This is a genomic window from Rhodococcus sp. As11, assembly GCF_048957735.1.
GTDB classification, from domain to species: Bacteria; Actinomycetota; Actinomycetes; order Mycobacteriales; family Mycobacteriaceae; genus Rhodococcus; species Rhodococcus gordoniae.
The window spans coordinates 57672-288357 of sequence record NZ_JARDJE010000002.1; the positions used below are offsets into that span (position 1 = coordinate 57672).

The window sequence follows — 230686 nt, forward strand, 5'->3', positions numbered from 1 at the left end:
GCGGGCGGTGAGATCGTCGGTTATCTGATGGCAGTGGACGCCGCCCCCGAGGATCCCGCGATCGACGCCGTGATCACGGCGCGGCCGGCGATCGAGATCAGCAAGCTGTATGTGATGCCGGGTCATCACGGCGCCGGAGTGTCCACGGCGCTCATGGAGGCGATCGTCGCGCGAGCTCGTGCGCTCGGGCGGGCCGGACTGTGGCTCGGAGTCAATCAGGAGAACACGCGCGCCCGTCGATTCTACGAGAAACAGGGATTCGTGGCGGTGGGCACGCGCACGTTCGTGGTGGGCGCACGGACACACGACGATTTCGTCATGCAGCGCGCCCTGTGACGGGCGAGGGACCCCGGCGAGCGGGTGCGCGCCGGGTTCCCGATCAGCCCGCGGCGACCTCGAAGCGGGACAGTGCCAGCAGACGGGACGTCGCGCGCAGGTACTTCTTGCGGTAACCACCGGCGAGCATCTCGGGCGTGAAGATCTCGTCGAGCTTGGCTCCGGAGACCGTCACCGGGATGCTCGCGTCGTACATCCGGTCGGCGAGGACCACCAGACGCAGAGCCACCGACTGGTCCTTCGCGGGGTGGACGCCTTCGAGGAAGACCGCGGGGACACCCTCGACGAGTTTGCCGTAGCGGGAGGGATGCAGGGTGCTCAGGTGCGCGCACAGTTCGTCGAAATCGTCGAGCGTGGCACCCGGAATCGTGTCGGCGCGCTCCACCAGCTCGGCCGAATCGACCGGGTCGGGCGCGGGCGGCAGGTCGCGGTGACGGTAATCGGGACCGTCGACGCGGAGCGTCTCGAAGATGGACGCGAGCTTCTTGATCTCGCGAAGGAAGTCCTGGGCCGCGAACCGGCCCTCGCCGAGCTGGCCGGGCAGCGTGTTGGAGGTCGCGACGATCGAGACCCCGCGGGCCGACAGTTCGGTCAGCAGACGGGAGACGAGCATGGTGTCGCCCGGATCGTCGAGCTCGAACTCGTCGATGCACAGCACGCTGTGGTTCGACAGTTCTTCGACGGCCTTGTTGAACCCGAGGGCACCGACCACGTGGGTGAGTTCGACGAAGGTGCCGAAGGCCTTGGGTGCGGGTGCGCTGTGGAAGATCGAGGCGAGCAGGTGGGTCTTGCCCACGCCGAAGCCGCCGTCGAGATAGAGACCGGCACCCTGCGGCTGGGAGCGGCGACCGAACAGTCCCCGCTTGCCGCCGCGGATCTTCCCGATCTTGCCGACGAACTCCGCGGCGGTCGTCACCGCGGCCGCCTGGCTCGGTTCGTTGGGATCCGGAATGTACGACTCGAAGCTCACCTCGTCGAACATCGCGGGGGGCACCATCTGCGCCACCAACTGGTCTGCAGGCACCACCGGATTGCGATCGACGAGACGTTCGTGCATCAGCCCAGGGTACGACCGCATCATGCTCGAATCCTCACCCGAATCCGGAATGCGACCTACTTCACACGGCGTTCACCCCGCCGTCACGCTGCGGGAGGATACTTCCGGTCGGGCCGTCCACCACCGGTTGCACGCCGTCGTGGCCGAACCTGGCAGGCTGTGCGCATGCGCAGATCGGGAGTGATCGCCGCGATGTGGATCACGGTTGCCGTGGTGTCGACCGCGTGCGGAGCAGGCCCGTCGATACGTCCCGACGTCGCCGTCGTACGGGACGATCCCGGTGTCGCCGTGGATCGGCCCTCGCAGGACGAGGCCACGGTGCCCGAACTTCCGGTGCCGTCGGCCGAACCGGCCTGGCGGGACTGCACCGGAGAGACCCTGTCCGCCTTCGATGCACCCCCGGGTCCTGCGGGTCTCGTCCTCGAGTGCGCGGAGGTCGTCGCACCGATCGATGTGGCCGGAACCGTGACGGGCACCTTCCCCTTGGCCGTCATGCGTGCGCGACTGGCGGACACTCCCACCGACGCCGCTCCCCTGGTGCTCACGACCGGCGCCGACACGGCGTCGACACGCGCACTCACCGGCATGGCGACCGGTCCGATGTCCGGTGCACTGGCGATGCGTCCGATCGTCGCGGTGGATCGTCGTGGAATCGGCAGCTCGCTCGCGATCGACTGCATCTTTCCCGCTGATCGCCGCGGTCTCGGCGACCTCGGCCAATTCGGCCGCACCGGCGATGCACCCGATCGGGTCGCCGACCTCGGCCGTCAGGCGACCGTCTCGTGCACCGACTATCTGCAGCCTCAGCAACTGATGTTCGGCGCCTCGCACGCCGCCGACGACATCGAGCGTCTCCGCCAGGCGTGGGGGGTGGACCGGATCGGTCTGCTCGGAGTGGGGAACGGTGCGACCGTCGCACTCGCCTACGCTGCGGCGTATCCCGGTGCGGTCGGTCGGCTCGTCCTCGACTCCCCCGCCGCGGCCACCGCGGACGCGGAGCTCATGGCCGAGTCGCAGGCCCGTGGCGCGGAGGCCGCCGTCGACGCCTTCGCCCGTCGGTGCGCCGCCCTCGACTGCGCGCTCGGAGACGATCCCCGCGCGGCGATCGAGGAACTGCACGAGCAGGCGGCCGCGGGCGAGCTCGCGCCGGTCTCGGCCAACTCCTTCCTCACCGCCCTGACGGGGGTCCTCGGCACTCCACGCGCCGATCTGCAGGCCCGCGTCCGCGAAGTCGCGGACGTCCTCGCAGCGGCGCGGGGCGGTGACGTCATGCCGCTCATCGAGCTGGTCGGCGCGGCCGAGGCGGCGCTCTCGACGGACGGCCAGTTCGTCGCGCGGTGCAGCGACGGGCAGCGGTGGCCGACCCCGACCCACGCGGGCGATCTCGCGAAGAGCTGGTCCACGCTGTACCCGCTGTACGGAGCGGACCTCGCGACGGGCCTGACGGCGTGCGCGGCCTGGCCGAGCCTGCCGGCGCCCCCGCTTCCTGCCGCGCTCGACGTGCCCGTGCTCGTCTCCTCGGGCGCCGCCGACCCGATCGTGGGTAACGCCGGGGTGGAATCGGTGACCGGTGTACTCACCGCGGGTGGCATCGCCTGGGCGTCACTGTCGTGGCAGGGCGCCGGCTACTCGGCGGTCCTGCACTCGGGATGCGTGCAGGCGCGGGTGGAGACCTATCTGTCCGACGGAGAACTTCCACCCAACGGGAGCCTGTGCCCCGCGTGACATCGCGGGGCACCGGCCAGGGCGTGTGCGCAGGCCCGCATTCGCTCGGGGTACCGTGCCGTAGTGTTCCTCAGAAGTCTCGAACCCCGTACCGCACGCACGACCGCCGAGGTGGTCAAGGCTGTGGTGTGGCCCCTCGCCGTCCTGACGGTTCTGCACCGGGTCGTGATCAAAGCGGTCAACGGGTTTCGAACGGACGACTTCACCCCGGTCTACAACGCGGCGCTGGCCTTCCTCAACCGCCGGCCCGTGTACACCGCCGAGTTCCAGTGGGTCGACCCCCACTATCTCTACCCACCTTCCGGGACCCTGTTGATCGCACCGATCGCGGTGATCGACCCGGAACGGTCGCGGTGGCTGTTCATCCTGGCCAATGCGATCGCGATCCTCATCGCGCTGTACCTGCTGCTGCGCATGTTCGGTCTGCGACTCGATTCGCCGATCGCGCCGGTGCTGGTCTTCGCCGCGTTCGCGTCCGAGACCGTGACCAACACACTCGTCTTCACGAACATCAACGGTCTCGTCCTCCTCGGCGAGATCGCGTTCTTGACGCTGCTGCTCAAACGGCGTGACCTGTGGGCCGGAGCGGCGCTCGGCCTGACCTTCGCCGTCAAACCGATCCTGGCGCCCCTGCTGTTGTTGCCGCTCGTCCGCGGGCAGTGGAAGGTCTTCGTCACCGCTGCCGCCGTCCCGATCGCGTTGACGATCATCGCCTGGCCCCTGTCGGTCGACGCCTGGCAGTTCGTCGAGCACACCGTGCCCTATCTGCTCGAGTCCCGCGACTACTTCAACAGCGCGATCGTCGGCAACGGCATGTACTACGGGCTTCCGGGGTGGCTGATCCTCGGTCTGCGGGCGGTGCTCGCGGTGATGGTGGCGGTCTCGGTGTGGCTGCTCTACCGCTACTGCCGCCACGACGAGGTGTTCTTCGTGTGCACCGCCGGCGGTGTGCTGCTCGCGGCGTCGTTCCTGCTCGGGTCGCTCGGGCAGATGTACTACTCGATGATGCTGTTCCCGCTGCTGATGACGGTGCTGCTGCCGAACTCCGTGATGCGGAACTGGCCCGCCTGGCTCGCCGTCTACGGCTTCCTGAGCTACGACTCGTGGCTGTCGAACCGGTGGGTGGAGGCCGGACGGGCAGCGGAGTACATGAAAACCACCTTCGGGTGGTCGCTGCTGCTCATCGTGGTGTTCGCCGTCCTGGTCGACCGGTACCTCGCGGCGAAGCGCGAAGGACGCCTGGCGGACGGCATCGAACCGTCGCACCTGCTCCAGGAGAAGCAACCGGCCCGCACGTGATCCGTCCGTTCCGGTGCAGACGTGACGGGCGCCCCGGCCGCGGTTAGCGTGGAGATCATGACGTCTGCTCCTCGATCCGAACCCGCACCCAAGGTCGTCCACAGCGACGAGGAATGGCGCGCGAAACTCACTCCCGCCGAATTCGCCGTGCTACGGCAGGCCGGCACCGAACGTCCCTTCGTCGGCGAGTACACCGACACCGACACCGAGGGCCTCTACGAATGCCGGGCGTGCGGTGCCGAACTGTTCCGCAGCACCGAGAAGTTCCACTCGCACTGCGGGTGGCCGTCGTTCTTCGATCCCACCGACTCCGACGCCGTGATCCTGCGCGAGGACGACTCGCTGGGGATGCGGCGTGTCGAGGTGATGTGCGCGACGTGCCACAGCCATCTCGGGCACGTCTTCGAGGGCGAGGGCTACCCGACGCCCACCGACAAGCGGTACTGCATCAACTCGATCTCCCTGCGCCTGGTTCCGTCGGAGTGATCCCGGCCGCGGCCAGCGCGGTCCACAGCGCGTCGTGCCGCTCGGCGGTCGGTGACGGTTCGACGAGTTCGAACGCACATCCGATCGACCGTGCGGCCCCGTCCGCCTTTTCGCTGTCGCCGATCATCAGCGTGCGCCGCGGGTCGACGCCCAGCGCGTCGACGGCGTAACGGAAGATCTCCGGTTCGGGTTTGACGGCGCCCACCTCGAAGGACAACGCGAACACCGACACGAGGTCGTCGATGCCGAGCCGCGCGAAGGCGGGCCGCAGGTCGAACGCGATGTTGCTCACCACGCCGACGGCGATCCCGTCACCGGCGAGCGCCTCGATCACGGGGACCGTGTCGGGATAGACCGTCCAGCAACCGGGGTCGGTCACCTTCCGGTACAGCGCCTGTGCCTGTTCGGGATCGGCGACTCCCGACTTCCTCAGCACCGTCAGATAGGCCTCGCGGTGCCAACGGGGTTCGCGGTCGCGATTGGTCCAGGCGTGGTGCTCGTCGGCGTCCATCTCGACGGGCTGGCCGGTGGGCGCGGTCAACCGCCGCATGAGTTCGGCCTGCCGGTGCACGTCGAAGGGTTCACCCGCGTCGTCGGTGACGTCGGCGAGCCAGCTCTCGTCCTCCTCGAGCCGGAACAACGTGCCGGAGAAGTCGAACAGGACGGCGTCGAAAGGTGTCGTGGCCATGCAGTCGAGGCTAGAGCCCGCACCGCCCGTCGGTCGGGCAACCGCCGCGTCCCGTGCCGGCCGCTCCGCTCGCGCTCGTCCGTCAGGTGGGCGAGAATCTGTCCATGGCCGCGACTCGCACGAGTGCCGGAAGCAGTACGAAACTGTCCGTCGTCGGTGCCGGCAGCGTCGGTACCGCAGTGGCCTACGCATGCCTGCTGCGGGGGTCGGCCGACGCGATCGCATTGTTCGACACGAATCCCGCGAAGGTGCGCGCCGAGGTCCTCGACCTGAACCACGGCACCCAGTTCGCGCCGTCGTGCCGGATCGAGGGCGGCGACGACGTCGCGGTCACCGCCGGTTCGGATCTGATCGTCGTCACGGCGGGCGCCAAGCAGCATCCCGGCCAGTCGCGCCTCGAGCTCGCCGCTGCGAACGTCGCGCTGGCACGGGATCTGACGCCCCGCCTGCTGTCCGCCTCCCCCGATGCGGTGATCGTGTTCGTCAGCAATCCCGTCGACATCGTGACCCGTGCCGCGGTCGCGGCGACCGGAATCGCGGACGGTCGGATCTTCGGATCGGGAACGGTGCTCGATTCCGGTCGGCTGCGGTACCTGCTCGCGCACCGCGCCGATGTGGCCGTCGAGAACGTCCACGCGTTCGTCGTCGGGGAGCACGGCGACTCGGAGGTCGCTCTGTGGTCCGGTGCGACGATCGGCGGCGTGCCGGTGGACTCCTTCACCGTCGACGGACGACCGGTCTTCGGTGCCGCCACCCGCGCCGAACTCTTCGACGAGGTGGTACGCAGCGCCTACGAGATCATCCGCGGCAAGGGTGCCACGAATCTCGCGATCGGCCTGTCGAGTGCCCGCATCGTGGAGGCGGTCCTGCGCAACCAGCGCCGGGTGCTGGCGGTCTCGACGCTGCAGACCGGCCTGCACGGCTTGCAGGACGTCTGCCTGTCGCTCCCCACCATCGTCGACGCGCGCGGCGCGCACACCGTGCTCGAGGTGCCGCTGTCGTCGGAGGAGAAATCGGGGCTGGCCGCTTCCGCGGCCACCCTGCACGACGTACAGTCGTCCCTCGGCCTGTGACGGCCCTGTACCGGAGAACTCAGCGCTGTCGGACGACCGGCGGGTCGTAGGCCCGGATGGGCGGCAGCTCACCGTCGAACCGCTCGACGTCGACGAGCACGTGCTGCCCCGTGCATCCGTGGGACAGCGACGACGTCCCGACATCGGGGGTGAGCACGTTCGCATTCCCGTGCACGCACATCGACCCCGGATCGGACGGGTCCAGCGGGTCGTACCACGCACCCGTCGCGAGCTGGACGACGCTCGGGAGCAGTCCGTCGTCCACGACGACCCCCGCGAGGCAGGATCCGCGATCGTTGAACACGCGGACGATGTCTCCGGATTCCAGACCTCGCGCGGCGGCGTCGTCGGGATGCATCCGGATCGGTTCACGGCCGCGGATCTTCGACGCCTGGCTCACGGACCCGTGGTCGAGTTGGCCGTGCAGGCGCGTGGCGGGTTGGTTGGCGATCAGGTGCAGCGGGAACCGTTCGGCCCGAGGGGAACCGAGCCATTCGTCCGGCTCGTACCAGGTGGGGTGACCGGCGCAGTCGTCGTACCCGAACGAGTCGATGTCGGCGGAGAAGATCTCGAGACGTCCGCTGGGGGTTCGCAGCGGATGTCCGTCGGGATCGGAGCGGAAGTCCTCGAACAGGGTCAGATCGTCCTCGGTCCGCATCCGGACCGGTCCGCCGTACCAGAAGTCCTCGAAGGGCGGTGGATCCTCGACCCGCCGGTCGTCGGCGAGGACGAAACCGCGCCACTGCTCGTAGAGGTGTTCGAGCCACTGCCGGGAAGTCCGGCCCTCGGTGAACGTCTCGCCGAAACCGAGCCGGTGGGCCAGAGCGGTGAAGGTGTCGTAGTCGTCGCGGGCGTCGGCGAAGCGCGGTACGGCGGCCTGCATCGCGACGAGCAGCGGATCGTTGCGTGTGCACGTGAGGTCGTCGCGTTCGAGCGCCGTGGTCGACGGCACGACGATGTCGGCGTGCTTGGCCATCGCCGTCCAGTACGGGTCGTGGACGACGATCGTGTCCGGTCGCCGCAGCGCGCGACGGAGCCGCCCGATGTCCTGGTGGTGATGGAAGGGATTGCCGCCCGCCCAGTACACGAGCCGGATGTCGGGGAAGGTCGGACGTTGCCCGTCGTAGTCGAACTGTTCCCCCGGCCGCAACAGCAGGTCGGAGATCGCGGCGACGGGGATGAAGTCCGCGACGTCGTTGTTGCCCTGGAACAGGGTGGGCAACGGATACGGGACGGGCGCGAGACCGGGTTCGTTCATCGAGCCGTAGCCGTGACCGAAACCGCCGCCGGGAACCCCGAGTCGACCGAGCATCGCGGCGAGGGTCACGCCCGCCCAGGGAGCCTGCTCGCCGTGCCGGACACGTTGCAGCGACCAGGTCACGGACACCAGGGTGCGACCGCGGGCCATGCGCCGCGCGAGGTCGACGAAGGTTCCGGCGGGCAGCCCCGAGAGCGTGGCCGCCCACTGCGGGGTCTTGGGAACGCCGTCGGTGCGGCCGAGCAGATACTCCTCGAACCGGTCGTAGCCGGTGCAGTAGCGGTCGAGGAACTCGCGGTCGGCGAGACCTTCGGTGGCCAGGACGTACGCGAGGGCGAGCATGATCGCGACGTCGGTGCCCGGCCGGGGAGCGAGCCACTCGTGCTCGCCGTGCATGTCGCTGCGGATCGGGCTGAACGAGACGATCCGGCCGCCGCGGGCCCGCATCCGGTCGAGGGCGTCGCGGGTGGGGTGGTCGCTCGTGCCGCCGTCGTTGACAGCGGTGTTCTTGAGCGGGATGCCGCCGAAGCACACCATCAGATCGGTCTCGCGGGCGATGACCTCCCAGGAGGTGGAGCGCGCGAACAGTTTCCAGTGGGTGCCCAGCACGCGTGGCATGATCACGCCGGTCGCGCCGAGCGAGTAGGAGTGCACCGAGCGGGTGTAGCCACCGAACATCTTGAGGAAGCGGTGCACCTGGCTCTGCGCGTGGTGGAACCGGCCGGGCGCCGACCAGCCGTAGGAGCCGCCGAAGATCGCCCGGTTGCCGTGCCGGTCCTTCACGCGCTGCAGTTCGCCCGCGAGGATCTCGGTGAGTTCGTCCCACGAGACCGCGACGTACTCGTCGTCGCCGCGTCGCGTGCTCGGTCCCGGGCCGTTCTCGAGCCAGCCGCGGCGGACGGCCGGTCCGGCGATGCGAGCACGGTGCCGCACCGATCCGGGGATGTTCCCCAGGATCGGTGAGGGGTCGCGGTCCCCGGCGTAGGGCTGCACGGCGACGACCTCGCCGTCGCGTGCCTGCGCCGAGAACATCCCCCAGTGCGCCATCTGGGAGAACAGCCGAGCGTCTCCCTCCGGTGGCACCGCGCTCGTCGGGGTCACGTCAGGGCAGCGACGCGACCAGCGCTGCGACGTCGACCCGCGGCCCGGTGAAGAAGGGGGTCTCCTCCCGGACGTGCAGGCGCGCGTCGGTGGCACGCAGGTCGCGCATGAGATCGACGATGCGGTCGAGCTTCGGAGCCTCGAAGGCGAGGATCCACTCGTAGTCGCCGAGCGCGAAGGCCGGGACGGTGTTGGCACGCACGTCGGGGTAGCCGCGAGCCGCCATACCGTGGTCGGCGAGCATCTTCCGGCGCTGCTCGTCGGGCAGCAGGTACCACTCGTAGGACCGCACGAAGGGGTACACGCAGACGTAGTCGCCCGGCTCCTCCCCCGCGATGAAGGCGGGCAGGTGGCTCTTGTTGAACTCCGCGGGCCGGTGCAGCGCGGTGTTGGACCAGACCGGGGTGCTCGCCCGGCCCAGGAGCGTGGTGCGCCGGAAGTCGGCGTACAGCTTCTGCAGGTCCTCGATGTGCTCGGCGTGGCTCCAGATCATGAAGTCGGCGTCGGCGCGGGTGCCGGCCACGTCGTAGATGCCGCGCACGATCACGTCGGTGTCGTCGAGGCGGGCGAAGAACGCCTTCGCGTCCTCGATCGCGGCGGTGCGGTCGTCGCCGAGAACACCGGGCCGGACCTGGAAGACCGACCACATGGTGTAGCGGAGGGTGGAATTGAGTTTGTCGTAGTCGAGACGTGCCATGACGTTCATCCTTCCATTCGTGCAGCCAGGCGTGCGGCCGCGGCCGTGCCTGATGCGACACATGCGGGTACGCCCACTCCGTGCAGCATCGCGCCTGCGACCTCGAGTCCGTCGATCCCGGCGATCTCGGCCTCGAGGGCGGCGACGATCTCGCCGTGGTGTTCGCGGTACTGCGGCAGCCCGCCGTGCCATCGCTGCACGATGGCGGCCACCGGTTCGGTGTCGACTCCGGTGACGGTGGCGAGATCCGCGCGGGCGAGTGCGATCAGCTCGGCCTCCGAGGCGTCGACGAGCGCGTCGTCGCCGAACCGTCCGAACGACGCGCGGGCGAGTGCGACGGGTCGTTCCGCGAGGTGCGGCCACTTCCGGCTCGACAGCGTGAACGCCTTCGCCGACAGCTCCTCCCCCGTCGCGACGAGGATCCCGGAGTTCTGCGGCAGGCCGGTGTCGTGCGGGAACGCGAGCGCGACCACCACCGACGAGGCGAGTGGGATCTGCGCGGCGCACTGCGCGGCAGATCTCACGCTGTCGGCGAGCAGCCGGGCGGCGTCCGGCGCGGGCACGGCGAGTATCACTCCGTCGACCTCACCGAGCGGCTCGATCGACCACCGGTCGCCGTCCCGCTTCAGCCCGGAGGCCGCGGTGCCGTAGAGGAATTCCGCGTCGGCCTCGCGCACGAGGGCCTCGAGCAGGACTCCGTAGCCCTCGCGCAGCGTCCCGAAGACCGGAGCGTCCGACGGCGGGGGCAGGGCGCGGGAAACGGCATCGCTCAGGCTCGTCGCACCGGCGTCGAGGGCGGCGGCGAGCGTCGGGACGGTGGCCCGGACACCGGCGGTGTCGGACAGCCCCGAGTACACCCCGCCGAGCAGCGGGTCGACGCTGCGCCGCACCACCTGCTCCCCGAAGCGTGAACGGACGAGTTCGGCGACGGAGACATCGGAGCTGCGGTTCCACTCCAGCGGCACGGTGGGCTCGGCGGCGATACGGGCCAGGGTCTCGTCGTCGACGAGTCCCTCGACGGACTGCGCGGACGCCGGGATGCCCATCAGCGTGCCCGTGGGCAGCGGATGCAACCGTGCGCCGGCGTACAGGAGCGGTCGCGCGCCCGAGGGGTGGACGATGTGGTCGCTCAGCGCCAGTTCCTCGGCGAGTGCGAGCACCTCGGGACGGCGTGCGATGAACGCCTCGGCCCCGACGTCGACCGGGTCTCCGGCGAACGGCACGGTGCGGAGCTTGCCGCCGAGCCGCGACGATCGTTCGAGCACGACGATCCGCGCGGCGGCGCCGAGCGAACGACGCAGCCGGTATGCGGCGACGAGACCGCTGATCCCACCGCCGACGACCGCGACCGTCGGCGGGGTCACAGCGAATGCACCAGCTCGACCACTCGGGTGATGACGTCGGGATCGGTGTCGGGCAGGACCCCGTGACCGAGGTTGAAGATGTGGCCGGTGGCGCCGGCGGCCAGCGCACGATCGGCTTCGGCGGCGATGCGGCGCACCTCGCGTTCGACGACCTCCGGGCCGGCGAACAGGATGGCGGGGTCGAGGTTGCCCTGCAGGGCCTTGCCGGCGCCGACGCGCGTCGCGGCGACGTCGAGCGGGATGCGCCAGTCGACGCCGACGACGTCCGCACCGGCCTCACCCATGGCGCCGAGGAGCTCGCCGGTACCGACGCCGAAGTGGATGCGCGGTACTCCCGCATCGGCGATCTCGGCGAAGACACGCTCGGAGTGCGGCAGGACGTACTCGCGGTAGTCGGCGAGCGACAGGGCGCCCGCCCACGAGTCGAAGAGCTGGACGGCGTCGACACCGGCGCCGATCTGCGCGCGCAGGAAGCCGATGGCGACATCGGTGAGCTTGCCGAGGAGCGCGTGCCAGGTCTTCGGGTCGGCGTGCATGAGCGCCTTGGTGTGCTCGTGGTTGCGGCTGGGTCCGCCCTCGACGAGGTAGGACGCCAAGGTGAAGGGCGCCCCCGCGAAGCCGATGAGCGGGGTGTCGCCGAGCTCGCGGGTCAGCAGCCCGACGGCGCGGGCGACCGCTCCGACCTCCTCGGCCTCGAGGGACGGCAGCGCGGCGACATCGGCGGCGGTGCGGACGGGGGTCGCGACGACCGGGCCCGTCCCGGCGACGATGTCGAGGTCGATACCTGCCGCCTTGAGCGGGACGACGATGTCGGAGAACAGGATGGCGGCGTCGACCTTGTGGCGCCGCACCGGCTGCATCGTGATCTCGCAGACGAGCTCGGGGTCGAAGCACGATTCGAGCATGCCGACGCCGGCGCGGATCTCCCGGTATTCGGGGAGGGAGCGGCCGGCCTGGCGCATGAACCACACGGGCCGGTGGACGGGCCGCTCACCGCGTGCGGCCGCCAGCAGGGGCGCATGCGGCAGGATCCTCCGCGCGGGGTACTCCGCGGGCACCGCAGAGCCGACGTTCGTGTTCTCCAAGCCGGTCATCGATCCTCGTTCTTCGGGCACTGCGCGCCGTCGCGCAGGGCAGCGTCTGTCGGGTCCCGGACCGAGACGTGTGGTGCGGACCCGTTGCCCCATGCTGCCACGACCGCGCCGCCCACCGGAATCGGCGCGCCTCCCGCGTGCGGTGGGTCACCGGCACTAACGTCCGCTCGGTGACCACCTCGCCCGCCGAGCCGGCCCGCTTCCGTTCCGCAGTCGATGCGATGAACGCGGCTACCGTGCGCCCGGAGATCGAGGTCGGACCGATTCGACCACCGCAACGGCTCGCTCCCTACAGCTATGCACTGAGCGCCGAGGTTTTGCACGACGAGACGGAGAGGGTGCCCGAGCAGTCGGAGGGCGACGCGTTCGGCCGTCTCATCCTGCTCTACGACCCCGACGGCGACGAGGCGTGGCACGGCACCACCCGGCTCGTCTCGTACATCCAGGCCGACGTCGACGAGAGCCTGGCGGCCGACTCCCTGTTGCCGGAGGTGGCGTGGAGCTGGCTCGTCGATGCACTGGCCGCGCACGGCGAACCCCTCACGGCCCTGGGCGGCACGGTGACCTCGACGACCTCCGTGCGGTTCGGCGACATCGCGGGCCCGGGCCGCGCACACCAGCTGGAACTGCGCGCCTCGTGGACTCCGCAGTCGGACGTGCTGGCCCCGCACGTCGAGGCCTTCTGCGACGTCCTCGCCTATGCCGCCGGTCTGCCTCCCGCGGGGGTCGCACGACTGCAGCGGTGAAAACCGACGCAATCCGACCAGATTTCTAGAACCTGTTCTACCCTGGTTCCATGCAGCGTCTCAGCGGACTCGACGCGGGTTTCCTCTACCTCGAGACTCCCAGCCAGCTCCTCCACATCTGCGGGCTGATCGTGCTGGATCCGACCACTGTCCCGGGTCGCCACGACTATCCGAGCCTCCGCAACGAACTCGGGGCACGACTCGCCGCCGTGCCCCAGTTCCGGATGAAACTGGCCGACAGCAAGTTCAACCTCGACCATCCGGTCTGGGTCGACGACCACGATTTCGACCTCGACCGGCACGTCCACCACGTCGGCGTGCCCGCCCCGGGAAGCCGGGTCGAACTCGCCGAACTGTGCGGCCACATCGCCTCGCAGCCCCTGGATCGCTCCCGGCCCCTGTGGGAGATGTGGTTCGTCGACGGGCTCGACGACGGCCGGGTCGCCGTCGTCGTGAAGATGCACCACGCCGGAGTGGACGGGGTGTCCGGCGCCGCCCTCGTCTCACAGTTGTGCAGCCTCGACCCGGCCGATCCCCGGCCGGAACCGGTCAAGCGGGGCGCCGGCGACGCGAACGATCTCGCCATCGCCCTCGCCGGCGCCCTCAACGTCGCCCGGCGACCCCTCCATTTGCTGCGGATCCTGCCGGCCGCCGTGACGTCGGTGACCTCGTGGATCGCCCGCGCACGACGCGGCGACGCGATGCCGGCGCCGTTCACGGCTCCGCGCACACCGTTCAACTCCACCATCACCGGACGCCGCAACGTCGGCTTCGCCGAGCTGGACCTCGACGATGTGAAACTGGTGAAGAACATCTTCGGCGTCACCGTCAACGACGTGGTGATGGCCGTGTGCGCCGGCGCGCTGCGCCGATATCTGGAGCGTCGTGGGGAACTTCCCGATTCCCCGCTCATCGGGATGATCCCGGTCTCGGTCCACGGCAGGTCGGATCGGCCGGGACGCAACCAGGTCTCGGCGATGTTCGCCGACCTCCACACCCACATCGCGGATCCGGCCGAGCGCCTGCGTGCCCTTGCGGAAGCGAATGCGGTGGCCAAGGACCACAACGCCGATCTCGGTGTGAACCTGCTGCAGGACTGGTCGCAGTTCCTCGACGCGGCGGTGTTCGCGCCCGCGATGCGCGCCTATGCCGGACTCCGCCTCGCCGACCGGCATCCGGTGATCCACAACCTCGTGGTCTCCAACGTGCCCGGACCGCCCGTCCCGCTGTACTTCATGGGTGCGCGTATGACGGCCATGTACCCCTTCGGACCGATCTTCCACGGGGCGGCACTCAACGTGACGGTGCTCTCCCTCGACGGCAGGCTCGACATCGGCCTGATCTCGTGCCCCGATCTCGTTCCCGACCTGTGGGAGCTCGTCGACGACTTCTCCCCCGCCCTCGACGACCTGATCCTCGCGGCCGGCGCGGAGGGCGACGAGGCCGTGCCGCAGGAGGGGTGAGCGAGGTCCGGCGAGCCCGCGCGGTCCCGCCGATCGCACGATCCGGACACGAACGGAATTGCGCACGGGAGGGACACGGCTAGAGTCACGCCCATGCCGGCACAGAACGACGAGGACGGGCAGAACAGCGCGAGCGTGACGACGGTGCCGCTCCTCGAACCCCGTGACGGCGTCCCCGAGGTCGTCACCACGGCGCGCGGGGTCGCCGACGCGGCAGCGATGCTCGCGCAGGGACACGGCCCGCTGGCCGTCGACGCCGAACGCGCGTCGGGCTACCGCTACTCCGCGCGCGCCTATCTCGTACAGTTGCGCCGCGAGGGCGCCGGCACGGTGCTGCTCGATCCCATCCCGACGCGGGACGATCTCGCGCCCCTGGCCGAGGTGATCAACGACCTCGAATGGGTGCTGCACTCCGCCGACCAGGACCTCCCCGGCCTTGCCGAACTCGGTCTCCGGCCGGCGACGTTGTACGACACCGAACTCGCCGGTCGCCTCGCCGGTTTTCCTCGCGTCGGTCTCGCTGCGATCGTGGCCGAGACCCTCGGCCTGGAACTGCGCAAGGGTCACGGTGCCGCGGACTGGTCGACCCGGCCGTTGCCGGAGTCGTGGCTCAACTACGCCGCGCTCGACGTCGAACCGCTCGTCGAGCTCCGCGAGGCGATGGCGCGTGAACTCGAGCGGCAGAACAAGACCGAGTGGGCCGCCCAGGAATTCGAGCACATCCGCCTCGCCGGGCCTCCGGCGCCGAAGCCCGACCGGTGGCGACGTACGTCGAAGATCCACGCGATCAAGGACCGGCGCCGCCTCGCGATCGTCCGCGAACTGTGGACCACGCGCGACGAGATCGCTGCCCGTCGTGACATCGCCCCCGGGCGCATCCTGCCCGACTCCGCGATCATCGCCGCCGCGGAGGCGAGCCCCGCTACCGTCGAACAGCTGCAGGCACTTCCGGTCTTCGGTGGACCCCGTCAGCGTCGTTCCTCGCGTGCCTGGTTGAACGCGATCGAGCGGGCCCGGGCGCTGCCCGAGGACCGGCTCCCACCCCTCACGCCGCCGCTGACCGGGCCTCCCCCGGCCGGTCGCTGGTCGCGCCACCACCCGGCGGAGGCGGAGCGTCTCGCCGTGGCGCGCGGCGAACTCACCGCTCTGAGCGAGGAGGTCGCCGTTCCGGTCGAGAATCTGGTGAGCCCGGAACTCGTGCGGCGCCTGTGCTGGGACTGGGACGTCGCGGCCGGGGACGACGTCGAGGAGTACATCGGCGGTCGTTTCGCCGAGGGCGGGGCACGGCCGTGGCAATGCGAGTTGACCGTGCCGCGACTGGCGAAGGCGCTCACTGCGGAGAAGTGATCTCGGGGGATCGCCCGAGCGAGGTGCGGACCGGGGACGAGTTCTCGCCGGAAACGTCGAGTCGGCAGTTCGGCGCGGCGTAATGTTCCCTGAAGAAAACACAGTGTGTCCAGCCCTTTTCGTGCCCTCGCGGCCTGTCCCATCCAGGAGTTCCACGGTGACCCAACCATCGACCGCACACGCCGCGAAAGTCATCGCCGTGACCGTCGCAGCGGCCGTAGGCGGTTTCCTGTTCGGCTTCGACAGTTCGGTCGTCAACGGCGCCGTCGACTCCATTCAGGAGAACTTCGCGCTCAGCTCCTTCGTGACCGGCTTCGCCGTCGCCATCGCCCTGCTCGGTTGTGCCGTCGGTGCGTGGTTCGCCGGACGCCTCGCCGACAGCTGGGGCCGCAAACGCGTGATGCTCCTCGGCTCGGTCCTGTTCGTGATCTCCTCGATCGGATCCGGCCTGGCCTTCAGCGTTCCCGACCTGATGTTGTGGCGCATACTCGGCGGCCTCGGTATCGGTATCGCCTCGGTCATCGCGCCGACCTACATCTCCGAGATCGCGCCTGCGCGCTACCGCGGTGCCCTCGCGTCGCTGCAGCAGCTCGCCATCACCCTCGGCATCTTCGCGGCTCTTCTGTCGGATGCGATCCTCCAGAACGCCGCCGGTGGCGCGTCGAACGAGTTGTGGTGGAATCTCGAGGCCTGGCGGTGGATGTTCCTCGTCGGTGTGGCCCCCGCAGTCCTCTACGGTGTACTGGCGCTGACCATTCCGGAGTCGCCCCGGTATCTCGTGGGCAAGGACATGGACGAAGAGGCCGCGGCCGTGCTGGCGAGCGTCACCGGCGAGCTTCGGCCCGACGAGCGTGTCCGCGAGATCCGTCTCACGCTGCGCCGGGAATCGAAGGCCTCCTTCGGCGACATCCGCGGCCCGGTCTTCGGTCTGCAGCCGCTGGTGTGGGTCGGCATCACGATGGCGGTGTTCCAGCAGTTCGTCGGTATCAATGCGATCTTCTACTACTCGACGACGCTGTGGAAGTCCGTGGGCTTCTCGGAGAACCAGTCGTTCACGACGTCGGTGATCACGGCCGTGATCAACGTGCTCATGACGTTCGTCGCGATCCTGTTCGTCGACAAGATCGGTCGCCGCCCGTTGCTGATGACCGGCTCCATCGGCATGTTCGTCAGCCTCCTGCTGGCAGCGATCGCCTTCTCGCAGGCGGTCGGCAGCGGTGAGGATGTCGAACTGCCGGCACCGTGGGGTGCACTCGCGCTCGTCGGAGCGAACGCCTTCGTGATCTTCTTCGCCGCCACCTGGGGTCCGATCATGTGGGTGATGCTCGGCGAGATGTTCCCGAACCGCATGCGCGCGGTGGCCCTCGGCATCAGCACCGCGGCCAACTGGATCGCGAACTTCACGGTCACGCTCGCATTCCCGCCACTCACCTCCGCGGTCGGACTGTGGTTCCTGTACGGGCTGTTCGCGTTCTTCGCCCTGCTGTCGTTCTTCTTCGTCAAGGCGAAGATCCCTGAGACCAAGGGCATGGAACTCGAGGAGATGCAGAGCTAGTCGACATGCGTGAGGGGCGGTATCCGGACCACCGGATACCGCCCCTCACGCGTATGCCCTCGTGTCGGCCGGCTCAGCCCGCTTCGCGGTCGGACTGTTCGACCGCCGAGGGGCGCGACCGCTCCTCGGGTTCGCTGTCGAGGCCGGCGACCCAGCCGGTGACCTGGCGTGCCACGTCCTGGGCCGTCAGACCGAGTTCGGCGTGGATCTCGTTGCGGGAGGCGTGATCGAGGAACCTCTGCGGCACCCCGACATCGCGCGTGGGAACGTCGACATCGTTGCGGCGCAGGGCAGCGGAGACCGCCGAGCCGACACCACCGTGCAGACCGCTGTCCTCGACCGTGACGACGATCCGGAAACCGCGCGCGAGGTCGACCACCGCGTCGGGCACGGGAAACACCCACCGGGGATCGACGACCGCGGCATCGATCCCCTGCCGGGAGAGACGATCGGCGACGTCGAGCGCGAGACCCGCGAACGCTCCGACCGCGACGATCAGTGCGTCGCCGCGCCGCGCCGGCGGCATCCGCAGCACGTCGACCGTGCCGTCGATCCGTTCGACCGCGGGAATGTCTTCTCCCACCGAACCTTTGGGGAATCGGAGGACGGTCGGTCCGTCCGAGACGCCGAGCGCCTCGCCCAGTTCCTCGCGCAGCGTCGCCCCGTCGCGCGGAGCGGCGACCCGGATACCCGGCACGATGCCCAGCAGGGACAGATCCCACATGCCGTTGTGGCTGGCACCGTCCGAGCCCGTCACGCCCGCGCGGTCGAGGACCACGGTGACCGGCTGCCGGAGCAGCGCGACATCCATGAGCAACTGGTCGAAGGCCCGGTTCAAGAAGGTCGAGTACACCGCGACGACGGGGTGCATCCCGCCGAGCGCCAGACCCGCCGCCGACGTCAGCGCGTGCTGTTCGGCGATGCCCACGTCGAAAGTACGTTCGGGGAACCGTTCGCCGAACTTGGCGAGGCCGGTCGGTCCGGGCATCGCGGCGGTGATCGCCACGACATCCTCTCGCTGCTCCCCCAGCGCGATGAGCTCGTCGGAGAAGACCGACGTCCAGTCGGGTGCGGAAGCCGCCTTCGCGCGGCCCGTGCGCGGATCCATGACGCCCGTGGCGTGCATCTGATCGGCGAGGTGATTCTCGGCGGGCGCGTACCCGGCGCCCTTGCGGGTCACGGCGTGGACGAGGACCGGACCGCCGTACGCCTTCGCGCGACGCAAGGCGGATTCCATCGCCTGCTCGTCGTGCCCGTCGACCGGACCGAGGTACTTGATCCCCAGGTCGGTGAAGAGCACCTGCGGGCTGACCGCGTCCTTCACGCCGGACTTCATGCCGTGCAGCACGGAGTAGGCCGCCGAGCCGATCCACGGAATTCGCTTGACGATGCGCCTGCTGTTGTCGAGCACCTTCTCGTAGCCCGGCTTGAGGCGCAGCGCCGCGAGATGGTCGGCGAGACCGCCGATGGTGGGTGCGTAGGACCGGCCGTTGTCGTTGACCACGATCACCATCGAGCGGTCCTGCCCGGCGGCGATGTTGTTGAGCGCTTCCCAGCACATGCCGCCGGTCAGCGCACCGTCGCCCACGACCGCGACGACGGTCCGATCGGACTGCCCGGACAGCGAATAGGCCTTGGCGAGCCCGTCGGCATAGGACAGCGCAGCCGACGCGTGCGACGACTCGATCCAGTCGTGTTCGCTCTCCGCGCGGCACGGGTAGCCGGACAACCCGCCCTTCTGCCGGAGGCTGTCGAACGCGTCGCGACGACCGGTGAGAATCTTGTGTACGTAGGCCTGGTGACCGGTGTCGAAGAGGATCGGGTCGCGCGGCGAATCGAACACCCGGTGCAGAGCGATGGTCAGCTCCACGACGCCGAGATTGGGCCCGAGGTGACCGCCGGTCGCCGCGACCTTCTCGACCAGGAATTCCCGGATCTCCCCTGCGAGCTCGGTGAGCTCCACAGGGGAGAGTCGACGTAGATCGTCGGGCGACTGGATGCGGGACAGAACACCCAACTGGAACAGCTCCCTCCGGCTCGTGCCTCGCGCTCGTCGCGCGAGTGATTCCCTCAGTCTACGGAGCACGGGAACGGAGCGTCTCCCGCCACCGCCTCGGTTCCGCGTGATCTGCTGGTCACCGGTGGGCGGATCGCCCGGTCGTGATCGAGGTCACCCTTGCGGGGAGATGTCGGCGCGATCGGCCGGCGACTTCTCCTCCACGAGATCGATGGTGGTGCGCAACGCCCGGTTCGGGATCAGCACCACTGCTACCAGAGTAACGACTGCGAACGCCGCCGCCACGAGGAAGAGAGTCGCCGTCGCATCGCCGTAGGCAGCGCGGATGACCTCCGCCACCGGCGCAGGCAGCCGGGAGAAGTCGAGACTTCCGCCGGAACCGCCACCGGAGGTGTCCACACCGAGCTTCGCGAGGCCGTCGGCGGAGAGCGTCGCGACACGGGAGGCGAGGATCGAACCGAGCACCGACACACCGATCGCGCCACCGAAGGTGCGGAAGAAGGCCACGGAGCTACTCGCGGCGCCGATGTTGCGAACGCTGACGGTGTTCTGCACGGCGAGGACGAGGTTCTGCATCAGCATGCCCGTGCCCAGACCCACGATCGCGATGTACACGCTGATCAGCGTCAGCGACGTGAGGTGATCGACCGTGCCGAGCAGGCCGAAACCGACCATCTGCAGGAGCGCACCGCCGATGAGGAATCCCTTCCACTTGCCGAAGCGCGTGATGAGCTGACCCGAGAGCATCGACGAGACGAGCGTGCCGGCAACCATCGGGATGGTGAGCAGACCGGCGACCGTCGGGCTGTAGGCACGCGAGGTCTGGAAGTACTGGCCGAGGAAGGTGGTGGCACCGAACAGGCCGATACCGACTGCCACGGACGCGATGATGGCGAGGGCGGTGGTGCGTTCGGTGACGATCTTGAGCGGGATGATCGGATCGGCGACCTTCGACTCGACGATGAGCGTCGCGGCGAGCAGGACGAGGCCGGCTCCGACGTACAGGGCGGACTCGACCGAGAACCACTCGTAGTAGCCGGCCTTTCCGGCGAAGGAGACCCAGATGAGCAGGACGCTCACGGCGGCGGTGATGAGCGTGGCACCGAACCAGTCGATGCTCACGTTCTCCTTGCGGACGGTCGTGACGTGCAGCGTGCGCTGCAGCAGGACCAGCGCGACCATGGCGATCGGCACACAGACGTAGAAGCACCAGCGCCAGCCGAGGAGGTCGACGATGACGCCACCGAGCACGGGACCGCCCGACATGGCGACGGCCATGACGGCGCCCATGTAGCCGGAGTACCGACCGCGTTCACGGGGCGGGATGATGCTGCCGATGATCGCGACGACCAGAGCCGTCAGACCGCCCATGCCGATGCCCTGGATCACGCGGGCGGCGAGCAGGACCGGCACGTTGTGTGCGAGGCCGGCCAGCACCGATCCGACGACGAAGACCAGGATCCCGAGCTGGACGAGCAGTTTCTTGTTGAACAGGTCGGCGAACTTGCCCCAGATGGGGGTCGACGCGGCGTTGGCGAGCAGCGCCGTGGTGATGACCCAGGCGTACTGGGTCTGGGTGCCGTTCAGGTCGGCGATGATCGTCGGCAGGGCGGTCGAGACGATGGTGCTGCTCAGCAGCGCGGTGAAGAGAGCGGCAAGGAGGCCCGACAGCACGACGAGGATCTCGCGGTGCGTCATCTGCTCCTCGGCTGCGGGAGCAGCCGGGTGCGCTCCCGATCCGGAGACTGTGGTCATGGATTGGTCCTTCGTGTATCGATAACGAGCGGCGCCAGGGATGAGGTGAGGCGCTCGAGCGTCGTGATGGCGCCCGCGATCTCGTCCTCGTGCCAGTCCGCGAGTTCTGCGGAGAGACGTTCGGTCCGGCGTTTCTTCACGAGTTCGAGGATCTCGATTCCCGCGACCGAACAACTCACCCGGTGAGCGCGGCGGTCGTCGGGATCGGGATGTCGATCCACGAGGCCACGCTCGACGAGTTCGGCGATCTGTCTGCTCAACGACGACTGGCTGACGCACATTTCGACGGCGAGCTCGCTGGGACGGCACTCCCCCATCCGTGCGAGCACGAACAGCACCGCGACGAGTGCGGAGGGAAGCACGTCGGTGTCGTGGTGGACGAGTGCACCGCGCAGCGTGCGACCGAAGAGGAAGATGGCGTCGGCGAGTTCGTGGGTTTGGGCCTTGTCCGACACAGCGAACCTCCGTCGGGTGGATCAGTTGATTACGTCATGCAACTGTACAGATTAGTTGCATACTACAAGCAATCTCTTACCGACATCACACCACCACTCCGACGTGTTTCCCGTCACACCACATCTCCGGGAGGGTGACGGGAAACACGCTCAACGGGTGAACAGACCGATGCACTCCACATGATGAGTAGACGGGAACGCCGCGAAGGCCCGGACGTCCGCCAACTCGAACCCGTGATCGCGATACAGCCCCACATCACGGCCGAACGAGGCGGGATCGCACCCCACGTGGACGATCCGGCGCGGACCCGCCTCGGCCACGGCCGCCACCACGTCCCTGCCGGCTCCCGCCCGCGGTGGATCGAGCACGACCACCTCGGGTGCCGGTAGCTCGGGGATCATCCGCTCCACCCGACCGTGACGGAAGGACACCTGCCCGAGATCGGCGAGCGCCTCGGTCCCGTCGTCGACGGCGGTCTTCGACGACTCGACCGACACCACATGCCCGGACGGACCCACCTGCTCGGCGAGCACCGCGGCGAACACCCCCACCCCGCCGTAGAGATCCCACGCCGTCGCACCCACGGAGGCCTGCGCCCATTCACCCACCACCGTCGAATAGGTGGTCGCGGCACCGCGGTGGGCCTGCCAGAAGCCGGTCGGCACCAGCCGCCACTCTCGCTCACCGACCCGCTCGAGCACACGACCCGAACCCTCGATCACCTTCTCCGGACGGGGTGCGTTCGCCGCCGCCCGCCGCGACGCCGCGCCGCGCCGACCCTGCCGCCGCGCACCACCCGCGACGGCGGGCGGCGCGATCTCCACCACGTGCCGACCACCGTCCGCGTCGAGCACCACCTGCAACTCGGCTCCCGGTTGCCACACCCGGTCGGCGAGACCGACATAGGCGTGCGGATCGATCTGCGGACAGGCCAGCTCGGGCACGACCTCGTTGCTGCGATAGCGCCGGTATCCCGGATTCCCGACCACGTCCACCGCGAGCCGCACCCGGGTTCGCCACAAGGTCCCGTTCGAGGCACCGCCCGGCACCTCCTCGACCGTCACCTCGCGGTCCACACCGCCCAGCCGGCGCAGCTGTTCGACCACCACGGCGCCCGTGAAACGACGTTGCGCCGCGACGGTCATGTGCGACAGATCGCAACAGCCCGCTCCCCCCGGACCGGAGATCGGACAGACCCGCTCGACGCGATCCTCGGACGCCTCGAGTACGTCCTCCACGTCGGCGAAACAGAACGACCCGCCCCGATCCTCGGTGACGCGAGCGAAGACCCGCTCCCCCGGCAGTCCGTGCCGCACGAAGACGACCCGACCCTCGAACCGCGCGACACACGCACCGCCGTGGGCGGGATTCCCGAGGATCACCTCGATCCGCCGGCCGGACCAATCCGTACGCGGGTGTGCCTGACGATTCACCGGGGTTCCTCCTCGTTGTCGAACTGTCGTTCCTGTCCGTCCGGGACGGCCCGCCCCATCGCGCCCGCCTCCGCGGACGAGCGCAGCTGCCACGGCACACTCGTCACCATCACCCCCGGCTGGAAGAGGAGCCTGCTCTTGAGCCTCAACGCACTCTGGTTGTGGAGAAGCTGCTCCCACCAGTGGCCCACCACGTACTCGGGGATGAACACGGTCACCACGTCCCGGGGAGAATCGCGCCGAACCCGCCGCACGTAGTCGAGGACGGGCCGCGTGATCTCCCGGTAGGGCGACTCGACGACCTTCAGCGGAACCGTCAGATCGCTCTTCTCCCATTCGACGACGAGACGCCGGGTGCTCTCGTCGTCGACGTTGACGGTGATCGCCTCGAGCGTGTCCGGGCGGGTCGCCCGCGCATAGGCGAGCGCACGCATGGTGGGCATGTGCAAGGTCGAGACCAGCACGATGGAATGCGTGCGGCTGGGCAGCACTCCGTCCCAGTCCACGCTCTCGAGTTCCGCGGCGACCGTGTCGTAGTGACGCCGGATCGCCTTCATCAGCACGAACGCGACCACCATGGTCACCACCGCGATCCATGCCCCGGCCGCGAACTTGCCGGTCAGCACGACCAGCAGCACCAGCGTGGTGGACACGCACCCGACCCCGTTGATCAACCGCGACCGCGTCATGCGACCCCGGGCGGCGGGATCCGACTCGGTGCGCAGCTCCCGGGTCCAGTGACGCACCATGCCGGCCTGTCCCAGGCTGAACGCGACGAACACCCCCACGATGTACAGCTGGATGAGCCGGGTGACCTCGGCTTCGAAGACCCACACGAAGACGACGGCGATACCGGCAAGGAAGAGGATGCCGTTGCTGAACGCGAGGCGGTCACCACGCGTGTGGAACTGGCGCGGCAGGTAGCGGTTCTGCGCGAGAACCGAGCCGAGCACGGGGAATCCGTTGAACGCGGTGTTGGCGGCGAGCACGAGGATCACGGCGGTGACGATCGTGATCAGGACGAACGCAGCCGGTATCCCGTCGAAGACGGTATGGGCCAGCTGGGCGAGCAGCGTCTTCTGCTCGTAGCCCTCGGGCGCACCCCGCAGTTGGGTCTCGGGGTGCTCGGCCACCACGACCCCGAGTCGTCGGGCGAGGAAGACCACCCCGAGGAACAGCGTGACGGCGATGGCTCCGAGCACCAGCAACGTCGTCGCGGCGTTGCGTGCCTTCGGCTTCCGGAAGGACGGCACACCCGTGCTGATCGCCTCGACGCCCGTCAGCGCGGCGCACCCCGACGAGAATGCGCGCGCGACCAGGAGGACGAATGCGAGCGCCGTCAGGTCGGTCTGCTCGGCGACGAGTTCGAGATCGGCCGACTCGGCGCGCAGCTCGTCGCCCAGGACGAAGATCCGGAACAGGCCGGCCCCGAGCATCACCAGCATGCAGCCCACGAAGGTATAGGTGAGAACGGCGAAGGCGCGTCCGGCCCGCCGGAGACCGCGCAGGTTCACCGCGGTCAGCAACACGATCGCGAGGATGACGAAGAGAACCTTGTGCCGGGCCACGAACGGGACCGCCGATCCGACCGTCGCCGCCGCGGACGACAGCGACACCGCGACCGTCAGCACGTAGTCGACGAGCAGCGCGCTGCCCACGGTCAGTCCGGCCGTGGGGCCGAGATTCTTCGTGGCCACCTCGTAGTCGCCGCCGCCCGATGGGTAGGCGCGCACCGTCTGGCGGTAACCGGCGATCACGATCACGAGCACGAAGGCGACCGCGAGACCGATCCACGGAGAGAACGCGTAGGCCGACAGTCCCGCAACGGAGAGGACGAGGAAGATCTCCTCGGGCGCGTAGGCGACCGACGAGAGGGCATCGGAGGCGAACACCGGCAGCGCGGTGCGTTTGGGCAGCAACTCGTGCCCGAGAGTGTCGCTGCGGAACGGCCGACCCAGCACGAGCCGCTTCGCCGCGGTGGAAAGCTTGGACACGCGCAAAGCCTATGCGGTTCGGGTCCGGAAGTACCCCTCGGCCGGGTCACGACTGCTCGGGGATCGTCACGCGGTACCGTTCGGTTCGGCGGTCCGATGCGGTCCGTCTCGGAAGGATCGACCGGAACGGAGTCCACGGTGTACGTGGTGGTGATGGGGTGTGGTCGGGTCGGCTCGGCGGTGGCCACCGCTCTCGTCCGGCTCGGTCACGAGGTCGCGGTCATCGACCGCGACGAGAGTGCGTTCGGGCGACTGGGCGACGACTTCCCCGGACACACGGTGCTCGGTATGGGCTTCGACCGGCACGTGCTGATCTCCGCCGGTATCGAACGCGCCGATGCCTTCGCGGCGGTCTCCTCCGGCGACAATTCGAACATCATCTCGACACGGGTGGCCCGCGAGACCTTCGGTGTCGAACGTGTCGTCGCGAGGATCTACGACGCCAAGCGGGCCGCGGCGTACGAGCGGCTGGGCATCCCCACGGTGGCGACCGTGCCGTGGACCACCGATCGCTTGCTCCACGCGCTGACGCACGACAGCGAGACCGCCCGCTGGCGCGATCCCACCGGATCCGTCGCCATCGCCGAGGTGAACCTGCACGAGGGATGGGTCGGACGACGCGTCACCGACCTCGAGGAGGCCACGGGATCGCGCGTGGCGTTCCTGATCCGGTTCGGCACCGGGCTGCTGCCCGACCGCAGGACAGTGCTGCAGGCCGACGACTCCGTCTACATCGCGGCCGTGTCGGGTTCCGTCTCGGAGGCGATCACCCACGCCGAGAACCCGCCGGTCGACGAGAACTGACCCACCCACCCGAGAGGAAGCTCACATGAAGGTGGCGATCGCCGGTGCCGGCGCGGTGGGACGCTCGATAGCGCGTGAACTGCTGCGCAACGCCCACGAGGTGATGCTCATCGAACGCAAGCTCGAGCATGTCGAACCGGACGCCGTTCCGGAGGCGACCTGGGTCCACGCCGACGCCTGCGAACTCAGCTCGCTCGAATCCACCGGACTCGAACGGTACGACGTGGTGATCGCGGCAACGGGCGACGACAAGGCCAACCTGGTCCTCAGCCTGCTCGCGACCACCGAGTTCGGTGTCCCGCGGGTGGTGGCCCGCGTCAACGATCCGCGCAACGAGTGGCTGTTCGACGAATCGTGGGGTGTCGACGTCGCGGTGTCCACGCCGCGCATGCTCGCCGCGCTGGTCGAGGAGGCCGTCACGGTCGGCGATCTGGTGCGGTTGATGACGCTCCGCAAAGGCGCGAACCTGGTGGAGGTCACCCTGCGGGACACCACCGCCCTGGCCGGGAAGCCGGTTCGGAAACTGGAACTGCCCCGCGACACGGCGCTCGTGGCGATCCTGCGCGGCGGACGCGTGATCGTCCCGCAGCCGGACGATCCGCTCGAAGGCGGGGACGAACTGCTGTTCGTCACGGCGGAGGACGTCGAGGACGATCTCCGGCAGGCGGTGAACCGCTAGTCGCGCGAACCGTGCCGGTCGCGGAGACGGTGCCGGCCGTCGAGTCCGTGCCGGTCCTCGGGGCCCGGCTCGTCGTGGGAACCCGACCCCTCGTGGGACCCCCCGGCCGAAGCGTCCTCGATGGTCTCGGCCGGCGGGGGTTCGACGACCCGGTCCGCGCGCCGGACCGCCCAGAGGGTGACCAGCAGCGCCAGCGCGGTCAGCGGCCAGCCCATTCCGATCCGTGCGACCGCGAGCCACCCGGTGCGGTCCTGGTCGTAGAGCTGGTTCTGCACGAGATAGCGACCGAGGAAGACCAGGGTCCATGCGAGGGTGGCGACGTCGTAGGCGCGCACCGCGGTGGGATGTGACCGCCACTGCGAGCCCTGGCCGTTGAGCATCCCCCAGATCACGCCGACCAGCGGCCTACGGACGAGCACGGACAACAGGAAGGCGCCCCCGTAGACCAGGCTCGCGTAGATCCCGAAGAGGAAGTATCCCTTCGCGTCGCCGGTGCGATGAGCGATGAAGGCGCACAAGGCGACTCCGAAGAAGCCGGAGATCGCGGGCTGGATCGGCGTGCGCTGGATCAGGCGCCACACGAGCACCGCCAGTGCCACACCCAACGCGGTCCAGATGGCCGCCGTGAGCCCCCACACGCTGTTGACCGGCACGAACACCAGCACCGGCAGCGTCGAATAGATCAACCCGCTGATCCCGCCGAGTTGTTCGAGCATCGTCTGCTGGTTGGTGTCGCTCACTCCTACGAGGGTGCCACATCGGGCACAGCGGTACGACCCCGCGTATCGACGGGGAACCACTCCGCGTACGCAGGGGCCGGCAGTCCCCGGCGCGCCGGTCAGGCCGGTTCGCGCAGCTCGTAGTACGGGTTGTAGATCACCTTGCGTCCGTCGCGTTCTCCCACGCGACCGCGGACCGTCAACGTACGCCCGGGTTCGATCCCGGGGATGCGCCGACGGCCGATCCATACGAGCTGGATCGAATCGGTCCCGTCGAAGAACTCCGCCTCGACGACGGCAGCAGCGGCACGCGAACACGACTCGACACTGCGGAGGCGTCCGTACATGGTCACTTCCTGACCACGGGCGCATTCGACGACGGGTAGGGCGCCCGTGGAGTGCGACGATTCGGCCATCTCCTCGGCATCGAGTTCTTCGATGTCCTCGGTGAGCCGCCGTGTGAGCCGACGCAGGTAGCCGGCCGGGGAAGCCATAACACGCTCCTGTACGGAAGGGGCACGGATCGCGTGCCACCGGACTCTTCTTCGATCGCCACTGTAGACGCATTCTGGCCGGATACAAGTTGCACGGTGCACACCGTCGTGCAGGCACCGTCGACCTGCTGTGCAGGCACTGTCGGCACGACCGTGTGCGCAGGTGAGCGTCGTTGCCGGGGACCGATGGTGCAGGATCGTCCGCATGTCCCGCAGCGAATCCCCGGCCTCCCCGGACACCGGCCCGTCCCGGCCGGTCACCCGCACCGCGGTCGTGCTTCCCGGCACGGGTTCGGACGCATGCTTCGCCGAGAAGGCGTTCGGCCCCGAACTCCGGCGCCGCGGCATCACGCCGATCGCCGTCGACCCGGACCCTCGCGGTGTGGTGGCGAGCTACGTCGCGGCGCTCGACGATGCCGCCGAGAACGGGCCGCTCCTCGTCGGTGGTGTGTCGATCGGTGCGGCTGTTGCGTTGAGATGGGCGTTCGACAATCCCGACCGGGCCGTCGGCATCCTCGCCGCCCTACCGGCGTGGACCGGCGATCCACTGGAGTCCCCTGCCGCTGGGAGCGCGCGGTGGACGGCGTCCGAGCTACGCGCTCACGGACTCGAGGCGGTCACCGCGACGATGACCGCCTCGAGTCCGTCCTGGCTCGCGCGGGAACTGACCCGCTCGTGGAGCGCCCAATGGCCCGACCTCCCGTCCGCGCTGGACGAAGCCGCGTGCTACCGAGCGCTCGACGTCGACGAACTCCGGGCCGTGGGTACGCCGGTCGGCATCGCCGCCGCGGTGGACGATGCGGTCCATCCGCTGGAGGTGGGGCGCCGATGGGCGCGGGAGATCCCTCGCGCGCAACTCGCGACGGTGACGCTCGAGCAGATCGGGGACGATCCCTCCGTGCTCGGGAGACTGTGCCTCACCGCGCTCGACAGGATCGTCCCCGTCCCGAATCGATGATCGGGATATCGACCTAGAAGCCGAGTTGCTGCATCGCCGAACCGGATTCGCCCCGGCGCGGCGGAGGGGTCTGCTGAGTGGGCGGGGTCTGCTGGGGAGGCGGAGTCTGCTGGGGAGGCGGGGTCTGCCGGGTGGGCTGCGTCGGCGAGGTCGTCCGCGGAGCGGGTTGTGCCGGAGCAGATCCCTGCCGGGGCGCGACCTGCGGCTGCGCCGCCTGCTGCTGCTGTTGTTGTTGCGCTGCGACGAGCTGACGGGTGAGCGCCTCGGGGAGCACGATCGGCAGCGGCGTACGGACCGGATGGGGGTCGGCTCCTCGCCGGACGACCGTTCCGGAGATCACCGAGCGTGCGATCCCGACGAGTTCGGAGTCGGCTCCCGCATTCCCGGCGGGCGCCGCCACGACACAGCGGATCATCCAGCGGAAACCGTCGACACCGATGAACCGCAGATCGGCGTTCGCGGCCCTGCCGTGAAGTTCACGACCCCACGGGCCCGACTCGATGCTGACCTCCGCATTGTCGTTGCGCAGGGTCTCCGCGAGTTCGGCAGCGACCTCGCGCCACTGTCCCGGCGACTTCGGCGCGGCGTACGCGGAGACGGTGATGCGCCCGAACTGGGTCACCAGGTGGACGTTCTGAGGCGTCCCGTTCGGTGCCATCTCGACCTGGATCTGGCCGCCGGCCGGCAGCGGTACGAGCACGGATCCGAGATCCAGACGGGAGGCGGCCACCGTCTCCTCGTCGACCTCGTCGATGTCGTACGGGCCGGAATCGGCCGTACTGCCGGTGGCGTATTCGTCGGAAGGCTCGTCGTAGGCACCGAGGTCGTCGCCGGGTGCAGCGGCGTCGCTCGTCTCGACGCTCGACCCGCGGTCCTTGCGGCGTCGTCCGAACATGTCAGGAACCCTCCTTCACGAGGCCGCCGTGCCCGCCGCTCGATCCGTATCCGCCGCTGCCCCGCGCCGTGTCGTCGAGTTCGTCCACTTCGACGAAGTCGACGAGTTCGACGCGCTGGACGAGCAACTGCGCGATGCGGTCGCCTCGGCGGAGTTCGACGGCGCGCTCGGTGTCGTGGTTGATCAGGCACACCTTGATCTCCCCACGGTAGCCCGCGTCGACCGTGCCGGGTGTGTTGACGACGGACAGGCCGAACTTGGCGGCGAGGCCGGAACGCGGGTGGATCAATCCGACCGTTCCCACGGGCAGTGCCACGGCGATACCGGTACCGACGAGCGCTCGCTCCCCCGGACCGAGGGTCACGTCGGCCGAGGTGCACAAGTCCACGCCGGCGTCACCGGGGTGGGCGCGAGTGGGCACGGGGAGCTCCGGATCGAGCCGGCGCAGCGGTATCGGGGGAAGATCGGTCACGTGGATCGAGACTACTCGCGTGCCGGGCTGCTCCACCGAGGCGACTATCCTTACGGTGTGTCCCGATCCTCGCGCACCTCAGCGACAACACCTCCGACGGCCGACGCCCCGACCTTCTCCGAGCGGATGTGGGTGCCGTGGTGGTGGTGGCCGATCGGGCTCGGTGTGGCCGCTCTGCTCGCGGCGGAACTGCACATGGGCGCGCCCGGAATGTATGCGTGGCTGCCCTACGTCCTTCTGCTTCCCATGCCGATCTGGGTCCTCACCTGGCTCTCACGCAGCAGGGTCGAGGTGGTGGGCGGCGAGCTCGTCGTCGGTCGCGCACATCTACCCCTCGATGTGATCTCGCGGGGGGTGGTGGTTCCGCCGTCGGCCAAGAGCGCCGCGATGGGACGCCAGCTCGATCCGGCGGCGTTCGTCCAGCACCGCCCCTGGGTGCGGACCATGGCGCTCGTGGTGCTCGACGACCCGGAGGATCCGACGCCGTACTGGCTGGTCAGCACGCGGCGGCCGGCCGAACTGCTCGCGGCACTGGGGTGCGACGAGTCGGGTCGCCGGTAGAGGCACGAAAGCCGGGGCACAGAAAGAGAGCCCGGACGCAGAGTGCAGCGGGAGCCGCCACAGCGCCGGGGCATGTGCGAGAGAGACGCGGGTGACCACGGCGCACCGTCGTCACCCGGTCTCGTATCGCACACCTATGTCCTCACGCCGCGCAATCCCGGCAGATCATGACTCCGTTCTCCTCGCTCGCGAGTCTGCTCCGGTGGTGCACCAGGAAACAGCTCGAACAGGTGAACTCGTCGGCCTGCTTCGGAACGACCCGCACCGACAGTTCTTCTCCGGACAGGTCCGCCCCGGGCAGCTCGAAGGACTCGGCGGTGTCCGATTCGTCGACGTCCACCACTGCGGACTGGGCCTCGTTACGCCGGGCCTTCAATTCCTCGAGTGAATCCTCCGACACATCGTCGCTGTCGGTCCGCCGGGGTGCGTCGTAGTCAGTCGCCATTTCCTCTTACCTTCTAGTACTCGTACCGGTAGCCGGCCGGGACACGGACGGTGCTCCCGGCCAAGGCAACGCACGACCGTCCGTTGGAGTTCCCGACGGGTATGTCACCGGGGTGACATACCCGAATTCACTCTGTTTCCACGCCGAACCGTTCGTTCTTGGACGGTTCGGCCGCCGAACAATAGCCGACCTTGCGCACGAATATGCAATCGATGCGCGAAAACGCGGGAAATTGTCCGGCAATCGTCATCAACAACACAACGACTCGTGACATTTCCTCGGGTCGGCGGTTCCGCCCACGCAGTCCCCGCCCTCTACAGTGAGTGCGACGATCCCGGCAGAAGACGAGAGGCAGGGCCGCGTGGTTTCCCTGATCACCGAAGGAAGCGCAACCGATCGCCGCGGCCGCCCGTTCCGCCGGCGCCGGGTGGTCCCGGCTGCCGTGGCCGGCGCCGTCCTCGCCGCAGCCACCATCGTCGTGTGGACCTCGGCGATCAGTTCGTCGGAACCCGTCACGACCACCGTGGCGTGCAACGCTCCCCCGACCGAGGCGGCCGATCCCGAAGGCCCGCAACCCGCTCCGCTCGGCGAGGTCGTGGACCGGTCGACGCTGCTCGAGGTCGAACCCGCTCCCCTGGCGGCAACCCGGGTGCGCGTGTTCAACGCCAACGGAGAACGCGGTCAGGCGACGCATGTGGCCGCGCAACTGAGCGATTACGGTTTCTCGAGTCCGCCCGACGTACAGGCCGGCAACGATCCGGTCTATGTCGACCAGAACCTGCAGTGCCAGGGGCAGATCCGGTTCGGTGAAGCCGGTCGCGCAGCTGCGTCATCGGTGTGGTTGCTCGCTCCGTGCGCCGAGTTGGTGCAGGACACACGTGAGGACGACACGGTGGACCTCGCGCTCGGCACCTACTTCCGCGAGGTCTCTCCCGGGGCTGATGCGGAGGAGGTTCTGCGGGCGCTGCGCGAGGTTCCGGCGGGCGAACAGACGGCTCCCCTCGATCTCGATCTGCTCACGGCCGCCCGCACTGCGCGATGCTGAAACTATTTTCAGAGACCGTGCATGCTGTTTTTCGTCACCGTCGCAGTAAAACGTGACCGACGACAATTTCCGATGTGACAAAACGGTCAATTCGGAATTGCGTGGAACGCTCCGATTTCGGTGAGGAGAGTTTCGAAATCGGCGGCGAGTCCCGGCGCGACCGCCACGGTGAGTTCGCCGTCGTCCCCGGTGCCTGTCGGGACACGCACCACCGCACCGGCTTCCGCGGCGACCAGAGCCCCCGCCGCCCAGTCCCACGGGCCGAGCCCATGTTCGTAGTGGGCATCGACCCGCCCCGCCGCGACCATACACAGGTCGAGCGCAGCCGCTCCGACACGCCGGATGTCGCGCACCCTGGGCAATAGTGCCGCCACCAACTCCCCCTGACGCGCACGCCGTTGCGGGGAATACGAGAAGCCCGTCGCCACGAGCGCCATCCGCGGATCGGTCACCGGATTGCAGCGCAACCGGACCCGTGTGCCACCCGTATCCAGATACGCCCCGAGACCCTCCGCCGCGAAGAACGTCTCCCCGGAGGCGATGTCGACGACAGCTCCGGCCACCGAACGTCCGTCGACCTGCGCGGCCACCGAGACCGCCGACGCCGGGAGTCCGTACACGAAGTTCACGGTGCCGTCGATGGGATCGACCACCCACACCACCCCGCTCGCGGTCGTCGCCCTCGCACCGTCGCCACTGGTCTCCTCTCCCAGGAAGGCGTCCTCGGGCCGCAGTTCGGCGAGTCTGCGCCGGATGAGCTCCTCGCTTTCGGTGTCGGCGGCGGTGACGGGATCGGTCGCCGTCGACTTCGTCCCGACACGGGCGGCCTCCCCCGATCCCGGAGGGCCGAACAGCTCGGCTCTGCGTACACGAACATAGGCTGCGGCCTCACGCGCGACGGTCACGGCGACGTCCCTCAACGCGGACGACTCGGATTCGGAGAGCGTTCTCTGTACATGCACGAACCGATCCGAACACAGCGCCGAAGGTTTCGCCACCGAGCGCCGCACCGGGCGGCACCGGGCATTATCGTTGCCACACGAGCGGAGCAGCCGGCCCCACCCAGCGAGAGGAAGTACACGATGGCACAGGACGTCCCCACGGACCGATCGAATCCGGGCAACCACGGATTCGGTGTCGACATCGGGGGAAGTGGCGTCAAGGGTGCCGTGGTGGACCTCGATACCGGCCGCCTGGTCGGCGACCGGATCAAGCTCCTCACTCCGCAACCGTCCACCCCGGAGGCCGTGGCGAAGACGGTGGCACAGATCGTCGAGCAGGCGGGCTGGTCCGGTCCCGTCGGCGTGACCCTGCCGAGCGTGGTCACCGGAGGTGTCGCCCGGACCGCCGCCAACATCGACAAGTCGTGGATCGGCACCGACGCCCGTTCTCTCTTCTCCCACGCGCTCGACGGCCGGGACGTCTCGGTGCTCAACGACGCGGATGCCGCCGGCATCGCGGAGGACCGCTTCGGTGCCGCCAAGGACACCGACGGTGTGGTGATCCTCCTGACCTTCGGAACCGGGATCGGCTCGGCCGTCCTGCACAACGGTGTCCTGCTGCCCAACACCGAGTTCGGGCACATGGAGGTCGACGGCAAGGAGGCCGAGCACCGCGCCGCCTCCTCCGTCAAGGAACGCGGCGACCTGTCGTACAAGCAGTGGGCCAAGGAGGTCTCCCGCGTCCTCACACGTTTCGAGGATCTGCTCTGGCCCGATCTGTTCATCGCCGGTGGTGGGATCAGCCGCAAGCACGAGAAGTGGATCCCGCTCCTGACCAACCGCACGCCGGTGGTCCCTGCCGAACTGCGCAACGCGGCGGGAATCGTCGGGGCTGCTCATGCTGCGAAAACAGGTGTCACTCCCTGAGTCCGGCGCATCGACCGCCCGGAGGATCGTTACAATGGTCCCCAGCAGGCCGGAACCGGCCCTCATCCCGACAGACCTCTCCGCCGGAACACCTCTGGCGCGACGCCGCACTACCTCGTCACGAAAGGGCGTACGTGGCAGCCACCGACATCCACACCGCTGATTCCGCCAACGAATCGGCACCCGTTGCGGACGCTTCCAGCGTCGCAGGCGCTGCGGACTCCCCGGAGGGCACCGCACCCGGTGCGACACCGCCGGCGAAGAAGGCAGCCGCCAAGAAGGCTCCCGCGAAGAAGGCAGCCGCCAAGAAGGCTCCCGCGAAGAAGGCAGCCGCCAAGAAGACCACCGCGAAGAAGGCAGCCGCCAAGAAGACCACCAAGGCTGCGGGTGAAGAGGACTTCGACGGCGCCGAGGAAGCAGATCTCGCCGACCTCGAGGTCTCGGAGGGTGATCTCGCCGGCGCCGAGGATGTCGTGGTCGACGACGACGAGCCCAGCGAGAAGGACAAGGCCTCGGGCGACTTCGTCTGGGACGAAGAGGAGTCCGAAGCGCTGCGCCAGGCACGCAAGGATGCCGAGCTCACCGCGTCGGCCGACTCCGTGCGCGCCTACCTCAAGCAGATCGGCAAGGTCGCCCTCCTCAACGCCGAGGAAGAGGTCGAACTGGCCAAGCGCATCGAGGCCGGCCTCTACGCGACCCACATGCTGCAGCAGCTGGCGGAGAAGGGCGAGAAGCTGCCCGTCGCCCAGCGCCGCGACCTGAACTGGATCTGCCGCGACGGCAACCGCGCCAAGAACCACCTGCTCGAGGCGAACCTCCGCCTCGTCGTGTCGCTGGCGAAGCGTTACACCGGCCGTGGCATGGCGTTCCTGGACCTCATCCAGGAAGGCAACCTCGGTCTGATCCGTGCGGTCGAGAAGTTCGACTACACCAAGGGTTACAAGTTCTCCACCTACGCGACGTGGTGGATCCGTCAGGCCATCACCCGCGCCATGGCCGACCAGGCCCGCACCATCCGTATCCCTGTGCACATGGTCGAGGTCATCAACAAGCTCGGCCGTATCCAGCGCGAGTTGCTCCAGGACCTGGGCCGCGAGCCCACACCCGAAGAGCTTGCCAAGGAAATGGACATCACGCCGGAGAAGGTGCTGGAGATCCAGCAGTACGCGCGTGAGCCCATCTCCCTCGACCAGACGATCGGCGACGAGGGCGACAGCCAGCTCGGCGACTTCATCGAGGACTCGGAGGCGGTCGTCGCCGTCGACGCGGTGTCCTTCACACTGCTGCAGGATCAGCTGCAATCGGTGCTCGAGACCCTGTCCGAGCGCGAAGCGGGCGTCGTGCGTCTGCGCTTCGGTCTCACCGACGGCCAGCCGCGCACCCTCGACGAGATCGGTCAGGTCTACGGCGTGACGCGCGAGCGCATCCGCCAGATCGAGTCGAAGACCATGTCGAAGCTGCGCCACCCCTCGCGGTCGCAGGTGCTGCGCGACTATCTCGACTGACATCCGTCACAGCAACGAGGGCCACCCGATCGGGTGGCCCTCGTTCGCCGTTCCGGACCACCGCTGCTAGAGAAGCTCCGGTTCGTCCCCGGGAAGACGCTGCCGGCCGTCGCGTCCCGGGAGTCGTGCGGAGGCGAACCGCATCACGGGTTCGACGACTCGTGCGGCGACCGGACCGAGGACCGCGGTGATCATCACGTATGCGGAGGCGATCGCCGCGAGACGACTGTCGACGTGCCCCGAGGCGACAGCCAGTCCGGCGATCACGATGGAGAACTCGCCCCGAGCGATGAGTGCCGCACCGGCGCGGGCCCGGCCCATCACGGCGATGTGGTGTTGCGCCGCCGCGATCCATCCGGTGGCGAGCTTCGTCAGCGTGGTCAGCACGGCCAGCAGGATCGCCCAGCCGAGCACCGGCGGTATCTCCGTCGGGTCGGTGTTCAGTCCGAAGAAGACGAAGAAGATGGCGGCGAACAGATCACGGAGCGGTTCGAGGACACGTACCGCGTTGTGTGCCGTGGAACCGGAGATGGCGATACCCAGCAGGAAGGCGCCGACGGCCGCAGACACCTGGAGGGCGGACGCGATGCCCGCCACCAGCAGCGCCGCGCCGAGCAGCTTGAGCAACAGTGTTTCCCTGTCGGGACTGTCGAGCACGACCGAGATGTAGCGTCCGTATCGCACCACCAGCACCAGCACCAGGGTGACGAGACCGAGCGAGATCGCGACGGCTTCGAGGCCGCCGAGCAGACTCACGCCTCCGAGGATCGCGGTGAGGATCGGGAGGTACACGGCCATCGTGAGGTCTTCGAAGACGAGAATCGACAGGACCACCGGCGTCTCACGGTTGCCGAGGCGCCCGAGATCGGCGAGGACCTTCGCTACGATCCCCGACGAGGAGATGTAGGTCACGCCTGCGAGCGCAAGTGCGCCGACAGGGCCGAGACCCAGGATCAACGCGACCGCGGCCCCGGGTGCCGCGTTCAGGGCGAGATCGAGCAGACCCGCCATCCGGGAGCGTCGCAATCCGCTGATCAGCTCGTTCGCGGTGTACTCGAGCCCGAGCAGCAACAACAGCAGTACCACGCCGATCTCGCTGGCGATATGACTGAACGCGCCGATGTCGCCGAGCTGGATGAGTCCACCGTTGCCGAAGCACAGGCCGCCGACCAGATAGAACGGGATCGGCGACATGCCGATCCGCGCCGCCAGCCGCCCGAGGACACCGAGCCCGAAGAACACCGCACCCAGTTCGATGAGTGCGAGTGTCGTAGTGTCCATACCGCCGGATCAGCCGTTGCGCAGGATCCTGGCGGCAGCGTCGAGGCCGTCCGCCGTACCGACCGCCACCAGGATGTCCCCGCCCGTGAGGACGAAGTCCGGTGCCGGAGAAGGCATGACCTGGCCCGCACGCATCACGGCCACGACCGACACGCCGGTGCGGGTGCGCAGCGCGGTATCGCCCAGCGCCGCTCCGTCGAACCGGGAATCCTCGTGGACGTGGAGCTGGCGGGTGACGATTCCGGGCATGTCCCGGTGGTCCTCACTCAACTGGGCGACGAGCTGGGGGGCACCGAGCAGGTTGCTGAGCGTCGCCGCCTCCTCGACGGTGAGGGGGAGGGAGGCGGCACACGCATCGGGGTCGCCGGCCTTCGAGATGATGAGGTCGCTGTGACCGTCCCGATGGGTGATCACCCCGATGCGGCGTCCGGACGCCAGTTCGAAGTCCTTGCGTACACCGATCCCGGGGAGCGGAGTCACGTCGACGATCATGCCGAAAGACTAGTCCTCCGGACCGACGGCGTCCGCTCCCCCGGCCCCGAGGGGCGCGAATCGGCCGTCCGGTCCGGGGAGGAACGGCGCGACCTCCACCACGGCGTCCACGGGCAACGGCCCGTACAGGTGCGGGAACCGCATCGACTCGGGGTCCTCCGGCACGCCGGGTTCGAAACGGAGAGGGTCGTCGAGCCGTGTCGGGTCGACGTGCAGCAGCACCAGATCCTCGCGTCCGGAGTACAGCCGGTCGGCGGGAAGATGCACCTGCTGCGGCGTGGACAGGTGGACGAAACCCTGGGAGGCGAGAGATGCCGGAACGACGGCCCCGAGAGGTCCGGCGCGGTCCCAGTCGTCCCGGGAGATGATGTGCAGGAGGGTCTCGGTCATGTCGTCATTGTGCGTCGGAAAGCCGATCCGAGGCGTCCGCAGCGTCCCGCCCTCTGCGCTGTGAGCGAACACCTGCACGGAAAACCGGCATGTCGCAGCGTTTTCGCTGCTCGATGCGTGAAACGCGCCACGATTGGGCACCCAAGGGAACAACACGTGAACACAAATCGTCTGTCAGAGTAGATCCACCGCGCCGGCCGGTGCGGCGGACCAGACCCCGGCACCCGATATGAGCGGTGGCCAGTTTGGAGGAGTCATGCCCGGTACGTTGACCAGCCCGAAGTTGACCGCTGCAGATCGCTGCGATCGGTGCAATGCTGCCGCTCGTGTCCGCGCCGTCCTTCCCACCGGCGGAGAACTGTTGTTCTGCGGGCACCACGCCAACGAGCACACCGACCGTCTCCGTGAACTCGGAGCGACGATCGTGAGCGAGTCCGACGCCACCGTGTGAATCCGCCGTCCGGAACCGACGTTCTGTCACACGAACGAACCGTCGGTTCCGAGACCCGACCGAATGAACGGGCGACCACCTCGAGGTGGTCGCCCGTTCTCGTCGCCGGGGGCTCGGTGTGGGGCTCACCAGCTCCGCAGGATGGCGATGCGGTCGCGCAGCTGCTCGGCGGTCGCCATCGCCGTCGGCGGACCACCGCACTGGCGACGCAACTCACCGTGGATCACCCCGTGTGGCTTCCTGGTCCGATGGTGCACGACCGCGACGAGGGAATTGAGTTCGCGGCGCAGCTGCGCCAGGGTGTCTGCGGTCTCGACGCGCTCGGTGACCTGGGGCGGCGGGGTGGGCGCAGGCTCGGCCTTCGGCTTGTTCAGCTGCTGTTCCTGACGCTGACGCAGCAGCGCCCGCATCTGGTCGGCGTCCAGCAGACCCGGAAGCCCCAGATAATCGGCTTCCTCGTCGGAACCGGCGAATGTGGCGGTGCCGAACGAGGATCCGTCGTAGATGACCTGGTCGAGTTCGGCGTCCGCACCGAGCGAATGGAAGGCCTTCTCGTCCTCGCCGGGCTCGTCCTTACGCCGGTTCGCGTCGGCGAGCAGCTCGTCGTCGAAGCCTTCCTTGACCCGGTGCGGCTTGCCGAGCACGTGGTCGCGTTGCGCCTCGAGCTGGCTGGCGAGTTCGAGCAGCACCGGCACGGACGGCAGGAAGACGCTGGCGGTCTCCCCCGTGCGCCGCGACCGCACGAAGCGGCCGATAGCCTGCGCGAAGAACAACGGGGTCGAGGCGCTGGTCGCGTACACGCCGACCGCGAGTCGCGGAACGTCGACGCCTTCGGACACCATGCGCACGGCGACCATCCACCGCTGGTTGCCCTCGCTGAACTGTGAGATCCGCTCGGACGCCGTGGGGTCGTCCGAGAGCACGACGGTGGGCATCTCGCCGGTCACCGCCTCGAGGATCCTCGCGTAGGCCCGGGCCGTGGTCTGGTCGGTCGCGATCACGAGGCCGCCGGCGTCCGGCATCCCGCCGGCACGCAGCTGCTGCAGACGGGTGTTCGCCGCGCCCAGCACCGCAGGAATCCAGTCGCCCTCGGGATCGAGGGCGGTCCGCCATGCCCGGGCCGTCTGCTCGGCGCTGAGTGGCTCACCCAGACGGGCCGTGAACTCCTCCCCCGCGCTCGTGCGCCAGCGTGCCTCACCCGAGTACGCGAGGAACACGACGGGCCGCACGACGCCGTCTGCGAGGGCGTCGGCATAGCCGTAGGCATGGTCCGCCTTGGACTGCAGCAGACCGTCTCCGTTCGGCTCGTAGGTCACGAACGGGATCGCGCTGTCGTCGCTGCGGAAGGGCGTACCGGTCAGCGCCAGACGGCGGGTCGCGTCGCCGAACGCCTCGAGGATGCCCTCACCCCAGCTCTTCGCGTCGCCGCCGTGGTGGATCTCGTCGAGGATCACGAGGGTGCGGCGCGCCTCCGTGCGTACGCGGTGCTTGAACGGGTGCGAGGCGATCTGCGCGTAGGTGACCACGACGCCCTGATAGTCGCTCGACGTCTGCCCGGTCGAATTCGTGAAGTTCGAGTCCAGGGCGATGCCGATCCGGGCCGCCGCGCCCGCCCACTGGTGCTTGAGGTGCTCGGTGGGGGCGACGACGGTGATCTGGTCGACCGTCCGGTCGCGCAGCAGCTCCGACGCCACCCGCAGGGCGAAGGTCGTCTTACCGGCGCCGGGGGTGGCGACCGCGAGGAAGTCGCGCGGTTTCGTCGCGAGGTACTTGGTGAGGGCGCGGCGCTGCCAGGCGCGCAGCTGGGCCACAGGGGCGGAGGTCGTAGCTTGTCCGACGGTTTCGGTGCTCACCGGTTTCTCGTGCTCCTTGTCCGCTTCGCTCGGGCCGGTCCCACCGCACTCGTCCGGGTCCCGACCGTCATGCAGCCTATCGTCTCGGACGTCGCGGACCCGCCGAAGCCGCGGCGTCGGCGGGTCCGACGAGGGCTGCGTGGCAGAATTCGATGCACCCTCACCTGCCTGAGCGCGCACGCGAGCGTGTCATCAGGAATTCTGGAAGTAGATGAACGACACACCACGACCCCACGCACAGGCACCCCGCGGCCGCATACGGCACGCGGTGGGTAAAGGGTGGGAGGTGGTCACACACACCATGTCCTCGGCATGGGACCATTCGATCTTCAGCAAGGCCGCGACCGCGGCTTTCTGGCAGACCCTGTCGCTGCCACCGCTGGTGCTCGGTCTGCTCGGCAGCCTGGGGTACGTGGGCGGCTGGTTCGGTCCGGACACGGTCGAGATCATCACGTCCAAGACCGTCACCTTCCTCCGCTCGGTCTTCAGCGACAGCGTGGTCGACCAGATCATCGAACCCACCGTCGCGGACGTCCTCGGCCGCGGACGCGCCGACCTGATGTCGCTCGGCTTCGTGCTGTCGCTGTGGGCCGGCTCGTCGGCGATCTCGACGTTCGTGGACTCGATCGTCGAAGCGCACCATCAGCAGGACCACCGCCATCCGGTGTGGCAGCGGATCTTCGGTCTGCTGCTCTACGTGGTCTTCCTGATCCTCGCGGTCTTCACGCTGCCGCTCGTCGCGCTCGGACCCACGCTGATCGGCCGGCTGCTTCCCGATGCGTGGTTCGATCTGGGTTCGCAGATCATCGACACCTTCTATTTCCCCGCCGTGGGTCTGCTGCTGCTGATCGGCCTGACGACCCTGTACAAGGTGGCGCTGCCCAAGTCGCTGCCGTGGCACCGACTGCTCGGCGGGGCGGTGCTGGCGGGCGTGTTCTTCCTCACTTCCAGCGTGATCCTGCGGTGGTATCTGACGTGGATCGCCGCTACGGGCTACACCTACGGGGCGCTCGCCGCTCCGATCGCCTTTCTGCTGTTCACGTTCTTCCTGGGTTTCGCGGTGGTCCTCGGAGCCGAGTTCAACGCCACGGTGCAGCAGTTCTGGCCCGCACGCGCCACGCGTCTGGAGCAGTGGCGGGTATGGCTGGCGGAGCAGGCGGCGCGCGAGCCGTCGCCGGACAGTGGGCCCGTGACGAACCTCACCCGCCGACTGACGGGCACCACCACGATCCGGCTGTCCGACCTGATCCGGCCCGGGGAACGCGAACCCGAGTCGTGGCCGATCGACGGGAGACCTGCCGAGTCGGGGCCGGCATCCCACGACGACCCTTCCGGCCACGACGACAAGGCATCCCACGACGACAAGGCCGGGGGATGCGAAGTTCCCCCGGCCGAGACCGATCTTCCGCCGGGAGAGAGGCTCTCGCCGGGATCACCCGACGCCACGGTGGACGACGAGCCGTTCCACCCGGTGCCTCAGTCGCCCTTGCGCAAACCGTCGTAGACTTTCTTGCATTCGGGGCACACCGGCGAGCCGGGCTTCGGCGACCGGGTCACCGGAAAGACCTCACCGCACAGCGCAACCACGTGGGTACCCATTACCGCACTCTCGGCGATCTTGTTCTTCTTCACGTAATGGAAGAACTTGGGGGTGTCGTCGTCGGTCGTCTCGTCGGTGGTGGTATCCGGCCGTTCCTTGATATCCGTGCTCACGTGTCCATGATGCCGCACGGAGAGGCCGGATGCGTATGTGCGTGCGACGGTTCGTCGTGGGAAGGTGGAAGACATGGCGAGAACTCACGGTTTCGGCGGATCCCCCGAGAACGGATCGCCCGACAACCCGGTTCTGATCACAGCGGCGGAGACGTCGCTCGAGGATCAGCACCGAGCACGGGTTCGCAAGTACCTCACGATCATGTCGTTCCGCATACCGGCACTGCTCCTGGCGGCGATCGCGTACGGCATCTGGGAGAATCCCTGGATTTCGATGGCGATCATCGGGGTGTCGATTCCGTTGCCGTGGATCGCGGTTCTCATCGCCAACGACCGGCCGCCGCGCCGGAAGGACGAACCGAGTCGCTGGGACGGTCGCTTCGAGGACGCTCCGGCGATCGAGGCGTCGACCCACCGCGTGATCGACGGCTGACGGAGAGAGCGAGCGGGGAGCTTGCGAGAATGTCGTGGTGGACCGCGACCTTCTCCTGTCTCTCTGCCCGGCTCTTCGCACCGCATTGATCCGGTGCCGCTACGACCTCGACACCGTGCGGGATCTGCTCGGCCCCGAGGCGCACGCCGCACTCGGGCGCAGCGAACCTGTCCCCGCCCGGCGCGTCGCGCGGAGCGCCGGTGATCTCGGCGTGCTCGTCCGGCTGTTCCTCCTCCAGGACACCTGCGCCGAGACGGAGGTGGCGCACGCTCTCGAACCGGTGACGCCGGAGCAGGCCGTACGAGCGGGCCTGCTCGAACGCGACGGCGACGGCCTGCGCGCCGCACTCGATCTGAGACCCCTCGACGCCGGTACCGGAAGTCGCTGGGTGTTGTCGGATCTCGACGGTTCGATCCGGCCCGTCCCGACCCGTCCCGATCACGTTCTCGGCGTCGGGCAGGCCTCTCTGTCGTTGTTGCAGGCGACCCCCAGCGATCGGGTCGGCACGGTGCTCGACCTGGGTACCGGCTGCGGAGTGCAGGCGATCCGGGCCGCGGACCACGCGGAGAAGGTCACCGCGACCGACATCAATCCCCGGTGCCTGGCCCTGGCCGCCGCGAGCGCGGCGCTCAACGGGATCGACCTCGATCTTCTCGAGGGCTCCTGGTTCGATCCGGTCGCCGGCCGCACCTTCGATCGGATCGTCGCGAATCCGCCGTTCGTGGTGAGCGCGGGACGTGTCGAGCACAGCTACCGCGACTCCGGTCTCGACCTCGACGGTGCCAGCAGGCTCATGATCTCGCAGGCGGCCGAGCACCTGAATCCCGGCGGGACCGCCGCGATGCTCGCCTCGTGGGTGCACGTCGAGGGTGAGGACTGGCGGACCCGGGTCGCGTCGTGGTTGCCGTCGCAGGGCGTGGACGCCTGGATCGTGCAGCGCGACGTCGCCGATCCCGCCCTGTACGTCGGCACGTGGCTGAGGGACGGTGACGCCGACCAGCGCGAGCCGGAGGTCGCGGTGCGTGCCGAGCAGTGGCTCGACCACTTCGCCGAGCACGGTGTCGAAGGAGTCGGGTTCGGATTCGTCTACCTGCGTCGCACCGATCTGCCGTCCGACGTGATGGCCGAGGATCTGCGGCACGCCTTCACCGATGCCCTGGGCGACGAGGCGATCGACTACTTCCGCCGCCTCGACTGGCTGCGTACGCACGAGGTTCCGGACGCCCGGTTCGTGGTACGCCCCGACACGGCGCTCGAGCGGGTGCACCTGCCCGGCGCGGAGGGCTGGGAACAGGTGGTCGCGCGGGTGCACCGCGGCGGAGGTCCGGCCTGGCAGCACGAGGTGGACGATCTCGCTGCCGCCCTGCTCGGAGGGATGCGCGCCGACGGCCTGCCCCTCGGGGATCTCGTGTCGCTGCTCGCGGCCGCGCACGGTGAGGACGAGGACGATCTGCTCACCCGGGCGGTGGGTCTCGTGCACGGGCTCGTGCGTCACGGGCTGATCGAGCCCGCCTGACGCTCGCCGGGGTGCGTCTGAGGTTCCACCCTTCGGTTCTCTCAGCAACTTCTCAGGAGCTCACCGGGTTAGTGCAGGTCAGCGCGGTGGTATTCGAAGACCGACGGGAACTCCACGGCTTCGCCGCTCGTTGAACCCTGTGAGACACCACCGATGAGGAGGCACGTCATGGCACGCCCCGAAACCACCGCTCGCTTCGATTCCGACCTCGACGGTCAGAGCCCCGCCGCCGATCTCGTTCGCGTCTACCTGAACGGCATCGGACGGACCGCTCTGCTCACCGCAGCCGACGAGGTGGAACTGGCAAAGCGGATCGAGGCCGGCCTGTATGCCAAGCACCTGCTCGAGACGAAGAAGCGCCTGTCCGCCGCGAAGAAGCGCGACCTCGCGGTCATCGTCCGTGAAGGACAGGCCGCCCGCAGCCACCTGCTCGAGGCCAACCTGCGTCTCGTCGTCTCGCTGGCGAAGCGCTACACCGGACGCGGAATGCCCCTGCTGGACCTCATCCAGGAGGGCAACCTCGGCCTGATCCGTGCGATGGAGAAGTTCGACTACGCGAAGGGCTTCAAGTTCTCGACCTACGCGACGTGGTGGATCCGTCAGGCCATCACCCGCGGCATGGCCGACCAGAGCCGCACGATCCGGCTCCCCGTCCACCTGGTCGAACAGGTCAACAAGCTCGCCCGCATCAAGCGCGAACTGCATCAGCAGCTCGGCCGCGAGGCGACCGACGAGGAACTTGCCGACGAGTCCGGCATCCCCGTCGAGAAGATCGCCGATCTGCTCGATCACAGCCGCGACCCGGTGAGCCTCGACATGCCCGTCGGCAACGACGAGGAGGCCCCGCTGGGCGACTTCATCGAGGATGCCGAGGCGACATCCGCCGAGACCGCCGTCATCGCCGGCCTCCTGCACAGCGACGTCCGCAGCGTCCTCGCGACGCTCGACGAGCGCGAACAGCAGGTCATCCGCTTGCGCTACGGCCTCGACGACGGTCAGCCGCGCACCCTCGATCAGATCGGCAAGCTCTTCGGGCTCTCCCGTGAGCGTGTCCGCCAGATCGAGCGCGAGGTGATGTCCAAGCTCCGCGAAGGAGATCGCGCCGAGCGCCTTCGCGCCTACGCCAGCTGACCGGGCGCGTCAGCGGTATCCGATCCCCGAGAACCGGGCTGGGTTCTCGGGGATCGTTGCTGTCCGGGATCGTGTCCGACGAGTCGTCCCGTCCGGCTCCCGTCAGCGCAGCCGGCGCGGTCCGAGGTCGAGCGGATGCGGTTCGGGCCCGATCCGCACATGCGCGTCGGTGAGCTCGGCCCCCACCACCGAGGCCAGCACCGGCTCGCACACCAGCTCGCGCACCTCGGGGAGGTCGTCGGCGAGTGCCGAGATCCGCTGGACGAAATCGACCAGCGCCGGCTTGTTCACCGGTGCCGCGTTCCGGTAACCCGAGAGCAGCGGGGCGGCCTTCGGCGCATCGATCAACTCGACCGCCTCGTCCTCCGTGAGAGGAAGCACACGATAGGCGCGGTCGCCGAGCAGGTCGGAGATCACACCGGCGAGACCGAAGGAGATCAGCGAACCGAAGGACGGGTCGTCCTGCACACGGATCGCGCAGCCGATGCCCTTGTGTGCCATACGTTGCACGTGCATCAACGGCTCCCCCGACACTGCGGCCAGGTCGCAGTACGCGATCCGCACCGAGTCGGCGTCCACGAGATCGAGCCGGACACCGCTCAGGTCCGGCCGGTGCCGCCACTGCGCGCCGGTGGCCTTGACCGCCACCGGGAATCCGATCTCCTCCGCCGCCGCCACCGCCTCGTCCTCGGTGGTCACCGCACGGAAGTCCGCGACCTCCACGCCGTAGCAGGACAGCAGCAGGGCCGCTTCGGTGTCCGACAGGTACCGGCCTTCGGGTGTCGTCCCGAGCCAGCCGTCCACGAGCGCACGGGCGCGTTCGGGATCGATTCCGGCCGGCCGCACGACCTGCGAGGGCGGCCGGCTCCGCCACTTCGCATACCGCCACGCCCGTCCCAGCGCCAGCGCAGCCCGTTCCGGACCGGGATAGGACGGCACGGATCCACGGGTCGGACTGCCGTCCGGTCCGCGCACGGCCAGAACGTCGGGGATGCCCTCGGTTGCCAGGAAGGTGGTCACCACGGGCTTCTCCGACCCGGCCACGGCGTCGCGCAGGGCCTGGGCGTAGGGCTGGACGTCGACGGCGACCGGCGGGACGAAGACCGCGATCACCGAGTCGACGTCGGATGATTCGAGTGCCCGCGCGACCGCCTCGGCGAACTCCTCCGGTGACGCCTGCGCGCCGAGATCCACCGCGTCCGGGGCCTGCAGTCCCTGTCCGCGTGCGGCATCGACGGCGAGCACTCCGAGAGCGGTGGAGTTGCCCACCACCGCGACCCGCGGTCCTGCCGGCAACGGCTGATAGCCGAACAGCAGTGCCGAGTCGAAGAGCTGGCCGATCGACTCGACCTGCACCACGCCCGCCTGCTCGAACAGGTAGCGCACGATGGTGTCGTCCATCTCGCCGGTCCGCGCGGCGAGTGCGGGCGGAACCGCGTGCCGGCCGCTCTTGACCGCGACGATCGGTTTGCTGCGCGCCACCCGGCGGGCGATGCGCGAGAACTTGCGTGGATTCCCGAAACTCTCGAGGTAGAGCAGCACCACCTCGGTCGCGGGGTCGGTGTCCCAGTACTGCAGCAGGTCGTTGCCCGACAGGTCGGCGCGGTTGCCCGCCGAGACGAAGGACGACAGTCCGACCCCGGTCTTGGCCGCCTCGTCCAGAATCGCGATGCCGAGCGCACCGGACTGGCAGAAGAAGCCCACGTTGCCGGCGGCCGGGAGCACGGGCGCGAGAGTCGCGTTGAGGCGGATCGCCGGGTCGTTGTTGGCCACCCCGAGTGCGTTCGGGCCGATGAGCCGCATGCCGTGCGACCGTGCGGCGAGGGCGAGGCGGCGCTCGGCGTCGCGGCCCTCCGGTCCGGTCTCACCGAAACCCGACGACACGACGAGCAGCGCCTTGACGCCCTTCGCGAGACAGTCGTCGAGCACCGAGTCGATGGATTCGGCCGGCACGGCGGCGATGGCGAGGTCGATCTCGTCCGGGATGTCGCGGACGGTGGGGTACGCGCGGACACCCCGGACCGACCGGTTCTCGGCGTTGACCGGGTAGACCGGTCCGGTGAATCCGCTGCGCAGCATGTTCACCAGCACGGCGTTGCCCACCTTGCGGCTGTCGGTGGAGGCGCCGATGACAGCGACGCTGGCGGGGCTCAGGATGTTGCGCACGCTGCGCGCCTCGGCGGCGCGTTCGCGGGCGTTGCGCACCGACACGAGTGCCTCGGTCGGGTCGATCGCGAACTCGAGGCGGACCACTCCCCCTTCGAAGCTGCGGCTGACCTGGTAGCCGGCCTCCCGAAAGACGGTGATCATGTGCCGGTTCTCGGCGAGGACCTCGGCGACGAAGGTGTGCAGTCCGTTCTCGGCGGCCGCGCCGGCGAGATGTTCGAGCAGGATCGGGCCGAGGCCGCGTCCCTGGTGGGCGTCGGCGACGGTGAAGGCCACCTCCGCGGAAAGTCCGTCGCCTTCGTTCGACAGTCCTTCGTATCGGCCGACGGCGATGATCTCGTCGCCGAGCACCGCGACGAACGCCACTCGGGAGCGGTGGTCGACGACCGTGAAGTTGAACAGGTCCTTCTTCGAGATGGTCGGGTACGGACCGAAATACCGCAGATAGCGGGTGCGTTCGGAGAGTTTGCTGTGGAAGGCGACGATCCCCTCGGCGTCCTCGGGGACGATCGGCCGCAGGTGCACGACGCCGCCGTCCGAGGCCAGCACGTCGGCGACCCAGTGCCGCGGATAGGCGCGTGCCCGGGCGAGGGCGCGTTCGCGAGCCGGGTCGGTCTCTCTCGCCGTCGCGACAGACTTCGCGGGATCGGTGCTCGATCCCGCCGCGGGATTCTGCTGATCAGTCACGCGGATCCTCCGGGTCCAGGCCGAGCAGCGGGAACGCCGCCCGCCTCGTGGCGATGATCGCGGAATCGACGCGGGTCAGCGCACGGTCCAGAGATGCGATGCCCGTTTCCGGGGTGCCTCCGGGACCGTCCCACGGCATATACGAGACGTCGGAGTCCTCCCCCATGCCGGTGGGCAGTTCGACGCCGGGAGCGAGAGCGCCGACGCGTTCGCTCCAGTCCGCCGGGATCGGCGTGCTCGGGTCGATCTCGCGGTCCAGCGCCGCCGCGATCAGGTGCGTCCATGCGCGAGGAACCACCCGCACGAGGCCGTACCCGCCACCGCCGACGGCGAGCCAGCGGCCTTCGCAGTAGCGATCGGCGAGATCCCGCATCGCGAGATACGACGCGCGTTGACCGTCGACGGTGAGCGAGAGGTCGGCGAGCGGATCCTCGCGGTGGCTGTCGGCTCCGCACTGACTGATGAGGATCTGCGGGCGGAACGCCGCGACAGCACCCGGCACGACGGCGTGGAAGGCGCGCAACCACAACGCGTCCACGGTGCCCGGCAGGACGGGAAGGTTGATCGCGGTGCCCTCGGCCGGGCCTGCGCCGACCTCGCTGGACCATCCGGTGTTGGGCCACAGGGTCGCGGGATGCTGGTGCAGCGAGATGGTGAGGACCCGGGGGTCGCCGAGGAATGCGTGCTGCACGCCGTCACCGTGGTGGGCGTCGACGTCGATGTAGGCGATGCGGTCGTAGCCGTGGTCGAGCAACCACGAGATCGCGATGGCGGCATCGTTGTAGACGCAGAATCCGGCGGCCCAGTCGGCCATCGCATGGTGCATGCCGCCACCGATGCTCACCGCGCGCCGGGCCCGGCCGCTCGCGATCTCGCGCGCGGCCGCCAGCGTGCCTCCGGCGAGGGTCGCGCTGGCCTCGTGCATGCGGGGGAAGATCGGGTTGTCCTCGGTTCCGAGACCGTGCGGGGCGTCGGCCGGAGGTGCCGCTCCCTCCGGGGCGGAACCCGCGCGCTTGACTGCGTCGACGTAGGACGCGGTGTGGATGCGCAACAGATCGGTGTCGTCCGCAGGGGACGGACGGACCGTCTCGACGCCTTCGAGGAGACCGAGACTGCGGGACAGCGCCATCGTGAGATCGAGACGCGTGGGGTTCATCGGATGCGTCGGACCCCACCGGTAGTCGAGGTAGTCGGGGCTCCACACCACTATCCGATCGCCGCTCAGCTGTGTCGTACCGCCCGCCGCGGTGGAGCTCGTGGTCATGGACACAGACGCTACTGCGCCGCCCACGGACATGCGAGCCTCGGAGCGCGCCCCCACCGTCCTGTTCGCACGGTTAGAATCGGCCCGGACGAAGGGGTGTGAGAGTGAAGGACCTGGTCGATACAACGGAGATGTATCTCCGGACCATCTACGACTTGGAAGAGGAAGGCGTGGTGCCGCTGCGCGCGCGCATCGCCGAACGCCTCGAGCAGAGCGGACCGACGGTCAGCCAGACCGTGGCCCGCATGGAACGCGACGGCCTGCTCCGTGTCGCCGGCGACCGGCACCTGCAGCTCACCGAGAAGGGCCGCGATCTCGCGGTATCCGTGATGCGCAAGCACCGGCTCGCGGAACGGCTTCTCGTGGACGTGATCGGTCTCGACTGGGAGAACGTGCATGCCGAGGCGTGCCGTTGGGAGCACGTGATGAGCGAGGAGGTCGAACGCCGCCTCGTCGAGGTGCTCAACAACCCGACCACCTCGCCCTACGGCAACCCGATCCCGGGGCTGGCGCAGCTGGGTCTCGACCGTACGGCGGCCCTCGACGAGAAGCTGGTGCGGCTGACGGAGATCCCCCACGGCAAGCCGACCGCCGTCGTGGTGCGGCGGCTCGCCGAGTACGTCCAGTCCGATCCGGAGGTCATCGCCCGGCTGCGTGAGGCCGGTGTCGTCCCGGACGCGCGGGTTACAGTCGAGACGCGACCGGGCTCGGTGTCCATCACCGTGGCCGGTCACGACAGCTTCGAGCTTTCCGACGAGATGGCCCATGCCGTGCAGGTGAAGCAGGTCTGACACAGACCCCTTTTCGCATGTCCGGTACGGGCATGCGAAAAGGGGATGTACAGCGTGAGACTTCTGGTGACCGGCGGCGCCGGCTATGTGGGCAGCGTGTGCACGACCGTGCTGCTCGAACAGGGCCACGACGTCGTGGTCGTCGACGATCTGTCCACCGGGAATGCCGAAGCGGTACCGGCGGGCGCCGAGTTCGTCGAGGGCGACATCGCGGCCGTCGCCGACGATCTGCTCTCCGGACCCGGTCCCCGCTTCGACGGCGTCCTCCACTTCGGAGCGCAATCACTGGTCGGCGAGTCGGTGGAGTGCCCCGAGAAGTACTGGCAGGGCAACGTGGTGACCACCCTCGCCCTGCTCGAGGCCATCCGCCGCTCGGGTACGCCGCGACTGGTCTTCTCCTCGACCGCCGCGACCTACGGCGAGCCCGAGAGCGTGCCGATCACCGAGGACGCGCCCACCCGTCCCACCAACCCGTACGGGGCGTCGAAGCTCGCCATCGATCACGCGATCTCGTCCTACGCGCACGCGCACGGTCTCGCCGCGACGAGCCTGCGGTACTTCAACGTCGCCGGCGCCTACGGCGGCGCCGGCGAGAACCGGGTCGTCGAGACGCATCTGATTCCGCTGGTGCTGCAGGTCGCTCTCGGTGTCCGCGATCGCATCTCCGTGTTCGGCACCGACTGGCCGACCAAGGACGGCACCGCGGTGCGCGACTACATCCACGTCAAGGATCTCGCCGACGCCCACGTGCTGGCATTGACGAAGTCCGAACCCGGCCGGCACGGCATCTACAACCTCGGCAGCGGAGAAGGTTTCACCGTCCGCGAGGTCGTCTCGGCCTGCGAGCGGGTCACGGGACTTTCGATCGCAGCGGTCGACGCACCGCGCCGCGCCGGTGATCCGGCCGTTCTCATCGCCTCCAGCAGCCGCGCGATGTCCGAACTCGGGTGGAACCCTCAGCACACCGATCTCGACGAGATCGTCTCCGACGCGTGGGAGTTCACCCGGTCCCTCGGCGACCGACTGCACGCCGTTCGGCGCGGCTGAGCGCTGCGCGGTGTGAACCGCGTGCGCGATAGCCGTCAGGACGACTCGTCGTCGCGCGGCAGCCCGAGTCCCAATCTCATGGCGATCTCGTGGCCTGTCTCGGCGAGGCCGCGGATCGCATCGGGCCGCAGCCCCGCCTGCAACGCCTGGTCCAGCAGATCCGAAAGCCTGTGGCGGGGGTCGGATTCGAGGGCAGCAGTGAGCGCGACCCCGGCGAGCGGCCCGTCGCCGCGCACGTAGGCACCGAAGCCGACGAGTGCCGCGGCGTCCGCCCGTTCGGGATCCGGCAGTGCGCGTGCGAGTTCGCTCCACAGCCGCTCCGCCGCGCGTGCGAGCGGACCGGTCGCGAGCCCCATCGCGGCGTCCCGCACCGTGCGATTCGCGAGCAGCACCGCAAGTTCTGCGACGTCCGACGCACTCGGATCCGTTCCGGCGGCGTACGCCTCGACGTGCGCGAGCACGGCCTGCAGTTCGACGCGGTCGGCACGTTCGCCGCCACCTTCGCGGGCACAACGCTCGTACTCGCGGTCGCGGGTCTCGACGACCTCGTCGATGCAGCGCGCAACTTCCTGCCGCACCGCCGGCGGGTACGGGGCGAGCAGCGCTTCGAGTTCGTTGCGGGAGCCCCGGATCGGGCTGCCCTCGAACACCCGCGCGGCCGCGACCACCGAGGATCCGGGGTCGGCCACAGCGCCGACGATGTCCTGGCCGGGCACGAACCAGGTTGCCCCGCCGGATATCTCGGGTAGCGCGTACACACCTGCCAGATCGATTCCGACGGCGTCGAGGTGATCCGCGAAATCGTCGACGAGCCGGCACACCTCGGCGACGGCCGGGTCGTGCCGGTCGGTGAGCTCGTCGTCCACGAGGACTGCGACCACGGATTCCGCACCCTCACGGGCACAGACGGCGCAGAAACGCCGGAACGCCGCGCGCATGAGTTCGGGAACGGGTTCCCCGGCCCCGGGCAGGACGAGGTCGTGTCGCATCACGGCACCGATGGTCGCGACCTTCCCGTTCGGGCGGGTCGGGGCGTCCCCGGTCGGGGTCAGGCACATCACGACGATCGAGCGGGCCGGCGGGAATCCCATCAGCGCGGGCAGGGCCGCGATCACGTCACCGACGTCGGTGAGCCGGAGGGGATGCGAGGACGAGGGCGTGGAAGTTGTCATGCTCGGACCGTGGCCTACGGGTCCGAGCGGAGAGCCGCCCACGAGGGCGATCCGCGGCCTGCTGGGGATGAAGCGGCCGGCTGTGGACAACTTCCGCGGCCGACGGGGGTCTCCGGCGTCCACCGGCCGATCCCGTCGCCGTGCGCTGCTAGGGTGCGGGGCCGGCCGTCAGGGCCGACGGGGGTGCGGGGCGGCCGTCAGGGCCGGGCAGCGAACTCGACGGCGTCCCGGAACACACGGTCGAGACTCGCGGTGTCGGACCGGGCCGAGTCGAACGACATGTAGGTGACCGTTACGCGCACATCCCCGAGCTGGGCGATGCGCGTGGCCATCGACTGCGTCATGCCGCCCGATCCCCTGCCGGAATCGACCGTGCGGCTCAGGGCCAGGGTCTCGGCGCCGTCGACGGGCGCGGCGGGATCGTCGTCCAGGACGGTCGCGACGGTCGAGGTGACTCCCCGCACGGTCGCGTCCACCCGTGAGCACTCGGTCAGATGGGTCCGGTACTCGCTCAGGGAGGGGGCGGACCGGGCGACCTCGACGCTGATCGTCGCGCGACTCGCGTTGTCGGTACCCACCACCATGGCTGTGGTGCCCGGACCGTAATCCTGGGTGGGTGGCAGACATCCGCCCGGATCGACCTTCGAACCGGGCTGGATCCCGGTCAGGTCCGGTGCCGCCTGTGCCACCGCTTCCGGCGGAAGGACCACCGCGAGGTACGGCGCGGGGAATCGTTCCGGTGGCAGCACCAGCTCGCCCGGGGCGCGGACGGTCCCCGGCGCGGGCGCCGTCCCTGTCAGGGCTGCCGGTTCCGGACCGGGATCGCCGGCGACGGTCTCGGAACAGGCCGGTACGAACACCAGGCACGCGGCCAGCATCACGGTCCGGGCGACCGCTGCGCGGCGCCTCGGACGAACTTCGCGTCGGGTCACCCGAACCTCCCTCGGTCGTCGACGTCGGGCAGGGTGTGCGCCCCGGAATCGGTCGTCGTGGCGTCAATTAGACTCGAACACCACCATGCCACGTCGGGTGACCCCGGCGGAGAGCCGAGACGAAGTGTGATCGGAGTGGTTCGCAGATGGACGAGCAGTCCCGCATGTACGAGCTGGAGTTCCCGGCTCCGCAGCTCACGTCATCGGACGGTGAGGGGCCGGTGCTCGTGCACGGCCTCGAAGGGTTCGCCGATGCCGGACACGCGGTGCGTCTGGCGACCACCCACCTGCGCGAGAATCTGGAGACCGAACTCGTCGCGTCGTTCGCCGTCGACGAACTGATCGACTACCGGTCGCGGCGCCCGCTCATGACCTTCAAGGCCGATCACTTCTCCGACTACGCGGAACCCGAGCTGAACCTGTACGCGCTCATCGACGAGGCAGGCACCCCGTTCCTGCTGCTGGCGGGTGCCGAACCCGACCTGAGGTGGGAACGCTTCATCACTGCGGTCCGGTTGCTCGCGGAGCAGTTCGGGGTGCGGCGGACCATCGGGCTCAACGCGATCCCGATGGCGATCCCCCACACGCGGCCGCTGGCGGTCACCGCGCATTCGACGAACAAGGATCTCATCGCCGGGCACCACCGCTGGTCGGGCGAACTGCAGGTGCCCGCCGGGGTGTCGTCCCTGCTCGAATACCGGATGGGTCAGCACGGGCACGAGTCCGTGGGGTTCTCGGTACACGTGCCGCATTACCTGGCGCAGACGGACTATCCCGCGGCTGCCGAGACGCTGCTGACGAATGTCGCCGAGGTCGGGGGTCTCGAACTGCCGGTGCAAGCGCTCGGTGAGGCCGCCGCGCGGGTGCGCGAGCAGATCGACGAGCACATCGAGGACAACGCCGAGGTCCTCGGGGTGGTGCACGCGCTCGAGCGGCAGTACGACAGCTATGTGGCCGCACAGGAGCAGCAGACCTCTCCCCTGCCGACCGACGAGAGTCTGCCGACGGGTGAGGAGATCGGAGCGGAGTTCGAGCGGTTCCTCGCCGAATACGATCGGCGCGGCGCCGATGCCGGTGACGATCTCCCCGATCTGCGTGACGTGGAGGGCGACGGCGGGGCGGATGAGCCCGATTCGGACGACGGAGACGATTCCGCGACGCGTTGACCCCACGACGGGTCCGCCGGATGTTTCATGATCGTCACAATCGTCGTTGTCGACGTCACATACAGGCGGTACGCTTCGGCGACATGCCACAGTGGTAGTTGTGTCCGGTATCGGCGACAGCCCGGACAACCCGGCTACCACCACGCGATCACCGACGTCGCAGGAGACGCTCATGGTTCCACCGCGCGCCCGGACACTTCGCCCGGTTCCGGACAACGAACCCCGCATGGTGTTCCGCACGATCCACGGTTACCGACGCGCGTTCCGCATGGCCGGAGGCGGTCCTGCCCTGTTGCTCGTGCACGGTATCGGTGACGACTCGTCGACCTGGCAGGACGTCATTCCACACCTGGCGGAGAAGTACACCGTGATCGCCCCCGATCTGCTCGGGCACGGCCGCTCCGACAAGCCGCGCGCCGACTACTCGGTGGCCGCCTACGCGAACGGCATGCGCGACCTGCTGTCGGTCCTGGGGATCGAGTCCGTCACGGTGATCGGCCACTCCCTCGGTGGTGGGGTGGCGATGCAGTTCGCCTACCAGTTCCCCCACATGGTCGACCGCCTGGTGCTCGTCGCGTCGGGCGGTGTCACCAAGGATGTTCATCCCGCCCTGCGCCTGATCTCGGTGCCGATCGTCAGCGAAGCGCTGAGGGTCCTGCGACTGCCGGGGGCGATGCCGATCCTGCGGGCGGCCGGCGCCGTGCTGAACCGGATCAATGCGTCGCCGCTGCGGCCGGGCGCGATGCTGCACGACACCTCGGATCTGGTGCGTGTACTGGGGAACCTTCCGGATCCCCCGGCCTCCGAGGCGTATCTGCGCACGCTGCGTGCCGTGGTCGACTGGCGCGGTCAGGTGGTCACGATGCTCGACCGCTGCTACCTGACGGAGAACCTTCCCGTCCAGCTCATCTGGGGCGACCACGACGGCGTCATCCCGATCGCCCACGCCTATCTCGCCCATTCGGCCATGCCCGGCTCCCGTCTCGAGATCTTCCGGGGCGCCGGTCATTTCCCGTTCCGCGACGATCCGCTCCGCTTCCTGCGGGTGGTCGAGAGCTTCATGGAGAGCACCTCCCCCCTCGAGTTCGATCTGGACCGCTGGCGCAGGCTGCTCGTGTCGGGCGTGAGCGAATCGCAGATCACCGGTGGCCCGGAGACCCGGATGGCGGTGCTGGGCGCGATGGGTTCGGACGAGCGCAGCGCCACGTGACCGGCCCCGCACGGCCCACGCAGGCGAGTCCCGCGCTTCCGACTAGCCTGGAGAAGTGCTGCTTCCGGATCTGATACCCGACCCCGTCGACGACGACGCGTTGTTCGACGCGTTCACCACCTGGACGACCGATCGGGGCATCACACTCTATCCGGCGCAGGAGGAAGCGCTCATGGAACTGGTCGCCGGATCCAACGTCATCCTCGCCACGCCGACCGGCTCCGGGAAGTCGATGGTCGCGCTCGGTGCGCATTTCTTCGCCATGGCGACGGGCAAGCGCACCTTCTACACCGCCCCGATCAAGGCCCTCGTGAGCGAGAAGTTCTTCGCCCTGTGCGACGTCTTCGGTGCCGACAAGGTCGGCATGATGACCGGCGACGCGTCGGTGAACTCCGGAGCCCCGATCATCTGCGCGACGGCCGAGATCGTTGCGAATCTCGCGCTGCGCGAAGGACCGGATTCCGACATCGGCCAGGTCGTGATGGACGAGTTCCACTTCTACTCCGAACCCGATCGCGGCTGGGCATGGCAGGTTCCGCTCATCGAGTTGCCGCACGCGCAGTTCCTGCTCATGTCGGCGACGCTCGGCGACGTGACGTTCCTGCAGAAGGATCTGACCCGGCGCACCGGACGGCCCACGGTCGAGGTCTCGGGCTCCGAACGTCCGGTGCCGTTGACGTTCTCGTATTCGCAGGCGCCCATCGGTGAGGCCATCGAGGAACTCGTGACGACGCATCAGGCGCCCGTCTACGTCGTGCACTTCACCCAGGCCGCAGCTCTCGAGCGCGCCCAGGCACTGACCAGCGTGAACATGTGCACCAAGGCCGAGAAGGAGGCGATCGCCGCGGCACTGGGCGACTTCCGGTTCTCGACCGGTTTCGGCAAGACCCTCTCGCGTCTCGTCCGGCACGGCATCGGCGTGCACCACGCGGGCATGCTGCCGAAGTACCGGCGCCTGATCGAGAAGCTCGCACAGGACGGGCTGCTCAAGGTCATCTGCGGCACCGACACGCTCGGCGTCGGCATCAACGTGCCGATCCGCACCGTGTTGCTCACCGGTCTGACGAAGTTCGACGGCACCCGCACCCGGCAGCTCAAGGCACGCGAGTTCCACCAGATCGCCGGCCGCGCCGGTCGCGCGGGGTACGACACGATGGGCACGGTCGTCGTGCAGGCACCCGAGCACGAGATCGAGAACGTGCGGGCGCTCGCGAAGGCCGGGGACGATCCGAAGAAGCGACGGAAGGTGCAGCGCAAGAAGGCGCCCGAGGGGTTCGTCTCGTGGGGTGAGGGCACTTTCGACAAGCTGATCGCGGCGTCGCCCGAGCCCCTGCAGTCGCGGTTCTCGGTGAGCAACTCGCTGCTCCTCAACGTCATTGCGCGACCGGGCAACTGCTTCGACGCGATGCGTCATCTGCTCGAGGACAACCACGAACCGCGTCCGGCGCAGCGCAAGCACATCCTCAAGGCGATCTCGCTGTACCGGGGGTTGCTGCAGGCCGGTGTCGTCCAGCAGCTCGACCAGCCGGACGAGTTCGGGCGCAGGGCCCGGCTCACCGTCGATCTGCAACGCGACTTCGCGCTCAACCAGCCGCTGTCGCCGTTCGCCCTGGCAGCCATCGAACTGCTCGACGTCGACTCCCCCACCTACGCCCTCGACGTGGTGTCGGTGATCGAATCGACGCTCGACGATCCGCGTCAGATCCTCATGGCGCAACAGCACGCCGCTCGGGGTGAAGCGGTCGGGCAGATGAAGGCCGACGGCATCGAATACGACGAGCGCATGGAACTGCTCGAGGAGATCACCTGGCCCAAGCCGCTGGTGGAGCTGCTCGAGCCGGCCTTCGAGACCTACCGGGGCGGGCATCCCTGGGTCGCGGAGTTCCCACTGTCCCCGAAGTCGGTGGTGCGCGACATGATCGAGCGCAGCATGACCTTCACCGAACTGGTCTCGCACTACGGCCTGGCCCGCTCCGAGGGGCTGGTCCTGCGCTATCTCGCCGACGCCTACCGCGCCCTGCGGCAGACGGTGCCCGACTCCGCGCGGACGGAAGACCTCGAGGACATCATCGAATGGCTCGGCGAACTCATCCGCCAGGTCGACTCGTCGCTGCTCGACGAGTGGGAATCGCTCACCCATCCCGGCGTGGAAGGCGACGAGCAACAGATCGCGTTCGGTGCCGACTCGCCTCGCCCGTTGTCGGCGAACACCCGCGCGTTCAAGGTCATGGTCCGCAACGCGATGTTCAAGCGGGTCGAGCTGGCGTCGCGCCGGCGTTGGGACGATCTCGCGGCGCTCGGCGACGGTCTCGAAGCCGAGGACTGGGAGGATCTGCTCGAGCTGTATTTCGAGGAGTACGACGAGATCGGCACCGGTCCCGACGCCCGCGGGCCGTTGCTGTTCACCGTGGAGATGGGCCCCGAGCTGTGGCGGGTGCGCCAGACCCTGCACGATCCGCAGGGTGATCACGGCTGGGCGCTGATCGGCGAGGTGAATCTCACCGAGTCCGATGCCGCCGGTGAAGTGGTGTTCGACGAGTTCGAGATCGTCGAGGGCTGATTCGCCGCCGGGTGCCCGTCCGGGGAGCGGTAGCCTGACTCGGTGAGCGAACCGACCGTGGAACCCTTCCGCTTGGCCTACGTCCCGGGTGTCACCCCCGCGAAGTGGGTGCGGGTGTGGAGCGAGCGGATGCCGGACGTACCGATCGAGCTGGTCCCCGTCGAGCCGACGGCCGGCGCGGATCCGCTGCGCGAGGACGTCGCCGACATTGCGTTGCTGCGCCTGCCGCTGCAGCGGGACGGCCTGTCGGTCATCCCGCTCTACACCGAGGTTTCCGTCGTGGTGGTCCCCAAGGAGCACGTGTTCGCGGCGGTCGACGAGGTGTCGGTGGCCGACCTCGCCGAGGAGACGGTGCTGCATCCGCTCGACGACGTCCTGGACTGGGCGGCGCTGCCCGGCGAGGAGGCCTTCGAGCGGCCCGCGACGACCGAGGACGCGATCTCCCATGTCGCCTCCGAGGTGGGTGTGCTGGTGACACCCCAGTCGCTCGCCCGCCTGCACCACCGGCGCGACCTCACCTATCGCCCGGTCGTCGACGCACCGGCATCGCAGGTGGGACTCGTCTGGATCACCGACCGGACGACCGACCTCGTCGACGAGTTCGTGGGGATCGTCCGGGGACGCACGGCCAACAGTTCCCGGGGCCGCCGCAGCGATTCCGAGACGGAGTCCGGGTCCGGCGGCACCTCACGTCGCGGCGAACGCACGGGCTCGACCCCGAAGCGGCGCGCACCGGAGCCCACGACGTCCCGCCGGGCGGGAGCGTCCGCGCGGAAGCGCCCCGGGAAACCCCGGCGTGGGCGCCGTTAGCGGCACGCCGATCGCGGCCTGTCAGGGGACGGGGCGGCAGACCGACGGGACGCACCCGCGGATGGTCTCGGCGAGGATGCGGTAGTCCACTCCGCGCGGTGACGACGAGCGGAACACGAGACCGATCCGCCGTCCGGGTGCCGGGTCGGCGAAGTGCGCGACCTCGAGATCTCCCCGGGCGGTTTCGACGGCAACTGCGGAGGCCGGAACGAGGGTGATGCCCAATCGTCCTGCGACGCAGCGCACTACGGTGGACAGGGAGGTCGCACGGGTGTCACCGAGCGCAGGTCGCGCGTCGACGGACCGGCACAGGTCGAGTGTCTGGTCGCGCAGGCAGTGGCCTTCGTCGAGCAGCAACAGTTGCGCGTCGTCGAGTGCGGAGACGGACAGGTCGGTGCGTCCGGCGAGTTCGTGTCCGGTCGGCAGGACGAGGACGAAATCTTCGTCGTAGAGCGGAACTTCGATCACCCCCGAGACGTCGGCGGGCAGGGCGAGGACGGCCACGTCGAGGGTTCCGGCGCGCAATGCGTCGAGGAGCCGCGCGGTCTGGTCCTCGACGACCTGCAACGACAGGGTCGGCATCGCTGCGTCGAGTGCAGGCAGGATCTCGGGCAGCACGTACGGCGCGACGGTGGGGATCAATCCCACGCGCAGCGGACCCGAGAGCCCGTCGGACACTCCCGCCGCCGCGTCGACGAAGCCGTCGGCGGCGTCGAGCACCATCTCGGCGTAGGGAAGCAGACGTGCCCCCGCCGGCGTCACGAGCACACGGCGGGTGCTGCGCTCGATGAGCTGGACGCCGAGGCCGTTCTCGAGAGCTGCCAGACCTTGGGAGAGGGTGGGTTGGCTGACCTCGAGTCGCGCCGCGGCCGTGCCGAAGTGCCGGTAGGTGGCCACCGCCACGAAGGCACGCAGCTGCGACAGGGTGGGCTGGTAACTCTGATCGGTCACGCCTATCAGTGTAGAGCGACCTATCGTGTTTACCTTTTGCAACTGTCGGAACTCACTGCGTCGACGTGGCGCCCGCAGCCCTGCCCGCCGCCAGGTCGGCCTCGCCGAGCACGACCTCGATCTCGCCACCGAACTCCACACCCGGAGCGAGCGGCAGCCGATCCCCGCTCCAGAACCGGCCGGGGTCGTACCAGTTGCTCCCCCGATGCCGTTGCTGCAGCAGACCCATCTCCTCCAGCGTCAACCCGACCACCTCGGCGCAGTACGCGCTCTCGAGCCCGCCCGACGGGACGGATGCCCTGCGTCGACGCGGGAGCCGGCCGGAGAACCAGCGCCCGGTGAGTTTCGTCGTCGACGGGAACGGTGTGCCGTCGAGCCGCGCGACGGTGCGCAGCAACTGGTCCTCCTGATCCGGCGTGACGGCCACCGAGATCTGCCGCAACCAGCCGCGCTGGCCGTAACGCGCACCCCATACCTGCACCGCGCTGCGGAGGTCGTGCAACTGCACGCCCCGCTGATGCCGCCCCGTCCACATGTCCGGGAGGCTGCGCCCGAGTTCGGCATGCCACATCAACGGCGGCAGATCGTCGAGCGCGACCGTCATCCCCACATGGTTCACGGGCGCATTGGTCAGCGTCTGGATCGCGCGGTCCGCCGGTGTGGCGCCACGGAAGATCCACAGGTCGCCCGTGCGGGTCGCCGCCACGGCCTCGTCGAGCGTGAGACGCGAACGCGCACCGGCGGGCCGGGCTGCCGACGAAGTGTCCATGCCGCCAGCCTGCCATGCCCGGCGGCCGCTAGGGTCGTCCGCATGGCGCTGCGCGGTGGCAAGTGGTGGAAGCTCGTCGGACTCGCCGGACTGGTGGGTGTGGCGGCGACGGGCGCCGTCGCCGCCCGCAACGAGCGACAGCGGCGGAACTACAGCCCCGACGAGGTGCGCTCGGTGCTGCACGAGCGCTACGCGCGATCGCTCGCCGCCCGCGACGGCAGCGCCGAACTCCCCCTCGCCGAGGTTCCCCTCGGGCCGAAGGACCGGGTCAGCCGAGTGCTGCGGCGATTCCGTCGGCGAGATCGGCGATCTGCCCGTCGGTCATGACGAACGACGGCGAGATCTGCATCGCGCCCTGACCGGCGGCGCGTCCCGAGATCCCGTGCCGGCGCAGCGTCGTGACGAAGCCGAGCGCCTCGGCCGGGTCGGCGAGCTGCACGGCCGCCACCGCACCGACACCGCTGCGCACCTCGGCCACCCGCGGATGCTCCGCCAGCGGTGCGAGCTTCTCGTGCAGTGTCCGCTCGATCCGCGCCGCTTCGGCGAGCAGATCCTCGCGCTCGATGATGTCGAGATTGGCGAGGGCGGCAGCCGCGGCAGCGGCGTGTCCGCCGTAGGTGTACCCGTGGCGCCACCACACGCCGCCGGCGAAGAACGGTTCGGCGACCCGCGGAGCGACGAACAACGCTCCCATCGGCAGATAGCCGGAGGTGAGCCCCTTGGCGGTGGTGATCATGTCGGGACTCAGGTCGAATCGCGACGACGCGAACCACGAACCGCCGATCCGCCCGAAGCCGGTGACCACTTCGTCGACGACGAACAGGATGTCGTGGTCGCGGCAGATGTCGCGGACCTCGGCGAGATAACCGTCCGGCGGCAGGTACACCCCGCCCGCACCGATGACGGGTTCGCAGAAGAAGGCCGCGATCGAATCGGCGCCGACCGAATCGACGAGCTCGAGCAGCGCCTTGGCGTCGTCCCACGCGACCTGCGCTGTGTCCTCCCACAGGCGCCCGTAGCCCTCGCCGTTGACCGGGATGCCGGCGAGCGAGGTGCCACCGACGTGCATGCCGTGGTACGCCTTCTCGCGCGAGACCAGCAGCCGCTTGCCGGGCTTGCCGACCTCCTGCCAGTACCGGCGCGCGAGTTTGGCCGCCGAGTCGACCGAGTCGGATCCACCGGAGGTGAAGATCTTGCTGCCCGGGACCGGGGCGATCGCCGCGAGCCGCTCGGCGAGTTCGACGGCGGGCTCGGACGTCAGATCGCCGAAATTCGAGTAGTGGGCGAGCTCGGCGACCTGTGCGGCGATCGCGTCTCCGATTTCGGTGCGGCCGTGACCGACGTTGGTGAACCACAGTCCGGCGGTGGCATCGAGATAGCGGGTTCCGGCGTCGTCCCAGATGTACGCACCTTCCCCGCGCGTGACGACGAATGCGCCGTCCCGTTCGATCGCGCCCATATCGGCGAATCCGTGCCACAACGCACCCACGACCCACTCCCCTCTACGACGATCACGACACAGGTCATCGTATGCGGAGGAAACAACCCTGGCGCCCGGGACCCGCACCCGTCACGCTGATGGCGTGACCGAGTTCCGCTTCTCCGTCAACATCTTCGAGATCGGGTCGCCCCCTGTGTTCGCTCGCCGGTGCCGCGCCGTCGAGGACGCCGGCTACGACGCGGTGTACGCGGCCGACCATCTCGGTGTCCCTGCCCCGTTCCCCGTCCTGGTCGCCGCCGCCGCGGCCACCGAACGTCTGCGGGTCGGGACGCTGGTGCTCAACGCCGGGTTCTGGAATCCGGCACTGCTCGCCCGCGAGATCGCGACCACCGATGCGCTCACCGGCGGCCGGCTCGAGGTCGGCCTGGGTGCGGGACACATGAAATGGGAATTCGAGGCCACCGGGATCGACTGGGAACGGTTCGACGAACGCGCCGACCGCCTCGAGACCACCGTGCTGGAGCTGCAGCGATCGTTCGCCGAACCCGGTTTCGCCGAGCAGGCCGCGCTGCGCGAGGCGTTCGGTCTCCCGGTGCTCCGGCCGGTGCAGCGTCGCGGATTCGGCGGGCACGGCCCGCCCCTGATCATCGGGGGCACCGGGGACCGGGTCCTCCGGATCGCCGCGGCCCACGCCGACATCGTGAGTGTCGCGGGCGCCGTCCAGCTACCGGGGCGGCCACCGGGAACGTTCCGGATCGGCACCGCGGCGGAAGCGGACGACCGTGTCGCGTTCGCGCGAGGACGGGCAGGAGGCCGGGCCGGCGAAATCGAATGGCACACCCTGCTCCAGGCGGTCGTGGAGACGGACGACCGGACGGGCACCGCCGTTGCCCTCGCCGAACAGTGGGAGGGGACCGTCGAGGCCGACGACCTTCTCGACTCGCCGTTCGTGCTGTTCGGCTCGGTCGACGAGATGGCCGAGCAGATCCTGCGCAGCCGGGAACGCTTCGGGTTCACCCATTTCACGGTCCACGCGCCGTACCGGGAGATCTTCGCCCCGGTGCTCGGCCGGGTGCGTGCCCTCTCGGGCTGAGGGCCGGGACCTCCCGGACCGGCCCCGAGCGGGTCGTTTCGCTAGGCTGTGTGATCAGCATGTCCATCTCTCCCGCCCCGAATCGTCGCGAACTGCGCGCCGCCCTGTCCGAGGTCTCCCTCCGCGACGAGAACCGGCTTCGTCGCCGGCTCGACCGGGCCCGGGACGGCGAGGCGTTGACCAAGATCGCCGCCGAGATCGACAACGCCCGTACCCGGCTCGCCTCCCGCGCGGCTTCGGTCCCGCTGATCCGTTACCCCGAGGACCTGCCCGTCTCGCAGCGCAAGGACGACATCGCCGCCGCGATCCGCGACCACCAGGTCGTCGTGGTCGCCGGCGAGACCGGATCGGGTAAGACGACACAGATCCCGAAGATCTGCCTCGAACTCGGGCGCGGTGTGCGCGGTCTGATCGGCCATACCCAGCCACGCCGGATCGCCGCGCGCGCGGTCGCCGAGCGACTTGCCGAGGAACTCGACACCGAACTCGGCGACACCGTCGGCTACACCGTCCGGTTCAACGATCAGGTCACCGACTCGACACTCGTCAAGCTCATGACCGACGGCATCCTGCTCGCCGAGATCCAGCGCGACCGGCTGTTGCGGCAGTACGACACCCTCATCATCGACGAGGCGCACGAGCGCAGCCTCAACATCGATTTTCTGCTCGGCTACCTCGCACAGCTGCTTCCGCGTCGCCCCGACCTGAAGGTGATCATCACCTCGGCGACGATCGACCCCGAACGTTTCGCGCAGCACTTCGCCGGCTCGAACGGCACGCCCGCCCCCATCGTCGAAGTCTCCGGGCGCACCTACCCCGTCGAGGTGCGCTATCGCCCACTGACCGTCGAGGTGGGTGAGACACTCGTCGACCGCGATCCCGTCGACGCGGTGTGCGAGGCCGTCGAGGAACTCCAGCGTGAGGGCGACGGCGACATCCTGGTCTTCCTCTCCGGCGAGCGCGAGATCCGCGACACCGCCGACGCCCTGCGCGACCGCACACTCCGCAACACCGAGATCCTGCCGCTCTACGGACGCCTGTCGGCGGCCGAACAGCACCGGGTCTTCACGCCGCACGCGGGCCGCCGGGTCGTGTTGTCCACCAACGTCGCCGAGACGTCCCTGACCGTCCCGGGCATCCGCTACGTCGTCGACCCCGGCACCGCCCGTATCTCGCGGTACTCGGTGCGGACGAAGGTGCAGCGACTGCCGATCGAGCCGATCTCGCAGGCCTCGGCGCGTCAGCGCGCCGGACGCTGCGGTCGTGTGGCCGACGGCATCTGCATCCGTCTGTACTCGGAGGACGACTTCGAGGGGCGACCGGAGTTCACCGAACCGGAGATCCTGCGCACCAACCTCGCATCGGTCGTGCTGCAGATGACCGCGCTCGGACTCGGCGACATCGAAGCCTTCCCGTTCGTGGAGGCGCCGGATCCCCGGGCGATCCGCGACGGTATCGCTCTGCTCGAGGAACTGGGCGCGCTCGAACCCGCGAAGAAGGGCGAGGCGCCGAGCCTGACCGCGACGGGTCGCGAGATCGCCCGGCTGCCCGTCGATCCGCGCATGGCCCGCATGATCGTCGAGGGCCACCGCAACGGATGCCTGCGCGAGGTGCTCATCATCGTCGCGGCGCTGTCGATCCAGGACGTGCGCGAGCGGCCCACGGAATTCCAGCAGGCCGCCGACGAGAAGCACGCCCGGTTCGCGGTCGAGGGCTCGGACTTCCTGGCCTACCTCCGCCTGTGGGACTACCTGAAGGAACAGCGCAGAGAACTGTCGTCGAGCCGGTTCCGCAGACTGTGCCGCGACGAATTCCTGCACTGGCTGCGGATCCGCGAGTGGCAGGACCTGCAGGGGCAGCTGCGTCAGATCACCGTCGACATGGGCTGGCAGACGCACCACCGCGACGTGAACCCCGACGACGTCCACAAGTCGATGCTCGCAGGTCTGCTGTCGCACATCGGTCTTCGCGAGGGCGACAAGCGCGACTTCCTCGGCGCCCGCGGCGCACGGTTCGCGGTCTTCCCCGGGTCGTCGCTGTTCAAGAAACCACCGCGCTGGGTCATGGCGGCCGAACTCGTGGAGACCTCACGTCTGTGGGCCCGGACGGCCGCGCGCATCGAACCCGAGTGGGTCGAGAAGCTCGCCCCGCACTTGGTCAAGCGCACCTACTCGGAACCTCACTGGTCGACGCGCCGCGAATCGGCGATGGCCTACGAACGTGTCACGCTCTACGGCATCCCCTTGATCGCCCAGCGTCCCGTGCCCTACGGACGGATCGATCCGGAGGTCTCGCGCGAACTGTTCATCCGGCACGCCCTCGTCCAGGGCGAGTGGCGCACGCAGCACAGGTTCTTCCACGACAATCGCGCTCTGCTCGAGGACGTCGAAGAACTCGAACACCGGGCACGGCGGCGCGACATCGTCGTCGACGACGAGACCCTGTTCGACTTCTACGACCAGCGGGTCGGCCCGGAAGCGATCTCGGCCCGGCACTTCGACACCTGGTGGAAGAAGACCCGCAAGCAGCAACCCGACCTGCTGACCTTCACCCCGGACACGGTGGTGAACCAGGACGCCGCCTCGGTGCTCGAGGGCGATTACCCGGATGCCTGGCGCCAGGGCGAGATCCAGTTCCCCCTCACCTATCAGTTCGAGCCGGGCACCGAGGAGGACGGTGTCACCGCCCGTGTCCCCGTCGCGCTGCTCGCGAACCTCAAATCCGTCGGTTTCGACTGGCTCGTACCCGGGATGCGGACCGAGCTGGTGACGGCCCTCATCAAGACCCTGCCGAAACACCTTCGGAGACAGGTCGTCCCGGCTCCCGATTTCGCGGCGGCCGCACTCGCGTCGGTGACGCCGCGCTCCGAACCGCTCGTCAACGCGATGGCCCGCGAGCTGTCCCGGCTCGGCCGGTGCACGATCGAGCCCTCGGACTTCGATCCCGGTGCGCTGCCCGACCATCTGCGGATGACCTTCGCCGCGGTCGACGAGCGCGGCACCGTGCTCGGCCGCAGCAAGAGCCTGGCGGCCCTGCGGAAGAAGTTGGCTCCGCGGGTCGAAGCGGAGGTCTCGCGCGCTGCTGCGAGCACCGAACGTCCCGCGGCGGCGGCGTGGACGGCCGAGACCCTCGGGAACCTGCCGGAGACCGTCACCCGCGAGGTCGGCGGCCGGAAGGTCACCGGCTATCCCGCCCTGGTCGCGGAGAAGGACGGCGTCGCGGTACGCGTACTCAGCACACCGCAGGCCCAGCAGAACGCGACACGTCAGGGGCTGCGCGCCCTGCTGCTCTCGTCGGCACCGACGAAGGCGAAGGCCGTGACCTCGGGGCTGACCAACATGGAGCGGCTCGCGCTCGGGCGGAACCCGGACGGGTCGTTCGAGGCGCTGATCGAGGACTGCCGCGCCTGCGCGGTGGACGAACTCATCGCCGCGCACGGCGCACCCGTGCGCACCCCCGAGGAGTTCGAGACGCTCGCGGTCACGGTGCGCTCCCACCTGCCGGGGCGAGTCGCTCGCCTGCTGAAAGCGGTTGTGCCCGTCCTGTCGCGCGCCCACGAGGTGGGTGTGCTTCTCGATCGGTCGAACAGCGAGGCTGCCGACGACGTACGCGAACAGTTGCAGTCGCTGCTGTTCCCCGGCTTCGTCACCGACCTGGGCTCACGGCGGATCGTCGATCTACCGCGCTATCTCACCGCAGCCGCTCAGCGCCTGGAGTCGTTGCCGGCGAGTGCGAATCGGGACGCTGCCGGAATGGATGTGCTCGATCGCGTCTACGGAGCCTACGACAAGCTGCTTGCACGCCTGCCGGAGGAGCGACGCACCGCACCCGAAGTCGTCGAGATCTACTGGATGATCGAGGAGTTGCGCGTGAGCCTGTTCGCCCAGAACCTCGGGACCCGGATCCCGGTGTCGGAAAAGCGTGTGGTCAAGGCGATCGACACCATCCGGTAGCGCCCGGATCGGCCATCGTGACCGGATCTGTCCGGAACAGTCGGCCGGGTGGTCAGTCGGCCGGGGCGGAGCGGGACTTCTGGTGTTCGCGCAGTTCGTGGATCTCACGTTCGAAATCCTCTGCCGAACTGAAAGAACGGTAGACCGACGCGAAGCGCAGATAGGCGACCTCGTCGAGATCGCGCAGGGGTCCGAGGATCGCCAATCCCACCTCGTGGCTGGGGATCTCGGGGGAGCCTTTGGCGCGCACCGCATCCTCGACCTGCTGTGCCAGCTTGTTCAGTGCGTCGTTGTCGACGTCGCGTCCCTGGCAGGCGCGCGCCACCCCGCGCACGACCTTCTCGCGGCTGAACGGCTCGGTCACGCCGCTGCGCTTGACGACGGACAGCACGGCCGTCTCGACCGTGGTGAAACGGCGCCCGCATTCGGGGCACGCCCGTCGACGACGGATCGCGGCACCCTCGTCTGCCTCGCGCGAATCGACCACCCGAGAGTCGGGATGGCGGCAATACGGGCAGTACATGTCGGTTCCTTCGTCGTGCCCGTGCGGGTCGCGACGTCGGCGCCGAAGCAATACTTCCCGACCGGAACCGTCTCCACTCGCGAGTGGGCCGACACCGCCGCAACCACACGGAGTGGTGTGACTGACAGTGTTGGACAATACCCGCCTGTCCGGTTCGGGCGCGGGTCGCGGGTCGGGGCGGGCCACGGCGCCGTCATTCCCGGCCGGAATCCGGCCCGAGGAGACGGCTTCCGGCCGGCGCGGTAGTACCGTCGAGTGAATCCGATTCGGCGATCCTCGCCAGGGTGACGCCGACCGGGGCATCCGGCGCCGGCCGGGCGGCCGACGCCTCCAGGATCTCGCCCTCGCCCACGACCGTGACCGTGGTGCCGGCACTCTGCGAGATCACTTCGCCGGTACGGACGTGGGCGAGTACGAGGAGCAACGTGGTGGCCAGCGCGGTGAGCAGCAGCGTCGCCGCCATCTGCCGCCGACTCGTCTGTTCCGCCGGCCGACGGCTGCGCGGCGTGATCTCCGACCGGCGGTGGAGGGGCTCACGAGAGGACGTGACGACGCGCACCCTCGTCCGCGACGGGACACGAGCGCGGTGCACCGGGGATGTCGCGATCGGCCGGATGCGGTGCGGGTCTCCCCCACCCGGGCCCGAGACGGTCCGCTCCTCCGTGCGCGTCCGAACTGTTGTGCGCGTCCGAACTGTTGTGCCCGCCCGAACTGTCGGCCCCCGTCGTACCGCCGTGTCGATCCGAACCGCTCTGCTCATCGGAAATCCTCCGTGTCGCTGTGCGTGGTCTGCCGACCCCGTCGAGCACTCGATCATGTGTTCGAACGAAAGTCTGTTCGAATGTTCTACCACGAGCCCCGCCCCGCCGTCAGCTCCTCGAGGGGGTGAATCTCGAACATCTGTTTGATATACGCGCGAGATGTCGATAGATTCGAAAGGCAACTTGCAACCCATCCGACACTCGCCGCACGGAGGTCACGATGAAGGCGGACGGAACATCCACGGCCCGCCGGGGCGGACCCACGGCCGGCGATCCCACCACAGGACTCACCGAGCGCCAACGGCGCGTCCTCGAGGTCATTCGCGACTCCGTCAGCGAGCGGGGGTACCCGCCGAGCATCCGCGAGATCGGCGACGCCGTCGGACTCAACTCGACGTCGTCCGTCGCGCACCAGCTGCGCACGCTCGAACGGAAGGGCTTCCTGCGCCGGGATCCGAACCGCCCCCGGGCCGTCGACGTACGCGGCCTCGAGCCACCCCACCTTCCCGAGTCGTCCCCCGAGGTGGTCGCCACCTCCTCGACCGACGAGATTCCCTCTGCGGCAATGGTTCCCGTCGTGGGCCGAATCGCAGCCGGTGGCCCGATCCTGGCCGAGGAAGCAGTCGAGGACGTCTTCCCGCTGCCGCGCGAACTCGTCGGCCAAGGTTCGCTGTTCCTGCTCAAGGTCGTCGGCCGGTCGATGATCGACGCCGCGATCTGCGACGGCGACTGGGTGGTCGTCCGTCAGCAGAACGTCGCCGACAACGGCGACATCGTCGCTGCGATGCTCGACGGCGAGGCCACGGTCAAAACGTTCAAGCGGGTCGACGGCGACGTGTGGCTCATGCCCCACAACCCGATGTTCGAACCGATCCCGGGCAACGACGCCGTCATTCTCGGCAAGGTCGTCACGGTCGTCCGCAAGATCTGATCTCCGGGCTCACCGGAGACGAACGAGACCGGGGTGGGGGCGGCGGGGGGGGGGCCCCCCCCCCGGGGGCCCCACGCCCCCCCCCCCCCGCCCCCCCCCCCCCCCCCGGGGGCGGGCGCCCGCCCCCCCGCCCCCCCCCCCCCCGGTCTTCTCGCACATGCATCAGATGTCGAGACCGCGCCCGATGACTTCCTTCATGATCTCGTTCGTGCCGCCGTAGATCTTCTGCACGCGGGCGTCGAGGTACGCCTTCGCCACGGGGTACTCACGCATGTAGCCGTAGCCGCCGTGCAGCTGCAGGCAGCGGTCGATCAGCTCGACCTGCTTGTCGGTGGTCCAGTATTTGGCCATGGCCGCCTCCGGGACGGTGAGCTTCTTCTCGTTGAGCAGCTCGATGCACCGGTCCACGAACACCCGGGCCAGCTGGGTCTCGGTGGCGAGCTCGGCGAGCTCGAAGCGGGTGTTCTGGAACTTGCCGATCGGCTTGCCGAACGCCTTGCGGTCGCGGCAGTACTGGATCGTGTCGTCGAGCACGCGTTCCATGGCTGCGGCGGCGACGACCGCGATCGCGAGGCGCTCCTGCGGCAGGTTCTGCATCAGGTAGATGAAGCCCATGCCCTCCTGCCCGAGCAGGTTGGCCGCCGGAACACGCACATCGTCGAAGCTGAGTTCCGCCGTGTCCTGTGCGGCCAGACCGATCTTGTCGAGGTTGCGTCCTCGCTCGAAACCCGGCATGCCGCGCTCGACGACGAGCAGCGAGAAGCCTTGGGCACCCTTCTCGGGGTCGGTGCAGGCCACCACGATCACCAGGTCGGAGTGGATGCCGTTGGTGATGAACGTCTTGGCGCCGTTGAGGACCCAGTCGTCGCCGTCGCGCACCGCGCGAGTCTTGATGCCCTGCAGGTCGCTGCCGGTGCCCGGCTCCGTCATCGCGATAGCCGTGATGAGTTCGCCGGAACAGAAACCGGGCAGCCAGCGCTTCTTCTGCTCCTCGGTCGCGAGCTCGAGCAGGTAGGGCGCGACGACATCGTTGTGCAGCATGAAGCCCAGCCCGCTGAAGCCGAGCTTGGTGGTCTCCTCGGCCATGATGGCGTTGTAGCGGAAGTCGTCCATTCCGCCGCCGCCGTACTCCTCCGGCACCGCCATGCCGAGGAAGCCTTGCGCGCCGGCCTTCTTCCACACCTCACGGTCGACGATCTTGTCCTTCTCCCACTGCTCGTGGAAGGGGGCCACCTCCTGTTCGAGGAACTTCCGGTACGACTCCCGGAAGAGGTCGTGCTCGGGCTCGAAAAGGGTGCGTTCCATCTGCGCTCCTGTGTGAGAGGTCGTTCGACATACTCACGGTATGCAGACGATCGCGCCGTGACGCTGACACAACCGAGCGGATTTTGTGACCCGGACTACCCCCAGGCCGGGATCAGTGCCGCAGATCCGCGAGTCTGCGCAGGAGGGGATACGCGACCAGGATGCCGATCGAACCCCACGCGATGCCCCCGAGTTCGACCGATCCGATCGCCAGCGTCAGATCGCCGATGCCGGCGACGAGCGCGGCGGCCGCGACGGTGAGGTTGACAGGGTCGGTGAAGTCGACCTTCGCGTCGATCCAGATGCGCACACCGAGGATGCCGATCAGGCCGTAGAGCACGAGGGTCGCGCCACCGAGGACACCGTCGGGCACGGTGAAGACCAATGCACCGAACTTCGGTGAGAAGGCGAGGACGACAGCGGTGACCGCCGCGACGGCGTACGCCGCGGTCGAATACACGCGCGTCGCGGCCATGACGCCGATGTTCTCTGCGTAGGTCGTCGTTCCCGAACCTCCCCCCACGCCGGCCAGGGTGGTCGCGAGACCGTCGGCGATGAGCGCGTTGCCGGCCATGTCGTCGAGGTTCCGCCCGGTCATCGCCGCGACGGCCTTGACGTGCCCGACGTTCTCCGCGACCAGCACGACGACGACGGGAAGCGCCAGGAGGACGACCGACAGCTCGAAGGTGGGGCCGCGCAGATCGGGCAATCCGAACCACGCCGCGTCGCGCATGGCGTCGATGCGCTCGGAGGCGATCGCTCCGGTGAACGCCGCGAAGATCCATCCGACGATCACACCCACGAGGATGCCGAGCCGTCCCAGCATGCCCGGTCCCACCACGGTCACGAGCAGCGTGACCACGAGCGTGATGGTGGCGACGAGCGGTTGCGCCTCGAACGATCCGGTGGCGGTCGGTGCGAGGTTCAGCCCGATCAGGGCGACGATCGCCCCGGTCACCACCGGCGGCATGACCGCGTCGATGATGCGCGAACCTGCTGCCTTGACGACGAGACCGATCAGCACGAGAACGATGCCGACGGCGACGATCCCGCCGAGCTGCGCGGCCGGGCCGGAACCGGCCGAGGCGCTCAGAGGCGCGATGAACGCGAACGACGAACCGAGATAGCTGGGCACCCGTCCGCGCGTGATGATCAGGAACAGTGCCGTACCGATCCCGGAGAACAGCAGCGTCGTCGTGACGGGGAAACCCGTGATCGTCGGCACGAGCAGTGTGGCGCCGAACATCGCGATGACGTGCTGCATCCCGATGCCCACGGTGCGCGGCCAGGACAGTCGCTCGTGTGGTGCGACGACCGCACCGGGGTTGATGCGACGCCCGTCGCCGTGCAGTGCCCACCCTCGGCCCGTGGTGGTGCGTCCGGTCGTCTTCGCTCGTTCGGTCACGACAGGACATCGTAGAACCGGTCGTCCCGGTCGTGCCGCTCAGTCCAGCAGTTTCGCGGCGGCGGCCCGTGCCGCGACGGGATCGTCGGTCGCGAGGACCACCTCTGCGGCCTCGCGACAGCGATCCATCGGGACCGAGGAGAGCCGGGCGCCGACGCCCGTCACCGCCGACGCCGCGCACGACAGCGAGGTGACGCCCATCCCGGCCAGGACACACGCGAGGAGCGGGTCGGCCGCCGCCTCGCCGCACACCCCCACCGGTTTGCCGGCGGCGGTGCCTGCCTGTGCCGCGCGTGCCACCAATGCGAGTACCGCGGGTTGCCACGGATCGGTGAGGGCGGCCAACTGCGGCGACATCCGGTCGGCCGCCATCGTGTACTGCGCGAGGTCGTTGGTACCGATCGACAGGAAGTCCAGATGTTCGAGCAGCCGATCCGCGAGCAGGGCCGCGGACGGCACCTCGATCATGACCCCGGGTGAGAGCCCGCGTTCGCGCACCCGCGCAGCGAAATCGGCGGCCTCCGACACGGTCGCCACCATCGGCGCCATCACCCAGGGCCGGGCACCGGTGCGCGAGGCCGCCTCGGCCACCGCGTCGAGCTGCCGGTCGAGCACACCCGGCGCCGACGTGGTGATGCGGATACCGCGGACCCCGAGCGCGGGATTGTGCTCGTCGGGGTGGTTGGCGAAGCGGAGAGGCTTGTCGGATCCGGCATCGAGTGTGCGCAGGACGACCTTCCGTCCTTCGAACGCCTCGAACACCTCCGCGTAGATGTCGGACTGCTCCACCACGGTCGGCTCCGCGTCGCGGTCGAGGAAGCACAGTTCGGTGCGGAACAGTCCGATGCCCTGCGCCGGCGTGCGCCGCGCCGCCCGGGCGCCTGATCCGTCCTGCACGTTGGCGAGGATCTCCACCGGGTGCCCGTCCGCGGTGGCTCCGGGACCGGACCAGCCCGCCACACGTTCGCGTTCGATGCGGTCTCGTTCGACCTCGGCAGCGGCCTCGGCGCCGTCCGGTGAGAGCACGATCCGGCCCGTCGCGCCGTCGACCAGCACCGTCGTCCCCACCGGGACGTCGTCGAGGCCGGCCACCGCGACGACGCACGGGATGCCCAGCTGACGCGCGATGATCGCGGTGTGGCTCGTGGGTCCTCCGAGCGACGTGGCGAGCGCGACGATCGCGGACGGGTCCAGACCGGCGGTGTCGGCGGGTGCGAGGTCGGTGGCCAGGAGCACGGACGGTTCGTCCGGCATCTCGAGCCCGGGTTCGGGAGCGCCCTGCAACTCGGCGATCACGCGGTCACGGATGTCGAGCAGGTCGGTGACCCGCTCCGCCTGCAGACCCCCCATCTTCTCGAACAGTGCTGCGAACTGCTCCGTGGCACCGACGGTGGCGCCGACCGCGTCGGCGCCGGAACGGATCTTCGTCGCGGCCGCTCCGCGCCAGGCGCGATCCTCGACGAGTACCGCGGTGGCCTGGAGCACTTCCGCGGCGGCACCCGAGGCGCGGGAGGCGCGGGCCCGCAGTCGCTCGGCCACCACCCTCGCCGCCTCCTCGAATCTGCCCACCTCGGCTTCGCGCGCCGTGTCGGGGACGGATGCGCCCTGAGCCGGGACGACGGGACGCGCAACGGGCCGGACGACCGGTCCGTATCCGATACCGGGGACGACCGGGGTGCCGTGCAGGGCGGACACCGACTGCTCCATGGAGATCTCCTCACCGCGGTGGTTCGTTGTGACCCAGATTACTCACAAGCCTTGACATGTCAACACAGACGGGCGTAAAACAACATAAACCAACATCTATATCCCACAAATCGGGTACCCCCAGGAGTGACGGTGTACGCAGAGGAACGACAACAGGCGGTCGCAGCGCTGGTGGCGGCTCGTGGCCGCGTGTCTGTCGCCGCCCTCTCCGACCGTTACGGCATCACCACCGAGACGGTGCGGCGCGACCTCGCCCATCTCGAACGCCTGGGCCTCGTGCGACGCGTCCACGGGGGTGCCATTCCGGCCGCCTCGCTCACCGTGGCCGAACCCGCCCTATCCGAACGCGAACACACCCGCGCCGAGCACAAGGACCGCATCGCCGCCGCGGCCACGGCCTTCCTCCCACCGTCGGGGGGCAGCGTGCTGTTCGACGCGGGCACCACCACCGGCAGGATCGTCGGAGCACTGCCACCCGAGATCGAACTCACCGTCGTCACCAACTCGGTGCCGATCGCCGCACGTCTCGCGGCGATGAACACCGTGCAGTTGCACCTGCTCGGCGGGCGTGTCCGCGGAGTCACCCAGGCCGCGGTGGGCGCCGAGGCCCTGACCACCCTCTCGACAGTCCACGTGGACGTCGCATTCATCGGCACCAACGCCCTGAGCATCGACCACGGACTGTCCACGCCCGACGCCGACGAGGCCGCGATCAAGCGCGCCATGGTGCGCACGGCCGACCGGGTCGTCGTGGTCGCCGATTCGTCGAAGGTCGGCCGGCGCAACCTGCTGAGCTTCGCGTCGCTCGAGCCGATCGACGTCCTGGTCACCGACACCGACCTCGACGACACCGACCGCCGTCAACTCATCGAACACGGAATCGAGGTGGTGACGGCATGATCGTCACGCTCACGGCCAACCCCAGTCTCGACCGCACGGTCGGGCTGACGGGCCCACTCGAACGCGGAAGAGTGCATCGCACCGAGCGATCGACCGTCGATCCGGGCGGGAAGGGGATCAACGTCGCCCGCGTGCTGCACGCCGCTTCGACCGAGGTGGTCGCCGTCCTCCCGGCCAACACCGGCGACCCGCTGCTCACCGCACTCGACGAGCAGGGCATCACGCATCGGGCCGTGCCCACCTCCGGGCCGACGCGCAACAACATCACCGTCGCCGAACCCGACGGCACCACCACGAAACTCAACGAACCCGGAACTCCCTGCACCGGACGCACGCTGGGCGAACTGCACGCCGCCCTGCTCGAGTGCGCGCAGAACGCCGCGTGGACCGTCCTGTCGGGCTCCCTCCCTCCCGGAGTACCCGAATCCTGGTACGCCGATCTCGTGGATGCCCTGCGCAGCCTCGGGTGCCGCATCGCGATCGACACCTCCGAGCGGCCGCTGCTCGCCCTCGCCGCGCGGTTCCCCGCGGCCGCCCCGGACGTGATCAAGCCGAATTCCGACGAACTCGCCCAGCTCACCGGGGCGGACGCCCACGAACTCGAATCCGGCGCCGCTTCCGGAGATGTCGGCGCCGTGGTCGATGCAGGGCGGGTCCTGGTCGACCGTGGCGTCGGGGCGGTCCTCGCCACCCTGGGAGGCGCAGGCGCCGTTCTGGTCACCGAGGCGGGCGCCTGGCGCGCCACCGCCGCCGACGTCACGGTCCGCAGCACGGTAGGTGCCGGCGACTCGTCACTCGCGGGATATCTGCTCGCAGAACGGGCCGGTCACGAACCCGCCGAGTGCCTGCGACTCGCAGTCGCCTACGGGACCGCGGCCGTCGCACTACCCGGAACCGCCCTTCCCACTCCCGATTCCGTCGACCCCTCCCGAGTGCACGTCACCGACGTCCACCGCCGACCCCGACCGCTCCCCTCCCACTCCTAAGGAACGTCATGTCCGACACCACCTCCGGCCCCGCAGGCGGTTCCTCGATCATCGGTACGGAACTCGTCGCGCTCGACGCCGACCTGGGACCCGACAAGAACTCCGTCATCGCCGCGCTCGCCCGACGCCTCGCCGCGACCGGCCGCGCCTCCGACGCCGACGCGCTCACCGCAGCCGTCCTCGAACGGGAAGCCAAGTCGGCCACCGGTCTTCCCGGCGGAATCGCGATCCCCCACGCCCGCAGCGAAGCGGTCACCACGCCCTCGCTCGGATTCGCCAGACTGTCTCCGAAGGCCGATTTCGGAGCTCCCGACGGACCCGCCGACCTCGTCTTCCTCATCGCCGCGCCGGAAGGTGCGGGCGGCGACCACATGAAGCTGCTGACCGCCCTCGCTCGCGCACTCGTGCGTCCGGACTTCGTCGCGTCGCTGCGCGCGGCCGCCTCCGCCGAGGAGGTCATCGCGCTGGTCGAAGACGTCCTCCCGCCCCGACCGGAGCCGTCGGGCACCGGTGCTGCCACCTCCGCCGCAGCGGCGGAACAGCCGGCGCCCGCCGCGTCCGCGAAGCCCGCGGTCGCACCTCCGCAGAGTCCGGAGCAACCCGCCGGAAGCCGCACGATCGTCGCGGTCACCGCGTGCCCGACCGGCATCGCGCACACGTACATGGCCGCCGACGCGCTGGCGGCGGCCGGTGAACGGGCGGGCGTGACGGTCCGGGTGGAGACGCAGGGGTCGAGCGGTAGCACTCCTCTGCCCGCCGACACGATCGCCGGCGCCGACGCCGTCATCTTCGCCACCGATGTGGGGGTCAAGGGCCGGGAACGGTTCGCCGGCAAGCCCGTGATCGCGTCGGGCGTCAAGCGCGCGATCAACGAGCCGGACACCATGATCGCCGAGGCTCTGAAGGCCTCCGCCGATCCGTCCGCACACACCGTCGAGGCCGCCTCGGGCGCCCCGGCAGGCGAGTCGGAGGGCGGCAGCGACCTCGGCTGGGGCACCCGGTTGCGGCAGATCCTGCTCACCGGCGTGAGCTACATGATCCCGTTCGTCGCGGCCGGTGGTCTCCTCATCGCCCTCGGCTTCCTGCTCGCCGGTCCCGACATCACCGACTCGGCTGCCGACATCGTCCTCGACAACACGCTCACCAACCTGCCCGCGGGCGGACTCGGCACCTATCTCGGTGCGGTCCTCTACCAGATCGGCTCGCTGGCGTTCTCGTTCCTCGTCCCGGCGCTGGCCGGCTACATCGCCTTCGCGATCGCCGACCGTCCGGGTCTCGCCCCCGGCTTCACCGCAGGTGCGGTCGCCGTCTTCGTCGGCGCCGGCTTCATCGGTGGTCTCGTCGGCGGTATCATCGCCGGCTTCGCGGCCCTGTGGGTCGGCCGTATCCCGCTGCCCACCTGGGCTCGCGGCTTGATGCCGGTGGTGATCATTCCGCTGCTCGCGAGCCTGATCGTCGGTGGGCTCATGTTCCTGCTGCTCGGTCGTCCGCTGGCCGCGATCACGACGGGTCTGACGGACTGGCTCAACGGTCTGTCCGGTGGTTCCGCGGTGCTGCTCGGCGCCATCCTCGGCCTGATGATGTGCTTCGACCTCGGCGGACCGGTCAACAAGGCCGCCTACGCCTTCGCCGTGGCAGGTCTCGACGTCGCCAACACCGCCTCCCTCGAGATCATGGCGGCGGTCATGGCGGCCGGCATGGTTCCGCCGCTCGCCATGGCGCTGTCGTCGCTGGTGCGTCCCGGCCTCTACAGCACGGCCGAACGCGAGAACGGCAAGGCCGCGTGGCTGCTCGGCGCGTCGTTCATCTCGGAGGGTGCCATCCCGTTCGCGGCTGCCGACCCGATCCGGGTGATCCCGTCGATGATGCTCGGCGGCGCGGTGACCGGCGGCATCGTCATGGCGACCGGTGTCACGCTCACCGCACCCCACGGCGGACTGTTCGTCCTGTTCGCCATCGACCGCGTCGTGTGGTTCCTGATCGCACTGGTGATCGGCACGATGATCGCCGCGCTCGCGGTCAGCATCGCGAAATCGCTCACCCGTCCGGCCCGGGCCGCCGCCGAGGCGAACCCGCAACCCGTAGCAGCGCACTCCTGATCGTCCGATCGCAGTGCACTTCCCCACAACGAAGGAGATTCACATGCCCAGCACCACGGTTGCCGTCGGTTCGTCCATCGGCCTCCATGCCCGTCCCGCAGGGATCATCGCCGAGGCCGTCGTCGCGGCCGGCGTCCCCGTCACTCTCGCGGTGGACGGTGGCGAGCCCGTCGACGCGGGTTCGGCCCTGATGATCATGACGCTCGGCGCGGGGCAGGGCACGCAGGTGACGGTCTCCTGCGACGACGACGCGGTCCTCACGCAGGTCGTGGAGCTGGTGGCCGCGGATCTCGACGCCTGACATCACTCGCGGGCGCGGCGCCGGACGGCGAGTCCGAGTACCGCGAGGGCGATCACCCCGGCGGCCACGCCCGCACCCGCGATCGGCCATGCCGCGGACGACGTCTCGTCCGCGGCATCGTCGTCCGCGGGCACGAACAGCTCGGTCGCACCGCGACGGATCCGGATCGGCGGGTTCTCCGCCGCTGTCGCACCGCGCTCGGACGCCGTGAGCAGATCGCCCTCGGTGGTGAAGGCGACTGCTTCGCCCTGCGGTTCGTCCGGTACCGGGATCCGGAAGCGAGGGCCTGCGACCAGGGCGGCCGCGAGATCGCCGTCGGGCACGTGGAACAGGTACACGTCGGTGTAGGTGCGTACTGCGGCGACCGTCCCGTCGGCGCTGACGGCACCGCCGGTGATCATCGAGGAGGACGCACCGGGAACGGGTCCGCCGGGAGTGTCCGACGGCCCGAGTGCGAGCGACCCGACCTTCTCGAGGGCGGCCGGTCCCGGGACGGGGAGGTCGCCGATCGTGAGTCCGCGTGCGGGCCGGTACACGGTGCTCGACCCGAACAGCGCCTTGGTCACGATCACCGGTTCACCCGTGGCCGAGACGAGTACGGTCTCGGCGTCGCGAGGACCGTCGGGATAGGTCAGGCGGTGCAGGTCGCCCTGCCCGGTCTCGGGGTCGAGGGAGATGAGCGCGATCGTCTCGCGGACACCGGTATTGTCGCCGAGGTCGCCGAGCCACAACCGGCCGTCGGGGCCCGCAGCGAGATCCTCGACGTCGTACGGATCGACAGGAGTCGGAATCCGTTGCCGCACAGAGCATTCGTCGTCGAGTTCGAGGATGCGCTCGTCCCCCCCGGCATCCGGCGTCGCGAACAACCGTCCGTCGATCGCTGCGAGGCCGGACAGTTCGGCCAGCGCGGGATCGCCGGGGGTGCACAGGACCTCGTTCGGGAGGTCGGCGACCGGAATCCCCCCGTCCTGCGCACCGGCATGCGCCACCGGCACGAACGCCGTGACGGCAGCGACCAGCGCCGCCCGGCGCACGACCGGCATCAGGCCGCGAAGTCGACCAATGCCGACGCCAGCGCCGCCGGCACCTTCGCATGCACCCGCGTACCGTCCACCTCGTGCGCGGACGACAGGATCTGACCGTCGGAGTGGATGCGCGCGAGCAGGTCGCCGCGGGTGTACGGCAGGAGCAGCTTCACCTCGACGTCGGGATCCTCGAGCAGGGCCGCCAGCCCGGCCTGCAGTTCGTCGACGCCTTCCCCGGTGTGTGCGGAGACGAACACCGCGCCGGGGATCGCACCGCGCAACTGGGTCAGGGTGACCGGATCGGCGGCGTCGATCTTGTTGACGACGATCAGTTCGGGCGGCGGCGGCGCATCCGATTCGCGCAGCACCTCGGTGACGACCTCGCGCACCGCCTTGATCTGCTCGGTGGGCATCGGGTCGGAACCGTCGACGACGTGGAGCAGCACGTCTGCGTCGGCGACCTCCTCGAGGGTCGACCGGAACGCCTCGACCAACTGGGTCGGGAGGTGCCGGACGAAACCGACGGTGTCGGTGAGCACGTACTCGCGGCCGTCGGGCAGCGCCGACCGGCGGGTCGTCGGGTCGAGGGTGGCGAACAGCGCGTTCTGCACCAGGACACCGGAACCGGTGAGCGTGTTGAGCAGGCTCGACTTACCGGCGTTGGTGTATCCCACGATCGCGACGGACGGGATCTTGTTGCGCAGACGCCGGGTACGCTTGGTGTCGCGCGCGGCCTTCATCGCCTTGATCTCGCGACGGAGCTTGGCCATCCGCTCGCGGATCCGGCGACGGTCGGTCTCGATCTTCGTCTCACCGGGACCACGCAGGCCCACACCGCCGTTGCTGCCGGCACGACCACCGGCCTGCCGCGACATCGACTCGCCCCAGCCGCGCAGACGCGGGAGCATGTACTCCATCTGCGCGAGGGAGACCTGTGCCTTGCCCTCGCGCGAGGTGGCGTGCTGGGCGAAGATGTCGAGGATCAGCGCGGTCCGGTCGATGACCTTGACCTTGACGACCTTCTCCAGGGCGGTGAGCTGGGCGGGAGTGAGTTCACCGTCGCAGATCACCGTGTCGGCGCCGGTGGACAGGACGATCTGCCGGAGCTCCTCGGCCTTGCCCGAACCGATGTAGGTCGAGGCGTCGGGCCGGTCGCGCCGCTGGACCAGGCCTTCGAGAACCTCCGATCCCGCGGTCTCGGCGAGCGCGGCGAGTTCGGCCAGGCTCGCTTCGGCCTGGGCGGCCGTTCCGCCGGTCCAGACACCGACCAGCACGACCCGCTCGAGGCGGAGCTGGCGATACTCGACCTCGGTGATGTCTTCGAGTTCGGTGGACAGTCCGGCCACACGCCGCAACGCGCTGCGGTCTTCGAGTTGCATCTCGCCGACGGACGGATCCTCGGCGGTCCAGCCTCCGGTCGCGTCGTACGCGGTCGAAGCGCTGTCGTCTGTGGTTGCGCGATACGGGCGCTCAGTGTTCGTCATACACCTCCATGGTGTCACGAAGCCCGAATCGGTGCATTCGAGTTTCTCCGCCCTTCGCCACCGGCGTCACCGGCCACCGACGTCAGTGCGGCGCCGACCACCAGGTCTCGTCGAGTTCACCCGTCGCGACCAGCACCGACGGCCCGCGCAGCCAGGCGCGACCGTCCTCGATCCGCACCTCGACCGACCCGCCGGGAATTCGCACCTGCACCGCACCGTCGGATGCTCCGTCGAAGCGCAGGGCCGCCGCGGCCGCGGCCACCGTGCCGGTTCCGCAGGAGCGGGTCTCCCCTACGCCGCGTTCGTGGACGCGCATGTGGACCGTTCCGGCCGTGATGGGGGTCAGGAACTCGATGTTGACCCCGTGGGGGAAGAAGCCGGGGTCGAAGCCGGGCGCGGTGAGGTCGAGACCGGCCAGGCTCGTCTCGTTCAGGTGCGGGTCGACGCACGCGAGGTGCGGGTTGCCGACGTCGATGCCGAGACCCGGATAGACCCGCCCGTCGATGGTCGCCGCCGACTCGCCCAGGCTGCGCACGGTCCCCATGTCCACGGTCACCTCGCCGAGGACCGGTGAGCTCTCGTGCACCGTGACGGGCTTGCCCCCCGCCCGGCTGCCGACGACGAACTCGCGGCGGCTCTCGAGTCCGCGCGCGGTGAGATAGTGCGCGAACACCCGCACCCCGTTGCCGCACATCTCGGCGATGGATCCGTCGCCGTTGCGGTAGTCCATGAACCAGTCGTCCGCACCGGTGCCCTCGGGCAGCTCGCCGAGCACCCCGGCCGAGACCAATGCGCCGGCCCGCGCCACCCGGAGCACACCGTCGGCACCGAGCCCACGGCGCCGGTCGCACAGAGCGGCGATCCGGCCGGCGTCGAGGTCCAGGCGGGCGTCGGGATCGGGAAGGATCACGAAGTCGTTCTCGGTTCCGTGCCCTTTGCTGAACTCCATGGGCGCTACCTTATCGGGCTGGTGAGGCCGGTGACGTCCGTGCGTCCCGCACCACCCGCAGGGCCGTCCCGCGCAGGTCGGGCTCGGCGCCGTCGAGCCAGTGGATGCGCGGATCGCGGCGGAACCACGAGCGCTGCCGCCGCACGTATCGCCGGGTCCCGATGAACGTCCGCTCGCGGGCGTGGGCAAGGTCGTATTCCCCGTCGATGGCCGCGAGGACCTGGGCGTAACCGATCGCGCGTCGCGCGGTGACCCCTTCGCGCAGTCCGACCTCGACGAGTCCGTGCACCTCGTCGACGAGACCGCGTTCGAACATCAGGTCGGTGCGCCGGGCGATGCGGTCGTCGAGTTCGGCGGTGGCACGGTCGACGCCCAGGATCACGCTGCCCCAGCGGGGCTCGCCGATCGTCGGCTGCGAGGCCGCGAACGGCTGCCCGGTCAGTTCGACGACTTCGAGCGCCCGGACCATCCGGCGGCCGTCGGTGGGCAGGATCGTCGCCGCGGCGGCGGGATCCGCGTGCTGCAGCGCCCGGTGGACCGCGGCGAGCCCCTCGGTGTCGAGCAGCGCCTCCCATTTCGCCCGGACCTGCGGATCCGTCGCCGGGAACTGCCATTCGTCGAGCAGCGCCTGCACGTACATCATCGATCCGCCGACCACGATCGGGACGCGACCGCGCCCCAGGATCGCTTCGACATCGGCGATCGCGGCCTGCTGGTAGCGGGCGACCGTCGCGGTCTCGGTGACGTCGAGGACGTCGAGCTGGTGGTGCGGGATGCCGCGACGCTCGTGCGGCGAGAGCTTCGCCGTCCCGATGTCCATGCCGCGGTACTGCTGCATCGCGTCGATGTTGACGATCTCGCCGCCGAGCGTCTCGGCGAGGTCCAATCCGAGATCGGACTTGCCCGTGGCGGTGGGGCCCACCACCGCGATCGGGACGAGTGCGGCGGCGGGGCCGGTACTTCCTGCGCTCACGGTGTCCAGATCCCTACGTGGTAGCCCACGCCGTAGGGCGCGGCGGAGTAGGTGACGGAGGCCGAGCGGGGCCGCTCGCCGAAGCTCGCCGCCAGCACGTGCCAGGCGGCGCGTCCAGCCAGTTCGATCTCCGCACACAGCTCGGCGTCGAGCGCCGCGAGGGCCGCCGGATCTCCGGCGGCGAGCGCGGCCGCCAGTGCCGCCTCGACCTCCTCGGACCGCGGGTCGTAGGCGCCGGGGGCCTTGGCAGTGAGGGTCGCGGCTCCGTCGGCGACGACGAGCAGGGCCCGCGGAAGGTCGTCACCGTCGAGATCCGCACGCAGGTCGCGGCCGAGATCCGCGCAGTGCGCGGCGTCCGCGTCGACGGCCACCACGTGGGTCGTCACCCGGGTGTGGGGCGCCGTGCGGTCGCGGATCCAGCCGGCCACGAGCGCCGTCAGAGCGAGCGTGGGATCGGGTTCGCCCGCGGCATCGGGGCCGAGCTGCACCGGGATGTCGGCACCGAAACCGCGGAAGGTTCCGCGCGCGGTGGACGGAACGGTCTGCTCGACCGGCTCGGCACCCACGACCACCCATTCCGCGGCCGCGGACAGCCTGCGACCGACCTCGAGGACCGCCTCGCGCAGATCGCCGGTCTCGGATGCGGCGAGACCGGTCAGCTCGGGTACGAGCAGCGGTGGGGACGGCACGAACGCCGCGGCGGTCAACACATCGGCAACCGTAGTCCACCGGACCCGGCGCCTCGTATCGACACGACCTGTTTCAATAGTGGGCGGACACGATCGCGGAGCCCCCGGGATCGACCTGCGGTAGACCCATGCGACCAGGCAGCCGTGCCGCGCGGCAGAGATGAGGTATCGATGAGCGACCCGAACGCACAGGACCGTACCGGCGAGACGGCGCAGGAGCGGACCCCGCGTCCCGGTCCCGCCACACCCCGAGCTCATGCTGCGACCCCCGGCCCCGCCCGCGGCGGTGACGGTTCCGCCACGGCACCCCCGAAGCCGCATCCGGTGGCGGCCCAGACGCACCCCCATGTCCCGACGTTGCCCGCGAGTGATCCGAGTCTGTTCGGTCGCGTCGACGAGGACGGCACCGCATGGGTCCGCACGAGCGAGGGCGAGCGGTGTATCGGATCGTGGCAGGCAGGCGACGCCGCCGAGGGCCTCGCCCATTTCGGCCGCCGCTACGACGATCTCGCCACCGAGGTGGCGATCCTCGAGACCCGGTTGACCTCCGGCACCGCCGACGTGAAGAAGACCCGCGCAGCCGCCGAGGCACTCGCCGAGTCGCTGCCCACCGCCTCGGTCATCGGCGACCTCGATGCGCTCGCCACCCGGCTCACCGCGATCATCGAGCATTCCGAAGAGGCTGCGGTCCTCGCCAAGCAGGAGAAGGAGAAGCGGCGCGCCGAGAGCACGGCCCGCAAGGAGTCCCTTGCGGCCGAAGCCGAGACGATCGCCGCCGAGTCCACCCAGTGGAAGGCCGCGGGCGACCGGCTGCGGGAGATCCTCGAGGAGTGGAAGACCATCCGCGGTGTCGACCGGAAGGTCGACGACGTGTTGTGGCGCCGCTACTCCAAGGCACGTGAGGCGTTCAACCGGCGTCGCGGAGCCCACTTCGCCGAACTCGATCGCGAGCGTGCCGCGGCGAAGAGCCGCAAGGAGGAACTCGTCGCTCGGGCGGAGGAACTGCAGAACTCCACCGACTGGGGTGCCACCGCCGGTGCCTTCCGCGACCTGCTCGCGGAGTGGAAGGCGGCCGGTCGCGCACCGAAGGACGCCGACGACCAGCTGTGGAAGCGGTTCAAGGGTGCCCAGGACGTCTTCTTCGCGGCGCGTAACGCCGCGAACGCCGAGCGGGACGCCGAGTTCGAGGAGAACGCCCGCGCGAAGGAAGCGCTTCTCGAGGCGGCCTCGTCGATCGACCCGGCGGCCGATCTCGAGGGTGCCCGGGCCCGCCTGCGCGAGTTGCAGGACCAGTGGGAGGCGATCGGCAAGGTGCCACGCGAGCGCATGCACGATCTCGAGGGCCGGTTGCGGGCCATCGAGAAGAAGGTGCGCGAGGCCGCCGATTCCGAGTGGCGGCGCACCGATCCCGAGGCGCTCGCCCGTGCGGCTCAGTTCCGGGAGCGGGTGCGTCAGTTCGAGGAGCAGGCCGCCAAGGCGACCGCGGCGGGCCGGGCGAAGGAGGCCGAGAAGGCCCTCGCACAGGCTGCGCAGTGGCGTGAGTGGGCCGACGCAGCCGAAGGCGCTGTCGGCGAGCGCTGACCTCGCGACGCCGTAACATCCGAAACGGACGATCCCCCTCTCCCGGCCGGGAAGGGGGATCGTCGTCTTCATGCGAGAGTCGTCAGGCCTCGGTGTCGTCGCGCATCAGGCGGGGCCGTTCGTGCAGGGCCGCGACCTTGCGCAATTCGGCCTCGGCCTCGAGCTGGGCGGAGGTCCGCGCCCAGACCACGCGGGCCCAGTGGAAGACGACGACCATGACGGCGAACCAGCCGATCACGAGACCGAAACCCGGTCCTGCGGCGGACGACTCGACGGGCAGGGTCTGGCGCGACCAGATCGCGAGCATGCCGAAGACGATGGTCACCGCCGAGCCGGCCAGGGACACCCATGCCAACGCCCACTTGCGGGTGACGAGGGCGAGGATCGAACCCAGACCCGCGAAGACCACTGCGAAACCCACGAACAGCCGCGACGGAAGACCGATCTCCTCGGTGGTCGCATCCGGTGCGAAGGACAGCACCTCCCATCCGTTGGCGGATCCGGCGTGGGGCAGGCTGAACGTCGCCAGCAGGATCAGGACCGCGATCGCGACGAACATCGCCCGGGCGCCCGGGTCGATGTCGCTCGCCACCTTCCGTTCGGCGGCTTCGAGTTGGGCTCGTACGTCACCGGTCGCGTGGTGATCGTGCGGCTTGTCGGTGGTCATGCGTTGCATCCCATCTGAGGCGGCAGCGGTTCCGGGACGCCGATGCTCGGCAGTCCGAGTCCGACACCGATCGGCGGTGTCTTGGGCAGCCGGCCCTGTTCGAAGTGGTCGCCCGCGCGTGTGCGGCGGTGCGTGAGGATCGGGGTGTCCGCGACGAGGTGATGCGGCGCGGCGTCGCTGACGACGATCGTGATGACGTCGCCGGGGCGCACCGCGGTGTCGATCGCACCCTCGGGACGGAAGTGCACGAGACGTCCGTCGCGGGCACGCCCGCTCATCCGGGCGGTCTCGGCGTTCTTGCGGCCCTCCCCCGCCGCGACGAGGAGCTCGACCTCGGTGCCGACGAGCGTGCGGTTCTCCTCGAGGGTGATGCGTTCCTGCAGCGCGATCAGGCGCTCGTACCGTTCCTGCACCACGGCCTTGGGGAGCTGACCGTCCATGTCGGCTGCGGGGGTGCCGGGGCGCTTCGAGTACTGGAAGGTGAACGCGCTGGTGAACCGCGCCTTCTCGACGACCTCGAGGGTCTGCTGGAAGTCCTCCTCGGTTTCGCCGGGGAAGCCGACGATGATGTCGGTGGTGATCGCGGCGTGCGGCATCGCGGCGCGGACCCGCTCGATGATGCCCAGGAAGCGTTCCTTGCGGTACGAGCGGCGCATGGCGCGCAGGATCCGGTCGCTGCCGGACTGCAACGGCATGTGCAGCTGCGGGCACACGTTCGGGGTCCGGGCCATCGCCTCGATGACGTCGTCGGTGAATTCCGCCGGGTGCGGGGACGTGAAGCGCACCCGCTCGAGGCCCTCGATGTCGCCGCACGCGCGCAGCAGCGCCGCGAAGGCACCCCGGTCGCGGGGCTGCTCGGGATCGGCGAAGGACCGGCCGTAGGAGTTGACGTTCTGGCCGAGCAGCGTCACCTCGAGCACGCCCTCGTCGACGAGCGCCTGCACTTCGGCGAGGATGTCGCCGGGACGCCGGTCGACCTCCTTGCCGCGCAGCGACGGCACGATGCAGAAGGTGCACGTGTTGTTGCAGCCGACGGAGATCGACACCCATCCGGCGTACGACGACTCGCGCTTGGCGGGCAGCGTCGACGGGAACGCCTCGAGAGCGTCGAGGATCTCGACCTCGGCGCGGCGGTTGTGCCGCGCCCGTTCGAGCAGCGCGGGAAGATTGCCGATGTTGTGCGTGCCGAAGACCACGTCGACCCAGGGCGCCTTCTTCACGACCGTGTCGCGGTCCTTCTGGGCGAGGCAGCCGCCGACGGCGATCTGCATGTCGGGGTTGTCGTCCTTGACCGGGCGCAGATGACTCAGATTGCCGTACAGCTTGTTGTCGGCGTTCTCCCGCACCGCGCACGTGTTGAACACGACCAGATCGGGTGACGTGCCGGCAGCGGCCTTGGCGAAGCCGGCGTCCTCCAGCAACCCCGACAGGCGCTCGGAATCGTGTACGTTCATCTGGCAGCCGTAGGTGCGGACCTCGTAGGTCCGGGCACCGGTACGGGGGGCTTCTTCGTCGATCAGTGACACGTCTCAGGGTATCTCACCTCGACCGGTCCCCTTTCCACGCACCGACCCCACGAGCCCCGTCGACCTGTCCGTCACCGCTCGTGCCGGAGAAATCCCGTGACGCGTGCGTCGAAGGTGTCCCGAAATGCGAAGTCTCGGGCGCCGGACGGCATAGGGTCTGCAGATATGACATCAGCGGCAGCCGGAACGGATCGTCCGTCCGAGAAGTCGGACACCAGCTCGTCCATGATCTCCATGAACGGGGTGAACAAGCACTTCGGATCCCTGCACGTCCTGCAGGACATCAACCTCGAGATCCCCCGAGGACAGGTCGTCATCGTCGTCGGCCCGTCCGGTTCGGGGAAATCGACCCTCTGCCGCACCATCAACCGGCTCGAACCGATCGACACGGGTGAGATCCATGTGGACGGCACCCTGTTGCCGGAGGAGGGCCGGGCGCTGGCCCGTTTGCGTGCAGACGTCGGCATGGTGTTCCAGTCGTTCAACCTCTTCGCCCACAAGACGATCCTCCAGAACGTCATGCTCGGTCCCCTCAAGGTGCGCAGGATCAAGAAGGAACAGGCCCGCGAGTCGGCGATGGCGCTGCTCGACCGGGTCGGGATCGCCAACCAGGCCGACAAGTACCCGGCACAGCTGTCGGGCGGCCAGCAGCAGCGCGTCGCGATCGCGCGGGCCCTCGCGATGAACCCGAAGGTGATGCTGTTCGACGAGCCCACCTCCGCCCTCGACCCCGAGATGGTCCAGGAGGTCCTCGACGTGATGACCTCTCTCGCGAAGGAGGGCATGACGATGGTCGTGGTCACCCACGAGATGGGATTCGCCCGCAAGGCCGGCGACCGTGTGCTGTTCATGGCCGACGGCCGCATCGTCGAGGACACCGATCCCGAGACCTTCTTCACCGCACCGAAATCCGATCGCGCCAAGGACTTCCTCGGCAAGATCCTCAGTCACTGACCTTTCCGCATCCGACGGGCCGTCCGGCCCGTCGGACGTTGTTCCTGACGAACCGCACCGGAGGTATTCGATGAAACTGTCCCGCTCCATCCGCCTGGGTATCGGCGCCGTCGCCGTGGCAGTGGTCGCCACCGCGTGCGGTGGCGACGAGACGCGCAGTGTCTCGCAGTCCGCAGAGAACGGCACCCTGACGGTCGGTATCAAGTTCGACCAGCCGGGTCTCGGCCTGCGCAACCCGGACGGTTCGTTCAGCGGATTCGACGTCGAGGTCGCCAAGTACGTCGCCGGTCAGCTCGGTGTCTCCGAGGAGAACATCGAGTTCAAGGAAGCCCCGTCCGCGCAGCGCGAGACCCTCATCCAGAACGGCGAGGTCGACTACGTCGTCGCGACCTACTCGATCACCGATACCCGCAAGGAGAAGGTGGACTTCGCCGGCCCGTACTTCATCGCCGGGCAGTCGCTCCTGGTGCGCGCGGACGACACCGAGATCACCGGACCCGATTCGCTCAACGGCGGCAAGCGTCTGTGCTCGGTGGCGGGTTCGACCCCGGCCCAGAACGTGAAGGACAACTACGCACAGGACGTTCAGCTCCAGGAGTTCGACACCTATTCGCTGTGCGTCGAGGCGCTGCGCAACGGTGCGGTCGACGCGGTGACCACCGACGACATCATCCTCGCCGGTTACGCCGCGCAGAGCCCGGGTGACTTCAAGGTCGTCGGCGAGCCGTTCACCACCGAGCGCTACGGCATCGGTCTCGCCAAGGGCGACGACGAGTCCCGCAACGCGATCAACGACGCGATCCAGGAGATGATCGACAGCGGTGCGTGGGCGGCCGCATTCGAGGAGACGGTCGGCGCGTCGGGCTACCCCCTCCCCGAGCCCCCCGCCGTCGATCGCTACTGAGTGTCGATCGTTACCGCGTACGGGTTCCACCCGTCCCGTCCGCCGGTGCGGCCGGTCCGTGAGATCCCCACGGACCGGCCGGGCCGTTCCGGACTCCCACCCCGTCCCCTCGATCCCGGAGTGACCTGTGGATCTGTTGAGCAAGTACAGCAGCCAGCTACTCGACGCGTTCTGGACCACGATCCAGCTGACCGTCGTCTCGGCGATCGGCGCACTGATCCTCGGAACGATCCTCGCCGCGATGCGCGTGTCGCCCATCCCCGTGGCGCGCGCCGTCGGCACCGCCTACGTGACGATCTTCCGTAACACCCCGCTGACGCTGATCATCATCTTCTGCCTGTTCGGCCTGTCCCAGACGCTCGGCATCAAGCTGGCCTCCGAGTCGTCGCCGACCTTCCTGGTGGACAACAACTTCCGGCTCGCGGTGCTGGGCCTGATCGTGTATACGGCGGCCTTCGTGTGCGAGTCGCTCCGCTCCGGCATCAACACGGTCTCGCTCGGACAGTCGGAGGCCGGCCGCTCCCTCGGCCTGACCTTCGGTCAGAATCTGCGCCTGATCGTCCTCCCCCAGGCGTTCCGCGCCGTCATCGCCCCGCTCGGCTCGGTGCTCATCGCCTTGACCAAGAACTCGACGATCGCCTCCGTGATCGGCGTGTCCGAGGCCTCGCTGCTGATGAAGACGATGATCGAGAACGAAGCGGCCATCTTCGTCGTCGGTGGCATCTTCGCGCTCGGGTTCGTCATCCTCACCCTCCCCACCGGCCTGTTGTTCGGCCGGCTCAGCAAGCGATACGAGGTTGCCCGATGAGTGCACACGGAACAGTTCTCTACGACGCACCCGGGCCCCGCGCGAAGGCGATCTACCGGATCCTGTCGGTCGTCGTGGTCGCGCTCCTCCTCGTCGTCGGCTGGATCGTCTACCGCGCGCTCGACGCCAACGGACAGCTGACAGCGGCCAAGTGGGAGCCGTTCGTCGAATCCACCAGCTGGACGACCTATCTGCTGCCCGGCATCCGCGGCACGATCATCGCGGCCGTCGCATCGATCGTGCTGGCACTGATCCTCGGCACGGTGCTCGGCATCGCCCGCCTCTCCGATCACCGATGGGTCCGCGGGATCGCCGGCACGATCGTCGAGTTGTTCCGCGCCGTCCCGGTGCTGATCCTGATGATCTTCGCCTACCAGGTCTTCGCCGAGTACCGCGTCTTCAAGTCCGACTACCTCGCGCTCGCAGCGGTCATCACCGGTCTGACCCTGTACAACGGCTCGGTCATCGCCGAGATCGTGCGAGCGGGTATCAGGTCGCTCCCGCGCGGCCAGAGCGAAGCCGCCTACGCCATCGGCATGCGGAAGAACCAGCTCATGCGGCTGATCCTGCTGCCGCAGGCCGTGACGGTCATGCTCCCGGCGATCGTGTCGCAGATGGTGATCGCGCTCAAGGACTCTGCCCTCGGCTACCTCATCGGCTACGTCGAAGTGGTGCGTTCCGGACAGCAGCTCGGCGCGTTCTTCCAGAACTACCTGCCTGCGCTGCTGGTGGTCGCGGTGATCATGATCGTCCTCAACAGTGCGCTGACGCAGTTCGCGACCTGGCTCGAGAAGCGCCTGCGCTCCGGAAAACGCAAAAAGGGTGCCGTGGCGACCGAAGAGCCACAGACCCTACCGACGATGGCGGTGCCGGGCCTGGACATGACCGGCGAGAAACGCACGTAGTGTGCCCGACCGGCGAACGCCGGAAATAGTGTTTCAGTCGTGCGGGAGGTTGCTCGCGTCGGCACCGAAGGCCGCGAGTTCCTCCCGCACCACGTCGAACGCCATTCCCTGCGCGTAACCGCGCCGGGCCAGCATGCCGACCAGCCGCCGTACCAGCTTGTCGCGTTCGACCGCGATCTCGCGCCGATCGCCTTCGGTGGGCAGCGCCGGCTGGGTGCGGAGTTTCTTGCGAACCAGCTCCACCGCGCGTTCGCGCTCGTCGGCGGTGTCGATCTGCTCGAGGGCAGCCGCCGCATCGTCGGCGTCGATTCCTTTACGGCGCAGTTCGAGTGCGATCGCCCGCTTACCCTTCCCCGCATGCAGATGACGTGAACGCGCCCATTGGTCGGCGAAATCCGCGTCGTCGATCAACCCGACCTCGGTGAGGCGATCGAGGGCACGCTCGGCGACGTCGGACGCGAAACCCTTCTGCTCGAGCTTCGCCGCGAGCTCGGATCGACTGCGCGCGCGATCCGTCAGCAGACGCAGGCAGACATCCTTGGCCTGCGCCTCGGTACCGCCACCGGGCAGCTCCTGTTGGGTGCGAGCCGAGCGCCGCCGTCCGCGTCGTTCGGACCGTCTTTCGGGCCGTCGTTCCTCGGGGTCGTCCATGACGCGCACAGTAGCCGGACCCACCGACAGCGCGGCCGTGTGCGGATATGCCGCGGGGGCACGGACGCGATGTGCGTCCGTGCCCCCGTCCGGCCTGGGGCGGTGACTAGAAGTCGACCGGCTCCTCGGCATCGCTCGGATCGGTGAGTACGGCACCGATGCCGAGCTTCTCCTTGATCTTCTTCTCGATCTCGTCGCGCACATCGGTGTTCTCGAGCAGGAATTTGCGGGCGTTCTCCTTGCCCTGACCGAGCTGGTCGCCCTCGTAGGTGTACCAGGAGCCCGACTTGCGGATGAAGCCCTGATCGACACCCATGTCGATGAGCGAGCCCTCCTTCGAGATGCCCTGCCCGTACAGGATGTCGAACTCGGCCTGCTTGAACGGAGGCGAGACCTTGTTCTTGACGACCTTCACGCGGGTGCGGTTGCCGACCGCGTCTCCGCCGTCCTTGAGGGTCTCGATCCGGCGCACGTCCAGACGCACGGAGGCGTAGAACTTCAGCGCTTTACCGCCCGTGGTGGTCTCGGGCGAGCCGAACATCACGCCGATCTTCTCGCGCAGCTGGTTGATGAAGATCGCGGTGGTGCCGGAGTTGTTGAGCGCACCGGTCATCTTGCGCAGTGCCTGGCTCATCAGGCGGGCCTGGAGACCGACGTGGCTGTCGCCCATCTCACCCTCGATCTCGGCGCGCGGCACGAGTGCTGCGACCGAGTCGATGACGATGATGTCGAGCGCACCCGAGCGGATGAGCATGTCGGCGATCTCGAGCGCCTGCTCACCGGTGTCGGGCTGCGATACGAGCAGGGCGTCGGTGTCGACGCCGAGCTTGCGCGCGTAATCCGGATCCAGTGCGTGCTCGGCGTCGATGAACGCCGCGATACCGCCGGCGGCCTGCGCGTTGGCCACCGCGTGGAGGGCCACCGTCGTCTTACCCGACGATTCCGGGCCGTAGATCTCGATGACGCGGCCGCGCGGCAGACCGCCGATACCGAGAGCCACGTCGAGTGCGATCGATCCGGTGGGAATGACTGCGATGGGCGGACGTACGTCCTCGCCCAGGCGCATCACCGAGCCCTTACCGAAGCTCTTGTCGATCTGCGCGAGGGCGAGCTCGAGCGCCTTCTCGCGGTCGTGAGCCTGTGCTGCCATCTTGGTCCCCTTAATCGAATCTCGTCCTTGTTGTCGACGACGTTAGAACCCGGCACCGACAAGTTCGCCGCTGCGACCGCGGAAACGCCGCATCTGTGGATGGGATCACCGCCTGTGGACAACACCCATCCGGTGCATCCAGCATAGCCGAACACGTGTTCGAAATCCGGTCGCTCGGCGTCCGCGGGCAATGGTCGCATCCCTGTCGGACAGAGAACCGATGTCGCACCGCGCGCCCCTCTCGGAGGCAGGCGGAATCCCTCGTTCCCGCCGGTGAACCGTGACTACCGCCGCACGGGCGGAACGTCGAACTCGTCGCAGAGCGCGCGCCACACCTCGCGCGGTTCCTGCCCGGCCTCGATGGCCTCTGCCGGCGTCCGTCCACCGAGCGCGAGCAGCACATGATCGCGCAGCAACGCATCGCCGTGCATCTGCCCGAACTCGTCCCGGACCACCTCGTAGAACTCCGTCAACCGCACCCCGACCACGGTAGTCGCGTGCGCTGCGCGGCGACAGTTCAGTCCGCTGCGGTCTCGCACACCGCGACCGGGTCCTGCACGTCACGAGCACTGGCCGCGGCCGCACGAGCCGCGGCGGCGAAACTCGGCGACGACAGCACCGTGTCGATCGCGGAGCGGACCACAGCCGCGTCGAGCGGACGAACCACCACCGCGCTCCCCTGCCGTGCAGCGCGGTTCGCCAGCTCCCACTGGTCGCCGCCACCGGGCACGATCACCGCCGGAACCCCCGCGCTCAGCGCCTTCGCCAGCATCCCGTGCCCACCCCCGCACACGACGACATCGGCCTGCCGGAGCAGGACATCCTGCCTGCCGCGACCTGCGACGACCCGGCTCGGGAGCGCCTGCTCCGGGGGGTCGAGCATCGTCGCGGCGACCCGCATACCGGTTCCGTCGAGGGCATCGCACACCGTCTCGACCATGCCGGTGACGCCGGTCGTCGCGGTCGACGGCGCGACCATGACCAGCGGGCCGTCGCCCGGAGGCGGATCGAGGACCTCCGCGGTGGGTTCCCACAGCAGCGGACCGACCACGTGCGCGTACTCCGGCCAGTCGGGTCGAGGCAGCTCGAGTGCCGGCAGGGTGGCGATCAGCCGGGCCCGCGGCCCCGGATCACGAGCGGGTAACCCGATCCCGACGCGTGCGGCCGAGCGCTCGCGCTCCCCCTGCCGCAGCGATCTCGCGGTCATCGCACGCAGCGCGGCGTCCCGCAACCGCCCCCGCACCCCCACGCCCACGTCGAGACCGCTGCCGATCGGCGGAAGGCCACGCGACGGCAGGTACAGCGGGTGCGGCGAGAGCTCGACCCACGGGATCCCGAGTCGTTCGGCGGCCATCCCCCCGCCGGCGGTGAGAACGTCCGCCACCACGAGGTCGGGCAGCAGCGCACCGAGATCCGGGAGCATCTCGCTCGCGATATGGGCGGCGCGGGCGTGGATCTTCGCCCCCGCGTCGCCGTCGTCGTCCCCGAGCCGGGGCGCCAGCCCCTTCAACTCAGCGAACGTCACACCGGGCAGCTCGAGGCCGAGCCATCGTTCGCCCGTGAGGACGACCGCGTCGTGCCCGGCATCCGCGAGCCGCAGCGACAACGCGATCGCCGGAATCGCATGACCCGCATCGGGCCCGGCCACCACCGCCACTCGCACGCGCACAGCCTGCCACAGGCCACCGACGGCGGGACGCTTCCTATCCCGCGAAGGTGTACAACTCGAACCCGGAGGCGCGCTCGGCAGCGAATCCCGGCAGCGGCGCCGATGCGCGCTCCACCTGTTCGCGCGCTTGTGCCTCCACCGGCCTGTCGTCGAGAGCCTGCAGGTACAGACGGTGCGCCGCGAGGGACTCGACTGCCAGTTCGACCGTATCGGTCACGTCCACCGCGTGGGTCGGAGGCGAACCCGGACACACGGCAGCCCATCGCACGCCGTGCCACGGTTCCAGACCGCGTTCGGTGAGTTCCGGGAAGATCCATTCGTTCGCGGCATCGGAGACGGCGTCGAGGACGCTGATCCCGAGCGCCCGATGGTCGGCACTGTTGACCCAGCCGGGCCGGGGCGACAGCCCGAACGCGAGCGTGACCACCATCTCAGGACGATGACGTCGGATGGCGGAAGCGATGTCGCGACGGAGATCGAGACTCGGGACGAGTCGACCATCCGGGTGCCCGAGGAACTCGACGGTATCCACTCCGACGATCCGCGCGGACTCGCGCTGCTCCGATTCCCGCACCGGCCCGCTCTTCTCGGGCGACAGACCGGCGATGCCCGCCTCGCCACTGGTGGCCAGAACGTAGGAAATTTCCTTGCCCTGTCGGGTCCACCGCGCGATCGCCGCCGCCGCGCCGTATTCGATGTCGTCCGGGTGGGCGACGACGACGAGTCCGCGTTGCCAGTTCTCCGGTACCGCCTCCACAGCTGCCCCCTTCGTCTACAGACGTGTCAGGTCGTGCTTGTCACCTCCCGATACTGCCTTGTACAGCAGGTATCCGCCGAAGATCACGGCGCCGAGTACGAGAAAGCCGAACAGGTTGTCGAGCAGGGCGCCGAGGACGGCGAGACCGACCCACACCACCGCGACGATTCCTACGATCTTCCAGAACATTGGGTACTCCCACCCTCGATGCCGACCTCTTCCGAGTCGGACTCCATTTGCTCGGTACGCCTCGATCCTGACAGCTTGAGCAATGAAAAACAGCAGGTCAGCGCAGATATCAGGGAAAGATCAGGGGACACCCGGAGGCGCACCCCGGTGTGGCCCACGGGCACCCGGAGACGGGTCGGTGACCCGCGGCACGCCGGTACGGCTTAGGCTCTACGGGTTCGCCGTCCATACCAGAAGGCTGAGTAACCGTGTCCTCGTCCCCCCGTATCCCCGCGCGCGACCTCGCGCAGATCGCCGTCTTCGCCGCCCTGATCATCGCCCTGGGACTGCCCGGTCAGATCAGTATCGGATCGTCCGGCGTGCCCATCACGCTGCAGACCCTCGGTGTGATGCTCGCGGGTGCACTGCTCGGCGCGCGTAAGGGTGTCCTGTCGGTGCTCACCGTGATCGTGCTGGGACTGGCACTGCCCGTTCTCGCCGGCGGCCGCACGACCCTCACCTCGCTGGCCGGTCCCACGGTGGGCTTCCTCATCGGCTGGATTCCCGCCGTCGCCGTCATCGGCTGGCTGAGCATGAGGATGCTGCCGCGTTACCGCACGCTGCCCGGTGTGGCCGTCAACGTCCTCGGCGGCATCGTCGTGCTCTACGCCTTCGGTATCGCGGGTATGGTCCTGCGCACCGATCTCACGGTGTGGGCCGCGGCCGCCGCCAACGTCACCTTCCTGCCGGGCGATCTGGCCAAGGCGGTCGTCGCCGCCGCGGTCGCCGCCCAGGTGCACCGCGCCTATCCCGCGCTGGTGGCGCCGCGTATCGCGCACCGTCCCGCGGCGGACCCCGCCCACTGACCCCGTCGGCCGGCCGTCGATGAGCGAGATCCGATTCCGGGGGGTGCGGCACGCCTACGGCGACCGCACCGTCCTCGACGGGGTCGACGTCGTCCTCACCGAACGACGCGTCGGCATCGTCGGCGCGAACGGCAGCGGCAAGTCGACGATGGCGCGGATGATCAACGGTCTGCTCGTCCCGTCGTCCGGATCGGTGACCGTCGACGGCCTCGATACGGCCCGCAAGGGCCGGGAGGTGCGCAAGAAGGTCGGTTTCGTCTTCACCGACCCGGATCACCAGATCGTCATGCCGACGGTGGCCGAGGACGTCGCCTTCTCGTTGCGGCGCAGCGGGCTCGGCAAGGAGGAACGTGAAGCCCGGGTGCGGCAGGTCCTCGCCGATTTCGGGCTCGCGGGACACCACGACCATCCCAGCCACCTGCTCTCGGGCGGCCAGAAGCAGTTGCTCGCGCTCGCCGCGATCATGGTGACCGACCCGGCGGTGCTCGTCGCCGACGAGCCGACGACCCTGCTCGACCTGCGGAACACGAAGCTCATCGCCCGTACGTTCGCGAGCCTGCCGCAGCAGGTGATCGCGGTGACCCACAACCTCGATCTGCTCACCGATTTCGACCGTGTCCTCGTGGTGGATTCGGGGCGGATCGTCGCCGACGACGAACCGGTCGCGGCACTGGCGCACTACCGGAACCTGATCGGGTGAACACTTTCGGCCTCTACCACCCGGGAACCTCCGTCCTGCACAGGATTCCGGCGGGGGCGAAGCTGCTCGCGGTCGCAGTGCTCATCCTCGTGCTGACCCTGTGGATCCGCCAGCCGTGGCAAGTGCTACCCTCCCTGGGTCTGGCCGTGCTCGCCTATGCCGCCGCGCGGATACCGCCGCGTCTCGCCGTCGTGCAGTTGCGTCCACTGGTGTGGATGCTGGCGATCATCGCCGGCTTCCAGGTGCTCGTGGCCGGCTGGGAACGCGCGGTGGTGATCTGCGGATCGCTACTCGTGGCGGTCGCGCTGGCCGCCCTGGTGACTCTCACGACGCGGACCACCGACATGCTCGACGCGATCGTGCGCGCGGCACGTCCCCTCGCACGCGTCGGCGTCGACCCCGATCGGGTGGGCCTCGTGCTGGTGATGACCATCCGCGCGATCCCACTGCTCGGCACCGTGGTCACCCGGGTGACCGAGGCACGCAGAGCGCGCGGCCTCGGCTTCTCGTTGCGGGCCCTCGTGGTTCCGGTGGTGGTGGGAACATTGCGCACGGCCGAGGCGATGGGTGAGGCACTCGCCGCGCGGGGTGTCGACGACTGATGCATCCGCGCACTCAGCGGTAACGCTGCTCGATCTGCCCCACCTCGCGCCAGGACTGAGCCCAGCTCTCGAGCTTGTCGGACGTGGCGATCAGTTCGGCGCGGCGCCGGTCGAGCATCGCCAGCGAACGGTTGCCCTCGGCGGTCGCGGCGAGCCGGGCCGCGGCGGCCACGAGTTCCTCGAACTGGTCGACGCCCGTTCCGAGACGCTCGCCCGCGTCCGTGATGGCAGCGGACAGATGGGTCTTCGCGGCCGCACTGCCTCGCGCGGCGGATTCGAGGGCCACCACGTCCTCGACGACGGCGTCGAGTGCGGACGCGGCTGCGCGTGCGGCGTCGTCGATCTCGGCGAGGTCGTCGGAGGCCACGGAGTTCGATCTCACGAGCACACCGAGCAGGCGCCTGAGGCTCTCCTCGTTCGCCGCGAGTCGTTCCATCGGTGCGCGGGCAACCGAATCGGCCGGCGGGAGCGGCCGCCGGCGGGGCGGCGGTGGGGGCAGCGGTACCGCGTCGAGACGACGGAACGTCCGGACGGCGAGGACGGCGGGTATCGCGAAGGCAGCGGTCGCTCCCCCGGTCGCGACGAGCGTCCATTCGGGAGCCGATGCGACGGCGAGGGTGGCGGTGCCGATCGCCGTGGTGCCCGAGGTGGCTCCGAAGAAACCGGCACGCCGACGGGCACGCCGCTTCTTGCGCCGCAGCCGGGCCGCGGGATCGCGCCAGCGGCGCGCAGCGTCCATCGCGTTGTCGGTGGCGTCGCGGAATGCGGCGACGACCGAGCCGGGGATGTTCCCGGCCCGGTCGTCTCCGGAGGCGTTCACGGCGGATCAGTTCCAGGGGGTACGAATCACCGGCCGGTGGTGCCGGCGGCGTTCGGGGGTTCCTTGCGGGTGTCGACGGCAGGGTTCGCGGGGGCACCGGGGAGTGCCTCGCCCTTCATCGACGCCCGGATCTGCTCGAGGCGGCTGTGACCGGCCATCTGGACGGTGGCCTGCTGCACTTCGAGCATCCGGCCCTGCACCGAATTCTGGGCGAGCTCGGCCGAACCGAGGGCGTTGGCGTAGCGGCGCTCGATCTTCTCCCGGACGGCGTCGAGGCTCGGGGTGGTCCCCGGAGCCGAGAGGGTCGAATCCATCGACCGCAGCGACTCGCTCACGCGCTCCTGCATCTTGGCCTGCTCGAGTTGGCTGAGCAGTTTCGTCCGCTCGGCGACCTTCTGCTGCAGCGCCATGGCGTTCTGCTCGACGGCTTTCTTGGCCTGCGCGGCGGCCTGGAGCGACTGGTCGTGCAGCACCTTGAGGTCTTCGACGGACTGCTCGGCGGTGACGAGCTGCGCGGCGAACGCCTCGGCCGCATTCGTGTACTGGATCGCCTTCTCGGTGTCGCCCGCCGCCGTGGCCTGGTCGGCCATCATGACGGCCTGGCGTGCGCTGGCGTTGAGCTTCTCGACCTCGTCCAACTGCCGATTGAGCTTCATCTCGAGCTGACGCTGGTTACCGATGACGGAAGCCGCCTGCTGCGAGAGGGCCTGATGCTGGCGCTGAGCGTCCTCGATCGCCTGCTGAATCTGGACCTTCGGATCGGCCTTCTCATCGATCTTCGAGTTGAAGAGCGCCATGAGGTACTTCCAGCCCTTGACGAAAGGATTAGCCATGGGTGTGATCCTGCCTCCATCTGGTACGCCGCGCCGAACGCGACCCGGTACGCGGCCCTCGCGTCCCGGTTCGAAGATCGTCGGTCCGCTGCTACCCCCGACGACCCACCTGCCCTACCCTGGCCGGGTTCGTGCACGCACCACGACCCGGTCGATGTCGCTCATGCCCGCATCCGGCGAGGCCGGCACGGTTCGTGATCCATGTTAGGCGGCTGCCAGCGCCTGCGCGGCGGGTGCAGGAATCACCATCCGTGGCTCCTGCGCGAGCAAGCCGGGCTCGGGGCCGTCGGACCGATCGGCGGAGATCGTCTCGGATGCGGTGCTCTCCATGCCCGCGCGACGGTCGAGTCCGTCCGCCAGCAGACCACTCACGTCGAACAGCACGTCGGAGAGCGGGACATCCAATGCGTCGCAGATGGCCGCGAGCAGTTCGCTCGAGGCCTCCTTCCTGCCGCGCTCGATCTCCGAGAGGTAACCGAGACTGACCCGGGCGCTGCTGGAGACTTCGCGCAGGGTGCGGCTCTGCGAAACACGGGTGCGCCGAAGGCTGTCACCGAGTGCCTCACGCAACAACAGCGCCATCCCATCCTCCTTCGTCCGTCGTGCCGACACCTCGACAACGCGCGACGACGCTGCGAGGTTCCCGCGGATCGATCGGACCTCGATACTGCGGTGTCCAGACATTACAACGCCCATGGCCGTCGCAGACGAGCGAGTGGTCCCGACACCGCGGTGTCGACCGCCCGAGCCGGATACCGCACCGGTCGCCGCACGAGTTCGTCCACCTGTACGCCGGCCCGAGTGGCGACCACGAGGGGTCGCCCGGATTCACCGGGCGTCCTCACCCACCGCGCGGCCGTCGTCCGGAGTGTCCTCCGCAGGGGTGTTCCCGACATCGACGGTCTCCACACGTGTGGTCTCGCTCCGGCGTACTCCGGTGCGCAGACGGATGGCCTGGACGACGTAGTCGAGACCGGTCACCACCGTCAGCGCGACCGCCAGGATCATCAGGCCGATCGCCACCGGTTCCACCGAGTCGGGCAGGGGCAGCAGGTAGAGGCCGATGGCGAGCGTCTGCACCAGGGTCTTGGCCTTACCGCCGCGACTCGCCGGGATCACGGCGTGGCGGAGCACCGCGAAACGCAGCGCGGTGATCCCCAGCTCCCGGGCGGCGATGATTCCGGTGACCCACCACGACAGGTCGCCGAGCATCGACAGTCCGACGAGCGCCGCGCCGATGAGGGCCTTGTCGGCGATGGGGTCGGCGAGTTTACCGAAATCGGTGACGAGACCGTGTTTCCGCGCGAGTTGACCGTCGATCCGGTCGGTGATGGCGGCAATCGCGAAGACTCCGGTCGCCGCGAGCCTCCACGCGGTGTCGTGCCCGTCACCGACGAAGAGCAGCACCAGGAAGACCGGCACCAATGCGATCCGGCCCACCGTCAGGATGTTGGCGATGTTCCACAACGGCACCGGATCGTGCGGGCTCCCGGCGTGTGGTCCCGGTGCGGCGCCGCTCCCGCCCGACGCGGTGACATGCTGGCGGGGCGTGCTCATGTGCCCCACAATATCGGTAGCCGCACGCGCTACTGTTCACCGCATGACGACTCCGCCGACGAACCACGACTCGAACGATCGAATGGTCGTGCGGCGCGCCCGAACCTCCGACGTGCCCGAGATCAAGCGGCTCATCGACATCTACGCGGGCAAGATCCTGCTCGAGAAGAATCTGGTGACCTTGTACGAGGCCGTCCAGGAGTTCTGGGTGGCCGAACTCGGGGGGCAGGTCGTCGGGTGCGGTGCCCTGCACGTGCTGTGGTCGGATCTCGGGGAGGTACGCACCGTCGCCGTCGACCCGTCCGTCAAGGGCCACGGCGCGGGTCACCTGATCGTCGCGCGTCTCGTCGAGGTCGCCCGCGAGCTCGAGCTGGAACGACTGTTCGTGCTCACCTTCGAGGTGGAATTCTTTGCGCGGCACGGTTTCGCGGAGATCCAGGGGACTCCGGTGACGGCCGAGGTCTACGCGGAGATGTGCCGGTCGTACGATACGGGCGTCGCGGAGTTCCTGGACCTGAGCTATGTGAAACCGAACACGCTCGGGAACACCCGGATGCTCCTCACCCTCTGATCGAGATCACGAAAGCGAGGCCCGATGGCCCTGTTCGCCGTCGAGTACACCTATTCGGATGCGACCGCCGCGGCGCGCGACGAACATCGTCCCGAGCACCGCGCGTGGCTCGGTGATCTCGTGGAGCAGGGCGTCGTGCGTGCGACCGGTCCGTGGGCGGACGGGTCGGGTGCGCTCATCCTCGTCGACGTGGCCGACGAGGCCGCGGCGCGCGAACTGATGGCCCAGGACCCGTTCTCGCAGCGCGACCTCGTCGATGCCGTGCGCATCACCGGATGGAACCCGGTGATGGGCGTGTTCAACGCTTGACGGGTTCCTTCGCCCCTCGCGTCTTCAGCAGGCTCGCCACGGTCGTCACGACCAGCACCCCGACGATCACGATCAGCGATACCGAAGTGGAGATCTCCGGGACGGCGACGTGCTCGCCGCCGTTGATCCAGCCGAGCGTGTTCTCGTGCAGGGCATGGAGCACCAGCTTCACGCCGATGAACGCCAGGATGATCGACAGTCCGTAGGACAGGTAGACGAGCCGCTCGAGCAGGCCACCGATGAGGAAGAACAGCTGGCGCAGACCCATCAGCGCGAAGGCGTTCGCGGTGAAGACCAGATAGGGCTCGTCGGTCAGGCCGTAGATCGCGGGGATCGAGTCGAGCGCGAAAAGGATGTCGGTGAACCCGATCGCGACGAGCGCGAGAAGCATCGGGGTGACCATCTTCCTGCCGTCGATACGGGTGACGAGCTTGTCGCCGTCGTACTCGTCGTGCACCGGCAGGAACTTGCGGGCCAGCTTCACCATGCGGTTCTCCGAGATACCCTGCGGGTCCTCGCCGTGATCGCGGATGAGCTTGACGGCCGTGTAGATCAGGAAGATACCGAAGAGGTAGAACACCCAGCTGTAGGCGTTGATCGCCGCGGCACCGACCGCGATGAAGGCACCGCGCATGACCAGCGCCAGGACGATACCGATCGTCAGGACCTTCTGCTGGTATTCACGGGGCACCGCGAAGGTGGCCATGATGATGACGAAGACGAACAGATTGTCGACCGACAGCGCCTTCTCGGTGATGTATCCGGCGAAGTACTCGCCGCCGTAGGTCGGTCCCCACGCCGCGAAGACGATGAGACCGAAGACGATCGCGATGGCGATGAACACCGCCGACCAGAATCCGGATTCCCGCAGTGTCGGAGCATGCGGTTTGCGAACGTGAGCGAAGAAGTCGAAGACGAACAGTCCGATGATGACGGCGATCGTGATCAACCAGGTCGTCAGAGTTACGTGCACGGGCATCACAGCCTTCCGGTAGGTTGTCGTACCTGCCGGAGGTCTCTCCCGCCCGGATCGTTACCGGACCGACGGCCCCGGGGCGGCATCGGCGCCGCACGTGTTGACGAGACCGCCGCGGATAAGGGGATACTCCCCTCCACAGCTCCCTCGATTGTGCCACATGCGCCTATTCCGCGCCCGAGGGCGCCTCCGCAGCCTCGCCGCCACCGCGGATCGAGTACAGCAGACCGTCGAGTTCCTCCGGCTTGACCAGCACCTCTCGCGCCTTGCTGCCCTCACTGGGTCCCACGACCCCGCGGGTCTCCATCAGATCCATCAGGCGGCCGGCCTTCGCGAATCCGACGCGCAACTTGCGCTGCAGCATCGACGTGGAGCCGAACTGGCTCGTCACCACCAACTCGACGGCCTGGAGGAAGACATCGAGGTCGTCGCCGATGTCGGGATCGACGTCCTTCTTGTCGCCGGCCTTCGGGGCGGTCACGCCTTCGTTGTACTCGGGCTCCGCCTGGTTCTTCGCGAAGTCGACGACGGCCGCGATCTCTTCGTCGGTGATGAAAGCACCCTGCATGCGCACGGGCTTGCCCGCACCCATCGGCAGGAAAAGCCCGTCGCCCATACCGATGAGCTTCTCGGCGCCGGGCTGGTCGAGGATGACTCGCGAGTCGGTGAGCGAACTCGTCGCGAACGCGAGTCGCGACGGCACGTTCGTCTTGATCAGGCCCGTGACGACGTCCACCGAGGGCCTCTGCGTCGCCAACACGAGGTGGATGCCGGCGGCACGGGCCTTCTGGGTGATGCGGACGATCGCATCCTCCACGTCGCGGGGAGCCGTCATCATCAGGTCGGCGAGCTCGTCGACGATCGCGAGAATGTAGGGATACGGCCGGTACACGCGTTCGCTCCCGAGCGGCGCGGTGATCTCCCCCGACTTCACCTTGGTATTGAAGTCGTCGATGTGCCGCACGCGGTTGGCCTGCATGTCCTGGTAGCGCTGCTCCATCTCCTCGACGAGCCAGGCGAGCGCTGCGGCCGCCTTCTTCGGCTGGGTGATGATCGGCGTGATCAGGTGCGGGATGCCCTCGTAAGGGGTCAGTTCGACCATCTTCGGGTCGATGAGGATCATCCGCACCTCGTCGGGGGTCGCGCGGATGAGCAGTGACACGAGCATCGAGTTGACGAAGCTGGACTTACCGGAACCGGTGGAACCGGCGACCAGCAGATGCGGCATCTTGGCGAGGTTGGCGGAGACGAAGTCGCCCTCGATGTCCTTGCCGAGACCGATGACGAGGGGATGGTGGTCGCGGCGGGTCGAGGGGGCCGCGAGCACGTCCGACAGGCGCACGAGCTCACGGTCGGTGTTGGGGACCTCGATACCGACGGCGGACTTGCCCGGGATCGGCGCGAGCAACCGGACGTTGTCGGTCGCGACCGCGTATGCGATGTTGCGGGCGAGCGCGGTGATCTTCTCGACCTTGACGCCCGGGCCGAGTTCGACCTCGTAGCGGGTGACGGTCGGGCCGCGCGTGAAGCCGGTGACGGCGGCGTCGATCTTGAACTGTTCGAGGACCTCGGTGATCGCCTCGATCATCTGATCGTTCGCAGCCGACCGCGTCTTCGGCGGGTCGCCCTTGGTGAGCAGTTCCAGCGAGGGAAGCGCGTAGTCGCCTTCGATCTCGCGGTCGCGGACGAACGTCTCGGCAGCCTCGGGTTCGGACGTCTGGTCGACGACCTCGGGTACCGGAGCGGGCTTCGGCTTCTTGCGTACGGGAGCCGGGGCCGGCGCCGCGGCCCGACTCTCCGCGACCGAGGGCATCTCCAGCGTGGGAGGGGGCGACGCGGACGTCTCGGGTTCGGGTGCCCGGTCGTCCCACAGCGGCAGGATCTCGGTCTTCGCGTCGCCGTCGAACTCGTCGGGCGGATAGTTGTCCGCCGGGGTACGCCGGCGTCTGGATCTCTTCGGCGCGGGCGCCTCCTCGAGAGGGTAGCCGTCGACATCGAACATCGGTGGCTCGTCGTAGCCGTAGCCGTCGTCGTAACGGTCGTCGTACTCGTCGTACTCGTCGTCGGCGCCGTAGCCGAGACCGAAATAGTCGCGGAACAGTTCGGGCAGCTCACGCACCGTGGTGCCGGTGAGCAGCAGGATTCCGAAGCCGGCCGCGAGGAGCATCAGCGGCACGGACAGCCAGACGGTGAGTCCGGAGGTGAGCGGCCCGCCCACCGCGGCACCCACGAATCCGGCTCCCTCGGCGCGACCCTCCGCGTCGGTGGGTGAGCCGGAGGCGATGTGCCACAGGCCGAGGGCGGGCAGGCCGACGAGCAGCCCGCCGACGACGAGCCGGGGACGGATCTCGGGATGCGGTTCGGTGCGCATGAGGGTCAGCGCGATCCCGACCGCGACGAGCGGAAGGACCGCACTCGCGCCGCCGGTGACGGCGCGGACGGCCGTCTCGACCCACTCCCCCACCGGGCCGCCGACGCCGAACCACACCGTGCCGGCGATGATCACACCGATCGAGATCAGTCCGAGCGCGATGCCGTCGCGGCGGTGGCCGGATTCGATCTCGGTGGCGCGACCCATCGTGCGGGTCGTGGCCCCGACGGCACGGGCCGTCATCATCCAGCCGGCACCGACGGTGCGGCCGACGGCGGTGAGGATGCCCCCGGAACTGCGCCGGGGCCGGGCAGGTGCGGGTCTGCGACCGGCAGCCGGGGCACGGCGTGCGGTGCCACCGCTGCGGCGGTTCGTGGTCGACGTCGCGGCGCGCGGCTTGCGCGCAGCGGTGGACCTGCCCGAACCGGCCGCCTTCGATTTCGCGGTCGAGGTGCTCTTCGAGGTGGAGGTACCCGTACTGCGGGCGCGGGCCGTGCTGCCGCCCGAGCTCCGCGCTCCCGTCCGCGACCGAGAGGTCGTAGACGACGTTCCGCGGCTACCCGACGACTTTCCTGCCATATCCGCCAGGGTAGCCGCACGGACCTCTCGTGAACCATCAGCAACACGGGTACCGGACGGCGGCACTGGTCACACGTCGTCCGGAACGGTCCTCACAGTCCGCGTTTCGATCCCGCCAGCTCGGTCACCGCCGGCTCGTCGCCCTGGATCTCCAACCGCACCTCGTCGCGGCCGAACGCGTGCAGCACGAGTTCGGACGGCTCGCCGCGCAGCACGACGGTGCGCGGTCCACGCTTGCGCACGGTGACCTTCTCCCCCGAGTCCGACCTCTCGAACACCACGGTGACGTCGCACCCGCCGTAGCTGTTGCGGCCGAGCATCCGCGCGATCCGCCAGAGCTGATCCTGGTCGTCCGTCGACAACGCTCGCGGTTCCCATCCGGGCTGCGCACGGCGCACGTCCTCGTGGTGCACGAACATCTCCGCCGCGTTGGCGACGGCATCGAGCAGGAACATCGGCGACCACTTCGGCGGACCGGAATCGACGTCGGCGAGCAGGTGCGCCCACTGCCGGTCGGTGGTGGAGCGCCGCACCTTCTCCGTGTGCCCCGCCAGGGCGGGGACGACGATGCCGGGCATCGCGTCGACTCGGCGCTCGCGGACGAGCAGGTGCGCGGCGAGATCCCGGACCGTCCAGTCGCCGCAGAGCGTGGGCGCGTCGGGTCCGACCTCGGACATGGTGCGGACGAGGGCATGTCGTTCGCTGCGGGCGAGGCTCATTCCGCCACTCTAGCGATCGCTCCGGCCCTCGCCCATCGCGCGAGCCCGCGTGTCCTCCGGGCCCGCGCCGACCGTGTTCAGGAGACCGGAATCACCGTGGGCACGATCATCGGACGACGGCGATAGGTGTCGGCGACCCAGCGGCCGACGACGCGGCGGATGCCCTGAGCGATGCGGTGGGTCTCCGTGACCCCTTCGGCGGCGAGTTCGTTGAGCGCCTTGTCCACGAGCTGCGCCGCTTCGTTCAGAGCGGCCGGGTCGTCGGAGAAGCCGCGACCCGAGACCTCCGGAGTGCTCACCGCACGGCCGGTGGTGGCATCCACCGCGACGGAGATCGAGATGAAGCCGCCTTCGCCGAGCACGAGACGATCGGAGAGCGTGGACTCCCCCACGTCGCCCACCGACAGACCGTCGACGTAGACGTGACCGACCGGGACCCGCCCGACGATCTGCGCGAGCCCGTCGACCATGTCGACGACCACACCGTCCTCCGCGAGCACGATCCGCTCGCGGGGAACACCCGTGGCCTCGGCGAGGGCGGCGTTCGCCCGCAGGTGGCGCCATTCGCCGTGAACCGGCATCGCGTTGGTCGGGCGCACCGCGTTGTAGAGATAGAGCAGCTCGCCGGCCGAAGCGTGACCGGAGACGTGCACCTTCGCGTTCTGCTGGGTGACGACCTTCGCTCCGCGCTTGGCGAGACCGTTGACGACCGCGAACACGGAGTTCTCGTTGCCGGGGATCAGCGACGACGCGAGCACGACGAGGTCGTCGGCCCGGATGTTGATCTGCCGGTGCTCGCCTCGGGCCATCCGGGACAGCGCCGAGAGCGGTTCGCCCTGCGAACCGGTGGACACCAGCACGATGCGGTCGTCGGGAAGGCTCGCGGCGGTGTCGATGTCGACCTCGAGGCCGTCGGGCACGTTCAGATAGCCCAGATCCTGCGCGATCTGCATGTTGCGGACCATCGACCGGCCGACGAACGCCACGCGCCGGTTGTAACGCTCGGCGACGTCGATGATCTGCTGGATCCGGTGCACGTGGCTCGCGAAGGACGCGACGATCACCCGATTGGTGGCCTTGCCGATGACGGTGTCGAGCACTCCGCCGATCTCGCGCTCGGGTGTCACGAAACCGGGGACCTCGGCGTTCGTCGAGTCGACGAGGAACAGGTCGACACCCTCGTCGCCGAGGCGGGAGAAGCCCGCGAGATCGGTGAGGCGGTTGTCGAGCGGCAGCTGGTCGAGCTTGATGTCGCCGGTGTGCAGCACGACGCCCGCGGACGTGCGGATCGCGACGGCGATCGCGTCCGGGATGGAGTGGTTGACCGCGAAGTACTCGCACTCGAACGGTCCGTGCGAGGTGGTCTGCCCCTCGACGACCTCGACGAGGTTGGGACGCTGACGGTGTTCGCGGCACTTGGCGGCGACCAGCGCCAGGGTGAACTTCGAACCGACGACCGGGATGTCGGGCCGCAGACGCAGCAGGAACGGCACGGCACCGATGTGGTCCTCGTGGCCGTGGGTGAGGACGATCGCCTCGACGTCGTCCATCCGGTCCTCGATGTACCGGAAGTCGGGCAGGATCAGGTCGACGCCCGGCTGCTGGTCTTCGGGGAAGAGCACACCGCAGTCGACGATCAGGAGCCGTCCCCGGTGCTCGAACACCGTCATGTTGCGGCCGATCTCGCCGATACCGCCGAGCGCGACGACCCGCAGACCGTCGCGAGGGGCCTTGCGGGGCGTACCCAACCGCTCGGTGGGATCGGCGATGCGTGCATCGGGTCGCTGGGGGGTGGCGGAGTTCTGCACCACCCGGCGCGGGGCGCGGGAGGGCGGACCGGCATTGCGGGTGGCGCGGCCGCGGCCACGATCGGGGCGGCTCATCACAGCACCCCCGCAGCCTGGAGATCCGCCGCGAGAGCGTCGATCTGCGCAGTCACCGGAGCGACCTGCGGCAGACGAGGCTCTCCGACATCGATGCCGAGAAGTCGCAAACCCGCCTTCGAGGCACTCACCCCTCCCAGTCGCGCGACGGCCCGGTAGATGGGGACCATCGACAAATTGATACGGCGCGCGAGTTCGAGATCACCGGCCTCGAAGGCGGTGTGCAACTCGCGGAGGCGACCGGGCACGAGATGGCCGATCACGCTGACGAATCCGACGGCACCGACGGACAGCCACGGCAGGTTCAGCGGGTCGTCGCCCGAGTAGAACTTCAGGTCGGTGGTGCCGATCAGTTCGGCACCCGCGTTCAGGTCGCCCTTGGCGTCCTTGACCGCGACGATCCGCGGGTGCTCGGCGAGCAGACGCAGCGTATCGGTCTCGATCGGCACGACGGATCGCGGTGGAATGTCGTAGAGCATGACCGGCAGATCGGTCGCGTCGGCCACCGCGACGAAGTGAGCGTAGAGACCGGCCTGCGGGGGACGCGAATAGTACGGGGTCACCACGAGCAGTCCGTGTGCACCGGCCCGCGCGGCGTCGCGGGCGAGTTCGGCACTGTGGGCGGTGTCGTTGCTGCCGGCGCCGGCGATGATCTTGGCGCGGTCGCCGACGGATGCGAGCACGGCCCGCATCAACTCGATCTTCTCGTTCTCGGTCGTCGTGGGCGATTCGCCGGTCGTACCGGCGAGAACCAGTGCGTCGCAGCCACCGTCGACGAGGTAGTTCGCCAGACGCACGCCCGCATCCACGTCGAGCTTGCCATCGGCAGTGAACGGGGTCACCATCGCTGTGGCGACGGTGCCGAACGGAAGCTCGACAGCAGTTGCGGAATCACCGTTGGTCATGGTCAGAAGGCTACCGCGTGGCAGTGCCGCCTCGACACACGCCCGCCCCTCGAAGACGGATCGGAGATCGGTGACCTGGTCGATCGGAGATCGGTGACCTGGTCGGTCGGAGATCGGTGACCTGGTCGATCAGAGATCGGTCGCGAGCGTGGGGGCAGCGATCTCGCTGCCGTCGGGCAACTTCGTGATCGTGAAGTCCGAGAACGCGTTCGGCGCGGCCTCCGCGAGCTGCCGTACACATTCGACGGCGAGACGCCGGATCTCGACGTCCGCGTGTTCGGTCGCCCGCATGGCCACGAAATGTCGCCACGAGCGGTAGTTGCCGGTGACCACGATCCGGGTCTCGGTGGCGTTGGGGAGCACCGCCCGTGCGGCCTCCCGAACCTGCTTGGCACGCAGCGGCCCGGCAGGGAGATGCGCCAGCTTCTCGTCGAGCGCCGCCAGCAGTGCCACATAGGCCCCCCGGCTGCGTTCCGCGGCGGCGAAGAACAGCTCCTCGAGTTCGGCATCACCCGCGATCGCCGGCGGAACCACCACCGGCACGTCGCCGTCGGCGACGAAACGCTGGGACAGCTGCGAGAACGAGAAATGCCGGTGACGGATCAATTCGTGCGTGCACGAGCGCGAGATGCCGGTGATGTAGAAGGTCGCGGTGGCGTGCTCGAGAACGGACAGATGCCCGACGGTGAGCAGGTGGCGGAGGTATCCGGCGTTCGTCGCGGTGCGGGGGTTGGGTTTCGACCAGCTCTGGTAACAGGCGCGACCGGCGAACTCGATCAATGCTTCGCCGCCCTCGGCGTCGGTCTCCCAGGCGACATCGTCGGGGAGATGGAACTCCGTCGTGGCGATGAGCCGGACCTTCGGATCGGCGGATTCGGGCGCCATCGTCTCCTCCTCGCCTCTGCCGTTGCGCCCTCCGGGACGCACGGTTTCCTTCCGTCCGCACAGTAACGCTCCTCGACCTGCACCGATCGATGACGTCACCATGACACCTTGCCTGGCGCCACCGATGACGCCACACTGGCGTCATGGATATCGACAAGTACACGTCCGCCATCACCGACTCCGTGATCGCGGCGGCCGAACTCGGCGACGAACAGACCCGGCGTACCGCCGCGGCCCTGGCGACGGCCATCGCCGCTCCTGTCCGGCTCGCGGTCCTGGCCGCCCTGTCCGACATGGCCAACGAGGTCAGCGACGAACTCGGCGACCGCACGGTCACCGTGCGTCTCGACGGCACCGACGCGGTCCTCGCCGTCCACAGCGAACCCGCTGCCCCGCACGAGGATCCGACGCCGTCCTTCGAGGAGATGACGGGCGACATCAGCCGGGTGACGCTGCGCCTCGTCGAGCAGATCAAGACCAAGGCGGAGGAAGCGGCCCAGCAGAGCGGCCTGTCGCTCAACTCCTGGATGGCACAGGCCGTGCAGGGCGCGCTCCGGGAGCAGATGCGCTACCAACGCCGGGCCGACGAATGGCGCCGCCGGGGCGGCTGGGCCGAGCCCACGCCGCCCGCACCCAGCGAGCAGCAGCCGCCCGAGCGCCACGACACCACCGGACCGGACGACACCGCCGGCCGCGACGACACGGGTCCTCGCGCCGACACGTGAGGCAACTCACCGCGCGATAGAGTGCCGACGCACACACATCGGGCGACGCGGAGGGCGCATGACGGTCAGCAGCACCAGGAGTTTCGACATCGACGCACACCCCGAGCAGGTGATGGCCGCACTCGCCGCGGTCGAACGCCTGCCCGAGTGGTCGTCGACCCACAAGTCCGTCACCGTCGAGTCCACCCACCCCGACGGACGGCCGCACCGCGTGCGGATGACGGTCTCGATCGTCGGCATCACCGACGAGCAGGTCGTCGAGTACTCGTGGAACGGGGACGAGTCGATGGCGTGGACGCTGGTGGAGAGCAGCCAGCAGCGGCAGCAGGACGGCGCCTACACCCTTGCCGCCACGGGATCCGGCACGGCGGTCGACTTCTCGCTGACCATCGACCCGAAGATCCCCGTCCCCGGCTTCCTCGTCCGGCGCGCCGAGAAGATGGCCCTCGAGACCGCCGGAAAGGGACTGAAGTCGTTCACGGAAAAGAACTTCCGCTGATCGCGGGGTGAAGGATGTCCGCTGATCGCGGGCGATCGATTCAGATCTCACCGGCTGCGGTCGCCGCGACGACGGCGCCGAGCTCGTAACACTGTTCGCGCACCTTCGCGTCGACCGGCCCGGTGATCTCGAGGTCGGCGGCGGCCTGCACGAGGCCCAGCCCGGTGGTCAGGCGGCGAACCGACGCCACCGCCCCGGCAATGTCGTTGTTCCCGTGCACCCACAGCCCGTAGGGGCGGCCGGCCACGGCGTCGAGACACGGGTAGTAGACGGTGTCGAAGAAGTGCTTGAGCGCACCCGACATGTAGCCGAAATTGGCAGGGGTGCCGAACAGGAAGCCGTCCGCAGCCAGCACATCGGGGACGGTGGCGCCCAGTGCGGGAACCACCCGGACGGTGACGCCCGCGATCTCCGGATCCCGAGCACCGGCCAGTACCGCTTCCAGGATCTCGCGGGTGGGCGGCGAGGGGGTGTGGTGCACCACCAGCACCGTGCGGGATCCGTCCCCGCGTCCCGTCTCGCCCGGTCCTGCCTGGTCGCCCGCAGCCTCGTCCGTCACATCAGCAGGTTGCTGCACCCGTGCGGGGTTGTCAAAGCCGCTCGCCGCTCAGGGAAGTCGACCGCAGCGTGCGGCTTCAGGAACCGCTGTGGCCGTCCCGTTCGAGCTTCTCGAGCGCGACGGCCCGACGCATGGTCTCACGCGCACGACTGCGGTCGCCCGCATAATCGTAGGCGCGCGCGAGCCGGTAGGAGCTGCGCCAATTGTCGGGGTCTGCTTCCCATTCCTGCTTCACGGTCGCGAACAGTTCGTCGGCGGCGTCCCGCTCGATCCGGCCCGACGGCATGCGAGGCAGATCGTCGATGTCGAGTTCGAGCCCCTCGTCGTGGATCCGCTGCGCGAGGTGCTGATGTTGCAGGCCGGCTCGGATGGTCGCGTAGACGATCCAGGCACCGACGACGGGGAGGATGAGGATCCCGATTCCCAGCCCGACTCCCGCGAACTCGCCGGATCGGATCAGCTTCAGGCCCGTGGAGCCGAGCAGAACGAAGTAGAACCCCAGCGCCACCACGATGAACGCGATGGGCACGAGGACTTTCAGCAGGCCGGTTCTCACAGGTCGAGGAGAGGATCGATTCCGACGGTCAGTCCCGGCCGCCGACCGATCTCTCGCACGCCGAGCAGCACGCCGGGTGCGAAGGAGGACCGGTCGATCGAGTCGTGCCGGATGGTGAGGGTCTCGCCCTCGGTGCCGAGCAGCACCTCCTGGTGGGCGACGAGCCCGGCGAGACGCACGGAGTGCACTCGGACACCGTCGACGTCGGCGCCACGTGCGCCCTCGAGTTCGGTGGTGGTGGCGTCCGGACTCGACGCCACCCCCGCCTCGGCGCGTGCCTGTGCGATCAGTCGAGCGGTGCGGAAAGCCGTGCCGGACGGAGCATCGGCCTTGTTCGGATGGTGCAGCTCGATCACCTCGACCGAATCGAAGAACCGGGCCGCGGCCTGGGCGAAGCGCATCGACAGCACGGCACCGATCGCGAAGTTCGGTGCGATGAGCACGCCCACCTCGGGGCGGTCGGCGAGCCAGCTCCGCACGCGATCCAGCCGCTCGTCGTCGAAGCCGGTGGTGCCGACCACGGCGTGGATGCCGTTCTCGACGAGGAAGTGCAGGTTGTCCATGACGACGTCGGGATGGGTGAAGTCGACGACCACCTGGGTCTGCGAGCTCACGAAGGCGTCGAGTCCGTCGCCCTTGTCGACGGTGGCGACGAGCTCGAGATCGGGCGCGGCGTCGACAGCGGCGCAGATCGCCTGACCGACCTTGCCGGCAGCACCGAGTACACCCACCCGAACCGTTGTTGCATCCACTTGCGTCGTCACGCCCTTTCGTTGCCGTCTCCCCGGAAATCCTACGCAATCACCTGCGGATGTCCCGAGCGGGTCGCGTGCCGTCCACCGCTGCACACGGGCGTCCTACTGCCGGGCGCAGAGAGCGTCCAGCCAGAGACCGACCGTCGAACGGATCTCGTCGACCCGCACCGTCACCGAACCCGAGGACGCGTGGGCGCGTGTGCCGTGGGTGCGGTCGAACAGCACTCCTTCGAGCAGGGTCACCAGATCCCGCGCCGCCGTGTCGGGGTGGGACGCACCGAGGTCCCGCATGAGTCCGGTCGCGGCGGGGACGGAGAACATGCAGCCCGCCAGCGCCTCGGCCGTGCCGGGTTCGAGCTGCGCGTCGGTCGCGAGCGCGTAGCGGGCGAGCACGTCGGTCCGCCGCGCGGTGAGCAGTCGTTCGAGGTAGTTCGCGATCAGGTCGGCGGGTCCGCGCGACTCGTCGCCGGGCGGCGCGGGGAACAGTGCGGCGAAATCGGCGCGCGACCGTTCGGTGAGACGGGCGATCGCAGCCGCGACGAGGGCGTGGCGGGTGCGGAAGTAGTAGGAGGTCGAGCCCTTCGCCAGGCCGAGATGCATGTCGATGCCCGTGTGCGTCACCGCGTGGTTGCCACCGCGGGCGGCCAGTTCGAGGGCGGCGTCACTGATGGCCGTGCGCCGGGACGGGCGTTCGCGAGAGATCGTCACTCTACGATGATAGAGTCGGGTTCGTGAGGTTGCGACGCCGCAGTGACCCCGTCATCTCGAACCCGGTCTCCCGAACCGTGTTCGACGACGCCGCGCGCAGCCGGGGATTCGTGCTCGACTCCGCGCAATACGACGCCGTCGAGCAGCTGTGCCATCCCGGTTGCCCGAACGTCTACCTGTGGGGGCCGCCCGGGCGCGGCAAGAGCTGGCTCGCCGACGTGTACTTCTCGGCGTTCCCCGGACGGAACAAACTGCGCATGCATTTCCACGAGTTCTTCCGCGACCTGCACATCGAACTCCGGCGGCACCACTTCGATCTCGGAGCCGCCCTCGATCGTCTGACCGGCCACGCCGAACTCGTCTGCTTCGACGAGTTCCACGTCCACGACCCTGCGGACGGCACGTTCGTCGCCCGGTTGCTCCCCGCGCTGCTCGCTCGTCGCACGCGTCTCGTCCTGACATCGAACTATCCGCCTCACGAGCTGCTCCCCAACCCCCTCTTCCACGACACCTTCCTCCCGACGATCGAACTCGTCGAGCGCTCCACGACGGTGGTCGCCCTGGACGGCCCGCGCGATCACCGGCTCGATTCCGACCACGTGCGGGGGTTCGCGTCGGGGATCTGGACGACGGGCACGTCCGACCGGCAGTTACGACTTCTGGGGCTCACCCGGCCCATACCGGCCGAACAACGGGTCCTGCACCCGGCGGGTCGCCCGCTGCGTGCGATGCGGGCCGACGAGGACTGTCTCTGGTTCGATTTCGGCGATCTCTGCGGGCACACCACGGCACCGGCCGACTATCTGGCGCTCGCGGCGGAGCACCTGTTCTGGGTCGTCGACGGGATCCCGGACCTGACGGCCGCGGGTCGGGAACCTGCCCAGCGGTTCGCCAATCTGGTCGACGTGCTCCACGACCGCGACGTGCGGGTCGTGTTCGTCTCGGAGGTCGCGGTGCCGGAACTCACCATCCCGGCGGGACCCGTCTCGCACGACATCGGACGCCTGCGGAGCCGACTGGCTCAGCTGAGGACGATTCAGGACACGAGGTCGCGGACCGATGCGGGGAGATCGCGAGGCCTACGGTAGGGCCCGGCGACGGCGACCGCGAACGGCCGGTGCAGCAGGTCGGCTGCCACGCTGCGCACCTCCTCGGTCGACACCGACGAAATGCGTTCGAGGGTCTCGGTGATGCTCCAGTGCTGTCCGTAGCTCAGCTCGCTGCGGCCGATCCGGTGCATACGCGCGCCGGTGTCCTCGAGTCCGAGAACGAGACCGCCACGCAGCGATCCCTTGGCGCGAGCACATTCCGCGTCGGTGATGCCGTGCTCGGCCACGTCGGTGAGCACCTCCCGGACCACGGCGGCGACCTCTCCGAGATTGTCGGGCTGGCAGCCCGCGTACACGGAGAAAGCACCGGTGTCGGCGAAGGTGTCGGTTCCGGAGTACACCGAGTAGGCCAGACCCCGCTTCTCGCGCACCTCTTGGAACAGGCGCGAACTCAGACCGCCGCCGACTGCGGCGTTGAGCACCGACAGCGCCCAGCGGCGGCCGTCGTGCCGACCGAACGACCGCACACCGAGCGTGAGATGCGCCTGTTCGTTGTCGCGTTCGACGATGCTCGTCGTCGGGGTGGTCCGCAGTTCGAGTCGTCCGTTCCGGCAGGGCGCGGGTGCGGCCGCCTCGTCCAGGTGCCCGGCGAAGGCGCGGCGCACCAGTTCGACCGTGTGCGCGTGGTCGACGTTGCCGGCCACCGCGACCACCATCCGCGGCGGCGTGTAGCGGCGGACGTGGAACGAATGCAGTTGTGTCCGGGTCATGGACTCGATCGACTCGACGGAACCGATGATCGGCCGGCCGATGGGATGGTCGCCGTACAGCGCGGTGAGCAGCGAGTCGCCGAGCAGGTCTTCGGGATCGTCGTCGCGCATCGCGATCTCTTCGAGCACCACCTGACGTTCCACGTCGACGTCCGCACTCAGGCACCGGCCGCGCAGGACGACGTCGGCGACGATGTCGACGGCGATCGGCAGGTCGTCGTCGAGCACGTGTGCGTAGAAGCAGGTGTGTTCCTTGCTGGTGAACGCGTTGAGCTCACCGCCGAGCCCGTCCATCGTCTCGGCGATGTCGAGGGCGGTGCGCGTCGGTGTCGCCTTGAACAACAGGTGTTCGAGGAAGTGTGCGGCACCGGCGACCGACGGCTGTTCGTCGCGGGATCCGACACCGACCCACACACCGACCGCCGCGGAGCGCACTCCCGGAACGTGCTCGGTGACGACCCGCACTCCCCCGGGCAGGACCGAGCGCCGGACGCCGGTGTCCGCGACGGGCGCGGGGGTCGAAGCGTCGTTCTTCACGTGGGAACTGGAAGCCATGGGGATCTTCGATGGTCCTGACAGGTGGGAGGGCGCGGAACATTTCACAGTACACCGGAGCCCTCCCTCGGCAGCGGGCGCTCACTCACCACCCACGTCGTTGCGGTTGTGAACCCACGAGTCGGCCGGGGCGCGCCTCCTCCCGGCTGCGGTAGACGATGTACGGCCGGAACAGGTACCCGATCGGCGCGCTGAACGCGTGCACGAGACGCGTGAACGGCCAGATGGCGAACAGAACGAGACCGATCAGGGCGTGCAACCGAAAGCTGAAGGGTGCCTCCACCATCAGATCCCCGCGGGGCTGCAGCACCCAGATCGACCGGAACCACGGCGAGACGGTCTCCCGGTAGTTGTGCTCTTCGCCGACGACACCCGATCCCATCAGGGTGGTCGCGAGACCCGCGACGATCGCGGCGACCAGCACGACGTACATGAACTTGTCGTTCAGTGTCGTGGCGCTGAAGACGGGCCCGCGGGTGCGGCGGCGGTACACGAGCAGGGTGATCCCCACGAGCGTCGAGACGCCGGCGATGGTGCCGAGCAGGATCGCCTGGACGTGGTAGGCATGCTGACTCAACCCCACTGCGGCGGTCCACGACTGAGGAATCACCAGGCCGATGACGTGCCCGACGATCACGACCAGGATCCCGAAATGGAACATCGGGCTCGCGATGCGCAGCAACCGCGCCTCGTACAACTGGGACGAACGCGTGGTCCATCCGAACTTGTCGTATCGGTACCGCCACCAGGTGCCCACCACGACGACGGCCAGTGTCACATAGGGCACGACGTCCCAGAAGATCTCTCCTGCGGTCATGATTGCGAGGTTCCTTTCGGTGGCATCCGGCCGGTCCGGGGTGGCACCGTCAGCGTGAACGGCTGGAGACCGATCGATTCGCGGGGCGGTCCCGCCTGCGCGAGGCGCCGGGCCCGTTCCTCCTCCTGGTCGGTCGCCGGTGGGAGGGTTGCACAGACCGCCGCGACGACCTGCGCGTACGGGGAGCGCGCGTCGCGCAGGGAGGCATGCAGCACGTCCAACGCCGGCCGATAGCGGGTGAGGAGTTCCTCCCCGGAGGCGGGATCGACGTTCGCGGTGAACTCGAGGACCACCGGGAGATGGTCGGGTGACTCGTGCGCAGGAGGCACGACACCCGCGGCACGATAGACACTCGCGAAGGCGTGCATCTCGGCTCCGCGGTTGCGCGTGTCCCCCGATGTCCAATAGGTCAGGTACATCGTCGACCGCCGCCGCAGGTCGAAGGTCTCGACGTACTGCTGTGCCGTGGAGAGAAGGTCTTTCGCGCCCAGTTCACGAGCGGCCGTACCCAGCATGTCCTTTTCGGGCCCGGTCATGTGCTCGAGAAACTGGTCGACCGTACCGAGCCGTTCGCGGTGCCCCTCGTCGGGATAGGCGAGCAGCAGGGACGCGGACTGACGGACGAGACGGTGGTGCAGGGCGCGATCGGGGGCCGCGCGTCGTGAACGCAGCAGTCTCATCGTCGGTCTCCGTCCCCGTCACGTCCCCCCGGGAACATGCCGGTCGGCACGCCTTTACCGTCCCAGTTGAGCAGGTTCACCCGCGAGGGATTCGCCGCGTTCGCCCCCAGGCCTTCGCTGGTCTGCCGCTGAGCGAGAGCGTGGAAGTTTTCGACCGCCACCGGGACGGGGGCACCACTGGCCTCACCGAACGGTCCGGAGTTGTACATTCCGGGTCCACCCTCGTAGGACAGCGCGCAGTCCGTCGCGGTCTCCTCCAGCCGATGACCTTCGACCGCGTACGCGGTCGGGATGACGTACCGCTCGTCGTACTTGGCGAGCGCGAGGAGCCGGTACATCGCGTAGATCTGCTCTTCGCTCATGCCCACGGATTCGGGGATCTCGGGACGGGTCTCGCGTCCCAGATTGATGTCGCGCATGTACGAGCGCATCGCGGCGAGCCGGCGCAACACGGCCTCGACGACACCGGTGTCTCCGGCCGTGAACAGTTCCGCGAGGTACGCGACAGGGATACGCAGTGCGTCCAGGGCGCCGAAGAGATTGCCGATGTCCTCGCCGTCGTGCCCCTCGCGGCTGACGGCGTCGACGACGGGCGAGAGCGGTGGCACGTACCAGACCATGGGCATCGTCCGATATTCCGGATGCAGGGGCAACGCCACCCGGTAGGTGCTGATGAGGTCGTAGACGGGTGAACGCTGGGCGGCCTCGATCCACTCGTCGGAGATGCCTTCGGCGCGGGCACCGGCGATCACCTCGGGATCCTTCGGATCGAGCAGCACATTGCGCTGCGCTCCGTACAGGTCGGTGTCGTTCTCCACCGAGGCAGCTTCGAGGACGCGATCGACGTCGTAGAGGACGAGACCGATGTACCTGAGCCGGCCGACACACGTCTCCGAACACACCGTCGGCAATCCGACCTCGACCCGCGGATAGCAGAAGGTGCACTTCTCGGCCTTGCCGGTCTTGTGGTTGAAATACACCTTCTTGTACGGACATCCGGACACACACATCCGCCAGCCGCGGCACCGGTCCTGATCGACGAGCACGATCCCGTCCTCCGTCCGCTTGTACATCGCGCCGGAGGGGCACGACGCCACACACGACGGGTTCAGGCAGTGCTCGCAGATCCGCGGCAGGTAGAACATGAAGGTCTGCTCGAACTCGAGTTTCACCTGTTCGCCGACCTTCTTCAGGATCGGGTCGTCGGGCACGATCGCCGGAGAACCACCGAGGTTGTCGTCCCAATTCGCCGACCACTCCACCTTCATGGGCTCGCCGGAGATCAGACTGCGCGGCGTCGCCACCGGGATGTGGTCGCCGAGCGGGGCATCGGTGAGGTTGTCGTAGTCGTAGGTCCACGGTTGGTAGTAGTCGTCGATCGACGGCATCTTCGGATTCGAGAAGATACGGGCGAGTTTCGCGAAGCGTCCGCCGTCGCGGAGACGTACGCGGCCCCTGGAGTCCCGGATCCACCCGCCCCGCCAGCGTTCCTGGTCTTCGTACGTCCGCGGATATCCTTGCCCCGGGCGCGTTTCGACGTTGTTGAACCATACGTACTCGGTGCCCGACCTGTTGGTCCACGCCTGTTTACAGGTCACCGAACAGGTATGGCATCCGATGCACTTGTCGAGGTTCATCACCATCGCCAGCTGTGCCATGACCTTCACGACCGCCTCGCTTCCTGCGCTCCGCCTCGTCCGGCCGCTCGTTCCGTGCGCATCAGTAGACGACCTCCTGCGATCTGCGCCGCACGATCGTCACCTCGTCGCGCTGGTTACCCGTGGGGCCGAGATAGTTGAACGCGTACGCGGTCTGCGCGTATCCCCCGGCCAGGTGGCTGGGCTTGATGAGGATGCGCGTCAGCGAGTTGTGGATACCGCCGCGCGTACCGGTGGTCTCCGTCCGTGGCACGTCGATGACACGATCCTGCGCGTGATAGACGAAGACGACGCCCTCGGGCATGCGGTGCGAGACGATCGCCCGGCACACGATGACACCGTTGCGGTTGACCGACTCCACCCAGTCGTTGTCGTTCACCGAGATCTTCGCGGCGTCGGCCGGTGACATCCACATGGTCGGTCCGCCCCGGGACAGCGACAGCATGAACAGGTTGTCCTGGTACTCCGAGTGGATCGACCACTTCGAGTGCGGTGTCAGATAACGCACCGTGAGACCGATGCCGTCGCCCGTACCGACCCTCGGCTCTCCGAACAGCCGCGACATGTCGAGTGGAGGGCGGTAGACGGGGAGCTGCTCACCGAGTTCCTCCAGCCAGTCGTGGTCGAGGTAGAAGTGCATCCGGCCCGTCAACGTGCGGAAGGGCTCGAGCTCCTCGATGTTCACCGTGAACGGCGAGTACCTGCGCCCTCCCGTCTCACTCCCCGACCATTCGGGGCTCGTGATGACGGGCACGGGACGGGCCTGGGTGTCGGCATAGGTGATTCGCCTTTCCTCGCTTCCCTCCGCCAGGTGCACGAGCCTTCGCCCGGTACGTTTCTCCAATTCGCGGAACCCCTGGACCGCCAATCTCCCGTTGGAGGTGCCGGACAGAGCGAGAATGGTGTCGGCCATACGCTCGGCGGTATCGATCGCCGGACGTCCCTGTCCGGCACCGGAATTCATGACACCGAACTTCTTCGCAAGTTCGGCGACCTCCCGATCCGGCCGGGTGGTCACGCCCTTGGTGTTGAGCCCGAGCGTCTCGACGAGCGGCCCGAGGGTGGCCCACTTCTCCGCGATCGCGCCGTAGTCGCGTTCGACGACCGTCAGCGGCCCCATCGTCTTCCCCGGAACCGGCACCTCGCCCGTCGACCGCCAGTCCCGCTCCGCGCCGGAGGGATACGCCATCGCTCCCGGGGTGTCGTGCTGCAGGGTTCCCATCACGATGTCGGTGCGGGTTCCGAGGTGCGTGCGCGCCAGACTGCTGAACACCTTCGCGATGGCGCCGAAGGCGTCGTAGTCCGAACGGGTCTCCCAGGGCGGGTCGACCGCCGCGGTGAAGGCGTGGATGTAGGGGTGCATGTCGGTGCTCGACAGATCACCCTTCTCGTACCAGGTGGCAGCGGGAAGCACGATGTCGGAGAACAACGTCGTCGACGTCATGCGGAAGTCGATCGACATGAGCAGGTCGAGTTTCCCGTCGGGGACGGCCTCTCTCCAGGTGACCTCACCCGGCCGCAGGTCCTCTGCCGCAGGGCCGGCCTGCACGTTCGCATCGGTGCCGAGCAGGTGCCGGAGGAAGTACTCGTTGCCCTTGCTGGACGAGCCGAGCAGATTCGACCGCCACACGCTGAGCACCCGGGGCCAGTTGCGCGGGTCGTCCGGGTCGGTCACCGCGAGTTTCAGGTTCCCTTCCGCGAGTTGCTGCGCGACGTATTCCGGGATGTCCCGGCCCGCCGCGCGCGCGTCATCGACGACGTCGTGGGTATTGCGGTCGAACTGGGGATAGAAGGGCGACCAGCCCATCGCCACCGCGGACGCCATGACATCCATCGTGTGCTTGTCGCGAAAACGCCCGCGTCCCAGCGGGCTCGACAGCGCGTCGGCGCGATATCCGTCGTAGCGCCATTGATCGGTGTGCACGTACCAGTAGGAGGTGCCGGCCATCTGCCGGGGCGGGCGGCTCCAGTCGGTCCCCATCGCCATCGCGGCCCATCCCGTGACCGGACGGCATTTCTCCTGGCCGACGTAGTGCGCCCACCCTCCTCCGTTGCGGCCCATGCAGCCGGTGAGCATGAGCAGCGCGAGCACTGCGCGATAGGTCGCGTCACCGTGGAACCACTGGCAGATGCCCGCGCCCATGATGATCATCGAACGCCCGCCCGATTCCTCGGCGTTGCGTGCGAACTCCTTCGCGATTCGGATCGCTTGGGCCGCAGAGACTCCGGTGATCGCTTCCTGCCATGCCGGGGTGTACGGGGAGGTCGCGTCGTCGTACCCGCTCGGCCACTGCCCGGGTAGAGCGAGTCCCGGACGGGTCACTCCGTACTGCGCGAGCATCAGATCGAAGACGGTGCAGACGAGATGGTCCCCGACCCGACGGACCGGTACGCCCCGTTCGATGCTCTCACCGTGGCCGTCGACGGTGTCGAAACTCGGCAGGTACACCGTGGCGGTCTCCCCCGCTCTCCCACCGGCGGGGGCGACCGTCAGTGTCGGGACGAGGTCGCCGAGTTCGAGATTCCACTTGCCGACACCGTCGTCGCCGTAGCGGAAGCCGAGCGAGCCCGGTGGCACGACGACCGTGTCGGTCGCCCCATCGAGGAGGATCGGTTTGAAGGCCGCGTTCTCGACGCTGTGCCCCAGGTCGGCAGCGGTGAGGTTCTTGCCCGGCACGAGCTTCCCGTCGCGTTCCTCGAGCCGCACGAGGAACGGCAGGTCGGTGTACCGGCGGACGTAGTCGACGAAGAACGGAACCCGCTGCTGCACATAGAATTCGTTCAGCAGCACATGTCCCATCGCCATCGCCAGGGCCCCATCGGTACCTGCTGCGCACGGCATCCACTCGTCGGCGAACTTGGTGTTGTCGGCGTAATCGGGGCTCACCGAGACGACCTTGGCACCCCGGTAGCGGACCTCCGTCATCCAGTGTGCGTCCGGCGTGCGGGTGACCGGCACGTTCGAGCCCCACATCATCAGGTAGGAGGCGTCCCACCAGTCCCCCGATTCCGGCACGTCGGTCTGGTCGCCGAAGACCTGCGGCGACGCCACCGGCAGGTCTGCGTACCAGTCGTAGAACGAGGTCATCACGCCGCCGAGCAGTTCGATGAACCGCGAACCGGCAGCGAACGAGACCATCGACATGGCGGGGATCGGAGAGAAGCCGGCTACCCGGTCGGGGCCATACTCCTCGATGGTGTGGACGTGGGCCGCGGCGATCATCTCGGTGGCCTCGGCCCACGTGATCCTCACCAGCCCACCCTTACCGCGGGCACGCTGATAGCGCCGGCGGCGCTCGGGATCGCTCTGGATGTCGGCCCACGCGAGAACCGGATCGCCGAGCCGCTGTCTGGCCTCCCGGTACATCTCGACGAGCAGGCCCCGCGCGTACGGATACCGCACACGTGTCGGCGAGTAGGTGTACCAGGAGAATGCCGCGCCGCGCGGGCATCCCCGCGGTTCGTACTCCGGTCGGTCGGGACCCACTGTGGGATAATCGGTTTCCTGGGTCTCCCAGGTGATGATGCCGTCCTTGACGTAGATCTTCCACGAGCACGAGCCGGTGCAGTTCACCCCGTGGGTGGACCGGACGACCTTGTCGTGACTCCAGCGGTCCCGGTAGAAGATGTCGCCTTCGCGACCACCCCGCCGGGTGACGGTGCGTGTATCGGCGGACTGCTCGCCGGACGTGAAGAACCGTCCGCTGCGCACGAGCAGTTCCTCGATCCGGTTCCCGACTCCGGCGGTGTCCGTCACGGCTTCTCCTCACGTACCTCACGGTCGTCGCGGATCACGGAGCCTGCGGCCCGCGGGGGTGGTTCGTGGGCATGCAGGCGGAACGCGGTGTAGAGCAGGCACACCAGTGCGGTCGCGGCGAGCAGGAGCAGACCGACCGTGTAGTTGTTGTCCTCGGCGTTGTAGGTGGCGCCCATCACCAGAGGCGGGAAGTAGCCGCCCAGTCCTCCCGCCGCGGCCACGATGCCGGTGACGCTCCCCACCGCATGTGCGGGTGCCCGCCGGGCCACCCAGGCGAAGACGCCGCCGGTTCCGATGCCGAGGAAGATCGCCAGCGTAATGAAGGTGGCGGCCGACCACAGATCCGCCGGGGGCTTGAAGGTCGCGATCACGGCCATCACCGCGGTGCCGGCGAACGAGGTGAGCACGACGTATTTCGGGGGCACCCGATCCGACAGTGCTCCACCTACGGGCCGTGCGAGGACCGCGGCGACCGCGAAACCGGCGGTGCGTGTTCCGGCGTCGACGGTGGAGAAGTCGTAGATCGTCTTGATGTAGGTGGGCAGGTAGGTACCGAACGCCACGAACCCGCCGAATACGACGGCGTAGAGGAACGACATCTCCCAGGTGACACGGAGTTTCGCCGCGACGGCCAATTTCGGCAGGACCGGATCGGTGGTGGGGGTGAAACAGGGTGCGTTGCGCATCACGAGGATGCACACCACCGCCGTCACCGCGAGGGCCCCCGCGACGATCAGATGCGTGGGCACCAACCCGAACCAGTTCACGAAGCGAGGGGTGAAGAAGGCGGAGAGCGCGGTGCCGACCATGCCGGCGCCGAACACGCCGGTCGCGAAGCCCCGGCGGGCGGGTTCGTACCAGTTGTTGGCGAACGGGATACCGACGGCGAAGATGGTGCCCGCGATGCCGAGGAAGAACCCGCAGACGAGCAGGAGCGGAAACGATCCCGCTTCAGCGACGAACCCGACCGCGACGACGGGCACGATCGACAGCAGGGAGATGGCGATGAACATCGCCCGCCCGCCGTACCGGTCCGTCATCGCTCCCACCGCGATGCGGCCGAGGGAGCCGACGAGGATCGGCGTAGCCACCAGCATCGACGCTTCCGTGCTGCTGAGCGACATGTCGGTGGCGTAGGTCGTCGACAACGGCCCGATCATGTTCCAGGCCCAGAAGTTGATTGCGGACACCCAGGTCGCCAACGCCAGATTCGCGCCCTGCGCTCGTCCGAGACCTTCGGGAGTGGCGGTGCTCACACCTTCAGGAAACCATTCCTGCCGGTGCCCGGGACGCACTTTGGAAGATCCTCGCCTTCGCGACGTCCGGCCGTGACACCCGGTGGTCGCCGGGCCGGAAACGACGCACCCGTGGTGCCCGAACGAATGTCGGGCACCACGGGTGCGAGTTCAGGCGCCTACCGGAAACCGGCAGGCGGCCGGGTGAGAATCAGGACTCGGCGCCCTCGCCGGTCGCAGTGGCCTCGGCCGATTCGTCCTCGACGGGAACAAGGCTGATCTTGCCGCGGTTGTCGATGTCGGCGATCTCGACACGGATCTTCGATCCGACGTTCACGACATCCTCGACCTTGGCGATGCGCTTGCCGTTGCCCAGCTTGCTGATGTGCACCAGTCCGTCGCGGCCGGGGAGCAGGGACACGAACGCGCCGAACGCCGTGGTCTTGACCACGGTGCCGAGGAAGCGCTCGCCGACCTTCGGCAGCTGCGGGTTGGCGATGGCGTTGATCTTGTCGATCGCGGCCTGCGCGGACGGGCCGTCCGCCGCACCGACGTAGACGGTGCCGTCATCTTCGATGGAGATGTTGGCGCCGGTCTCCTCGGTGATCGAGTTGATCATCTTGCCCTTGGGGCCGATGACCTCACCGATCTTGTCCACCGGGACCTTGATGGTGGTGATGCGCGGAGCGAACTCGCTCATCTCGTCCGGGGCGTCGATGGCCTCGGCCATGACCTCGAGGATCGTGGCGCGGGCGTCGTGGGCCTGCGAGAGCGCACCGGCGAGCACCTGCGAGGGAATGCCGTCGAGCTTGGTGTCGAGCTGCAGGGCCGTGACGAAGTCCTTGGTACCGGCGACCTTGAAGTCCATGTCGCCGAAGGCGTCCTCCGCACCGAGGATGTCGGTGAGGGCGACGTACCGGGTCTCGCGGGAACCGTCCTCGAGCTCGATCTCGTCGGAGACCAGGCCCATCGCGATACCTGCGACGGGAGCCTTGAGCGGCACACCGGCGTTGAGCATCGACAGGGTCGAGGCACACACCGAACCCATGGAGGTCGAGCCGTTGGAGCTCAGGGCCTCGGACACCTGACGGATCGCGTAGGGGAACTCCTCCTGGCTCGGGAGCACCGGCATCAGGGCGCGCTCGGCGAGCGCGCCGTGGCCGATCTCACGACGCTTCGGGGAGCCCACACGACCGGTCTCACCGGTGGAGTACGGCGGGAAGTTGTAGTGGTGCATGTAGCGCTTGCTGGTCTCGGGGCCGAGCGAGTCGACCTGCTGCGCCATCTTCACCATGTCGAGAGTGGTCACACCCATGATCTGGGTCTCGCCACGCTCGAACAGCGCCGAACCGTGAGCACGCGGCACCACGGCGACCTCCGCCGAGAGCGCGCGGATGTCGGTGACACCGCGGCCGTCGATGCGGAACTGGTCGCGCAGGATGCGCTGACGCACGAGCTTCTTGGTGAGCGAGCGGAAGGCCGCGCCGATCTCCTTCTCGCGACCCTCGAAGTTCGGGGCGACCTGCTCGAGCACCTCGACCTTGATCTCGTCGGTGCGGTCGTCGCGGTCCTGCTTGCCGGCGATGGTGAGCGCCTCGGCGAGCTTCTCCGACGCTGCGGCCTCGACCGCGGCGTACACGTCGTCCTGGTAGGCCGGGAACAGCGGGAAATCGCCGGTCGGCTTCGCGGAGGCGGCGGCGAGCTGCTGCTGCGCGATGCACAGGCGGGCGATGAAGGGCTTGGCGGCCTCGAGGCCCTCGGCGACGATCGTCTCGGTCGGCGCCTGCGCACCACCGTCGACGAGCGCGATGACGTTCTCGGTCGCCTCGGCCTCGACCATCATGATCGCGACGTCGGCGGTGTCCGGGTCGTCGGCTCCGCCGACGATCCGGCCGGCGACGACCATGTCGAAGACGGCGTTCTCGAGCTGCTCGACGGTCGGGAACGCGACCCACTGGCCCGACTTGTTGTCGTCGGAGGTGATCAGCGCGACACGCACACCGCCGACGGGGCCGGAGAACGGCAGGCCCGCGAGCTGGGTGGACGCGGATGCGGCGTTGATGGCGACGACGTCGTAGAGGTCGTTCGGGTTCAGACTCAGAACCGTGACGACGACCTGGATCTCGTTGCGCAGTCCGTCGACGAAGGACGGGCGCAGCGGCCGGTCGATCAGACGGCAGGTGAGGATCGCGTCGGTGGAGGGGCGTCCCTCACGACGGAAGAACGAGCCGGGGATGCGACCCGCGGCGTACATGCGCTCTTCGACGTCGACCGTCAGCGGAAAGAAATCGAAATGCTCTTTGGGCTGCTTCGACGCACTGGTGGCGGAGAGCAGCATGGTCTCGTCGTCGAGATAGGCGACGACCGAACCGGCGGCCTGGCGAGCGAGGCGGCCGGTCTCGAAACGGATGGTGCGGGTGCCGAAGGCACCGTTGTCGAGCGTCGCGGTGGTCTCGTAGACCCCTTCGTCGATCTCGACTGCGGTAGTGCTTGTCATCTGTATGTCTTCTCTTCCCTCTTCGTCTTCGCCGTACCCACGCGGGCGCCGCGACCCCCGTGGCCACGGCTGCGCACCGACTCACGGAGGCGGTCGTCGATCGAAACCCTCCGGCGGATTCGGGATACGACACCCGACGGGACCGGAAGGTCACTACCGAGGACCGACACCGTCGGTGCATACGGATCATCGCCTCTGGAGGCGATGGAAGTCGCCGGCCGAACCGGCACAAACACCGGCAGCCAACGAGGCCCAGTGTAATGGGTACCCCGTCGGCTGCCGGAAAAGATCAGCGAATGCAGATCAGGTCGTGTCGTGTCCGCGTCAGCGACGCAGACCCAGACGCTGGATGAGCGGGCGGTAACGCTCGACGTCGACCTTCTCGACGTACTTCAGCAGGCGGCGACGACGACCGACCAGCAGCAGCAGGCCGCGGCGGGAGTGGTGGTCGTGCTTGTGCTGCTTGAGGTGCTCGGTGAGGTCCACGATGCGCTTGGTGAGCATCGCCACCTGCGCCTCGGGGGAACCGGTGTCGGTCTCGTGGAGGCCGTACTCGCCGAGGATCTGCTTCTTCTGGTCGGTGGTCAGAGCCACTGGGTCACTCCTGTACAACTGACGTCCGCGTGACGGAAGACGGACGAAGTCCGCCCGGTACGGCCGCCGCGAACCGCAGCACGCACCGACGGTCCAGCCTATCAGAGACGGTGGGGCCGTCGCCGAGCCTGCGTGCAGTGTCATCCGTTCCGACGACACGAACGTCGCTACGCGGTGTCCGTGAGAACCTGTCGTGCGCGTTCGGCGTCGCGGTGCATCGCGGAGATCAACGCTTCCACGGAATCGAACTTCTCCATGCCCCGCAGCCGCTCGACGAAATCGACCGCCACGTGCTGGCCGTACAGATCGGCCTTCTCGTCGAGGACGAACGCCTCCACCGTGCGCTTGCGTCCGGAGAAGGTGGGATTGGTGCCCACCGAGACTGCCGCGAGGTAGCGCTGACCGGCGGTCAGCCCCTCGACGGGCGAACCGGAGTCGAGCACGGTGAACCAGGCCGCGTAGACGCCGTCGGCGGGGATCGCCGCGTAGATCGGCGGGGCGACGTTGGCGGTCGGGAATCCGAGACCGCGTCCGCGACCGTCGCCGTGTACGACGACACCCTCGACCCGATGCGGACGCCCGAGCGCGTCCGCGGCCGCGGCGACGTCACCGGCGTCGACGCACGAACGGATGTACGTCGACGAGAACGTCACGGCGTGCTCGGCGACCAGTGTGAGCCCCTGCACCGCGAACCCGAAACGCTCGCCGATGGAGCGCAGCATGTCGACGGTGCCGGCCGCCTTCTTCCCGAAGGTGAAGTTCTCCCCCACGACGACCTCGGCCACGTGCAGTCGCTCGACGAGGATCTCGTGGGCATACCGCTCCGGCGAGAGCTTCATGAACTCCGGGGTGAAGGGCATGACGCAGAAGACGTCGATGCCGAGTTCCTCGGCGAGTTCGGCCCGTCGCGCCAGAGTGGTGAGCTGTGCGGGATGGCTACCCGGGCGGACCACTTCCATGGGGTGGGGATCGAAGGTCATGAGCACGGCGGCCACACCGCGCGCGCGGGCCGCTTCCACGGCACGCGCTATGAGCTGCTGATGGCCGCGGTGTACACCGTCGAACACACCGATCGTGAGTACACACCGACCCCAGTCCGCGGGAATTTCGTCCAGACCTCGCCATCTCTGCACATCGGCAGCCTACGGCGCGTGCACGGGTGGGGCACGTTCGGCTGTGCCACGGCGTGGCCGCGTGACGCTGACGGCCGTGCGAATGCATAATTTCGGTGTGCCGAACTTTTTGTCGACAGCCCACAGAACATGCACCGTACGTTCCCACGCCGGCCGCGTGGTCGCCGCTCTCGCGGCCACCGCCTGTGCCGCCGCCCTCGCGGCGTGCTCGACCACAGGTTCCGCCGACGACCGTCCCCTGGTCCTCACCACCTTCACGGTGCTCGCCGACATGACTCGGAACATCGCCGGTGAACACGTGCGGGTGGAGTCCATCACCAAGCCCGGCGCGGAGGTCCACGGCTACGAGCCCACACCGGGCGACCTGCGGTTCGCGACCGACGCCGACCTGATCCTCGACAACGGACTCGGTCTCGAACGGTGGTTCGAGCAGTTCGTCACCGATGTCGACGCCGAGCACGTGGTCGTGAGCGAAGGTGTGGATCCGCTGCCCATCGGTGAGGGCGCGGCGACGGGACCGTACAACCCCCACGCCTGGATGTCCCCTCTCGCGGCCCGTATCTACGTCGACAACATCGCCACGGCACTGGCCGATCTCGCGCCCGAGCACGCGGACGACTTCACGGCCCGCGCCGAGGCGTACACCGCCGAACTCGACGGTCTCCACGCCGAACTCGTCAGCGCCCTCGACGAGGTTCCCGCGAATCGGCGGGCACTCGTCACCTGCGAGGGGGCATTCAGCTATCTCGCCCGCGACGCCGGCCTGCAGGAGGCCTATCTGTGGCCGGTGAACTCCGATCAGCAGGGCACTCCTCAGCAGATCGCCCGCACCGTCGATTTCGTACGCACCAACGAGGTACCCGCGGTGTTCTGCGAGTCGACCGTCTCGGACAAGGCGCAACGGCAGGTCGCGGCCGACACCGGAACCGAATTCGGCGGGATCCTCTACGTCGACTCGCTGTCCGAGCCGGACGGGCCCGTGCCCACCTACCTCGATCTGCTCCGACACGACATCGACGTCATCACGACAGGACTGGGCTCATGACCTCGACACTCGACGCACCTGCACTGTTCGTCGACGACCTGACGGTGCGCTACGACACCGTTCCGGCCCTGCAGGACGTCACCCTGAAACTCGCGCAGGGCCGCGTGTGCGGACTCGTGGGCACGAACGGCTCGGGTAAGTCGACGCTGTTCAAGACCATCATGGGTCTGGTGCGACCCACCTCGGGCCGCGTCGCCATCGGCGGTGCCACCACCGCCGCGGCGCGGCGCCGCACCCAGGTCGCCTACGTGCCGCAGTCCGAGGCGGTCGACTGGAACTTCCCGATCGGTGTGCGCGACGTCGTCATGACGGGACGCTACGGCCACCAGGGCTTCCTGCGCCGACCGCGTCCCGCCGATCACGAAGCCGTCGACGCCGCACTCGACCGCGTGGGCATGACCGCGCTCTCCGGCCGTCAGATCGGGCAGCTCTCGGGCGGCCAGCGCAAGCGTGTCTTCGTGGCACGGGCGATCGCGCAGGGCTCGCCCTTGCTGCTGCTCGACGAGCCGTTCGCGGGGGTCGATACCACCACCGAGCACGCACTGACCGCCGTCATCCGCGAACTGGCCGCGAGCGGCCACGCGATCCTCGTGGCCACCCACGATCTCGCGGGCCTGACGCAGCTGTGCGACGAGGCGGTGCTGCTGCAGCGCCGCGTCCTCGTCCACAGCTCCCCCGAGGAGGTCCTGCGCCCGGAGAACCTCGCCCGCGCCTTCGGCGCTCCCCCACCGGTGAACGGTGGACGAGCCGAGGACCTCGCACGGAACACATACGCACAGGAGGCCGGACGATGATCGACGTGCTGATCGAACCCCTGCAGTACGGCTTCATGCAGCGCGCGCTGCTCGTGGCCGTCGCCGCGACCGTCGTGTGCGCCCTGCTCAGTTGCTGGCTCGTGCTCATCGGCTGGTCGCTGATGGGCGACGCGGTCTCGCATGCCGTGCTGCCCGGCGTCGTGCTCGCCTACCTGGTAGGAGTGCCGTTCGCGCTCGGCGCACTGGTCTTCGCCGGGATCGCCGTGGCGTTGATCTGGCTCGTCCGCGGAACGAGCCGCGTGAAGGAGGACGCCACCATCGGCATCGTCTTCACGACGCTGTTCGCCCTCGGCGTGGTGCTGATCTCGAAGAACCCGAGCCAGATCGACCTGCACCACGTGCTGTTCGGCAATCTGCTCGGCCTCGCCACGGGCGACGTCTGGCAGGTCTCGATCCTGGCGGCCGTCGTCCTGGCTGTGCTCGTCGCGAAGCGCCGCGATCTGACGCTGTTCGCTTTCGACCGCGTCCAGGCACACACGCTCGGCCTGTCCCCCGCCGCGTTGTCGGCACTGCTGCTGTCGCTGCTGGCGGTCACCATCGTCAGCGCGCTGCAGGCGGTCGGCGTGATCCTGGTCGTCGCGATGCTCATCATCCCGGGCGCGACCGCATACCTGCTCACCGACCGGATGGCCCGGATGCTGGTGATCGCGCCGGTGCTCGCCGTGATCGCGTCGGTGGTCGGTGTGTACACCAGCTACTACACCGACGCCGCGACCGGCGGCGTGGTGGTGCTCGCCCAGGCAGTGGTCTTCACCCTCGCGTACCTGTTCGCGCCGCGGCAGGGCGTCGTCACCCGATTCGTCACGCGCCGCCGGTCGCCGGAGGGCGTGAAGACGAGCGAGCCGACGGAGAGCGTGATTCCCGGGTGACGGTTACCTAAGCTGGACGCGTGCCTGAGAGTAACGAGACCACCGCGACCGAACTGCTGTCCTCGGTGGCGCAGGACTATCTCAAGATCATGTGGACGGTCCAGGAGTGGTCCGGAGACAAGATCTCGACCAAGCTGCTCGCGGAGAAGCTCGGCGTGTCGGCGTCCACCGTGTCCGAAGCGGTGCGCCGCCTCGCGGATCAGGGACTCGTCGACCACGAACGCTACGGTGCGATCTCCCTCACCGACGAGGGGCGCCAGGCCGCGGTGGCGATGGTCCGCCGCCACCGCCTCATCGAGACGTTCCTCGTCCGCGAGCTCGACTACGGGTGGGACGAGGTCCACGACGAAGCCGAGATCCTGGAACACGCCGTGTCCGAACGGATGGTCGCGGCGATCGACGCCAAACTCGGTCATCCCGAACGCGACCCGCACGGCGACCCGATCCCGTCACCCGACGGCACGATCCCCTCACCGCCGGCCCGCGCCCTGAGCGAGTTCCGCGACGGCGACCACGGACGGGTGGCCCGCATCTCCGACTCCGACCCGGCCATGTTGCGCTACTTCGACGAGGTGGGCATCGCGCTGGACACCGACATCACCGTGCTCGAACGCCGAGACTTCGCGGGCACCATCTCGATTCGGCTGGGCAGGGCCGAAGGACCCACGATCGATCTCGGTCATCCGGCGGCCGAGGCGATCTGGCTCGTCTGACCCCGTCCGGGGCAGAACTCACAACGCAGGCGGAGCTCACGACACAGGCAGGCTCACACCAGCGGCAGAAGGCTCACACCACCGTCGTCGGCCGACAGTGTTGCGAGCCCGCGGTCCGTGTGGCGGGCCTGTCCGATCACATGTTGGCGGGCCGCACCACGAAGACGGCCGACGCGCGGCTGCCCTTCTCTTGGAGGAGCGCCGCTGCCCGTCCCCGGGAGTCGACGGCGGCGTAGACACCGCGCAGTCCGACGGGTTCGAGCCAACGGCCGTTCGCGAGCAGACCCGCCTCCTCGTCGCTGATGGTCCGGCACTCGAAGGCGGTGCGTACCGCCGCGTCGATGTCCAGGCTCGGTGTCGGATCGTCCGCGAGCTGCTCGAGCGTGCGGGCGTGCCCGAGGTCGAACGGGCCGACCTGCGTGCGGCGCAGCACGGTCAGGTGACCACCGACTCCGAGGGCCGCACCGAGATCGCGTGCGAGCGCGCGGATGTAGGTGCCGGACGAGCAGTCCACGTCGACGTCGAGGTCCACGAACCCGTTCTCGGGCACATCGCGGCGTGCGCGGACGTCGAAGCGGGAGACCGTCACCGGCCGGGCCTTCAGCTCGACCGTTTCCCCCTCCCGCATACGGGCGTAGGCACGTTTCCCGTCGATCTTGATGGCGCTGACACTGGCGGGCACCTGCTGGATGTCGCCGGTCAGCACGGCGACGGCCTCGGCGATCTGCTCGTCGGTCACAGAGGTGGCGTCCGCCGTCGCGACGGTCTCACCTTCGGCGTCGTCGGTCACGGTGCTCTGGCCGAGACGCACGGTCGCGCTGTACGACTTGGTGGTCAGCGCGAGCAGCCCGAGCAGTTTCGTGGCGCGTTCGACGCCGAGGACGAGCACACCCGTCGCCATCGGGTCGAGTGTGCCCGCGTGCCCCACCTTGCGTGTGCCGAGCAGTCGGCGGCAGCGGGCCACCACGTCGTGGCTCGTCATGCCGGCGGGTTTGTCGACGACGAGCAGACCCGCACGGGCGAGAGCCGGATGTTCCTCCGGGGATACGGTGTCGTTCATCAGCGCACCGTGATCGCGGTGAGGACGAGACCGTCGGCGATCAGCCACCGGCCGTCGAAGCCGGTCAGCGGCTCCCCGTCGACGGTGTCGCCCGGAACGAGCAACCGCGAGTGGAAGGTACCGGTCGTCGCGTCCGCGCTGGTGTCGCGTTCGAACGTGATGTGGGCGTCCTCGAAGCCCAGCCACCGCCGCGTGAGCGGGAACCACGCCTTGTAGGTGGCCTCCTTGGCGCAGAACAGCAGGCGGTCCCAGTGCAGGTCGTCGCCGGCCGATGCGAGCCATTCGCGTTCGGGTTCGAGGCTCACCGCGGGCAGCACCCCGTCGGGGAGCACGTCGTGCGGTTCGGCGTCGATGCCCAGCGAGCGGATCTGCAGCGAATAGCCCAGCACGGCACCGCGATAGCCGTCGCAATGGGTGAGGCTGCCGACGACGCCGCGCGGCCAGATCGGATCGCCGTTCTCTCCGCGCAGCACCGGCGCGGGGTCGACGCCGAGGGTGCGCATGGCCTCCCGAGCACAGTGGCGGGCACCGGCGAACTCACGTCGCCGCTTGTCCACCGCCCGGGCCACGAGCCGCTCCTCCTGGGGATGCGGCCGCAGTCCCGGTGGGTCCTCGAACAACTCGGCTGCAGCGACGCCGTCCGGCACGATGCGCCCGATCAGCGCCCCGGGCGTATCCGTCTTCTGCTCGGTGTCCGGTTCCGTCACCACAACTCCTTCTCTCGTTGAGCCCGCATCTTCTCGACCTCGGCTTCCATCTCGGGGGTCACGGTGAAGTGACCGCCCCACTTGTTCAGGCTGCCCGGCGGATACGCCGGGACGGGGAGGATCTGCCGCAACGGCTGCTGCGGGAGACCGCGTCGCTGCCATTCGCGCGGATAACCGACCGAGACCTCCTCGAAGCGCACACCGTCGTAGTAGGTGGTCCGCGGAATGTGCAGGTGACCGTAGACGCTGCACAGCGCCCGGTAACGCAGGTGCCAGTCGGCCGTCTCGGTGGTGCCGCACCACAGCGCGAACTCGGGGTAGAACAGCATCCGGGTGGGTTCGCGTACCAGGGGGAAGTGGTTGATGAGCACCGTGGGCAGCGCGGGATCGAGCGCGTCGAGTCGCGCCCGGGTCTGCTCCACCCGTACCCGGCACCAGGTGTCGCGCGTGACGTACGGATCCGGCTTCAGCAGGAATTCGTCGGTCGCGACGACGTTGCGTTCCCGCGCGAGCGCGAGGCCGTCCGCCTTCGTCGTGGTGCCGTCCGGGAGGAACGAGTAGTCGTAGAGCAGGAACATCGGGACGAGCACCACCGGACCGTCCTCCCCCTCCCAGATCGGATAGGGATCCTCCGGGGTGAGCACGTCGAGTTCGCGGCACATCGTCACGAGGTAGTCGTAGCGGGCGACCCCGAACATCTGCACCGGGTCCTTGGCGGTCGTCCACAGTTCGTGGTTGCCGGGTACCCAGACGACCTTCGCGAAGCGGCTGCGGAGCAGTGACAGCGCCCATCGGATGTCGTCGGTCTTCTCCGACACATCGCCCGCGACGATCAGCCAGTCGTCGGGCGACTCGGGATGCAGATCCTCGGTGACCGGCCGGTTGCCCCGATGGGCCACATGGATATCGCTGATCGCCCACAGCTTCGCTGCCACCGGCACTAACCTCCCGACTCGTCGTGGACACGCACCTGCCGGTCCGCACCCGTCACCGCCCATCGTCCCGAGAGCGTGCGCCATACGACGGCGATCATCCGGAACACGATGAACACCGTAAGCCCCGTCCAGATACCCGCCAGACCCCAGTCGTACGCGAGCGACAACCAGATCGACGGCAGGAACCCGAACAACGCCGAGGCCAGCGTCGCGGTGCGCAGGAACGCCGCGTCCCCGGCACCGAGAAGAACTCCGTCGAGCGCGAAAACGATTCCCGCGAGCGGCATGATCGCCACGAAGAACCACCATGCGACACCGATCTGGTCGAGCACCGCGGCATCGTCGGTGAACAGACCCGGAATCACGTCCCGGCCGAGTACGAAGATCACGGCCAGGACCGCGGCGAAGATCGCGGACCAGACCGACAGGCGCCACGCCAGCCGCGACGCGCCCCGCCGATCCGCCGCGCCGAGCGCGGCGCCGACGAGGGCCTGCGCGGCGATCGCCAGCGAGTCCAAGGTCAGCGTCACGAAATTCCACAGCTGCAGCACGACCTGGTGACCGGCCACCGCGGCGGCACCGAATCGGGCCGCCACCGCTGCCGCGGACAGGAAACACGCCTGGAACGCGAGACTGCGGGCGATCAGGTCGCGTCCGAGGCGCAGTTGCGCGCCGATCACCGTGGGGTTCGGTCGCAGCGGGACGCCCGACCGCAGCAGGGCGATCACGAACAGGACGGCCGTCACGGACTGCCCGATCACGTTGGCGACGGCGGAACCGACGAGTTCCCATCGGGGAGCTCCCAGCAGACCGTGGACCAGTACCGGGCACAGCACCGCCGACAGGGCGAGACCCGCGACGACGAAGCTCAACGGCCGCATCGTGTCCTGGACGCCGCGCATCCAGCCGTTGCCGGCCAGACCGACCAGGATGAGGGGTGCCCCGAACAGCGCGACACGCAGCCACGACACCGCCGCGTCGGCGATCTCGGCATCGCCCGCGAGCAATCGTGCGACGGGTCCGGCCAGCGCCTGACCGGCGATCAGGATCGCCAGTCCGACGATCATCGCGAGCCAGGTCGCCTGCACACCTTCGCCGACCGCGTCGCCGTGCCGGCCGGAGCCGTGGAAGCGCGCCGCCCGCGAGGTGGTCCCGTACGACAGGAACGTGAGCTGGGTGCTGACCTGTGCGAGGATCAGCCCGCCGATCGCGAGGCCTGCCAGGGGCAGAGCCCCGAGCCGGCCGACGACGGCGATGTCGAAGAGAAGGTAGAGCGGTTCGGCTGCAAGGACTCCGAGAGCGGGCACGGCGAGACCGAGGATGCGCCGTCCCGTCACGTCCGAGGTGAAGGACCCGTCGGGCGTGTCCGAGCTGCAGGACGCGCCGGGCGGATCCGGGGCGGCCGACCCGCCGGGCACCGTCAACCGAGCACGCCGCGCAGTGCGGCGACGATCCGATCGGGGTCGCCGTGGGCGGTGTATCCCGCGGCCAGGCGATGCCCTCCACCGCCGAGCACGGTGGCGACGGCCGACACGTCCACCGAGGTCTTCGCGCGCAGCGAGACGGTCCACTCCTCGGGAACGACCTCCTTGAACACCGCGGCGACCTCGGCTTCGGCGGTGGTGCGCACGATGTCGATGACGCTTTCGACCTCTTCCGGGCCGAGATGCGCCGAGTCGGCCCGTCGGACGAACGCGTAGACCAGTCCCTTGCCCTGCGCTGCGGCGCGGTCGAGCGTGGCCGTGGCCAGCACCGACGACAGCATCGGCAGCCACCCGAAAGGATGGGTGTCGAGCAGCACCCGTGTGATCGAGGTGCCGTCGATCCCCGTGGCGAGGAGACGCTCGGCGAGTCCGTGGGCCTGCGGGCGTCCCCACCGGAACGATCCGGTGTCGGTCACCAGTCCCGCGTACAGGCAGTGCGCGAGCGCGGCGTCGATGTCGACACCCCACGCATCGAAGAGGTCCGCGAGCACCATCGCCGTGGCCTCGGACTCCGGATCGATGAGGTTGTGGGTGCCGAACCGGGTGTTGGACAGGTGATGGTCGATCACCAGGACGTTCGGAGCGGTGTCCAGGCGGTCGCGCAGGACACCGAGACGGCCCGCGGTGCCGCAGTCGACGGTGACCACGAGATCGACTTCTCGGCGCACGTCCGCCACCGGGGTGACCAGGTGCCCGCCCGGCAGCGACCGCATCGACTCGGGCATGCTCGCGGGCGAACCGAAGGCCACCTGCACGGCGACCCCGCGCCGTTCGAGGGCGATCCCGAGAGCCAGACCGCTGCCGAGGGTGTCGGCGTCGGGATTGATGTGGCACAGCACCGTGACGGTGGCCGCCGCGTCCAGCAGAGCGGCGGCACCGTGCAGGTCGACGGATCCTGCCGGGACGAGCGGGACGCCGGCATCGTCCCGGCGCGAGGGGATCACCGGCGGGTTCGACTCGGGCACCGGTGTGCTATTCGTCGTCGTCACCGGCGTCGCGCTCACGGGGCTCCTTGTAGGGATCGGCGTCGCCGGCCGGAACGGCACCTTCGCGAGCACGGGCGACCTCGTTGTCGGCGGCGCGAGCACGCTCGAGGAGTTCCTCCATGTGACGGGCCGTATCGGGCACCGTGTCGGTGACGAACGTCAGCGTGGGGGTGAACCGCACGCCCGTGCCCGCACCCACCTTCGAGCGGAGCACACCCTTGGCCTTCTCGAGCCCCGCGGCGGCGGCGGCGTGATCGGGTTCGGTGTTCAGATCCGCGCCCCGGACCGTGTAGTACACGGTGGCGTCGTGCAGATCCGCGGTGACCTTCGCGTCGGTGATCGTCACGAACTCGAGCCGCGGATCCTTGATCTCGAGATCGATGGCGGTGGCCACGATGGTGGCGATGCGCTTCGCGAGGCGGCGGGCCCGTGCTGGATCGGCCATGTCGTTCGTTCCCTTCTGTGGCCGCCGGCCGGCGGCCCGTCGTGCGGCCGGGATCAGTCCTCGGGCCCGAACAACCTGCGCCTGACCGACAGCAGATCGAGTTCGGGCCGCTGGGCGACCAGCCGCTCACACTTGTCCAGTATCTCCCCCACGTGCGCGAGATCGGAGGCGACAACCGCCACACCCACCCGCGCACGGCGGTACAGATCGTGTTCCCCGGTTTCGGCGACGGACACCCCGAGTCGGCGCAGTTCGGCGACCACCGGGCGGATCGCCGAGCGCTTCTGTTTGAGCGAATGCACGTCACCGAGCAGCAGATCGAGTTCGAGTGCTCCCAGGTACATCCGTTGCTCCCGTCATCGTCGACGCCTCGGTGCCGGTGCACCTCGACGGCCGACCGGGCCGACGGTGCGCCGGCCGAGTCGGGCATCCCGACACGCCCGTGGCGGCGAACGACGAATCGTTCACCGCCACGGCCGCGGGTGGATCAGTCGCGCGGCTTCTCGCGCAACTCGTACGCCTCGATCACGTCGCCGACCTTGATGTCGGAGTAGGTGACCGTCATACCGCACTCGAAGCCCTCGCGGACCTCGGTGACGTCGTCCTTCTCGCGGCGCAGCGACGAGATGGTGACCGTCTCGGCCACGACGTTGTTGTCGCGGATGAGGCGGGCCTTCGCGTTGCGCTTGACGATGCCGGACTGCACGAGGCAACCCGCGATGTTGCCGATCTTCGACGACTTGAAGATCGCGCGGATCTCGGCACGGCCGAGCTCGACCTCCTCGTAGATCGGCTTGAGCATGCCCTTGAGGGCCTTCTCCACCTCGTCGATCGCCTGGTAGATGACCGAGTAGTAGCGGATGTCGACACCCTCGCGGTTCGCGAGCTCGGTGGCCTTGCCCTCGGCGCGGACGTTGAAGCCGATGATCACGGCGTTCGACGCGGCAGCGAGGTTGACGTTGGTCTCGGTGACGCCACCGACACCGCGGTCGATGACCCGCAGGCGCACCTCGTCGTCGATCTCGATACCCATGAGCGCCTCTTCGAGGGCCTCGACGGTACCCGAGTTGTCGCCCTTGAGGATGAGGTTGAGCTCGTTGTGCTCCTTGAGCGCGGCATCGAGGTCCTCGAGGCTGATGCGCTTGCGGCTGCGTGCTGCAAGCGCGTTGCGCTTGCGGGCATTACGCCGGTCGGCGATCTGACGCGCGATGCGGTCCTCTTCGACGACGACCAGGTTGTCGCCGGCGCCGGGCACCGAGGTGAAGCCGACGACCTGGACCGGACGCGACGGCAGTGCCTCGAGCACGTCTTCACCGTGCTCGTCGACCATGCGGCGCACGCGGCCGTAGGCATCGCCGGCGACGATCGAGTCGCCGACCCGCAGGGTGCCGCGCTGGATGAGCACCGTGGCCACCGGACCGCGACCGCGGTCGAGGTGCGCCTCGATGGCGACGCCCTGCGCCTCCATGTCCGGGTTGGCACGCAGATCGAGTGCCGCATCAGCGGTGAGCAGCACCGCTTCGAGCAACTGCTCGATGTGCAGGTTCTGCTTCGCGGAGATGTCGACGAACATGGTCTCGCCGCCGTACTCCTCCGCGACCAGCCCGTACTCGGTGAGCTGCTGACGGATCTTCTGAGGGTTGGCACCCTCCTTGTCGATCTTGTTCACCGCGACCACGATCGGGACGTCCGCGGCCTGCGCGTGGTTGATCGCCTCCACCGTCTGCGGCATGACGCCGTCGTCGGCGGCGACCACGAGGATCGCGATGTCCGTCGACTTGGCACCTCGAGCACGCATAGCGGTGAACGCCTCGTGACCCGGGGTGTCGATGAAGGTGATCAGGCGATCTTCACCGTTGAGGTGCGTCATCACCTGGTAGGCACCGATGTGCTGGGTGATGCCACCGGCCTCGCCCTCGCCGACGTTCTCCTTACGGATCGTGTCGAGCAGGCGGGTCTTGCCGTGGTCGACGTGACCCATGACGGTGACCACCGGCGGACGCTGGCGGAGGTCTTCCTCGCCGCCCTCGTCCTCGCCGTACTGGATGTCGAACGACTCGAGCAGCTCGCGGTCCTCGTCCTCGGGCGAGACGACCTGCACGACGTAGTTCATCTCCGAGCCGAGCAGCTCGAGGATGTCGTCGTTCACCGACTGAGTGGCCGTGACCATCTCACCGAGGTTGAACAGTGCCTGCACCAGGGCCGACGGGTTGGCATCGATCTTCTCGGCGAAGTCCGACAGCGACGCGCCGCGAGCGAGACGGATGGTCTCGCCGTTGCCACGCGGCAACCGCACGCCGCCGACCGACGGCGCCTGCATCGAATCGTATTCCTGCCGCTTCTGCCGCTTCGACTTGCGACCACGACGCGGAGCACCACCGGGACGACCGAACGCGCCGGCTGCACCGCCGCGACCGCGGCCACCGCCGCCGCCACCGGGGCGACCACGGAAACCACCGGGAGCGCCTGCACCGGCAGGTGCGCCGCCGCCGCCACCGGCACCGCCACCGCGGTAACCGCCGCCACCGCCGCCGGGACGTCCACCGGGAGCTCCGCCGGGGCGACCCGGGCGACCGGACGCGGCCGGACGTGCAGCACGCTGCGGCATCGCACCCGGGTTGGGGCGCGGAGGCATCGAACCCGGGGACGGACGGGGTCCGCCCTGACCGGGAGCGGGACGAGGACCGCCCTGACCGGGAGCCGGCCGGGGGCCGCCCTGACCGGGAGCGGGACGCGGGCCACCGGGGCCCGCCGCGGGACGTCCCTGTCCGGGCGTCGGGCGGGGGCCGCCCTGACCGGGAGCCGGACGCGGTCCGCCCGGGCCGGGACGCGGTCCACCCGGACGCGGAGCGGGACGCTCGGCCGGAGCCGAGGAGTACGGGTTGTTACCGACGCGTGGGGTCTTCGGACCCGGACGCGGACCGGCCGGCTTGGGGCCGGGCTTGGCCGCGGGGGCCTGCGGCGTCGGGCTGGGAGCCTGCGCCTGCGCAGCCGGGGCCTGGGGTGCCGCCTCGGCGGCGGGCGCCTGCGGCGCGGGAGCCGCGGGCTTCTCCTCCGGTGCCGGAGCCGGCTTGGGAGCGGCCGGCTTCGGCGCGCCCGGCTTGGGACGCGCGGTCTCGGCCGCGGGGGCCGGGCTCGCAGGAGTGGGCCGGGGACCCGGCCGGGGGGCACCGGGCTTCGGTGCGGGGGTGGGTGCAGCCTTAGCGGCTGCGCCGTCGCCTTCGGTCTTGCCGAACGATTCGCGCAGACGACGCGCGACCGGCGGTTCGACGGTCGAAGACGCGGACTTGACGAACTCGCCCTGTTCCTTCAGGCGTGCGAGTAGTTCCTTGCTGGTGACACCGAGTTCTTTCGCCAACTCGTGCACGCGGGCCTTGCCTGCCACTGCTCTCCTCACTGATGAGGTCGAGCGGCCGACTGCCCGCACGACCTCGGGTTATCTCCGATGGACGTTCATCGCTGGTGCTTCACGGTGTGCTCATGAGTGTTCGTGCCTGTTCTTCTCAGAGTGCGATGTCACTGTTGGTGTTCCTCGTCGTCGTTCCCACGATCGTCGTACCCGGCCGAGGCCGACTCGATGCGTCCGTGATCACTGTGCCGTGGACCCGACCAGCTGATCCAGCGCTGTGGTGTCCGGATACCCGGTCACGCGCAGTGCCCTGCCGAATGCTCGACGCCGAACCGCCAGTTCCAGACATTCCGGAGTGGGATGCAACCACGCACCTCGCCCGGGAAGCCTGCGTCGCGGATCGGGAATCACGGCGAAACCTGACGGTTCCGTATCGCGCGCCACCACCCGGAGCAGTTCGGCAGTCAGCCTTCGCTGCCGACATCCGACACAGGTACGCACCGTAGAGGCACGTTCCCCGTCGTTCGAGGACAGGTCATGCTGAACCATCGACCACTGTACCGCTGTTTTGCCCGGAATCCCGCATCCCACTCCTACGAGCCTGTCGAGCCGCCGTGGGAATCGTCCTTCCCGGCGGGCGCGGCGTCGCTGCGGATGTCGATGCGCCAGCCGGTCAGGCGGGCCGCGAGCCGGGCATTCTGCCCTTCCTTGCCGATCGCGAGGGACAACTGGAAGTCGGGAACGACGACCCGGGCAGCGCGCGCGTCGGGGTCGACGACCGTGACCGACACCACCTTCGACGGCGACAGTGCGTTGCCCACGAACTTCGCGGGGTCCTCGTCGTAGTCGATGATGTCGATCTTCTCCTCGCCGAGTTCGCGCATCACGTTGCGCACCCGCTGCCCCATCGGGCCGATGCACGCACCCTTGGCGTTGAGACCGGGGACGGTCGAGTGCACGGCGATCTTCGAGCGGTGCCCGGCCTCACGGGCGACCGCGACGATCTCCACCGACTCGTCGGCGATCTCCGGGACCTCGAGGGCGAACAACTTGCGCACCAGATTGGGATGCGTCCGCGACAGGGTGATCTGCGGGCCGCGCTGTCCACGGGAGACGCCCACGACGTAGCACTTGATGCGGTCGCCGTGCTCGTAGGACTCCCCCGGCACCTGCTCGGCCGGCGGGATGAGCCCCTCGGCGTTGTTCGTCTCGCCGCCGATCTTCACGACGACCATGCCGCGGGCGTTGGCACGCGAGTCGCGCTGCACGACGCCGCTGACGATCTCACCCTCGTGGGTCGCGAACTCACCGAAGCGCTGTTCGTGCTCGGCGTCGCGGATGCGCTGCATGATGACCTGACGCGCGGTGGTCGCCGCGATCCGGCCGAAGTCCTCGGGGGTGTCGTCCCACTCGGCGATCAGGTTGCCGTCGGCGTCGCGTTCCTCTGCCAGGACCTGGATGGCGCCGGTCTTCGTGTCGACCACGACCCGCGCGTGCGGCTGGTGTCCGTCGACGTGCCGGTAGGCCGTGAGCAGGGCCGTCTCGAGCGTCGCGATGAGCTCGTCGAACGGGATGTTCTTCTCCGCCTCGAGCATGCGCAGGGCAGCGATCTCGATATTCACTTGTCCACCTTCGTTTCGTTCGTCTCGTCGTGATCGTCGCTGCCGGTCTCGTCCTCGGGTCCCTCGGCGAGCTCCCCGGCCGCGACCCGGCCGTCCGGAACCCCACCCGCGAGCTCGAGTTCCCTCGGCGGCGGCGGGGAGAACTCCACCTCCACCACCGCTCTGTGCACCGCGGCGAGCGGGACCGAACGGACCACCGGCCCGGACCGATCGGGCAGCACGAGTCTGATCTCGTCTCCGACGAGCTCGCCGATGCGTGCGACGAGGGTCTCGTCGGCCAGTTCCACCTTCGCCTTGCGGCCCTGGGCGCGCCGCCAGTGGCGGGCCTCGGTCAGGGGCCGACCGATACCGGGGCTGGTGACCTCGAGCACGTAGGGCGACTCGCCGAAGTCCGGCACCTCGTCGAAGGACTCGGAGACCACCCTGCTCAGGCGGGCCGCCTCGTCGAGACCGAGACCTGCGTCGCTGTCGACGAGCAGACGCACCGTACTGTGCTTTCCGGCGGCCGTGACCACCACGTCCTCGAGGTCGTATCCCTCTCTGGCGAGCAGATCGGAGACGAGCTCGACGATCCTCTCCGGGGGCGGCACAGGCATGGCGGGCAGGCTCCTCGTTCAGTTGTGGTCGCAGCGGACAGCGGGCCGGAACGGATGCGTACCGGCAGACTTCAAGCCTAACCCGCGTTTCGTGCTGTCGTGACCAGGGCGGCGTCCTTCTCCCGGCGACGCGACTGGCAGGATGGTCCGGTGCCGATGCCACTCGACCGACCCGCCGTCTCCCGACGAACCGTCCTGCGATGGTCGTCGGCCGCCGTCTGTGGGCTCGGAATCACGACGATCACCGCGTGCGGCGCTTCCGACGAGGATGCCGCCGAACCCGATCCGCTGGCGGGCCAGGCGACCCGGGCCCGCACCGATGCCGCGATCGCCACCGCGCTGCTCGCCCGGTCGCCGGAGCTGTCCGCAGCGCTCACCACGATCGCGGCGGAGCGGACCGCCCACGCCGATGCGCTCGAGACCGAGATCGCCCGGATGGAAGGCGCCACCACGAGTTTCACTCCCCCGTCGACCACCGCCACCACACCCACCGGTGAGCTCCCGAACGTCGGGGAACTCCGTGAACGGCTGAACCGGTCGCAGCGCGAAGCCGCGGATCTCGCACGCACGCTCTCGGGTTACCGCGCCGGCCTGCTCGCCTCGATCAGTGCGTCCTGCGCCGTGCAGACGGCGGTGATGTTGCCGTGAGCTCCCCCGAACCCGGTTCCGAACAGCAGGCTCTCGTCGACGCACTCGAGGCCGAACACGCCGCGGTCTTCGGATACGGCGTGATCGCGGCCTTCGCGGATCCCGCCCGCGCGGATGCGGTGGCGGAGGACACCGCCGCCCACCGCGCACGACGTGATGCGACGGCCGAAGCGCTGCGCGCCGCGAGCATCGATCCCCCGGTCGCCGCCCCCGGCTACACCGTGCCGTTCCCGGTGACCGACCCCGCGTCCGCCGCCCAGCTCGCCGAGCAGATCGAGAGCGACACGGCGGTCGCCTGGCGGTCGGTCGTGGAACGGTCACGCAGCGAGTCCACCCGGGCCACCGCCGTGGGCGCCCTCACCGAAGCGGCCCTACGGGCGGCGCGCTGGCGGCAGAGCCGTGGAGTCGTGCCGTCGGTGGCCTTCCCCGGGCAGCCCTGAGCCGAAGGTCACTCGGTCACGACGGCGATCGCGAAACCGTCCCGGCCCTTCGTCCCGACGGTCTGCAGCGCCGTCGCGTCGAGGCGCGGTTCGCGGGCGAGCAGTTCGAGCACCTCCCGGGACGCACGGACGCGTTCGTCGTCGCTGTCCGGGTCCGTGATGCCGCCCGCCCGCACCACGTTGTCGACGACGATCACGGTGCCCGGCCGCGACAGCCGGAGCGCCGCCCGCACGTAGTTGCTGTTGTTCTCCTTGTCGGCGTCGACGAACACCAGATCGAAGGGGCCCTCGGCGACCAGGCCCGGCAGCGAGTCCAGAGCGGGGCCGACGCGGATCTCCACGCGGTCACCGACCCCGGCGCGGTCGAGATCGGCGCGGGCCACCTCGGCGTGCTTCGGCTCGTATTCGAGCGTGATCACCCGGCCGGACGTCCCGACCGCCCGGGCCAGCCAGATGGTCGAGTATCCGCCGAGCGTGCCGATCTCCAGGACACGGCGGGCACCCCGCATCCGCGCGAGCAGGTGCAGGAACTTGCCCTGCGGGGCGGAGACATCGATCGGTGGCAGTCCCGCTGCGACGTTCGCGTCGAGCGCCGAACTCAGCGCGGGGTCGTCGCCGATCAGCGTGTCGGTGAGGTAGTGGTCGGTCGCACTCCAGTTGTCGGCCATGCACCTCATTGTGGTTCGGGGCGGGTCACGCCACCACTTCGTACACGGCGCCCACCTCACGAGCGAGTAGACGATCGGTCATCTCCTGCTTCAGCACGGTGAGCCGTGCGTTCTCGGCGTCGGTGCGGCCGGGCTTGGCTCCGAGCGCGATGAACTCGTCGGTGACGAGCCCGTCGTCGCGGATCTGCAGGGTCACACTGCGCTCGCGCCAGGTGAACTGCCAGACGTAGCGGGCGAGGGTGGCGCCGCGTTCGGTCGCAGCCAGTTCCGGATCGACGACATACCGCCCGTCGGTGACGGCACGCAGCACCATCTCCACGGCGTCACGTCCTCCGGGGCCGGGGAAGGCGGTGCGCACCCGAACTTCCCGGCGCTCGACGTCGCCGAGGACCGAGAGGGCGTGCCGCATCACGGTGAAGCCGTGAGCCACTCCCCCGGGAAACTCGGGACCGTGATATTTCATCAGGTCGGCGAAGGTGAATTCGATCGGGTGTCCCGACTCGTAGACGGTGAGCACGCGCGTCCTATCCTCTCGTGGCCCAGTGCAGGGCCGAGTACAGCAATCGGGTGGCACCGGGCATGAATCCCGAACCGTGGTGGTAGACCGGATCCATCGTGGTCACCAGCAGGCGGCCGCGGTGGTTGGTCTCGTCGACGAACAGGATCGAACCGTCCCGTTCGCCGTTGGGGGTGTTCAGATCCGCCAGACTCACTGCACCGGGCGGGGGCTGGAGCACGCCGTGGTAGTGCCAGATCACCGAGCGGTCGGAGAAGAATCCCCAGGCCGGATGGTCCGGTGCCTGCAGTCGCACCCGGTGGTCCTCACCGGTGCGCCACCACCAGAAGATGGTCGGCCGCGGCTGTTCGGGCACTCCCAGCCAGTCCTGGACGTGGTTCTCACCGAAGACGACGACCGTCGCGCCTCGTTCCAGGGCATCCTTCACCGCCGCTGCCCATCCGGACAGCAGGTCCGGCCGCAACCGGTCGGCGACGACCACGACATCGGAGCCTGCGATGTCCTCGGGTACGCCGGTGCGGGCGTGCACCGCGCGCATCCGGTAGGGCGCGAGGGCGGGGTCGGCCAGTGTCGCCAGGTGACTGTGGCTGCCGCCGTGCAGGAAGGCGACCGCCGGTGCCGGGTTCGTTCGGGTCGCTCGGCTCATCGGCCCTCCAGCCAGTCGAGGATCTGCGTACGAAGATGCGCGGTGCCCCGGTGCTCACCGGCGAACTGCAGCAGGTCGTTGCCGCCGTGCACGAGGACCCGTCCCCGGCCGAGTCGGTACTCGTAGTCGATCGGCGCGTGGGTACGTCCGAGGGTGTGCACCACCTGTGCGCCGTCGGGCATGTCGAGATAGCATCCGCGGCCGTAGAAACCGGCCACGCCGATGCGTTCGAGTTCCTCGAAGGGCACCGGCTCCCGGCGACCGCTGTTGTACAGCAAGGCCTTCGGATCGATCCCGGCCCAGACCGGATGCTCGTTCACCCGGCTCAAGGCGAGATCCGAGGGGTTGCGGAATTCGAGCTTGCGCCACCGTGTGAGGCCGGTGAGAAAGATCCGCTGGACGTGACCGTTGATCAGAACTCTGCCGCCTCGGGCGACGAACGCGTCGAGCACGTCGCGGTTGTCGAACAGATATTCCTGATCGACGTCGCCGGTGAAGTAGATTCCGGTGACCGCGGGCCCGCACGCGGACGGCAGGTCGTAGACGTCGATCTCACGGAAGCCGTCGACCAGCGCACCGTCGCGCGGCGCCATCACCGCTTTCAGGACGCTCATGCGATCCCCCTTCCGAAATCCGGAACCGTCAGCCGCCGAAGTGCACTCGGTGTCGCGACGTCGGCGGTGACGATCGGCACGCCGTACATCTCACTGAGCAACTCGTCGCCGAGCAGCTCCCGGGTGGCACCGACCCGCTGGTCGTCAGCGGAGACCATGAGCATCGAACGCTCGGCGATGTGCAGGGCGTGATCGGGATGATGGGTCGTCATGACCACGGCCATCCCGTCGTCGGCCAGGCCGCGCAGAACGGTGAGCACACGTGCCTGGTTCCGCAGGTCGAGGGCGGAGGCCGGCTCGTCGAGCACGATCGTGTCGCAGCCGGACACCAGGGCCCGGGCGATGAGGACGAGCTGCCGTTCGCCCCCGCTCAGACCGCCGTAATCGCGAGTGGCCAGATGCAGGATGCCGACGCGACCGAGTGCGTCCAGAGCGGCGTCACGGTCGGCATTCGTGGGGCTGCTGTAGATGCGCACCTTGCGGGCGCGTCCCATGAGCACGATGTCGAACACGGTGAACGAGAACGCCACCGCATGACTCTGCGGCACGTATCCGATGGTGCCCGAGGACGTGACGGTCCCGGTGACCGGTGTGAGCAGGCCGGACAGACACTTGAGCATCGTCGTCTTGCCGCGCGCGTTCGGCCCGAGCACAGCGAGAACCTCACCGGCGCACGCGGTGACCGTGACGTCCTCGAAGATCCACGGCCCCTTGGCCGAGTACCGGAACGAGATGGATTTCGCGTCAAGCATCGCTACCCCACAGTCGGGTTCGGTTGCGGATCAGCAGGGCGACGAAGAATGGCGCACCGATGATCGCGGTGAGGATGCCGATCGGGATCTCGGCGGTGCTGAGCACGCGCGACAGGGTGTCGATGGCGGTGAGATAGGCGGCGCCGAGCAGCGCGCTGACGGGCAGCACCATCCGGTTGTCGGTGCCGATCATCATGCGCACCAGGTGCGGCACGACCAGGCCCACCCATCCGATGACACCCGAGACCGCCACCGCAGCGGCGGTGATCATCGCGACGCAGCCGAGCAGCAGCAGCCGCAGGCGTTGCGGGCGCAGACCGAGAGCGACGGCGTCCTCGTCTCCCATCGACAGGATGTTCAGGCGCCAGCGCAGCGCGAGTACCACGAGGGCGGGCAGAAGGATCGGCACCGCGGCGATCGCGAGTTTCCCGTAGCCGGCGGTGGCGAGAGATCCCATGAGCCAGAAGACGATCGACGGCAGTTCACTGTAGGGATCGGCGATATAGGTGATGAACGAGACCATCGCCTGGAACATCGCGCCCACGACGGTCCCGCCGAGGATGATCATGAGCAGTGGTGCTCCCGGGACGGCCCGCGCGATCGCGAGGACCAGAAGCAGAGCGATCACACCGCCGACGAAAGCGCCTCCGACGAGGGTGATTCCGCCGAGCCCGACGAGCAGCACCAGCACGCCTCCGAAGGAGGCACCGGAGGACACTCCCAGGATCTGCGCGCTCGCGAGGGGGTTGCGGAAGACCCCCTGCATCACGGCGCCGGTGAGCGCCAGTCCGGCACCGATCAGGATGGACAGCAGCACGCGAGGCAGACGGACGTCGAGGACGACCGTGCTCTCCTGCTGCGTCCAGGTCTCGCGGAGCGGAAGGATCTGGCCTGCGAGCAGTCGGACGATCTCGTTCGGGGGAACGAAATAGCGTCCCACCGCGAGGGCGACGAGGGCGACCACCACGAGCAGCGCGGTGAAGCCTGCGATGATCAGCGGATTACGGCCCCACTTCACCGGCCGGGGCGCCGGGATCGGCGCCCCGGGGGCAGAGGGGGCTGCCGAGTCAACGTGCGAACTGGTCATAGCTCGCGGCGTCCCGGTTCAGGTCGAAGCGCAGCACCTGGTCGATCTCGTCCTCGGAGATCTCGTAGGCGAACAGGTCGTCGAAGGCCGCGCGGATGTCGTCGCGGAACTCACCGGTCTGCTCCTGCGGGTAGAGGATGCGGAACATCCACTCCCACATCAGGGGCGACTCGGCGCTCGGGACCTGCCAGCGGTAACCGCCGAGCGGGGTCTTGTAGACGCGGCCGTTCTGCACCGCGCTCACACCGGCGAGTCGCGGGTCGGCGTAGATGTCGGCCGGGGTGCTCTGGTCGAAGCCGCTGAGCATGATGACCTCGGGGTCCCAGGCGAGGATCTGCTCGGGGCTGACCTGGCCGGAATCCGAGACGAACCCTTCGGTGACGAGATCGGCCCCGACGAGGTCGAACTGGAAACCGTCGTATCCGGTGGCGCTCGTCGTGCTGTAGGCGTCGCCGTTGCGCGAGAGGATCATCGCGCGCGGTCGCGGGGCGTCCTGTCCGGCGACCTTCTCGCGCATCTCCTCGATCTCGGCGCGCTGCCAGGCGACGAGTTCCTCACCACGCTCGGGCTTGCCTGCGATCTGCGCGAACAGCGTGATCCACGCTTCCAGGTCCTCCTGCGTGCCGTATTCGAGTCCGACCACGGGGAAACCGGCGGACTCGATGGGTTCGACGACGTCGGGACCACGATCGCCCCACTGGACGACGACGTCGGGGTCGAGTTCGAGCAGCGTCTCGACGTTGGGCACGAAGTCGCTTCCGGCCACGGTGGTCGACTCGGCCGATGCCGGGAACATGGTGGCGAACATGCCGCCCTGGTTCGCGACGAGTGTGGACTGGTTGATGCCGACGATACGGTCGTAGCTCCGGTCGACCGCCGCGAAGATAGAGGGGGCGGGCATGACGGTGAAGGCCACCTTCTCGGCAGGGCCGTCGAGGGTGATCGTCTCGCCTCGCTGGTCGACGATCGTGACGGCGTCACCCGCGGTCGATGCGCCGGCCTCCTGGGTGTCGCGACTCGAGCATCCGGCCGTGAAGGCGAGAGCACCGATGAGTCCCGCGGCGACCCACCGGGACGACGACGCCACGCCCCGCTGCCGCATCTCCCGCCGCACCGTCGATCTCATATCCACCATCCGTTTCTGTCGTGACAGACCACAAGAACGGAATGAGGTTAGCGTTACCTATGCGCCGCCGGTATTGCCGCCTTCGCGCAGATGCAGCGATGCCCCCGCACAGAGCGTGCGAGGGCACCGGCAGACAGGGGTCAGCGAGAGACAGGGGTCAGCGGGAAAGGATGCGCTGGACGACCTCACCGATCGGCAGCTCCTCGGCCTCGCCGGAGAAGCGGTCGCGAACCTCGACCTTGCCGTCGGCGAATCCACGGCCGACCACGACGACCAGCGGCATGCCCAGCAGTTCGGAATCCTTGAACTTGACGCCGGGCGACGCCTTACGGTCGTCGAGCAGGACCTCCACCCCCGCGTTGGACAGTTCCTCGGCGAGATTCTCTGCCCCCTCGCGCGCCTGCTCGTCCTTGTTCGCGATCACCAGGTGCACGTCGAACGGGGCGATCTCCGCCGGCCACCGCAGGCCCTTCTCGTCGTGCTGCTGCTCGGCGATCACCGCAACGAGGCGGGAGACCCCGACGCCGTAGGAGCCCATCGTGGGGCGCACCGGCTTGCCGTTCTCCCCGAGCACGTCCACCGCGAAGGCATCGGTGTACTTGCGGCCGAGCTGGAAGACGTGGCCGATCTCGATTCCGCGGGCGGAGACGAGTGCACCGGCTCCGTCGGGCGACGGATCGCCGTCGCGCACCTCGGCGGCCTCGATCGTTCCGTCCGGCGTGAAGTCGCGACCCGCGACCAGACCGAAGACGTGCTTGCCCTGCTCGTCGGCACCGGTGATCCAGCTGGTGCCGTCCACCACCCGCGGATCGACGAGATAGCGGACACCGTTGGCGAGCAGCGCCTTCGGACCGATGTAGCCCTTGACGAGGAACGGGTTCGCCGCGAAATCCGCTTCGGTGAGCAGTTCGACCTCGGCGGGTTCGAGCGACGCCTCGAGACGCTTGTCGTCGACCTCGCGGTCGCCGGGGACACCGATGCCGAGCAGCTCCCAGTCGCCACCGGGCCGGCGGACCTTGACCAGGACGTTCTTGAGCGTCTCGGCCGCGGTGACCTCACGCCCGAGGATCGTCGAGGCCGCCGCGACGAGCGTGTCGATCGTCGGGGTGTCGGGGGTGTCGTGCACGACCGCCTCGGGCTGTCCGTCGATCGGCAGCGGTTCGGGCACGAGGGTCTTCACCGCTTCGACGTTCGCCGCATAACCGGATTCGAGGCATCGCACGTAGGTGTCCTCGCCCGCGGGCGAGTCGGCGAGGAACTCTTCGGAGGCACTGCCGCCCATCGCGCCGGAGGTGGCCGAGACGATCACGTACTCGACCCCGAGGCGCGTGAAGATGCGTTCGTAGGCGTCGCGGTGCGCCCGGTAGGACTCGGCGAGCCCTTCGTCGGTGAGGTCGAAGCTGTACGAATCCTTCATCACGAACTCGCGGCCACGCAGGATGCCGGCGCGGGGACGTTCCTCGTCGCGGTATTTCGTCTGGATCTGGTACAGCGTGACGGGGAAGTCCTTGTACGAGTTGTATTCACCCTTGACGGTGAGCGCGAACATCTCCTCGTGGGTGGGCCCGAGAAGGTAATCGCCGCCCTTACGGTCCTGCAGCCGGAACAGACTGTCGCCGTATTCCGTCCAGCGGTTGGTGGTCTCGTAGGCGTCGCGCGGCAGCAGCGCCGGCAGGACGATCTCCTGCGCACCGATGGAATTCATCTCCTCGCGCACGACCCGCTCGACCTGCCGCAGCACCCGCAGCCCCAGAGGCAGCCACGAATACACACCGGGCGCGATACGTCGCACGTATCCGGCTCGGACCAGCAACTTGTGGCTGGCGACCTCGGCGTCGGCCGGGTCGTCTCGGAGGGTGCGGAGGAACAGGTGCGACATGCGGGTGATCACGACCGTGCAGCCTACCGTGGCCACCTTCCGCGACGTCGGTACGGTTACCGGTTGTGCTGGTGCTTCTCCCCCCTTCCGAAACCAAGTCCGACGGCGGCGACGGCGGACCGCTCGATCTTGCCGACCTGTCGATGCCGGAGCTGACCGAGACGCGGGAGATGCTCGTGCAGGCGCTCGTCGACCTCGCCGACGATCCCGAGGAGTCGAGCCGCGCGCTCGGGCTGGGCGCCAAGGGAGCCGACGAGATCGAACGCAACGCGAAGCTGTGGGTCTCCCCTACCCGTCCGGCACTCGAGCGCTACACCGGGGTGCTGTACGACGCGCTCGACGCGGCGACATTCACGAAGACCCAGCGGGACAAGGCCTGTCGGCGTCTGGGGATCGGTTCGGCACTGTTCGGCGCCGTGCGGGCCGCCGATCCGATACCCGCCTACCGCCTGTCGGGAGGCTCGAAACTGCCCGGATTCGGCACACTCAAGACCGTCTGGCGAGCCGAACTCACCGAGGCACTGGTCGCCGACGCCGACGGTGACCTCGTGGTGGACCTCCGCTCCGGTGTCTACCAGCAACTCGGTCCCGTCCCGGGTGCGGTCACCGCCACGGTGTTCACCGAGCAGCCGGACGGCACCCGCAAGGTCGTCAGCCACTTCAACAAGCACCACAAGGGCCTGCTCGCCCGCGCCCTCGTCCTCACGCGGGCGGAACCGGGCGACATCTCATCCCTCGCGCGGGTCGCATCGAAGGCCGGGCTGCGCGTCGAGGTGGAGTCGCCCACCGAGCTGGTCGTGCTCACCTGACCTCGAGTCCCATCGCGGCGACGATGCGACGGGCCGAGTGCAGGACGGCGCCGAGCCGCGCCGTGAGAACCATGTCGCCCGACTCGATGGCGAACCGTTCGAGATCCGTGAGATTCCGGCGGCACGCCCCGTCGGGATCGACTTCCCGACCCGCCCCCACAGCCTCGATCATCCCGGCCAGTGCGTCGAGCACCGCGGCCACCGCCGACCGCACGTCCCGGCGGTCGAACTCCGCGAACTCGTCCCCGAGCACCGGATCCAGGGCGTGCGCGAGTTCCTCGACCGCGCTCGACACCGACGACAGGTCGTCGAGCGTCCGGTCCCAGCGACGCGCCCGTTCGCCGGCGCGGGCCGCGGCGGGGCGAGGATTCAACCTGGCGCTCTCGTGCGCCCACCGCGATTCGTCGAAGGCACGCTGGACGAAGCTGTGGATGCCGCGCGCACGCTGAACCCAGTCGCGGGACCCCGACGATTCCTCGCGGCATCCGGTGGCCATGTCCCGGAGCAGGTCGCGCAGCTCGCCGGTGAGCTCGGTGCCCTCCTTGCCCGCCGAGTACACGGGCGGGAAGACCAGTGCGGTCACCGCGACGCCGACCGCTGCCCCGATCATCGTCTCGAGGAGGCGTTCGCTCAGCAGGACGGGACTGTCCGAGGCGCCGGTGGCGATCACCAGCAGCGCCGTGATCGCAACCCAGATGCCACTGGACTCGAACCGTCGCCAGCGTCCCGCGAAGTAGCCGACGGCCACCGCCATGCCGATCGCCGCGGTCGTCGACTCCACGAGCCGCGTCACGACGACCGCGACCAGCAGCCCCGCGACGACCGCCCCGATCTGCACCGCCGCCTGCCGGAGCGAGCGGACGAGCGTGGCCTCGACGAGGAAGACCGCGACGTAGGGCGCGAGGAACGCCTGCTGGAAATGGAACACCTCGGTGACGAGGAGCCACGCCAGGACCGCAGCGAGCGTCGACCTGAACGCCTGGAGGGCGACGTACCGCTCGTGCCCGGCCTCGCGTACGGCCCGGACGATCCACGATCCGACGAATCTGCCCCGTTCGAGAACACCGACCTGCATGGGCGTCGGGTACCCGGCGTTCGCGCGTGGCAGGCGTGAACAAACTCATCCGCCGCGCCGACGGTCCCGGGATCAGGACGTCTGCGCGGCCTTCTCGGCTTCCTGCGCCTGGGCGACCTCTTCGGGGGTGAAGCGGATGAACAGAGCCGCGATACCGGCGATCACCGCGCAGACGGCGCAGCCGACCAGCGCGAACATGTAACCCTCGCCCTGGGCTACGAGCTGGGCGTCGGTCATGTCGGCGACGGCCCCCGAGACACCGCCGAGCGACATCGTCCGCGAGGTGGCCATCGCACCGATCACACCGAGGCCGACCGGACCTCCGAGGGTCTGTGCGACCTGCGCGATCGCCGAGAGCGGTCCGATCTCGTGCGGACCCACCCCGGAGATCGCGCACAGCGGCAGCGGGACGACGGCCAGTCCGACGCCGAAACCGACGACGAGCACCAGCACGAACAGGGTCGGGACGTAGCGGACGCTACCGTCCATCGTCGATCCGTAGAGCAGGCTCACCGTCATGATCACCGAGCCGGTGACCACCAGCCAGCGGGGTTCGATCCGCGCGACCATCTTCGACGACACCGCGGCGGCGCCTCCGAGACCGAAGGCGAACGGCACGAACGCCAGGCCCGCGGAGAGTGGGCTGTAGCCGAGAATGTCCTGTACGAACAGGGCGACGAAGGCCGCGAGGCTGAACATCACCGCACCCGCGAAGAAGATCGCCACGAAGGTCGCGACGCGGTCCTTGTTCCGGAACAGCACGAACGGCAACAGCGGGTTCTCGGCCCGCCGCTCGACGAGCAGGAACAGTCCCAGCAGCACGAAGCCCGCGGCGACAGCACCGATCACCGGAAGGCTCGACCAGCCGAGTTCGGGGCCCTCGGTGAGACCGAAGACCAGACCGGTGCAGCCGAGCGTCGCGAGGATCGCGCCGGGAACGTCGAGCGCGAGGCGTTCGGACGCGGTCTCACGCAGCGCGATCGCGGCGAGCACGACGATGAGCACACCGATGGGGACGTTGATGAGGAAGATCCAGCGCCACGACACCTGTGTGAGGGCGCCACCGAGGATGAGTCCCGCGATGGACCCGACGCCGGTCATGGCGGCGAAGACCGCGATGGCGCGGTTGCGTGCCGGGCCTGCGGCGAAGGTCGTCGCAACGAGCGCGAGAGCGGTCGGGGACGCGACCGCGGCCCCGACACCCTGCAGGGCGCGGGCGCCGATGAGCATCGCTTCGCCGGTCGCCAGCCCGCACAGAAGGGACGCCAGGGTGAACAGGCCGACCCCGCCCATGAACATGCGTTTGCGCCCGTAACTGTCGCCCAGGCGGCCGCCGAGGAGCATCAGTCCGCCGAACGCGAGGGCGTACGAGGTGAGGACCCAGTTGCGACCCGAATCCGACAGTCCCAGATCGCTCTGCAGCGGAGCGAGCGCGAGATTCGCGACCGTTCCGTCGAGAACGACCATCAACTGGAGACCGCTGAGGACCAGCATGGCCAGAGCGACCGCGCGGGTGGCCGACGGATGCGAGGTGGCTGACACGTGTTCCAACGTTACCCACCGTCCGAGTCGGAGCCGGTCCGCGGATCGAGTCCGAACCCGGCCACCGGCCCGATCACGATGATCGCGGGCGGGCGCACGCCCTCGTCGCGGACGCGGTGCGCGACGGTCGACAGATCGGCACGCACCACGCGCTGACTGCGCAGTGTTCCCTCCTGCACGACGATCACCGGGGTGTCTGCGGGACGTCCGCCGGCGATCAGGGCATCGGCGAACCGGTCGATGCGTTCGACAGCCATGAGCAGGACCAGGGTGCCCCGCAACTTCGCGAGCGCGTCCCAGTCGGTGAGCGAGTCGGGATGTCCCGGCGCGACGTGTCCGCTGACGACGACGAACTCGTGGGTGACGCCGCGATGGGTGACGGGGATGCCTGCCGCGGAGGGCACGGAGATCGCGCTGGTGATGCCCGGGACGACGGTGACAGGAATCCCGGCCGCAGTGCAGGCCTCGAGCTCCTCGTAGCCGCGACCGAAGACGTACGGGTCGCCGCCCTTGAGCCGGACGACGAACTTGCCGGCCCTCGCACGGTCGATCAGGGTCTCGTTGATCATCTGCTGGGCCATCGCCCGTCCGTACGGGAGCTTCGCGGCGTCGATCACCTCGACGTGATGATCGAGTTCCGCGAGCAGTTCCTGCGGTGCGAGGTGGTCGGCGACCACGACGTCGGCGCGGGCGAGGAGCCTGCGGCCACGGACGGTGATGAGATCGGGATCGCCGGGACCGCCGCCCACGAGAGCCACGCCGACCGGCTTCGGTCCGGCGTCGGCGAACTCCGTGACGGTCGCTCCGGCGAGAGCGTCGCGGATCGAGGTGCGCACGGCGGCGGACCTACGGTGGTCGCCTCCGGCGAGGACACCGACTGCGAGGCCTTCGTACCGGGCGGTGGCGGGAGTGACGGCACTGCCGTGGCGGGCGTTGTCGGCGCGGACGCAGAAGATCCTGTTGCGTTCGGCCTCTGCGACGACGGCCGCGTTGGTCTCGGGCTCGTCGGTACAGGCCATGGCGTACCACGCGCCGTCGAGATCCCCGTCGCGGTAGTCGCGCAGGTCGAGCGTGATGCGGCCTTTCGTCGCCATGCTCTCGACCACGGGGGTCGCGGCCCGGGTGACGACGTGGACGCGGGCGCCGGACGCGACGAGCAGGCCGAGACGCCGCTGCGCGACGCTGCCCCCTCCGACGATCACGACGCGGCGTCCGCGGAGATCGAGTCCGACCAGGTAGCTGGTCTCGTCCTCTGCGGCAGCGGGCACGGGCATCTCCCCATCTCTCGTGTCGCGGCGAATCCGCCGGTCGGACCCACCGTCAGGACACCTGTGGCCCGGGCATCGCCTCGGGCCACAGGTGCGGTGATCGGATCAGACCGCGGCGGCCTCGACGGGCGCCTCGGCCACGGTGTCGGAGACGACGTCGAGCTGGAGCGACCTCGTGCTGTGGTCCCACACCTGACGGAACAGGTCGGGGTTGTCGGACAGCCTGACGCCGAGGGACGGGACCATCTCGCGGAGCTTGGACTGCCAACCCGCCCACTGCTGCGGGAAGCACCGCTCGAGCACGTCGAGCATGGCCGGGACCGCCGTCGAGGCACCCGGCGACGCACCGAGCAGGCCGGCGATCGAACCGTCGCCCGCATTGACGACGGCGGTACCGAACTCGAGGACGCCGCCCGCACCCTTGCGGCGGATGACCTGCACCCGCTGGCCGGCGACGATGAGCTCCCAGTCCTCGAGACGCGCTTCGGGAACGAACTCGGCGAGGGTGCCGATGCGGTCGGCGGGCGACTGCATCAGCTCACCGACGAGGTACTTGACGAGGCCGAGTTCGGTGACACCGACGCCGAGCATCGACATCAGGTTGCCGGGCTTGACCGACTTGGGCAGGTCCATGATGCCGCCCTGCTTGAGGAACTTGGGCGACCACCCGGCGTAGGGGCCGAACAGCAGACCCTGCTTGCCGCCGATCACGCGCGTGTCGAGGTGCGGAACCGACATCGGAGGGGCGCCGACCGCGGCCTTGCCGTAGACCTTCGCGCTGTGCTGCGCGATGACCTCGGGGTTGGTGCAGCGCAGGAAGGCACCGGAGACGGGGAAGCCGCCGAAGCCCTTGATCTCCTTGATGCCCGACTTCTGCAGCAGGTGAAGTGCACCGCCACCCGCGCCGACGAAGACGAACTTCGCCTGGACCTTGCGTGACTCGCCGGTGCGGCGATTGCGCACCTTCACGATCCAGCTGCCGTCGGACTGCTTGGCGATGTCGGTGACGTCGTGCCCGAAGAAGACGGAGCCGCCCGAGGCCGCGACGTGGTTGATGAGCTGTTTGGTGAGAGCGCCGAAGTCGACGTCGGTTCCGGTCTGCGTCCAGTTCAGCGCGACCGGATCGGAGAAGTCGCGGCCCTTGCCCATGAGCGGCAGGCGCTCGGTGAAGACCTCGGGGTTCTCGGTGTACTCCATGCCCTCGAAGAGGGGATGGCCGGCGAGAGCGTCGTAGCGGGCACGCAGGTACTTCACGTTCTCGGCGCCGTGCACGAAGCTCACGTGCGGAACCGGGTTGATGAAGTTCTTCGGGTCGGACAGGATGCCGTTGTCGACGGCGTACGCCCAGAACTGCCGCGAGACCTGGAACTGCTCGTTGACGTTCACGGCCTTCGCGATGTCGACCGAACCGTCCGGCTTGCCGGGGGTGTAGTTGAGCTCACACAGCGCGGAGTGGCCCGTACCGGCGTTGTTCCAGGGATCACTGCTCTCGGCCGCCGCGGCGTCGAGACGCTCGAACGCGGTGATCGACCAGTCGGGCTGCACCTGACGCAACAACGCACCGAGGGTTGCGCTCATGATGCCCGCGCCCACGAGCACTACGTCGGTTTTCGCTACTACGTTCTCTGACACTGGGAAATCGACTTCCTTGTCTGGTTCGCACGCGCCGCCGAAATACGGAGGTACCGTCTCGCGTGAGTGTCCCGCAACGCGGCGCGCGAATGCGACCGACAGGTTACCCGCGCGTTGTCCGGCGTTTCATTTCACCTCATTGTGTACCCATGAGCGGTGGTCGGCGAACACACCTAGGGTGTGATAGTGACTACTTGGCGTCCTGACGTCCTCGGAGACGGCTACGAGCAGCTCGACCTGCCACTGGGCACCGACCCCGACGGTGAAGGCGAGATCTCGGCGACCCTGGTGCGCTACCAGCCGGCGATCACCGATCTGCCCGACCGCGCGGTGCTCTACATCCACGGCTTCACCGATTATTTCTTCCAGCAGCACCTCGCCGAGCACTTCGCGGCGCGCGGTTACCGGTTCTTCGCCCTCGACCTGCGCAAGTGCGGTCGCTCACGGGCACCCGGACACACCCCCCACTTCGTCACCGATCTCGCCTACTACGACGCCGAACTCGACGAGGCGCTGAGGGTGGTGCGCAGCGAGGTCGGCGGCGGTGTGCTGCTGGCGGCCCATTCGACGGGCGGGCTGGTGCTGCCGTTGTGGCTCGACCGGCTCGGTCGCCGGCCCGGTGGGCCGGCCGCGGCGGGCATCGTGGGTCTCGTTTTGAACAGCCCCTGGTTCGACCTGCAGGGGCCCTCCTACCTGCGCAATGTGGGTACGACGCTCATCGACGCCGTCGGCCGGCTCCGGCCCCGGGCGCCGATCCCGCTGCCGAAGACCGAGAGCTACGGCCGCAGCCTGCAGAGCGACGGCTGGCGCTACGACCTCGACTGGAAGCCACTCACCGGTTTCCCCATCCGGTTCGGGTGGTTGCGTGCGGTCCGGCGGGGCCATTCCGTACTGCACCGCGGACTCGACATCGGGGTGCCGTCGCTGATCCTGCGGTCCGGAGCCTCGCGTTCCGCTCCGCGGTACGACGCGAGTGTCGACACGGTCGACGCGGTACTCGACGTCCGCCAGATCGCGCGATGGGCGGGTTGCCTCGGGAACCGCACGACGATCGTGCCGATCAACGGTGCCCGCCACGACGTGTTCCTGTCCACCCCCGGCCCGCTCGCGGTGGCCTTCCGGGAATTGGACCTGTGGCTGGAATGGTTGGACGGAGCGGACGAGGCGGAGACCTCCGGTTCCGGCACCGAGGCGGAGACCTCCGGTTCCGGCACCGAGACCGACGACTTCGCCGGCTCCGCCCCCGTTTCCGTACTGCATCGACCCATGGGAGAGCACGCGTGACCCACTACGACCTCGCGATCATCGGCACAGGATCGGGGAATTCGATCCTCGACGAGCGCTACGACGGGATGCGCGTCGCCCTTCTCGAAGAAGGCACCTTCGGTGGCACCTGCCTCAACGTCGGCTGCATCCCCACGAAGATGTACGTCTACGCCGCCGAGGTCGCCCATACGATCCGGAACGCGGCGAAGTACGGCGTCGACGCGTCCGTCGACGGGGTGCGGTGGAACGACATCGTCGACCGCATCTTCGGCCGTATCGATCCGATCGCGGCGGGCGGCGAGCGCTACCGCCGCGAGGACTGCGCGAACGTCACGGTCTACGGCGGGCACGCGCGTTTCGTCGGCGAGCGCCGCATCGACACCGGAACCGGAGAGGTGATCACCGCGGATCAGGTGGTCGTGGCGGCCGGTTCGCGGCCGACGATCCCGCAGGACGTGCTCGACTCCGGTGTGAGATATCACACGAGCGACGACGTCATGCGACTGCCGAAACTGCCCGAATCCCTCGTGATCCTCGGGACCGGCTTCATCGCGATGGAATTCGCCCACGTGTTCTCGGCGCTCGGCACCCGGGTCTCGGTGGTGGCGCGGACCGACCGCCTGCTGCGGCATCTGGACGCCGACGTCTCCCAACGATTCACCGCGCTGGCCGCCGCCAAGTGGGACGTCCACCTCGCCAACCCCGCGCGGGCGTTCCGTCCTGTCGGCGACGGCGTCGAGGTCGAGCTCGCCGACGGCACCGTCGTGAGCGGCGACGCTCTGCTCGTCGCGACGGGCCGGCAGCCGAACGGAGACCTGCTCCACACCGCGGTGGCCGGCATCGAGCTCGACGCGCAGGGCCGCATCGTGGTCGACGAGTTCCAGCGCACGTCCGCGGCGGGGGTCTTCGCGCTCGGTGACGTGTCGTCGCCCTACCAGCTCAAGCACGTCGCCAACCACGAGGCACGGGTCGTGCAGCACAACCTGCTCCGCGGCGCGTGGGGTGGCGACCCCGCGGGTCTGCACCGAACGGACCATCGCTTCGTCCCGTCGGCCGTGTTCACCGATCCGCAGATCGCGACCGTCGGCCTCACCGAGGCCGAGGCCCGGGACGCGGGATACGACATCTCCGTCAAGATCCAGGACTACGGGAACGTCGCCTACGGGTGGGCGATGGAGGACACCGAGGGCTTCTGCAAGCTGATCGCCGATCGGTCCACGGGTCTGCTGCTCGGTGCCCACATCATCGGGTCGCAGGCGTCGACAGTGATCCAGCCGCTCATCCAGGCGATGTCGTTCGGTCTGCCCGCCCGGGAGATGGCGACCGGCCAGTACTGGATCCATCCCGCTCTGCCCGAGCTCGTCGAGAACGCGCTGCTCGGTCTCTGAGCGCTCCCCGGTCTCCGAGCACCCTCGTCAGCGCCGTGTGGCCTGCCGCCCTCCGGGGCCGCAGGCCACACGCGTATCACCAGCTGCCGGTACGCAGCGCGATCGCGGACGCGAAGTCGGTGGGCGCATCGACGGGCACGTTGTCCACTCCGTCGAGTTCGACCACCCGGAACTCCCCCGTCACGTAGCGCATCGACGCGTCGGCCTCGGCGCGACGCGACGAGGTACCGACGACGATCGTGGTGGGGACCTCCGCGGGCGGCGCCGTGGCGTCGCGCACCGTGCCGTCGCGGTCCGGGACCGCGGGATGGCCGCGATCGGCGACCACGAGACTCGCGAAGCGTCCGAATCGTCCTGCGGCGACGGCCCATGCCAGCTCGGCTCCTGCTCCACTGCCCGCCAGGTGCACCCAGGGCAGGGCGAGACCGTCGAGCAGGGCGAAGACGTCACCGGGCGCGAGTCCGTCGATCTTCTCGACCACGATCGTCCGTAGGTCGGAGGTGTGCAGCCGTTCGCACACGACGTCGTACACGTCCGCGTTCTCTCCCGCATCCGGGAAGAGCAGCACCGTGTAACGACTTTCGGGGCCGCCGATCCGTACCTGCACGTCGCCACCGGGCGTGGTCACCGTCCTCGAGTCCATGCGCAAACGCTACATGGCCGCGGTAGGTGCACCGGCTCTTGCCGTATCGACGATCAGGTCCTATGGTTCATTACATGAGTAATGAACCGATGCACCCGCCTTCGGGTTCGGGGGCATCGTGCTGAACGACGAGGGCAAGCCCCTCTTCCGGCAGATCGCCGAGCTCATCGAGAACTCGATCGTCGACGGCAGCCTCGCGGAAGAGACGCAGGTTCCCTCCACGAACGAGCTCGCCGCCTTCCATCGCATCAATCCGGCCACGGCGGCGAAGGGTCTCAACGCCCTGGCAACCGAGGGAATCCTCTACAAGAAGCGAGGAATCGGCATGTTCGTCACCACCGGCGCCCGCGACAAGCTGGTCGCCCGGCGACGGGATCGGTTCGCCCGGCAGTACGTCGTCCCGCTCGTCCTCGAGGCCGGAAAACTCGGAATCGGCATCGACGAGCTCAAGTCCATGCTCGACACACGGGAGCACAGATGACCATCACCTCGCCCGTCGTCCGCGCGCGTCACCTCGGCATGCAGTTCGGTGACGTCGCTGCCCTCACCGACGCCGACTTCACGTTGCACCGGAACACGATCTACGGCCTGCTCGGCCGCAACGGCGCCGGCAAGACCACCCTGATGCAGCTGCTTGCGGGCCACCTGCGTCCCACCACCGGCAGCGTCGAGGTGTTCGGAGCGGATCCGTACGAGAACACCGCCGTACTCCAGCAGCTGTGCTTCGTCGCCGACACCCAGCGTCATCCCGACGACCTGCGGGTCGGGCACGTGCTCGCTTCGGCGGAACTGCTGCTGCCACTGTGGGATCGGGGGTACGCCGAGCGGCTGGCCGAGAGATTCGCGCTGCCCTGCGGCCGCAAGGTCAAGAAGCTCTCCCGCGGCATGAGTTCCGCGCTGGGCATCGTGGTGGGCCTCGCGTCGCGCGCACCGGTGACGATCTTCGACGAGCCGTATCTGGGCCTCGACGCCGTCGCCCGGCAGATGTTCTACGACGAACTGCTGCTCGACTACGCCGAGCGGCCGCGCACCGTCGTGTTGTCGACCCACCTGATCGACGAGGCCGCCGACCTCCTGGAACACGTCCTCGTGCTCGACCGCGGACATCTCGTCGTCGACGAGGACACCGACACGCTGCGCACCCGGGCCGCGCAGGCGACCGGACCGGCGGACGAAGTGGCACGGATCGTCGGCGACAGCACCGTCCTGCACACGGAGGGACTCGGCGGCGTCGCCCGCACGACCTTCCTCCGCAGCGACCCGGACGAACTTCCCCGCACCTCCGGACCGGTGGACGTGCAGCCGATCTCGCTCCAGGACCTCGTGGTCCATCTCCACCGGACATCCGCATCCGCCACCACGAACGAGGAGGCATCGCTGTGACCACCGCGATCCCGCTGCCGGCCCCGATCACCACCGGGCCCGCGCGCGTCCTGTCCGTCGCCCGCCTGCAGCTCGTCTCGTGGCCACTGCTCCTCGCGTGGCCCGTCGGCCTGCTGGTCACCTCGGCCCTCATCCCGTGGGTGATCTTCTCGCTCGTCGACACGGGTGCCGAGTACAACGTCACGGGGAGCGTGCTGTCGGTCTACGGCTTCGTCATCGCGTTCTACCTCCTGGCGATGACCCAGATGTTCTCGTTCGCACTGCGTCTCGGCTCCACCCGATCGCACTACATGCAGTCGATGGTGTGGATCGCCGTGGTCCAGTCCGCGGTGTTCTCGGTCGTCTTCCAGATCCTCTCGGTGCTCGAAGCCGCGACCGGTGGCTGGGGCGTGAACATGCGGATGTTCGGAATCCTGCGTTTCGTCACCGACAGTTCCGTGGTGCAGTTCCTGGGCTTCTTCACCACGATGCTCCTGATCATCGCACTGGCGATGCTCGCCGGCGCCATCCAGCACCGTTGGCGCGCAACGGGTCTGCTGACGGCTACCGCGTCCGTCGTGGTGCTCGGCGGTCTCGTCGCGATCGTCGTGACGTGGACCGGATCGTGGTCGGCGCTGTGGTCGTGGTTCGCCGATGCCGCGCCGACCACGACCCTGGTGGTGCTTCCCGCACTGGTCGCCGCGGTGTGCACGAGCGCGACCTGGTGGGTCGCCCGGAACGCCGCGCCCTAGGTGGTCACGGCAGGGTGAGGATCTCGGCGCCCGTGTCGGTGACGACGATGGTGTGCTCGAACTGCGCGGTCCACTTGCGGTCCTTGGTGACGACCGTCCAGCCGTCGTCCCAGATCTCGTAGTCGGGGGTGCCGAGATTGATCATCGGCTCGATGGTGAACACCATCCCGGGTTCGATGATCGTGTCGATGTCGGGACGGTCGTAGTGCAGGATCACCAGGCCGTTGTGGAAGGTCTCGCCGATGCCGTGGCCGGTGAAGTCGCGGACGACGCCGTAGCCGAAGCGGTTGGCGTAGGACTCGATGACCCGGCCGACGACGTTGAGGGCCCGGCCGGGCCTGACGGCCTTGATGCCCCGCATCGTCGCCTCGCGGGTGCGTTCGACCAGAAGGCGGACCTCCTCGGAGACGTCGCCGGCGAGGAAGGTCGCGTTGGTGTCGCCGTGGACGCCGTCGATGTAGGCGGTGACGTCGATGTTGACGATGTCGCCGTCCTCGACGACGGTCGAGTCGGGGATCCCGTGGCAGATCACCTCGTTGAGCGAGGTGCAGCACGACTTGGTGAAGCCGCGGTAGCCCAGCGTCGACGGGTAGGCGCCGTGATCGCACATGTACTCGTGGGCGACGCGGTCGATCTCGTCGGTGGTCACACCCGGCGCGACGGCCTTACCTGCTTCCACGAGGGCCTGCGCGGCGATCTTCGAGGCGAGTCGCATCTTCTCGATCGTCTCGGGTGTCTGCACCCACGGCTCGTTGCCTTCCTTCGCCGTGGGCTTCCACACGTACTCCGGGCGTTCGATCGACGCGGGCACCTCCCGGACGGGAGTCGGAGTGCCGGGGACGAGCGGAGCGCGGGTAGCCATGCCTTCCAGATTAGCTGCCGCGCCCCGCTCCCCCGTCATCCACCGATCGGGCCGTCATCCACAGATCAGCCGACGGCGCCCGCCTGGCGCAACCTGAACCGCTGGACCTTGCCGCTCGGCGTCTTGGGCAGGTGCGGAACGAAGTGGACGGCGCGCGGGTAGGCGTGCGCGGCGTACTTCTGCTTCACGAGCTTCTGGAGGTCCGCCTCGAGCGCATCGTCGCCGTGGACTCCCTCGCGCAGCACCACGAACGCCTCGAGGACCTCACCGCGCAGCTCGTCCGGCAATCCGACCACTGCGGCCTCGATCACGTCGGGGTGCATCACGAGCACCGATTCGACGTCGAACGGGCCGATGCGGTAACCGGCCATGATGATCACGTCGTCGTCGCGGGACGAGAAGAAGAAGAATCCGTTCTCGTCGACCTTCCCGGCGTCGCCGGTCAGATACCACCGGCCGTCGGCGCTGAACCGTTCGGCGGTCTTCTCGGGAGCGTCGACATACCCGGTGAACCACACCAGCGGGCTCGCGTGCACGTCGATCGCGACGCGGCCGACCTCACCCGGTTCGGCCGGTTCGTCGCTGTCCTCCTGCAGCACCGTGCAGCTCCAGCCCGGCAGGGGCTTGCCCATCGACCGCGGCGGGGTGTCCTCGCGCAACTCGTCCGCCCATGCGTCGACGACGAACATGCCGTGTTCGGTCTGCCCGTACTGGTCGCGCACCACGACGCCGAGGGTCTCCTCGGACCAGGCGAGGACGTCGGGGGTGAGCGGCTCACCGGCCGAGGAGGCGCGGCGCAGCCGGACCCGCGGATGCTCCGCCGTGTCGGCCTTCAGGCTCCGGTAGACGGTCGGGGCCGCCGCGAAGTTGGTGACGCCGAAGGTGTCGAGGATCTTCCAGGTGAGCGCGGGCGAGAAGCCGGCGTGCAGCAGGAGGCTGCGCCGACCGGCGGCGAGCGGCCCGAGCAGCGCGTAGTAGAGCCCGTATGCCCATCCCGGGTCGGCGGCGTTCCAGAAGACGTCGTCCTCGCGCACGTCGAGACCGAACTCCAGGTAGGCGTGGAAGGACGCCAGCGCCTTCACCGGGACGGGAACGCCCTTGGGGGTGCCGGTCGTGCCGGAGGTGAACAGCTGGACCAGCCGTCCGCCCCCACCCACGGCGACCGCCTCGCCTCGGGGGTCGTCGGCCGAATGCGCTGCGAGCAGTTCGCCGAAGTCGCGGGCCCCGCGACCCGATGCGTCGGCATTGCCCTCACCGGCCACGACGACCTGCCACGGCACGTCGGCGGGAAGGTCGGAGCCCGCGGCGAGCTTGCCCGCCTGGTCGCGGTCGGCCACGACCACCTTGGTGCCGCTGGCGTCGAGCCGGAAGGCGATCGCCGGCGCCGCGAAGGCGGTGAACAACGGCACGTGCACCGCGCCGCGACGCCAGATGCCGAGGACCGCGACCACCAGATCGGCGGACTTGCCCATGAGCGTGGCGACGTGGTCGCCGGGTTCGACACCGAGATCCGCCAGCGCCGCGGCGAAGCGCGCCGAACGTTCCCGAAGCTCACCGTAGGTGAGGTCGGTGGAACTCAGATCGGCGTCGATGACGGTGAACGCCACCGCATCGGCGGGGTGGTCGTCGCACAGCAATCGGGCTGCGCAGGCGTCTGCCGTGTCGTACCGCTCGAGCAGTGTCCGCACACGGCTTGCTGTGTCGCGCATCGTGGTCCTTTCGTCCGTACCGGCCGGTATGTCGTCGTCTGTGGGATAGACCCGTTCGACGTCTATGATTCGAGTCACACCGTATTCCCGATACCCCCGGAAAGGGGTGGCGTTCGTGTCGTCCTCCTCGTCGGCGCTCCTGCGTCCCCGCGACGGTGATGCCTTGCGGGGAGAACTCCGCCGCACCGCGGCGCACGCCCAACTGCCCGTGGTCTTCGCCGGTGAGGTACAACAGGGATCGCTGCAACTGAGCGAATTCTTCGGCACCCGCACCAACAGCCTGGCCGGTGTCGTGGTGCCGCCGCGCGCAGGTCTCGGCGGCCGCGTTCTCGCGGAGTCGCGGGTGGTGACGGTGTCGGACTACGGTCGTTCCGCGTCGATCACGCACCACTTCGATCGTCCGGTGCTGTACGAGGGGTTGCGGTCCATCCTCGCCGTGCCCGTGCTCGTCGAAGGGAAGGCCCGCGCCGTGCTGTACGGCGCGGCCCGCGAGTGCGCCCCGGTCGGCGATCGCGCGGTGACGGCGTTCGCGCAGGCGGCAGCACGTCTCGCGCACGAGATCGCGGTGCGCGACGAGGTCGATCGGCGACTCGCGATGCTCGAGCATTCGTCCGGCGACCGCGATCCGGTCGCGACCGCGCAGGTCCGCGAAGTACACGCCGAGCTACGGGTGCTCGCCCAGGGCGCGACCGACCCGGCGCTCCAGGACAAGCTCCGCTCGCTCTCCGACCGGCTCGCCGGAGTGCTCGACGGGACGCAGCCGGAACCGACGGAGGTCGTGCTGTCCCCGCGCGAGACCGACGTGCTGTCCCATGTGGCGCTCGGGTGCAGCAACGCCGAGATCGCCCAGCGCCTGTCGGTCGGTGCCGAGACGGTCAAGAGCTACCTGCGCAGCGCCATGAGCAAGCTCGACGTCCATTCCCGCCACGAGGCCGTCGTCGCGGCGCGTAAGTCGGGGCTGCTGCCCTGAATCCGGCCGGTCCCCCGCCGGCGGACCGGGTGCGCGGAAGGCGGCCTGCGGTGGCCGAGACGACCGACTCACCCCAGCTCGTCCGCGTCCTCGGGTCGGGTCTGCTCCTGCTGTTCGTCATCGGCGCCATCCTGGGCACCGGCATCTACGCCCTCACCGGGGAGGTCGCGAACGAGGTCGGTGGCGTGGTGTAGCTGCCGTTCCTCGTCGCGTTCGCCGTCGCGACGGTGACGGCGTTCAGCTATCTGGAGCTGGTCACGAAGTATCCGCGGGCGGCCGGAGCGGCGCTCTACACGCACAAGGCGTTCGGCGTGCACTTCCTGACCTTCCTGGTGGCGTTCGCCGTGATGTCCTCGGGCATCACCTATGCCACCACGGCTGCGCGGGGGGTTCGCCGCGAACTTTGCCGAGGCCTTCGGACTCGACCTGGCCGGCACGGCCGGGATCACCGTAATCGCGCTGGTCTTCGTCCTCGTCCCGGCGGTGATCAACTTCCGCGGGGTCGGCGAGAGCGTGAAGACCAACGTGGTGCTCACGATGATCGAGTTGGGCGGCCTGCTCATCATCGTCGCGATCGGCATGTGGGCGTTCGGTTTCGGCGGCGGGGACTTCTCGCGTGTGGTCGAGATCGATCCCGGCGACCGGTCCGTCTTCTCCGCGGTGGTCGCGGGGACGGCCCTGGCCTTCTTCGCGATGGTGGAGTTCGAGGATTCGGTGAACATGGCCGAGGAGTGCAAGGAGCCCACCCGGATCTTCCCCCGGATGCTGCTGCTCGGCCTGGGTCTCGCCGCATTGGTGTACGTGCTCGTGTCGATCACCGCGATCGCGCTCGTCCCGCCCGAGGAACTCGGGGCGGGCGAGACGCCCTTACTGCGGGTGGTCGAGGTCGGCGCGCCGGCCTTCCCGGTCGGGACCTTCGCCTTCGTCACGATGTTCGCCGTGGCCAACACCGCGCTGATCAACATGTTGAGGTCGAGCCGCCTGATCTACGGCATCGCGCGCGAGGACGTCCTGCCCGCGGTCCTCGGGCGGGTGCACCCGACCCGCCGCACGCCCTACTGTTGCGATCACGTTCACGACGCTGCTCGCGGTCGGTCTCGTTGTCTTCGTCGGTGGGGTGCCCGAACTCGGGGGTACGACGCCGCTGCTCCTGCTGGGGGTGCTCGCGATCGTCAACGTCGCTGCCCTGGTCCTACGCCGGGACCACGTGGAACACCGGCACTTCCGCGTGCGGACGATCCTTCCGGTGCTCGGGGCGGCCAGTTGCCTGTTCCTCGTCCTGCCGTGGGTCGACCGGCCCGCGACCCAGTACCGGACGGCCGGGGTGCTGCTCGGGATCGGCGTGACGCTGTGGCTGGTGACGCGACTCGCGGGCCGGCGCGACGGCCGGCCCACGAGTACGACCGGTCGTGAGGAGGACTGAATCACGAGAAGGGCCGGAGGTCGTCAGCGGTTGCGGACCAGCGCCATCGAGCTGAGACCGAGGACGGCGGTGACCAGCATGGCGAGGGCCATGGGGACCGCGGTGTCCTCACCCCAGGCGCCGACGATCGGAGCGACGACGGCCGCCAGCAGGAACTGGAGGGCGCCGAGGAGCGCCGAGCCGGTGCCGGCGGCGTAGCGGACCTGACCGAGGGCGAGGGTCGCGGCGTTGCCGAGCACCAGTCCGAGGCTTGCGACGCCGAACCACAGGGCCACCACGGTCACACCGAGGACGGGTCCCGCGAGGGCGTTGACGGTGAGCACGGCGGACCAGAAGACGAGCAGCGCCAGCCCGATGCCGAGCAGCCGGTGCGGGGTCGTGCGCTGGAGCAGTTTCTGGTTCACGACGTTGCCGAGGCTGATGCCCACGGCGTTGAACGCGAACAGCAGGGTGAACCAGCCGGTCGACAGGCCGTGGACCTTCTGCATCACGAACGGCGACGCGGAGATGTACGCGAAGAGCACACCGAACGCGAATGTGTGGGCCAGCAGGTAGCCGAGATAGGTGCGGTCGCGGACGACGACGGCGATCCCGCTCAGCAGGCCGCCGAGGCCACCCGCCGAGCGACGGTCAGCCGGGAGGCTCTCCGGCAGGAAGAAGACGATCGCCGCGAGCATCACGAGGCTCAGCGCGGCCAGGAACCAGAAGACGGCGCGCCAGCCGACGGACAGGATGATGCCGCCGCCGACGAGCGGCGCCGCGATGGGCGCCACTGCGCTGATGAGCACCAGCAGGCCGAACAACTTCGCCGCGGCGATGCCCTCGGCACGGTCGGAGACGACGGCTCGACCCACGACGATGCCGGCGGCGCCGGCGAAGCCCTGGACGAAGCGGGAGACCGCGAGCAGTTCCACGGTGGGCGCCAGGGCGCACGCGACGCTCGCGACGGCGCACACGGCGGTGCCGATGAGCATGGACGAGCGGCGACCGAACCGGTCGGACAACGGTCCGATGATCAGGTTGCCGAGGGCCATGCCGATGAGGAAGGCCGTCAGCGTGAACTGCACCGCGGACGCGGTACTGCCGAATTCTTCGGCGATGTCGGGGAAGCCGGGCAGGTACATGTCCACGGCGAGCGGGGCCAGGGCGGCCAGCAGGCTGAGCGACGCCACGGACATGCCGGACAGCGGACGGCCGCCGGATCCGTGCTTGTCGGTCTTCACGCCGGTTGCGGCCTCGGAGGGTCGGTTCATCACACCTCGATCTATAGGTTCGAATTCATATATAACTCTATATATAGATTCTAGCCTACTATCGAGGCATGACCGACGACCCGAGGTTCAGCGACGCCGACGTCGACCGCCTGGCCGACAGCGTGCGCACGCTCGTGTGGAAGTTGCAGCGCGTCGGCGAACGCGAATCGGGCCTGGTCGGGATCCCCCAGTCCGAGATCGAGGTCCTGCGGGTGCTCTCCGACCACCCCGGCATCACCGTGTCCGACCTCGCACGCATGCTCGGACTGCAGAGCAGCAACGTCAGTGCCACCGTGCGCAGCCTCGTCGCCCGCGGCCTCGTCTCCCGCACGACCAACCCGAACGACGGGCGATCGCACCATCTGCACCGCACCCCCCTGGCCGAGCACAACGGGAATCTCATCCGGCGCATGTGGATCTCACGGATGCAGGAGGTGCTCGCCGCGATGGATACGGCCGATGCCGCCGAACTCGTCGCGGCGGCACCGCTGCTCGAACAACTCGCTGCCCTCGCCGAGGATCCGGCCCTGGCCTGAGCTCAGGCTCCCTCGTCGTATTCCGGCGGCAGGGCGTCGAACATGTCACGCGTGACCGCGACCGCGTTGTCGGAGCTGCCGCCGCGGACGACGAGCGTCGCGAACGCGAGATCACCGCGGTAGCCGACGAACCACGAGTGCGACCCGCCTTCGACCTCGGCCTCACCGGTCTTGCCGTAGACATCGCCCTGGTCCCGGATGCGATCGGCGGTGCCGCTGGTGATCACCAGCCGCATCATCTCGCGCAGACCCTCCACCATCTCCGGCGTCACCGGCGGCGGTGCACCGTCGACGACCGTCTCGCGCCCGGCGATGAGATAGGGCACGGGGGTGCGGCCGGCAGCGACCGTCGCCGCGGTCAGCGCCATCCCGAACGGGCTGACGACGACCTTGCCCTGGCCGAAGCCGTCCTCGGTCCGTTCGACGAGATCCTCTGCAGGAGGAACCGAACCGGTGAAGGTCGGCATCCCGACCACCTCGTAGTCCACGCCGATCCCGAACCGGGAGGCGGCGATCGTCAACGCGTCCGGCTCCATCTCGGAGGCGAGCTTGGCGAAGGAGGTGTTGCAGGATCGGGCGAACGCCGTGGCGAGAGATACCGTTCCGAGCTCGAATTCGTTGTAGTTCGGCACGCTCCGCTCCCCGATGGTGATGCGGCCGGGGCACGGAACCATGGTGTTCGGGGTCGCACGCCCGTCGGCGATCGCCGCACCGGAGGTGATGATCTTGAACGTCGAACCCGGTGGATACTGGCCGGCCAGCGCGACGGGCCCGTCGCGGTCGGCGGCCTTGTTCTGGGCCACCGCCAGGACGGCGCCCGTGGACGCCTCGATCACCACCGTCATCGCCTGTTCGGTCCGCGCATCGACGGCCGCCTGGGCCGCGACCTGAAGGGGACGATCGAGGCTGACCGAGAACGACGGGGCCGGCTGCGGCGGTGTCTCGGTGAGTACCCCGGTGTCGACGCCGTACTGGTTCACCACCACGACACTCCACCCCGCCGTACCGTCGACCTCGTCGATGACGGTCTTCTTGATCTGCCCCACGAGATCGGGAGCGAAGTTGCGGTCGGTCGCGACGAGATCGGCCTGCTCGGTCACCACGACTCCGTCGATCCCCGACAGGCGGGGGGCGACGCGTTCGTAGTCGTCCTCGCGCAGCCGCAGCACCGCACGCGGACCGGACGCGGCCGTCACCGATTCCGCGATGGCCTGCGCGGTGAGCGAGGCGTCGAACTCCGAGAGTGCCGATGCGAGCTGACGCGCCGCACCGGCGAGGTCGGTGGCTGTCGACGCGTCGAACGCGATGCCGTAGACCGTGCCGGGGACGAGGATGTCGCTCCCGGCGTGCTCGTTGACGCGGGCACGCGGTGCCGGGCTGCTGCGGAGCAGCATGGTCTGTCGTTCGCCGAGCTGTGGGTGCAGCGCGGACTTCGCCCACCGCACGACCCAGTCGGTCCCGCTGCGCCCCATGTTGAGTTCACCGGCGTACTGCCACACCCGTTCCTTCGGCAGGTGCCATTCGTAGCTGTATCCCACGGCGGCGGAGTCGCCGCTGATCCGGACAGATGTGGTTGTGGCCGTGAGAGATTCGGCCTGCAACCCGTCCAGGACCTCCTGCATCGCGACGGCCGCGTCGTCGGGACGGTCGGTGCGGGCCGCCGCCGAGTCCACGTCCTGCGCGGCGAACGAGTCGAGAAATGCCTGGGCGGCCGCCTCGGGACCGGCCGGTCGCGGCGTGCACGCGACGGCCAGACCGAGGAGCACGACGGTCGCCGACAACGCCGCGCAGATCCGGAGCGCGCGGGTGTACGAGGATGCCGGGGTGCCGCTTCGAGGTCTCATCGCCCGTCATCGTAGGCAGAGCCGGCGGGAAATCAGTCGAGCAGCACCGTGGAGAACGTCGCGACCTGACGGAATCCTGCGCGGGCGTAGGCTCCGCGGGCCGGAGCGTTGAAGCTGTTGACGTAGAGACTGGGCAGACGACCGCTGCGAGCGACCGCGCACGCCACAGCGGCTGTGCCGACCGTGCCGAGACCTGTGCCACGGTGTGCGGGATCGACCCAGACGCCCTGGATCTGGCCCACCGTGGACGACTGCGAGCCCACCTCCGCCTTGAACACGACCTGCCCGTTCTCGAAGCGCGCCCAGGCACGTCCCGCCGCGATCAGACTCGCGACACGACGCCGGTAGCCCGCACCGCCGTCGCCGGTTCGCGGATCGATGCCGACCTCCTCGATGAACATCGAGATCGCGGCGGGCAGATACACATCCAGTTCGTCGGTCCGCACGGGCCGGACCAGCGGGTCGGGGTCCACGAGCGGTTCGCGGTCGAGGACGAGGAGGGGTTGCTCGGCGCGCACCTCACGGGGAGCGCCCCACGTGGATTCGAGCCGCTCCCACATGGGCAGCGCGTACTCGGCGCGACCGACGATGGACGAACACAACCGCGGACCGCGACTCGCGCGTTCGGCGAACGCCTGGATGTCGTCCGGGCTGCCCAGCAGCGGAATGAGGTTGGCACCCGAGAAACACAGCGACGTCTCCGGTCCACCGCGGCTCCACATCTCGCCGCCGACGGCACGTCCGTCGAGCCCGTACTCCTCGATGCGGCCGGCCACCATGCACGCGGCCACGGGGTCTCGGGCGAGCACCCGGAGCACCGCGGCGGTGTCACGTCCGCCCAACGACCGGACACCCAGAAGCTTGAGCACTCGCTCACCACCCGTCGACAAGCCGATACGACATCAGGGTGCCATGTCGGGCGGCGGCGTGGAAACCGGAGGACCCGAAAGTGAGAGAGGCCCGTCCCGTGCGCCCCACCCGTATCAGCCGACCGACACCACGGGACCGCCGCCCGCGGCGTCGCCTTCCATCTCGTCGGCGATCCGCATCGCTTCCTCGATGAGCGTCTCGACGATCTGCGCCTCGGGCACGGTCTTGATGACCTTGCCCTTGACGAAGATCTGGCCCTTGCCGTTTCCGGAGGCCACACCGAGGTCGGCCTCGCGGGCCTCACCGGGGCCGTTGACGACACAGCCCATCACCGCGACCCGCAGTGGCACCTCCATGCCTTCGAGGCCGGCCGTGACCTCGTTGGCGAGGGAGTAGACGTCCACCTGGGCGCGTCCGCAGGACGGGCAGGAGACGATCTCGAGCTTGCGGGGACGCAGGTTCAGGGACTGCAGGATCTGGGTGCCGACCTTGATCTCCTCGGCCGGTGGCGCCGAGAGCGACACGCGGATCGTGTCGCCGATGCCCTCGCTCAGCAGCGCACCGAAGGCCACGGCCGACTTGATGGTGCCCTGGAAGGCCGGACCGGCCTCGGTGACACCCAGATGCAGCGGGTAGTCGCACTGCGCGGCGAGCTGCCGGTAGGCCTCGACCATCACGACCGGGTCGTTGTGCTTGACGGAGATCTTGATGTCGCCGAAGCCGTGTTCCTCGAACAGGCTCGCCTCCCACAACGCCGACTCGACGAGCGCTTCCGGGGTGGCTTTGCCGTACTTGGCCATCAGGCGGGGATCGAGCGAACCGGCGTTGACGCCGATGCGGATGGGGATTCCCGCATCGCCGGCCGCCTTCGCGACCTCTTTGACACGACCGTCGAATTCCTTGATGTTGCCGGGATTGACGCGCACGGCCGCGCAACCGGCGTCGATCGCGGCGAAGATGTACCGCGGCTGGAAGTGGATGTCGGCGATCACCGGGATCTTGCTCTTCTTCGCGATGATCGGGAGTGCGTCGGCGTCCTCCTGACGCGGGCACGCGACACGCACGATGTCGCAGCCGGACGCCGTGAGTTCCGCGATCTGCTGGAGAGTGGCGTTCACGTCGTGCGTCTTCGTGGTGGTCATCGACTGCACGGACACCGGGTGATCGCTGCCGACGCCGACATTTCCGACCATGAGCTGGCGGGTCTTGCGCCGGGGTGCGAGGACCGCAGGAATTTCGGGCATGCCCAATCCGACGGGGCTGGTCACAGTTCGCCTTCTTTCGTCGCTACTCGGCAAGTCTACCGGCGCAGATCAGAACAGCTTGATGGGGTTGACGATGTCTGCTGTGAGTGTGAGCACCATGTATGCCCCACCGATGACCACCGCCACGTAGGTCAGCGGCAACAGTTTCATGTAGTCCACGGGCGGGCCGACGGGCAGCCCGCGCAGGCCGCGCAGCCAGTTGCGGGCCTTCTCGTAGATCGCGACGGCCATGTGCCCGCCGTCGAGCGGCAGCAGCGGGAGGAGGTTGAACGCACCGAGGAAGAAGTTCAGCTGTGCGAGCAACAGCACGAACGATTCCCAGATGCCGCGCTCGGCGAACTGGCCACCGATGACGCTGGCTCCGACGACGCTGACCGGGGTGTCGACCGCACGCTCACCACCGGTGACGGCCGTCCACAGGTCGGCGACCTTGCTCGGCAGGCTCACGAGTGCCTCGGCGGTACGGGCCGCGAGGTAGCCCGTGAAGTCGAGGGTCGCAGGGATCGCCGAGAGCGGCGTGTACTCGATGATTCCCGGCTCACCACCGACACCGATCGCGCCGACCGTCCGGGAGACGGGTTCGGCGTCGGGCGACTCGCTCTCGTACACCCAGCGCTGGACCTGCTGCACCGTGACCGGCACGGTGAGGGTCTCGTCGCCGCGCTCGACGGTGAACGGCACTGTGCCCGACAACGGCTGCGTGGCCCGGACGAGGTCGCCGAACGTTTCGACGGGCTGCCCGTCCACCGCGACGATCACATCGCCCGGTGCGATGCCGGCCTGTTCGGCCGGACCGGGACCCGAACAGTCGGCCGGGGTGTAGTCGGGCGGGCCGTCCTGGGTCGGTGCGGCACAGCCGACGGTGCCCACCACTGCGCGGTTGTCGGTGTTGGGCAGTCCCGCGCTCGCGGCGAGGCCGTAGACGAGCACGATGCCGAGCAGGAAGTTCATCGCGATGCCACCCGACATCACGACCAGACGCTTCCACGTCTTCTGCTTGTACATCGCGCGGTCGACCTCGTCGGGCGCGAGTTCGTCCAGAGCCGTCATACCCGCGATGTCGCAGAACCCGCCGGCCGGAACCGCTTTGAGACCGTATTCGGTCTCCCCGCGGCGGAACGCGAACACACGGGGGCCGAAACCGATGTAGTAACGCCGGACCTTCATGCCCAGCTTCTGCGCCGTCCACATGTGGCCGGCCTCGTGCAGAGCGATCGAGATGGCGATGCCGAGGGCGAACACCACCACGCCCAGTGCGAACATCATGAGTGGCCGATCCTCCTATACGAGTGCGCGCGCCCGGTCGCGGGCCCAGCCGTCGGCGGCGAGCACGTCGTCCACGGTACTGGGTTCGGCGGACCACTCGTGCGCGTCGTTCAGCACGGCCTCGACGGTCTGCACGATCCGCGGGAACGACAGGGCGCCGGCGAGGAAGGCCTCCGCAGCGACCTCGTTGGCCGCGTTGTAGACCGCCGTGAGACATCCGCCTCCGAGACCGGCCTGGCGTGCGAGCCGCACCGCAGGGAAGACGTCGTCGTCGAGGGGTTCGAACTCCCAGGTCGACGCCGCCGAGAAGTCGAGCGCCGGTGCAGCGTGCGCGACGCGGTGCGGCCAGCCGAGAGCCAATGCGATCGGCAACTTCATGGACGGCGGCGACGCCTGGGCGAGCGTGGAACCGTCGACGAAGGTGACCATCGAGTGCACGATCGACTGCGGGTGCACGGTCACGTCGATCCGGTCGTACTCCACGCCGAAGAGCAGGTGCGTCTCGATGAGTTCGAGTCCCTTGTTGACGAGCGTGGCCGAGTTGAGGGTGTTCATCGGTCCCATCGACCAGGTGGGGTGCGCACCGGCCTGCTCGGGTGTCACCGAGTCGAGGCGATCGGCCGTCCAGCCACGGAACGGTCCGCCCGAGGCGGTCAGGACCAGGCGCGCCACCTCGTCGCCGCTGCCGCCACGCAGGCACTGCGCCAGCGCGGAGTGCTCCGAGTCGACAGGAACGATCTGGCCCGGCCCCGCCGCCTTCGTGACGAGCGACCCGCCCGCGACCAGCGACTCCTTGTTCGCCAATGCGAGTCGCGCGCCGGTGCCGAGCGCCGCGAGGGTCGGTTCGAGACCGAGGGAGCCGACGAGGGCGTTGAGCACGACGTCCGCGCCGACCTCACGCACGAGTTCGGTGACGGCGGCCGGGCCGCTCCGGACCGGCAGGTCGAGCCGGGCGGCGGCGTCGGGATCGGCCACGGCGACCTCCCGTACGCCGGTCGCGCGGATCTGCTCGGCGAGCAGGTCGGTCCTGCCGCCGCCGGCGGCGAGACCGACGACTTCGAACTCGTCGGGATTGGCGGCGATCACGTCGAGTGCCTGGGTACCGATGGAACCGGTGCTGCCCAGCAGGAGCACCCGGGTGCGGGAAGAAGATCGAGTGTCGGCCACGCGAGCATTGTTCCCCACGCACCTGAACAGTTCCTGAACCGCCCGGCCTCCACCCGCCGGGAGGCGCCACACGCATGCCCCGCTTCGTACGACAGGGGGTCGTATGTCACGATAAGCAGCAACAGAAGCATCTGGTGAGCAGGAGGAAGCCGTGGCCGGTACCGAGTTGCAGTCCACTCGTAGTGATGTGGCGGCGGAAGTTCCGTCGGCCGAGTGGGGTTGGAGCGGGGAAGCCCCCAAGTTCTTCCGCGTCATGGCGCTGGTCGTCGCGGCGTTCCTGCTGCTGATGCTCATCGGCAACCACGAAGGACACGTGGAGAGCCTGTACCTGATCGGCTCGGCGGCCCTGCTCGTGTTCATCGTCGCGCGCGACGCGGTGCGCCGGCGCCGTCTGCGCTAGTTCCACGAACGTTCGGGGCCCGTCCGGAATTCTCCGGACGAGCCCCGTCGTGTCTTCGGTGCCGCCTCAGCCTTCGGCGGCGAGCTGCCCGCAGGCTGCCGCGATCTCCTGGCCACGCGTGTCGCGCACGGTGCACGACACGCCCTGGGCCTGCACGCGCCGCACGAATTCGCGTTCGACGTCCTTCGGGCTGGCGTCCCACTCGCTGCCCGGTGTGGGGTTCAGTGGGATCAAGTTGACGTGCACGAGCGACCCGAGCGCCTTGTGGAGCTTCTTGCCGAGCATGTCGGCGCGCCACGGCTGGTCGTTGACGTCGCGGATGAGGGCGTACTCGATCGAGACGCGCCGGCCGGTCTTGTCGGCGTAGTACCGCGCCGCCTCGAGAACCTCGGCGACCGACCACCTGTTGTTGACGGGGACGAGGGTGTCGCGCAGTTCGTCGTCCGGGGTGTGCAGCGACACCGCGAGGGTGACGCTCAGACCTTCGTCGGCGAGGCGCCGGATGGCCGGTGCCAGTCCCACGGTGGAGACGGTGACCGAGCGCTGCGACAGGCCGAGCCCTTCGGGGGCAGGTGAGGTGATGCGGCGCACCGCCGCGACCACCCGCTTGTAGTTCGCGAGCGGCTCCCCCATGCCCATGAACACGACGTTCGACAGCCGTCCGGGTCCGCCGGCGACGTCACCGTCGCGCAGCGCCGCAGCAGCCGCACGCACCTGATCGACGATCTCCGCCGTGGACAGGTTCCGGTCGAGGCCGCCCTGGCCTGTCGCGCAGAACGGGCACGCCATGCCGCACCCCGCCTGGCTCGAGATGCACAGCGTGGCGCGGTCGGGATACCGCATGAGCACGCTCTCGAGAAGGGTGCCGTCGTGCGCGCGCCACAACGTCTTGCGGGTCTCCCCTCCGTCGCACGCGATGTGCTTGACCGCGCTGAGCAGAGGCGGGAACAGCGACTCCCCCACCTTGTCGCGGACGGCGGCGGGAAGATCGGTCATCTTCGCCGGATCCGCCTCGAGCCGTCCGTAGTACTGCCGGGCGAGCTGGTCGGCACGGAAGGCCGGCAGCCCCAGTTCGCGCACCGCGTCGCGACGCTGATCTGCGTCGAGGTCGGCAAGATGGCGCGGCGGCAGACCACGCTTGGGCGCATCGAAGACCAGGGGCAGAGAAGAAGCCATAATCACCCATTGTCCCATGATCCGGGACGGATGGGTCGCGGTGTCGCTGTGATGCTCGCCCCCTTCGGGGGCCGTGATGTTTCTTCCCGTCCGGGATCGGTCCCGATCGGTTCCGCACACTCCGAGTCGCCCGGCGCCGGAGTGGGAATGCGGGAGGATGGACATCATGACCGGTCTCGTCGCTCCCGAAGTCGCACGCTCGTGGCTGCTCGTTCCGGGCCGCTCCCCCGAACTCTTCGACGCCGCCGCCGGCTCTCCGGCCGATGCGGTGGTGCTCGACCTCGAAGACGCGGTGCCGGCCCCGGCCAAGCCGGCGGCACGCGACGACGTCGTCGCGTGGCTTCGCGGTGGCGGGCAGGCCTGGGTGCGCATCAACGACGCCACCACGTCGTTCTGGACCGACGATCTCGCCGCGCTCTCCGGGGTCCCCGGCCTCCGGGGCGTGATGCTCGCCAAGGCCGAGAGCGGTCACCAGGTCGAGGCCACCGCCGACCGTCTGCCGGAGGGCACCCGCATCCTGGTGCTGATCGAGTCGGCGATGGGTCTGGAGGCGGCTCCCGAGATCGCCCGGGCCGAGGGCACCTTCCGCCTGGTCTTCGGCAGCGGCGACTTCCGGCGCGACACCGGTATGAGCGACAGCCCGATGGCGATGGCGTACGCCCGGTCGCGACTGGTCATCACGAGCCGCGCCGCGCGCCTGCCCGGACCCATCGACGGCCCCACCCTCAGCGACGATCCCGACGTGCTCGAACGCGAAGCCGAGCTGACCCGCTCGATGGGGATGACCGGCAAGCTGTGCATGACGGCCGAGCGCGCGTCGTACGCGAACGTCGCGCTGAGCCCGAACACCACGGATGTCGACTGGGCGGAGGGCGTGATCGATCGGCTGGGCGAGGACGGCCGCAACGTTCGCGACGGCAGCGACCTGCCGAATCTCGCGAAGGCGAAGAAGATCACCGAACTCGCGAGAATGTTCGGCATCGGCCGGTCGCGCTGAGGGGCGCGGCTCAGCGGAGTTCGAGGCGGGCGGGTCTGCGGCGCACGTGCAGCCGGTAGCGGACGGTGAGCGTCGTGCCGGGTGTCTCCCGGATCGCCCGGGCCGCGACTCGAGGTCCGAACTCGATGCCGAGCACGCGCCCCAGCGTCGCACGGTCCGGGAACTCCCATTGCGTGTCGATCCGGCGCAGGTCGAAGCCCTGGGCGTCGAAGAACCTTTCGACCGCCGCCGGGTCGTAGTGCGGCAGGTCGTCTCGCATCCAGTCGCCGTAGGGGTGAGCGGTGGCGTCGAGGTCGACGACGGCGAGCGCGCCACCCGGACGCAGCACGCGCATCGCCTCGAGGATGCCGGCACCGCAACCGGGACCGAAGAAGTAGGCGGTGCGGGCGTGGACGAGGTCCACCGAGGCATCGGGCACAGGCATGTCGGCGGCGGAACCTTCCGCCACGGTGACCGAAGGAAGATCGCGCACGCGGGCGCGTGCCGCAGCGACCAGCGGCGGATGCGGTTCGATCCCGGTCACCGTGCGCGCGTCGGCCGCGAACATCGGAAGGTGGAAACCCGACCCGCACCCGACGTCGACGACGTCGCGACCGGTCCAGTCCGCGACCTGCCGCAGCGCCGCGTACACGGCGCCACGGGGGTCCTGCGCGCGGTTCTCCTCCTCGTACACCTCGGGCCAGTGCCAGATGTTGGGGCTGGCGATCACACCGCCACCCGACGTCGGCGTACGGAGCTTCGACGAACGCACCATCGGCCGGGCTACACGAAGGCCGTCAGGATCAGCCAGGTGACGAAGGCCGACGGCAGGATCGAATCGAGCCGGTCCATGATGCCGCCGTGGCCGGGCAGCAGGGTGCCCATGTCCTTGATTCCGAGATCGCGTTTGACCTGCGACTCGATCAGGTCGCCGGCTGTGGCGGTAAGGGCGAGCACCGCACCGAGCAGTACACCGACCCACCACGGTCCGTCCAGCAGGAAGACGACGGTGAGGACGCCGGTGGCGATACACGCCGCGAGCGACCCGCCGAATCCCTCCCAGGACTTCTTCGGGCTGATCGCGGGCACCATCGGGTGCTTGCCGAACAGCACGCCGGCCGCGTAACCACCGATGTCCGACGCGACGCACACGAGCATCAGGCAGAACACACGCTGGGCGCCCTGATCCTGGAGGACCATGAGGGTCGCGACGGACGCGAGCAGCGGCAGCCAGGCGGCGACGAAGACCGCAACCGCGGTGTCGCGCAGGTAGTTGCGTGGCTGCGCGACGAGGCCGTGATCGAACAGACGCCACAGCATCGTCACCACGACCGTGCCCGCGAACGCGCCCAGCACACCCGTTGTGCCGTACGGCCACCCGAGCCAGATCATCGCCTGGCCACCGGCCAGCAACGGCAGTCTGGGGACGAGCACGTCCGCCTCGCGCAGACGCTTGGTGACCTCCCAGGTCGCGATACCGATCGCGGCCGCGACCACCGCGAGCCAGGCCGTCGGGGCGAACAGCAGGATCCCGATGACGAGCGCACCCAGACCACCGCCGACCGCGAAGGCGGCGGGAAGGTCACGTCCGGCCCGCGACGGCTTCTCGACCGGCTCCGACCCGGGGTCGGTCGCCGGTGCCGGGTCTGCAGGGGTGGCACCGGAGTCGGCTCCGGCACCGAGTGGAAGCTGCGGGTCGGAGGACCCGTCGGCTCGGCCCACTGTCAGACCTCCATCAGTTCGGCTTCCTTGTGCTTCATCAACTCGTCGATCTGACCGACGTACTTCGCGGTCGTCTTGTCGAGCTCCTTCTCGGCACGGTTCACGTCGTCCTCACCGGCTTCGCCGTCCTTCTGGATGCGGCCGAGTTCCTCCATCGCCTTGCGGCGGACGTTGCGCACCGCCACCTTGGCGTCCTCGCCCTTGGCTCTGGCCTGCTTGACGAGTTCGCGGCGACGCTCCTCGGTGAGCTGCGGGACCGAGATGCGGATGATGTTGCCGTCGTTGGAGGGGTTGACCCCGAGATCGGAGTTGCGGATCGCGGTCTCGATCGCGTTCAGCTGCGAGGCCTCGTACGGCTTGACGATGACCATGCGCGCTTCGGGAACATTGATGCTGGCGATCTGCGTGATCGGCGTGGGAGCACCGTAGTAGTCGACGACGATGCGGTTGAACATGCCCGGGTTCGCCCGACCGGTCCGAATGCCGGCCAGATCGTCCCGGGCCACCGTGACGGCTTTCTCCATCTTCTCTTCGGCTTCGAAGAGGGCTTCATCGATCACGGCAGTTCCTCCATGTTCCGTTGTCCGTTCATGACCGTACGAGTGTTCCGATCTTCTCACCGGCGATGGCTCGAGCGATATTGCCCTTGGTCAGCAGATTGAAGACCATGATCGGCATGGCGTTGTCCATGCACAGGCTGAAGGCGGTCGCGTCGGCGACCTTGAGGCCCTGTTCGATGACCTCGCGATGGGTGATCTCCTCGAACAGCACCGCATCGGGGTTGGTGCGCGGGTCGTCGGAGTAGACGCCGTCCACGGCCTTCGCCATGAGGACGACCTCGGCGCCGATCTCGAGGGCACGCTGCGCGGCGGTGGTGTCGGTGGAGAAGTACGGCATACCCATGCCTGCACCGAAGATGACCACGCGCCCCTTCTCGAGGTGCCGGCGCGCACGCAGCGGCAGGTAAGGCTCCGCGACCTGCCCCATCGTGATCGCCGTCTGCACGCGGGTATCGATGCCTTCCTTCTCCAGGAAGTCCTGCAGCGCAAGGGAATTCATGACCGTGCCGAGCATGCCCATGTAATCGGACCGCGCACGCTCGAGACCACGCTGCTGAAGTTCGGCGCCGCGGAAGAAGTTGCCGCCACCGATCACGACCGCGACCTCGGCGCCCCCGCGCACGACCTCTGCGATCTGCTGGGCCACCGTCGTCACCACATCCGGGTCGAGTCCGACCTTGCCACCGCCGAACATCTCGCCGCCGAGCTTGAGCAGTACCCGGCGGAATCCGGGCCGATCGTGGGCGTGGTCGGACATGACTCTCCTCTGGTTGCACATGAATCGGCCCTTACCATCCTGCCTCATCCACCCTGGGGAACCGAGATCGGGCGGATCGACACGCCACACCTGTCACCGCGCGACACGCGCGGGCGCCTCCGGGCCCGAGGCGGCATGGCCCGACACACCTCGACCCCGCCGGTTGTGAACCGACGGGGTCGAGGAGTGGAAGAACTAGCTGGCGCCGACCTCGAAACGCACGAAGCGGGTGACGGTCGCACCGGCCTCGTCGAGGATCGCCTTGACGGTCTTCTTCGAGTCCGTCACGGACGCCTGCTCGAGCAGGACGACGTCCTTGAAGTAACCGTTGACACGGCCTTCGACGATCTTCGGCAGGGCCTGCTCCGGCTTGCCCTCGGCCTTGGCGGTCTCCTCGGCGATACGACGCTCGTTGGCGACGACCTCCTCGGGAACCTCGTCGCGGCTGACGTACTTGGCCTTCAGCGCGGCGATCTGCATCGCGGCACCGCGAGCGGCCTCGGCAGCAGCGTCGCCCTCACCGGTGTACTCGACGAGCACGCCGACCGACGGCGGCAGGTCCGAAGCACGCTTGTGCAGGTAGACGGCGGTCTGGCCCTCGAACGCCGCGACGCGACGCAGTTCGAGCTTCTCGCCGATCTTCGCGGACAGCTCCTGGACGAGGGTGTCGACGGTCTTGCCGTCGGCCTCGACGGCCTTGAGTGCCTCGACGTCGTTCGAGCGGGCCTGCGCGGCAGCGGTGACGACCTTGTCGGCGAGAGCCTGGAACTCGTCGTTCTTGGCGACGAAGTCGGTCTCGGAGTTCAGCTCGACCAGAACGCCGTCCTTGGCGACGACGAGGCCCTCGGCGGTGGAGCGCTCGGCGCGCTTGCCCACGTCCTTGGCACCCTTGATGCGCAGCTGCTCGACGGCCTTGTCGAAGTCGCCGTCGTTGTCGGCGAGCGCGTTCTTGCAGTCCAGCATTCCGGAGCCGGTGAGCTCACGGAGACGCTTGACGTCGGCGGCGGTGTAGTTCGCCATGGAAGCGAGCCTCCTGTGTCTGTGGTGGAAAAGTCTCGGGGCGCAGCCTCGGCACGCGGACGGGCTCGGGCTGCGATGCGACGGCCCCGACCATGATCTTTCGATCGAGCGGTCGGGGCCGGGCAACGAATCAGGCCTCGGGGGCTGCGTCTGCGGCGGGGGCTGCGTCCGCTGCGGGCGCCTCGGCGTCTGCGGCGGGGGTGGCCTGCGCGAGCAGTTCCTGCTCCCACTCGGCGAGCGGCTCGGCGCCGGCCTCGGGCTTGGCCTCGGCGTCGCCGCTCTTGCCGGCGCGGGCCTGCAGGCCCTCGGCGACTGCGGAAGCGACGACCTTGGTCAGCAGCGCCGCGGAGCGGATCGCGTCGTCGTTACCCGGGATCGGGTAGTCGACGAGGTCCGGATCGCAGTTGGTGTCGAGGATCGCGATGACCGGGATGTTCAGCTTGCGGGCCTCACCGACGGCGATGTGCTCCTTGTTGGTGTCGACGACCCAGATCGCCGACGGAACCTTCGCCATGTCGCGGATGCCGCCGAGGGTGCGCTCCAGCTTGTTCTTCTCACGCGTGAGCATGAGGATTTCCTTCTTGGTGCGTCCCTCGAAGCCGCCGGTCTGCTCCATCGACTCGAGCTCCTTCAGGCGCTGCAGGCGCTTGTGGACGGTCGAGAAGTTGGTGAGCATGCCGCCGAGCCAGCGCTGGTTCACGTAGGGCATGCCCACGCGGGTGGCCTCTTCGGCGATGGATTCCTGCGCCTGCTTCTTGGTGCCGACGAACAGCACGGTTCCACCGTGGGCGACGGTCTCCTTGACGAACTCGTACGCCTTGTCGATGTACGTCAGGGTCTGCTGCAGGTCGATGATGTAGATGCCGTTGCGGTCGGTGAAGATGAACCGCTTCATCTTCGGGTTCCAGCGACGGGTCTGGTGTCCGAAGTGGGCGCCGCTGTCGAGCAGCTGCCGCATAGTCACAACAGGCATGCCTGTTTCTCTCTTTCGTGTCGGTTTCCGCGGTGGATCTTGCGATCTCCGCCCTGGCGTCCACATGCCCGTCGAACCCTTGCGGGACCGGCGACGGTCATTTCCGGTGCGGCCCGGAGAAAACGGGTCGGTACCGATGCGCGGACGCGCGAAGTCGATCTGCGTATACAGACCGCCCGACAAGTGTACGCGGAGCGGGCGCGGATCCCTAACCGGGAGGCACCGAGGCTGTGGAGAGATCCGGGTTGTCCCCAGATCGCGACGACCTACTGGTGCGGAGGACTCCGATTCACGAGGCTGGCGACATGGCCCTTGCCGCTCCCCTGCGGATGCTCCCCGTCGCGATCGCCGCGCTCGTCCCGCTCGGTGCGCTCGCCGCACCCGTCGTCGTCCCGGGCACCGCCTCCGCCGACCCCGGACGGTTCGTCTGGCCGCTCGATCCGCGTCCCGCGGTGAGCAGACAGTTCGATCTTCCCGAGCAGAACTGGCTCCCCGGACACCGCGGCGTCGACCTCGACGCACACGCGGGACAGACCGTCGTGGCCGCCGGTGACGGCGTCGTCGCGTTCGCCGGCACCGTGGCGGGCAAGCCCGTGGTCTCCATCGATCACGAGGGCGGTCTGCGCACCACCTACGAACCCGTCGACGCCTCGGTCACCGCCGGTCGCCGGGTGACGAGAGGCGATCCCATCGGCACCGTCGCCGCCGGCCACGAAGGATGCGTCTCCCCCGCATGTCTGCACTGGGGGCTGCGCCGCGGACGCGCCGACTACCTCGATCCGCTCCCCCTCGTGCAGCGTCCGGTGATCCGGCTGCTGCCCGTATGAGACGGTCAGTGCCCCGTGCGCCGACCCGGCTGGTGCACCGCGTGCCGGCCCGAGAGGGCGGGGAAGTCGTCGGCGACCATCGCGGCCAATTCGACGAACGCGGTCCGGGTCGCGGGCCGGAGCCGATCGAGATCGATCTCGGCGCCCTCGGCAAGATGCTCGTCGAACGGAATCACCTTCACCGCGCGGCAGCGAGCGAGGAAGTGCGCGGTCAACGCGTCCATGTCGATGCTCGCCGAACCCGGCCGGGGAGAACTGACGACCACGACCGTCCGTTCGACCAGCGCGGAGAAGCCGTGCGCCTGTAGCCAGTCGAGTGTCGCGGCAGCACTGCGCGCCGCGTCGACCGCCGGCGACGCGACGAGCACGAGGGTGTTCGCCAGGTCCAGCACTCCGCGCATGACCGAGTGCATGATCCCGGTTCCGCAATCGGTGACGATGACGTTGTAGTAGACCTGCAGGATGTCGACGACGCGGCGGTAGTCCTCCTCGCTGAACGCTTCCGACGCAGCGGGATCACGTTCGCTCGCAAGCACTTCGAGTCGGCTCGGCGCCTGCGAGGTGTAGGCGCGCACATCCGAGTACCGGCGGATCCCCGACGCATTCGCGAGCAGATCCCGCACCGTCGACGTGGTCTGCTGCGGAATCCGTTGGGCGAGGGTGCCGAAGTCCGGATTCGCATCGACGGCGATGACGCAGTCGCCACGCAACGAGGCGAACGTCGATCCCAGCCCGACGGTGGTTGTGGTCTTTCCCACCCCACCTTTCAAGGACAGCACCGCGATCCGGTAGTCGCCCGGAATCGGCTGGCGGATCCGGGCGACGAGTTCCTCGCGGCGCTCGCTGCTTCCGCCGTCGAGTCTGCCCCCGGTGAGTCTGCCGACACTCTCCCGCCACCGCCCCGACGGACGTCGCGACCGGCGGACGAGCACTCCCGACGCGAGGTCGATGTTCGACGGTCGATGGTCGAAGTGCTGCGCCGCGTACTGCGAGTCGTCGGCCGCGGTGTCCGTCGGCGGTGAGACGGGATCGAGCATCGGTACCGGACGAGGACCGACGGACACGGGGTCGGGCTCTGCGGTCTCCCGGACCGGCACCTCCGGTGCCGGCTCCCCGGTTCCGGGCCCTGACGCCACCCCCTCGGCTGCCGGATCGGCGGAAACGGATTCCGGTTCCACCGACGCGGGATCGGAACCCGACTCGCGTTCGGCCACCTCGCCCAGGATCGTCTCGGCGGATTCCGGGCATGCGGGGGCCGGTGCGGCCACCGGCTCCGACACTTCCTGCACGGAACTCTCGTCCGTGGTGATCCGGGGCCGCAGCGCCATGCCGAGCGGTACGGATGCCGTCATCCCGAGCGGAGCGGAGGGAACCGGAGCGGACGCACCGTCGCCGGGCGGAGCCGAAGGGCCGGATGCCTCGGCGCCCCGGCCCGCGCGGCGGAAGCCGCGACGCGCGGAGTCGGTCTCGGATTCCGGTGGGTCCTGCAGCCAGGCGGGCACGGCAGGACTCGGATCGTTGCGTCTCATCTGTTCCCCCGATTCGATGGTGCCGGCGCACGCTATCAAACCGGGAGGGTTCGTCGGCAGCCGATCAGGCGCGGGGATGGGCCTGATCGTGCGCGGCGCGCAGGCGGGCCACCGAGACGTGTGTGTAGAGCTGCGTGGTGGCCAGACTCGAATGTCCCAGCACCTCCTGGACCACGCGCAGGTCCGCTCCCCCTTCGAGCAGGTGCGTGGCAGCGCTGTGCCGCAGGCCGTGCGGCGCGAGATCGGGTGCGCCGGGCACCGACGAGACGGCCTCGTGCACCACGGACCGGACCTGCCGCTGATCTATCCGCCCGCCACGTTTGCCCAGCAGCAGCGCCGCACCCGACGACGGGTGCACGAGGTGCGGGCGTCCGTGACGCAGCCACGCGTCGATCGCATCCGCCGCGGGAGCTCCGTAGGGGACGATCCGTTCCTTGTCGCCCTTGCCGAGGACCCGGACGACTCGGCGCTCGGCGTCCACATCGTCGATGTCGACAGCGCAGAGTTCCCCGACCCGGATTCCGGTCGCGTAGAGCAGCTCGACGATCAGGCGATCCCGCAGGGCGACAGGATCGAGTTCGCGCGCACCGGATTTCGCGGCCTCCATGATCTCCAGCGCCTGATCGTCGCGGAGTACCGCGGGCAGCGACCGGTGCGGGCGCGGCGAGACGAGGCGCGTCGCCGGGTCGGTGTCGAGACGCCGGGTGCGCTCGAGCCATGCGGTGAAGACGCGTGCCGACGACGTGCGCCGCGCGAGCGTGGCGCGCGCCGCGCCCCCTGTCACCATCCCGGCGAGCCACGAGCGCAGCAGATCGAGGTCGAGGTCGGTGATGCGCGCCTCCGGGTGCCGGTCGGCGAGGTGCTGCAGAAGCGAGCGGATATCGGTCCGATAGGCGCGGATCGTGTGTTCCGAGCGGTTGCCTTCGAAGCGGAGATGGTCGACGAAGTCGTCGAGATGCACGGCCAGTGTCGCCGGGAGCATGTCGGAACTGTCACCTCGCATGCGTCCACCGTGCGGCACGACGGCTCCGGGTGCAACGACCCGCGCCGACTAAGGTGTTTTCGTGAACAAAACGATCCCGGTACCGATGTTGTGCGCCCTGGCGTTGCTGTCGGCGATCGCGCCGCTCGCCACGGACATGTACCTTCCGGGACTTCCCGTCATGGCGGAGAGCCTGGGCAGTTCGACCGTCGGCGTTCAGCTCACCCTCACGACCTTCATGGCGGGGCTCGGACTCGGTCAGTTGCTCGTCGGTCCGCTCTCGGACGGCTGGGGCCGGCGACGGCTGATCCTCGCAGGCACGATCGTCCTCGCGGTCAGCAGCGCGATCTGCGCGATGGCGCCCACCGTCGAGATTCTGATCGCGGCGCGTCTCATCCAGGGATTCAGCGGCGGCACCGGCATCGTTCTCGCCCGCGCGGTGATCGCCGACCGGGCCCGGGGCAATCAGGCGGCGAAGTTGTTCAGCCTGATGATGATCATCGGCGGCATCGCACCCGTCGCCGCGCCGCTTCTCGGCGGGGTGCTGCTGGATCCGATCGGGTGGCGCGGCATCTTCTGGGTGCTCACGGGCCTGGCAGTCCTGATGGCCGCCGGCGCCTTCGCGTTCGTCCCGGAGACCCTTCCGCCGGAGAAACGGCACAGCGGCGGCCTGAAGACGATGGCCGGCAACTTCGGGTACGTCCTCCGGCAGCGACGCTTCGTGGGTTACGCCGCCGCCATGGCCCTGGGCTTCGGCGCGATGTTCTCGTACATCTCGGCGTCGCCGTTCGTCACGCAGAACATCCTCGGTCTGAGCCCCGGCCAGTTCTCGATGGTCTTCGCCGTGAACTCGGCCGGTCTCGTGCTGGCCAACGCCGTCAACACCCGCCTCATCGGCCGGTTCGAGGTGCGGACACTGCTGCTCTTCGGTGTGACCACCATGTTCACGGCGGGCACCCTGCTGCTGCTGACGATGGTCGTCGTCGGCTACGTCGCGGCGCTGATCCTGCCGCTGCTGTTCGTCGCGATCAGCATGATGGGCCTGACGCTGGGCAACGCCACCGCGCTGGCCCAGTCGCAGGTCCCGAAGGCGGCCGGTACGGGCTCCGCCGTGATCGGTGCCTCCCAGTTCGGTCTCGCCGCCGTGGTCTCCCCCCTCGTCGGGCTCGGCGGCGAAGGCACCGGTATCCCGATGGCCGTCGCCATCGTGATCTGCTCGGGACTCGCGCTTGCCTCCGCTGCGGTGCTGGCGCGTGACTCGGCCGCGGTGCCGGCGCGCGAGTCCTCGAGCTGACGCGAACCGCCGGCCGTCAGTTGCTCTCGACGGCCGCCAGTTCGCTCTTCCACACTCGGAAGCCCTCCTCGGTGCGTCCGCGACGCCAGTAACCCGAGATCGACGCGCGTGCCGGCGGTACGGCCCGTTCCTTCCGCAGGTACGGCCGGATGTGCTTCATGACGGCCTCGGCCTCACCGTGCACGAAGACCTGCACGTCGCCGCCCGGCCAGGGCAAGGCCTTCACCGCGGCGACGAGCGGCGAGTTGCCGTCGATCAGGTCGGCACCGGCGTCACCGGCCGCGACACCGCGATGGAGCCACGTGACGTCCACCCCCGCCGGGGCATCGAGTTTCAGTTCGTCGCCGGGCCCGATGACCTCCAGGAAGACCGCTCCCCTCGCATCGGCCGGAAGATCCTCGAGCGCAACCGCGATCGCGGGGAGCGCGGTCTCGTCGCCGGCGAGCAGATGGAAGTCGGCGGAGCGATCGGGCCGGTAACCCGCGCCGGGACCCCGCACCACGACCTGCGTGCCCGGCTGCACCGATCGAGCCCACGGTCCCGCGACACCCTCGTCGCCGTGGACGACGAAGTCGATCCAGATCTCCCGGGCGTCGGGGTCGACGCGCCGGACGGTATAGGTGCGGACGACGGTCTCGTCCCCTGCCGCCAACTCGATCTTCACGTAACTGTCGGTCTCCGGGCGGGCGGGGAACTCGCCGAATCCGTCCCCACCGAGCACGACACGAACGAAATGCTCGCCGATCGTCTCGGTCCGCAGGACCGTGAGTGTCGTCGATGCGGGCGCTTTCGGAGCCACCGGACCTCCAAATTAGGGTTACCTATTACTGCGCCACCGTACTCTGCGGCGGGGTGCGGCGGGGACGTCACGATCGGCGACGCTCTAGGCTCGAGAACATGAGCACCACCGCGGCCGACATCGCCACCTGGATGACCGACATCATCACCACCGAACGCAGGGTCACCCAGACCGACATGGTCGACGCGATCGACGCCAAGTTCGGCTCCGACTGGATCTACGTCAACGACAACGGCCACCCGTCGATCGACCGGGCAGTCCTCAAGGAGTTCCGCAAGGCACATCGCGGCGCGGTGAAGTGGAACCGCGACGACCGCGCCTGGTACGTCGACGACGAGCCGACGGCGGGCACCTCTACCGAGTGATCGACGCTCGGGGCACCGGTCACGTCCGCCGCCATCCTCCGTCCGTGGTCTCCACCAGTCCGTCGAGTTCGAGCAGGGGCAGTGCTGCCCGCACCCGCTCGATCGGCAGCCCCGCCGACTCGGCCACCATCGCCGGATCACTGACGTTCGACGCCGGAAGCGCCTCGTAGACCAGTGCCATGTCGCCCGACAGTCCGTCCAGCTCGCGGCGGAACAGGCCGTCGCGGTCGTCGTCCCCGCCCGCCATCAGCGGACCGCACTCCTCGACGACGTCGCGCGCCACGCCCACCAGGCGGGCTTCTCCTTCCCTGATCATGCGGTGACATCCCTGTGAGGCCGCCGAGGTGACCGGTCCGGGCACCGCCATGACCGGTCGGCCGAGTCGTCTCGCCCACGCCGCGGTGTTGCGCGCACCACTGCGCCACCCCGCTTCGACGACCACGGTGCCGGCCGACAGGGCCGCGATCAGCCGGTTCCGGGCCAGGAACCGGTACCGAGCGGGGGTCGTCCCCGGCGGATACTCGCTGACCACCAGTCCGGACTCGGAGATCTGCCGCAGCATCGTCGTATGTGCCGCCGGATACGCCCGGTCGACACCGCACGCCAGGATCGCGACGGTGGTGCCGCCCACCCCGAGCGCCGCGCGATGCGCAGCCGCGTCGACGCCGAAGGCGGCCCCGGACACGACCGTCCACCCATCGGCGGCGAGATCCCCGGCGATCTCCGCGGTGACGTGTTCACCGTAACCACTCGCGGCGCGGGTTCCGACGACGCCGATCGCGCGTTCGGCCAGTTCGTCGAGCCGCCGGCTCCCCCATACCCACAGTGCGAGGGGTGGCCCCTCGGCGTCGGTCGCGGTGTCGAGGGTGCCGAAGCCGAGCATCTGCCACGCGGGCCATTCGTCGTCGTCCGGCGTCACCAGCCGCCCTCCGGCCCGCCCCAGACGCTCGAGATCCCGGGCCGCGGTATCGAGATGCGCCCGAACCGAGTACCGCGCCGAGAGCTCGTCGGGGGTCGAACCCGAGCGGATCGAGGCCGCCACCTCGACCACTCCCCGGGCATCGACCGCCGCCGACAACGACCGCGACGCACCCTGCGCGACGGTGGACAGATATGCCCAGGCCAAGCGGCGTTCGTCCGGCTTCTCGTTCACGCGACACCTCGATCCCGGAAGTCGAGTGCGGCGGCGACATGCGTCGCCGACGGCGAATCCGAACCCTCGAGGTCGCTCAGTGTCCACGCGACCCGCAGTGCCCGATCCGCCCCGCGGGCGGTGATCGCGCCCTTGCGCAGCGCCCATTCGACCGGTTCGAGGGCGGCACGCGGGAGCCGGAACTTCTGGCGCAGGGCCGGACCGGGAACCTCGGCGTTGGTGGCCCAGCCGTATTCGGCCCACCGCTCACCCGCTGCGGCTCTCGCCCGGGCGACCCGCGCCCGCACCTCGCCGGTGCTCTCGCCGGTCTCCCCCATCAGTGCGCTCGTCGCGACGGCCTGCATCCGGACGCGCAGGTCGACGCGGTCGAGGAGGGGGCCGGACAGGCGTCCGAGATAGCGGCGGCGCGCGGTCGGCGCACACACGCAGTCGGCATCGCGTGGAGGTGCGCACGGACAAGGATTGGCCGCGAGGATCAGCTGGAACTGGGCCGGATATCGGGCGACGCCGTCCCGGCGGGCGATGCGCACCTCCCCGTCCTCGAGCGGTGTCCGCAGCGCTTCGAGGACCTTCGTTCCCATCTCGGCGACCTCGTCGAGGAAGAGCACGCCGCGGTGCGCCCGGCTCACCGCGCCGGGTTTCGCCATTCCCGTTCCTCCTCCGATCAGGGAACTCACCGACGCCGTGTGATGCGGTGCGATGAACGGCGGTTCGGTCACCAGAGGGCGATCGCTGGTGAGGGTGCCCGCCACCGAATGGATCGCCGTCACTTCGAGGGCATGACTCTCGCTCAGGTCCGGCAGTATCCCCGGAAGACGCTGTGCGAGCATCGTCTTCCCGATTCCGGGCGGACCGGTCAGCATCAGGTGATGCGCCCCGGCCGCGGCGACCTCGATCGCGCGGCGCGCCTCGTGCTGGCCGACCACTTCGCTGAGGTCGCCGCGCACCGCACGGGGCGGAAGGGCACGCGGATCGGGTCGTTCGAGCGGACCGTCTCCCTGGAGCCACAGCACCAGCTCGCGCAGCGTCTCGGCGCCGTAGACGTCGATGCCGTCCACGAGCGCCGCTTCGGTCATCGTCGCGGCCGGCACCACCACGCGCGACCAGCCGTGCCTCTTCGCCGTGAGCACGGCGGGCAGCACACCGCGCACCGGGCGGACCCGGCCGTCGAGCGCGAGCTCGCCGAGCAGCACCGTCCGGGAGACGGCCTCGGCCGGCACGACATCCGCGGCGTCTAGCACCGCGCAGGCCAGCCCGAGATCGTAGACACTGCCGACCTTCGGCAGGGTGGCCGGCGACAACGCGAGGACGACCTTCGAATCCGGCCACGCGGCCCCGGAGTTCGACACGGCGGCGCGCACCCGGTCGCGCGATTCCTGAAGCGCGGTGTCGGGCAACCCGACCATCGTCACACCGGGCAGACCTCGCCCGATGTCTGCTTCGATCTCGACGACCTGTCCGTCGATCCCGGAGACCGCAACCGACCAGGCGCGCCCGAGCGCCATCAGAGGACCTGCTTGCGGTGGGTGATCTCGGGCGCACGGCCCCGCGCGAGCAGCACGGTCACCACGTCGACCCGGATATGCGACCAGCGGCGCGTCTGTTCCGACAGCCACAGTCCGGCGAGGCGGCGGATACGTTCGGCCTTCGCCGGCGTCACCGCTTCGGCCGGGGTGCCGTAACCGGTACCCGTGCGGGTCTTGACCTCGACGAAGACGACGGTCGCTCCGTCCTGCACGATCAGATCGAGTTCGCCGTAACGGCTGCGCCAGTTCCGTTCGAGGACGACCATGCCGGTCGATTCGAGGTATTCCGTGGCGAGATCCTCACCTCGCGCGCCCAGATCCCGGTTGTGCCCTGTCCTGTTTCTCCCCTGCATACCCTCACTGTGGGGTACCGGGGTCCGCGGATTCGGCCGCCGAGTGCGCGATCGCGGGATCTGTGGACGAGTGCGGTGCCTGTGGACAACCGCAGTCGGAACGTCGTGGGGAACCGCTCGGTGCCGGCGTCCCCGTTAGGATGCGGCCGCTCGGCGCGGGTCCATCCCCGTGATCGTCAGCCCAGCTTGTCGGGCAGTCTCAGTTCGGGCTTGTCGAGCTCTTCGATGTTGACGTCCTTGAACGTGATCACGCGGACGTGCTTGACGAAGCGTGCGGGACGGTACATGTCCCACACCCAGGCGTCGGACATGCGCACTTCGAAGTACACCTCGCCGTTGGCGTTGTGCGGCAGCAACTCGACCGCGTTCGCCAGGTAGAACCGGCGCTCGGTCTCCACGACGTACGCGAACTGACCGACGATGTCCCGGTACTCCCTGTACAGCGAGAGTTCCATCTCGGTTTCATACTTCTCGAGATCCTCGGCACTCATCGGTCTCGGTGTCCTCCCACTCTGGTGTGTCCTGCAATCATCCCGCATCCGCCTCGTCGGTGAACAATCGACGCCCGACATCGTCGGTGTACGGGCGACGACCCGGGTCATCGGCGAACAACCGGCGACGCACCGCGGGCACTCCGCACACCGAGCGCACATTGGCCCACGACCGCCGGTGATGCGGCGACGGGCCGTGCTCGGCCAACGCCGCCATGTGCGTCGGTGTGCTGTAGCCCTTGTGTATCGCGAAGCCGTACTTCGGTACCTCGCGGTCGAGTTCGACCATCATGCGGTCTCGGGTGACCTTCGCCAGGACGCTGGCCGCCGCGATACACGCGGCCGCCGCGTCGCCCCCGATGACCGGCAGGGACGGAGCGGGCAGTCCGGGCACCCGGAAACCGTCGGTGAGCACGTAACCGGGTGGAGTCGACAGGCCTGCGACCGCCCGTCGCATGCCCTCGATGTTCGCGACGTGGATGCCGATCGCGTCGACCTCCGTCGCCGGGATCACCACGACGCTCCACGCCGGTGCGCGTCGCACGATGACCGAGTACAGCTCCTCGCGTGTGCGTTCGGTGAGCTTCTTGGAGTCGTCGAGCCGGTCGAGGGCGGCGTGCGGCCGATCGCCGAGCACACAGGCGGCCACGACGAGCGGACCCGCGCAGGCCCCGCGGCCGGCTTCGTCGACCCCCGCGACCGGACCGAGACCGCAGCGCACGAGCGCGGACTCCATCGTGCGCAGTCCCGAGGATCGGCGGATCACAGGGCGAGGTGGCCAAGCAGTCACGAGGGCAGGATCTCCGGTGATTCGATCAGGCCCCATCGGCCGGGAGGCAGCACGATGAAGCGGGCTTTTCCGATGACGTTCTCGAGCGGGATGGCGCCTTGATGCTCGTCGCCCACGTGGTAACGGGAGTCGGCGGAGTTGCTCCGGTTGTCGCCCATCACCCAGACGTGCCCGTCGGGAACCGTGACGGGTCCGAAGCACCGCCCGGAAGGCACCTCGGTCTCGCACGTGACGACACCCGGTGTGAACGGGAAGTCCATGGTCACGTACGGCTCGTCGAGCGGCACCCCGTCGACCAGGACGCGACCCTGGTCGTCGCAGCACTCCACCGTCTGACCACCGACCGCGATCACGCGCTTGACGAGATCGTTCTCGTCCGGGGGCACGACACCCACGAGGGAGCCGATTTCCTCCAGTCCCCGCACGACGACGTTGTCGGAACGAGTGGACACGTAGCCCGACGACCACGAGTCGGGTCCTTCGAAGACGATGACGTCGCCGGGCCGGGGATCGGTGAAGCGGTATCCCACCTTCTCGACGACGATGCGGTCGCCGGTGCAGCCCGGGCAGCCGTGCAGTGTCGGCTCCATCGATTCGGACGGAATGAGGTAGACCCTCGCCACGAAGGTCTGCAGCAGGAAGCTCAGGGCCAGAGCGACGACGATGAGGATCGGCAACTCGCGCCAGAAGGACTTCTGTTTCTTCGCCTTCGGGGCGGTGTCGTTCGCTGCGGGGTCCTCGCGCCGGTGGTGTGCACCGTCGGCTCGATCGCTCCGAGCCGAACCTCGAACGTCGTTGCGGTTCACGTCCGGTCCGGCCGGATCGTGCGGGGAATCTGCCACCTCGACAGACTAGCGTCTGCCGCAGGGCGGACCTCCGAGGACGACCGTCGACCCCGCCGCCCGGTAACGGACCATCCCCGCAAAGACGACGACCCGGCCGGGACATGGGTCCCGACCGGGTCGTCGGATGCTCTATCGGGTGGCTCGAGAGCCGCGCCGAGCAGCCCGAAGGGCTTCTCGGCGGCCGAAGATCAGCGCTTCTCCTTGATCTTGGCAGCCTTGCCGCGCAGCTCACGCAGGTAGTAGAGCTTCGCACGGCGGACGTCGCCACGGGTCAGCACGTCGATCTTGGCGAGGTTGGGGCTGTGCACCGGGAAGGTGCGCTCCACGCCCACGCCGAAGGAAACCTTGCGGACGGTGAAGGTCTCGCGGACACCGCCGCCCTGACGCCGGATCACGACGCCCTTGAAGACCTGCACGCGCTCCTTGCTGCCCTCGATGACCTTGACGTGCACATCGAGAGTGTCGCCGGGACGGAAGTCCGGGATGTCGTTGCGCAGCGACTTGGCGTCCAGAAAGTCCAGGGTGTTCATCGGTTGTTCATCCTCTTGTTCGCTCGAGCAGAGGAACCTGGCGGCGACCGCCGTGTGGCGGGCTCGACCGGTTCGTGCCCAGGTCAGGTAGGCGTGCCCGAACGGGGCAACCCGTCCATTGTGCCAGACGGAACATCGATCGAAGAAATCGGCGGCGGGGCCGGACGGACCCGCCGGTCCAGTTCCGCCTCGGTCGCGGTACGCGAGTGCTCCACACTGCCCCGCACGGTCTCGAGCGTCGGGGCCCCCGCGACGAGGTCCTGCACGAAGATCTTGGCGCGGATCACCGGACGTCGCACTCGACGTTCGCGCTCGAGCGCCCGGCTCATCCGGCGCGACCGCTCGCCGTACCGCCAACGCGCCCAAGGGGCACCCGGCAGGGAGAGCCGGATCGCCCCGACCCACAGGAGCGGAACGACGAACAGCCCGACCAGACCGGTCCAGATCTTGCCCTTCGCCAGGACGATCGCGGCGAGGAGGAGGTTCACGAGCACGGCCACGACGAGGCCGGCCCGTTCGGCCCAGTCACCGCTGTCCTCGAAGTTCGTGGCGTCCCCCAGTTCGAACGGGCGCAGGCCGAGCAGCCACATCCCGGTCACGGCGATCGCCACGAAGACGGCGTCGACGGAGACCCGCCCCTGCTCTTCCCAGTACACGTCGTTCAGATAGAAGATCAACGCGAACTCGTCGAGGGTCAGTGCGGCGCCGATGCCGAACACCGCGGCGAGGACCGTGGCGGCGACCCGGTTCGAGTCCTCGGAGATCGCGATCAGTCCCCCGCCGGCGATCACCATCGTGACGACGCCGAACACCACGTGGTGCACGTGCTGCCCACCGGGGGTGATGTTGCCGGGCCACCAGCGCACCTGTGCCCGGATCAACCGCACGCTGATCCGGATGAAGACGAACGCGGCCACGAAGCCGAGCAAGAAGGCCAGCAGCGGCAGGTGGCCCTGATCGACGATCTCGCGCCGCACCCAGTCGAGCATCACCGGATCACCCCGGCCACCGTGGATTCATGTCCACAGCATTGCAGGAGTGACCCGGTGATTCGGGTCAGTTGTTGCCGAAACCGGCGCGTCGCAGCGCGTCGGCCATCGACCCGGACGCGGCAGGTGCCGAACGGCGGTCGCCGCCCCGGCCCTGCTGGTCACGCTTGCCCTGACCGTTCCGGCCCCGCCCGCTGCCCTGGTTCCCACCGCTCCGGTTCGCTGACCGCCGGGCACCTCCGCGCGGCTGATCTCCGGATTTCTCGGCGTCCGGCGCGGGGATCTCGTCGTCGAGTCGCAGTGTCAGACCGATGCGTTGGCGGGCGACGTCGACCTCGAGGACCTTCACCTTGACGACCTCGCCGGATCGGACGACGTCGTGTGGATCCTTCACGAAGCTGCGCGACATCGCGGAGACATGGACGAGGCCGTCCTGGTGCACTCCGACGTCGACGAACGCGCCGAACGCCGCGACATTGGTGACCACGCCCTCGAGGACCATGCCGGGCTTCAGGTGGGCGACCTTCTCGACACCGGCTGCGAAGGTCGCGGTCTTGAACTCGGGACGCGGGTCGCGGCCGGGCTTCTCGAGTTCGGAGATGATGTCGGTGACGGTCGGGACACCGAAGCGGTCGTCGGCGAATTCGTCCGGCCGCAGCTTCCGCAGGGTGGCGGTGTTGCCGAGGAGTTCGCGGACGCTGCTGCCGGTCCGGTCGACGATCCGGCGCACCACGGGGTACGCCTCGGGGTGCACCGCGGACGCGTCGAGCGGATCGTCGCCGCTGGGGATGCGCAGGAAGCCCGCGCACTGCTCGAAGGCCTTGGGGCCGAGACGCGGAACGTCCTCGAGTGCGGTCCGCGCACGGAACGGACCGTGCTGGTCGCGGTGGGCGACGATGCTGTCGGCCAGAGAACCCGTGATGCCGGAGACGCGGGCCAGCAGCGGAACCGACGCGGTGTTGACGTCGACACCGACGGCGTTCACCGCGTCCTCGACCACCGCGCCGAGCGACCGCGCGAGCATCGTCTCGGACACGTCGTGCTGGTACTGGCCGACACCGATCGACTTCGGGTCGATCTTCACGAGTTCGGCGAGCGGGTCCTGCAGGCGGCGCGCGATGGAGACCGCACCGCGGATGGACACGTCGAGGTCCGGAAGCTCCTTGGTGGCGTACTCCGAGGCCGAGTAGACGGACGCTCCCGCCTCCGACACCACGATCTTGGTCAGCCCGGGCACCTTCGCCAGGGAGACGAGTTCGGTCGCGAGAGCGTCGGTCTCACGCGACGCCGTGCCGTTGCCGATCGCGATCAGTTCGACACCGTGCCGCGCGACCAACGCGGCGAGCACCGCGAGGGCCTCGTCGCGCTTGTTGTGGGGCTGATGCGGATAGATGGTGGTGTGGTCGACGACCTTGCCGGTCGCGTCGACGACCGCGACCTTCGTCCCGGTGCGGTAACCGGGGTCGAGGCCCATCGTCGGGCGGGTGCCGGCCGGGGCAGCGAGCAACAGATCCTTGAGGTTCGCGGCGAACACGTCGACCGCGTCCTTTTCCGCGGACTGCCGCAGCCGCATCCGGATGTCGAGTGCGAGCGACATCTGCAGCTTGGTACGCCATGCCCACCGGACGGTGTCGAGGAGCCACGTGTCGGCGGGGCGCCCCTCGTGGGCGATGCCGAAACGGGTGGCGATCCGTCCCTCGTAGTAGCTACGTTCGCCGGGGACGGTCTCGTCGGCCTCGGGATCGAGCGACAACGAGAGCACCTCCTCCTTCTCCCCGCGCAGGAGGGCGAGGATGCGGTGCGAGGGGAGCTGGGTGAACGGCTCGGAGAACTCGAAGTAGTCGGAGAACTTCGCGCCGTCGATCTCCTTGCCGGAACGCACGGTGGAGGTCACCTTGCCGCGCGTCCACATCGCCTCACGCAGTTCGCCGACGAGATCGGCGTCCTCGGCGAAACGCTCGACGAGGATGGCGCGCGCACCGTCGAGCTGCTCGGGCGTGTACCCGGCGGGATCGGTGGTGGGATCACCGATGAGCGCGTCGGCGACGGGTTCGTGACCGGCCTCACGGGCGATCTGCGCCTTGGTACGCCGCTTCGGCTTGAACGGCAGGTAGATGTCCTCGAGCCGAGCCTTGGTGTCGGCGAGCATGATCTGGCCACGCAGCGCGTCGTCGAGCTTGCCCTGCGTCTCGATCGACTCGAGGATCGCGGTGCGGCGCTCGTCGAGTTCGCGCAGATAACGGAGGCGTTCCTCGAGGGTGCGCAACTGGGCGTCGTCGAGCCCGCCGGTCGCCTCCTTGCGGTAGCGCGCGACGAACGGCACGGTCGCACCTCCGTCGAGCAGACCCACGGCCGCAGCGACCTGGTCTTCGCGGACGTCGAGTTCCTGGGCGATCCGCCGGTTCACGGTGTCGAGTTGGGTCGTCACGTCGAACGACCCTACAGTTGCCTTCCCCGGCCGCGCCCGTGACCGCACGGGGCGCCCCGCGCCCGTGACCGCATGGGGTCCCTGCAGGATCCCGAGTGGACCGGCGCTATTGTCCACAGCACAATGGAATGCAGGGACCGGACATGAAGCGCACACGCGGACGCGCACGATCGGGCGCGATGATGCTGTGCACGGCCGCCACACTGGTCGTATCCGGCTGCGATTCCATGGATCCCCATCCGCTCCCGCACGAGGCGCTCGGCCTCGCCTCGATCGCGGACGCCGGTCTCGACGAGCGCAACGTCTCGCTGTCGACGGCCGAGCTCCCCCGACAGATCGACGCCGCCGTCGCGCTCGCCGACAGCCGGGGAGCGCGCCTCACCGTCGCCGTGCTCGACCGTGAATCCGGGACCCGCGTCGTCGGCGGATCGGACGAACCCTTCGAGACGGCCTCTACGGTGAAGTTGTTCATCGCCGAGGAGGTCCTGTACCGCGAGGCGGTGGGCGAGGTGACGCTCGCCGACGAGGACCGGGAATTGATCCGTTCGATGCTGCGGTCGTCGGACGACAACGCCGCGACGGTTCTGTGGGAGGCCTACGGCGGTCCCGAGATCGTCGAGCATGCCGTGGAACGGCACAATCTGACCGGTACGACTCCCCCGGACCCGGAGTCCTGGTGGTGGAACACGACCACGACGGCGTCGGACATACTGACCTGGTACGACGATCTGCTCGGCGACAGCGCGTCGGGCGAGGAGAGTGCTGCCCGGATCGTCGGCCACCTGTCGGAGTACACCGACGAGGGTGTCGACGGATACGACCAGAGCTTCGGGCTCCCCGAGGGCGTCGGCGACTCCACCGATCTGGGCGTGAAACAGGGGTGGATGTGCTGCCTGGCCGGTGAATGGCTCCATCTGTCCACGGGTTTCCTCGGCGCCGACCACCGGTTCGTGGTCGTGGTGGCCGCACGGGAAGCCGTCACCTACGACGAGTCGGATCCCTTGTACGAGACGGGATTCCTGCCCGACACGGCGCTCTACGACGCGACCGACGACGGCAGCGCGCAGCACGCGCGCGAGACGGTCACGCTGGCGGTCGAGACGACCCTCGGAACCGCCCATCGCCCCTGAGAGCGGACCGATCCGGCGTCAGTCGTCGGACGGGAGCAGATCGGGGCGCCGCTCACGGGTGCGCTCCAGCGACTGCTCGTGGCGCCAGCGAGCGACCTTGCCGTGGTCGCCGGACATCAGCACCGGCGGCACCTCGAGATCGCGCCACACTGCCGGCCGGGTGTAGCTCGGGCCCTCGAGAAGCCCGTCGGAGAACGAATCCTCCTGGTGCGACTGCTGATTGCCGAGCACACCGGGCAGCAGCCGGACGACCGCCTCGACCATGACGAGCACGGCGACCTCACCGCCGATGAGGACGTAGTCGCCGATGCTCACCTCCTCGACGCGCACGCGCCGCGCGGCATCGTCGAACACGCGCTGATCGATACCCTCGTACCGTCCGCACGCGAAGACGATCCGCTTCTCCTGCGACCAGCGTTGCGCGGTGGCCTGATCGAAGCGGCGACCGGCGGGGGTCGGAACGACGAGCAGCACCTCGGGATCGGTCTCGCCGTCGGGACCTGCCAGCACGTCGTCGAGCGCCGGCCCCCACACCGTGGGTTTCATGACCATGCCCGGTCCGCCACCGTAGGGCGAATCGTCGACGGCCTTGTGCACGTCGTGCGTCCAGTCGCGCAGGTTGTGCACACCGACGGAGATCAACCCCTTGTCGATCGCTTTGCCGAGCAGCGCGACGCGCAGAGGTTCGAGATATTCGGGAAAGATGGTGACGACGTCGAGCCGCACGGACTACTGCTTCCCCTCGCTCGACTTCTTCTTGGACGGGGGTTCGCCGAAATCGGGGTCGAGCAGACCGTCGGGCGGATCGATCTCGATGACACCCTCGCGGACCGACACCGTCGGCACGATCTCGGTGACGAACGGGATCAGCAGCTCTCCGCGCTCCTGCCCGGCAGGACGGATCGACAGCAGTTCGCCTGCCGCGGTGTGCAGGACCTCGCGGACGGTGCCGATCTCGGTGCCGCCGTCGGGGCGACCGGCGACGATCCGCACCGTCAAGCCTTCGAGTTCGTGGTCGTAGAACTCGTCCGGATCGTCGGACGGAGGCAGATCGGCGCTGTCGACGACGAACAGCACCCCGCGCACTGCGTCGGCCGCGTCGCGACCGTCGATGCCCTGCAGGCGCAGCAGAAGCCGCCCGGAGTGTTCCCGGGCGGCTTCCACTGTGTACTCGTGCAGGTGCTTGTCGCGAGGCTTGCGGCCGCGCAGGACCGTGCCGACGGCGAAGCGCTCCTCGGGTTCGTCGGTGCGAACCTCGACGACGACTTCGCCTCGAATGCCGTGCGATTTGGCCACACGGCCCACGACGAGCTCCATCGACGCTCGCCTAGCGGTCGGTGTCGACGACGTCGACACGGATACCCCGGCCACCGATTCCGGTGACGAGGGTCCGCAGAGCGGTCGCGGTGCGACCGCCCCGGCCGATGACCTTGCCGAGGTCGTCGGGATTGACGTGCACCTCGACGGTGCGGCCCCGACGGCCCGCGATCAGGTCGACGCGGACGTCGTCGGGATGGGCGACGATTCCACGAACGAGATGCTCGACGGCATCGGCGACCACGGCGCTCATTACTCGGCGGCCTCGGTGGACTCGGCCTCGGTGGACGCCTCGGCGGACTCTTCCTTGGCAGCCTTCTTCTTCTTGGGCGTGACGGCCTCGGCAGCCGGCTCGTTCTCGGCCTGCGCGAGAGCAGCCTGGAACAGCTCGAGCTTGGACGGCTTGGCCTCCGCCTTCTTCAGGGTGCCCTCGGCGCCCGGCAGACCCTTGAACTTCTGCCAGTCACCCGTGATCTTGAGGAGGTTGAGGACCGGCTCGGTCGGCTGCGCGCCGACGGCCAGCCAGTACTGCGCACGCTCCGAGTCGATCTCGATCAGCGAGGGCTCTTCCTTCGGGTGGTACTTGCCGATGGTCTCGATCGCCCGGCCGTTGCGACGGGTGCGCGAGTCCGCGATGACCACGCGGTACTGCGGGTTGCGGATCTTGCCGAGACGGGTGAGCTTGATCTTGACAGCCACTGCTGTTTCTCCTTCGGGGTGCGCCGAGGCGCGTGTCACGTGCAATTCGGACGACGCGCCCTTCTGGCACGCCCGGTTTTGCCACCAACCTGTGACCGCCGCGCGGTACGTAACCGGATGCGACGACAGCGAACCATTCTGCCAGACGCGCGAGCCAGGACGAAACCGGCACCCGGTGACCCCGCGCACGCCTCGCGGTTGCGCTGTCACAGGCGCGGGACCGTCGTCCCGGGCCCGGCTCAGTTCTTGGGGAACTTCAGCTTCGACAGGTCGAAGTTCTCCAGACCCGGAGGCAACTCGTCGAGCCCCTTCGGCATCTTCGACAGGTCGGGCATTCCGGCCGGCATGCCACCCGGCAGACCGGGGAAGCCGCCGGGCATACCGCCCCGCACCTTCGGCGGCGTCGGTCCGCGACCGCCCTTCTTCCCCTTCTTGCCCTTCTTGCGCTGGTTCCTGCGCGCACCGGGCATGCCCATCTGGCCGGCCATCGCGGTCATCATCTTCCGGGCCTCGAAGAACCGGTCGACGAGCTGGTTGACGTCGGAGACCTTCACACCGGAACCGTTGGCGATACGCAACCTTCGCGAGCCGTTGATGATCTTCGGGTTGGCGCGCTCCTCCGGCGTCATGCCGCGGATGATCGCCTGGATGCGGTCGAGCTGTTTCTCGTCGACGTTGGCGAGGGCGTCCTTCATCTGCCCGGCCCCGGGCAGCATGCCGAGGAGGTTGGCGATGGGCCCCATCTTGCGCACGGCCATCATCTGCTCGAGGAAGTCTTCGAGGGTGAGCTCGCCGGAACCGATCTTGTTGGCGGTGGCCTCGGCCTGCTCGGCGTCGAAGACCTGCTCGGCCTGCTCGATCAGGGTGAGTACGTCGCCCATACCGAGGATGCGGCTGGCCATGCGCTCGGGGTGGAAGACGTCGAAGTCCTCGAGCTTCTCACCGGTGGACGCGAACATGATCGGCTGGCCGGTGAGCTCACGGACGCTGAGCGCGGCACCACCGCGGGCATCGCCGTCGAGCTTGGTGAGTACCACGCCGGTGAAGCCGACGCCCTCGCGGAACGCCTCGGCGGTGCTCACGGCGTCCTGACCGATCATCGCGTCGAGGACGAAGAGCACCTCGTCGGGCTGCACGGCGTCGCGGATGCCCGCGGCCTGCGCCATGAGTTCCTGGTCGATACCGAGGCGACCGGCGGTGTCGACGATGACCACGTCGTACTGCTTGGTGCGCGCCTCGGCGATACCCTGCTCGGCCACGGCGACCGGGTCGGCAGCCGTGACACCGAGCTCGTTCTCGCCGCCGCCGACGGACGTGCCGGGGTGGGGAGCGAAGACCGTCACGCCGGCCCGCTCGCCGACCACCTGCAGCTGGGTGACCGCGCCGGGACGCTGCAGGTCGCAGGCGACCAGCATGGGCGTGTGCCCCTGCGCCTTGAGCCACTTCGCGAGCTTGCCCGCGAGGGTGGTCTTACCGGCACCCTGCAGACCGGCGAGCATGATGACCGTCGGCGGGGTCTTCGCGAACTGCAACCGCCGGGTCTCGCCACCGAGGATCCCGACGAGTTCCTCGTTGACGATCTTGACGACCTGCTGGGCCGGGTTGAGCGCGCCGTGCACCTCGGCACCCTTGGCGCGCACCTTGATCTTCTTGATGAACTCGCGCACGACGGGCAGTGCGACGTCGGCCTCGAGCAGGGCGAGCCGGATCTCGCGGCAGGTCGCGTCGATGTCCGCGTCGGACAGCCGCCCCTTGCCGCGCAGGTCCTTCAGGACCCCTGTCAACCTGTCGGAAAGGGATTCGAACACCGAATGCGCTCCTGAGCTCTGACGAAGATGCGGACAATGCTGCGAACCAGGGTAACCGCTCGCGATCCGTCGCGACCGCGGGTGGCCACGCCGTACGGCGGGCCACCCGCGCGGTCACGATGCGCCGGCGGGCGCGGCAGGTCCGGGAGCGGGCAGGACGGAGAGGAGTTCCCGTTCGAGATGTTCCCGGGAGACACGGGTGTGGGCGCCGGCGAGATCGACACAGAACGAGTCGATCACGGTCGAACCCAGTGTGCTCACCCGCGCCCACCGCACGTCGGCCCCGACACGCTCGAAGACGTCCGCGAGACGGCACAGCAGACCGATCCGGTCCTCCGAGCGGATCTCGAGCACCACCTGGTCCGACTCGGACCCGTCGAACCAGATGATCCGCGGCGGCGCGAGCGCGGCGCCGACGGGGACCGCCCGGGCCGTTCGTTCGGGAAGGCGACTCTCGCGTTCGGCGCGGTCCTTGGCCTCGATCGCACCGAGCAGATCCAGGTCGCCGGATCGCGCCCGCACGAGTTCCTGCCGGAGCAGTGCCGCCTCGGGTGGTGAGCCGAACCTCGGGGCCACCACGAACGTGTTGACCGTGCTGCCTGCGTGGCTGCCGATGGAGGCCGACAGCACGCGCAGACCGTGCAGCGAGAGCACCCCGGCCTCGTCGGAGAGCACACCCCGCTCGTCGGGGGCGAGGAAGGTCGCCGTGAAGCTGCGGCCGTCCTCACGCGGTTCGAGTGCGACGTGCAGGGCACCGTCCTCGGCGAGGTTCGCGAGGACGGGATCGATCGGATCCGGCGCGGGCAGCTCGTCGCCCGCCATCATCATCCGGCAGCGGCGCACGAGTTCCCGGATCAGCGAAGCCTTCCAGTCGCCCCAGACCCCCGGGCCGGTGGCCTGGGAATCCGCTTCGGCCAGGGCGTGGAGGAGGTCGAGCAGCACCGGATCGCCGTCGAGGGCGTCGACCACCGCCGCGACCGTCTCCGGATCGTCGAGGTCGCGCCGGGTCGCGGTGTGCGGCAGGAGCAGGTGGTGCCGCACCATCGCGGTGAGCAGCGCCAGATCCGAGGGCCACACTCCCATCCGCCGCCCGATCTGCAAGGTCAGCTCCGCACCGACCACGCTGTGATCGCCGCCGCGCCCCTTGCCGATGTCGTGCAGCAACGCCCCGAGCACGAGCAGGTCCGGACGGGCGACCCGCGTGGTCAGTTCGCTCGCGTAGACGGCGGTCTCGACGAGGTGCCGGTCGACGGTCCACGTGTGGACGGCGTCACGCGGCGGCAGGTCGCGTACCGCACCCCATTCGGGGAGTAGGCGTCCCCACAGTCCGGTCCGGTCCAGCGACTCGATGACGTCGACCGCACGACGCCCCGAACCGAGCAGCACCAGGAAGTCGTCGAGGGCTTCGCGAGGCCAGGGTTCCCGCAGTTCCGGGGCGTGATCGGCGAGCCGGGTGAGGGTGGCCGCCGAGACCGGCAGACCGGCCTGTGCGGCCGCCGCAGCGACTCGCGTGGTCAGACCCGGATCCCGACGCGGATGCGCGTCCCGCGCGAGGGCCACCTCTCCCCCGTGCTCGACGACCCCTTCGTCGAGGGGACGCCGCACCGGTCCGCGACGCAGCCGCGACAGACCTTTCCGCGGCAGCGAGTTGGCCGCGGTGCGCAGACCGACATCCACGGAATAGCTGATGGTACGGGCCGATTCGGTGAGCACCCGGGCGAGATCGAAGCGGTCGCCGATCCGCAATGCCGCGGCGATCTCGTCCGCGTCCTGCGCACGCAACTGGTCGCGGGAGCGACCGGCGACGCGGTGCAGTTCGGTGCGTACGTCGAGCAGTCGCCGGTGGGCGGCCGCGAGGCCACCACCGGGGACGTCCGGTCCGAGCCCCGGCATGCCGTCGGTGAGCTGCGCAACGGACAGGGCATTGAGTAACTGCACGTCCCGCAACCCGCCGCGACCGCTCTTGAGGTCGGGTTCGGCTCGGTGGGCGATCTGCCCGCTGCGCTGCCATCGCCCCTCGGTCATCTCGATGAGTTCGTCGAAGCGGGACCGGATGCCGGTCCGCCACTGACGTCGTACGCCGCCGATGAGGAGATTGCTCAGCTGGGCGTCGCCCGCGATGTGCCGCGCCTCGAGCATCCCCAGCGCGGCCGTGAGATCGGAGGAGAACACCTGCAGGGCCTGGGGCACCGTCCGGACACTGTGGTCGAGCTTGATGTGCGCGTCCCACAGCGGGTACCAGAGCTGGTCGGCAACCTTCGACACGACGGCCGGCGCCATGTCGTCGTGGAGAAGGATGAGGTCGAGGTCCGAGTACGGGAGCATCTCGCGACGACCGAGGCCCCCCACCGCGACGATGGCGAAACCGCCCTCGCGCCTGATGCCGAGTTCGGAGCCCTTCGTCGTCAACCAGAATTCGTGCAGGTCCACCAGGGCGTGACGCAGGGCCACGGTGTCGAGGCGGCGGCTGCGGGGGCCGCCGGAGAGCAGGGCGTCACGGGCTGCCGTGAGATCGGCGGCTCCCGCGGGTGCGGGCGTGCGGGCCGAGGACACCGAAGGCCCCGACCCCACTGCCGGCGCAGCGGGATCAGGGCCTCGAGAGTCGGACCCCTGGGGGTCAGAGCGCATCCGAACCTCGTTCTCCGGTACGGACCCGGACCACACCTTCCACGGGGGTGACCCACACCTTGCCGTCGCCGATCTTCCCGGTACGGGACGCCTCGACGATGGTCTCGACGACCTTGTCGACAACGGAGTCGTCCACGACGACCTCCACCCGGACCTTGGGGACGAAGTCGACGGAGTACTCCGCCCCGCGGTAGACCTCGGTGTGGCCCTTCTGGCGGCCGTACCCCTGCACCTCGCTGACGGTCATTCCGAGCACTCCGGCCTGCTCCAGGCCGGCCTTGACGTCCTCGAGCGTGAACGGCTTGATGATCGCCGTGATCAGCTTCATTTCCTCATCCTTCCCAGAGCCCGCTGGCCGCTGTCATCCCTGCTCGCTGTCGTGGTCTTCTTATCACTTGAGAGCCGGCGCGAAGTCGTATGCGGATTCCGCATGTTCGGCTTCGTCGATACCGCGGGCCTCTTCTTCGTCGCTCACACGCCAGCCCATCGGCTTGAGTGCGAAGGCGATCACGGCGGTGACGATCGCGGTGAACACCAGGGCGACGACTGCGATGACGATCTGGATGACGAGCTGCTTGTAGTCGCCACCGTAGAACAATCCGGTCTCGGTGCCGAGGAAGCCGATGGCGACCGTCCCCCACAGGCCGGACACGAGGTGGACACCCACGACGTCCAGCGAGTCGTCGTAACCGAACTTGTACTTCAGGCCCACGGCGAGGGCGGACAGGACGCCGGCGACGACACCGAGGGCGATCGATCCGACCGGGCTCAGCGAGCCGGCAGCGGGCGTGACGGCCACGAGACCGGCGACGGCACCGGACGCGGCACCGAGGCTGGTGGCCTTGCCGTCACGGATGCGCTCGGTGAGGAGCCAGCCGAGGATGGCGGCAGCGGTGGCCGTGGTGGTGTTGACCCAGGCCAGGCCTGCGAGGCCGTCGGCCGCGAATGCCGAACCGGCGTTGAAGCCGAACCATCCGAACCACAGCAGTGCGGCGCCGAGCATGACGAACGGCAGATTGTGCGGGCGGAAGGCGGTGCGTCCGAAGCCGGCGCGCTTGCCGATGACGATCGCCAGGACGAGAGCCGCGATACCGGCATTGATGTGGACGACCGTGCCGCCGGCGAAGTCGATCGGGGCCACCGAAGCGACGACCTCTCCGCCGTCGTCGACGGTGCCGAACAGTGCGGCTGCGATGCTGTCCTCGGAACCCGACAGCAGACCGCCACCCCACACCATGTGGGCGAGCGGGAAGTAGGCGCAGGTCACCCAGATCGCCGCGAACGCCATCCACGTACCGAACTTGACGCGTTCGGCCAGCGCACCGCTGATCAGCGCGGTGGTGATGATCGCGAAGGTCACCTGGAAACCGATATCGATGATCTGCGGGTAGTTGCCGAGACCGGCGAGGAATTCCCCGTCCTCGCCGTAGATGGCGCCCTGCAGACCGAACTGCTCGAACGGGTTCGCGAAGATGCCGAGCACGTTCTGGGTTCCGTAGGACATCGACCAGCCCCACAGGACGTAGATCACCGCGATGACCGCCATGGACCCGAACGACATCATCATCATGTTCAGCACGGACTTGGACCGGGACATCCCACCGTAGAAGAACGCCAGGCCCGGGGTCATCAGCAGCACGAGGGACGCAGCCATCAGCATCCACGCCGCGTCGCCTGTGTTCACCACTTCCTCCACTTGCAACCTCCCTGTAGGCCGCGCCGATCGGCACGTTGTCGAGGGAAAGCTTGCTGCCCGGATGTTTCCGTGGAGGCGCCGCGCTGTTTCATGGGCGTGAACGCAGGAACCGACCTTGTTTCATCCTTGTTTCACACTTCGGACACAGCACCCCGCCGACGAAACCGGCCGCTGTCCGCACGAGCGGACAGCGGCCGGAGGACCCGGGGACGGATCAGCCGAGCAGAGCGTCGACGAACGCCTCGGGTTCGAACGGAGCGAGATCGTCGGCGCCCTCACCGAGACCGACGAGCTTGACCGGGACGCCGAGCTCGTGCTGCACCTGGAAGACGATGCCGCCCTTGGCGGTGCCGTCGAGCTTGGTGAGCACCACCCCGGTGATGTCGACGACGTCGGCGAACACGCGGGCCTGCATCAGACCGTTCTGGCCGATCGTCGCGTCGAGGACCAGCAGCACCTCGTCGACGGCGGCCTTCTTCTCGACGACGCGCTTGACCTTGCCGAGTTCGTCCATCAGGCCGGTCTTGGTGTGGAGGCGTCCGGCGGTGTCGACGAGGACGGCGTCGACCCCGTTGTCGATGCCCTTCGCCACGGCATCGAACGCGACCGCGGCGGGATCGGCGGCCTCCTTGCCGCGGACGACCTCGGCACCCACACGCTCGGCCCAGGTCTGGAGCTGGTCGGCGGCCGCGGCACGGAAGGTGTCGGCGGCACCGAGCAGCACCCGTCGTCCGTCGGCGACGAGCACGCGCGCGAGCTTGCCGGTCGTCGTGGTCTTGCCGGTGCCGTTGACGCCGACGACGAGGAGAACCGCGGGATGGTCCTCGTGCGGGAGCGCCCGGATGGAACGGTCGAGCTCCGGACGGAGTTCGTCGACGAGCACGCTGCGCAGCACAGCCCGGGCGTCGGCCTCGCTGCGCACGTTGCTCACCGCCATCTCCTCACGCAGACGGTCGACGATCTTCGTCGTCGTGGCGGCACCGAGGTCCGCGACGAGCAGCGTGTCCTCGATCTCCTCCCAGGAGTCCTCGTCGAGGTCGCCGCCGCCGAGCAGACCGAGCAGGCTCTTGCCGACCGCCGACTGGGAACGGGCCAGACGGCCGCGCAGGCGCACCAGGCGACCCGCGGTGGGTTCGATCTCCTCGATCGGGGCGGCCGGGGGAACAGCTGCCGGCCCGGCCGGTTCTGCGGGTGCGGGCAGCACCTCCGGCTCGACGACCGCCTCCGTAGCGGGTTCCGGCGTCGGCGCGACTTCCGGTTCCGGCGTCGGCGCGGGGACGACCTCGGGCTCGACGGGTTCGGGAGCGGGTCGCTCCGGTGCCGGGACGACCTCGGGCTCGACCGGCTCGGGTTCGACCGGCTTCGGCTCGACCGTCGGCTCAGGCTTCGGTTCGACCTTCGGAGGTGCGACCTTCGGCTCCGCAGGGGCGCTCGGCGGAGCTTCGGTGATCTCCTCCGGCAGCGGCACGGTACGAGGCGCCGGCTCGGGTTTCGGTGCGGGCTTCGGCGCCGGCCGGGGTGCCGGCGCCGGAGGGGCGGCCGTCCCCTGCGAGAAATTGAATCCGCTCTGCGCCTTGTAACCGCCGGAGCGGTCCTTGGTCTCTGCGGAATCGAGCTGCGGGGTCTCGGGCGCCTTGAGCGACACCTGCCGCCGACGGTAGAGGGTCAGGCCGACGACGAGCGCGACGAGAACGACCGCCAGCGCGGCGGCGATGACTATCCAGGCTCCGGTACTCACGCACCCATACTGTCAGGCCTGGAGCTCTTCCTCCGGTTCGGGGACCGGTGTCGCGATCTCGCGTCCGCGCAGTCGCTGCGAGATGACCCGGGTGATGCCGTCGCCCCGCATACTCACGCCGTACAGCGCGTCGGCGACCTCCATCGTCGGTTTCTGGTGCGTGATGACGATGAGTTGGGACTTCTCGCGCAGCTGCTCGAAAAGCCCGATCAACCGCCGGAGGTTGGTGTCGTCGAGCGCGGCCTCCACCTCGTCCATGACGTAGAAGGGTGACGGTCGCGCCCGGAAGATGGCGACCAGCATCGCCACGGCGGTGAGCGACTTCTCGCCACCCGACAGCAGCGACAGCCGCTTGACCTTCTTGCCCGGCGGGCGGGCCTCGACCTCGATGCCGGTGGTGAGCATGTCGCTCGGGTCGGTGAGCACCAGCCGTCCCTCACCGCCGGGGAACAACTTCGCGAAGACCTGTTCGAACTCGCGCTCGACGTCGGCGTACGCCTCCGTGAACACCTGCAGGATCCGCGCGTCGACCTCCTCGACGACGGCGAGCAGGTCCTTGCGGGCACCCTTGACGTCCTCGAGCTGGGTGGACAGGAAGTTGTACCGCTCCTCGAGGGCCGCGAACTCCTCCAGCGCGAGCGGGTTGACACGCCCGAGCGTCGCGAGATCCTTCTCGGCGCGTTTGGCCCGCCGCTCCTGGGCGGCCCGGTCGTACGGCATCGGCTGCGGAGCGACCACCTGTTCGCCGCGTTCGCGGGCCTGCTCGTACTCGGCCATCTCCAGCGGCGTCGGCGGCAGCGGCACGTCGGGGCCGTACTCGGCCACGAGGTCGTCGAGGGCGATGCCGTGCTGCTCGAGGATGGTCTGTTCGAGTTGCTCGATCCGGAGCGAGGCCTGCGCCCGGGCCACTTCGTCACGATGCACCGCGTCGGTGAGCTGGTCGCGCTGCGCCGACAGTTCGCGGACGAGTTCGCGGGCCCGTTCGAGTTGCTCGGCGCATTCGGCGCGGCGCCGGTTCAGGTCGTCGCGCTGGGCGAGTGCCGTCGCCACGGCCACCTCGAGTTGTTCGGCGAGTCGCTGCCCTGATTCGGCCACCGCAGCGGCGACGGCCGCGGCCTGCCGTCGCGCGACGCGAGCGCGTTCGGCACGAGCGCGGGCCTCGCGTTCGGCCTGCGCCGCGCGACGGAGCGAATCCGCTTTGCCCCGAAGCGCTTCGGCGCGTTCCTCGGCCGTGCGCGCCGCGAGTCGCGCGTCGACCTCGACGGCCCGCACCTCGGCGAGAGCGGCTGCGGCCATCTCCCGTTCGGCGGCCGTGTGCTCGGTCCCGGCTCCGTCGCCGGTCCCGGCCGAGTCGTCCTCGGCCAGACGCAGTCGCTCCTCGAGCTCCACCAGCTTCTCGCGCGCCGCGTCACGTTCCTTCTCCGCTTCGGCGCGCTGGGCCGCGAGTCGGCCGGATTCGGCATGGGCAGTGCGTGCCGCCTGACCGAGACGGCCGAGTTGCTCGTAGACGGCGGACATCGCGGCGTCGGATTCGTTGAGCGCGGCGAGGGTCTGCTCGACGTATTCGGCGCGTTCGGCCTGCTCCGCGAGGGCGCCTGCCAGGGCTGCGGCCAGTTCCTCGGAGCGGCGTTCGGCCTGTTCGAGACCGGCCCGGGAGGTGTCGATCGCCGCCTGGATCTCGAGAGTGCTCGGGGCACGGTGGGAACCGCCGACCACCCAGCCCGCGCCGGCGAGGTCTCCCCCGCGCGTCACGGCGCGCAGGCCGGGCCGGGTCGCGCAGACGTCCAGGGCGGTGGGCAGGTCGTCGACCACGACGGTGCGGGCCAGCAGGCCGTCGACGCCCCCGCGGAGGTCGGCGGGACACTCGACGACCTCGCGGAGCCATCGGGCGCCGGCCGGCAGGCCGCCGGTGTCGGCGGGAGCGGCGGGGCCCGGATGGACGAACGCGACCCTTCCCTGATCGGCCTCCACCAGCGCGGCGACCGCCGCGACCGCCGCATCGGCCGACTCCACCTCGAGCGCGTCGGCTGCCGCGCCGAAGGCCGCCGCGACGGCGGCCTCGTATCCCGGAGCCACCCGCAGCCGGTCGGCCAATCGGCCCACGAGTCCGTCGCCGGAGCGCGTGTCGATCAGCCAGGCCGCACCGTCGGTGCGTTCGAGTCCCATCGAGAGGGCCTCGATGCGGGCGCCGAGGGACGCGACCTCCTTACCCGCGGCGCGTTCGGCCTGCTGGAGTTCGGCGACCCGTTCGTCGGCGAGTCGCTGTGCTTCGAGCGCTCGTTCGTGCTGGGCGTCGGCGTCGACTTCGCCGGCGTCGAGATCGTCGATGCGCGCCTGAGCGGTCTCGAACTCGGCCTGGGCCTCGACGCCACGCAGCCGGGCCTCCTCGATGGCCACGGTCAGGCGCGCGATCTCGGCGTCGATCGATTCGGCCCGGGTCCGCATCGTGTCGACCTGGCCGGCGAGGCGCGCGAGGCCCTCGCGCCGATCGGCGACGGCACGGACCGCGGCGAGATGCGCGCGTTCGGCGGCGGCCGCGGACTCCTCCTGCGCGGCGAGTTGTTCGCGGGCCGCTTCGAGGGCTCCGTGCGCGATCTCGACCGCCTCGATCAGTTCCGCCTCTTCGGCGGCGATCCGATCGGCGCGGGCCTCCATCTCGTCCGGATCCTGACCGGAGCGGTCCTCGGGTTCGGCGTGCAGGTGCCGTGCGCGTTCCTGCGCGACCCGCACGGTCGCCGAGACGCGCTCGGCGAGGGCCGACAGGCGGAACCAGGTCTGCGACGCCGCTTCGGCTCCCGGCGTGAGCTGCGCGAGAGCTTGTTCGTGACGGGCGAGTTCGGCGTTCGCGTCGTCGAACGCCGCGAGAACGGTGTCGAGGCGCTCCCGGACCATCTTTTCCTGCTCGTCGTGCCCGGCGAGTTCGGCTCGGCGGGTGACGAGGTCGTCGGCGGCAAGGCGCAACCGCGCATCGCGGAGGTCGGCCTGGATGGTCTGGGCGCGACGCGCGACCTCGGCCTGCCGGCCGAGCGGTTTGAGCTGACGGCGCAGTTCGGCGGTGAGGTCGGTGAGGCGGGCGAGGTTGGCCTGCATGGAGTCGAGCTTGCGCAGCGCCTTTTCCTTGCGCTTGCGGTGCTTGAGGACGCCGGCGGCCTCCTCGATGAAGGCGCGCCGGTCCTCCGGGCGGGATTCGAGAATCGCGGCGAGGCGGCCCTGCCCGACGATGACGTGCATCTCGCGGCCGATACCGGAGTCGGACAGCAGCTCCTGGACGTCCATGAGACGGCAGGAACTGCCGTTGATCTCGTATTCACCCGCACCGTCGCGGAACATGCGGCGGGTGACGGAGACCTCGGAGTACTCGATGGGCAGCGCGCCGTCGGAGTTGTCGATGGTGAGCGTGACCTCGGCGCGTCCGAGGGGCGGGCGCCCGGTGGTTCCGGCGAAGATGACGTCCTGCATCTTGCCGCCGCGCAGCGCTTTCGCACCTTGCTCCCCCATCACCCAGGTGAGTGCGTCGACGACGTTCGACTTGCCGGACCCGTTGGGTCCGACCACACAGGTGATACCCGGTTCGAAACGCAGAGTCGTCGACGAGGCGAAGGACTTGAAGCCCTTCAACGTCAGACTCTTGAGGTACATGGGTGAGAACTCTACCGGCGGGTTGTGACCGCTTTCCTAGGCCGGGTGCACGGCGCGGACCGCCCCGTCGAAACCGGTCGTGTACAGGACGTTCGGGTCCCAGCCCGGTCCCGAGCCGAAGGCGAGCGAGGACATCAGCGGGATGCCCTCAACGATGCGGCAGCTGTGCCCGTTCGCCGGATCGACCCGCAGGACGGCGCCGGCGAGGTTGAGCGCGATGTACAGCGCGCCGTCGGGACCGATCGTGAGATCGTCGGGCATCGAGAGCAACCCCGGCCCGGGCAGGTCGATGCTGCGCACGGGTCCTTCGAGGTCGCGTGCGTCGAGGATGTGGAGCCGGTTGACGTGCTCGAAGGTCGTCACCGTGTAGACGGTGTCGCGGTCGACGGCGATGCCGTTGACGGATCCGAGATCGGTGCGGACGACGCGGGCCTCACCACCGCCGGCGGGCACGAGAGAGAGTCCGACCTCGCCGAGATCGCGCGAGGCGAGCATCGATCCGTCCGACAGCCGGCCGAGGCCGTTGGGCATGACCAGCCCGGTGCCGTGGGTGCCGCGTTCACCGGTGTGGAGGTCGAGCGTGTCGATCGTGCCGTCGGCGATCCCGGCCAGCCCCGAGACGGTCGTGTTGCCCACGTTCAGGTACACGATGGGACCGTCGACGACGATGCCGCCCGGACCGGTCACCTCGGGCAGCACGGTGGTCACACTGCCGTCGGGAGTGATCCGGTGCAGCGCTCCGGGGCCGACGAAGGAGGTGTCCGAGACGAGCAGACCGCCCCGCTCGTCGAACGCCAGGTTCTCGAGGACACCGAGCCCCGACGCGACCGTCGTGACGGACCGCGGGGCGCAGGCAGCCGGACCGGCCGCCGCCGGTGCTGCGGCCAGGGGTGCCACTGCCACAGCGGCGGCTGCTGCCACCACCATCGTCGAACGTGCACGCCTGCCCATATGTCTCCCCCTCGCCGACCGCGACCCGCCGGCCGCTTCCACCCGATCGCGGCAGGATACCAAGCCGAACGGACGAACAGGACGGATGTCAGCGTTCGACGAAACCGGTGAGGTCGCCGCGCGCGGGATCCCACGATTCGACGACGAGCCGCACCTCACCGGGGGTGTTGCCGGATCGCAGCCACGCGAGGAGCTGTTCGAGCGCGGGCCGGGGGCCTTCGGCCACGACCATCACGCGACCGTCGGGATGGTTGGTCGCATGCCCGACGAGACCGAGTTCGAGTGCGCGGGCACGCGTGAACCAACGGAAACCGACCCCTTGGACGCGGCCGTGCACCCACGCCGTGAGCCGTTCGATGCCTGCGGGGGTGCTCATCGGTCAATCCTCGGCGGTGATCGCCAGCGAGATCTTCGTGCCCGCCTTCAGGGTGCGACCCACCGTGCACACCTTGTCGACGGAGCGTTCGACGAGGGCGATGAGCCGGTCGCGGGCGTCGGCGTCGAGTTCCGACAGGTCGAGGATCATCTCCTCCTCGAGGTGCGGATAGACCTCGGTCTCGCGGTCCGCCGCTCCGGAGACGCGGATCGTCGCGTCGTAGTCGTCGCCGAGCCGGCGGGACAACGGGAAGTCCGAGCTCATGCCGGAGCAGGCGGCGAGTGCGATCTTGAGCAGCTCACCCGGAGTGAAGACGCCCTCGACGCTCTCCGAGCCGATGAGTACCTCGGCGCCGCGCGAGCTGCGGCCGGTGTAGCGACGCGTACCGGTGCGCTCGACCCACAGCTCGGTGGCGGGAAGGTCGGAAGTCTGGTCAGCCATGGGGGAAATCCTGCCATGCCCCGTCGACGGGGACAGCGCGCAGGATGGTCACGAAATCCTCGAGCGCCGCGGACGACGTGTCGGCACTGCGTCGCAGCACTCCGATCGGCTCGACGGTGCCCGCGGTGGGTACGTCCAGGCGCCGGACCACCCCGTCGGCGAGGTCGTCGCGGGCCGCACGTTCCGTGGTGATCCACACCGCGTCGCTGCGCCGGACCACCCCCCGGGCCACAGCGAGATCGAGCGTCTCGATCAGCCCGGCCGGCAGTCGCAGGCCGTGACGTTCGAACAGTGCCTCGGTCGCGTGGCGGGGCACGGTTCCGCGGGTCGCGACCACCAGCGGGTGTTCGAGTGCGTCGGTGACGGAGGCGGAACGCTCGGCGAGAGGATGGCCGGGCCGGACGACGAGGATCAGCGTCTCGGCGTACAGGAGCTCGAACGACAGCCCGACCATCCGGGAGGGTTCGGCCATGCGTCCGAGGGCGACGTCGAGGGCGCCGGCGGCGAGCGCCGACAGCAGGACGGCATTGGGGTCGGTGCGGATCCGGATGTCCAGATCGGCGCGCACGCGGCGCAACTCCGCCAGAGCTTCGGGGAGTACGGACCCGGCCACGGTGGGCAGGGCCCCGATCCGCAGCGGCTCGCGAGCGGGTTCGGCCGCTCCCGCCAGTGCGGCCACCGCTGCGTCCAATGAGATGGTGACGTCCTGCGCGTATCGCAGGAAGCGGTGACCCGCCGCGGTGAGGCGCGCACCGTGTCGGCCGCGGTCGAGGAGTTTCGCTCCCGCGAGCACCTCGAGCTCGTTGAGGGTCTTCGTGACGGCCGGCTGGCTCAGCTGCAACAGCTCGGCCGCGCGTCCGACCTGCCCTTCGCGCGCCACGGTCACGAAGCACCGGAGGTGCCGGAGGCGGATCCGTCGGGCCTGGTCCGGCACGGATGAGGAGAGACCCCTGTCGGATTGCATCACCGAAAGTTATTGATAAACGGCGATTTTGTCAATTTACATGAGTTTTTCTTCACCATATGGTGGTCCTCACCGCTCAGAGATCGGAGATCGCATGCCCAGCGACGAATACGTCGAGCGCGACCACACACTGCACCCACCCGCGCTCACTCCCGGTTATCGCACGTCGGTGCTGCGCGCACCGAAGAACGCGCTCATCACGCCGAAGCCCACCCTGTCGGAGATCACCGGCCCCGTCTTCCGCAGCGACGAGCTCGGCTCCCTCGACAACGACCTGATCCTGAACTTCTCGAAGGACGGCCTGCCGATCGGTGAACGCATCATCGTCCACGGCTTCGTCGAGGACGAGTTCGGCAATCCGGTCGAGGGTGCACTCGTCGAGGTGTGGCAGGCCAACGCCGGTGGCCGGTACCGCCACAAGAAGGACACCTATCTCGCGCCCATCGATCCGAACTTCGGCGGCTGCGGGCGGATGCTCACGGACGCGAACGGCTACTACCGGTTCCGGACGATCAAGCCGGGCGCCTATCCGTGGGGCAACAGCCGCAACGCCTGGCGCCCGGCGCACATCCACGTGTCGATCCTCGGCCGCGGATGGGCGCAGCGCCTGATCACCCAGCTGTACTTCGAAGGCGACCCGCTGATCGAGAAGTGCCCGATCGCGCGGACGATCCCGACCGTGGACCAGCTCCGCAGCCTGATCGCCCAGGAGGATCCCGCCTCGAACGCCCCGTTCGACGCGCGCGCCTACCGCTGGGACATCACCCTGCGCGGGCGACGCGCCACCTTCTTCGAGAACACCGACCTGCCGGGAGCCCCGCGATGAGCCTGCCCACCGATCCCTACCGGCCCGTGCCCCCGCTCCTCCCCCGCCCGATGGTCACGCATTTCCCGGAGACGCCTTCGCAGACCGGCGGTCCCTACGTCCACATCGGTCTGGCGCCGCAGCAGGCCGGCTTCGACATCTTCGACAACAACTTCGGCAACGTCCTCGTCACCGACGAGACCGAGGGCGAGCGAATCGTGTTGGAGGGCCGCGTCATCGACGGCACCGGCACCCCGGTGCGCGACGCGCTGCTCGAGAGCTGGCAGGCGAACACCCACGGCCGGTACGCGCATCCCGACGACGAGCAGGACACGGACCTCGATCCGAACTTCCGAGGCTGGGGACGCACCGGCGGCGACTTCGAGACCGGCGTGTTCACGATCGAGACGATCAAGCCCGGTGCCGTCACCAATCCCGACGGATCCGTCTCGGCACCTCACATCCTGCTGGTGATCTTCGCGCGCGGTATCAACCTCGGGCTGCACACGCGGGTCTACTTCGAGGACGAGACCGAACTCAACGCCGAGGATCCCGTCTTGAAGGGCATCGAATGGGAGGTGAGGCGCACCACCCTCATCGCGTCGCGTTCCGAGCGCGACGGCCGCACCGTGTACACGATCGACATCCGGCTGCAGGACACCCCGGACGGCGGTGCCGAGACGGTGTTCTTCGACATCTGACCGACACTGCTCCGAACAGCCCGGTATGCGCGTGCGCTACCGGGTCGTTCTCGGTCGGGGCTGACACTTCGGGCAACTGTACGACGAGCGGTTCATGAATTTCTCACGGCGGATCGGGGCGCCGCATCGCCGGCACGGCTCGTTCTCTCGCCCGTACACGTTCAGGGAGCGTTCGAAGTAACCGGACTCCCCGTTGACGTTGACGTAGAGGGCGTCGAACGACGTACCGCCCTGTCCGAGCGCCTCGGCCATCACTTCGGTGGCAGCGTCGAGTGCCGACCGGAGTTTCGGTCGCGACAGCGCGTCGGTCGGCCGGTTCCCGTGAATCCTTGCGCGCCAGAGCGCTTCGTCGGCGTAGATGTTGCCGATTCCGGAGACGACGGTCTGGTCGAGCAGCGCACGCTTGATCTCCGTGTGTTTGGTGCGCAGCACGGCCACGACCGCGTCCGGGTCGAAGCGGAGATCCATCGGGTCGCGGGCGATGTGCGCGACCGGCAGCGGCAGTCGATCGCCGTCCACCTCCACGAGCGGCGCCAGGGCCCAGCCTCCGAAGGTGCGCTGGTCGACGAAACGCAGATCGGCGCCGTTGTCGAGGACGGCGCGGATACGCAGGTGCTTCTCGTCGGGGACGCTCGGCGGCTGCACGAGCATCTGCCCGCTCATCCCCAGGTGCACCACGAGGGCCAGGTCGGCCGGCTCGAGCACCAGCCACATGTACTTGCCGCGGCGTTCGACGGAGGCGACCTTCTGACCGGTCACCTGCAGTGCGAGATCACGCGGCCCGGGTTCGTGCCGGCGGACGGCACGGGGGTGCAGCACCTGCACCGAATCCACCGTCGCGCCGACGACGTGAGCGTCGAGTCCGCGACGGACCACCTCGACTTCGGGAAGTTCCGGCACCTGCGGTCAGTTGCCCTCGGTGGATCCGGACTGCGCGGCGTCATCCGACTGCGCGGCGTCATCCGACTGTGCACGGGGGGCTCCGGCTTCGGCAGTGTCGCCGTCGGTCAGCGCATTCCACGCAGCCGACGCGGCCTTCTGCTCGGCTTCCTTCTTGGTGCGCCCGATACCGGTCCCGTAGGGATTGCCGGCGATGAGAGCGGTGGCAGTGAACTCCTTGTCGTGATCGGGACCGGTGGCGGTGATCTCGTAGGCGGGAACACCGAGGCCACGTTCGGCGGTGAGCTCCTGCAGACTCGTCTTCCAGTCGAGGCCCGCACCGAGCCGGGGGCCTCGTTCGAGCAGGTCGGCGAACAGACGCAGGACCACTTCGCGCGCGACATCGATGCCGTGCGCGAGATGGACGGCGCCGAGGAGCGATTCCATCCCGTCGGCGAGAATGCTGGCCTTGTCGCGGCCGCCCGTCAGTTCCTCGCCTTTGCCGAGGTGGAGATGCACCCCGAGCCCGCCTTCTCCGAGGCCGCGCGCCACCTCGGCGAGCGCGTGCATGTTGACGACGCTCGCGCGGATCTTGGCGAGTTCGCCCTCGGACTTGTCCGGATGGGTGAGATAGAGCTTTTCGGTCACCGCGAGCCCGAGGACGGCATCGCCGAGGAACTCGAGACGTTCGTTGGTGGGCAACCCGCCGTTCTCGTAGGCGTACGAGCGATGGGTGAGCGCCAAGGACAGCAGTTCTGCGTCCAGAGGCACGCCGAGGGCGGCGAGGAGAGACTCATGGCTCTCTTCGCCGCCCTCGGTAGCTGTTTCGGGGGACTTGCTCGTCACGTGAGTACCGATTAGACGGGCGCGGTCACCTGACGGCCGTTGTAGGTGCCACACGACGGGCACGCCACGTGGGGCAGCTTCTTCTCTCCGCAACCCCGGTTCGGGCAGGTGACGAGCGTCGGCGCAGTGGTGTTCCACTGGCTGCGCCGCGACCGGGTGTTGGAACGCGACATTCTGCGCTTGGGGACGGCCACGTCTACTTCTCCTCGTTGTTCGAGCTGTCGATTTGACTGCTGGGTTCTTCGGAGCCCGCGCCGAACTTGGCTGCCAACCCAGCCCAGCGAGGATCCATTGTCTCATGACGGTGCCCGGATTCCGCAATCGCCAGGCGAATGCCGCATTCGGGGCACAATCCCGCACAGTCGTCACTACACAACGGCTGCAACGGAAGTTCCAGGCCCACCGCGTTCACGAGGACCGGTTCGAGATCGATCAGATCGTTCTCGACGCGGTACACCTCGTCGTCCTCGGTGGTCTGCTCCGTAACGCTGTTCGGGTAGGCGAACAGCTCGGTGAGGTACACGTCCACCGGTTCGGCGAACGATTCGAGGCACCGCGAGCACTCACCCACGGCGTCCGCACGAACTGTACCGGTGACCAGGACACCCTCCGACACCGACTCCATGCGGAGATCGAGGTCGATCTCGGACCCCTCTTCGATCGCGATGAGATCGAGTCCGATGCGCGACGGTGACGGCACCTTCCGCTCGACCGCACGCATCGATCCGGGCCGGCGACCCAGGGAGAGCGTGTCGAACACCAGACCGGAGTCCCTGCCGGGACGGGTCGTGCCGGAACCACGGGTGGACACGGGGAACTCACCTTCTTCGGACGACGCAGAACACGACTCGGTCGTGATAGGGCAACCGCTCCATGATACGCGATGGGCGGCACGAGCGGAAATTCCGCCGATCAGCGGCGGCGGCTCGCCCGAGGGTCGGCCTCCGCGAAGTCGGGGGCACCCGAGAGCCGCAGCTGCTGCCGGCCGCGGCCGACCGACCGCAGGGTGGTGCCGAGCAGTTCCTCGAACTCCGAGAGCTTTCCGTCGATGTACTCGTCGCATTCCGTCCGCAGGCGGTCGGATTCGGCGTGGGCCGAATCGATGACGCGAGCCGACTCGGCGTGCGCGGCCTGCACGACCTCCGTCTGCGACACCAGGCGCGCCTTCTCGGCCTCGCCCTCGGCCACGGAACGCTCGTACGACGCCTGGCCGGACTCGACCAGGCGGTCGGCCTCGAGGCGGGCGCGACCGGTCACGCTCTCGTACTGCTTGTTGCCCTCTGCTACGAGGTCGTCGGCCTCGGCCTGAGCGTCGCGCACGAGTTCGTCGGCGTGGGCGCGTGCTTCCTTGACCATCCGGTCCGCCTGCGCCTTCGCGTCCGCCAGCATGCGGTCGGCGTCGGTACGCGCGTCCTCGAGCAGGGTGCGCGCCTCCTCGTCGGCGTCGCCGACGGTCTTCTCGGCCTGCGCCCGCGCGTCGTTGATCAGCTTGTCGCGGTGATCGAGCACGTCCTGTGCGTCGTCGAGTTCGGGCGGCAGCGCGTCGCGCACGTCGTCGAGCAGCTCGAGGACATCGCCGCGCGGTACCACGCAGCTCGCCGTCATCGGAACGCTACGTGCCTCTTCGACGATTGCGACCAGCTCGTCGAGTGCCTCGAATACCCGGTACACGCCCAACCCCAATCACTCGCTCGGCGCGACCGGTGCGGACGCGCCACCGTCCAGTCTGCCGCAGCGCAGGGCACGCTCGTGTGCCCTGCGCTCGGTGTGTCGGGATCCGGCCGTCACAGACCGTGCGGGAGGGGTGCTGTCTATTTCGCGGCGGCCCGCTCGGCAAGGCGCGCGAGCAGACGAGCGTGCACGGTGCCCGGCAGCATGTCGGAGACATCGCCGCCGTAGGTCGCGACTTCCTTGACGAGCGAGCTCGACAGGTAGCTGTACACCGGGTTGGTGGCGACGAACAGGGTGTCGACGCCGGTGAGCTTGTGGTTCATCTGCGCCATCTGCAGCTCGTAGTCGAAGTCGTTGGCGCCGCGCAGGCCCTTGACGATCGCGGTGATCCCCCGCTCGCGGGCGTAGTCGACGAGCAGGCCCTGCCAGGCGTCGATCGTGACGTTCGGCAGGTGCGCCGTGGCCTCGGTGAGCATCTCGAGGCGTTCGTCGATCGTGAACATCCCCCGCTTGTTGGGATTGATCGTGACGGTCACGACGACCTCGTCGAACTGGGCCGAGACCCTGCCGATGACGTCGAGGTGTCCGTTGGTGACCGGGTCGAAGGATCCTGGGCAGACCGCGCGGCTCATGATCCAGCACCGTAGCAGGTGGCGATCTCCACCCTCGTCTCCCCGTATCGCCGCGACCTGCCGACCTCGAATGCCTGCGGCCACACCGTTTCCGGCGACCGAGACGAGCGTTCGACCACGACGACCGAACCGTCCTCGACCCAGCCGCCGGACACCAGCGCCTCGAGCACTCCGGTGACGGCCTCCTCGGTCACGGCGTAGGGCGGGTCGGCGAGGACGAGGTCGTACACCCGGTCGGCGGTACCCGCGAGCACGGCGGCCACCGGTGCCGTGCGCAAGACCGCCCCCGGCAGTCCGACCGTCGCGATGTTCTCGCGGATCACCCCCGCCGCCTTGGCGTCGGACTCGACGAGCATCGCGTGCTCGGCGCCGCGGGACAGCGCCTCGAGGCCGAGAGCCCCCGACCCCGCGTAGAGGTCGAGGACTGCGGCACCGTCGATGTCCATGCGTGCGTCGAGCGAACTGAACAAGGCCTCACGGACCCGTTCGGAAGTGGGCCTGGTCCCGCGGGGCGGCACCTTCAGGCGCCGCCCCCCGGCCCGGCCGGCGACGATCCGTGTCACTCGGCGCTGTCTCCCGTGGACACCTCGACGAGCAGGTCGCCACCTTCGACCTGTTGCACCGGGCCGATCGCGACACGCGTGATGCGTCCGCCGCGCGGCGCGGTGATCGCGGCCTCCATCTTCATCGCCTCGATGGTGGCGACGGTGTCGCCCGCCGAGACGCTGTCGCCCTCGGACACCACGAGGGTGACCGTGCCGGCGAACGGCGCGGCGACGTGACCGGGATGGTTGCGGTCGGCCTTCTCCGCGGCCGGGATGTCGGCGGCCACCGACCGGTCGCGCACCGACACCGGGCGCAGCTGCCCGTTGAGGATGCACATCACCGTGCGGAAGCCTTTCTCGTCGGCGTCGGAGATCGCTTCGAGACCGATGAGCAGTTCGACGCCCTTGTCCAGGCGCACCCGGTGCTCCTCGCCGTGCCGCAGCCCGTAGAAGAACTGGTTGGCCGACAGCTCGGTGGTGTCGCCGTAGGTCTCCCGGTGCTGTTCGAACTCCTTGGCCGGTCCGGGGAACAGCAGGCGGTTGAGCATGCGGCGACGCTCGGCCGAGGTGCCGCCGAGGGCCTTCTCCTCCTCGGGCGCGAGCGGGGTGATCGGCTTGGGCTCGGCTCGGCCCGACAGCGCCTTGCTGCGGAACGGCTCGGGCCAGCCCCCGGCGGGGGTGCCGAGGTCGCCGCGCAGGAAGCCGATGACCGAATCGGGGATGTCGTACTTGCCGGGCTCGGCGGCGAAGTCGTCGACCGAGACCCCGGCACCGACGAGGTGCAGCGCGAGGTCGCCGACGACCTTGCTCGACGGGGTGACCTTGATCAGGCGGCCGAGGAGACGGTCGGCGCCGGCATAGGCGGCCTCGACCTCCTCGAAGCGGTCGCCGAGTCCCAGCGCGATGGCCTGCTGGCGCAGGTTCGACAACTGGCCGCCGGGGATCTCGTGGGTGTAGACGCGGCCGGTCGGGGCGGGCAGCCCCGACTCGAACGGTGCGTAGACCCTGCGCAGCGCCTCCCAGTACGGCTCGAGATCGCACACGGCCTGCAGGTCGAGGCCGGTGTCGAACTCGCTGTTCGCCGCGGCGGCGACGATCGCCGACAGGGCGGGCTGGCTCGTCGTACCGGCGAGCGCCGCGGAGGCACCGTCGACGGCGTCGGCACCGGCGTGCCAGGCCGCAAGATAGGTCGCGAGCTGCCCACCCGGAGTGTCGTGGGTGTGCACGTGGACCGGCAGGTCGAAGTTGCTGCGCAGCGCCGAGACGAGCGTCGCGGCGGCCGGGGCGCGCAGCAGACCTGCCATGTCCTTGATGGCGAGCACGTGTGCACCGGCCTCGACGATCTCCTCGGCCAACCGCAGGTAGTAGTCGAGCGTGTAGATCGTCTCGTCCGGGTTCGACAGGTCGCCGGTGTAGGACATCGCGACCTCGGCGAGCGTGGTGCCGGTCTCGTGCACCGCGTCGATCGCCGGACGCATCTGGTCGACGTTGTTCAGCGCGTCGAAGATGCGGAAGATGTCGATGCCCGTGTCTGCGGCCTCCTGCACGAACGCGCGGGTCACGGCCTCCGGGTAGGGGGTGTAGCCGACGGTGTTGCGTCCCCGCAGCAGCATCTGCAGGTTGATGTTCGGGATCGCCTCGCGCAGCGCGGCCAGCCGCTCCCACGGATCCTCGTGCAGGAAGCGCAGAGCGACGTCGTAGGTCGCGCCGCCCCATGCCTCGATCGAGAGGAGCTGCGGGGTCATCCGGGCCACGTGCCCGGCGACCGTCAGCAGGTCCTTGCTGCGCACACGGGTCGCGAGCAGCGACTGGTGCGCGTCGCGGAAGGTGGTGTCGGTGACGCCGATGGACTTCTGCTCACGCAGCGCACGGGCGAAGCCCTCGGGTCCGAGTTCGAGCAGCCGCTGCCGCGAACCGGCCGGCGGCGCGGCGCTCAGGTCGATCGCGGGCAGCTTGTCGTGCGGGTAGAGCGTGGTGGGGCGCTCGCCGTGCGGCTTGTTGACCGTCACGTCGGCGAGGTAGTTCAGGATCTTGGTGCCGCGGTCGGCGGACGAACGCAGCGTCAGCAGCTGCGGACGTTCCTCGATGAACGAGGTGGTGACGTGTCCGTCGCGGAAGTCGGCGTCGTCGAGCACGGCCTGCAGGAAGGGGATGTTCGTCGCGACACCGCGGATGCGGAACTCGGCAACCGCGCGGCGGGCACGGGCGACAGCGGTCTCGAACGTCCGGCCGCGGCAGGTGAGCTTGACGAGCATCGAGTCGAAGTGGGCGGAGATCTCCGCGCCGACCGAGGTGCCGCCGTCGAGGCGGATGCCGGCACCACCCGGGGTGCGGTAACCGGTGATACGGCCGGTGTCCGGGCGGAACCCGTTGGCGGGATCCTCGGTCGTGATGCGGCACTGCAGCGCCGCGCCGCGGATGGTGATGCTCTCCTGTGACAGACCCAGATCGGCGAGCGACTCGCCGGCGGCGATGCGCAGCTGCGACTGCACGAGGTCGACGTCGGTGATCTCTTCGGTGACCGTGTGCTCGACCTGGATCCGGGGATTCATCTCGATGAACACGTGGTTGCCGCGCTCGTCGACGAGGAATTCGACGGTGCCCGCGCACTGGTAGCCGATCTCCTCGGCGAATGCGACGGCGTCGGCGCAGATTCGGTCGCGCAACTCCGGGTCGAGATTCGGGGCCGGGGCGAGCTCGATGACCTTCTGGTGCCGGCGCTGCACCGAGCAGTCGCGCTCGTACAGGTGGATGACGTTGCCGTACTTGTCGGCGAGGATCTGTACCTCGATGTGCCGCGGGTTGACCACGGCCTGCTCCAGGAAGACGGTGGGATCACCGAAGGCCGCGTCGGCCTCGCGGGAGGCGGCTTCGATCGCTTCGCGCAGCTGGGAGGGCTCGGCGACCCGGCGCATGCCGCGTCCGCCACCACCGGCGACGGCCTTGACGAAGACCGGGAAGTTCATCGACTCCGACGCGGCGATCAGCGCGTCGACATCCGAGGACGGCTCCGACGACGCCAGGACCGGCAGACCTGCGGCCTTCGCCGAGGCGATCGCGCGGGCCTTGTTCCCGGTCAGCTCCAGGATCTCCGCCGAGGGGCCGACGAAGGTGATGCCCGCGTCCGCGCACGCCGCGGCGAGGTCCGGGTTCTCGGACAGGAAACCGTAGCCGGGATAGATCGCGTCGGCTCCGGCCGACACGGCCGCTTCGACGACCTTCTCGACCGACAGGTATGCGCGGACCGGGTGCCCCTCGTCACCGATCTGATAGGCCTCGTCGGCCTTCAACCGGTGCAGGGAGTTCCGGTCTTCGTACGGGAACACCGCGACCGTCCCGGCACCCAGTTCGTAGGCGGCACGGAAGGCACGGATCGCGATCTCGCCACGGTTGGCGACAAGCACTTTCGAGAACATTGGTCGACGGTACCGCGACGTAACATTCCGCCTTCGACGCGCATTCCACATCGTGGGACGGAGTGGCCGGACGGCACGACTGGAACGATGCAGTGGGACCGTCCGTAACACGTTGTCAACGTTCCGGGGAGGGTGGTGGAAACCTCACCGGAGGTTCCACGGCACGGTGTACAGAACGTAACTCAGGACTTGTCGAGGTACTCGACGCGCTCGGCGTCGAGCGCCGCGCGCACCATGCTCGCGAGCCCCGGATGGTGTTCGAGGCCCGGATCCTTCTCGGTCACCGTCCGGGAGAAGTCGCGGGCCGCCTCGATGACGTCGGCGTCGTCGACGAGCGAGAGCAACCTGAGCGTCGACACCGTGCCGGACTGGGCGACCCCGAGGACGTCGCCCTCCCGTCGCAAGTGCAGATCGAGCTGGGCGAGTTCGAACCCGTCGGTGGTGCCGGCGACGGCCTCGAGCCGCATCATCGTCGGGGTGCCTGGTTTCGCGTCGGTCACGAGCAGACACAGCCCCTGGTGCCCACCACGGCCCACGCGACCGCGCAGCTGGTGCAGCTGGCTGACACCGAACCGGTCGGCGTCGACGATCACCATCACCGTCGCGTTCGGCACGTCGACACCGACCTCGACGACGGTCGTGCACACCAGCACGTCGAGCTCCGCCGCGTTGAAGGCCTGCATCACGGCGTCCTTCTCGTCGCCGGGCAACCGGCCGTGCAGCAGACCCACCCGCAGGTCGCGCAGCGGACCGGAGGTCAGGAACTCGAACTGCTCGAGCACCGAGGTGGTCTCGGGTGGCGCCTGCTTGCCCTTCCCCGAGCCCGACGGCTCGGGAGCGCCCGGATCGAGGAGTGCGTCGTCGTCGGAATCGCCGTCGCCGATGCGTGAGCACACCACATAGGCCTGCCTCCCGTCGGCGACCTCTTCGCGGATACGTTCCCACGCCCGGTCGACCCACGTCGGGTGCACCTTCGCCGGGACAACGCGGCTGACGATCGGCGACCGCCCTCGGGGCAGTTCGCGCAGGGTCGAGACCTCGAGGTCGCCGAGCACGGTCATCGCGATGGTGCGCGGGATGGGCGTCGCGGTCATCACCAGCACGTGCGGTGACGCCCCGTCGCGGCCGCGCGACCGCAATGCGTCGCGCTGCTCGACGCCGAACCGGTGCTGCTCGTCGATCACCACGAGACCGAGGTCGAAGAACTGCACCTTGTCCTCGATGAGCGCGTGGGTGCCGATGACGATCCCGGCATCTCCCGTCACCGCCTCGTTGAGCGCGGCCCGCTTGCGCGCGACCCCCATCGAGCCGGTCAACAGGGTCACGCGGGTCGCGAGTTCGTGGGCACCCAGTTCGCCCGCCGCCGCGAGGTCGCCGAGCATCGTGGTCAACGAGCGGGCGTGCTGCGCCGCGAGCACTTCGGTGGGTGCGAGCAGGGCGCACTGCCGCCCGGAGTCGATCACCTGCAGCATCGCCCGCAGCGCGACGATGGTCTTGCCCGAACCGACCTCGCCCTGCAGCAATCGGTTCATGGGGTGTTCTCGGGCCAGATCGGCGGAGATCTCCTCCGCCACGGCGAGCTGGCCGGCCGTCAGCTCGAAAGGCAGGCGCCGATCGAACTCGTCGGCGATCCCGTCCGCGCGGTGCGGGCAGGACGGCGCCGAACGCACCTCGACCTCGTGCCGGCGGCCCGCGAGCACGAGCTGCACCGCGGCGGCCTCGTCGAACCGCAGGCGGTCGCGTGCCCGGTCGATCTCCTGTTTCGTGTCGGGCAGGTGGATCGATCGCAGGGCATCGTCGAGACCCACGAAGCCGTGCTCGTCGCGGACCCACGCGGGCAGCGGATCGTCGACGTGGTCGAGCTGGTCGAGCACCTGCCGCACGCAGCGCATGACGGTCCACGACTCCACCTCGCGGGTCGCGCGGTACATCGGGATCAGCGCGCGGTCGAAGACCGACATGTCCACCCCGGAGCCGTCCTGCGCGGTACGCGCGAGACCCGCCAGGGCACCGGCGCCCCGCACCCGCGCGGGCGCCGCCGAGACGAGATCGTCCGCGTCGCGCGGCTCGGGAAGCACGAGATAGCTCGGGTGGGTCAGGCTCCACTTGTCGCGGAAGTACTTCACGGTGCCGGAGAACATCGCGCGCACACCGGGCTTGATGTTGTGCTTGACCCGGTGCGGATTGAAGAAGGTGACGTCGATGCTGTGGCGATCGGAGCGCAGCCGCACCGCGAGGCGCTTCCCGGCGCGGGACTTCATCGGCACCTCCTGCGCCGATTCGACCCGCGCGATGATCGTGATGTGCCGGCCCTCCTCGGGCCGGCTCTCCCCGAGCTCGGCGCCCTGGGTGGCGTAGCGGTGCGGATAGTGCCGCAGCAGATCCTCGACGGTGGCCATCCCGAACGCGTCGTGCAAGGCGTCCGCCGTCTTGCGGCCGAGGACATGATCGAGCCGGTCCGCGAGTGTCGCCACTGCCGTCCCTTCCGCTACTCGTGCGGTGGCCTCGCGGCGCACCGGCTACTCGACGCCGAGCTGCAGCAGGTCGCTGCGCTGACCGCCCTGATAGACCACCACGTCGATCTCCGGGTGGCGGCGATCGAGGTGGTCGGCCAGTTGCTCGACGAGTCCGTCGGGAGCCTCGGCCCCGACCAGCATCGTCACGAGCTCGCCGCCCGCGGCGAGAAGCCTGTCGAGCAGCGATGCTCCCGCTGTCACCAGATCATGCTCGATCACTACGACATCATGGCCGGCGAGGCCGAGACTGTCGCCGGGCTCGCACGTTCCGACCCAGGTCAGAGCGCGTTCGTTCGCGTACCGCAGCGACCCCCAGCGCACGCACGACGCCGCCTCCGACATCGCGAACGCGTCGTCGACGGTGGCCCGCATCGGATCGTGCACGGCCAACGACGCCAGTCCCTGGACCACCGAGGACGACGGCAGGAACATCACGTCGCAGTCCTCCCGCCGCGCCCGGGCGCCCACGGCGACGACGTCCTGCGCGGAGAGCGCACCGTTGGGGAGCACGAGGACGTCCCGGCTCGGCAGTGCCCGGATCGCCGCGAGCAGCTCGTCCGGGACGGAGATCTCCTCCGCCCGCAGCACCTGCGCGCCCTCCGCTTCGAACAGTTCGGCAGCACCGTCGCCACCGACCACCGCGAGGACCGCGCGGGACTGCTCCCCCGCCGTGTGGGTGTGCGCCGGGACTGCGGCCGTGCCCGACGCGGCTCCGTCGCCGCACCCGCGACGTGCGGACTCGAGCGCGAAGCACGTGATGTCGATGCGGCGCAGGGCGCCCGCCGCGAGACCGGCCTCGACCGCTGCTCCCGGATCGCAGCAGTGCACGTGCACGGACCAGCAACCCGATTCCCCGGCGACGATCGCCACGGAGTCTCCCAGTGCGTCGAGATGGGAACGCAGGGCGTCGATGCGCGTGCCGTCGGAGTTCTCGACGAGATACATCACCTCGTACTCCTGCTGGTCGCTGTCGTGGCGGTCGTCGACGACCTCGGGTTCGACCACGGGACGCGAGGCACCGGCGAGCACCATCCGGCGGTCGGGGCGCGTTCCCGTGGTGACCTCGACCAGGCAGTCGAGCAGCACGAGCAGGCCGAGACCGCCGGCGTCGACCACCCCCGCCTCGGCGAGGACGTCGAGCTGGGTGGTGGTGCGCTGCAGCGCGTCGGCAGCGGCGTCGGCGCTCGCGACGACCACCTCGCACACGGTCGGGTCGGTCTCCGCGGCAGCACGGGCGGCACCGTCGGCTGCGGCTTCGAGGACGCTGACGATCGTGCCCTTCGCGGGCGCGCTGAGCGCTCCGGTCACGAGTGCCGCGGCGTTCGATAGGGCGGCGGCGAGATCCGCGGCGCCGACGGTCGTCAGCCCGGCAACTGCGTCGGCCACACCGCGCAGGGCCTGCGCAAGGATGATCCCCGAATTGCCCCGGGCGCCGGTGAAGGCACCGCGTGCGAGCCCCTCGGCGACGTCGGACGCGGTGAGCGCGCCGTCCGCGGGGCCACCGATCCGGGCCGCGGCGGCCTGCAGGGTGCTGAGCAGGTTGTTTCCGGTGTCGCCGTCGGGCACCGGGAAGACGTTGAGCGAGTTGATCTCGGCCCGGCGCTGTTCGAGCGCGTCCACACCGAACTCCACCCACCTGCGCAGCGCTCGCCCATCCACCGTGTCCTCGGCTTCGAGCAACGATTCCACCCCCTTCGCCTCTCGCCTCCGGGCCGCATCCGCCACTACGATGGGTACCGATCGCCACGGTGCCGAGCCCTGGCGAACAGGTTAGCCGCGAGCCGTCCCGGCGTCCGGTTTGGCCATCCGCACTCGAGTTCGCTAAGCTTGCCGGGTTGCCTCGCACGGGTGGCTCGTTCCCCGTGTTTGCAGGGTGAAACAACACAGACAGAAGATCTATCCACTAGACACAAGGAGTTCGCGACATGGCTGCCGTCTGCGACGTATGCGCCAAGGGCCCCGGCTTCGGGAAGTCGGTCTCGCACTCGCACCGGCGTACCAACCGTCGCTGGAACCCGAACATCCAGAGCGTGCGCGCTCAGGTTGCACCGGGCAACACCCGCAAGATGAACGTGTGCACCTCCTGCCTCAAGGCCGGCAAGGTCGTCCGCGGCTGATTCCCGGTCGAGTCGTAGTGAAGGCCCCTTGCGCTGATTGCGCAGGGGGCCTTCACTGTTCGATTCTGCGGCCGGATATCGTGCGGGAATGACCGAGAACCAAGTTTCCTTTCTTGCCGGCAACGGCTCTCTTCACCCGCTGGTGAGTGTGGAGGACCGGGTCCTGCGGATCGCCGTGGCGACCTCCGAGTACGGCACCTCCCTGTCCCCCGCGGGAATGGAGCAGGGCATCGCGGCTCTGCGGGCGGCAGGCCCGGAGATCGGCGCCGTCCTGCTCGTCGGCGAGGGCGCGAACTTCTGTGCGGGCGGCAACGTCCACGGATTTGCCGCGGCCGAGGATCGTGGCGCCCATCTGTTCGAGGTCGCGAGTCTCTTCCACGACTTCGTCCGTGAGCTGAACAAGGCCGCCGTCCCGGTCGTCGCCGCCGTGCACGGCTGGGCTGCGGGCGCCGGCATGAGCCTCGCGTTGCTCGCGGACATCGCGCTCGCCGGCCCGGGTACGAAGATGCGCGCCGCGTACCCCTCGATCGGTTTCTCGCCCGACGGCGGGATGTCCTGGACCCTGCCGCGGATCGTCGGTCCGGCGCGGGCGCGCGAGATCATCATGACCGATGCCGTGATCGGCGCCGACGAAGCCGTGCGTCTGGGTCTGCTGAGCCGACTCGTCGCCGACGGGGAGATCCAGGGCGAAGGGTTGCGGCTCGCCCGGACCCTCGCCCACGGCCCGACGCAGTCCTACGCCTCGATCCGCTCGCTCGTCGCCGAGTCGGCAGGACGGTCGCTGTCGGAGCACCTCGACGCGGAAGCCGCCGCGATCTCCGCGGCCGCGACGAGTCCCACGGGCATCGAGGGCGTCGATTCCTTCGTCGCCAAGCGCCGCCCCGACTGGGATTCGATCCGCGCCTGACGAGCCGGTATCGGTGACGGACCGGTGGTCAGGGCAGTCGCCAGTCCACCGGTTCGCCGCCCTGTTCGACGAGGAGAGCGTTCGCGCGGGTGAACGGACGCGACCCGAAGAATCCGCGGGAAGCCGACAGCGGGGACGGATGCGCCGACTTCACGGTGGGCGCACCGCCGAGCATGGGCTCGAGGGTCGCCGCGTCGCGGCCCCACAGGATGGCGACGAGCGGGGTACCGCGCGCGACCAGCGCGCGGATGGCCTGCTCCGTGACCGCCTCCCAGCCCTTGCCCCGGTGCGAGGCCGGCTGGCCCGGCGCGA

General features: G+C 69.0%; 219 protein-coding genes and 1 pseudogene (2 of these 220 only partly in view). 73 read left to right on the forward strand and 147 right to left on the reverse strand.

Annotation, left to right across the window (positions count from 1 at the left end):
- On the forward strand, positions 1 to 336 hold the 3' portion of the coding sequence (locus PV766_RS02680) for a GNAT family N-acetyltransferase (RefSeq protein ID WP_129976664.1). It extends 216 nt beyond the left edge of the window; only the last 336 of its 552 coding nucleotides appear in the window; the start codon falls outside the window, past its left edge; the stop codon is at positions 334 to 336.
- A gap of 43 nt (positions 337 to 379) precedes the next feature.
- On the opposite strand, the gene zapE (PV766_RS02685) is transcribed toward PV766_RS02680, so the two are convergent.
- Entirely contained in the window at positions 380 to 1393 is a 1014-nt protein-coding gene (gene zapE / locus PV766_RS02685) for a cell division protein ZapE (protein ID WP_064064979.1), read from the reverse strand.
- 165 nt (positions 1394 to 1558) lie between these two features.
- On the opposite strand from zapE (PV766_RS02685), the gene PV766_RS02690 reads away from it, so the two are divergent.
- The 3 genes from PV766_RS02690 to msrB all read left to right on the forward strand — a co-directional run bounded on the left by PV766_RS02690 (position 1559) and on the right by msrB (position 4903).
- Positions 1559 to 3118, forward strand: coding sequence for an alpha/beta fold hydrolase (locus tag PV766_RS02690; protein WP_207213521.1), 1560 nt, complete (start codon positions 1559 to 1561; stop codon positions 3116 to 3118).
- A gap of 63 nt (positions 3119 to 3181) precedes the next feature.
- Positions 3182 to 4417, forward strand: a complete 1236-nt coding sequence (locus tag PV766_RS02695) for a glycosyltransferase family 87 protein (protein ID WP_371053255.1) — start codon at positions 3182 to 3184, stop codon at positions 4415 to 4417.
- 57 nt (positions 4418 to 4474) lie between these two features.
- Positions 4475 to 4903, forward strand: coding sequence for a peptide-methionine (R)-S-oxide reductase MsrB (msrB, locus tag PV766_RS02700; protein WP_129976662.1), 429 nt, complete (start codon positions 4475 to 4477; stop codon positions 4901 to 4903).
- Here the strand turns inward: msrB and PV766_RS02705 are convergent.
- Positions 4866 to 5591: an HAD family hydrolase gene (locus PV766_RS02705; protein ID WP_115311447.1), complete on the reverse strand. Its 726-nt coding sequence runs from the start codon at positions 5589 to 5591 to the stop codon at positions 4866 to 4868. The two genes, msrB and PV766_RS02705, sit on opposite strands and share 38 nt — an antisense overlap.
- Positions 5592 to 5695: 104 nt before the next feature.
- Between PV766_RS02705 and PV766_RS02710 the strand changes: the two genes are divergently transcribed.
- A complete protein-coding gene (locus PV766_RS02710; RefSeq protein ID WP_064065359.1) occupies positions 5696 to 6664 on the forward strand; it encodes an L-lactate dehydrogenase in 969 nt (322 codons plus the stop codon).
- Between the two features lie 19 nt (positions 6665 to 6683).
- Here the strand turns inward: PV766_RS02710 and PV766_RS02715 are convergent, their stop codons facing one another.
- From PV766_RS02715 to hemE, 4 genes are read right to left on the reverse strand one after another with little or no spacing between them, the layout of a single operon-like run.
- Positions 6684 to 8969 carry a molybdopterin-dependent oxidoreductase gene (locus PV766_RS02715; protein WP_421096481.1) on the reverse strand — a complete coding sequence of 762 codons (2286 nt, stop codon included), beginning with the start codon at positions 8967 to 8969 and terminating at the stop codon, positions 6684 to 6686.
- A gap of 55 nt (positions 8970 to 9024) precedes the next feature.
- Complete coding sequence (gene hemQ, locus PV766_RS02720) at positions 9025 to 9720, reverse strand: hydrogen peroxide-dependent heme synthase (protein WP_026003467.1); 696 nt, start codon at positions 9718 to 9720, stop codon at positions 9025 to 9027.
- Between the two features lie 5 nt (positions 9721 to 9725).
- A complete protein-coding gene (locus tag PV766_RS02725; protein ID WP_255162727.1) occupies positions 9726 to 11084 on the reverse strand; it encodes a protoporphyrinogen oxidase in 1359 nt (452 codons plus the stop codon).
- Positions 11081 to 12178, reverse strand: a complete 1098-nt coding sequence (gene hemE / locus PV766_RS02730) for a uroporphyrinogen decarboxylase (RefSeq protein ID WP_016935160.1) — start codon at positions 12176 to 12178, stop codon at positions 11081 to 11083. Before hemE ends, PV766_RS02725 begins: the two co-directional genes overlap by 4 nt.
- 170 nt (positions 12179 to 12348) lie before the next feature.
- Here hemE and PV766_RS02735 point away from each other — a divergent pair, with 170 nt between their 5' ends.
- The 4 genes from PV766_RS02735 to PV766_RS02750 all read left to right on the forward strand — a co-directional run bounded on the left by PV766_RS02735 (position 12349) and on the right by PV766_RS02750 (position 17289).
- Complete coding sequence (locus tag PV766_RS02735) at positions 12349 to 12924, forward strand: DUF3000 domain-containing protein (RefSeq protein WP_421096346.1); 576 nt, start codon at positions 12349 to 12351, stop codon at positions 12922 to 12924.
- A gap of 50 nt (positions 12925 to 12974) precedes the next feature.
- Entirely contained in the window at positions 12975 to 14387 is a 1413-nt protein-coding gene (locus PV766_RS02740) for a WS/DGAT/MGAT family O-acyltransferase (RefSeq protein ID WP_129976660.1), read from the forward strand.
- 93 nt (positions 14388 to 14480) lie between these two features.
- Entirely contained in the window at positions 14481 to 15734 is a 1254-nt protein-coding gene (locus tag PV766_RS02745) for an HRDC domain-containing protein (RefSeq protein ID WP_064065354.1), read from the forward strand.
- 157 nt (positions 15735 to 15891) lie between these two features.
- Positions 15892 to 17289 carry a sugar porter family MFS transporter gene (locus PV766_RS02750; protein ID WP_026003480.1) on the forward strand — a complete coding sequence of 466 codons (1398 nt, stop codon included), beginning with the start codon at positions 15892 to 15894 and terminating at the stop codon, positions 17287 to 17289.
- A gap of 73 nt (positions 17290 to 17362) precedes the next feature.
- On the opposite strand, the gene dxs is transcribed toward PV766_RS02750, so the two are convergent.
- From dxs to PV766_RS02775, 5 genes are all read right to left on the reverse strand, one after another.
- Complete coding sequence (gene dxs / locus PV766_RS02755) at positions 17363 to 19306, reverse strand: 1-deoxy-D-xylulose-5-phosphate synthase (protein ID WP_129976659.1); 1944 nt, start codon at positions 19304 to 19306, stop codon at positions 17363 to 17365.
- Between the two features lie 153 nt (positions 19307 to 19459).
- Entirely contained in the window at positions 19460 to 21061 is a 1602-nt protein-coding gene (locus PV766_RS02760; RefSeq protein ID WP_129976658.1) for an MDR family MFS transporter, read from the reverse strand.
- Entirely contained in the window at positions 21058 to 21516 is a 459-nt protein-coding gene (locus PV766_RS02765) for a MarR family winged helix-turn-helix transcriptional regulator (RefSeq protein WP_016935138.1), read from the reverse strand. Before PV766_RS02765 ends, PV766_RS02760 begins: the two co-directional genes overlap by 4 nt.
- A gap of 150 nt (positions 21517 to 21666) precedes the next feature.
- A complete protein-coding gene (locus tag PV766_RS02770; RefSeq protein WP_421096347.1) occupies positions 21667 to 22950 on the reverse strand; it encodes a class I SAM-dependent RNA methyltransferase in 1284 nt (427 codons plus the stop codon).
- On the reverse strand, positions 22947 to 24944 hold the full coding sequence (locus PV766_RS02775; RefSeq protein ID WP_064065488.1) for an APC family permease: 1998 nt from the start codon (positions 24942 to 24944) through the stop codon (positions 22947 to 22949). The genes PV766_RS02770 and PV766_RS02775 overlap by 4 nt, the downstream gene beginning before the upstream one ends.
- Positions 24945 to 25082: 138 nt before the next feature.
- Here PV766_RS02775 and PV766_RS02780 point away from each other — a divergent pair, with 138 nt between their 5' ends.
- Together PV766_RS02780 and PV766_RS02785 are read left to right on the forward strand one after the other, a co-directional pair.
- The gene (locus PV766_RS02780) at positions 25083 to 25748 is read left to right on the forward strand and encodes a potassium channel family protein (RefSeq protein ID WP_129976916.1); all 666 of its coding nucleotides are present in this window, start codon (positions 25083 to 25085) and stop codon (positions 25746 to 25748) included.
- 25 nt (positions 25749 to 25773) lie between these two features.
- Positions 25774 to 26427 carry a potassium channel family protein gene (locus PV766_RS02785; protein WP_064065487.1) on the forward strand — a complete coding sequence of 218 codons (654 nt, stop codon included), beginning with the start codon at positions 25774 to 25776 and terminating at the stop codon, positions 26425 to 26427.
- On the opposite strand, the gene PV766_RS02790 is transcribed toward PV766_RS02785, so the two are convergent.
- Both PV766_RS02790 and PV766_RS02795 read right to left on the reverse strand, forming a co-directional pair.
- Positions 26424 to 27167: a DUF3159 domain-containing protein gene (locus tag PV766_RS02790; RefSeq protein WP_421096348.1), complete on the reverse strand. Its 744-nt coding sequence runs from the start codon at positions 27165 to 27167 to the stop codon at positions 26424 to 26426. The two genes, PV766_RS02785 and PV766_RS02790, sit on opposite strands and share 4 nt — an antisense overlap.
- Before the next feature lie 98 nt (positions 27168 to 27265).
- Positions 27266 to 27640: an OB-fold nucleic acid binding domain-containing protein gene (locus PV766_RS02795; RefSeq protein WP_016694463.1), complete on the reverse strand. Its 375-nt coding sequence runs from the start codon at positions 27638 to 27640 to the stop codon at positions 27266 to 27268.
- Between the two features lie 205 nt (positions 27641 to 27845).
- Here PV766_RS02795 and PV766_RS02800 point away from each other — a divergent pair, with 205 nt between their 5' ends.
- On the forward strand, positions 27846 to 28598 hold the full coding sequence (locus tag PV766_RS02800; protein ID WP_245207996.1) for an alpha/beta hydrolase: 753 nt from the start codon (positions 27846 to 27848) through the stop codon (positions 28596 to 28598).
- 13 nt (positions 28599 to 28611) lie between these two features.
- On the opposite strand, the gene PV766_RS02805 is transcribed toward PV766_RS02800, so the two are convergent.
- Positions 28612 to 29493: a DUF3710 domain-containing protein gene (locus PV766_RS02805; protein ID WP_421096349.1), complete on the reverse strand. Its 882-nt coding sequence runs from the start codon at positions 29491 to 29493 to the stop codon at positions 28612 to 28614.
- Between the two features lies 1 nt (position 29494).
- The gene (gene dut, locus PV766_RS02810) at positions 29495 to 29965 is read right to left on the reverse strand and encodes a dUTP diphosphatase (RefSeq protein WP_421096350.1); all 471 of its coding nucleotides are present in this window, start codon (positions 29963 to 29965) and stop codon (positions 29495 to 29497) included.
- 126 nt (positions 29966 to 30091) lie between these two features.
- Here dut and PV766_RS02815 point away from each other — a divergent pair, with 126 nt between their 5' ends.
- Positions 30092 to 30526: a DUF3093 domain-containing protein gene (locus PV766_RS02815; RefSeq protein WP_064065491.1), complete on the forward strand. Its 435-nt coding sequence runs from the start codon at positions 30092 to 30094 to the stop codon at positions 30524 to 30526.
- A 142-nt stretch (positions 30527 to 30668) separates the two neighbouring features.
- Here the strand turns inward: PV766_RS02815 and PV766_RS02820 are convergent, their stop codons facing one another.
- Entirely contained in the window at positions 30669 to 30971 is a 303-nt protein-coding gene (locus PV766_RS02820) for a DUF4193 domain-containing protein (protein WP_006551346.1), read from the reverse strand.
- A gap of 127 nt (positions 30972 to 31098) precedes the next feature.
- The gene (locus PV766_RS02825) at positions 31099 to 31221 is read right to left on the reverse strand and encodes a hypothetical protein (protein ID WP_255162720.1); all 123 of its coding nucleotides are present in this window, start codon (positions 31219 to 31221) and stop codon (positions 31099 to 31101) included.
- A 111-nt stretch (positions 31222 to 31332) separates the two neighbouring features.
- Here PV766_RS02825 and cei point away from each other — a divergent pair, with 111 nt between their 5' ends.
- Positions 31333 to 32016: an envelope integrity protein Cei gene (cei, locus tag PV766_RS02830; RefSeq protein WP_026003580.1), complete on the forward strand. Its 684-nt coding sequence runs from the start codon at positions 31333 to 31335 to the stop codon at positions 32014 to 32016.
- An 86-nt stretch (positions 32017 to 32102) separates the two neighbouring features.
- Here cei and PV766_RS02835 read toward each other — a convergent pair whose 3' ends face one another.
- Entirely contained in the window at positions 32103 to 32978 is an 876-nt protein-coding gene (locus PV766_RS02835; RefSeq protein WP_255162719.1) for an inositol monophosphatase family protein, read from the reverse strand.
- A 120-nt stretch (positions 32979 to 33098) separates the two neighbouring features.
- On the opposite strand from PV766_RS02835, the gene ppgK reads away from it, so the two are divergent.
- Positions 33099 to 33884 carry a polyphosphate--glucose phosphotransferase gene (gene ppgK / locus PV766_RS02840; protein WP_421096351.1) on the forward strand — a complete coding sequence of 262 codons (786 nt, stop codon included), beginning with the start codon at positions 33099 to 33101 and terminating at the stop codon, positions 33882 to 33884.
- Between the two features lie 134 nt (positions 33885 to 34018).
- On the forward strand, positions 34019 to 35389 hold the full coding sequence (locus PV766_RS02845) for an RNA polymerase sigma factor (protein ID WP_421096352.1): 1371 nt from the start codon (positions 34019 to 34021) through the stop codon (positions 35387 to 35389).
- Positions 35390 to 35455: 66 nt separating this feature from the next.
- Here the strand turns inward: PV766_RS02845 and PV766_RS02850 are convergent, their stop codons facing one another.
- Genes PV766_RS02850 through PV766_RS02860 form a run of 3 tightly spaced genes read right to left on the reverse strand, consistent with a single transcriptional unit; the run spans position 35456 to position 37552 of the window.
- Entirely contained in the window at positions 35456 to 36670 is a 1215-nt protein-coding gene (locus tag PV766_RS02850) for a cation:proton antiporter (RefSeq protein WP_421096353.1), read from the reverse strand.
- Between the two features lie 9 nt (positions 36671 to 36679).
- Positions 36680 to 37162: a cation:proton antiporter regulatory subunit gene (locus PV766_RS02855; protein WP_064065533.1), complete on the reverse strand. Its 483-nt coding sequence runs from the start codon at positions 37160 to 37162 to the stop codon at positions 36680 to 36682.
- Between the two features lie 9 nt (positions 37163 to 37171).
- Positions 37172 to 37552: a DUF952 domain-containing protein gene (locus PV766_RS02860; protein WP_421096354.1), complete on the reverse strand. Its 381-nt coding sequence runs from the start codon at positions 37550 to 37552 to the stop codon at positions 37172 to 37174.
- Positions 37553 to 37808: 256 nt separating this feature from the next.
- On the opposite strand from PV766_RS02860, the gene PV766_RS02865 reads away from it, so the two are divergent.
- The gene (locus tag PV766_RS02865) at positions 37809 to 38003 is read left to right on the forward strand and encodes a DUF7455 domain-containing protein (RefSeq protein ID WP_006551338.1); all 195 of its coding nucleotides are present in this window, start codon (positions 37809 to 37811) and stop codon (positions 38001 to 38003) included.
- 125 nt (positions 38004 to 38128) lie between these two features.
- On the opposite strand, the gene PV766_RS02870 is transcribed toward PV766_RS02865, so the two are convergent.
- Entirely contained in the window at positions 38129 to 39856 is a 1728-nt protein-coding gene (locus tag PV766_RS02870) for a DEAD/DEAH box helicase (RefSeq protein WP_255162717.1), read from the reverse strand.
- A 211-nt stretch (positions 39857 to 40067) separates the two neighbouring features.
- Between PV766_RS02870 and PV766_RS02875 the strand changes: the two genes are divergently transcribed.
- Positions 40068 to 41360 carry a YihY/virulence factor BrkB family protein gene (locus PV766_RS02875; protein ID WP_421096355.1) on the forward strand — a complete coding sequence of 431 codons (1293 nt, stop codon included), beginning with the start codon at positions 40068 to 40070 and terminating at the stop codon, positions 41358 to 41360.
- Here PV766_RS02875 and PV766_RS02880 read toward each other — a convergent pair.
- Complete coding sequence (locus PV766_RS02880; protein ID WP_006551335.1) at positions 41333 to 41569, reverse strand: DUF3039 domain-containing protein; 237 nt, start codon at positions 41567 to 41569, stop codon at positions 41333 to 41335. The genes PV766_RS02875 and PV766_RS02880 overlap by 28 nt on opposite strands.
- A 73-nt stretch (positions 41570 to 41642) precedes the next feature.
- On the opposite strand from PV766_RS02880, the gene PV766_RS02885 reads away from it, so the two are divergent.
- The 3 genes from PV766_RS02885 (at position 41643) to PV766_RS02895 (ending at position 44649) form a co-directional block, all read left to right on the forward strand.
- Positions 41643 to 42002, forward strand: coding sequence for a DUF3099 domain-containing protein (locus tag PV766_RS02885; RefSeq protein ID WP_016933953.1), 360 nt, complete (start codon positions 41643 to 41645; stop codon positions 42000 to 42002).
- 37 nt (positions 42003 to 42039) lie between these two features.
- Entirely contained in the window at positions 42040 to 43518 is a 1479-nt protein-coding gene (locus tag PV766_RS02890; protein ID WP_129976650.1) for a DUF7059 domain-containing protein, read from the forward strand.
- A 168-nt stretch (positions 43519 to 43686) separates the two neighbouring features.
- Entirely contained in the window at positions 43687 to 44649 is a 963-nt protein-coding gene (locus tag PV766_RS02895; RefSeq protein WP_064065537.1) for a sigma-70 family RNA polymerase sigma factor, read from the forward strand.
- Positions 44650 to 44751: 102 nt separating this feature from the next.
- On the opposite strand, the gene PV766_RS02900 is transcribed toward PV766_RS02895, so the two are convergent.
- The gene (locus PV766_RS02900; RefSeq protein WP_421096356.1) at positions 44752 to 47502 is read right to left on the reverse strand and encodes a GNAT family N-acetyltransferase; all 2751 of its coding nucleotides are present in this window, start codon (positions 47500 to 47502) and stop codon (positions 44752 to 44754) included.
- Entirely contained in the window at positions 47495 to 48766 is a 1272-nt protein-coding gene (locus PV766_RS02905; protein WP_421096357.1) for an acetoin utilization protein AcuC, read from the reverse strand. The genes PV766_RS02900 and PV766_RS02905 overlap by 8 nt, the downstream gene beginning before the upstream one ends.
- 104 nt (positions 48767 to 48870) lie before the next feature.
- On the opposite strand from PV766_RS02905, the gene PV766_RS02910 reads away from it, so the two are divergent.
- Both PV766_RS02910 and galE read left to right on the forward strand, forming a co-directional pair.
- The gene (locus tag PV766_RS02910) at positions 48871 to 49557 is read left to right on the forward strand and encodes a metal-dependent transcriptional regulator (RefSeq protein ID WP_016935055.1); all 687 of its coding nucleotides are present in this window, start codon (positions 48871 to 48873) and stop codon (positions 49555 to 49557) included.
- Between the two features lie 54 nt (positions 49558 to 49611).
- Entirely contained in the window at positions 49612 to 50604 is a 993-nt protein-coding gene (galE, locus tag PV766_RS02915) for a UDP-glucose 4-epimerase GalE (RefSeq protein ID WP_421096358.1), read from the forward strand.
- A 35-nt stretch (positions 50605 to 50639) separates the two neighbouring features.
- Here galE and PV766_RS02920 read toward each other — a convergent pair whose 3' ends face one another.
- Both PV766_RS02920 and PV766_RS02925 read right to left on the reverse strand, forming a co-directional pair.
- Positions 50640 to 51776, reverse strand: a complete 1137-nt coding sequence (locus tag PV766_RS02920) for a DUF4192 domain-containing protein (protein ID WP_421096359.1) — start codon at positions 51774 to 51776, stop codon at positions 50640 to 50642.
- Between the two features lie 197 nt (positions 51777 to 51973).
- Positions 51974 to 52654, reverse strand: coding sequence for a DUF5642 family protein (locus PV766_RS02925; RefSeq protein ID WP_421096482.1), 681 nt, complete (start codon positions 52652 to 52654; stop codon positions 51974 to 51976).
- A 200-nt stretch (positions 52655 to 52854) separates the two neighbouring features.
- On the opposite strand from PV766_RS02925, the gene PV766_RS02930 reads away from it, so the two are divergent.
- The 4 genes from PV766_RS02930 to PV766_RS02945 all read left to right on the forward strand — a co-directional run bounded on the left by PV766_RS02930 (position 52855) and on the right by PV766_RS02945 (position 58454).
- Positions 52855 to 53874 (forward strand): proteasome assembly chaperone family protein, encoded by a 1020-nt coding sequence (locus PV766_RS02930; protein ID WP_064065189.1) that lies wholly within the window; start codon positions 52855 to 52857, stop codon positions 53872 to 53874.
- A gap of 172 nt (positions 53875 to 54046) precedes the next feature.
- Complete coding sequence (locus PV766_RS02935; protein ID WP_421096360.1) at positions 54047 to 55084, forward strand: alpha/beta fold hydrolase; 1038 nt, start codon at positions 54047 to 54049, stop codon at positions 55082 to 55084.
- 55 nt (positions 55085 to 55139) lie between these two features.
- A complete protein-coding gene (locus PV766_RS02940; protein WP_064065188.1) occupies positions 55140 to 57644 on the forward strand; it encodes a DEAD/DEAH box helicase in 2505 nt (834 codons plus the stop codon).
- A 42-nt stretch (positions 57645 to 57686) separates the two neighbouring features.
- The gene (locus PV766_RS02945) at positions 57687 to 58454 is read left to right on the forward strand and encodes a LysR substrate-binding domain-containing protein (RefSeq protein WP_064065187.1); all 768 of its coding nucleotides are present in this window, start codon (positions 57687 to 57689) and stop codon (positions 58452 to 58454) included.
- 21 nt (positions 58455 to 58475) lie between these two features.
- Here PV766_RS02945 and PV766_RS02950 read toward each other — a convergent pair whose 3' ends face one another.
- Together PV766_RS02950 and PV766_RS02955 are read right to left on the reverse strand one after the other, a co-directional pair.
- Positions 58476 to 59405 (reverse strand): hydrogen peroxide-inducible genes activator, encoded by a 930-nt coding sequence (locus tag PV766_RS02950; protein WP_129976644.1) that lies wholly within the window; start codon positions 59403 to 59405, stop codon positions 58476 to 58478.
- A 52-nt stretch (positions 59406 to 59457) separates the two neighbouring features.
- Positions 59458 to 60174, reverse strand: coding sequence for a hypothetical protein (locus tag PV766_RS02955; protein WP_064065185.1), 717 nt, complete (start codon positions 60172 to 60174; stop codon positions 59458 to 59460).
- 42 nt (positions 60175 to 60216) lie between these two features.
- Here PV766_RS02955 and PV766_RS02960 point away from each other — a divergent pair, with 42 nt between their 5' ends.
- Positions 60217 to 60501, forward strand: coding sequence for a hypothetical protein (locus PV766_RS02960; protein WP_016935532.1), 285 nt, complete (start codon positions 60217 to 60219; stop codon positions 60499 to 60501).
- Here PV766_RS02960 and PV766_RS02965 read toward each other — a convergent pair.
- The gene (locus PV766_RS02965) at positions 60443 to 61633 is read right to left on the reverse strand and encodes an aspartate aminotransferase family protein (RefSeq protein ID WP_421096483.1); all 1191 of its coding nucleotides are present in this window, start codon (positions 61631 to 61633) and stop codon (positions 60443 to 60445) included. The two genes, PV766_RS02960 and PV766_RS02965, sit on opposite strands and share 59 nt — an antisense overlap.
- Positions 61634 to 61757: 124 nt before the next feature.
- Between PV766_RS02965 and PV766_RS02970 the strand changes: the two genes are divergently transcribed.
- The gene (locus tag PV766_RS02970; RefSeq protein WP_421096361.1) at positions 61758 to 62708 is read left to right on the forward strand and encodes a TIGR03621 family F420-dependent LLM class oxidoreductase; all 951 of its coding nucleotides are present in this window, start codon (positions 61758 to 61760) and stop codon (positions 62706 to 62708) included.
- A 59-nt stretch (positions 62709 to 62767) separates the two neighbouring features.
- Positions 62768 to 66661 carry an ATP-dependent RNA helicase HrpA gene (gene hrpA / locus PV766_RS02975; protein ID WP_421096362.1) on the forward strand — a complete coding sequence of 1298 codons (3894 nt, stop codon included), beginning with the start codon at positions 62768 to 62770 and terminating at the stop codon, positions 66659 to 66661.
- A gap of 52 nt (positions 66662 to 66713) precedes the next feature.
- On the opposite strand, the gene nrdR is transcribed toward hrpA, so the two are convergent.
- Complete coding sequence (gene nrdR, locus PV766_RS02980) at positions 66714 to 67184, reverse strand: transcriptional regulator NrdR (RefSeq protein ID WP_026003332.1); 471 nt, start codon at positions 67182 to 67184, stop codon at positions 66714 to 66716.
- A gap of 193 nt (positions 67185 to 67377) precedes the next feature.
- Positions 67378 to 67647, reverse strand: coding sequence for a hypothetical protein (locus PV766_RS02985; protein ID WP_064064513.1), 270 nt, complete (start codon positions 67645 to 67647; stop codon positions 67378 to 67380).
- 518 nt (positions 67648 to 68165) lie between these two features.
- On the opposite strand from PV766_RS02985, the gene lexA reads away from it, so the two are divergent.
- On the forward strand, positions 68166 to 68876 hold the full coding sequence (gene lexA, locus PV766_RS02990) for a transcriptional repressor LexA (protein ID WP_064064514.1): 711 nt from the start codon (positions 68166 to 68168) through the stop codon (positions 68874 to 68876).
- A 162-nt stretch (positions 68877 to 69038) separates the two neighbouring features.
- Here the strand turns inward: lexA and PV766_RS02995 are convergent, their stop codons facing one another.
- The 3 genes from PV766_RS02995 to ptsP all read right to left on the reverse strand — a co-directional run bounded on the left by PV766_RS02995 (position 69039) and on the right by ptsP (position 73293).
- Positions 69039 to 70181: an acyl-CoA dehydrogenase family protein gene (locus PV766_RS02995; protein ID WP_016934338.1), complete on the reverse strand. Its 1143-nt coding sequence runs from the start codon at positions 70179 to 70181 to the stop codon at positions 69039 to 69041.
- 112 nt (positions 70182 to 70293) lie between these two features.
- Positions 70294 to 71586, reverse strand: coding sequence for a uracil-xanthine permease family protein (locus tag PV766_RS03000; protein WP_421096363.1), 1293 nt, complete (start codon positions 71584 to 71586; stop codon positions 70294 to 70296).
- A 39-nt stretch (positions 71587 to 71625) separates the two neighbouring features.
- Positions 71626 to 73293: a phosphoenolpyruvate--protein phosphotransferase gene (gene ptsP, locus PV766_RS03005; RefSeq protein WP_421096364.1), complete on the reverse strand. Its 1668-nt coding sequence runs from the start codon at positions 73291 to 73293 to the stop codon at positions 71626 to 71628.
- Between the two features lie 132 nt (positions 73294 to 73425).
- On the opposite strand from ptsP, the gene PV766_RS03010 reads away from it, so the two are divergent.
- The 4 genes from PV766_RS03010 to PV766_RS03025 are packed head-to-tail and all read left to right on the forward strand — an operon-like array spanning position 73426 to position 77579.
- The gene (locus PV766_RS03010) at positions 73426 to 74193 is read left to right on the forward strand and encodes a DeoR/GlpR family DNA-binding transcription regulator (RefSeq protein ID WP_064064524.1); all 768 of its coding nucleotides are present in this window, start codon (positions 73426 to 73428) and stop codon (positions 74191 to 74193) included.
- Positions 74190 to 75179, forward strand: coding sequence for a 1-phosphofructokinase (gene pfkB, locus PV766_RS03015; protein WP_421096365.1), 990 nt, complete (start codon positions 74190 to 74192; stop codon positions 75177 to 75179). The genes PV766_RS03010 and pfkB overlap by 4 nt, the downstream gene beginning before the upstream one ends.
- Before the next feature lie 8 nt (positions 75180 to 75187).
- Entirely contained in the window at positions 75188 to 77278 is a 2091-nt protein-coding gene (locus PV766_RS03020; protein WP_421096366.1) for a PTS fructose transporter subunit IIABC, read from the forward strand.
- A 43-nt stretch (positions 77279 to 77321) separates the two neighbouring features.
- Positions 77322 to 77579 carry an HPr family phosphocarrier protein gene (locus tag PV766_RS03025; protein WP_064064519.1) on the forward strand — a complete coding sequence of 86 codons (258 nt, stop codon included), beginning with the start codon at positions 77322 to 77324 and terminating at the stop codon, positions 77577 to 77579.
- Positions 77580 to 77581: 2 nt separating this feature from the next.
- Here PV766_RS03025 and PV766_RS03030 read toward each other — a convergent pair whose 3' ends face one another.
- The 5 genes from PV766_RS03030 to PV766_RS03050 all read right to left on the reverse strand — a co-directional run bounded on the left by PV766_RS03030 (position 77582) and on the right by PV766_RS03050 (position 82720).
- Positions 77582 to 78622, reverse strand: coding sequence for a hypothetical protein (locus PV766_RS03030; protein ID WP_064064520.1), 1041 nt, complete (start codon positions 78620 to 78622; stop codon positions 77582 to 77584).
- Entirely contained in the window at positions 78622 to 80088 is a 1467-nt protein-coding gene (gene hflX / locus PV766_RS03035) for a GTPase HflX (protein ID WP_064064521.1), read from the reverse strand. The genes PV766_RS03030 and hflX overlap by 1 nt, the downstream gene beginning before the upstream one ends.
- Positions 80089 to 80170: 82 nt before the next feature.
- Positions 80171 to 81037 carry a diaminopimelate epimerase gene (gene dapF, locus PV766_RS03040; RefSeq protein WP_064064522.1) on the reverse strand — a complete coding sequence of 289 codons (867 nt, stop codon included), beginning with the start codon at positions 81035 to 81037 and terminating at the stop codon, positions 80171 to 80173.
- Between the two features lie 10 nt (positions 81038 to 81047).
- The gene (gene miaA, locus PV766_RS03045) at positions 81048 to 82010 is read right to left on the reverse strand and encodes a tRNA (adenosine(37)-N6)-dimethylallyltransferase MiaA (protein WP_064064523.1); all 963 of its coding nucleotides are present in this window, start codon (positions 82008 to 82010) and stop codon (positions 81048 to 81050) included.
- The gene (locus PV766_RS03050) at positions 82007 to 82720 is read right to left on the reverse strand and encodes a hypothetical protein (RefSeq protein WP_421096367.1); all 714 of its coding nucleotides are present in this window, start codon (positions 82718 to 82720) and stop codon (positions 82007 to 82009) included. The genes miaA and PV766_RS03050 overlap by 4 nt, the downstream gene beginning before the upstream one ends.
- Before the next feature lie 150 nt (positions 82721 to 82870).
- Here PV766_RS03050 and PV766_RS03055 point away from each other — a divergent pair, with 150 nt between their 5' ends.
- Positions 82871 to 84280 (forward strand): DUF349 domain-containing protein, encoded by a 1410-nt coding sequence (locus PV766_RS03055; protein WP_421096368.1) that lies wholly within the window; start codon positions 82871 to 82873, stop codon positions 84278 to 84280.
- Between the two features lie 82 nt (positions 84281 to 84362).
- On the opposite strand, the gene PV766_RS03060 is transcribed toward PV766_RS03055, so the two are convergent.
- Positions 84363 to 84956, reverse strand: coding sequence for a hypothetical protein (locus tag PV766_RS03060; RefSeq protein ID WP_064065519.1), 594 nt, complete (start codon positions 84954 to 84956; stop codon positions 84363 to 84365).
- Positions 84944 to 86473, reverse strand: coding sequence for a tRNA (N6-isopentenyl adenosine(37)-C2)-methylthiotransferase MiaB (miaB, locus tag PV766_RS03065; RefSeq protein WP_064065520.1), 1530 nt, complete (start codon positions 86471 to 86473; stop codon positions 84944 to 84946). The genes PV766_RS03060 and miaB overlap by 13 nt, the downstream gene beginning before the upstream one ends.
- Before the next feature lie 225 nt (positions 86474 to 86698).
- On the opposite strand from miaB, the gene PV766_RS03070 reads away from it, so the two are divergent.
- The 4 genes from PV766_RS03070 (at position 86699) to PV766_RS03085 (ending at position 90044) form a co-directional block, all read left to right on the forward strand.
- On the forward strand, positions 86699 to 87427 hold the full coding sequence (locus PV766_RS03070) for an amino acid ABC transporter ATP-binding protein (RefSeq protein WP_172506097.1): 729 nt from the start codon (positions 86699 to 86701) through the stop codon (positions 87425 to 87427).
- A 70-nt stretch (positions 87428 to 87497) separates the two neighbouring features.
- Positions 87498 to 88331 (forward strand): glutamate ABC transporter substrate-binding protein, encoded by an 834-nt coding sequence (locus PV766_RS03075; protein ID WP_064065522.1) that lies wholly within the window; start codon positions 87498 to 87500, stop codon positions 88329 to 88331.
- Positions 88332 to 88458: 127 nt separating this feature from the next.
- Positions 88459 to 89139, forward strand: coding sequence for an amino acid ABC transporter permease (locus PV766_RS03080; protein ID WP_016934961.1), 681 nt, complete (start codon positions 88459 to 88461; stop codon positions 89137 to 89139).
- Positions 89136 to 90044 (forward strand): amino acid ABC transporter permease, encoded by a 909-nt coding sequence (locus tag PV766_RS03085; protein ID WP_064065523.1) that lies wholly within the window; start codon positions 89136 to 89138, stop codon positions 90042 to 90044. The genes PV766_RS03080 and PV766_RS03085 overlap by 4 nt, the downstream gene beginning before the upstream one ends.
- Positions 90045 to 90077: 33 nt before the next feature.
- Here PV766_RS03085 and PV766_RS03090 read toward each other — a convergent pair whose 3' ends face one another.
- The 6 genes from PV766_RS03090 to PV766_RS03115 all read right to left on the reverse strand — a co-directional run bounded on the left by PV766_RS03090 (position 90078) and on the right by PV766_RS03115 (position 94460).
- Positions 90078 to 90695 carry a regulatory protein RecX gene (locus tag PV766_RS03090; RefSeq protein WP_421096369.1) on the reverse strand — a complete coding sequence of 206 codons (618 nt, stop codon included), beginning with the start codon at positions 90693 to 90695 and terminating at the stop codon, positions 90078 to 90080.
- Between the two features lie 106 nt (positions 90696 to 90801).
- Positions 90802 to 91845 (reverse strand): recombinase RecA, encoded by a 1044-nt coding sequence (gene recA / locus PV766_RS03095; RefSeq protein ID WP_421096370.1) that lies wholly within the window; start codon positions 91843 to 91845, stop codon positions 90802 to 90804.
- A gap of 284 nt (positions 91846 to 92129) precedes the next feature.
- Positions 92130 to 92324, reverse strand: a complete 195-nt coding sequence (locus PV766_RS03100) for a DUF3046 domain-containing protein (RefSeq protein WP_026003514.1) — start codon at positions 92322 to 92324, stop codon at positions 92130 to 92132.
- 38 nt (positions 92325 to 92362) lie between these two features.
- Positions 92363 to 93508, reverse strand: coding sequence for a glycosyltransferase (locus PV766_RS03105; RefSeq protein WP_421096371.1), 1146 nt, complete (start codon positions 93506 to 93508; stop codon positions 92363 to 92365).
- Positions 93509 to 93548: 40 nt separating this feature from the next.
- Complete coding sequence (locus PV766_RS03110) at positions 93549 to 94271, reverse strand: PIG-L deacetylase family protein (protein WP_033096535.1); 723 nt, start codon at positions 94269 to 94271, stop codon at positions 93549 to 93551.
- A gap of 15 nt (positions 94272 to 94286) precedes the next feature.
- The gene (locus PV766_RS03115) at positions 94287 to 94460 is read right to left on the reverse strand and encodes a hypothetical protein (protein WP_006551287.1); all 174 of its coding nucleotides are present in this window, start codon (positions 94458 to 94460) and stop codon (positions 94287 to 94289) included.
- Between the two features lie 248 nt (positions 94461 to 94708).
- Between PV766_RS03115 and PV766_RS03120 the strand changes: the two genes are divergently transcribed.
- The 3 genes from PV766_RS03120 to PV766_RS03130 are packed head-to-tail and all read left to right on the forward strand — an operon-like array spanning position 94709 to position 96607.
- A complete protein-coding gene (locus PV766_RS03120) occupies positions 94709 to 95305 on the forward strand; it encodes a biotin transporter BioY (protein WP_421096372.1) in 597 nt (198 codons plus the stop codon).
- 19 nt (positions 95306 to 95324) lie between these two features.
- Positions 95325 to 96005 (forward strand): energy-coupling factor ABC transporter ATP-binding protein, encoded by a 681-nt coding sequence (locus tag PV766_RS03125; protein ID WP_064065569.1) that lies wholly within the window; start codon positions 95325 to 95327, stop codon positions 96003 to 96005.
- Entirely contained in the window at positions 96002 to 96607 is a 606-nt protein-coding gene (locus tag PV766_RS03130) for an energy-coupling factor transporter transmembrane component T family protein (RefSeq protein WP_421096373.1), read from the forward strand. The genes PV766_RS03125 and PV766_RS03130 overlap by 4 nt, the downstream gene beginning before the upstream one ends.
- Positions 96608 to 96620: 13 nt before the next feature.
- Here the strand turns inward: PV766_RS03130 and pspM are convergent, their stop codons facing one another.
- From pspM to pgsA, 4 genes are all read right to left on the reverse strand, one after another.
- Positions 96621 to 97427 (reverse strand): phage shock envelope stress response protein PspM, encoded by an 807-nt coding sequence (pspM, locus tag PV766_RS03135; protein ID WP_115311444.1) that lies wholly within the window; start codon positions 97425 to 97427, stop codon positions 96621 to 96623.
- Between the two features lie 26 nt (positions 97428 to 97453).
- Positions 97454 to 98260 (reverse strand): PspA/IM30 family protein, encoded by an 807-nt coding sequence (locus PV766_RS03140; protein ID WP_026003485.1) that lies wholly within the window; start codon positions 98258 to 98260, stop codon positions 97454 to 97456.
- 204 nt (positions 98261 to 98464) lie between these two features.
- The gene (locus tag PV766_RS03145; protein WP_421096374.1) at positions 98465 to 98842 is read right to left on the reverse strand and encodes a helix-turn-helix domain-containing protein; all 378 of its coding nucleotides are present in this window, start codon (positions 98840 to 98842) and stop codon (positions 98465 to 98467) included.
- A gap of 246 nt (positions 98843 to 99088) precedes the next feature.
- A complete protein-coding gene (pgsA, locus tag PV766_RS03150; protein WP_421096375.1) occupies positions 99089 to 99817 on the reverse strand; it encodes a CDP-diacylglycerol--glycerol-3-phosphate 3-phosphatidyltransferase in 729 nt (242 codons plus the stop codon).
- Between the two features lie 43 nt (positions 99818 to 99860).
- Between pgsA and PV766_RS03155 the strand changes: the two genes are divergently transcribed.
- A complete protein-coding gene (locus PV766_RS03155; protein WP_172506037.1) occupies positions 99861 to 100388 on the forward strand; it encodes an amino-acid N-acetyltransferase in 528 nt (175 codons plus the stop codon).
- A 24-nt stretch (positions 100389 to 100412) separates the two neighbouring features.
- Entirely contained in the window at positions 100413 to 100697 is a 285-nt protein-coding gene (locus tag PV766_RS03160; protein ID WP_064065148.1) for a YciI family protein, read from the forward strand.
- Here PV766_RS03160 and PV766_RS03165 read toward each other — a convergent pair.
- The 6 genes from PV766_RS03165 to thyX form a co-directional block, all read right to left on the reverse strand.
- Entirely contained in the window at positions 100687 to 101676 is a 990-nt protein-coding gene (locus PV766_RS03165; RefSeq protein ID WP_016934532.1) for a TerC family protein, read from the reverse strand. The genes PV766_RS03160 and PV766_RS03165 overlap by 11 nt on opposite strands.
- A 163-nt stretch (positions 101677 to 101839) precedes the next feature.
- The gene (locus PV766_RS03170; protein WP_421096376.1) at positions 101840 to 104623 is read right to left on the reverse strand and encodes a DNA translocase FtsK; all 2784 of its coding nucleotides are present in this window, start codon (positions 104621 to 104623) and stop codon (positions 101840 to 101842) included.
- Positions 104624 to 104715: 92 nt separating this feature from the next.
- A complete protein-coding gene (locus PV766_RS03175; RefSeq protein ID WP_064065147.1) occupies positions 104716 to 105342 on the reverse strand; it encodes a TIGR03085 family metal-binding protein in 627 nt (208 codons plus the stop codon).
- 77 nt (positions 105343 to 105419) lie between these two features.
- On the reverse strand, positions 105420 to 107225 hold the full coding sequence (locus tag PV766_RS03180; protein WP_421096377.1) for a ribonuclease J: 1806 nt from the start codon (positions 107223 to 107225) through the stop codon (positions 105420 to 105422).
- Positions 107225 to 108130, reverse strand: coding sequence for a 4-hydroxy-tetrahydrodipicolinate synthase (gene dapA, locus PV766_RS03185; protein WP_064065145.1), 906 nt, complete (start codon positions 108128 to 108130; stop codon positions 107225 to 107227). Before dapA ends, PV766_RS03180 begins: the two co-directional genes overlap by 1 nt.
- Before the next feature lie 129 nt (positions 108131 to 108259).
- Positions 108260 to 109015 carry an FAD-dependent thymidylate synthase gene (gene thyX / locus PV766_RS03190; protein WP_421096378.1) on the reverse strand — a complete coding sequence of 252 codons (756 nt, stop codon included), beginning with the start codon at positions 109013 to 109015 and terminating at the stop codon, positions 108260 to 108262.
- A gap of 143 nt (positions 109016 to 109158) precedes the next feature.
- On the opposite strand from thyX, the gene PV766_RS03195 reads away from it, so the two are divergent.
- Positions 109159 to 109740 (forward strand): hypothetical protein, encoded by a 582-nt coding sequence (locus PV766_RS03195; RefSeq protein ID WP_421096379.1) that lies wholly within the window; start codon positions 109159 to 109161, stop codon positions 109738 to 109740.
- 58 nt (positions 109741 to 109798) lie between these two features.
- Complete coding sequence (locus PV766_RS03200; protein WP_129976626.1) at positions 109799 to 110239, forward strand: SRPBCC family protein; 441 nt, start codon at positions 109799 to 109801, stop codon at positions 110237 to 110239.
- Positions 110240 to 110279: 40 nt separating this feature from the next.
- Here PV766_RS03200 and PV766_RS03205 read toward each other — a convergent pair whose 3' ends face one another.
- The 4 genes from PV766_RS03205 to PV766_RS03220 form a co-directional block, all read right to left on the reverse strand.
- Positions 110280 to 110729, reverse strand: a complete 450-nt coding sequence (locus tag PV766_RS03205; protein ID WP_026003178.1) for a flavodoxin family protein — start codon at positions 110727 to 110729, stop codon at positions 110280 to 110282.
- Positions 110730 to 110874: 145 nt separating this feature from the next.
- Positions 110875 to 111354: a hypothetical protein gene (locus PV766_RS03210; RefSeq protein ID WP_064065141.1), complete on the reverse strand. Its 480-nt coding sequence runs from the start codon at positions 111352 to 111354 to the stop codon at positions 110875 to 110877.
- On the reverse strand, positions 111351 to 112106 hold the full coding sequence (gene dapB / locus PV766_RS03215; protein WP_172506095.1) for a 4-hydroxy-tetrahydrodipicolinate reductase: 756 nt from the start codon (positions 112104 to 112106) through the stop codon (positions 111351 to 111353). Before dapB ends, PV766_RS03210 begins: the two co-directional genes overlap by 4 nt.
- A 105-nt stretch (positions 112107 to 112211) precedes the next feature.
- Positions 112212 to 112817: a TetR/AcrR family transcriptional regulator gene (locus tag PV766_RS03220; RefSeq protein WP_421096380.1), complete on the reverse strand. Its 606-nt coding sequence runs from the start codon at positions 112815 to 112817 to the stop codon at positions 112212 to 112214.
- A 23-nt stretch (positions 112818 to 112840) separates the two neighbouring features.
- Between PV766_RS03220 and zapE (PV766_RS03225) the strand changes: the two genes are divergently transcribed.
- Complete coding sequence (gene zapE / locus PV766_RS03225; protein WP_368500760.1) at positions 112841 to 113905, forward strand: cell division protein ZapE; 1065 nt, start codon at positions 112841 to 112843, stop codon at positions 113903 to 113905.
- Here the strand turns inward: zapE (PV766_RS03225) and PV766_RS03230 are convergent.
- From PV766_RS03230 to PV766_RS03270, 9 genes are all read right to left on the reverse strand, one after another.
- Positions 113854 to 115191, reverse strand: a complete 1338-nt coding sequence (locus tag PV766_RS03230) for a M16 family metallopeptidase (RefSeq protein ID WP_421096381.1) — start codon at positions 115189 to 115191, stop codon at positions 113854 to 113856. The genes zapE (PV766_RS03225) and PV766_RS03230 overlap by 52 nt on opposite strands.
- Positions 115192 to 115276: 85 nt before the next feature.
- Positions 115277 to 116008, reverse strand: a complete 732-nt coding sequence (narI, locus tag PV766_RS03235) for a respiratory nitrate reductase subunit gamma (protein ID WP_064065136.1) — start codon at positions 116006 to 116008, stop codon at positions 115277 to 115279.
- Positions 116005 to 116688, reverse strand: a complete 684-nt coding sequence (gene narJ / locus PV766_RS03240; protein ID WP_064065135.1) for a nitrate reductase molybdenum cofactor assembly chaperone — start codon at positions 116686 to 116688, stop codon at positions 116005 to 116007. The genes narI and narJ overlap by 4 nt, the downstream gene beginning before the upstream one ends.
- Positions 116685 to 118355: a nitrate reductase subunit beta gene (gene narH, locus PV766_RS03245; RefSeq protein WP_421096382.1), complete on the reverse strand. Its 1671-nt coding sequence runs from the start codon at positions 118353 to 118355 to the stop codon at positions 116685 to 116687. The genes narJ and narH overlap by 4 nt, the downstream gene beginning before the upstream one ends.
- 52 nt (positions 118356 to 118407) lie before the next feature.
- The gene (locus PV766_RS03250; RefSeq protein WP_421096383.1) at positions 118408 to 122103 is read right to left on the reverse strand and encodes a nitrate reductase subunit alpha; all 3696 of its coding nucleotides are present in this window, start codon (positions 122101 to 122103) and stop codon (positions 118408 to 118410) included.
- Positions 122100 to 123359: a nitrate/nitrite transporter gene (locus PV766_RS03255; protein ID WP_129976618.1), complete on the reverse strand. Its 1260-nt coding sequence runs from the start codon at positions 123357 to 123359 to the stop codon at positions 122100 to 122102. Before PV766_RS03255 ends, PV766_RS03250 begins: the two co-directional genes overlap by 4 nt.
- A 190-nt stretch (positions 123360 to 123549) precedes the next feature.
- A complete protein-coding gene (locus PV766_RS03260) occupies positions 123550 to 125835 on the reverse strand; it encodes a polyribonucleotide nucleotidyltransferase (RefSeq protein ID WP_064065131.1) in 2286 nt (761 codons plus the stop codon).
- A 324-nt stretch (positions 125836 to 126159) separates the two neighbouring features.
- A complete protein-coding gene (rpsO, locus tag PV766_RS03265; RefSeq protein ID WP_421096384.1) occupies positions 126160 to 126429 on the reverse strand; it encodes a 30S ribosomal protein S15 in 270 nt (89 codons plus the stop codon).
- 167 nt (positions 126430 to 126596) lie between these two features.
- Complete coding sequence (locus PV766_RS03270) at positions 126597 to 127562, reverse strand: bifunctional riboflavin kinase/FAD synthetase (RefSeq protein WP_255162690.1); 966 nt, start codon at positions 127560 to 127562, stop codon at positions 126597 to 126599.
- A gap of 157 nt (positions 127563 to 127719) precedes the next feature.
- Between PV766_RS03270 and PV766_RS03275 the strand changes: the two genes are divergently transcribed.
- The 4 genes from PV766_RS03275 to PV766_RS03290 are packed head-to-tail and all read left to right on the forward strand — an operon-like array spanning position 127720 to position 131004.
- Complete coding sequence (locus PV766_RS03275; protein WP_064065129.1) at positions 127720 to 128607, forward strand: metal ABC transporter substrate-binding protein; 888 nt, start codon at positions 127720 to 127722, stop codon at positions 128605 to 128607.
- Positions 128604 to 129401, forward strand: a complete 798-nt coding sequence (locus tag PV766_RS03280; RefSeq protein WP_421096385.1) for a metal ABC transporter ATP-binding protein — start codon at positions 128604 to 128606, stop codon at positions 129399 to 129401. Before PV766_RS03275 ends, PV766_RS03280 begins: the two co-directional genes overlap by 4 nt.
- Positions 129398 to 130291 carry a metal ABC transporter permease gene (locus tag PV766_RS03285; protein WP_064065127.1) on the forward strand — a complete coding sequence of 298 codons (894 nt, stop codon included), beginning with the start codon at positions 129398 to 129400 and terminating at the stop codon, positions 130289 to 130291. The genes PV766_RS03280 and PV766_RS03285 overlap by 4 nt, the downstream gene beginning before the upstream one ends.
- A gap of 20 nt (positions 130292 to 130311) precedes the next feature.
- Positions 130312 to 131004, forward strand: coding sequence for a metal-dependent transcriptional regulator (locus PV766_RS03290; RefSeq protein WP_255162687.1), 693 nt, complete (start codon positions 130312 to 130314; stop codon positions 131002 to 131004).
- Between the two features lie 136 nt (positions 131005 to 131140).
- Here the strand turns inward: PV766_RS03290 and truB are convergent, their stop codons facing one another.
- The 11 genes from truB to rimP form a co-directional block, all read right to left on the reverse strand.
- Positions 131141 to 132064 (reverse strand): tRNA pseudouridine(55) synthase TruB, encoded by a 924-nt coding sequence (truB, locus tag PV766_RS03295; protein WP_064065125.1) that lies wholly within the window; start codon positions 132062 to 132064, stop codon positions 131141 to 131143.
- On the reverse strand, positions 132064 to 132726 hold the full coding sequence (npt, locus tag PV766_RS03300; RefSeq protein ID WP_421096484.1) for a 4'-phosphopantetheinyl transferase Npt: 663 nt from the start codon (positions 132724 to 132726) through the stop codon (positions 132064 to 132066). The genes truB and npt overlap by 1 nt, the downstream gene beginning before the upstream one ends.
- Before the next feature lie 41 nt (positions 132727 to 132767).
- Positions 132768 to 133706, reverse strand: a complete 939-nt coding sequence (locus PV766_RS03305) for a metallophosphoesterase family protein (RefSeq protein WP_421096386.1) — start codon at positions 133704 to 133706, stop codon at positions 132768 to 132770.
- A gap of 5 nt (positions 133707 to 133711) precedes the next feature.
- Positions 133712 to 135043 (reverse strand): MATE family efflux transporter, encoded by a 1332-nt coding sequence (locus PV766_RS03310; RefSeq protein ID WP_421096387.1) that lies wholly within the window; start codon positions 135041 to 135043, stop codon positions 133712 to 133714.
- An 83-nt stretch (positions 135044 to 135126) separates the two neighbouring features.
- Complete coding sequence (locus PV766_RS03315) at positions 135127 to 136134, reverse strand: DHH family phosphoesterase (protein WP_421096485.1); 1008 nt, start codon at positions 136132 to 136134, stop codon at positions 135127 to 135129.
- Between the two features lie 28 nt (positions 136135 to 136162).
- Positions 136163 to 136621 carry a 30S ribosome-binding factor RbfA gene (rbfA, locus tag PV766_RS03320; RefSeq protein ID WP_064065124.1) on the reverse strand — a complete coding sequence of 153 codons (459 nt, stop codon included), beginning with the start codon at positions 136619 to 136621 and terminating at the stop codon, positions 136163 to 136165.
- Between the two features lie 53 nt (positions 136622 to 136674).
- Entirely contained in the window at positions 136675 to 136965 is a 291-nt protein-coding gene (locus PV766_RS03325) for a DUF503 domain-containing protein (RefSeq protein ID WP_064065123.1), read from the reverse strand.
- A gap of 143 nt (positions 136966 to 137108) precedes the next feature.
- A complete protein-coding gene (infB, locus tag PV766_RS03330; RefSeq protein WP_115311442.1) occupies positions 137109 to 140006 on the reverse strand; it encodes a translation initiation factor IF-2 in 2898 nt (965 codons plus the stop codon).
- A gap of 204 nt (positions 140007 to 140210) precedes the next feature.
- A complete protein-coding gene (locus tag PV766_RS03335; RefSeq protein WP_421096388.1) occupies positions 140211 to 140519 on the reverse strand; it encodes a YlxR family protein in 309 nt (102 codons plus the stop codon).
- Positions 140520 to 140563: 44 nt separating this feature from the next.
- The gene (gene nusA / locus PV766_RS03340; protein WP_064063396.1) at positions 140564 to 141592 is read right to left on the reverse strand and encodes a transcription termination factor NusA; all 1029 of its coding nucleotides are present in this window, start codon (positions 141590 to 141592) and stop codon (positions 140564 to 140566) included.
- Positions 141589 to 142188: a ribosome maturation factor RimP gene (gene rimP / locus PV766_RS03345; RefSeq protein ID WP_421096389.1), complete on the reverse strand. Its 600-nt coding sequence runs from the start codon at positions 142186 to 142188 to the stop codon at positions 141589 to 141591. The genes nusA and rimP overlap by 4 nt, the downstream gene beginning before the upstream one ends.
- A gap of 156 nt (positions 142189 to 142344) precedes the next feature.
- Between rimP and PV766_RS03350 the strand changes: the two genes are divergently transcribed.
- On the forward strand, positions 142345 to 142836 hold the full coding sequence (locus PV766_RS03350) for a hypothetical protein (RefSeq protein ID WP_207213518.1): 492 nt from the start codon (positions 142345 to 142347) through the stop codon (positions 142834 to 142836).
- Positions 142833 to 143276, forward strand: coding sequence for a ferritin-like domain-containing protein (locus tag PV766_RS03355; protein WP_421096390.1), 444 nt, complete (start codon positions 142833 to 142835; stop codon positions 143274 to 143276). Before PV766_RS03350 ends, PV766_RS03355 begins: the two co-directional genes overlap by 4 nt.
- A gap of 8 nt (positions 143277 to 143284) precedes the next feature.
- On the opposite strand, the gene PV766_RS03360 is transcribed toward PV766_RS03355, so the two are convergent.
- The 8 genes from PV766_RS03360 to PV766_RS03395 form a co-directional block, all read right to left on the reverse strand.
- Positions 143285 to 143944, reverse strand: coding sequence for an O-methyltransferase (locus tag PV766_RS03360; protein WP_421096391.1), 660 nt, complete (start codon positions 143942 to 143944; stop codon positions 143285 to 143287).
- Between the two features lie 25 nt (positions 143945 to 143969).
- On the reverse strand, positions 143970 to 144461 hold the full coding sequence (locus PV766_RS03365; protein ID WP_421096392.1) for a hypothetical protein: 492 nt from the start codon (positions 144459 to 144461) through the stop codon (positions 143970 to 143972).
- A gap of 7 nt (positions 144462 to 144468) precedes the next feature.
- Positions 144469 to 145107, reverse strand: a complete 639-nt coding sequence (locus PV766_RS03370) for a hypothetical protein (RefSeq protein ID WP_421096393.1) — start codon at positions 145105 to 145107, stop codon at positions 144469 to 144471.
- Positions 145104 to 145721: a hypothetical protein gene (locus PV766_RS03375; RefSeq protein ID WP_421096394.1), complete on the reverse strand. Its 618-nt coding sequence runs from the start codon at positions 145719 to 145721 to the stop codon at positions 145104 to 145106. Before PV766_RS03375 ends, PV766_RS03370 begins: the two co-directional genes overlap by 4 nt.
- Positions 145718 to 146473, reverse strand: coding sequence for an ABC transporter ATP-binding protein (locus PV766_RS03380; RefSeq protein WP_421096395.1), 756 nt, complete (start codon positions 146471 to 146473; stop codon positions 145718 to 145720). Before PV766_RS03380 ends, PV766_RS03375 begins: the two co-directional genes overlap by 4 nt.
- On the reverse strand, positions 146466 to 147560 hold the full coding sequence (locus tag PV766_RS03385) for a FecCD family ABC transporter permease (RefSeq protein WP_421096396.1): 1095 nt from the start codon (positions 147558 to 147560) through the stop codon (positions 146466 to 146468). The genes PV766_RS03380 and PV766_RS03385 overlap by 8 nt, the downstream gene beginning before the upstream one ends.
- On the reverse strand, positions 147541 to 148686 hold the full coding sequence (locus PV766_RS03390) for an ABC transporter substrate-binding protein (protein WP_241384268.1): 1146 nt from the start codon (positions 148684 to 148686) through the stop codon (positions 147541 to 147543). The genes PV766_RS03385 and PV766_RS03390 overlap by 20 nt, the downstream gene beginning before the upstream one ends.
- A 157-nt stretch (positions 148687 to 148843) precedes the next feature.
- Positions 148844 to 150577, reverse strand: coding sequence for a proline--tRNA ligase (locus PV766_RS03395; protein ID WP_421096397.1), 1734 nt, complete (start codon positions 150575 to 150577; stop codon positions 148844 to 148846).
- Between the two features lie 53 nt (positions 150578 to 150630).
- Here PV766_RS03395 and yaaA point away from each other — a divergent pair, with 53 nt between their 5' ends.
- Positions 150631 to 151374, forward strand: coding sequence for a peroxide stress protein YaaA (yaaA, locus tag PV766_RS03400; protein WP_421096398.1), 744 nt, complete (start codon positions 150631 to 150633; stop codon positions 151372 to 151374).
- On the opposite strand, the gene PV766_RS03405 is transcribed toward yaaA, so the two are convergent.
- The 4 genes from PV766_RS03405 to mqo all read right to left on the reverse strand — a co-directional run bounded on the left by PV766_RS03405 (position 151367) and on the right by mqo (position 156891).
- Positions 151367 to 152449, reverse strand: coding sequence for an FUSC family protein (locus PV766_RS03405; protein ID WP_421096399.1), 1083 nt, complete (start codon positions 152447 to 152449; stop codon positions 151367 to 151369). The genes yaaA and PV766_RS03405 overlap by 8 nt on opposite strands.
- A 72-nt stretch (positions 152450 to 152521) precedes the next feature.
- Positions 152522 to 153943 carry an MFS transporter gene (locus PV766_RS03410; protein WP_421096486.1) on the reverse strand — a complete coding sequence of 474 codons (1422 nt, stop codon included), beginning with the start codon at positions 153941 to 153943 and terminating at the stop codon, positions 152522 to 152524.
- Between the two features lie 59 nt (positions 153944 to 154002).
- A complete protein-coding gene (gene cobA / locus PV766_RS03415; protein ID WP_421096400.1) occupies positions 154003 to 155265 on the reverse strand; it encodes a uroporphyrinogen-III C-methyltransferase in 1263 nt (420 codons plus the stop codon).
- 99 nt (positions 155266 to 155364) lie between these two features.
- A complete protein-coding gene (gene mqo, locus PV766_RS03420) occupies positions 155365 to 156891 on the reverse strand; it encodes a malate dehydrogenase (quinone) (protein WP_084421580.1) in 1527 nt (508 codons plus the stop codon).
- A 186-nt stretch (positions 156892 to 157077) separates the two neighbouring features.
- Here mqo and PV766_RS03425 point away from each other — a divergent pair, with 186 nt between their 5' ends.
- Positions 157078 to 158175 (forward strand): alpha/beta hydrolase, encoded by a 1098-nt coding sequence (locus tag PV766_RS03425; protein ID WP_421096401.1) that lies wholly within the window; start codon positions 157078 to 157080, stop codon positions 158173 to 158175.
- Positions 158172 to 159545 (forward strand): mycothione reductase, encoded by a 1374-nt coding sequence (gene mtr / locus PV766_RS03430; RefSeq protein WP_421096402.1) that lies wholly within the window; start codon positions 158172 to 158174, stop codon positions 159543 to 159545. Before PV766_RS03425 ends, mtr begins: the two co-directional genes overlap by 4 nt.
- A 76-nt stretch (positions 159546 to 159621) precedes the next feature.
- Here mtr and PV766_RS03435 read toward each other — a convergent pair whose 3' ends face one another.
- Positions 159622 to 160188, reverse strand: a complete 567-nt coding sequence (locus tag PV766_RS03435) for an alpha/beta fold hydrolase (protein ID WP_064063386.1) — start codon at positions 160186 to 160188, stop codon at positions 159622 to 159624.
- Between the two features lie 121 nt (positions 160189 to 160309).
- On the opposite strand from PV766_RS03435, the gene PV766_RS03440 reads away from it, so the two are divergent.
- From PV766_RS03440 to PV766_RS03450, 3 genes are read left to right on the forward strand one after another with little or no spacing between them, the layout of a single operon-like run.
- Positions 160310 to 160669: a GntR family transcriptional regulator gene (locus PV766_RS03440; protein ID WP_129976908.1), complete on the forward strand. Its 360-nt coding sequence runs from the start codon at positions 160310 to 160312 to the stop codon at positions 160667 to 160669.
- Positions 160666 to 161571, forward strand: a complete 906-nt coding sequence (locus tag PV766_RS03445) for an ABC transporter ATP-binding protein (RefSeq protein ID WP_129976600.1) — start codon at positions 160666 to 160668, stop codon at positions 161569 to 161571. The genes PV766_RS03440 and PV766_RS03445 overlap by 4 nt, the downstream gene beginning before the upstream one ends.
- A complete protein-coding gene (locus PV766_RS03450) occupies positions 161568 to 162302 on the forward strand; it encodes a hypothetical protein (RefSeq protein WP_016933170.1) in 735 nt (244 codons plus the stop codon). The genes PV766_RS03445 and PV766_RS03450 overlap by 4 nt, the downstream gene beginning before the upstream one ends.
- Positions 162303 to 162306: 4 nt before the next feature.
- Here the strand turns inward: PV766_RS03450 and map are convergent, their stop codons facing one another.
- Together map and PV766_RS03460 are read right to left on the reverse strand one after the other, a co-directional pair.
- The gene (gene map / locus PV766_RS03455) at positions 162307 to 163164 is read right to left on the reverse strand and encodes a type I methionyl aminopeptidase (protein ID WP_026003066.1); all 858 of its coding nucleotides are present in this window, start codon (positions 163162 to 163164) and stop codon (positions 162307 to 162309) included.
- 65 nt (positions 163165 to 163229) lie between these two features.
- Positions 163230 to 164873, reverse strand: coding sequence for an AMP-binding protein (locus PV766_RS03460; RefSeq protein ID WP_421096403.1), 1644 nt, complete (start codon positions 164871 to 164873; stop codon positions 163230 to 163232).
- A 106-nt stretch (positions 164874 to 164979) separates the two neighbouring features.
- On the opposite strand from PV766_RS03460, the gene PV766_RS03465 reads away from it, so the two are divergent.
- Complete coding sequence (locus PV766_RS03465; protein ID WP_084421578.1) at positions 164980 to 165843, forward strand: LuxR C-terminal-related transcriptional regulator; 864 nt, start codon at positions 164980 to 164982, stop codon at positions 165841 to 165843.
- Between the two features lie 50 nt (positions 165844 to 165893).
- Positions 165894 to 167266: pseudogene (locus tag PV766_RS03470) on the forward strand (APC family permease).
- Between the two features lie 23 nt (positions 167267 to 167289).
- On the opposite strand, the gene PV766_RS03475 reads toward PV766_RS03470, so the two are convergent.
- On the reverse strand, positions 167290 to 168519 hold the full coding sequence (locus PV766_RS03475; RefSeq protein ID WP_421096404.1) for a multidrug effflux MFS transporter: 1230 nt from the start codon (positions 168517 to 168519) through the stop codon (positions 167290 to 167292).
- Between the two features lie 68 nt (positions 168520 to 168587).
- Here PV766_RS03475 and PV766_RS03480 point away from each other — a divergent pair, with 68 nt between their 5' ends.
- Positions 168588 to 169055: a MarR family winged helix-turn-helix transcriptional regulator gene (locus PV766_RS03480; RefSeq protein WP_421096405.1), complete on the forward strand. Its 468-nt coding sequence runs from the start codon at positions 168588 to 168590 to the stop codon at positions 169053 to 169055.
- Positions 169056 to 169057: 2 nt separating this feature from the next.
- Here the strand turns inward: PV766_RS03480 and PV766_RS03485 are convergent, their stop codons facing one another.
- The 5 genes from PV766_RS03485 to dxr all read right to left on the reverse strand — a co-directional run bounded on the left by PV766_RS03485 (position 169058) and on the right by dxr (position 175467).
- Positions 169058 to 170836 (reverse strand): penicillin-binding transpeptidase domain-containing protein, encoded by a 1779-nt coding sequence (locus PV766_RS03485; protein ID WP_421096487.1) that lies wholly within the window; start codon positions 170834 to 170836, stop codon positions 169058 to 169060.
- Between the two features lie 95 nt (positions 170837 to 170931).
- The gene (locus PV766_RS03490; protein WP_016933176.1) at positions 170932 to 171768 is read right to left on the reverse strand and encodes a GNAT family N-acetyltransferase; all 837 of its coding nucleotides are present in this window, start codon (positions 171766 to 171768) and stop codon (positions 170932 to 170934) included.
- Positions 171769 to 171882: 114 nt separating this feature from the next.
- Positions 171883 to 173037 (reverse strand): flavodoxin-dependent (E)-4-hydroxy-3-methylbut-2-enyl-diphosphate synthase, encoded by a 1155-nt coding sequence (gene ispG, locus PV766_RS03495; protein ID WP_064063381.1) that lies wholly within the window; start codon positions 173035 to 173037, stop codon positions 171883 to 171885.
- 45 nt (positions 173038 to 173082) lie between these two features.
- A complete protein-coding gene (locus PV766_RS03500) occupies positions 173083 to 174300 on the reverse strand; it encodes a M50 family metallopeptidase (protein WP_129976596.1) in 1218 nt (405 codons plus the stop codon).
- Between the two features lie 15 nt (positions 174301 to 174315).
- The gene (dxr, locus tag PV766_RS03505; RefSeq protein ID WP_421096406.1) at positions 174316 to 175467 is read right to left on the reverse strand and encodes a 1-deoxy-D-xylulose-5-phosphate reductoisomerase; all 1152 of its coding nucleotides are present in this window, start codon (positions 175465 to 175467) and stop codon (positions 174316 to 174318) included.
- A gap of 151 nt (positions 175468 to 175618) precedes the next feature.
- Between dxr and PV766_RS03510 the strand changes: the two genes are divergently transcribed.
- On the forward strand, positions 175619 to 175867 hold the full coding sequence (locus tag PV766_RS03510; RefSeq protein ID WP_026003452.1) for a DUF2631 domain-containing protein: 249 nt from the start codon (positions 175619 to 175621) through the stop codon (positions 175865 to 175867).
- 66 nt (positions 175868 to 175933) lie between these two features.
- Here the strand turns inward: PV766_RS03510 and rlmN are convergent, their stop codons facing one another.
- Entirely contained in the window at positions 175934 to 177043 is a 1110-nt protein-coding gene (gene rlmN / locus PV766_RS03515) for a 23S rRNA (adenine(2503)-C(2))-methyltransferase RlmN (RefSeq protein ID WP_064061626.1), read from the reverse strand.
- 157 nt (positions 177044 to 177200) lie between these two features.
- Here rlmN and PV766_RS03520 point away from each other — a divergent pair, with 157 nt between their 5' ends.
- Positions 177201 to 178040 (forward strand): HpcH/HpaI aldolase/citrate lyase family protein, encoded by an 840-nt coding sequence (locus tag PV766_RS03520; protein ID WP_129976594.1) that lies wholly within the window; start codon positions 177201 to 177203, stop codon positions 178038 to 178040.
- A 10-nt stretch (positions 178041 to 178050) separates the two neighbouring features.
- Here the strand turns inward: PV766_RS03520 and PV766_RS03525 are convergent, their stop codons facing one another.
- The 6 genes from PV766_RS03525 to rpsB form a co-directional block, all read right to left on the reverse strand.
- Positions 178051 to 178794, reverse strand: a complete 744-nt coding sequence (locus tag PV766_RS03525; protein ID WP_421096407.1) for a class I SAM-dependent methyltransferase — start codon at positions 178792 to 178794, stop codon at positions 178051 to 178053.
- Positions 178795 to 178802: 8 nt separating this feature from the next.
- On the reverse strand, positions 178803 to 179741 hold the full coding sequence (locus tag PV766_RS03530; RefSeq protein WP_421096408.1) for a phosphatidate cytidylyltransferase: 939 nt from the start codon (positions 179739 to 179741) through the stop codon (positions 178803 to 178805).
- Positions 179742 to 179743: 2 nt separating this feature from the next.
- Complete coding sequence (gene frr / locus PV766_RS03535) at positions 179744 to 180301, reverse strand: ribosome recycling factor (protein ID WP_016935508.1); 558 nt, start codon at positions 180299 to 180301, stop codon at positions 179744 to 179746.
- Between the two features lie 28 nt (positions 180302 to 180329).
- Positions 180330 to 181058: a UMP kinase gene (gene pyrH, locus PV766_RS03540; RefSeq protein WP_006550976.1), complete on the reverse strand. Its 729-nt coding sequence runs from the start codon at positions 181056 to 181058 to the stop codon at positions 180330 to 180332.
- Positions 181059 to 181253: 195 nt separating this feature from the next.
- Entirely contained in the window at positions 181254 to 182078 is an 825-nt protein-coding gene (gene tsf, locus PV766_RS03545; protein ID WP_064063377.1) for a translation elongation factor Ts, read from the reverse strand.
- A 130-nt stretch (positions 182079 to 182208) separates the two neighbouring features.
- Positions 182209 to 183051: a 30S ribosomal protein S2 gene (gene rpsB, locus PV766_RS03550; RefSeq protein ID WP_026003585.1), complete on the reverse strand. Its 843-nt coding sequence runs from the start codon at positions 183049 to 183051 to the stop codon at positions 182209 to 182211.
- Between the two features lie 305 nt (positions 183052 to 183356).
- Between rpsB and PV766_RS03555 the strand changes: the two genes are divergently transcribed.
- Positions 183357 to 183878: a M23 family metallopeptidase gene (locus tag PV766_RS03555; RefSeq protein WP_421096409.1), complete on the forward strand. Its 522-nt coding sequence runs from the start codon at positions 183357 to 183359 to the stop codon at positions 183876 to 183878.
- Between the two features lie 5 nt (positions 183879 to 183883).
- Here the strand turns inward: PV766_RS03555 and PV766_RS03560 are convergent, their stop codons facing one another.
- Entirely contained in the window at positions 183884 to 185407 is a 1524-nt protein-coding gene (locus PV766_RS03560; RefSeq protein WP_421096410.1) for an AAA family ATPase, read from the reverse strand.
- Positions 185408 to 185471: 64 nt separating this feature from the next.
- Complete coding sequence (locus PV766_RS03565; protein ID WP_064063374.1) at positions 185472 to 186410, reverse strand: tyrosine recombinase XerC; 939 nt, start codon at positions 186408 to 186410, stop codon at positions 185472 to 185474.
- 85 nt (positions 186411 to 186495) lie between these two features.
- Between PV766_RS03565 and PV766_RS03570 the strand changes: the two genes are divergently transcribed.
- A complete protein-coding gene (locus PV766_RS03570) occupies positions 186496 to 187683 on the forward strand; it encodes a multidrug effflux MFS transporter (RefSeq protein WP_421096488.1) in 1188 nt (395 codons plus the stop codon).
- Between the two features lie 16 nt (positions 187684 to 187699).
- Here the strand turns inward: PV766_RS03570 and PV766_RS03575 are convergent, their stop codons facing one another.
- On the reverse strand, positions 187700 to 188482 hold the full coding sequence (locus PV766_RS03575; protein WP_421096411.1) for a siderophore-interacting protein: 783 nt from the start codon (positions 188480 to 188482) through the stop codon (positions 187700 to 187702).
- Positions 188483 to 188580: 98 nt separating this feature from the next.
- On the opposite strand from PV766_RS03575, the gene PV766_RS03580 reads away from it, so the two are divergent.
- Complete coding sequence (locus PV766_RS03580; RefSeq protein ID WP_016933846.1) at positions 188581 to 188847, forward strand: DUF6953 family protein; 267 nt, start codon at positions 188581 to 188583, stop codon at positions 188845 to 188847.
- A 19-nt stretch (positions 188848 to 188866) separates the two neighbouring features.
- Here the strand turns inward: PV766_RS03580 and dprA are convergent, their stop codons facing one another.
- The 9 genes from dprA to PV766_RS03625 all read right to left on the reverse strand — a co-directional run bounded on the left by dprA (position 188867) and on the right by PV766_RS03625 (position 197952).
- Entirely contained in the window at positions 188867 to 190000 is a 1134-nt protein-coding gene (gene dprA, locus PV766_RS03585; RefSeq protein WP_421096412.1) for a DNA-processing protein DprA, read from the reverse strand.
- Positions 189997 to 191505, reverse strand: a complete 1509-nt coding sequence (locus tag PV766_RS03590; RefSeq protein WP_421096413.1) for a YifB family Mg chelatase-like AAA ATPase — start codon at positions 191503 to 191505, stop codon at positions 189997 to 189999. The genes dprA and PV766_RS03590 overlap by 4 nt, the downstream gene beginning before the upstream one ends.
- Positions 191505 to 191879, reverse strand: a complete 375-nt coding sequence (locus PV766_RS03595) for a YraN family protein (RefSeq protein WP_129976586.1) — start codon at positions 191877 to 191879, stop codon at positions 191505 to 191507. The genes PV766_RS03590 and PV766_RS03595 overlap by 1 nt, the downstream gene beginning before the upstream one ends.
- A gap of 176 nt (positions 191880 to 192055) precedes the next feature.
- The gene (locus PV766_RS03600) at positions 192056 to 192370 is read right to left on the reverse strand and encodes a DUF2469 domain-containing protein (protein WP_006550963.1); all 315 of its coding nucleotides are present in this window, start codon (positions 192368 to 192370) and stop codon (positions 192056 to 192058) included.
- 37 nt (positions 192371 to 192407) lie between these two features.
- A complete protein-coding gene (locus PV766_RS03605; protein ID WP_421096414.1) occupies positions 192408 to 193160 on the reverse strand; it encodes a ribonuclease HII in 753 nt (250 codons plus the stop codon).
- Complete coding sequence (gene lepB, locus PV766_RS03610; protein WP_064063406.1) at positions 193157 to 193966, reverse strand: signal peptidase I; 810 nt, start codon at positions 193964 to 193966, stop codon at positions 193157 to 193159. The genes PV766_RS03605 and lepB overlap by 4 nt, the downstream gene beginning before the upstream one ends.
- A gap of 227 nt (positions 193967 to 194193) precedes the next feature.
- Entirely contained in the window at positions 194194 to 194535 is a 342-nt protein-coding gene (rplS, locus tag PV766_RS03615) for a 50S ribosomal protein L19 (protein WP_016933840.1), read from the reverse strand.
- An 83-nt stretch (positions 194536 to 194618) separates the two neighbouring features.
- Complete coding sequence (locus tag PV766_RS03620) at positions 194619 to 195524, reverse strand: hypothetical protein (RefSeq protein ID WP_421096489.1); 906 nt, start codon at positions 195522 to 195524, stop codon at positions 194619 to 194621.
- A gap of 67 nt (positions 195525 to 195591) precedes the next feature.
- The gene (locus PV766_RS03625) at positions 195592 to 197952 is read right to left on the reverse strand and encodes a Tex family protein (RefSeq protein ID WP_421096415.1); all 2361 of its coding nucleotides are present in this window, start codon (positions 197950 to 197952) and stop codon (positions 195592 to 195594) included.
- A 143-nt stretch (positions 197953 to 198095) separates the two neighbouring features.
- Here PV766_RS03625 and PV766_RS03630 point away from each other — a divergent pair, with 143 nt between their 5' ends.
- On the forward strand, positions 198096 to 199082 hold the full coding sequence (locus PV766_RS03630) for a hypothetical protein (RefSeq protein WP_421096416.1): 987 nt from the start codon (positions 198096 to 198098) through the stop codon (positions 199080 to 199082).
- 18 nt (positions 199083 to 199100) lie between these two features.
- On the opposite strand, the gene trmD is transcribed toward PV766_RS03630, so the two are convergent.
- The 14 genes from trmD to PV766_RS03700 form a co-directional block, all read right to left on the reverse strand.
- Entirely contained in the window at positions 199101 to 199808 is a 708-nt protein-coding gene (gene trmD / locus PV766_RS03635) for a tRNA (guanosine(37)-N1)-methyltransferase TrmD (protein ID WP_016932814.1), read from the reverse strand.
- A gap of 3 nt (positions 199809 to 199811) precedes the next feature.
- A complete protein-coding gene (gene rimM / locus PV766_RS03640; protein WP_255162672.1) occupies positions 199812 to 200399 on the reverse strand; it encodes a ribosome maturation factor RimM in 588 nt (195 codons plus the stop codon).
- 10 nt (positions 200400 to 200409) lie between these two features.
- Entirely contained in the window at positions 200410 to 200652 is a 243-nt protein-coding gene (locus PV766_RS03645) for an RNA-binding protein (protein WP_006550954.1), read from the reverse strand.
- Positions 200652 to 201098 (reverse strand): 30S ribosomal protein S16, encoded by a 447-nt coding sequence (gene rpsP / locus PV766_RS03650; RefSeq protein ID WP_064063365.1) that lies wholly within the window; start codon positions 201096 to 201098, stop codon positions 200652 to 200654. Before rpsP ends, PV766_RS03645 begins: the two co-directional genes overlap by 1 nt.
- A 239-nt stretch (positions 201099 to 201337) precedes the next feature.
- Positions 201338 to 202906: a signal recognition particle protein gene (ffh, locus tag PV766_RS03655; RefSeq protein ID WP_421096417.1), complete on the reverse strand. Its 1569-nt coding sequence runs from the start codon at positions 202904 to 202906 to the stop codon at positions 201338 to 201340.
- A gap of 114 nt (positions 202907 to 203020) precedes the next feature.
- Complete coding sequence (locus PV766_RS03660; protein ID WP_421096418.1) at positions 203021 to 205534, reverse strand: [protein-PII] uridylyltransferase; 2514 nt, start codon at positions 205532 to 205534, stop codon at positions 203021 to 203023.
- Entirely contained in the window at positions 205524 to 205862 is a 339-nt protein-coding gene (locus PV766_RS03665; RefSeq protein ID WP_016932809.1) for a P-II family nitrogen regulator, read from the reverse strand. Before PV766_RS03665 ends, PV766_RS03660 begins: the two co-directional genes overlap by 11 nt.
- Before the next feature lie 63 nt (positions 205863 to 205925).
- On the reverse strand, positions 205926 to 207230 hold the full coding sequence (locus PV766_RS03670; protein ID WP_016932808.1) for an ammonium transporter: 1305 nt from the start codon (positions 207228 to 207230) through the stop codon (positions 205926 to 205928).
- A gap of 214 nt (positions 207231 to 207444) precedes the next feature.
- A complete protein-coding gene (ftsY, locus tag PV766_RS03675) occupies positions 207445 to 208968 on the reverse strand; it encodes a signal recognition particle-docking protein FtsY (RefSeq protein ID WP_255162668.1) in 1524 nt (507 codons plus the stop codon).
- Positions 208969 to 208980: 12 nt separating this feature from the next.
- A complete protein-coding gene (gene smc, locus PV766_RS03680) occupies positions 208981 to 212607 on the reverse strand; it encodes a chromosome segregation protein SMC (protein WP_421096419.1) in 3627 nt (1208 codons plus the stop codon).
- Between the two features lie 36 nt (positions 212608 to 212643).
- Positions 212644 to 213558, reverse strand: a complete 915-nt coding sequence (locus PV766_RS03685) for an SMP-30/gluconolactonase/LRE family protein (protein ID WP_421096420.1) — start codon at positions 213556 to 213558, stop codon at positions 212644 to 212646.
- 88 nt (positions 213559 to 213646) lie between these two features.
- Positions 213647 to 213934 carry an acylphosphatase gene (locus PV766_RS03690; protein ID WP_421096421.1) on the reverse strand — a complete coding sequence of 96 codons (288 nt, stop codon included), beginning with the start codon at positions 213932 to 213934 and terminating at the stop codon, positions 213647 to 213649.
- A 3-nt stretch (positions 213935 to 213937) separates the two neighbouring features.
- A complete protein-coding gene (locus tag PV766_RS03695) occupies positions 213938 to 214375 on the reverse strand; it encodes an OsmC family protein (RefSeq protein ID WP_016933288.1) in 438 nt (145 codons plus the stop codon).
- Entirely contained in the window at positions 214368 to 215339 is a 972-nt protein-coding gene (locus PV766_RS03700) for a LysR substrate-binding domain-containing protein (RefSeq protein ID WP_421096422.1), read from the reverse strand. The genes PV766_RS03695 and PV766_RS03700 overlap by 8 nt, the downstream gene beginning before the upstream one ends.
- A 94-nt stretch (positions 215340 to 215433) precedes the next feature.
- On the opposite strand from PV766_RS03700, the gene pcaH reads away from it, so the two are divergent.
- A complete protein-coding gene (gene pcaH / locus PV766_RS03705) occupies positions 215434 to 216165 on the forward strand; it encodes a protocatechuate 3,4-dioxygenase subunit beta (protein WP_421096423.1) in 732 nt (243 codons plus the stop codon).
- Positions 216162 to 216845: a protocatechuate 3,4-dioxygenase subunit alpha gene (pcaG, locus tag PV766_RS03710; protein ID WP_064063356.1), complete on the forward strand. Its 684-nt coding sequence runs from the start codon at positions 216162 to 216164 to the stop codon at positions 216843 to 216845. The genes pcaH and pcaG overlap by 4 nt, the downstream gene beginning before the upstream one ends.
- Before the next feature lie 36 nt (positions 216846 to 216881).
- Here pcaG and mutM read toward each other — a convergent pair whose 3' ends face one another.
- The 10 genes from mutM to PV766_RS03760 form a co-directional block, all read right to left on the reverse strand.
- Complete coding sequence (gene mutM / locus PV766_RS03715) at positions 216882 to 217745, reverse strand: bifunctional DNA-formamidopyrimidine glycosylase/DNA-(apurinic or apyrimidinic site) lyase (RefSeq protein WP_064063355.1); 864 nt, start codon at positions 217743 to 217745, stop codon at positions 216882 to 216884.
- Between the two features lie 6 nt (positions 217746 to 217751).
- On the reverse strand, positions 217752 to 218570 hold the full coding sequence (rnc, locus tag PV766_RS03720) for a ribonuclease III (RefSeq protein ID WP_064063354.1): 819 nt from the start codon (positions 218568 to 218570) through the stop codon (positions 217752 to 217754).
- 11 nt (positions 218571 to 218581) lie between these two features.
- The gene (gene rpmF, locus PV766_RS03725) at positions 218582 to 218764 is read right to left on the reverse strand and encodes a 50S ribosomal protein L32 (protein ID WP_006551208.1); all 183 of its coding nucleotides are present in this window, start codon (positions 218762 to 218764) and stop codon (positions 218582 to 218584) included.
- A gap of 2 nt (positions 218765 to 218766) precedes the next feature.
- Positions 218767 to 219381, reverse strand: a complete 615-nt coding sequence (locus PV766_RS03730) for a YceD family protein (RefSeq protein ID WP_016934182.1) — start codon at positions 219379 to 219381, stop codon at positions 218767 to 218769.
- A 101-nt stretch (positions 219382 to 219482) separates the two neighbouring features.
- Positions 219483 to 220241: a DivIVA domain-containing protein gene (locus tag PV766_RS03735; protein WP_064063353.1), complete on the reverse strand. Its 759-nt coding sequence runs from the start codon at positions 220239 to 220241 to the stop codon at positions 219483 to 219485.
- 140 nt (positions 220242 to 220381) lie between these two features.
- The gene (gene coaD / locus PV766_RS03740) at positions 220382 to 220873 is read right to left on the reverse strand and encodes a pantetheine-phosphate adenylyltransferase (protein WP_129976575.1); all 492 of its coding nucleotides are present in this window, start codon (positions 220871 to 220873) and stop codon (positions 220382 to 220384) included.
- The gene (gene rsmD, locus PV766_RS03745) at positions 220870 to 221436 is read right to left on the reverse strand and encodes a 16S rRNA (guanine(966)-N(2))-methyltransferase RsmD (protein WP_064063352.1); all 567 of its coding nucleotides are present in this window, start codon (positions 221434 to 221436) and stop codon (positions 220870 to 220872) included. Before rsmD ends, coaD begins: the two co-directional genes overlap by 4 nt.
- Complete coding sequence (locus PV766_RS03750) at positions 221433 to 224834, reverse strand: pyruvate carboxylase (protein WP_421096424.1); 3402 nt, start codon at positions 224832 to 224834, stop codon at positions 221433 to 221435. The genes rsmD and PV766_RS03750 overlap by 4 nt, the downstream gene beginning before the upstream one ends.
- Positions 224835 to 225016: 182 nt before the next feature.
- On the reverse strand, positions 225017 to 227308 hold the full coding sequence (gene recG, locus PV766_RS03755; protein WP_421096425.1) for an ATP-dependent DNA helicase RecG: 2292 nt from the start codon (positions 227306 to 227308) through the stop codon (positions 225017 to 225019).
- Between the two features lie 45 nt (positions 227309 to 227353).
- On the reverse strand, positions 227354 to 229039 hold the full coding sequence (locus PV766_RS03760) for a DAK2 domain-containing protein (RefSeq protein WP_421096426.1): 1686 nt from the start codon (positions 229037 to 229039) through the stop codon (positions 227354 to 227356).
- 236 nt (positions 229040 to 229275) lie between these two features.
- On the opposite strand from PV766_RS03760, the gene rpmB reads away from it, so the two are divergent.
- Together rpmB and PV766_RS03770 are read left to right on the forward strand one after the other, a co-directional pair.
- Positions 229276 to 229467, forward strand: coding sequence for a 50S ribosomal protein L28 (gene rpmB / locus PV766_RS03765; RefSeq protein WP_006551201.1), 192 nt, complete (start codon positions 229276 to 229278; stop codon positions 229465 to 229467).
- A gap of 88 nt (positions 229468 to 229555) precedes the next feature.
- Positions 229556 to 230374, forward strand: a complete 819-nt coding sequence (locus PV766_RS03770; protein ID WP_421096427.1) for an enoyl-CoA hydratase/isomerase family protein — start codon at positions 229556 to 229558, stop codon at positions 230372 to 230374.
- 28 nt (positions 230375 to 230402) lie between these two features.
- Here PV766_RS03770 and PV766_RS03775 read toward each other — a convergent pair whose 3' ends face one another.
- Positions 230403 to 230686: the end of a uracil-DNA glycosylase gene (locus PV766_RS03775; protein WP_064063347.1), read on the reverse strand. 445 nt of this gene lie beyond the right edge of the window; only the last 284 of its 729 coding nucleotides appear in the window; its start codon lies beyond the right edge, outside the window — the gene reads right to left on this strand; it ends in the stop codon at positions 230403 to 230405.

Excerpts from the sequence above, each read along its gene's own strand:
- zapE (WP_064064979.1), bottom strand. The coding sequence starts at position 1,393 with ATGCACGAACGTCTCGTCGATCGCAATCCGGTGGTGCCTGCAGACCAG.
- PV766_RS02690 (WP_207213521.1), top strand. The coding sequence starts at position 1,559 with ATGCGCAGATCGGGAGTGATCGCCGCGATGTGGATCACGGTTGCCGTG.
- msrB (WP_129976662.1), top strand. The coding sequence starts at position 4,475 with ATGACGTCTGCTCCTCGATCCGAACCCGCACCCAAGGTCGTCCACAGC.
- PV766_RS02705 (WP_115311447.1), bottom strand. The coding sequence starts at position 5,591 with ATGGCCACGACACCTTTCGACGCCGTCCTGTTCGACTTCTCCGGCACG.
- PV766_RS02710 (WP_064065359.1), top strand. The coding sequence starts at position 5,696 with ATGGCCGCGACTCGCACGAGTGCCGGAAGCAGTACGAAACTGTCCGTC.
- PV766_RS02715 (WP_421096481.1), bottom strand. The coding sequence starts at position 8,969 with ATGGCGCACTGGGGGATGTTCTCGGCGCAGGCACGCGACGGCGAGGTC.
- hemQ (WP_026003467.1), bottom strand. The coding sequence starts at position 9,720 with ATGGCACGTCTCGACTACGACAAACTCAATTCCACCCTCCGCTACACC.
- hemE (WP_016935160.1), bottom strand. The coding sequence starts at position 12,178 with ATGACCGGCTTGGAGAACACGAACGTCGGCTCTGCGGTGCCCGCGGAG.
- PV766_RS02740 (WP_129976660.1), top strand. The coding sequence starts at position 12,975 with ATGCAGCGTCTCAGCGGACTCGACGCGGGTTTCCTCTACCTCGAGACT.
- PV766_RS02745 (WP_064065354.1), top strand. The coding sequence starts at position 14,481 with ATGCCGGCACAGAACGACGAGGACGGGCAGAACAGCGCGAGCGTGACG.
- PV766_RS02760 (WP_129976658.1), bottom strand. The coding sequence starts at position 21,061 with ATGACCACAGTCTCCGGATCGGGAGCGCACCCGGCTGCTCCCGCAGCC.
- PV766_RS02785 (WP_064065487.1), top strand. The coding sequence starts at position 25,774 with ATGAAGGTGGCGATCGCCGGTGCCGGCGCGGTGGGACGCTCGATAGCG.
- PV766_RS02795 (WP_016694463.1), bottom strand. The coding sequence starts at position 27,640 with ATGGCTTCCCCGGCCGGCTACCTGCGTCGGCTCACACGGCGGCTCACC.
- PV766_RS02800 (WP_245207996.1), top strand. The coding sequence starts at position 27,846 with ATGTCCCGCAGCGAATCCCCGGCCTCCCCGGACACCGGCCCGTCCCGG.
- PV766_RS02805 (WP_421096349.1), bottom strand. The coding sequence starts at position 29,493 with ATGTTCGGACGACGCCGCAAGGACCGCGGGTCGAGCGTCGAGACGAGC.
- PV766_RS02815 (WP_064065491.1), top strand. The coding sequence starts at position 30,092 with ATGTGGGTGCCGTGGTGGTGGTGGCCGATCGGGCTCGGTGTGGCCGCT.
- PV766_RS02820 (WP_006551346.1), bottom strand. The coding sequence starts at position 30,971 with ATGGCGACTGACTACGACGCACCCCGGCGGACCGACAGCGACGATGTG.
- PV766_RS02825 (WP_255162720.1), bottom strand. The coding sequence starts at position 31,221 with ATGACGATTGCCGGACAATTTCCCGCGTTTTCGCGCATCGATTGCATA.
- ppgK (WP_421096351.1), top strand. The coding sequence starts at position 33,099 with ATGGCACAGGACGTCCCCACGGACCGATCGAATCCGGGCAACCACGGA.
- PV766_RS02850 (WP_421096353.1), bottom strand. The coding sequence starts at position 36,670 with ATGGACACTACGACACTCGCACTCATCGAACTGGGTGCGGTGTTCTTC.
- PV766_RS02855 (WP_064065533.1), bottom strand. The coding sequence starts at position 37,162 with ATGATCGTCGACGTGACTCCGCTCCCCGGGATCGGTGTACGCAAGGAC.
- PV766_RS02860 (WP_421096354.1), bottom strand. The coding sequence starts at position 37,552 with ATGACCGAGACCCTCCTGCACATCATCTCCCGGGACGACTGGGACCGC.
- PV766_RS02865 (WP_006551338.1), top strand. The coding sequence starts at position 37,809 with ATGCCCGGTACGTTGACCAGCCCGAAGTTGACCGCTGCAGATCGCTGC.
- PV766_RS02875 (WP_421096355.1), top strand. The coding sequence starts at position 40,068 with ATGAACGACACACCACGACCCCACGCACAGGCACCCCGCGGCCGCATA.
- PV766_RS02885 (WP_016933953.1), top strand. The coding sequence starts at position 41,643 with ATGGCGAGAACTCACGGTTTCGGCGGATCCCCCGAGAACGGATCGCCC.
- PV766_RS02895 (WP_064065537.1), top strand. The coding sequence starts at position 43,687 with ATGGCACGCCCCGAAACCACCGCTCGCTTCGATTCCGACCTCGACGGT.
- PV766_RS02905 (WP_421096357.1), bottom strand. The coding sequence starts at position 48,766 with ATGACCACGAGCTCCACCGCGGCGGGCGGTACGACACAGCTGAGCGGC.
- PV766_RS02920 (WP_421096359.1), bottom strand. The coding sequence starts at position 51,776 with ATGACAACTTCCACGCCCTCGTCCTCGCATCCCCTCCGGCTCACCGAC.
- PV766_RS02925 (WP_421096482.1), bottom strand. The coding sequence starts at position 52,654 with ATGCTGGCCGCGTGCCTGGTGTTCGTACCGGCCTGTTCCGAGACCGTC.
- PV766_RS02930 (WP_064065189.1), top strand. The coding sequence starts at position 52,855 with ATGGACGAGCAGTCCCGCATGTACGAGCTGGAGTTCCCGGCTCCGCAG.
- PV766_RS02935 (WP_421096360.1), top strand. The coding sequence starts at position 54,047 with ATGGTTCCACCGCGCGCCCGGACACTTCGCCCGGTTCCGGACAACGAA.
- PV766_RS02955 (WP_064065185.1), bottom strand. The coding sequence starts at position 60,174 with ATGGACACTTCGTCGGCAGCCCGGCCCGCCGGTGCGCGTTCGCGTCTC.
- PV766_RS02960 (WP_016935532.1), top strand. The coding sequence starts at position 60,217 with ATGGCGCTGCGCGGTGGCAAGTGGTGGAAGCTCGTCGGACTCGCCGGA.
- PV766_RS02965 (WP_421096483.1), bottom strand. The coding sequence starts at position 61,633 with ATGGGCGCGATCGAACGGGACGGCGCATTCGTCGTCACGCGCGGGGAA.
- hrpA (WP_421096362.1), top strand. The coding sequence starts at position 62,768 with ATGTCCATCTCTCCCGCCCCGAATCGTCGCGAACTGCGCGCCGCCCTG.
- nrdR (WP_026003332.1), bottom strand. The coding sequence starts at position 67,184 with ATGTACTGCCCGTATTGCCGCCATCCCGACTCTCGGGTGGTCGATTCG.
- PV766_RS02985 (WP_064064513.1), bottom strand. The coding sequence starts at position 67,647 with ATGGCGGCGACGCTGCTGCTCACCGCGCTGGCCACCACGTTGCTCCTC.
- lexA (WP_064064514.1), top strand. The coding sequence starts at position 68,166 with ATGAAGGCGGACGGAACATCCACGGCCCGCCGGGGCGGACCCACGGCC.
- PV766_RS02995 (WP_016934338.1), bottom strand. The coding sequence starts at position 70,181 with ATGGAACGCACCCTTTTCGAGCCCGAGCACGACCTCTTCCGGGAGTCG.
- ptsP (WP_421096364.1), bottom strand. The coding sequence starts at position 73,293 with ATGGAGCAGTCGGTGTCCGCCCTGCACGGCACCCCGGTCGTCCCCGGT.
- pfkB (WP_421096365.1), top strand. The coding sequence starts at position 74,190 with ATGATCGTCACGCTCACGGCCAACCCCAGTCTCGACCGCACGGTCGGG.
- PV766_RS03020 (WP_421096366.1), top strand. The coding sequence starts at position 75,188 with ATGTCCGACACCACCTCCGGCCCCGCAGGCGGTTCCTCGATCATCGGT.
- PV766_RS03025 (WP_064064519.1), top strand. The coding sequence starts at position 77,322 with ATGCCCAGCACCACGGTTGCCGTCGGTTCGTCCATCGGCCTCCATGCC.
- PV766_RS03030 (WP_064064520.1), bottom strand. The coding sequence starts at position 78,622 with ATGCCGGTCGTGCGCCGGGCGGCGCTGGTCGCTGCCGTCACGGCGTTC.
- hflX (WP_064064521.1), bottom strand. The coding sequence starts at position 80,088 with ATGACGAACACTGAGCGCCCGTATCGCGCAACCACAGACGACAGCGCT.
- dapF (WP_064064522.1), bottom strand. The coding sequence starts at position 81,037 with ATGGAGTTCAGCAAAGGGCACGGAACCGAGAACGACTTCGTGATCCTT.
- PV766_RS03055 (WP_421096368.1), top strand. The coding sequence starts at position 82,871 with ATGAGCGACCCGAACGCACAGGACCGTACCGGCGAGACGGCGCAGGAG.
- PV766_RS03060 (WP_064065519.1), bottom strand. The coding sequence starts at position 84,956 with ATGCAACGCATGACCACCGACAAGCCGCACGATCACCACGCGACCGGT.
- PV766_RS03070 (WP_172506097.1), top strand. The coding sequence starts at position 86,699 with ATGATCTCCATGAACGGGGTGAACAAGCACTTCGGATCCCTGCACGTC.
- PV766_RS03075 (WP_064065522.1), top strand. The coding sequence starts at position 87,498 with ATGAAACTGTCCCGCTCCATCCGCCTGGGTATCGGCGCCGTCGCCGTG.
- PV766_RS03085 (WP_064065523.1), top strand. The coding sequence starts at position 89,136 with ATGAGTGCACACGGAACAGTTCTCTACGACGCACCCGGGCCCCGCGCG.
- PV766_RS03090 (WP_421096369.1), bottom strand. The coding sequence starts at position 90,695 with ATGGACGACCCCGAGGAACGACGGCCCGAAAGACGGTCCGAACGACGC.
- recA (WP_421096370.1), bottom strand. The coding sequence starts at position 91,845 with ATGGCAGCACAGGCTCACGACCGCGAGAAGGCGCTCGAGCTCGCCCTC.
- PV766_RS03115 (WP_006551287.1), bottom strand. The coding sequence starts at position 94,460 with ATGTTCTGGAAGATCGTAGGAATCGTCGCGGTGGTGTGGGTCGGTCTC.
- PV766_RS03125 (WP_064065569.1), top strand. The coding sequence starts at position 95,325 with ATGAGCGAGATCCGATTCCGGGGGGTGCGGCACGCCTACGGCGACCGC.
- PV766_RS03140 (WP_026003485.1), bottom strand. The coding sequence starts at position 98,260 with ATGGCTAATCCTTTCGTCAAGGGCTGGAAGTACCTCATGGCGCTCTTC.
- PV766_RS03145 (WP_421096374.1), bottom strand. The coding sequence starts at position 98,842 with ATGGCGCTGTTGTTGCGTGAGGCACTCGGTGACAGCCTTCGGCGCACC.
- pgsA (WP_421096375.1), bottom strand. The coding sequence starts at position 99,817 with ATGAGCACGCCCCGCCAGCATGTCACCGCGTCGGGCGGGAGCGGCGCC.
- PV766_RS03155 (WP_172506037.1), top strand. The coding sequence starts at position 99,861 with ATGACGACTCCGCCGACGAACCACGACTCGAACGATCGAATGGTCGTG.
- PV766_RS03160 (WP_064065148.1), top strand. The coding sequence starts at position 100,413 with ATGGCCCTGTTCGCCGTCGAGTACACCTATTCGGATGCGACCGCCGCG.
- PV766_RS03165 (WP_016934532.1), bottom strand. The coding sequence starts at position 101,676 with ATGCCCGTGCACGTAACTCTGACGACCTGGTTGATCACGATCGCCGTC.
- PV766_RS03170 (WP_421096376.1), bottom strand. The coding sequence starts at position 104,623 with ATGGCAGGAAAGTCGTCGGGTAGCCGCGGAACGTCGTCTACGACCTCT.
- PV766_RS03175 (WP_064065147.1), bottom strand. The coding sequence starts at position 105,342 with ATGAGCCTCGCCCGCAGCGAACGACATGCCCTCGTCCGCACCATGTCC.
- PV766_RS03180 (WP_421096377.1), bottom strand. The coding sequence starts at position 107,225 with ATGAGCCGCCCCGATCGTGGCCGCGGCCGCGCCACCCGCAATGCCGGT.
- dapA (WP_064065145.1), bottom strand. The coding sequence starts at position 108,130 with ATGACCAACGGTGATTCCGCAACTGCTGTCGAGCTTCCGTTCGGCACC.
- thyX (WP_421096378.1), bottom strand. The coding sequence starts at position 109,015 with ATGGCGCCCGAATCCGCCGATCCGAAGGTCCGGCTCATCGCCACGACG.
- PV766_RS03195 (WP_421096379.1), top strand. The coding sequence starts at position 109,159 with ATGGATATCGACAAGTACACGTCCGCCATCACCGACTCCGTGATCGCG.
- PV766_RS03200 (WP_129976626.1), top strand. The coding sequence starts at position 109,799 with ATGACGGTCAGCAGCACCAGGAGTTTCGACATCGACGCACACCCCGAG.
- PV766_RS03230 (WP_421096381.1), bottom strand. The coding sequence starts at position 115,191 with ATGGCTTCCAGTTCCCACGTGAAGAACGACGCTTCGACCCCCGCGCCC.
- narI (WP_064065136.1), bottom strand. The coding sequence starts at position 116,008 with ATGACCGCAGGAGAGATCTTCTGGGACGTCGTGCCCTATGTGACACTG.
- narJ (WP_064065135.1), bottom strand. The coding sequence starts at position 116,688 with ATGAGACTGCTGCGTTCACGACGCGCGGCCCCCGATCGCGCCCTGCAC.
- PV766_RS03260 (WP_064065131.1), bottom strand. The coding sequence starts at position 125,835 with ATGACAAGCACTACCGCAGTCGAGATCGACGAAGGGGTCTACGAGACC.
- PV766_RS03280 (WP_421096385.1), top strand. The coding sequence starts at position 128,604 with ATGACCTCGACACTCGACGCACCTGCACTGTTCGTCGACGACCTGACG.
- PV766_RS03285 (WP_064065127.1), top strand. The coding sequence starts at position 129,398 with ATGATCGACGTGCTGATCGAACCCCTGCAGTACGGCTTCATGCAGCGC.
- truB (WP_064065125.1), bottom strand. The coding sequence starts at position 132,064 with ATGAACGACACCGTATCCCCGGAGGAACATCCGGCTCTCGCCCGTGCG.
- rbfA (WP_064065124.1), bottom strand. The coding sequence starts at position 136,621 with ATGGCCGATCCAGCACGGGCCCGCCGCCTCGCGAAGCGCATCGCCACC.
- PV766_RS03325 (WP_064065123.1), bottom strand. The coding sequence starts at position 136,965 with ATGTACCTGGGAGCACTCGAACTCGATCTGCTGCTCGGTGACGTGCAT.
- PV766_RS03335 (WP_421096388.1), bottom strand. The coding sequence starts at position 140,519 with ATGGTTCAGCATGACCTGTCCTCGAACGACGGGGAACGTGCCTCTACG.
- rimP (WP_421096389.1), bottom strand. The coding sequence starts at position 142,188 with ATGCCTGTGCCGCCCCCGGAGAGGATCGTCGAGCTCGTCTCCGATCTG.
- PV766_RS03350 (WP_207213518.1), top strand. The coding sequence starts at position 142,345 with ATGCCACTCGACCGACCCGCCGTCTCCCGACGAACCGTCCTGCGATGG.
- PV766_RS03360 (WP_421096391.1), bottom strand. The coding sequence starts at position 143,944 with ATGGCCGACAACTGGAGTGCGACCGACCACTACCTCACCGACACGCTG.
- PV766_RS03370 (WP_421096393.1), bottom strand. The coding sequence starts at position 145,107 with ATGAGCCGAGCGACCCGAACGAACCCGGCACCGGCGGTCGCCTTCCTG.
- PV766_RS03375 (WP_421096394.1), bottom strand. The coding sequence starts at position 145,721 with ATGAGCGTCCTGAAAGCGGTGATGGCGCCGCGCGACGGTGCGCTGGTC.
- PV766_RS03380 (WP_421096395.1), bottom strand. The coding sequence starts at position 146,473 with ATGCTTGACGCGAAATCCATCTCGTTCCGGTACTCGGCCAAGGGGCCG.
- PV766_RS03385 (WP_421096396.1), bottom strand. The coding sequence starts at position 147,560 with ATGACCAGTTCGCACGTTGACTCGGCAGCCCCCTCTGCCCCCGGGGCG.
- PV766_RS03390 (WP_241384268.1), bottom strand. The coding sequence starts at position 148,686 with ATGAGATCGACGGTGCGGCGGGAGATGCGGCAGCGGGGCGTGGCGTCG.
- PV766_RS03405 (WP_421096399.1), bottom strand. The coding sequence starts at position 152,449 with ATGCAGGTCGGTGTTCTCGAACGGGGCAGATTCGTCGGATCGTGGATC.
- PV766_RS03410 (WP_421096486.1), bottom strand. The coding sequence starts at position 153,943 with ATGCTGGTCCTCAGCGGTCTCCAGTTGATGGTCGTTCTCGACGGAACG.
- cobA (WP_421096400.1), bottom strand. The coding sequence starts at position 155,265 with ATGCCCGTGCCCGCTGCCGCAGAGGACGAGACCAGCTACCTGGTCGGA.
- PV766_RS03435 (WP_064063386.1), bottom strand. The coding sequence starts at position 160,188 with ATGGACTCGAGGACGGTGACCACGCCCGGTGGCGACGTGCAGGTACGG.
- PV766_RS03445 (WP_129976600.1), top strand. The coding sequence starts at position 160,666 with ATGACCATCACCTCGCCCGTCGTCCGCGCGCGTCACCTCGGCATGCAG.
- map (WP_026003066.1), bottom strand. The coding sequence starts at position 163,164 with ATGGCTACCCGCGCTCCGCTCGTCCCCGGCACTCCGACTCCCGTCCGG.
- PV766_RS03460 (WP_421096403.1), bottom strand. The coding sequence starts at position 164,873 with ATGCGCGACACAGCAAGCCGTGTGCGGACACTGCTCGAGCGGTACGAC.
- PV766_RS03475 (WP_421096404.1), bottom strand. The coding sequence starts at position 168,519 with ATGAACCGACCCTCCGAGGCCGCAACCGGCGTGAAGACCGACAAGCAC.
- PV766_RS03480 (WP_421096405.1), top strand. The coding sequence starts at position 168,588 with ATGACCGACGACCCGAGGTTCAGCGACGCCGACGTCGACCGCCTGGCC.
- PV766_RS03500 (WP_129976596.1), bottom strand. The coding sequence starts at position 174,300 with ATGATGTTCGCACTGGGCGTGGTGGTGTTCGCCCTCGGCATCGCCATC.
- rlmN (WP_064061626.1), bottom strand. The coding sequence starts at position 177,043 with ATGGCTTCTTCTCTGCCCCTGGTCTTCGATGCGCCCAAGCGTGGTCTG.
- PV766_RS03520 (WP_129976594.1), top strand. The coding sequence starts at position 177,201 with ATGGACATCATGACCGGTCTCGTCGCTCCCGAAGTCGCACGCTCGTGG.
- PV766_RS03525 (WP_421096407.1), bottom strand. The coding sequence starts at position 178,794 with ATGGTGCGTTCGTCGAAGCTCCGTACGCCGACGTCGGGTGGCGGTGTG.
- pyrH (WP_006550976.1), bottom strand. The coding sequence starts at position 181,058 with ATGTCCGACCACGCCCACGATCGGCCCGGATTCCGCCGGGTACTGCTC.
- tsf (WP_064063377.1), bottom strand. The coding sequence starts at position 182,078 with ATGGCGAACTACACCGCCGCCGACGTCAAGCGTCTCCGTGAGCTCACC.
- rpsB (WP_026003585.1), bottom strand. The coding sequence starts at position 183,051 with ATGCCTGTTGTGACTATGCGGCAGCTGCTCGACAGCGGCGCCCACTTC.
- PV766_RS03555 (WP_421096409.1), top strand. The coding sequence starts at position 183,357 with ATGGCCCTTGCCGCTCCCCTGCGGATGCTCCCCGTCGCGATCGCCGCG.
- PV766_RS03560 (WP_421096410.1), bottom strand. The coding sequence starts at position 185,407 with ATGAGACGCAACGATCCGAGTCCTGCCGTGCCCGCCTGGCTGCAGGAC.
- PV766_RS03565 (WP_064063374.1), bottom strand. The coding sequence starts at position 186,410 with ATGCGAGGTGACAGTTCCGACATGCTCCCGGCGACACTGGCCGTGCAT.
- PV766_RS03570 (WP_421096488.1), top strand. The coding sequence starts at position 186,496 with ATGTTGTGCGCCCTGGCGTTGCTGTCGGCGATCGCGCCGCTCGCCACG.
- PV766_RS03580 (WP_016933846.1), top strand. The coding sequence starts at position 188,581 with ATGAGCACCACCGCGGCCGACATCGCCACCTGGATGACCGACATCATC.
- PV766_RS03590 (WP_421096413.1), bottom strand. The coding sequence starts at position 191,505 with ATGGCGCTCGGGCGCGCCTGGTCGGTTGCGGTCTCCGGGATCGACGGA.
- PV766_RS03595 (WP_129976586.1), bottom strand. The coding sequence starts at position 191,879 with ATGCAGGGGAGAAACAGGACAGGGCACAACCGGGATCTGGGCGCGCGA.
- PV766_RS03600 (WP_006550963.1), bottom strand. The coding sequence starts at position 192,370 with ATGAGTGCCGAGGATCTCGAGAAGTATGAAACCGAGATGGAACTCTCG.
- rplS (WP_016933840.1), bottom strand. The coding sequence starts at position 194,535 with ATGAACACCCTGGACTTTCTGGACGCCAAGTCGCTGCGCAACGACATC.
- PV766_RS03620 (WP_421096489.1), bottom strand. The coding sequence starts at position 195,524 with ATGCTCGACTGGGTGCGGCGCGAGATCGTCGATCAGGGCCACCTGCCG.
- PV766_RS03630 (WP_421096416.1), top strand. The coding sequence starts at position 198,096 with ATGAAGCGCACACGCGGACGCGCACGATCGGGCGCGATGATGCTGTGC.
- rimM (WP_255162672.1), bottom strand. The coding sequence starts at position 200,399 with ATGGAGCTCGTCGTGGGCCGTGTGGCCAAATCGCACGGCATTCGAGGC.
- PV766_RS03645 (WP_006550954.1), bottom strand. The coding sequence starts at position 200,652 with ATGAGCGCCGTGGTCGCCGATGCCGTCGAGCATCTCGTTCGTGGAATC.
- PV766_RS03660 (WP_421096418.1), bottom strand. The coding sequence starts at position 205,534 with ATGCGCTCTGACCCCCAGGGGTCCGACTCTCGAGGCCCTGATCCCGCT.
- PV766_RS03665 (WP_016932809.1), bottom strand. The coding sequence starts at position 205,862 with ATGAAGCTGATCACGGCGATCATCAAGCCGTTCACGCTCGAGGACGTC.
- smc (WP_421096419.1), bottom strand. The coding sequence starts at position 212,607 with ATGTACCTCAAGAGTCTGACGTTGAAGGGCTTCAAGTCCTTCGCCTCG.
- PV766_RS03685 (WP_421096420.1), bottom strand. The coding sequence starts at position 213,558 with ATGGGCAGGCGTGCACGTTCGACGATGGTGGTGGCAGCAGCCGCCGCT.
- PV766_RS03690 (WP_421096421.1), bottom strand. The coding sequence starts at position 213,934 with ATGAGCACCCCCGCAGGCATCGAACGGCTCACGGCGTGGGTGCACGGC.
- PV766_RS03695 (WP_016933288.1), bottom strand. The coding sequence starts at position 214,375 with ATGGCTGACCAGACTTCCGACCTTCCCGCCACCGAGCTGTGGGTCGAG.
- PV766_RS03700 (WP_421096422.1), bottom strand. The coding sequence starts at position 215,339 with ATGCAATCCGACAGGGGTCTCTCCTCATCCGTGCCGGACCAGGCCCGA.
- pcaH (WP_421096423.1), top strand. The coding sequence starts at position 215,434 with ATGCCCAGCGACGAATACGTCGAGCGCGACCACACACTGCACCCACCC.
- pcaG (WP_064063356.1), top strand. The coding sequence starts at position 216,162 with ATGAGCCTGCCCACCGATCCCTACCGGCCCGTGCCCCCGCTCCTCCCC.
- coaD (WP_129976575.1), bottom strand. The coding sequence starts at position 220,873 with ATGAGCCGCGCGGTCTGCCCAGGATCCTTCGACCCGGTCACCAACGGA.
- PV766_RS03750 (WP_421096424.1), bottom strand. The coding sequence starts at position 224,834 with ATGTTCTCGAAAGTGCTTGTCGCCAACCGTGGCGAGATCGCGATCCGT.
- rpmB (WP_006551201.1), top strand. The coding sequence starts at position 229,276 with ATGGCTGCCGTCTGCGACGTATGCGCCAAGGGCCCCGGCTTCGGGAAG.
- PV766_RS03770 (WP_421096427.1), top strand. The coding sequence starts at position 229,556 with ATGACCGAGAACCAAGTTTCCTTTCTTGCCGGCAACGGCTCTCTTCAC.